General features: G+C 41.4%; 154 protein-coding genes and 2 pseudogenes (2 of these 156 cut by a window edge). 69 read left to right on the forward strand and 87 right to left on the reverse strand.

The features are described 5' to 3' along the window. Window positions 1-838: the 3' portion of a LytR/AlgR family response regulator transcription factor gene (locus L6471_RS02295; protein ID WP_094448503.1), read on the forward strand. It extends 41 nt beyond the left edge of the window; 838 of the gene's 879 nt are visible here — the last part of the coding sequence; its start codon lies beyond the left edge, outside the window; the stop codon is at window positions 836-838. A gap of 56 nt (window positions 839-894) precedes the next feature. Here the strand turns inward: L6471_RS02295 and L6471_RS02300 are convergent, their stop codons facing one another. The 4 genes and pseudogenes from L6471_RS02300 to L6471_RS02315 all read right to left on the reverse strand — a co-directional run bounded on the left by L6471_RS02300 (window position 895) and on the right by L6471_RS02315 (window position 8,713). Beyond that, the gene (locus L6471_RS02300) at window positions 895-2,970 is read right to left on the reverse strand and encodes a TonB-dependent receptor (RefSeq protein ID WP_237796711.1); all 2,076 of its coding nucleotides are present in this window, start codon (window positions 2,968-2,970) and stop codon (window positions 895-897) included. Window positions 2,971-3,052: 82 nt separating this feature from the next. Next, on the reverse strand, window positions 3,053-5,377 hold the full coding sequence (locus L6471_RS02305; protein ID WP_237796712.1) for a TonB-dependent receptor domain-containing protein: 2,325 nt from the start codon (window positions 5,375-5,377) through the stop codon (window positions 3,053-3,055). 938 nt (window positions 5,378-6,315) lie between these two features. After that, window positions 6,316-6,450, reverse strand: a pseudogene (locus L6471_RS14220) (cysteine peptidase family C39 domain-containing protein); the annotation flags it as partial. A gap of 4 nt (window positions 6,451-6,454) precedes the next feature. Continuing rightward, window positions 6,455-8,713, reverse strand: coding sequence for an outer membrane beta-barrel protein (locus L6471_RS02315; RefSeq protein WP_237796713.1), 2,259 nt, complete (start codon window positions 8,711-8,713; stop codon window positions 6,455-6,457). Between the two features lie 365 nt (window positions 8,714-9,078). On the opposite strand from L6471_RS02315, the gene L6471_RS02320 reads away from it, so the two are divergent. From L6471_RS02320 to L6471_RS02330, 3 genes are read left to right on the forward strand one after another with little or no spacing between them, the layout of a single operon-like run. Then, the gene (locus L6471_RS02320) at window positions 9,079-9,465 is read left to right on the forward strand and encodes a LytTR family DNA-binding domain-containing protein (RefSeq protein WP_039871020.1); all 387 of its coding nucleotides are present in this window, start codon (window positions 9,079-9,081) and stop codon (window positions 9,463-9,465) included. Then, window positions 9,462-9,995: an energy transducer TonB family protein gene (locus L6471_RS02325; protein WP_237796714.1), complete on the forward strand. Its 534-nt coding sequence runs from the start codon at window positions 9,462-9,464 to the stop codon at window positions 9,993-9,995. Before L6471_RS02320 ends, L6471_RS02325 begins: the two co-directional genes overlap by 4 nt. A gap of 9 nt (window positions 9,996-10,004) precedes the next feature. Further along, entirely contained in the window at window positions 10,005-11,057 is a 1,053-nt protein-coding gene (locus tag L6471_RS02330; RefSeq protein WP_237796715.1) for a tetratricopeptide repeat protein, read from the forward strand. Here L6471_RS02330 and L6471_RS02335 read toward each other — a convergent pair. Continuing rightward, window positions 11,054-11,287, reverse strand: a complete 234-nt coding sequence (locus L6471_RS02335; RefSeq protein WP_237796716.1) for a hypothetical protein — start codon at window positions 11,285-11,287, stop codon at window positions 11,054-11,056. The two genes, L6471_RS02330 and L6471_RS02335, sit on opposite strands and share 4 nt — an antisense overlap. Before the next feature lie 686 nt (window positions 11,288-11,973). On the opposite strand from L6471_RS02335, the gene L6471_RS02340 reads away from it, so the two are divergent. From L6471_RS02340 to L6471_RS02355, 4 genes are read left to right on the forward strand one after another with little or no spacing between them, the layout of a single operon-like run. Next, complete coding sequence (locus tag L6471_RS02340; protein WP_237796717.1) at window positions 11,974-12,441, forward strand: cupin domain-containing protein; 468 nt, start codon at window positions 11,974-11,976, stop codon at window positions 12,439-12,441. Window positions 12,442-12,446: 5 nt separating this feature from the next. Next, the gene (locus L6471_RS02345) at window positions 12,447-13,250 is read left to right on the forward strand and encodes a M15 family metallopeptidase (RefSeq protein ID WP_237796718.1); all 804 of its coding nucleotides are present in this window, start codon (window positions 12,447-12,449) and stop codon (window positions 13,248-13,250) included. 31 nt (window positions 13,251-13,281) lie between these two features. Next, window positions 13,282-15,021 carry a M15 family metallopeptidase gene (locus tag L6471_RS02350; protein ID WP_237796719.1) on the forward strand — a complete coding sequence of 580 codons (1,740 nt, stop codon included), beginning with the start codon at window positions 13,282-13,284 and terminating at the stop codon, window positions 15,019-15,021. A gap of 35 nt (window positions 15,022-15,056) precedes the next feature. Continuing rightward, a complete protein-coding gene (locus tag L6471_RS02355) occupies window positions 15,057-15,926 on the forward strand; it encodes a transporter substrate-binding domain-containing protein (protein ID WP_237796720.1) in 870 nt (289 codons plus the stop codon). A 6-nt stretch (window positions 15,927-15,932) separates the two neighbouring features. Here the strand turns inward: L6471_RS02355 and L6471_RS02360 are convergent, their stop codons facing one another. The 3 genes from L6471_RS02360 to L6471_RS02370 form a co-directional block, all read right to left on the reverse strand. Further along, window positions 15,933-16,379, reverse strand: a complete 447-nt coding sequence (locus tag L6471_RS02360) for a hypothetical protein (RefSeq protein ID WP_144263832.1) — start codon at window positions 16,377-16,379, stop codon at window positions 15,933-15,935. A 346-nt stretch (window positions 16,380-16,725) separates the two neighbouring features. Continuing rightward, window positions 16,726-17,715, reverse strand: a complete 990-nt coding sequence (locus L6471_RS02365; RefSeq protein ID WP_237796721.1) for a RepB family plasmid replication initiator protein — start codon at window positions 17,713-17,715, stop codon at window positions 16,726-16,728. Window positions 17,716-17,831: 116 nt separating this feature from the next. Then, complete coding sequence (locus L6471_RS02370) at window positions 17,832-18,545, reverse strand: hypothetical protein (protein WP_237796722.1); 714 nt, start codon at window positions 18,543-18,545, stop codon at window positions 17,832-17,834. Window positions 18,546-18,762: 217 nt separating this feature from the next. Here L6471_RS02370 and L6471_RS14105 point away from each other — a divergent pair, with 217 nt between their 5' ends. The 3 genes from L6471_RS14105 to L6471_RS02380 all read left to right on the forward strand — a co-directional run bounded on the left by L6471_RS14105 (window position 18,763) and on the right by L6471_RS02380 (window position 22,243). Continuing rightward, complete coding sequence (locus tag L6471_RS14105; RefSeq protein ID WP_262498714.1) at window positions 18,763-18,891, forward strand: hypothetical protein; 129 nt, start codon at window positions 18,763-18,765, stop codon at window positions 18,889-18,891. Window positions 18,892-19,298: 407 nt separating this feature from the next. Beyond that, complete coding sequence (locus tag L6471_RS02375) at window positions 19,299-21,398, forward strand: TonB-dependent receptor plug domain-containing protein (RefSeq protein WP_237796723.1); 2,100 nt, start codon at window positions 19,299-19,301, stop codon at window positions 21,396-21,398. Window positions 21,399-21,427: 29 nt separating this feature from the next. Beyond that, window positions 21,428-22,243 carry a DUF4249 family protein gene (locus tag L6471_RS02380; protein ID WP_074549696.1) on the forward strand — a complete coding sequence of 272 codons (816 nt, stop codon included), beginning with the start codon at window positions 21,428-21,430 and terminating at the stop codon, window positions 22,241-22,243. A 4-nt stretch (window positions 22,244-22,247) separates the two neighbouring features. On the opposite strand, the gene L6471_RS02385 is transcribed toward L6471_RS02380, so the two are convergent. Continuing rightward, window positions 22,248-24,722, reverse strand: coding sequence for a M6 family metalloprotease domain-containing protein (locus L6471_RS02385; protein ID WP_237796724.1), 2,475 nt, complete (start codon window positions 24,720-24,722; stop codon window positions 22,248-22,250). 649 nt (window positions 24,723-25,371) lie between these two features. Here L6471_RS02385 and L6471_RS02390 point away from each other — a divergent pair. The 3 genes from L6471_RS02390 (at window position 25,372) to L6471_RS02400 (ending at window position 30,472) form a co-directional block, all read left to right on the forward strand. After that, window positions 25,372-26,469 (forward strand): helix-turn-helix domain-containing protein, encoded by a 1,098-nt coding sequence (locus L6471_RS02390; RefSeq protein ID WP_094448486.1) that lies wholly within the window; start codon window positions 25,372-25,374, stop codon window positions 26,467-26,469. Window positions 26,470-27,221: 752 nt separating this feature from the next. After that, window positions 27,222-30,293, forward strand: a complete 3,072-nt coding sequence (locus tag L6471_RS02395) for an autotransporter outer membrane beta-barrel domain-containing protein (protein ID WP_237796725.1) — start codon at window positions 27,222-27,224, stop codon at window positions 30,291-30,293. A gap of 32 nt (window positions 30,294-30,325) precedes the next feature. Beyond that, window positions 30,326-30,472 carry a hypothetical protein gene (locus L6471_RS02400; protein ID WP_237796726.1) on the forward strand — a complete coding sequence of 49 codons (147 nt, stop codon included), beginning with the start codon at window positions 30,326-30,328 and terminating at the stop codon, window positions 30,470-30,472. 1,543 nt (window positions 30,473-32,015) lie between these two features. Here L6471_RS02400 and L6471_RS02405 read toward each other — a convergent pair. Beyond that, a complete protein-coding gene (locus L6471_RS02405; protein ID WP_237796727.1) occupies window positions 32,016-32,216 on the reverse strand; it encodes a hypothetical protein in 201 nt (66 codons plus the stop codon). A gap of 854 nt (window positions 32,217-33,070) precedes the next feature. Beyond that, the gene (locus L6471_RS02410; protein WP_006283280.1) at window positions 33,071-33,520 is read right to left on the reverse strand and encodes a GatB/YqeY domain-containing protein; all 450 of its coding nucleotides are present in this window, start codon (window positions 33,518-33,520) and stop codon (window positions 33,071-33,073) included. Between the two features lie 518 nt (window positions 33,521-34,038). Here L6471_RS02410 and L6471_RS02415 point away from each other — a divergent pair. From L6471_RS02415 to L6471_RS02465, 11 genes are all read left to right on the forward strand, one after another. Beyond that, on the forward strand, window positions 34,039-34,521 hold the full coding sequence (locus tag L6471_RS02415; RefSeq protein ID WP_094448482.1) for an RNA polymerase sigma factor: 483 nt from the start codon (window positions 34,039-34,041) through the stop codon (window positions 34,519-34,521). 13 nt (window positions 34,522-34,534) lie between these two features. Then, a complete protein-coding gene (locus L6471_RS02420) occupies window positions 34,535-35,248 on the forward strand; it encodes a DUF4974 domain-containing protein (protein WP_144263828.1) in 714 nt (237 codons plus the stop codon). 9 nt (window positions 35,249-35,257) lie between these two features. Beyond that, complete coding sequence (locus tag L6471_RS02425) at window positions 35,258-37,813, forward strand: TonB-dependent receptor domain-containing protein (RefSeq protein WP_237796728.1); 2,556 nt, start codon at window positions 35,258-35,260, stop codon at window positions 37,811-37,813. 445 nt (window positions 37,814-38,258) lie between these two features. After that, window positions 38,259-38,558 (forward strand): type II toxin-antitoxin system HigB family toxin, encoded by a 300-nt coding sequence (locus tag L6471_RS02430; RefSeq protein ID WP_237797177.1) that lies wholly within the window; start codon window positions 38,259-38,261, stop codon window positions 38,556-38,558. A gap of 18 nt (window positions 38,559-38,576) precedes the next feature. Next, window positions 38,577-38,939: a helix-turn-helix domain-containing protein gene (locus L6471_RS02435; RefSeq protein WP_237796729.1), complete on the forward strand. Its 363-nt coding sequence runs from the start codon at window positions 38,577-38,579 to the stop codon at window positions 38,937-38,939. Between the two features lie 612 nt (window positions 38,940-39,551). Then, a complete protein-coding gene (locus L6471_RS02440) occupies window positions 39,552-40,160 on the forward strand; it encodes a hypothetical protein (protein WP_237796730.1) in 609 nt (202 codons plus the stop codon). A 12-nt stretch (window positions 40,161-40,172) separates the two neighbouring features. Continuing rightward, the gene (locus L6471_RS02445) at window positions 40,173-40,457 is read left to right on the forward strand and encodes a winged helix-turn-helix domain-containing protein (RefSeq protein WP_006283278.1); all 285 of its coding nucleotides are present in this window, start codon (window positions 40,173-40,175) and stop codon (window positions 40,455-40,457) included. Next, window positions 40,454-40,882 carry a hypothetical protein gene (locus L6471_RS02450; RefSeq protein WP_237796731.1) on the forward strand — a complete coding sequence of 143 codons (429 nt, stop codon included), beginning with the start codon at window positions 40,454-40,456 and terminating at the stop codon, window positions 40,880-40,882. Before L6471_RS02445 ends, L6471_RS02450 begins: the two co-directional genes overlap by 4 nt. Before the next feature lie 477 nt (window positions 40,883-41,359). Beyond that, window positions 41,360-41,917, forward strand: a complete 558-nt coding sequence (locus tag L6471_RS02455) for a hypothetical protein (protein ID WP_074550516.1) — start codon at window positions 41,360-41,362, stop codon at window positions 41,915-41,917. Beyond that, window positions 41,914-42,222: a helix-turn-helix domain-containing protein gene (locus L6471_RS02460; RefSeq protein ID WP_237796732.1), complete on the forward strand. Its 309-nt coding sequence runs from the start codon at window positions 41,914-41,916 to the stop codon at window positions 42,220-42,222. The genes L6471_RS02455 and L6471_RS02460 overlap by 4 nt, the downstream gene beginning before the upstream one ends. Window positions 42,223-42,234: 12 nt before the next feature. Further along, window positions 42,235-42,480, forward strand: a complete 246-nt coding sequence (locus L6471_RS02465; protein ID WP_237796733.1) for a hypothetical protein — start codon at window positions 42,235-42,237, stop codon at window positions 42,478-42,480. A gap of 204 nt (window positions 42,481-42,684) precedes the next feature. On the opposite strand, the gene L6471_RS02470 is transcribed toward L6471_RS02465, so the two are convergent. Beyond that, entirely contained in the window at window positions 42,685-44,070 is a 1,386-nt protein-coding gene (locus L6471_RS02470) for a rhamnogalacturonidase (RefSeq protein ID WP_237796734.1), read from the reverse strand. A 1,183-nt stretch (window positions 44,071-45,253) separates the two neighbouring features. On the opposite strand from L6471_RS02470, the gene L6471_RS02475 reads away from it, so the two are divergent. Continuing rightward, on the forward strand, window positions 45,254-46,645 hold the full coding sequence (locus L6471_RS02475; protein ID WP_237796735.1) for a glycoside hydrolase family 28 protein: 1,392 nt from the start codon (window positions 45,254-45,256) through the stop codon (window positions 46,643-46,645). Between the two features lie 28 nt (window positions 46,646-46,673). Here the strand turns inward: L6471_RS02475 and L6471_RS02480 are convergent, their stop codons facing one another. The 6 genes from L6471_RS02480 to L6471_RS02505 form a co-directional block, all read right to left on the reverse strand. Beyond that, window positions 46,674-47,132, reverse strand: coding sequence for a DUF4890 domain-containing protein (locus tag L6471_RS02480; protein ID WP_237796736.1), 459 nt, complete (start codon window positions 47,130-47,132; stop codon window positions 46,674-46,676). A gap of 1,216 nt (window positions 47,133-48,348) precedes the next feature. Further along, window positions 48,349-49,881, reverse strand: coding sequence for a fimbrillin family protein (locus tag L6471_RS02485; protein ID WP_237796737.1), 1,533 nt, complete (start codon window positions 49,879-49,881; stop codon window positions 48,349-48,351). Between the two features lie 64 nt (window positions 49,882-49,945). Then, window positions 49,946-50,968, reverse strand: a complete 1,023-nt coding sequence (locus L6471_RS02490; protein ID WP_237796738.1) for a fimbrillin family protein — start codon at window positions 50,966-50,968, stop codon at window positions 49,946-49,948. 79 nt (window positions 50,969-51,047) lie between these two features. Continuing rightward, window positions 51,048-51,941, reverse strand: coding sequence for a fimbrillin family protein (locus L6471_RS02495; RefSeq protein WP_237796739.1), 894 nt, complete (start codon window positions 51,939-51,941; stop codon window positions 51,048-51,050). 24 nt (window positions 51,942-51,965) lie between these two features. Beyond that, window positions 51,966-52,946 (reverse strand): FimB/Mfa2 family fimbrial subunit, encoded by a 981-nt coding sequence (locus L6471_RS02500; RefSeq protein WP_237796740.1) that lies wholly within the window; start codon window positions 52,944-52,946, stop codon window positions 51,966-51,968. An 11-nt stretch (window positions 52,947-52,957) separates the two neighbouring features. After that, the gene (locus L6471_RS02505) at window positions 52,958-53,746 is read right to left on the reverse strand and encodes an OmpA family protein (RefSeq protein WP_237796741.1); all 789 of its coding nucleotides are present in this window, start codon (window positions 53,744-53,746) and stop codon (window positions 52,958-52,960) included. 880 nt (window positions 53,747-54,626) lie between these two features. Between L6471_RS02505 and L6471_RS02510 the strand changes: the two genes are divergently transcribed. Then, on the forward strand, window positions 54,627-55,049 hold the full coding sequence (locus tag L6471_RS02510; protein WP_094448468.1) for a hypothetical protein: 423 nt from the start codon (window positions 54,627-54,629) through the stop codon (window positions 55,047-55,049). Between the two features lie 129 nt (window positions 55,050-55,178). On the opposite strand, the gene L6471_RS02515 is transcribed toward L6471_RS02510, so the two are convergent. From L6471_RS02515 to L6471_RS02525, 3 genes are read right to left on the reverse strand one after another with little or no spacing between them, the layout of a single operon-like run. Beyond that, window positions 55,179-55,751, reverse strand: coding sequence for a PP2C family protein-serine/threonine phosphatase (locus tag L6471_RS02515; protein WP_094448467.1), 573 nt, complete (start codon window positions 55,749-55,751; stop codon window positions 55,179-55,181). Window positions 55,752-55,757: 6 nt separating this feature from the next. Continuing rightward, a complete protein-coding gene (locus L6471_RS02520) occupies window positions 55,758-56,588 on the reverse strand; it encodes a hypothetical protein (protein WP_094448466.1) in 831 nt (276 codons plus the stop codon). Further along, complete coding sequence (locus L6471_RS02525; protein ID WP_094448465.1) at window positions 56,563-57,537, reverse strand: type IV toxin-antitoxin system AbiEi family antitoxin; 975 nt, start codon at window positions 57,535-57,537, stop codon at window positions 56,563-56,565. Before L6471_RS02525 ends, L6471_RS02520 begins: the two co-directional genes overlap by 26 nt. A gap of 820 nt (window positions 57,538-58,357) precedes the next feature. On the opposite strand from L6471_RS02525, the gene L6471_RS02530 reads away from it, so the two are divergent. Both L6471_RS02530 and L6471_RS02535 read left to right on the forward strand, forming a co-directional pair. Then, window positions 58,358-61,483, forward strand: a complete 3,126-nt coding sequence (locus L6471_RS02530; RefSeq protein ID WP_237796742.1) for a SusC/RagA family TonB-linked outer membrane protein — start codon at window positions 58,358-58,360, stop codon at window positions 61,481-61,483. A gap of 49 nt (window positions 61,484-61,532) precedes the next feature. After that, complete coding sequence (locus tag L6471_RS02535) at window positions 61,533-63,617, forward strand: RagB/SusD family nutrient uptake outer membrane protein (RefSeq protein WP_237796743.1); 2,085 nt, start codon at window positions 61,533-61,535, stop codon at window positions 63,615-63,617. Between the two features lie 849 nt (window positions 63,618-64,466). Here L6471_RS02535 and L6471_RS02540 read toward each other — a convergent pair. Further along, window positions 64,467-65,111: a hypothetical protein gene (locus tag L6471_RS02540; protein ID WP_237796744.1), complete on the reverse strand. Its 645-nt coding sequence runs from the start codon at window positions 65,109-65,111 to the stop codon at window positions 64,467-64,469. Window positions 65,112-65,689: 578 nt separating this feature from the next. On the opposite strand from L6471_RS02540, the gene L6471_RS02545 reads away from it, so the two are divergent. From L6471_RS02545 to L6471_RS02565, 5 genes are all read left to right on the forward strand, one after another. Continuing rightward, a complete protein-coding gene (locus tag L6471_RS02545) occupies window positions 65,690-66,133 on the forward strand; it encodes a hypothetical protein (protein WP_237796745.1) in 444 nt (147 codons plus the stop codon). Between the two features lie 54 nt (window positions 66,134-66,187). Next, entirely contained in the window at window positions 66,188-66,475 is a 288-nt protein-coding gene (locus L6471_RS02550; RefSeq protein WP_237796746.1) for a hypothetical protein, read from the forward strand. A 576-nt stretch (window positions 66,476-67,051) separates the two neighbouring features. Further along, on the forward strand, window positions 67,052-67,531 hold the full coding sequence (locus L6471_RS02555) for a hypothetical protein (RefSeq protein ID WP_237796747.1): 480 nt from the start codon (window positions 67,052-67,054) through the stop codon (window positions 67,529-67,531). Between the two features lie 10 nt (window positions 67,532-67,541). Continuing rightward, complete coding sequence (locus L6471_RS02560; RefSeq protein WP_237796748.1) at window positions 67,542-67,745, forward strand: helix-turn-helix domain-containing protein; 204 nt, start codon at window positions 67,542-67,544, stop codon at window positions 67,743-67,745. Between the two features lie 39 nt (window positions 67,746-67,784). Next, window positions 67,785-68,618: a hypothetical protein gene (locus L6471_RS02565; RefSeq protein ID WP_237796749.1), complete on the forward strand. Its 834-nt coding sequence runs from the start codon at window positions 67,785-67,787 to the stop codon at window positions 68,616-68,618. A 10-nt stretch (window positions 68,619-68,628) separates the two neighbouring features. On the opposite strand, the gene L6471_RS02570 is transcribed toward L6471_RS02565, so the two are convergent. Both L6471_RS02570 and L6471_RS02575 read right to left on the reverse strand, forming a co-directional pair. Then, window positions 68,629-69,777: a dienelactone hydrolase family protein gene (locus L6471_RS02570; protein ID WP_006281850.1), complete on the reverse strand. Its 1,149-nt coding sequence runs from the start codon at window positions 69,775-69,777 to the stop codon at window positions 68,629-68,631. Then, entirely contained in the window at window positions 69,774-73,802 is a 4,029-nt protein-coding gene (locus tag L6471_RS02575) for a hybrid sensor histidine kinase/response regulator transcription factor (protein ID WP_237796750.1), read from the reverse strand. The genes L6471_RS02570 and L6471_RS02575 overlap by 4 nt, the downstream gene beginning before the upstream one ends. Before the next feature lie 204 nt (window positions 73,803-74,006). On the opposite strand from L6471_RS02575, the gene L6471_RS02580 reads away from it, so the two are divergent. From L6471_RS02580 to L6471_RS02605, 6 genes are all read left to right on the forward strand, one after another. Further along, complete coding sequence (locus tag L6471_RS02580) at window positions 74,007-75,470, forward strand: hypothetical protein (RefSeq protein WP_237796751.1); 1,464 nt, start codon at window positions 74,007-74,009, stop codon at window positions 75,468-75,470. Between the two features lie 34 nt (window positions 75,471-75,504). Further along, complete coding sequence (locus tag L6471_RS02585; RefSeq protein WP_237796752.1) at window positions 75,505-78,537, forward strand: SusC/RagA family TonB-linked outer membrane protein; 3,033 nt, start codon at window positions 75,505-75,507, stop codon at window positions 78,535-78,537. An 11-nt stretch (window positions 78,538-78,548) separates the two neighbouring features. After that, window positions 78,549-80,174, forward strand: coding sequence for a RagB/SusD family nutrient uptake outer membrane protein (locus L6471_RS02590; RefSeq protein WP_237796753.1), 1,626 nt, complete (start codon window positions 78,549-78,551; stop codon window positions 80,172-80,174). Window positions 80,175-80,266: 92 nt separating this feature from the next. Further along, window positions 80,267-82,015: a glycoside hydrolase gene (locus tag L6471_RS02595; protein ID WP_237796754.1), complete on the forward strand. Its 1,749-nt coding sequence runs from the start codon at window positions 80,267-80,269 to the stop codon at window positions 82,013-82,015. 14 nt (window positions 82,016-82,029) lie between these two features. Further along, window positions 82,030-83,580, forward strand: a complete 1,551-nt coding sequence (locus L6471_RS02600; RefSeq protein WP_404830147.1) for a glycoside hydrolase — start codon at window positions 82,030-82,032, stop codon at window positions 83,578-83,580. Window positions 83,581-83,682: 102 nt separating this feature from the next. Then, window positions 83,683-86,028, forward strand: a complete 2,346-nt coding sequence (locus tag L6471_RS02605) for a beta-galactosidase (protein ID WP_237796755.1) — start codon at window positions 83,683-83,685, stop codon at window positions 86,026-86,028. A gap of 1,773 nt (window positions 86,029-87,801) precedes the next feature. On the opposite strand, the gene L6471_RS02610 is transcribed toward L6471_RS02605, so the two are convergent. The 13 genes and pseudogenes from L6471_RS02610 to L6471_RS02670 all read right to left on the reverse strand — a co-directional run bounded on the left by L6471_RS02610 (window position 87,802) and on the right by L6471_RS02670 (window position 103,137). Continuing rightward, window positions 87,802-88,854, reverse strand: coding sequence for a virulence RhuM family protein (locus L6471_RS02610; RefSeq protein ID WP_237796756.1), 1,053 nt, complete (start codon window positions 88,852-88,854; stop codon window positions 87,802-87,804). A gap of 243 nt (window positions 88,855-89,097) precedes the next feature. Continuing rightward, window positions 89,098-89,808, reverse strand: coding sequence for a hypothetical protein (locus L6471_RS02615; protein ID WP_237796757.1), 711 nt, complete (start codon window positions 89,806-89,808; stop codon window positions 89,098-89,100). Next, window positions 89,801-91,732 carry a WG repeat-containing protein gene (locus tag L6471_RS02620; RefSeq protein ID WP_237796758.1) on the reverse strand — a complete coding sequence of 644 codons (1,932 nt, stop codon included), beginning with the start codon at window positions 91,730-91,732 and terminating at the stop codon, window positions 89,801-89,803. The genes L6471_RS02615 and L6471_RS02620 overlap by 8 nt, the downstream gene beginning before the upstream one ends. A gap of 16 nt (window positions 91,733-91,748) precedes the next feature. Continuing rightward, a complete protein-coding gene (locus tag L6471_RS02625) occupies window positions 91,749-91,898 on the reverse strand; it encodes a hypothetical protein (RefSeq protein ID WP_237796759.1) in 150 nt (49 codons plus the stop codon). A gap of 603 nt (window positions 91,899-92,501) precedes the next feature. Beyond that, window positions 92,502-95,651 carry a type I restriction endonuclease subunit R gene (locus L6471_RS02630; RefSeq protein WP_237796760.1) on the reverse strand — a complete coding sequence of 1,050 codons (3,150 nt, stop codon included), beginning with the start codon at window positions 95,649-95,651 and terminating at the stop codon, window positions 92,502-92,504. Window positions 95,652-95,828: 177 nt separating this feature from the next. Continuing rightward, window positions 95,829-96,344: an HNH endonuclease family protein gene (locus L6471_RS02635; RefSeq protein WP_237796761.1), complete on the reverse strand. Its 516-nt coding sequence runs from the start codon at window positions 96,342-96,344 to the stop codon at window positions 95,829-95,831. Between the two features lie 2 nt (window positions 96,345-96,346). Next, window positions 96,347-97,714, reverse strand: a complete 1,368-nt coding sequence (locus tag L6471_RS02640; protein WP_237796762.1) for an AAA family ATPase — start codon at window positions 97,712-97,714, stop codon at window positions 96,347-96,349. A gap of 31 nt (window positions 97,715-97,745) precedes the next feature. Continuing rightward, on the reverse strand, window positions 97,746-98,969 hold the full coding sequence (locus L6471_RS02645) for a restriction endonuclease subunit S (RefSeq protein WP_237796763.1): 1,224 nt from the start codon (window positions 98,967-98,969) through the stop codon (window positions 97,746-97,748). Then, on the reverse strand, window positions 98,966-99,328 hold the full coding sequence (locus L6471_RS14295; protein WP_237796764.1) for a DUF1016 N-terminal domain-containing protein: 363 nt from the start codon (window positions 99,326-99,328) through the stop codon (window positions 98,966-98,968). The genes L6471_RS02645 and L6471_RS14295 overlap by 4 nt, the downstream gene beginning before the upstream one ends. 3 nt (window positions 99,329-99,331) lie before the next feature. Beyond that, window positions 99,332-101,188, reverse strand: a complete 1,857-nt coding sequence (locus tag L6471_RS02655; protein WP_237796765.1) for a type I restriction-modification system subunit M — start codon at window positions 101,186-101,188, stop codon at window positions 99,332-99,334. Between the two features lie 18 nt (window positions 101,189-101,206). Next, the gene (locus L6471_RS02660) at window positions 101,207-101,410 is read right to left on the reverse strand and encodes a helix-turn-helix transcriptional regulator (RefSeq protein WP_074549051.1); all 204 of its coding nucleotides are present in this window, start codon (window positions 101,408-101,410) and stop codon (window positions 101,207-101,209) included. Window positions 101,411-101,730: 320 nt separating this feature from the next. Further along, a pseudogene (gene rhuM / locus L6471_RS02665) lies at window positions 101,731-102,090 on the reverse strand (RhuM family protein); the annotation flags it as partial. A 201-nt stretch (window positions 102,091-102,291) separates the two neighbouring features. Then, window positions 102,292-103,137, reverse strand: a complete 846-nt coding sequence (locus tag L6471_RS02670; protein ID WP_237796766.1) for a retropepsin-like aspartic protease — start codon at window positions 103,135-103,137, stop codon at window positions 102,292-102,294. Window positions 103,138-103,412: 275 nt separating this feature from the next. On the opposite strand from L6471_RS02670, the gene L6471_RS02675 reads away from it, so the two are divergent. Next, window positions 103,413-103,745: a hypothetical protein gene (locus tag L6471_RS02675; RefSeq protein WP_237796767.1), complete on the forward strand. Its 333-nt coding sequence runs from the start codon at window positions 103,413-103,415 to the stop codon at window positions 103,743-103,745. Window positions 103,746-103,819: 74 nt separating this feature from the next. Here the strand turns inward: L6471_RS02675 and L6471_RS02680 are convergent, their stop codons facing one another. From L6471_RS02680 to L6471_RS02690, 3 genes are read right to left on the reverse strand one after another with little or no spacing between them, the layout of a single operon-like run. Further along, a complete protein-coding gene (locus L6471_RS02680; RefSeq protein WP_317221429.1) occupies window positions 103,820-103,996 on the reverse strand; it encodes a DUF3791 domain-containing protein in 177 nt (58 codons plus the stop codon). After that, window positions 103,959-104,339: a DUF3990 domain-containing protein gene (locus tag L6471_RS02685; protein WP_237796768.1), complete on the reverse strand. Its 381-nt coding sequence runs from the start codon at window positions 104,337-104,339 to the stop codon at window positions 103,959-103,961. Before L6471_RS02685 ends, L6471_RS02680 begins: the two co-directional genes overlap by 38 nt. Continuing rightward, on the reverse strand, window positions 104,336-104,551 hold the full coding sequence (locus tag L6471_RS02690; protein ID WP_027454057.1) for a DUF3791 domain-containing protein: 216 nt from the start codon (window positions 104,549-104,551) through the stop codon (window positions 104,336-104,338). Before L6471_RS02690 ends, L6471_RS02685 begins: the two co-directional genes overlap by 4 nt. Window positions 104,552-104,951: 400 nt before the next feature. Here L6471_RS02690 and L6471_RS02695 point away from each other — a divergent pair, with 400 nt between their 5' ends. The 4 genes from L6471_RS02695 to L6471_RS02710 all read left to right on the forward strand — a co-directional run bounded on the left by L6471_RS02695 (window position 104,952) and on the right by L6471_RS02710 (window position 112,611). After that, window positions 104,952-105,368: a hypothetical protein gene (locus L6471_RS02695; protein WP_237796769.1), complete on the forward strand. Its 417-nt coding sequence runs from the start codon at window positions 104,952-104,954 to the stop codon at window positions 105,366-105,368. Beyond that, a complete protein-coding gene (locus tag L6471_RS02700) occupies window positions 105,365-107,245 on the forward strand; it encodes a carbohydrate-binding domain-containing protein (protein WP_237796770.1) in 1,881 nt (626 codons plus the stop codon). The genes L6471_RS02695 and L6471_RS02700 overlap by 4 nt, the downstream gene beginning before the upstream one ends. 1,054 nt (window positions 107,246-108,299) lie before the next feature. After that, window positions 108,300-109,523 carry a metallophosphoesterase family protein gene (locus tag L6471_RS02705; RefSeq protein WP_237796771.1) on the forward strand — a complete coding sequence of 408 codons (1,224 nt, stop codon included), beginning with the start codon at window positions 108,300-108,302 and terminating at the stop codon, window positions 109,521-109,523. Next, entirely contained in the window at window positions 109,513-112,611 is a 3,099-nt protein-coding gene (locus tag L6471_RS02710; RefSeq protein ID WP_237796772.1) for an AAA family ATPase, read from the forward strand. The genes L6471_RS02705 and L6471_RS02710 overlap by 11 nt, the downstream gene beginning before the upstream one ends. 427 nt (window positions 112,612-113,038) lie before the next feature. Here L6471_RS02710 and L6471_RS02715 read toward each other — a convergent pair whose 3' ends face one another. Next, a complete protein-coding gene (locus L6471_RS02715) occupies window positions 113,039-115,561 on the reverse strand; it encodes a DUF5686 and carboxypeptidase-like regulatory domain-containing protein (RefSeq protein WP_237796773.1) in 2,523 nt (840 codons plus the stop codon). A 349-nt stretch (window positions 115,562-115,910) separates the two neighbouring features. Here L6471_RS02715 and L6471_RS02720 point away from each other — a divergent pair, with 349 nt between their 5' ends. Continuing rightward, window positions 115,911-116,813, forward strand: a complete 903-nt coding sequence (locus L6471_RS02720) for a helix-turn-helix domain-containing protein (RefSeq protein WP_237796774.1) — start codon at window positions 115,911-115,913, stop codon at window positions 116,811-116,813. A gap of 85 nt (window positions 116,814-116,898) precedes the next feature. Here the strand turns inward: L6471_RS02720 and aspA are convergent, their stop codons facing one another. From aspA to L6471_RS02760, 8 genes are all read right to left on the reverse strand, one after another. Continuing rightward, entirely contained in the window at window positions 116,899-118,314 is a 1,416-nt protein-coding gene (gene aspA, locus L6471_RS02725; RefSeq protein WP_237796775.1) for an aspartate ammonia-lyase, read from the reverse strand. A 62-nt stretch (window positions 118,315-118,376) separates the two neighbouring features. Then, window positions 118,377-119,585 carry a porin gene (locus L6471_RS02730; protein ID WP_074614097.1) on the reverse strand — a complete coding sequence of 403 codons (1,209 nt, stop codon included), beginning with the start codon at window positions 119,583-119,585 and terminating at the stop codon, window positions 118,377-118,379. 54 nt (window positions 119,586-119,639) lie between these two features. Next, window positions 119,640-120,692 carry a type II asparaginase gene (locus tag L6471_RS02735; RefSeq protein ID WP_074549032.1) on the reverse strand — a complete coding sequence of 351 codons (1,053 nt, stop codon included), beginning with the start codon at window positions 120,690-120,692 and terminating at the stop codon, window positions 119,640-119,642. A gap of 55 nt (window positions 120,693-120,747) precedes the next feature. After that, window positions 120,748-122,094: an anaerobic C4-dicarboxylate transporter family protein gene (locus L6471_RS02740; RefSeq protein WP_237796776.1), complete on the reverse strand. Its 1,347-nt coding sequence runs from the start codon at window positions 122,092-122,094 to the stop codon at window positions 120,748-120,750. Between the two features lie 214 nt (window positions 122,095-122,308). Then, window positions 122,309-122,710 (reverse strand): helix-turn-helix domain-containing protein, encoded by a 402-nt coding sequence (locus tag L6471_RS02745; protein ID WP_051214727.1) that lies wholly within the window; start codon window positions 122,708-122,710, stop codon window positions 122,309-122,311. A gap of 279 nt (window positions 122,711-122,989) precedes the next feature. After that, window positions 122,990-123,253: a hypothetical protein gene (locus tag L6471_RS02750; protein ID WP_094448439.1), complete on the reverse strand. Its 264-nt coding sequence runs from the start codon at window positions 123,251-123,253 to the stop codon at window positions 122,990-122,992. Window positions 123,254-123,262: 9 nt separating this feature from the next. Beyond that, entirely contained in the window at window positions 123,263-124,063 is an 801-nt protein-coding gene (locus tag L6471_RS02755) for a KilA-N domain-containing protein (RefSeq protein ID WP_094448438.1), read from the reverse strand. Between the two features lie 588 nt (window positions 124,064-124,651). Then, window positions 124,652-124,867 (reverse strand): hypothetical protein, encoded by a 216-nt coding sequence (locus L6471_RS02760; protein ID WP_027454044.1) that lies wholly within the window; start codon window positions 124,865-124,867, stop codon window positions 124,652-124,654. Window positions 124,868-125,247: 380 nt separating this feature from the next. On the opposite strand from L6471_RS02760, the gene L6471_RS02765 reads away from it, so the two are divergent. Further along, window positions 125,248-125,880 carry a hypothetical protein gene (locus tag L6471_RS02765; protein ID WP_094448436.1) on the forward strand — a complete coding sequence of 211 codons (633 nt, stop codon included), beginning with the start codon at window positions 125,248-125,250 and terminating at the stop codon, window positions 125,878-125,880. A 317-nt stretch (window positions 125,881-126,197) separates the two neighbouring features. Here the strand turns inward: L6471_RS02765 and L6471_RS02770 are convergent, their stop codons facing one another. The 3 genes from L6471_RS02770 to L6471_RS02780 are packed head-to-tail and all read right to left on the reverse strand — an operon-like array spanning window position 126,198 to window position 128,518. Continuing rightward, entirely contained in the window at window positions 126,198-127,064 is an 867-nt protein-coding gene (locus tag L6471_RS02770; protein WP_027454042.1) for a radical SAM mobile pair protein B, read from the reverse strand. Continuing rightward, window positions 127,051-127,764: a radical SAM mobile pair protein A gene (locus L6471_RS02775; RefSeq protein ID WP_237796777.1), complete on the reverse strand. Its 714-nt coding sequence runs from the start codon at window positions 127,762-127,764 to the stop codon at window positions 127,051-127,053. The genes L6471_RS02770 and L6471_RS02775 overlap by 14 nt, the downstream gene beginning before the upstream one ends. Further along, window positions 127,751-128,518, reverse strand: coding sequence for an MBL fold metallo-hydrolase (locus tag L6471_RS02780; RefSeq protein WP_074549024.1), 768 nt, complete (start codon window positions 128,516-128,518; stop codon window positions 127,751-127,753). The genes L6471_RS02775 and L6471_RS02780 overlap by 14 nt, the downstream gene beginning before the upstream one ends. Window positions 128,519-128,660: 142 nt before the next feature. On the opposite strand from L6471_RS02780, the gene L6471_RS02785 reads away from it, so the two are divergent. After that, entirely contained in the window at window positions 128,661-129,554 is an 894-nt protein-coding gene (locus tag L6471_RS02785; protein WP_237796778.1) for a helix-turn-helix domain-containing protein, read from the forward strand. Window positions 129,555-129,677: 123 nt separating this feature from the next. On the opposite strand, the gene L6471_RS02790 is transcribed toward L6471_RS02785, so the two are convergent. From L6471_RS02790 to L6471_RS02805, 4 genes are all read right to left on the reverse strand, one after another. Continuing rightward, window positions 129,678-130,901 (reverse strand): DUF4861 family protein, encoded by a 1,224-nt coding sequence (locus L6471_RS02790; protein ID WP_237796779.1) that lies wholly within the window; start codon window positions 130,899-130,901, stop codon window positions 129,678-129,680. Window positions 130,902-131,052: 151 nt separating this feature from the next. After that, window positions 131,053-132,225, reverse strand: coding sequence for a TlpA family protein disulfide reductase (locus L6471_RS02795; RefSeq protein WP_237796780.1), 1,173 nt, complete (start codon window positions 132,223-132,225; stop codon window positions 131,053-131,055). 4 nt (window positions 132,226-132,229) lie between these two features. After that, window positions 132,230-133,636 (reverse strand): RagB/SusD family nutrient uptake outer membrane protein, encoded by a 1,407-nt coding sequence (locus tag L6471_RS02800; RefSeq protein WP_237796781.1) that lies wholly within the window; start codon window positions 133,634-133,636, stop codon window positions 132,230-132,232. Window positions 133,637-133,639: 3 nt separating this feature from the next. Next, window positions 133,640-136,951 (reverse strand): SusC/RagA family TonB-linked outer membrane protein, encoded by a 3,312-nt coding sequence (locus L6471_RS02805; protein ID WP_237796782.1) that lies wholly within the window; start codon window positions 136,949-136,951, stop codon window positions 133,640-133,642. 422 nt (window positions 136,952-137,373) lie between these two features. Here L6471_RS02805 and L6471_RS02810 point away from each other — a divergent pair, with 422 nt between their 5' ends. The 4 genes from L6471_RS02810 (at window position 137,374) to L6471_RS02825 (ending at window position 144,934) form a co-directional block, all read left to right on the forward strand. Then, a complete protein-coding gene (locus L6471_RS02810) occupies window positions 137,374-138,678 on the forward strand; it encodes an acetylxylan esterase (protein ID WP_237796783.1) in 1,305 nt (434 codons plus the stop codon). 162 nt (window positions 138,679-138,840) lie between these two features. Continuing rightward, window positions 138,841-140,055, forward strand: a complete 1,215-nt coding sequence (locus tag L6471_RS02815) for a heparan-alpha-glucosaminide N-acetyltransferase domain-containing protein (protein ID WP_237796784.1) — start codon at window positions 138,841-138,843, stop codon at window positions 140,053-140,055. A gap of 298 nt (window positions 140,056-140,353) precedes the next feature. Continuing rightward, on the forward strand, window positions 140,354-143,704 hold the full coding sequence (locus tag L6471_RS02820) for a pectinesterase family protein (protein ID WP_237796785.1): 3,351 nt from the start codon (window positions 140,354-140,356) through the stop codon (window positions 143,702-143,704). A 162-nt stretch (window positions 143,705-143,866) separates the two neighbouring features. Further along, window positions 143,867-144,934 carry a DUF4957 domain-containing protein gene (locus L6471_RS02825; protein WP_237796786.1) on the forward strand — a complete coding sequence of 356 codons (1,068 nt, stop codon included), beginning with the start codon at window positions 143,867-143,869 and terminating at the stop codon, window positions 144,932-144,934. Window positions 144,935-145,098: 164 nt separating this feature from the next. On the opposite strand, the gene L6471_RS02830 is transcribed toward L6471_RS02825, so the two are convergent. The 15 genes from L6471_RS02830 to L6471_RS02905 form a co-directional block, all read right to left on the reverse strand. Further along, window positions 145,099-147,261 (reverse strand): fimbrillin family protein, encoded by a 2,163-nt coding sequence (locus L6471_RS02830; protein WP_237796787.1) that lies wholly within the window; start codon window positions 147,259-147,261, stop codon window positions 145,099-145,101. A gap of 3 nt (window positions 147,262-147,264) precedes the next feature. Continuing rightward, the gene (locus L6471_RS02835; protein WP_237796788.1) at window positions 147,265-148,359 is read right to left on the reverse strand and encodes a fimbrillin family protein; all 1,095 of its coding nucleotides are present in this window, start codon (window positions 148,357-148,359) and stop codon (window positions 147,265-147,267) included. 4 nt (window positions 148,360-148,363) lie between these two features. Further along, window positions 148,364-150,946, reverse strand: coding sequence for a hypothetical protein (locus L6471_RS02840; RefSeq protein ID WP_237796789.1), 2,583 nt, complete (start codon window positions 150,944-150,946; stop codon window positions 148,364-148,366). Window positions 150,947-150,949: 3 nt separating this feature from the next. Beyond that, window positions 150,950-152,785, reverse strand: a complete 1,836-nt coding sequence (locus L6471_RS02845; RefSeq protein ID WP_237796790.1) for a hypothetical protein — start codon at window positions 152,783-152,785, stop codon at window positions 150,950-150,952. Between the two features lie 15 nt (window positions 152,786-152,800). Continuing rightward, window positions 152,801-155,662 (reverse strand): fimbrillin family protein, encoded by a 2,862-nt coding sequence (locus tag L6471_RS02850; RefSeq protein ID WP_237796791.1) that lies wholly within the window; start codon window positions 155,660-155,662, stop codon window positions 152,801-152,803. A 37-nt stretch (window positions 155,663-155,699) separates the two neighbouring features. Continuing rightward, window positions 155,700-156,902 (reverse strand): fimbrillin family protein, encoded by a 1,203-nt coding sequence (locus L6471_RS02855; protein ID WP_237796792.1) that lies wholly within the window; start codon window positions 156,900-156,902, stop codon window positions 155,700-155,702. Between the two features lie 38 nt (window positions 156,903-156,940). Continuing rightward, on the reverse strand, window positions 156,941-158,902 hold the full coding sequence (locus L6471_RS02860; RefSeq protein WP_094448416.1) for a fimbrillin family protein: 1,962 nt from the start codon (window positions 158,900-158,902) through the stop codon (window positions 156,941-156,943). Window positions 158,903-158,921: 19 nt separating this feature from the next. Then, window positions 158,922-160,964, reverse strand: a complete 2,043-nt coding sequence (locus tag L6471_RS02865) for a fimbrillin family protein (RefSeq protein ID WP_144263817.1) — start codon at window positions 160,962-160,964, stop codon at window positions 158,922-158,924. A 45-nt stretch (window positions 160,965-161,009) separates the two neighbouring features. Beyond that, window positions 161,010-163,052, reverse strand: a complete 2,043-nt coding sequence (locus L6471_RS02870; protein WP_094448414.1) for a fimbrillin family protein — start codon at window positions 163,050-163,052, stop codon at window positions 161,010-161,012. A gap of 55 nt (window positions 163,053-163,107) precedes the next feature. Beyond that, window positions 163,108-164,310: a fimbrillin family protein gene (locus tag L6471_RS02875; RefSeq protein WP_144263816.1), complete on the reverse strand. Its 1,203-nt coding sequence runs from the start codon at window positions 164,308-164,310 to the stop codon at window positions 163,108-163,110. A 36-nt stretch (window positions 164,311-164,346) separates the two neighbouring features. Continuing rightward, on the reverse strand, window positions 164,347-165,513 hold the full coding sequence (locus L6471_RS02880; RefSeq protein ID WP_074548989.1) for a hypothetical protein: 1,167 nt from the start codon (window positions 165,511-165,513) through the stop codon (window positions 164,347-164,349). Next, complete coding sequence (locus L6471_RS02885; RefSeq protein WP_179226458.1) at window positions 165,510-166,865, reverse strand: DUF3575 domain-containing protein; 1,356 nt, start codon at window positions 166,863-166,865, stop codon at window positions 165,510-165,512. The genes L6471_RS02880 and L6471_RS02885 overlap by 4 nt, the downstream gene beginning before the upstream one ends. Before the next feature lie 466 nt (window positions 166,866-167,331). Beyond that, a complete protein-coding gene (locus tag L6471_RS14165; protein ID WP_306427369.1) occupies window positions 167,332-169,575 on the reverse strand; it encodes a glycoside hydrolase family 88 protein in 2,244 nt (747 codons plus the stop codon). Window positions 169,576-169,724: 149 nt separating this feature from the next. Then, complete coding sequence (locus L6471_RS02900) at window positions 169,725-171,740, reverse strand: RagB/SusD family nutrient uptake outer membrane protein (RefSeq protein WP_094448411.1); 2,016 nt, start codon at window positions 171,738-171,740, stop codon at window positions 169,725-169,727. 14 nt (window positions 171,741-171,754) lie between these two features. Continuing rightward, complete coding sequence (locus tag L6471_RS02905; RefSeq protein WP_094448410.1) at window positions 171,755-175,030, reverse strand: SusC/RagA family TonB-linked outer membrane protein; 3,276 nt, start codon at window positions 175,028-175,030, stop codon at window positions 171,755-171,757. A gap of 174 nt (window positions 175,031-175,204) precedes the next feature. Between L6471_RS02905 and L6471_RS02910 the strand changes: the two genes are divergently transcribed. The 5 genes from L6471_RS02910 to L6471_RS14110 all read left to right on the forward strand — a co-directional run bounded on the left by L6471_RS02910 (window position 175,205) and on the right by L6471_RS14110 (window position 184,800). Beyond that, complete coding sequence (locus tag L6471_RS02910; protein ID WP_094448409.1) at window positions 175,205-179,272, forward strand: hybrid sensor histidine kinase/response regulator transcription factor; 4,068 nt, start codon at window positions 175,205-175,207, stop codon at window positions 179,270-179,272. 391 nt (window positions 179,273-179,663) lie between these two features. Beyond that, window positions 179,664-180,653: a helix-turn-helix domain-containing protein gene (locus L6471_RS02915; protein ID WP_027454012.1), complete on the forward strand. Its 990-nt coding sequence runs from the start codon at window positions 179,664-179,666 to the stop codon at window positions 180,651-180,653. Window positions 180,654-180,986: 333 nt separating this feature from the next. Next, complete coding sequence (locus L6471_RS02920) at window positions 180,987-183,206, forward strand: anaerobic ribonucleoside triphosphate reductase (protein ID WP_027454011.1); 2,220 nt, start codon at window positions 180,987-180,989, stop codon at window positions 183,204-183,206. Next, entirely contained in the window at window positions 183,206-183,700 is a 495-nt protein-coding gene (nrdG, locus tag L6471_RS02925; protein ID WP_006281169.1) for an anaerobic ribonucleoside-triphosphate reductase activating protein, read from the forward strand. The genes L6471_RS02920 and nrdG overlap by 1 nt, the downstream gene beginning before the upstream one ends. A 401-nt stretch (window positions 183,701-184,101) precedes the next feature. Continuing rightward, window positions 184,102-184,800: a hypothetical protein gene (locus tag L6471_RS14110; RefSeq protein ID WP_006281168.1), complete on the forward strand. Its 699-nt coding sequence runs from the start codon at window positions 184,102-184,104 to the stop codon at window positions 184,798-184,800. Between the two features lie 560 nt (window positions 184,801-185,360). On the opposite strand, the gene L6471_RS02935 is transcribed toward L6471_RS14110, so the two are convergent. The 7 genes from L6471_RS02935 to L6471_RS14170 form a co-directional block, all read right to left on the reverse strand. Further along, entirely contained in the window at window positions 185,361-186,269 is a 909-nt protein-coding gene (locus L6471_RS02935; protein WP_027454010.1) for a LysR family transcriptional regulator, read from the reverse strand. Window positions 186,270-186,310: 41 nt separating this feature from the next. Then, window positions 186,311-187,705 carry a threonine/serine exporter family protein gene (locus L6471_RS02940; RefSeq protein ID WP_027454009.1) on the reverse strand — a complete coding sequence of 465 codons (1,395 nt, stop codon included), beginning with the start codon at window positions 187,703-187,705 and terminating at the stop codon, window positions 186,311-186,313. A gap of 29 nt (window positions 187,706-187,734) precedes the next feature. Then, window positions 187,735-189,423, reverse strand: coding sequence for a putative transporter (locus L6471_RS02945; protein ID WP_237796793.1), 1,689 nt, complete (start codon window positions 189,421-189,423; stop codon window positions 187,735-187,737). Window positions 189,424-189,590: 167 nt separating this feature from the next. Further along, window positions 189,591-190,934: a glycoside hydrolase family 28 protein gene (locus L6471_RS02950; RefSeq protein WP_036858271.1), complete on the reverse strand. Its 1,344-nt coding sequence runs from the start codon at window positions 190,932-190,934 to the stop codon at window positions 189,591-189,593. A gap of 803 nt (window positions 190,935-191,737) precedes the next feature. Then, a complete protein-coding gene (locus L6471_RS02955; protein WP_237796794.1) occupies window positions 191,738-193,828 on the reverse strand; it encodes a protein-disulfide reductase DsbD family protein in 2,091 nt (696 codons plus the stop codon). 512 nt (window positions 193,829-194,340) lie between these two features. After that, window positions 194,341-195,294: an alpha/beta hydrolase gene (locus L6471_RS02960; RefSeq protein WP_237796795.1), complete on the reverse strand. Its 954-nt coding sequence runs from the start codon at window positions 195,292-195,294 to the stop codon at window positions 194,341-194,343. A gap of 55 nt (window positions 195,295-195,349) precedes the next feature. Then, window positions 195,350-197,566, reverse strand: coding sequence for a glycoside hydrolase family 31 protein (locus L6471_RS14170; RefSeq protein WP_237796796.1), 2,217 nt, complete (start codon window positions 197,564-197,566; stop codon window positions 195,350-195,352). Window positions 197,567-197,790: 224 nt separating this feature from the next. On the opposite strand from L6471_RS14170, the gene L6471_RS02970 reads away from it, so the two are divergent. The 3 genes from L6471_RS02970 to L6471_RS02980 are packed head-to-tail and all read left to right on the forward strand — an operon-like array spanning window position 197,791 to window position 203,220. Further along, on the forward strand, window positions 197,791-199,884 hold the full coding sequence (locus L6471_RS02970; protein ID WP_237796797.1) for a family 43 glycosylhydrolase: 2,094 nt from the start codon (window positions 197,791-197,793) through the stop codon (window positions 199,882-199,884). A 19-nt stretch (window positions 199,885-199,903) separates the two neighbouring features. Further along, on the forward strand, window positions 199,904-201,352 hold the full coding sequence (locus tag L6471_RS02975) for a family 43 glycosylhydrolase (RefSeq protein WP_074614126.1): 1,449 nt from the start codon (window positions 199,904-199,906) through the stop codon (window positions 201,350-201,352). Next, window positions 201,349-203,220 (forward strand): glycoside hydrolase family 97 protein, encoded by a 1,872-nt coding sequence (locus tag L6471_RS02980; RefSeq protein WP_237796798.1) that lies wholly within the window; start codon window positions 201,349-201,351, stop codon window positions 203,218-203,220. The genes L6471_RS02975 and L6471_RS02980 overlap by 4 nt, the downstream gene beginning before the upstream one ends. Window positions 203,221-203,250: 30 nt before the next feature. Here the strand turns inward: L6471_RS02980 and L6471_RS02985 are convergent, their stop codons facing one another. The 3 genes from L6471_RS02985 to L6471_RS02995 form a co-directional block, all read right to left on the reverse strand. Further along, on the reverse strand, window positions 203,251-204,249 hold the full coding sequence (locus tag L6471_RS02985; RefSeq protein WP_074548966.1) for a 2-hydroxyacid dehydrogenase: 999 nt from the start codon (window positions 204,247-204,249) through the stop codon (window positions 203,251-203,253). Between the two features lie 883 nt (window positions 204,250-205,132). Beyond that, a complete protein-coding gene (locus L6471_RS02990) occupies window positions 205,133-205,423 on the reverse strand; it encodes a hypothetical protein (protein WP_027454002.1) in 291 nt (96 codons plus the stop codon). A 163-nt stretch (window positions 205,424-205,586) separates the two neighbouring features. After that, on the reverse strand, window positions 205,587-206,594 hold the full coding sequence (locus tag L6471_RS02995) for a helix-turn-helix transcriptional regulator (protein WP_237796799.1): 1,008 nt from the start codon (window positions 206,592-206,594) through the stop codon (window positions 205,587-205,589). A 620-nt stretch (window positions 206,595-207,214) separates the two neighbouring features. On the opposite strand from L6471_RS02995, the gene L6471_RS03000 reads away from it, so the two are divergent. From L6471_RS03000 to L6471_RS03020, 5 genes are all read left to right on the forward strand, one after another. Next, window positions 207,215-207,907, forward strand: coding sequence for a phosphatase PAP2 family protein (locus tag L6471_RS03000; RefSeq protein WP_006281155.1), 693 nt, complete (start codon window positions 207,215-207,217; stop codon window positions 207,905-207,907). Window positions 207,908-207,931: 24 nt separating this feature from the next. Continuing rightward, window positions 207,932-208,246, forward strand: coding sequence for a hypothetical protein (locus L6471_RS03005; protein ID WP_050787885.1), 315 nt, complete (start codon window positions 207,932-207,934; stop codon window positions 208,244-208,246). A 117-nt stretch (window positions 208,247-208,363) separates the two neighbouring features. Next, a complete protein-coding gene (locus L6471_RS03010) occupies window positions 208,364-210,328 on the forward strand; it encodes a calcineurin-like phosphoesterase C-terminal domain-containing protein (protein WP_237796800.1) in 1,965 nt (654 codons plus the stop codon). A 97-nt stretch (window positions 210,329-210,425) separates the two neighbouring features. Continuing rightward, a complete protein-coding gene (locus tag L6471_RS03015) occupies window positions 210,426-210,824 on the forward strand; it encodes an FKBP-type peptidyl-prolyl cis-trans isomerase (protein ID WP_006281153.1) in 399 nt (132 codons plus the stop codon). 343 nt (window positions 210,825-211,167) lie between these two features. After that, window positions 211,168-212,397, forward strand: coding sequence for a tetratricopeptide repeat protein (locus L6471_RS03020; protein ID WP_237796801.1), 1,230 nt, complete (start codon window positions 211,168-211,170; stop codon window positions 212,395-212,397). A 650-nt stretch (window positions 212,398-213,047) separates the two neighbouring features. Here L6471_RS03020 and L6471_RS03025 read toward each other — a convergent pair. Beyond that, entirely contained in the window at window positions 213,048-214,319 is a 1,272-nt protein-coding gene (locus L6471_RS03025; protein ID WP_081657127.1) for a DUF4421 family protein, read from the reverse strand. Window positions 214,320-214,326: 7 nt separating this feature from the next. After that, the gene (locus L6471_RS03030; RefSeq protein WP_143007222.1) at window positions 214,327-214,818 is read right to left on the reverse strand and encodes a hypothetical protein; all 492 of its coding nucleotides are present in this window, start codon (window positions 214,816-214,818) and stop codon (window positions 214,327-214,329) included. A gap of 129 nt (window positions 214,819-214,947) precedes the next feature. Here L6471_RS03030 and L6471_RS03035 point away from each other — a divergent pair, with 129 nt between their 5' ends. Continuing rightward, window positions 214,948-216,189 (forward strand): DUF3575 domain-containing protein, encoded by a 1,242-nt coding sequence (locus tag L6471_RS03035; RefSeq protein WP_176969581.1) that lies wholly within the window; start codon window positions 214,948-214,950, stop codon window positions 216,187-216,189. Window positions 216,190-216,639: 450 nt separating this feature from the next. Here L6471_RS03035 and L6471_RS03040 read toward each other — a convergent pair whose 3' ends face one another. Continuing rightward, window positions 216,640-217,938: an L-cysteine desulfidase family protein gene (locus L6471_RS03040; protein ID WP_404830148.1), complete on the reverse strand. Its 1,299-nt coding sequence runs from the start codon at window positions 217,936-217,938 to the stop codon at window positions 216,640-216,642. A gap of 80 nt (window positions 217,939-218,018) precedes the next feature. Further along, window positions 218,019-220,427 (reverse strand): glycoside hydrolase family 95 protein, encoded by a 2,409-nt coding sequence (locus tag L6471_RS03045; RefSeq protein WP_237796802.1) that lies wholly within the window; start codon window positions 220,425-220,427, stop codon window positions 218,019-218,021. Between the two features lie 189 nt (window positions 220,428-220,616). On the opposite strand from L6471_RS03045, the gene L6471_RS03050 reads away from it, so the two are divergent. The 3 genes from L6471_RS03050 (at window position 220,617) to L6471_RS03060 (ending at window position 225,911) form a co-directional block, all read left to right on the forward strand. Continuing rightward, entirely contained in the window at window positions 220,617-224,789 is a 4,173-nt protein-coding gene (locus tag L6471_RS03050; RefSeq protein WP_237796803.1) for a hybrid sensor histidine kinase/response regulator transcription factor, read from the forward strand. Between the two features lie 45 nt (window positions 224,790-224,834). After that, complete coding sequence (locus L6471_RS03055; RefSeq protein ID WP_027453993.1) at window positions 224,835-225,035, forward strand: hypothetical protein; 201 nt, start codon at window positions 224,835-224,837, stop codon at window positions 225,033-225,035. 213 nt (window positions 225,036-225,248) lie between these two features. Beyond that, on the forward strand, window positions 225,249-225,911 hold the full coding sequence (locus L6471_RS03060) for a hypothetical protein (protein WP_094447873.1): 663 nt from the start codon (window positions 225,249-225,251) through the stop codon (window positions 225,909-225,911). Window positions 225,912-226,025: 114 nt separating this feature from the next. Here the strand turns inward: L6471_RS03060 and L6471_RS03065 are convergent, their stop codons facing one another. Beyond that, a complete protein-coding gene (locus L6471_RS03065; RefSeq protein ID WP_094447874.1) occupies window positions 226,026-228,377 on the reverse strand; it encodes a RagB/SusD family nutrient uptake outer membrane protein in 2,352 nt (783 codons plus the stop codon). Window positions 228,378-228,391: 14 nt separating this feature from the next. Continuing rightward, window positions 228,392-230,686, reverse strand: partial view of a SusC/RagA family TonB-linked outer membrane protein gene (locus tag L6471_RS03070; protein ID WP_237796804.1) — the 3' portion only. The gene runs 1,032 nt beyond the window's last position; only the last 2,295 of its 3,327 coding nucleotides appear in the window; its start codon lies beyond the right edge, outside the window — the gene reads right to left on this strand; it ends in the stop codon at window positions 228,392-228,394.

Consider the following 230,686-nt stretch of genomic DNA (forward strand, 5'->3'; position numbering starts at 1 on the left):
AAGCGTAGCCTTTTATGTCATTACCTTAGGCATATTTAAGCCCTTCGGACTCAGTGCGTGGCAGTGGGAAGCTTATCTCCACCTGCTGCTGATATGGGTTTTGGGAATCATGGTTTGTGCCGTTACAGAATGTATTCTGAAGTATATTATCCGTATGCCGAGATCGCTGGATCGCGGTATTGGGTATATCACTCGTCGCAACCTGTGGTTTCAGTTGATCAATACTCCGCTGGTTTCATTGATGATATGTCTCTATCGCCATTTTGTGCTGAGTGCTCGCGTAGACGGTAATAGTTTGTCGTGGAGTAATTACCTCGAAACACTGATCATTATGACTTTCTGCTCGTATACGATCGGGGTATATTGGCGCTTCAAGTATCGTAGTCGCTTCCTGGCTGCAGAACTGGAGGAAGCGAGAGAGATGAATGAGCAACTGAAGAAATTGCAGAGGACTGAGACGGAGTCTAAGGCGGAAACTCAGCAGACACCGATAACCCTGGAAGGCAATACCAACGAAAGTATTTCCCTTGACGTGGCTCACTTATTATATATAGAGTCTGTGGGTAATTATGTGAAGATATACCAGCTCCAAGATGACCAGGTACAGACTCGTATGCTTCGGGCTACCATGAAACAGATGGAGGAAACGCTGCAGACTTATGCGACGATTGTGCGCTGCCATCGTGCCTTTATCGTTAACCTTGGTCAGGTAGAGAAAATCTCGTCCACGGCTCAAGCCATGCAACTTGTGATGCAACACTGTCACGATACCATTCCCGTATCTCGTAGTAATATCAGCAAGCTCAAGAAACTGTTGGAACCTCATATCTCCATTTAGACTCTATGCGAATGGCAACACATGTATCCCTGACAGTATCCATGTATGAATAATCATTATCTCATTATAGTACTATCGGCATTCTTTGTTTCATACTTTAGGGAATGGCTCACTTTCTTTCCATAATCGATTGAACAGATAAACTTTAAAGAAACGTAGGAATTGTCCCTCTCACGGCGGAATTGCTCAGAAAGGTTGTAAATTTCTGCCGATAATGACCGTTTCAAAACGTTGTCCTGTATGAAAAGGTTCTTCGCCTCCAACACCACAGCAAGATTGTTGTGGCTCCATTCTGCAGACAGACCGTATTGCCACGGTTGGCGGATATGGTATTGATAATTGTTTAGTGAACGGGTCAATGATTTGCAAGAAGCTGAGAAGGAGAAGTCGCGAACATAGTAGTTGGCTTGCAAGCCCATCTGCCATCCTCTCTGCTGCTCTTCATCTGCCATAGTCACTCTCGCATATGTGAAGTTACCATCCATCTTGACGTTGAAAATTGCCGACGGTTTCCATGTAACGGACAACGATGTGGAAGTCTGATGACTTCGCGCATCGCTTGAGAATGTGTTTATTATGTTACCGCCTTCAACAGAGTAAGTGTTTACGATGGCATTGCTCATATACATGTAGTAGCATGATAGCATTGCTGAAATCTGCTTGTAATTGAGAGAGTAGGTAAAGCCGGGACCGAGCAAAGTGGAGTTGTCCATATCCGGATTACCACGACGTATCATGATGCGGTCAATCTGCTGACTCACATTGTTGACAGTGTTCAATGAAGGGAATGTATTACCCAAGGAGAAGAACAAACGGACACGCTGTAACTTGTCTGGCATCCATGACGATGAGAGTTGAAGACGTGGGGTGACGTGCTTTACCGCATCATCGCCATGCAGTCTGTAGACAAGATACGACAGACCGGGATTGAAGTCAAGCATCACTTTCTTCCACCTCTTGTTATAGTCCACAAAGAATATTGTCTCTGATGAATGCAGATGCTGCCAATAATCGGCAGAACCTCCGTAGCTGTCTTGAGAGACTCGCATATACTCATGAAGACTGAACGTAAGGTTATTACTCTTAGGCAGGGCGATGCTGTAGTTGGCATTGAACTTTCCATAGAAATAGTCCTCATCGACATCACTTACAAACCTGTCGCCCTCAAGGAAGTCACGGTTGTATTTGTTGTCGGCATAATAGCAATCGAGGACAGCATCAAAGTTGTGGCTCGATCCTATCTGCTTTTGAAAGTAAGCGTATAATGTAGGTTTTACAGTACTGCTTCGTGAGTATTGCGTCTTGTCAAAAGCCAAATTTCCATATTCTGAAGCATATTCCGTTTTGCCATTCATAATATTATCCCACTGTTTACTTGCCTCAATACTTGCCCGAAGCATCCACGTCCGTTTTGGTGTCATGTTACTAATGCTTGCTGTTATGTACTTTCCGATGTTTTCTTTGTCATTGCCACTGGATGAAGAACCCTTTGCAACAGCATCAGGCAGCAGGTAGTCTTCCTTTGAGACCATGTCTTCCTTTGGATTGGCGTTGCTATAGCCAGCCCATAGGTTTGCGTTAGAATTTCCAAAACTGTATTTGGAAGTGATGTTGTAGTCTCCACACTTGTAGCCCAAGCCTTGCAGCGCGTCCAACTGCGTGTAGCCTCCTGACTTGAACTGCTTGACAACATAATTTAGCACTGCCAAATCCTTAGCGTACTTTCCTGTCGGCATATCGTAATACTCTACACGTACTACATCTTTCGTCCTCAGACTTTGTATTTCTCTAAAGGTTGCCTCGCGGCCATTTATATAGAGAGTGGCAGCACCGGCAGGAGTTGACACTTTCCCGCTTTCTGTGTCCACGTCAACACCCGGTATCATCATGCTTCTTACAAGTTCATAACCTGAGTGCGAATGTTTACGCTGTTTCGACGTAGGAATGCAATTGTAATGGTCGGCTGCTTGTTGTATATATTGACCACTTACAGTTACACCTTTCAAGTGTTGTATGTTCAGTGTGTCGATTTGAGCTCTTATTGGCAAAATGGACATACATAGAAAGAAACAGGTTGCTTGGCAGGGAGATATGACCAGCAACATCAACAGAAATAGAATAATCTTTTTCATAATTGTCCGTGTTTATTGTTTCCGATTGCGAAGTTAGACTGTTTATTCTAAGCCTCAAAATATTACATGTCTATTTCTTTAATTACATTCTGTTCTTCTGGCTTAGACCTGCTCCTGTACCCTTATACTTGCTTCGAGTGACATTGAACTTATAACGGACTGTCAATGAGATTTTACTTGTTGAGAACTCATCGAAGATTGTTTCCTTCAGTTTGCCGTATTTACCTATGACGTGACTGTCGTTCGTGCCAAACACGTCGTTGACATAAAGCTGGAAAGTCAAGCAGTCTTTTAGGAAGCTTTTGTATATAGACAAGTCGGTGTCGAACATCGGTTTGTAGACATAATTGTTCCCCTCATGTCCCTTTGTGATGTAAGTCATCATAACGGAGAACATCGCCCATTTCGTATCGAAAGTGTTGTTGAATTTAAGTTCCGCTAAAGGCTTGTTAAGATAATATCCGTCCCTTGTTTCTAACTTGAACCATTGCTTCTCAACCATTGCTGACAGCACTGGATGCCAAATACCAAAGGTAGGCTGCAAGGTGAGCGACGAAGTCATTTTGTTATAAGATTCACCATTTATCATCCTCATCAATCCAATGGTAGCATTGTCCTTATACATCTCTACTATTTGATAAATTGGATCAGTTACATGTTCATAAGTCAAGTTGAAAATCAACCATTTGTAGGCGAGGTCGTAACTTATATTTCTTGAAATCTCTGAGACAAGAAACGGATTACCGGTCTCGTATGTATAATGATTGTCATATTGTACACCACTTCTTAATACCCAGTAGCTAGGACGGTCGATGTCGGCTGCATAGCTGAGCTGCATCTGTACATTGCCCAAAGGCATCGAAAGGCTGAGAGACGGAAACCAGTTGCTATAAGTCTTGCTTTGCTCCGCCATATACTTGCCATCGTCATAATATTTGAAATCTACATTCTCGTATCTCAAACCCACTTCCATGTTCAACTTGCCAAAGTCACGACTATAGGTGACGAACACAGACGACATGCCTTCTTTTATGCGGTCTCTTACATTGTCAGCAAGAGTGTTTGGAATGATGGCGTAGTTGGTGTTACGGTTTGTGAATGAATACTCGCCACCTACAGACAAGCCACCATCCAACAGCGGATAAGAGAGCACCAATTTGGATGATATCAGGCGGTTGTATTTTGAAGTGGTACTGTTTACAAGTTGGTTTTGTATTTCCGAGTTTACCTCCTGATAATGCTCATCTATATTGTTTTTACTGTTTCCTTTAGACCAAAACCAGTCGGTATTGAAGTCAATGCCCAATTTCCATACCTTGCCTACATAATATATATTGCTTGACAAGTTGCTGTTCTGCCCAAACTCTGATTCGACAGAAGTGCTGGTCTCCGTTAAATCTTCATCTCTCAGCAAAGAGTTTTCCGACTTTCCGTCTATTATCAGCTTTGGATTGCGTAAGAAACTAAAGCTTGCTCCCAACGAATTGTTGTCGTCAAACTGATAACTGACATTCAAGCGAGAACTAAAAGTTTCGGATTTGTTTTTCCATCGTGTTTTGTCCTGTTGGTTCCATGTCTTGTCGAGATATGTCATTTGCTGCAAGTCCTTCTCGTCTGGCGATGATTTTTTTGCGCCATAGGCGTAAGCACCAAGCTCCAATCCGTTCTTACGGTAATACATATTCAGTCTTTCATATCCACCAGTGTTCTTTTTCTCGTCGTACGATCCTTCTGTTGTAGCGTCAAATCCGAATCCATCTCCTTGTATCTTCTTTGTGGTGATACGTATAACAGCCTTAGTGCTTGCAGCATAACGAGCACCCGGGTTGGATATTACTTCAACCGACTTGATGTTGTCCGAACTCAAATGGTCGAGTTCGCTTTTGTCTCTCATCTGTCGTCCATTGATATAGATGATAGGCTCGCCACGTCCAAACACCTTGATGTTGCCATTCTGTGCAGACACGTTAGGTATGCGGTCGAGCAGATTCTCCATTGATCCTGCCTTTTCAAGGACAGAACCAACAATAGTAGTCATCATTCCCCCATTTTTCAAAACGGTCTTTGGCAAAGATGATTTTACTACTACTTCACCGAGCATTTTACTATCTTCTTCCATCTTAATAACTCCCACATTCTCACCTTTGCAGTCCTTGAATATTGTCTTATATCCTACGGAAGTTACCTTGATGATTCCTCCGCTGCAAGAGGATTCGATAGAAAAACATCCATTCTCGCCACTCATACCCCCATTGACAAATGTAGAATCTTGACGGTTTAGAAGCACTACATTTGCAAAGGCCAAAGGCTCTCCTTTGGAATCTACAATCTTTCCTGAAATGTTCTGTGCCATCATCTGCGACATTGTTGAGCTACACACGACTATTGTAAAGAAAAACTTTTTCATGATTTTATAATCAAACATACTTTTTTGTAAATGTAGGCAAGCATTTATACTAACAAATCTTTTCTTTGCACATCTCATTTATACCTTGTACATAATCGTGCCATTTTCTTTTATCTTGCCTCAAATGTGATATGCTTAAAAGAATCTTTTCTATATGTTCTCTTTGTGAGGTACATTTATCCTCATTAGGAGTTGTCAGATAGCATTTGTTTGTTTTATCATAAAAAAATTCCCTAGGACAACCCTCGCATAAATTGCGAGCCCAACAATTGGAGCACAATTCTCTTTTGTTGGCTAGCAAACTGAACAAAGGGAAAGATTTTTGGATGGTATCTGAATTGAATTTAACTCTACAGGAGCAAGTTCCCTCCATAGGAAGAACCTCATTAAAACTAAGTTTTCTTTTCCACAGTCTGTTTCCTTTCTTTAAAAATTCTATTAACATTTTAAATCTAGGAATCTACGTGTCTTAGAAGTTACGCCTTTTTATCCAGACGGGGCTGTTTTGACCTTGCGCAAAGGTTATTGGAACAATTGCATCAAAACGAAAGCAAATTGCAATTATTTGCTTACATTTTGTATTCCGAGTGCGAAAGTAATATATTTTTTGAAACAATGTGCTTTTTTTTACAATATTTAAACATTAAAATGTATTACAATAACTATTCAGCGATCTTGGATAAAAAAATTCTCGCAAAGTACGCTAAGACGCAAAGATATTAAAGAATATGAAGCCTATAAAAAAATAGATCCGTATGTTTTGATGTCCTGACGAATTGGCGATGAATGGCGTCGATATACGTAGGTCTTGTTGTTGATAGCCTGCTGCTCGAAGAGCTCATAGTCCAGCACCTTGCGGCGGCGCAGGAAAATAATGAAAGTTTGCAGCAAATTGATTTTAAACCGATTTTTTTTGCTGTTTCAGATATACTAAGTAAAGATGTTCCTTCATTTGTACAACTGCACATATTTGAAAGAAAGCTAAATGACACTTCCTTTCCAAAATTTTGGCAAATCATTTTTAGACAAGCTATACCACACTGCATAGAGTCATGTTGAAGAATAAACTTCATTCTACTAAAATCCTAATCTATCATTCACAATCGTCTTCCTTTCTTTTGCTTTATATCCATTGAATATATAACGTAGCCTAAGACTGAAAATGCGACTATCCCCATAACTACGGAAAGAAAAACTCTGTTGGGGTACATTCGATTGAACTCGACTTCTGAGCGTATTAAACATATCGTCGACCTTTATGGAAATCGACATTCCTTTGATAGGAGTTTTCCAGCTTACTTTTGATGTTATATTCCACATAGCCTTAACGTCATAAAGTCCTTGAATAACCGGTAGCTGCACCCATCCATCAATCTCTGCCATCAATTTGTTGCCTAATAAATTGATAGTATTAGAAATGCTCGCCCTTCCAGAGACCTTTGTTTTATCCAATGTAATTTCATCAATGCTTCCTTCTTGATGCATATAAAACCCCATTAAAGTAAACTTGCTTTCAAAGCCATGTATCAAATTTAGCGGAACTATTGCCATAACCCCAAACCTTTGACTCTTATGTATGTTGTAATATTTGTAGGCTGCTGCTATCTCATCTTTTTTCAGTTTCAACAGTTGAGTGAAGTAGTTCTGGTGACTTTCACCAAACAACCCAATGATATACTTACTCCTCATAATATAGTTTACGTTGAGCGCATATTTTCTTGATGGATTCAGTTGAGGATTACCTTCTATCCTACTGTAATTATCAATATACGAACTATAGCTTGCATTGGCCCAATAAGAAGGATAGTATTTAGTGGAAGACAGGCTGGCTTGGATAATATGTAGGGGAGTGAACCTATACATCAACATGAATGTGGGATATATGTCAAAATCTCTCCATAATTTTTCCTTATATCCATTGTTTCGCTTATATGTAGAATTGATAAACTCACCCTGTATGGATGTATTGATGAATCCCTTCTTACCAAGTGGAATTCGAATTCCCAGATAAGCTGTCGTTTCAAGTTCGTTTTGTTTCATCAACGATTCTGAACTCCCGTTTTCGCCTACGTAGTTGGTGGTATTTCTCAGTGTTCCGTCAATACCATATTCTATTGTATGATTGAACAACTCAGACTCACCATTGAGATATACATTTAACCCTCTATACGATTGGTTGTGGTCATTGTCTATATTTTGATTTTTGTCGAGCACAACAATTTGGTCTGCATTTTCTTGGAAGTGCTCATATTCTCCACCAAACTCTATGTCTTTATACGTCAAGGCTACTCTGACATTGTGAGTATCCGAACCATATCGGCTAAACGTATTACCATTAATACATTGCTGATCTATCAATGAATTAAAATTAATGTTATTTCGCGGTGACTTATGCAAGAAAGCATAATCAACATCCACACCCACATTATCATTTGGACTGATTGTCAGATTCATAACAGCCGTTTTATCTTTCGATATGGACGATGTTTGGGTTGTCTGCAAAATATGATGATTCACACCATCAAGAGTATGCACTGTTTCGAGAGTTTGATTGCGAAGCTTGGCAGCATTGCTTTCCGTATATCCAGCATTCATCGACCATTTCTTGGATGACAAACTAAAGTTGGTGCCCCCATCAAATTTCATGCTGTTACTATAATTGGCCGACACGAAACCTTCGCCGCGAAAATGCAAGTCTTCATGTTTCGGAGCAGACATAACAATGTTGACCGAAGCACCTCGCACACCAAACTTTGGAGGCGTGCTATAGTATACGTCAAGCGACTTCACCTCTGATACCGGTATGGTTTTCAAGTAGTTTACTAATTGCTCATCAGACAATATTTTTTTCTTTCCATTAATAAGAATTGAAGTTTCAGTCGCCCCCATAAGCATAAGACTTTCTCCACTTTTCATCATCATTGGAAGTGCCTCTATCATATCAAGGACCGTTTCGACCAGTCTGCGCTGCCTGATTTGATTGCCCGAAAATGAAATTCCACCATCACTTGTTGTTTTCACCATGGGACGGTTGCCTTTGACGACAACCTCTCCTAATGTATTGTCTTTTTCCTTTAATACGACACGAACATTAGACACACTGTCATTCACATATGAATCTGAATACGACATATGCTGAATGATAAGTTGATATGGAAATGAAACGGAATGGAAGAGAAATTTTCCATCCACATTAGTTACAGTAATCTGTACATTATGCTCAGCTGAATCACTTGACTGAATAATCACAGATGCAGACATAACAGGCTGTCCATTGGTGTCAACGACAAGGCCTGATAATTGTTTTTGGGCTTTGCTACCGACAGCAATGAACATATAAAGAAACGGTAGGATTAATTTTATTAATAACCTGCTACTAAGAATTTTTAATCTGCGTCGTTCCATAAGTCAGATTGGGTTTGTCTATGTTATGTTTATATTAAACCACTCGAGCTTTTCGAGCTTGGTGTAAAGTTATGAGATATTTTTTTTCCATCACTATAAAAGTCTGCTTGATGTGTGAAACCTATATTTGGCTTTATAAAAGTCTCATATTCGCTAAAATAAAAGAAAAATTAGAGAGAAATGAATCGCTAAATAACATTACGTAAAATAACCCCATCATTTCGCAAAAAACAGGAAATATAATAAACAATTTAACTAATAAATATTGTATCTTTGCAACAACCAAAATTATATCAATGAGACAACATAACATAATTATATCAAATACATCTCAGATGGCAAAAATTCCATTAGATTGTTTACTATGTGTAACATCTGATGGCAGCTACTCCATTTTCAATCTCATTGATGGAACAAAATATACTTTTTCGTTCAATCTGCATACTTTTGAGAAGATGTTAGAGTCCCAATTGGGATTGGAGGCGGAAAGATTTATAAGGGTTGGAAAAAGTTTAATTATTAATCGAGACTTTGTCTTCATGATAGATATTCAACGAAAAGAAATCACATTGGCTGACAGTGAACTAAGATGCAAAGTTACAGTCGGGGCATCTAAGGATGCTGTGAAGAGTCTAAAGGACATCATGGAGAGATACTTTAACTTTAAACGTAAAAAGATATGATTCATAAGGTAGACAACGAAGACCGTGTGTACATTATTGGACAACACACTAAGTATATACAACACACTAAGTATATTAAGAAAATGTTGTTTATTATTGCATTCTTAGTTGTTGGAATATTAGGCGTGATAGTAGGTGTATATTTATACAACAAACAGACTTCCCCCCCAAAAACTTCACAGGCTAAATCGTTAGAAGAAGTTGAGGTTATTTCAAAGGATGCCATTGCTCCTAAGTTTATGGGTAATCAAAATTTTCAAAAGTTTCTCGTATGGGTTGGCAAAAACCTGAAATATCCACACGGGCATGAGAATGAGAATGCCGAAGTAGTAGTAGCGTTCACTATTAGCAAAGAGGGATCCATCACCGATATACAGATATTGCAAGAGCCACAAGACAAGGCTTTCGGGCAACAGGTGGTTAGCCTCTTAAAACAATGCCCACGGTGGGCTCCGGGCCGATTGGCAAATGGCACAGCTACCGACATCAAATACACATTACCTGTAAGATTCAGTAAAACCAGAAAATGAACAATATTTATGAGATATTTTGCCGTCATCATCTTTTGTCTATCCACCATTGGAGTTCAAGGCCAAATTAAGAATCTTCACGTTGCCGATAGTCTTTTCTCGGCCTTCAACTACTCGGCAGCAGCATCGCTATACACCCGATTGCAATGGGGTTACGATTCTGTCGCCGTGTTCAGACGTTTGGCCCGGTGCTACAACAAACTGGGCGATTACCAATCAGAAAGTCGCACCTTATTGCGCATACCGGCAGATAGCTTGACACACAACGATATGCGACAGCTCTACTATGCTCACTCCTACACACAAGATTCAATGGCCATGGAAACATGGGGGCAACGAATTCTTCAGCAGTATCCTTATGATGCTGACATCATTACATCAGTTGCAGCAGACCTGATGCAGAAGAACAAAATAGATTCGGCTCGACAACTTACAATGCGTTATTTAGAGACTGATACTACCAACTTAAATGTATGGCGACAATACGCCTATTCGTGCTACTTGTTAGGCGATTACGCCGAGGCGCAACGTTCTTATCTCAAGCTCTACCGTAAAGGATGGAAGGGTTTGGAGGTAAGCTTCATACTTGGCGTTTGCTATGGCGAAATGAATGATGCCAACAATGCATACGACCATCTTGTAAGAGCCAACCAAATAAAGAATGGCAGAGACATACTTATACTCAAGTTGCTGGCCAAAAATTGTATGAAAATAGGAATGCCAAAGGAAAGTGCAGAATACATGGAGCAAGCCATCGAACTTTCCGTTCCCGATAGTCTAACATTGTTCGGCATGTATAATGATTTGGCTGAGGCCTACTTCTATCTTCATGACTATGAACATGCCATCTCTGCTTTTCAGAAAGCCTCGAAATGTCAGCCAACAAAAGCCATTACCTATTATAACATAGCCCAGATGTACAGCGGTCTGAAAGATCCAGTCGGTATGGCGAACTACTACAAACTCTTTCTGAAACACTCTTCATCTTTAAAAGATACAGAAGACAATCGTGAAATGATAGAAAAGGCCAAAGCTTTCGTGAAAAACAAAAATAAGCGTTAGCTTTTTTCGACTGCTTCAATCTCTGAAGGCTTTGTGCCGCCACAGGCATAAAGTACACCGACACCCACTATCCGGACGAAGCTGTGGCTAACATTGACGACAGCAAGGCCGAAAGGCATCTCAAAACCCTGCAAGCGGAAGTCAAGCGAAAACCAAAACCTTTGATGTCCTGACGAATTGGCGATGAATGGCGTCGATATGTAGATAATAGCCCGCAATACTAATGTCATTAATACATCTTGTTCAGCGAATGCATTTCAATTCCACGTTGGAGAAATTCCTTCCAAACACCCATGACAAGCCAAGCCTATCCATGATCTTGGCCAAAAAAATTCTCGCAAAGAGCGCAAAGACGCAAAGTCTGTAAGAATATAAAGTCTATCAAAAGACTGATTATTCTGTTTTCAGAAAATAAGAGATACTCTTAAACTCTTTGCATCCTAAAAAACTTGGCGTCTTTGCGTTCTTTGCGTGAGATTTATTACATCAACTACTCTGTAGCTTGCTTATTGCTGGAACAAATATCTTGGATAAAAAAATTCTCGCAAAGAGCGCAAAGACGCAAAGTCTGTAAGAGTATGAAGTCTATCAAAAGACTGATTATTCTGTCTTCAGAAAAAAGAGATACTCTTAAACTCTTTGCATCCTAAAAAACTTGGCGTCTTTGCGTTCTTTGCGTGAGATTTATTACATCAACTACTCTGTAGCTTGCTTATTGCTGGAACAAGAATCTTGGATCAAAAAAATAAGCCCTACTCTATCTTGCATTTATAGGATTTAAGAAGCATTTGAACATAAAAAAAGGACATCTTTCCCTTTTTTTTCACCAAAAATAACGTTTTTAACGAATTTTCTTGTATATTTGCAATACCAAGTTAAACATACTATTATTAATCATATAAAGCATCAAAAATCTATGAAAATAATGAAACCATGGTTGTTTGCAGCAACTATAATTTGCAGTTTGGCAATATTGACGAGTTGTGAAAAGGCTCGCGCACAAGATGACAATCCCGTACAACAGGTATCGAGCGAAGAACTGATACGTACCTCACAGAGTTGGGATGGCGTAGAACTGCCCGACTATTTCCAGGGACGCCCCGAACTCGTTGCCGTTAAATATGTATTCCCTGCTGGTAAAAAACTGGGATGGCATCATCACCCGGTGATGAACTATGGCATTCTAGTGCAAGGCGAACTGACCATTATCGGACAGGACGGCAAGGAGAAAGTCGTGCACGAGGGTGAAGCTGTCGTAGAGATGGTAAATACCATACACCACGGCGAAAACCGTGGAAATAAACCCGTTATCCTTTATATGTTCTATCTCTCACAGAAGGGACAACAACTCGCCGTACAACATCCGGAAATACCATTAGAATAAATATCATGATGACTAAGAAAACACTATGGATGCCAGCCGTCATCCTTCTCCTCTACGGTGCATGTATGCTTGCAATCTGCCAGAGCTGCAAAGATAAGGCGCAAGTAAAGGTTGCTTCGACAGAAGACAACAGTCAGTTTGTGACGCTCACAGATGTCGTGCCTGATGCGATTCTGGAGATACGTTACTTCGGCACGTACAACTTTGTGGGTAGCCGTATCGATGGCTACGAAGAACCGACAGCGCTGCTCACCCGACAGGCAGCGGACAGTCTGAAGGCGGTCAGCGATGACCTGATCAAACAGGGTTATCGCTTGAAAATATTTGATGCTTACCGTCCACAGAAAGGTGTCGATCACTTCGTGCGTTGGGCCGAAAATGTCAACGATACTCTGATGAAGAGTTACTTCTATCCTGACCTCGATAAGAGCGTACTCTTTCCGCGAGAATATATCTGCTTGAAGAGTGGACATACCCGTGGCAGTACCCTCGACCTGACCCTCTTTGATATGAAAACAGAGAAAGAAGTGGATATGGGTGGTACCTTCGACTGGTTTGGTCCGGAAAGTCATCCCGACTTCTGTGGCAATCCTGAAACAGGACAGTATACCGGTAATAACTCCAAGAGTCCGGCTCAACCGAAACGTAGCATTACCCCAGAACAGTTTCAGCATCGTATGATCCTTCGTCGGGCGATGATGCGCCACGGCTTCAAACCGTTTGATACGGAATGGTGGCATTTTACCCTGAAAAACGAACCGTTCCCGAATACGTATTTCACCTTCCCGGTGAAGCAAATCAAGAAATAATTCAAAGACGTTATAAACTTATAGAATTGTTATGATGAAACTGACAAGATCTTGGATGATCGCTTTCTTCCTTGTCTGCAGCGCAGGCATGCTGACATCGTGCAGCAAGGACGACGACAATAGCATGGTTAATCCACAGCCGAAGGAGTACTTCACGCTGTGGAACTCGTGTGAGGCGCTGACGGCCTTGCAGGACTATGTGAAGGATGTGACTGACCCTACCTCGAAGAACTTTATCCGTGAGGAAGACCGCATTGCCACGTTCGACATGGACGGCACGTTCATCGGCGAACTCTACCCGTCGTATTTCGAGTATAACCTGCTGGAGCACCGAGGCTTGGACGATACAGCCTACGAGGCACCGAAAGAGGTGATGGAAACGGCTCAGGAGATTCGCGACTTCGTGCGGACGGGTAAGAAACTACCTGATCAGTTTGACTTGAAACATGCCTATGCTGCCGCTAAGGCTTATAGTGGCATGACACTGGCTGAGTTTGATCAATACGTGAAGAACTACGCCCAACAGCCTGCCAACGGTTTCACGGGCATGACTTACGCACAGAGTTTCTATAAACCGATGCTTGAGGTTTTCAACTATCTCAAGGCTAATGGGTTCACGTATTACGTGGTCACGGGTACTGACCGCTTCATCAGTCGTGCCCTGGTCGAGGCTATCGGCATCGAACCCAACCGGGTCATCGGTATGGATGTGAAACTGCATTCTACCAGTCAGGGCACAGCGGAAGGGGTGAACTATACGATAGGCCGGGAGGAGGATCTGGTACGCACCGACGAACTCATCATCAAGAACCTGAAGACGAATAAGGTGTTGCAGATTTCCCAGGAGATCGGCAAGGTGCCTGTACTCTCGTTTGGCAACAGTGGGGGCGACGCTGCCATGCACAACTATGCATTGGGGAATACAAAGTATAAGACGGCGGCTTTCATGCTGATTGCCGATGATGACCAGCGCGACCATGCCGACCGGGACAAAGCGCTCAGATTGGCTGAACAGTGGCGTGCAGCCGGCTATCATGTCATCTCTATGCGGGATGACTTCAAGACCATCTATGGTGACGGTGTGGTGAAGACCGACTTCACGTTCCCTGTCGATACCCGTGCCCTCACGGAGTGGCAGGCTGGTCGCACCGTCAGTCAGGCTGATGTGGATGCTTTCGGCGGTATCGACAAGTGCTTTGCTGCAGAACCTATTCCCGACGGTGTGTGGGCTCGGATGCAGGGCAAAACCTACAAGGAGAATCCTTACATCGGCCGGGATGACCTGCGCCATATCCGCGCACTGCACTGGGACTACGATCAGCAGATGCACGTCGGCGAGATGGTGTGCAACAAGCAGATTGCCGATCGCCTCGTAACCATCCTGCGCCAGTTGTTTGAGGCGAAGTATCCTATCCAGCGGATGCTCCTACCCGACGTGTATAATGCGGACGACGAGACTCAGATGCGAGACAATAACTCATCGTGCTTCTGCTACCGTAACATCTCCGCCTCCAGTACGCTGTCGAAGCATGCCCGTGGACTGGCTGTGGATATCAACACGCTCTATAATCCTTACATCAAAACCCTTTCCAGCGGTTCGCTTCTCATCGAACCTGCTACGGGTGAACCGTACTGCGACCGTTCGTGGGACTTCCCGTACAAGATTACTCACGATGACCTCTGCTTCAAACTCTTCACTGAGGCGGGCTTCGAATGGGGCGGTGACTGGACCTCCGTCAAGGATTATCAACATTTTGAGTTCGTCGAGTAATACGACGACTGGTCTATTTATTCCTTAAGCAGCAGATGAAAAGATATAAACTTTGGGTTCTTTTCGTATGGCTGGTTCTGGGCAGTTTATCTGCCTTGGCCTCCTGTACGAATTCCGATAATTGGGTGCACGATCAGGAGGGTACTGACGTACCACGCACCGGGAAGATTGCTCAGATCGTGAAGCGTGGCAAGTTGCTGGTGGGAACAACGGGCGACTATCGCCCGTTGTCATACCGCGAGGCAGAGGGCAACTACTGGGGCTTTGGCATTGATATGGCTGAAAAAATAGCGCAGCGTATAGGCGTGGACATCACATTCGTGCCAACCTCATGGCCTACCCTTTCTGCCGACGTGATGACCGATCCGCAGACCTTCGACTTCGCTATCGGGGGCATCACCATTACGGATACTCGTAAGACTGCCATGCTGATGAGCGATGGTTATCTATGCAATGGCAAAACTATTCTGTGCCGTGCCGGCGATGCCCAGCGGTTTCAGTCGTTGGCTGATATCGACAAGCCCGAAGTGTGCGTGATGGTAAATCCAGGCGGACTCAACGAGAAATTTGCCCGGGAGAAGCTGTCGCACGCTACAATCGTCGTGTATCCGCAGAACGAGGAAATACCTTCGCAGGTGGCGGAGGGCCATGCCGATGTGATGATTACTGAAATCACGGAGGCTCCCTGGTATGTGCAGAACGACACACGACTTGCTGCCCCTTTGCTCAGTACTCCCTTTACGCACGGTGAAATCGGCGTGCTGATGCGTAAGGGACAGGACGATCTCCTGGCACTGGTGAATGCTGTCATTGCCCAGATGAAAGCGGATGGCAGTTTGCGAAAGCTCCATGAGAAGTACGGCCTCGTGTATGGATACGATCGCCCGGAGGAACACTCGAAATAACCCAACTTACACCACACGGAGAAAATACGTGAGTTTGCAGGGATGCACAAAATGACGGCTCAACCGATGATACAGAAACACCAGATTGTGCGATTTTTCGGGTTCTAAATACGGCAGGATGTCGTCTCGTAGACTCAACAGAAAATTGCGGTGAAAATATTTCGTATACAGACCGTCTTTATCGTTGATAAACTGCACCAGTATTTTGCCCTGACAGGATACGAGCTTGATATGCTGCCGGAAGTCTCGCCGATAATTGTCGCATATCAGTTGGTGTCTTCTGGGTTCAGCCATACTGAGCAGTTCTGCTAGCAATGGGTCATCGGTTATAGGCTTCGAGGCGCTGCCTGTGGCACACTCAGCAGGATAACGCTCTGCTGCAGCCGTCTCTCCCAGCATCGGTCTGAGCATCCCTTCGATTTCATGCATCTTGCGCAATGCTTCTTCTATCATTCTGCTATTTTTCATTTCCAAAGCCATTGTAATACACCAGCAGCAAATAAGCGAACCATAAGGCGGTTCATGTCTACTAAATTCAAAACAACATTTTTTGCTCTTATTGCAATATTTCTAAATAATATTTCTATCACTTGGTTATATATATATAATATTTTAAATATTTCTCAATCCCCGTTCAGCCCAGTGTTTATCGGGCTTGAGCGCATGTGTAACGGATCGACTTGGTAAGGGTAGCGGATCGGTTTGGTTAAGCAAAAACCTTCTAACGGATCGACTTGGTAAGTCCTAGCGTATCGACTTGGTAACATTTTTGAGGGCTAACGGATCGACTTGGTAAGATTTAAATATCATGGCCAAAAATGTTTCTGAAGGCTGAGCGAAGATACGCATAGGGATTAAAACTGACACCACGCAAACTGCAGTCTGCCTGTTTGCGCAATGCATTGTTGATGGCATGCATCACCTGTGACTCTTTCTCGAACGACATACTTTGGGTATATCTGGCAGCAGCTTTTTCGGTAAAATTTAACAGCGTGATCAGTCTGGTGCTGACTCGTTTTCGGCTGATGTTGTTTAATAAGGCATCGTGCTCTTCTTCGACTGGTGTTTTCCGAAAAATCAGGAAAAACTTCACCGATGATACCCTACGTCTTTTGGTTGCTTTATCCTTGATGGTTTTCAGTTTATACGAACAGCTGCAACGCGAAATATGATGCTTAAGCAGTTCATCAAGCTCAGTGACAGCTCGATCAACGGTCGACATTCGAGCATACTTCAAGTCATTCGTTGATTTACCCGGACAGAGGATATGCATCAGCTGCAGATAGGTGCAATGGCAGTAGCCTGCAGCCACCCAACAGGAAAGGAAGATATATAAATGCATGGCATGCAAACTTTTCATGTGGAGTAGTGCTGATGTATCGATACTGTGGAGACCATATTCACACCGGAGCAGATAAAACAGTATTGCTCTACTAAACTGAAAGGTAACGGTGTGATTATCAGCATGATCTACCACGTGCGCAAAACAGGGAAACTTGATGTAATCAACCTTCTTGGTGTTCGGATTGCTCAAGGGCATCGCTATTGGTACTTCGCTCAATTCGCGCGCACAGTTCTCTACTCTGCAGTAATGGGCGGCCACAAATTGTAGTTCATGATACGTCAAACTGACCGCATACGTGTCGCCTTCTTTCATCCGACTGATTGCTGCAAGATCGGACGAGTATAGGCCCGTCTTATGATAGTTCATCGAAGCCAGAAACAGATCGTGCAACTTATCCAGCGCCTTCACTGCCATAATGATACTGTACTTAGACCAATTCGCCATTGCAAAACCCATAACACCGGGTATTACATCCATACAGTTTTCTGTTTTTTCTACTTTCATATTTCTTTACGTTTAAAATTTATTTTTTTATTTTTGAGTGATCCAATTATTGACGTTCATCGCCGGGTTATGATCAACCGGACAGCCTGAGGCAGATAGCTTTTGCCAATCAGGGAATACGACACCCCAAAAGGTAACATGCCCTGCTGATGGTAACCGTTAATCGTCGCAGAGGCTTTTTCGAGCAGATCATGATTAAAGTCATGGAAATTATCATATTTGCCATACACCGCCATGTGATGAATTAATTCCTGTGGCGACATATTGATGACCATCTCATCGTCCTCCATAAGACAGTTGTCGGCAACAAAACAGTCGTCAGACTGAATCGTGCTCTCCCGATGCGACCAATACCGGCGCAACACGCACCAGAGTCCACACGAGGCATAATTGCCAAGTAGCTGGAACTCATGGCGTGGTACATAAAAATAACCTGGATGATGATTGATCATGCGCATAAGCATCTCTTTCGTGATACCCAGTTTTACCATCTTAAACCTATCCTGTCGGGGTACATTCAACTGCACGTTAAACATCACGTGTGGCCTGCTGTCACGATCCAGATAACCCGACGAGTCGGCAAAATAAACAGGCGTTATAGAGATATGCTGTAACTTATCACGCAACTGCTTCAGATGAGACCGATTGTATAAAACGTACTGTGGGAAAGAAAAAAACTCCATGGAGTTTTCATTCTGATCCGCCCAATCGATATCACCCGTCTTTTCGTTAATATATTTCGCCAGGAGTTGCTTAATAGACCGATACACCCGATCAATAATCTGAAACTCGGAATAATCGAAACGCGATACAAGATGATACGCATCCGGGGTTATTAAAATGAGGTCTTCTATAGAATACTCGCTCCGCCTTTTTGCCATGCAGACATTTATCTTTATCGAAATTAGATTATACGTTAAGGCGGACTAAAACTGTGCATAACTCCAAATCAGTTACAACCGACAGGACACACAGTATAGTCAACCCATGAATAAGACGTGCACCATTCATAGAAGGTGCACATCTCTTGTCGTTCACTATCAAGTGTCAGAACAGTTGCAACTGATTTCTACTCCACAAGATGTAGGTGAGTTATGCTTCGTATACTTCAACTAGCAGCTCATCTTGTTGTGACTACACAAAGTTAAGAATAACACAAAACATGTGCAAAATTATTTCCAGTTTTTTTTCATGCAAAATCGGGCTGACCAAGCTGACAAGGGTGCTTTTCGAAGGGATACTCACAATTCATAGCATTATTGCTTTCATGCTGTAAATCAGAGGAATACGAGCATAAAAAGAAGTTATGGTTGAAGGAAAATCGCTCGCTTTTCAGGGTAAAAAAACAAAATGAGGTACTACTTGCGAGTCAAGCGCATAAGCGGTCAAATCGGCTATTCATCAAGCAGAAAACACGTTTTGGCGATTTTTTTAGCAAAAAAGATAAGGATTTCTGATTTTATTTATACTTTTGTAGGTACAATGCTATTTTTTGTACAAACCCTAATAATAGAATGCCTGATATGGCCAAGTATATACGACCTACAATGCTGGGGGCGATAGCGCTTCTGCCAACTACTGTTTGGGCGCAACACACGAATACGTCGGAGGATTCTACAAAACTGAAAAGTCAAAGGTTACAGGAAGTGATTGTTACTTCTCATTCTGCACGACAACGTGTGGAAACTATACAGATCGGTTCTGAATTTCTTAACCTCCAGGAACTTTCGAAGACTCCTGCCCTCTTTGGTCAGAACGATATAATGCGTTCTATCCAACTTTTGCCGGGGGTCAAATCTGAAAATGAAGGATCCAGTAGTTTTCAGGTCCGGGGTGGTACGTCTGCTCAAAACAGTATCGTGTATGATGATGCGCCTGTTTACAATGTGGGTCATCTAGCCGGGCTCTTTTCTGCTTTTAATGATGACGCACTGGCTACTGCTACGCTCTATAAGGGACTGATTCCTGCTCAGTATGGTGGTGCCACAGCTGGCTATCTGGATATCAATAGTCGATCGGGCAACCCGTCGGCATGTCATGGACAGGCTTCCATCGGACTGCTTTCTGCTAAAGGTACCTTTGAAGCACCTCTTTCTGATCGGGGTAGTTTTCTCGTTACAGCCCGGAGATCCTATCTCGATCTCTTTCTCAAACAGATCAACGCCTTCAAGGATAATACACTCTATTTCTATGATGTAAATGCGAAGGCTACCTGGCGATGGAATACACATAACCAGCTATTCTGGTCGTTTTTCGCCAGTAACGATAAAATCGGACTTCAGGATAAGCTCAATCTGAAATGGTCGAATATCGCTACCACGTTGTCTTGGCTGCATCATTTTCAGAAGGAGGGCAATACCTCGAAGACGTCGCTTATCTATTCCAACTATTCCACCACCGACGGTGTGGAGGTATTGGGCTTGGATATTTCATTCTCCGGCTTTATCCGACAGTATGGTATCCGACAGAATTTCCGTTATGCCTTAGGCAGACATCAGTTGGATATGGGACTGCAGTCGATGGTTCTTGATGTCAAATCGGCTGAATGGCGTAATGTCAACAAGCACGAACGCGAAGAGCGTAAAGCGTGGGAAAACAGTTTTTGGATCAACGATACCTACCAGCTCCATCCGAAAGTTACGGCTTCTTTAGGCTTCCGACTGGGAACATTCTCTAACTTAGGTGGCCCACATTATTACGAAATCGATGAAGACGGTAATATCGTCTGGATGTATAAGACGCGCAAGAATCGCATCGTGAATACACAGGTTACATGCGAGCCACGTGCCAGTCTCGTATTTATGCCTACTCATCTGTGGAGTATCAAGGCGGGCTATACACGGAGTGCCCAGAATATTCATGCGCTACGTAATCAGAATACCTCTACCCCCTTCGACCGCTATACCATAAGCAGTAATCTGGTAAAACCACAGGTAGCCGATCAGGTGAGTCTGGGTATCTTTGCGATGACCCCGCAACAGACCTACGATTTCTCACTGGAGGGTTATTTTCGCCACGTGAATCATGTACTCGACTATCGTGACGGTATCTCATTCAGTTCGCAGATAGAAATAGAGCGGCTCGTTCTTGCTGGTGAAGGCAAAGGGTATGGTCTCGAGATGTGTGCCCGCAAGAATACCGGCAAACTTACCGGATGGCTTTCCTATACGCTGTCTTGGTCGAAGACTCGTATCGACGGTATCAATGGCGGGCGATGGTATGATGCCAACAATGACCGGAGGCACGATATTGATATCGTAGGGATATACAGGCTCAACCCGCACTGGACTCTCCATGCGGTGTGGGTGTATAATTCCGGACAAGCCTTCACGGCACCAAGTGGCAAATATGAGTTGATCGATAATTATATCTATTACTATGCAGAACGTAACAGCTATCGTGCTCCTGCCAACCATCGTATGGATGTGAGTGCCACATGGTCCCGACCGATACATCATGGTAAGTGGACGCGCGAGTGGATATTTAGCATCTATAATCTCTATAACCGCTATAATCCTTATCTTATTCGTTTTGAGGATAGTGCAGACGGGGCACGCACCAAGGCTACTCAGTATAGTCTGTTTGGCATTGTACCTTCTGTGGCCTTTACTATTAAGTTTTAACCGCTCCTATGTGAGCTCTTTTTTAAGTCATGATGATGATGAAAATCCAGACTTGTTGCATACTATTTTTCGCACTGCTGACCCTAACGGGTTGTGAGAAAACGCTTGATATCGATTACCACGATACCGACCCTATTGTGGTCATCGAGGGTGGTATCAATGATGAGAACACCCGGGTTCGCGTAACGACAACCCGCGATGTCACCGAACAGGCTAACCGCATCGTATCCGATGCTACGGTAGTACTCACCTCAGACATCTTCCCTCCGGATACCTTACGCTATAAGGGCAATGGGTATTACGAAGGCGATCAAATCGGTTTTTATGGCGAAAAATACGGGCTTGATGTCACTGTAGACGGTACAACCTATCAGTCGACATCAGTCATGCAACAACCGCCAACGATAACTAAGTATGAAATGGTATGGCAGAAAATACTCACCGAAAAAATGCTTTATATCGCTGTAACGCTACAGGATATACCTAATGAGCCCAACTATTATTTCATACACATCTATCGCAACGGAATAGGTTACCGATGGTCGGTAGTAAGAGACGACAAAAATCCTGGAGGTGAGCTCCGTCAACTGTTTAACTGCATGACGAAGCGACAAATGGAAGAGAATACAGATGATGACGTACTTCACGATGGTGACCAGCTTCATATCGAAGTCCGTTCAATCGATAAGAATGTGTACAATTATCTGTATTCTCTTCAGATTATGGATAATACAACTACAAATCCTATAGCCAACTTTACCAATGGGGCTTTAGGCTATTTCTCTGCCTATAGTAGTGTGACCTATGATACGACCGTGAAAATAGCCGATGCCACCGAGGAGTAACTCTTTATTTGACAATCTTCTTGCCATTGATAATGTAAATTCCCTTAGGAAGACTCTCCCATGAATTTGGCATTCTACGACCCATGAGGTCATAGATAGGCTGACGGCGGAAGTCTAGCGAGTCACTTTCAATAGTACGGATACCCGAGGCTGCAGCTGGTATGACAAAGGTAACCGGCTCGCTCCATAGGCTATACAGATTATCTGCACCAAAAGCACGTACACGGAATGAGTAGTTCCAGTGAGCATTCAGTCCACCGATAACCGTATTGGCATCTGTGATATCGTCTACGTACATGACAGGAGTCTTATTCTCATCACCACTAAAATAGCCCTTCGGATAAAGTTCTGGGAATTTGAGAATCTCATCGAGCGTGGTCTTGGTGTTATAAAGAATGATCTCACTCAATAAAGCTCGATTCTTACCACGTATCGTTACATAATAATCTGATTTTACATTCTCAAAATTAACGATATTTGTAACATGATTGGTGGTATCCGTCAAGTTCTGAAGCACTTTCACCTGTGTTCCATAGTCATCGGTCAACTCTATCGTTATTTCGTTCTCAGCCGTGTTATACTGATAAGCCATAATCGACAGGGTCACGTTACCATTTTCCGGTTTATCGATGAGCGGTGTCTCTAACTCACCTGCTTCAGACTCGGTTCCGATAGCCAAATAACCATTTTCTGCTTTGTAAACATGCTTACCATCCCATCCAAAATCTATCATATAATTTTGGAGTTCAGAAGCAAGGTCAGTATTCTTAGGGGCATCTTCGAAATAAGAGAAATCATCATACAGTTCGAATTCTGGTGGAAATTCGAAATTAGGATCGGTTCCCTGATACTGTACACGATATTTTTCAGCCCCTGATACTGGCGACCAGCTTAGAGCTACAGTAGAGTCTTTTGCTGTCGCTTCTGCCTTCAGGTCAGCAGGTACATCGATGACATCCTGTTTGAGGAAAACAAAACGGATCAAGCCATCTGTTTCCTTGATACAACTAATCGGCTTAGACATGAAGTATTTGCCTTGCGAATTAGGAGTGTAAAGGGTGGCAGCAGGAGTCGATTCGTCTGTAAGCTCTGTTGCATTGCCATTGACACCATCCCACAAGTCTGTAGACGCAGTAGATGCCGAAATCGTATTATCAGCTGGTATGAATGTGATATGCTGAAAACTTGTAGTGTTTACTCTATTTTTCTCCCATACATCTTTATCATAGGTGACGTGCATGATAAGCATACCATGACTTGGAGTAGCTTTCTCCCATCGATTGTCCTTTTGATGATTGGCAAGCAGGTAATATTCGTCGCGGTTGGCATCATTATATATGATATATGCTACTGGCTCGTTGGCTAATGCCGGCATAGATGACACGATTTGAGGAGATGTCAGTTCGATAGGAGTAAGCCAACCACCTATCATACGTTCATAAGCGGTGTAAGGAGCTGGTTCGAAACCTGCTGAACGGTCTCCTTCGGCCATGATTGACCAGGTACCCATACCATAAAAATGCTGTCCATTGGTATCATACATATCAGGATAACCCAGACAGTGTGAAAATTCATGGCAAGCAGTACCTATGCCTTCCAGTCTTTTATTTTCGTCGGTTACGAATCGCGGACTACCGTAAATCTCATTACTGCAAGCATACGTATTAACGATGACGCCGTCAAGGGTAAGTGTCTCACCACATGCACTCCACAAATCCCATTCGTGTGGCCATATCGTGTTAGGGTCTGAGCCTGAATAAGCCTCACCCATACCCGCATAGACTAAATAAACCTGGTCTACAGTTCCATCGCCATTCCAGTCATAGTCTTTGAAATTAACTTGATCATCGACCTGTAGACACGCTTCTTTGACCATGCGATAAACTGCAGTGTCATAGCCTAATGCATCATTTCCACCATAGTAAGCCATGTCGTGAGAAACGGTTACTGGGCCTACGACATCAAATGTGACATTGAATTGCCCATAACTCTGATCACGAAAATATTCATGTACAGAACCGATATTTTTATCGTACGGATTATTTTCATCATTGAATATCTGCTGGTAGGTCTGTAACGGCTGGTCTATTGAGAAGGCCAGATCGGCAAAGTTGACCAAGATAACTAATCCTTTATGATTCACAACAGGCACATTACCTTTAGCACGAACTTCACGGTTGGCATTGGCAAATTTCTTCAACCTCGCTAATCTGTTTTGATTTCGTTCAGATAGCCTTTGCAGTCTTGCCTTTTGTAATTCGGAAGCAGACAGAGGGCTACGTTCCCAGAATCCCTGTGCATTCAGTACCATCGGAGTACCATCAGCGGTAGCGTAATAATGGCCGTTTTCGTCACCTACGAGGTGCAGGGTGACCAAAGATCCATCAGCGAGTTTGCCGCTGAATGGTGTAGGGTCAGCATGATTAGCTGAAGCTATCTGGACCATGATACACATGATGAAGAGTAATAGTTTTCTCATAATAGCAAAGTTTTAATGTGAATATAATTGTTTCAACGTTTTTCAACTGCCGGTTTGATGACGACTATATTGTGCAAATATAAAGAATAATTTCTAAAAATGCAAGTTTTTTGTTAAATAAAAGAAATTCTCGTAAAGTATCTTGGACAAAAAAAAATTCTCGCAAAGAACGCAAAGACGCAAAGATATTAAGAATATAAAGCCTATCAAAAAGAGATACTCTTAAACTCTTTGCATCCCCCAAAAAACTTTGCGTCTTTGCGTTCTTTGCGAGATATTTGATACTCTTAAACTCTTTGCATCCACAAAAAACTTTGCGTCTTTGCGTTCTTTGCGTGAGATTTAATACTCTCAAACTCTTCGCACTCTAAAAAAAACTTGGCGTCTTAGCGCTCTTTGCGAGAGATTTAGTACATCAGCAACCCTGTAACTTGCTTATTCAACATAGAATTTTGTGGCAAAATGCCACAAAAATAACCTTGAATAACATTAAAATGACAAAAACAAGCAATATTTCCCAAAATTATTGTAATTTTGTAACCGATTTCATAGAATACTAATCTTTTTATTACTCAATTCTCCTGTCGGGCCCGCACTTTCTTTATACACATATGGATAGTAGTCACCCAACAAAGAAAAATAAAAGACCATGAATGAATACTACTTCTACGGATTAGCAGCACTGATGTACCTGACCACCTGCTGGACATTTTCAGCAGTACGATGGTTCCACACCTGTGGCGCTCCCAAAGAACGCCACCAATATATCTGGCCAGACCGCAAACTACAGTGTCTTGTCTACCTATGCCCCACCATCCTTCTACCATACATCATCAATCCGACTAGTCCGTCGGCATGGATGCTGGAAAAATCATACTTCCCAGCCTGTTACTATTTCTACTGTGGCATGCTGCTACTCTGTTTCTTCGGCTCGGTAAAACAATGGAACCAGTGGAAAACCGTAAGTTGGGCAGCAACGCTGATCGTTGTCGCCACCATGCTCGTACCCGCCCTCGATGCCTGGCTTCCCTCAGGAATTCTCAATGCCCAAGGGTTGCGCATCTGGAACTACGTGATACTCATTGAGAGCATCATCATGATGGTCTATTCCGGGCTTGCCATGTGGCAAGTGAAACACTGGATGGACGAGGCCCGCGACCAGAACTATTCCAACCCCGATGACTTCCCTGCAGACTATGCCCATCGTGTCTGGCTCGCCCCCATACTCTTCACGCCACTGCTTTGGCCCGCCTACATTTGGGACTCGCCATTGATGATGGCCATTGATAACGTGCTCCTGGCAGCATCCAACATCCTATTGCTGCTCAACGTCATGCCTGCTTGGCGACGCAAAGTTATTCTCTCATCTTCGGAAGCCGACATCACCGAATGCCACGAAGAACCGACTGATGATAACAAGAATGAACAGATAGAACAAACCGCTATGGAGATAGAGGCATACGTCAAAGACCAGCGTGCCTATCTTGACTGTCACCTGAAGATCGATGATGTCGTGGCTCACACGCATCTAGGCCGCACCTTTGTCTCACTTACCTTCCGGCGCCGTTTCAGTTCTTTTGCCAACTATGTGAACAGTCTCCGACTGGCTCACTACGAGCAATACCAGTCTCAACACCCTGAAGAAACCAAGGAATCTGCCGCCCTTGCATCGGGCTTTTCGTCATACACGGCTTACTATCGCGCTAAGAAAAAACTTGAAGACGAAGGATTAAGTCCAAATACATAAAAAGGCAACTATATACTTTTTGACCCCAATGGTCGAAACGTATAATTTTCTTGCTTTCTACACCCACTTGCCAATGGGCTTTATTTATCTTTAAACTTCGACAAGGTTCTGCTTGTCGAAGGCAATGTTCTTCATGTTAACCGCAGCATTAACATCCCTATCAAGTTTCTCACCGCTTTTGTTTATAAATATCAAACGCAAAAAAAGGTACCCATTTTTGACTACATTTCTCAATTATTGGGGGCTAATTCTATATAGTTGTCCAAAAAAATGATACAAATGATAAAGTTTTTGGACTAAATGAGCCTTTTACCAAAATCTTACATAGTTTCTAATACGTTTTGTACAATTTGTAATGTATCTTGCATTCAAATGTAATGAACTTACGCACCATTTGTAATGCGTATGTACAATTTGACATGCCAAAATTCGCTAAGCCTTTGTAACTTTGTAAACAAATTTGAGAGCGAAAGCTGTATATCGGTGATTGACGTACACTCCATAGTACTCAAATTGCACCGTCCTTGCAGCTGTAATCATTAGAAAAAATATATGATAAAACTTTTATCACTCACTCCCATGGAATACATCCTCATCGGACTTGTCGTTTTGGGCACGTTCCTCTTTTTCCGTGCCTGCTGGCACAACATCCAAAAAGGGCGCAGACAACATAAATCTCATAAAAAAAATTCTTTTGAAAAATAATGCATCATCAGAATATTATTCACTTTAACAATTTAAAAATAGTAACTATGACAGAGATTTCTATCCCTATCACGGCCGTTCAGAACGGCGACAAAATGAAGATAAGTAAATATCTTGCGTGCATAGTCCTAGTGTTATTGCTCACGATGACGCAGGCGGTGTGGGCACAGACAACATCAACTATCACCGTGGGCGGCACGGACTACACACTGTTTACGGGCTTCACCGCTACGGACGGAAACGGCAACAACTGGGCTAATCTTGTGGATGGCAATACCTCCACCGATTGGATGGCAGAGAAAACAAGAAATCCCGATCCCGACCCTGACCCCGATGCCCCTCCCGCTCCCACCGGCGACTTTGCGGGTGGCACGGAAGACCCAGCATTTGTGGAGTTCCACGCCGATGCGCCTATCATTCCGAAGGGCTACGTCCTGACCTGCGATGATGAGGACGCTGGATTTTGGAAACCCGTGCAGTGGGCGCTCAAAGCAAGGCTGAACGAGGGCGACGCTTGGACAACCATTCATTCCTCCAATACAACGCTTGGTGCCGGTAAGACTTTCGAGATACCTTGCAGCAACGACGGAAACAACAAGTATCAGTATTTCCGCTTTGAGGTTTACGAAGTCGGTGCAACAACCATAGTGGACTTGGACGAATTGCAGTTCTACGGTTTACTGCCGACTTACACGCATCTTACTGTCAAAGCCGCTACCTGCACAGCGACGGGCATCAAGGTGGATTGCTACCGACGCAACAGCGATGGCAAGTATTTCACCGATGAGACGGGAGCGACCGAACTTGCAGAGTCTGATGTCATTGCCCCGATGATTCCCCACTCAGGCGAACACCACGAGGCTACGGACGTGAACATCGAGTATTGGCAGTGTTCTATGTGCGGCAAGTATTTCAGCGACGAGGGCTACACCACGGAGATAACCGAGGAGCAGACCAAGATTTACCGCACTATCACGATTGACGGCAGCATCAGCAATCTTGTCACAAGCGATTTCAGTCAGGCTCTTGCCGGTGAAACCATCCCGCTTTACGTCAGCGACTTGATCGATGCCTCGACATTGAAAGTAAATAATGGTGCAGTTGAACTGACTGCTATGACCGACATCCAGTACACATTTACGATGCCGGCGGCTGATGTGACCGTGACGGCAGAAGTCGCACAAAGCAATGCTGACGGCGATAATCTGACTGGCTCGATAAGACATACCGTTACCATCCCCCATGGAGCAAGCATCACTCTAAACGACGCTACTATCAGCGGTAGCATAGTCTGCGAGGGTTCGGCAACAATTACCCTTGTCGGCACGAACAGCGTGAGCGGAGCTACTAACACAGCCGGTATTCGGATTGGCGGCTCAGGTACAACGCTTACTATCCGTGGCGACGGTTCACTGACGGCAAACGGCGGTGCTATGTCTGCAGGAATCGGTCTGAGCCGTGCGTGGGATCCTGATGATAACGTCATCGGTGGCGATATTGTCATCGAGGGCGGAAACATCATAGCCAACGGCGGCGGTCAGTGGGGCGCAGGCATCGGCACGGGCGTTATCTATGGTAACGGCAGCGCAAAGACCGCACGAATCGGCAATATCACCATCAAGGGTGGCACTGTAAAGGCAACGGGCGGCACATCAGCAGACGGCATCGGCACAGGCTATACTTATACTCAATGTACGAACGCCATCGGTACGGTGACGATTTACGACGGCATTGACAAGGTTGACGCATCGAGCATCAAGAACAGCGGAAGTATCGTCTATAAGCACGAAGAAAATGACGTGACTGCAAGCACCAGCGACTACTTCACAATCATTGAGAATGGCAACCGCCGCATCATTGTGCAGAAAGTCACTCCAACCATTGCCGATGTTCCCGACCAGACCTACACAGGCAGTGCCATTACTCCAGAGCCGACAGTCATCGCTGGCTCGCTCGACCTCATCCAAGGCACGGATTATGTATATTCCTACACAAATAATACGAATGTCGGCACGGCTAAGGTGAGAGCCACCTTCCAAGGCGACTATGAATCGCTGGGCTATGTGGAAAAGGAGTTCACCATAGCAAAGGCAACACCCGCTGTCACAGCTCCTACTGCTGTCGAAAACCTTATATATAACAGCTCGGCACAGGCGCTTGTGAATGCAGGCTATACAGACTTTGGAACCTTGCTTTACAGCCTTGACGGCCAGAACTATTCTGAAGACATCCCAACAGCGACTGATGCTGGAACTTATACGATATATTATAAGGTGGAGGGCAGCGACAACTGGGATGCGGTGAATGCTGCTACGGTCGAGGTGACCATTGTCAATTATGCTGCATCGTTAGCCGAAAATGCTGACAACACCACCGACATTAACAACATCATTACTAACTATGACAGTAAAGCCGACGTGACGCTCGCTGATCGCACGCTCTATAAGGACGGTAATTGGAACACGCTGTGCCTTCCATTCTCGTTGAGTGCAGCGCAGATTGCTGCCAATGCGGACTTTGCAGGTGCTACGCTGATGACTATGGACGAGACTGAGAAGAACGGCTTCAATGCAGAAGACGGGACGCTGTATCTGTGTTTCAAATCGGCAACGGCAATTGATGCAGGAGTGCCTTATTTGGTAAAATGGGAAAAGGCAACGGACTACGAGGGTAATGAGGCAAACTATGACATCATTAATCCTGTATTCGAAAACGTGACCCTCAGCAACTCAACGGCTCAGACTTTGGCGAGTGAGACCGCAGGGCTGGAGACGATACAGATGGTGGGTACATACTCGCCTGTCAGTGTGACAGCTAATGACAAGAGCATCCTGTTCTTGGGTGACGCAAACACGTTGTACTACTCCAGCACAGACCGTCAGATTCGCTCATGTCGTGCCTATTTCTCTGTGCCTTACATCAATGGACACGCAGCAGCTAAGGCGCGTTCGTTTGTATTGAACTTTGGCGGCAATGAAACGACAGGCATTCTTGAAGTTTCTGAAAATAATGATGTGAAGGATGATATATGGTATTCATTGGACGGTGTGCGCCTGAATGGAAAACCGACACAACGCGGAATGTATATCAATAAAGGTAAAAAAATACTTATCAAGTAAGCAATATGAAAAAAGAATATATAAAGCCTTCCATGAAGGCAATTAAGTTACAACACTCGACACAGCTTCTGGCTGGAAGTGGTAATCTGAGAGGTCTGCAATCAAGTGGCTGGGAAGATGTAGAAGATGAACTCGATCTTAGCGATCAAGGTGGTGGTAGCAGCATTTGGGACAGATAAGAACCTGATTGTAATTAAATGAAGAAGTAGCGATGTTCAACTATTGGACATCGCTACTTTTCATTGAATTATAATTATTCAAAACAACGATAAAAATTTCTCGCAAAGAACGCTAAGACGCAAAGTCTGTAAGAGTATGAAGTCTATAAAAAATAGATCCGTATGTATCCAGAAAAAAGAGATACTCTTAAACTCTTCGCGCTCTAAAAAAAACTTTGCGTCTTTGCGTTCTTTGCGTGAGATTTGATACTCTTAAACTCTTCGCGTTGCTTACTGATCAAACACTGTTTGATGACCTCTTTACTGATACTCTTATAAACTATACTTAATAAGAATTGTGCTATTTTATAAAGTTTGGTTTACAAAACTAGCTATTTTTCTTAAAACAGAATTAATAAACTCGGATTTTTTGCAATATTTTCACTCTTTTTTTCACAAACTAGTCTCTTGGATAAAAAATTCTCGCAAAGAGCGCAAAGACGCAAAGTCTGTAAGAATATGAAGCCTCTAAAAAAGAGATCCGTATGTATCCACAAAATAACAGAGATTCTTAAACTCTTCGCGCACTAAAAAAACTTTGCGGCTTTGCGTACTTTGCGTGAGATTTTACATCAACAACTCTGTAACTTACCTATTCGACGCAACTATGCCGGATAATATCTTGGATTAAAAAAAATCTCGCAAAGAGCGCTAAGACGCAAAGATATTAAGAATATAAAGTCTCTACAAAAAAGAGAGATTCTTTAACTCTTCGCACACTAAAAAAAACTTGGCGGCTTTGCGTTCTTTGCGTGAGATTTAACACATCAACTACTCTGTAACTTGCCTATTCGACGCAACTATGCCGGGAAAATATCTTGGACAAAAAAATCTCGCAAAGTACGCTAAGACGCAAAGATATTAAGAATATAAAGTCTCTACAAAAAAGAGAGATTCTTTAACTCTTCGCACACTAAAAAAAACTTGGCGGCTTTGCGTTCTTTGCGTGAGATTTGATATTCTTAAACTCTTCGCGCACTAAAAAAACTTTGCGTCTTTGCGCACTTTGCGAGAATTTTTGACATGAACGGCTCTGTAATTAGCGAATTTGTCGCAGCTGTGCTGGAAAGACTTAAATACGCGAATTTTACAGCAGTTTATATCTACTTGATTATCAGGAGGTTACACAGTATCATTTTTATCAATTGGAAAACGGGTGGCAAAACCCAAGCTCCTAGGGGTCGAAACCTTAGAGTTTACTCGATAAGACCTAAGACTTTACAAGATAAACCCTAAGCTTTTACACCCTAGGAGCTTGGGTTTTGCCGGAGGCGGGCGTAAACTGCTGTCGACAGATACCAAATGAGCTGACCAAAAGTTGAATATTTTGAGCTAGATGACGATTTTTCGCGACCCTGTTTTTTGTCAAATGATTTAACAAAATACCAGTATGGAAAATCTCATGCTAAAAATAATCTCGCAAAGAGCGCTAAGACGCAAAGTCATTAAGAATATAAAGCCTATAAAAAATAGATCCGTATGTATCTAGAAAATAATACCATTATCACAGCCAAAGTGGTTGCTGTCTCCAGTCTCTTGGAAAGCCCATCTGCTTTAGACTTACACTTGGATAAGCATCGATAAGTCTCAACAACTTCTCTTTGAATTGTCTAAGAGCGGCATTCTCGTTATTGACAATCATCCCACGCTGCTTCAGCAAAGCCAACTGTTCTGGTATGTCTATGGGCTGTTTGCTGTATCTCATAACTATTAAAATGACGAAGTCCCGCCGTGGTACGCATTGTTAAGAGGCGTGGCGGGAACTGTTGTTGCAAAGGTAAACATATATTTCCGATTATCCAAACTCTTATAGTTTAAAGTGCATTTCGAGCATCAAAAGCGACATTTCCCGACTTGTTTTGAAAATTAAATGATCACATAGGGAAAGTTGTTGCAAACATAGCGAGGGCGGCACCATCGGACTCATACTGGCAGCAGAAGGCAAAGTGGACTTCGTTGTAAGTCTGGCTGGAGGAGTGATATCTTTCGAGGAAACACTATTGGACCAATCGGATATTCCGAACGATTAGCATAATCCTTATTATTATTGCTGATTATACAAAAATGCGTAACGCAGATTTGTATAATTGGAATATTGACAGTTTATCAGAAAATATCATCTCAACTCTGCCAGTGCCGTGCAAAGAGCGCTAAGACGCAAAGTTATTAAGAATATGAAGCCTCTAAAAAATAGATATTCTTAAATTCTTTGCATCCTAAAAAACTTTGCGTCTTTGCGTTCTTTGCGTGAGATTTGATACTCTTAAACTCTTCGCGCACTAAACTTCACTTACTTTTTTTGCGTAAATACGCATTTTTTGTCAATACACACCTAACTAACTTGTGCAAATATTAGCAAAGGTTGGTTTAAACATACCCATATAAATACACCAGCGAGACAAACAATTATTGTTTATTACGCTGGTGTTTAGATGGTCTAAGCCTAATACGAGGCTCTAATACTCATCCTCGTTGAAGTTTAAAGGATGTACTGTTTCACAGCGAGTTACAGCACATTGTGCCAATATTGTGCCACTAATTTTGACATAGAATTAAAGTTTATGCCAAGAGTTTCTTCACAATCTCAGAGATGACTCGGCCATCAGCCTTTCCTGCCAACTGCTTGCTGGCTGTGCCCATTACCTTTCCCATCTCCTTCATACTTGTGGCTCCCACTTCAGCAATAATCTTCTTCACCTCTGCCTCTATCTCCTCTTGGGAAAGTTGTTTCGGCAGATAACTCTCCAATACCTCTACCTGTGCCAATTCAGCATCAGCCAAGTCCTGACGTCCTGCTTGTGTGTAGGTTGCTGCTGTCTCTTTGCCCTGCTTGGCCAGTTTTGAGATAATCTTCAATGCATCAGCATCAGCCAATGTGTCGTTAGCTCCAGGAGCCGTCTTTGCCTCAAGGAACACTTTCTTAATGTTGCGGAGCGTCTCCAGACGCACCTTGTCGCGAGCCTTCATCGCAGACTTAATGTCCTCGTTAATCTGATCAAATAATGCCATAATATCGTTATTATTATCAATCAATACGTGTTTATACTGCAAAAATAATCATTTTCCATCTGAACAACTCACACTTCTATAAAGTTTTAGTTTAATTTAGCGATTAAATTATTAATGTGCTTCGCGTATCTTATATATAATATCATAAAAGATCCTCGCCGAAAACTTTGCTCTTGACTGATTATCAGACACTTGCGCCAACCTTAACTAATTTTAGCCAAATAAACCGCACGGTCTGAGGCGGTCAAAGGCGATTCACAGGCGGGTTGGACAAACTTATTCTTTCGGGTACAAAGTTACAAAACTTTAGTGAATAATCGGTTCTTTGGCGGTTTTTCAACAGGAAGAGGGTTAGACAGCAGGAATTTCAGTACCTTTGCACCCAAATTTTACAATTAATCAAGAAAACATGAAGAAAAAATGAAAATAGTTGGCATTTCCGTAAAAAAATGATGGGTCTGAAGTGTCTTATATATAGACATGCCTCAAAAATGGGGCACGAATATGAATAGACTGATATGATTGATAAGAGAATACTCGAACAGCTTTTCCGCCAGAACTACAGCGAGATGATTCATCTGGCCAGTGTCTTGTTGGGCGATGACGAAGAGGCTGAGGACGTGGTGCAGGATGTCTTCTTGCGTGTGGCAGACAGCGACATTCCACCTAAGAATGACTATTATCTGCTGACTGCCGTGCGCAACGCCTGCCTGAACAGAATCAGACAGATGCATCTTCACGACAAAGTGAAGAGATTGATGCCCTTAGAAGACGATTCCGCCCTGCAACCCATTGACAAACGGATGGAACGGCTCGACGATATTGCCACTTACGTGGACGAGCAACTGGAGGAACCGCACCGCAGCATCTTCCACCTCCGCTTCGACGATGACCTGACCATCAGCGAGATTGCTCGTCGGCTGGGTCTGAATTCGAATACTACCTACAAGTATCTCATGCAGAGCATTCAGCAAATCAGACATCACTTCGGTAAACATTAAAATGACAACAACAATGGAAACGACGAAAGAGAGAGAGCAGAACCAAGCTCGCTTGAGTTCTGCCGAGCGAGAAGGAGCTCGACAAAGTCAAACGACCAACGAAAACATCCGCCAACTGTTGGAAATGCTCGACAATCCCGATGCATATACCGAGCAGCAGATTCAAAACATCATCAACCATGATGAAGATACTCGTGAAACCTATCGTCTCATGGTAGAGGCCAAGCGCAGTAGTCGCCATCGTCAGAACAAAAAGCCTGTCGATGTAGATGCTGCATGGCAGAGATTCAATCAAAAGTTTCAGCCTAAGCAGTCAATCAGCAATTGGATGAAGATAGCTGCATCTTTCATTGGTGTGCTACTTGTTTCTGGCATAGCCTTCGCCGCTATCCACATCGTCCGACAGTACCAGAAGCAGGAAACTCCACAAACTGAGATTGCGGAAAATGTGACACCCCCCGTCACAACACTCCCTGCCGATACGCTTACCAAAGATACCGTCACAGTGCAACCTGTCATCTACGACAATATTCCATTAGAGAAGATGCTGCCAGAGATAGCCGCTCACTACGATGTGAAAGTCGTATTTGCTAACGATGAAGCCCGTGGACTCCGTTTCCACTTTGTATGGAACCCACAGAAGGGCATTGATCAGATCATCAGTGACCTAAACCAGTTCGAGCGTCTGAATGTCACATTAAAGGATAACCAAATCACTGTAGAATAGTAAGCCGCCATGAACAGATATATTACTCTCATTCTTGCCCTGCTGCTGACAGTCAGCATGCAGGCTCAGAAACGCATCTCACGTAAATATAATAATGTGTCGCTCTCCGATGCTTTGAACCAACTCGCAGAGCAACAGACAGGCTACACCATCTACTTCCTCTACAACGAACTGGAGGACTTCCGTATCACTACAACTGTAAAGAACAAGCACCTGCCTGAAGCCATACAGCAGATGATAGGCTTTTATCCCATCCGCGTCACTACAAGCACCGATGACGATGGACGTAAGATTTTCGTGGAGTGCATACAGAAAACAGAAACCCGCTATAAGGGTTCCATTATCGACGAGACAGGTCAGCCCGTTGCATACGCCAATGTTTACCTGCTTCATCCATCTGATTCAACACTTATAAGTGGTGGCGTGAGCAATGAGGCTGGTCTCTTCGTTATCCCCTGTGAAACAAACCCAGTTCTCGCCCGAATATCCTTTGTAGGTTACAAGACGGTATATAAACTATGTCGCAACACTGAACTCGGAACAATACGCATTCAGCCTGAGACGCAAACTTTGAAAGGAGTTACTGTTAAAGGAGAAAGACCTCTTTTCCGAATGAACGATGATGCTTTTGTCACCCTTGTTGAAGGTAGTTTCCTTTCGAAAATAGGCACAGGCAACGATGTTCTTGCCCACGTTCCTGGTGTTATTCGCAATGGCAACAGCATTGAGGTCATAGGCCGTGGCACTCCGCTCATCTACATCAACGGACGGCAGATGCGCAACCAGAATGAACTCGACCAACTGAGCAGCGACCAAATCAAGGATGTGGAGGTGGTGATGATGCCTGGTGCCAAATACGACGCAACCGTCAAAGCCGTCATCCGTATCAAAACCATCCGACCCGTCGGCGAGGGTTTCAGTTTCAACAGCCGCACGGTGGCGGGCGTGAACCACTACGTCTATGGTCTGGAGGAACTGAACCTGAATTACCGCACGGGCGGACTTGACATCTTCGGTATGGCCGAATACGAGAACCGACGGGAGAAGTACCGCAACAGCACCGTCCAGGACACTTGGCTGGACAGCCACTATGAGCAGCAAAGTGCCATCGGCTACCACACGAAGTATAAGCCATTGGAGGGTAAGGTCGGCTTCAACTATATGTTAGGCGACAACAGTTCCTTGGGTGTCACGTACACGGTGTCGTCGCAAAACACCCATGAGTGCAACGAGGGCGAGACCACGCTGAGCGTGGAGAGCGCTTTGGTGGAAAGAACGGTCAGCGAGGGCAGTGAGGACGTTGACGGCACACGCCATCTGGTGAACGCCTATTACTCGGGGAACCTTGGCAAATGGAGTATGGATGCCAATGCTGATATGCTGTTGCAGCGTCTGAACACCCATGCTGTGACCAGTGAGCAGGCTTCCACCGACGGGCACCGTGACGTGACCACGGACAATGGTGTGCGTAACCGCCTCTATGCCGTCAAGGTCGTGGCAGCGCATCCATTGTGGAAGGGGGAAGTGGAACTGGGTACAGAGGGCAGCTATATTCGCCGAACTGATCTGTTCAACAACGTTGAGGGCATCATCTCCGCTGGTGACACGAAGATTGAAGAGAACAGCACGGCGGCTTTCGTCCAACTGACGCAGCGGCTGAACAAACTGACGCTCATGGCCGGATTGCGCTACGAATATCTCGACAGTCGTTACTACGAAAGCGGTGTGAAGATGGGCGACGAGAGCCGTACCTACAGCGACCTCTTCCCCTCGTTGATGCTGATGTATCCCTTGAAGAATGTGCGTGCCCGGCTCTCGTATTCGCGCAATATCAACCGCCCGGCGTTCGACCAGTTAAGCGGCAATGTTGTCTACATCAACCGCTACACCTACGAGAGCGGCAACCCCTATCTGAAGCCGTCGTACCGCGACAACCTCTCGCTGGCACTCAACTACAAGTGGCTGACGGGAATGATTGACTATGCCCGCGTTCACGACTATATCATCACCTCCTATTCATCCTATCAGGACGACCCGACCATTGCCCTGCTGCGTAAGGACAACGTCAGTGGCTTCGACAACCTCTCACTGATGGTATCGGCTGCACCAACTTTCGGCAAGTACCATCCCCAACTGATGGTGGCCACACAGATGCAGAACCTTGAAGTGCAATACCGCGGCGAGACCAAAAAGATGAACAGTCCGATGGCCATTGTCCGTTTCAACAACGCCGTCAACCTACCCTTCGACTCATGGCTCAATGCCGATTTCTCGTGGCGTTCAGCTGGCGATGCAGAGAACATGCGACTTGCCTCGTCGTGGCAGTTCGACATCAGTCTCTACAAAGCATTCTGGAACGACCGACTGAGCGTGAAACTGGCCTGCACAGACCTCTTCAGCAGCATCCGCCAGAACGTCACCATCTACAATGATGTTCGCCAGATGTATCTCCACAAACATCTCGACACCCGCAACCTCGAACTCACCGTGCGCTATAACTTCAACCCAGCCAAGAGCAAGTATCGCGGACAAGGTGCCGGTAACGATGTCAAGAGCCGCTTCTGATATGGAACTTATTCATCATTACATAGATTTGAATTAGATTCTTAAACTCTTTGCGCACTAAAAAAACTTTGCGGCTTTGCGTTCTTTGCGTGATATTTGATATTCTTAAACTCTTCACGCACGAAAATTCACTTACTTTTTTTGCGTAAATACGCATTTTTTGTCAATACACAGCTAACTAACTTGTGCAAATATTAGCAAAGGTTGGTTTCAACATACCCAAATAAAACACCAGCGAGACAAACAATTATTGTTTATCCCGCTGGTGTTTAGATGGTCTAAGCCTAATACGAGGCTCTAATATTCATCCTCATTGAAAAAGAATTTCTCGCAAAGAGCGCTAAGACGCAAAGATATTAAAGAGTATGAAACATATTCCGAAAGACAAAAATATTTCCACAAAAAGTTTTGCATTTTAAAACAATTATGTATATTTGCAGCAGATATGAGAATAGTTTCACATAGAAAACTGGTAGAATTCTACAGTTCGGAAGGACATGGAGATGCTCAATCTGCCCTCGAACGATGGTATGACATAGCTGAGCGGGCACAATGGAAAAACCTCTCGGATATAAAGGTTGAATTTCCTGCGACCGATTATGTAGGCAATCAACATTACGTGTTTAACATCAGAGGAAACAAATACCGGCTGATTGTTGTGGTAAAATTCACAATAGGACATATTTTCATACGCTTTGTGGGTACGCATAGCGAATACGATAAAATTGATGCATCAACAATATAGCTATAAGGAGGAAATATAATGAGCAAAATAACAAAAGAACAATACGAATTTGCGCTGGCAAGGATTGAAGAGCTACTGCCTATGGTTGACGACAACACGCCAGCCAACGACCGTAACGCCATAGAACTGACGATGATGTCTGATGTGGTAATTGACTACGAGAAAGAGCATTTTCCCATTGCAAAACCAACTATAGCCCAGTTGATACAGCTTTCGCTCGAAGAAAAGCAAATGAACCAAAAACAGCTGGCTGCAAAAATCGGTGTCAGCACTTCACGCATCAGCGACTACATTTCAGGGCGGGCAGAACCAACACTAAAGATAGCTCGCTTGCTATGCATCACCCTGAACATATCCCCCGCAGCCATGCTGGGCTGCTAAGCCCAAAAAAATCTCTCGCAAAGAGCGCTAAGACGCAAAGATATTAAAGAATATGAAGCCTCTAAAAAATAGATTCTTAAATTCTTTGCATCCTAAAAAAACTTTGCGTCTTTGCGTACTTTGCGTGATATTTGATACTCTTAAACTCTTCGCGCTCTAAAAAAACTTGGCGCCTTTGCGTACTTTGCGTGATATTTGATACTCTTAAACTCTTCGCGCTCTAAAAAAAACTTTGCGTCTTTGCGTTCTTTGCGTGATATTTAGTACATCTACAACTCTGTAACTTATTTATTCGACATAGCTATGCTGGAAAAAGTATCTTGGACAAACATATCTCGCAATTTCTTTCACTACATAAAGAATTCGAATATATCAAAATCACCCTATTACATCTACACTATCTCTTAATAAATATTAAATATCAGCTTCTAAAGCAAAATATTTACGATATAATCTAGTTTATATTATAAACTTCTCTATATTTGCACTGTGAACCGGACACGATTGGACTTTGATGTGCTTTCTGCAGGAGCACGGATAAGGCCAGAGAGTAGTAAACCAAAAGTAGAACATCATTAAAAAAATGAAAAAACAATGGAAGAAAAGTATAATATGACTGCCGAGCGCAGTCTGGAGATCATTAGGGAATCTATTGAGCGAAGCCAGCGTACTATCAACAAGAACTCAGCAATACCACTCATTTGGTGGGGAATTTGCGTTGTCTTATTCTCGTTAATTATCGCTTACCTGTGGAATAATCATGGTGGTCCAGTATGGAATATGCTGTGGGCTGTATTGTGGCTGATAGGATATGCAGGCAACTGGCTCATTGACAAGCGAAGAGAGCGCGTACCGACAACCTTTGTAGGGAAGACCATCGGACATGTATGGGCAACATTTGGTGTGTTTTGCTGTGGCGTAGGCATGATATTCGGTTTTATCGGTAGCGGAATGCTACCTATGGAACTAATTATGCCCAAGGTGTATATCTTCGGCTGCATCACCAGCGTTATCTCGCTCTGTTTTGGAATGGGCACAACCATCACGGGTCTCGTCATCCGAAACCGCGTCATTCAGGTGTGCGGTCTTGTAGCGGGCATCGGAGGATTTTTTGGTGCATTGCATTTTCCTGGCCATACGCAACTCTATGTGATGGCTGTCGTGGCCTTGATTGGTCTAATCGTGCCAGGTGTAACCATTCTCTTGCAAAACCAGAAATAAGGAGGTGCCAATATGTTCAAACCGTTAGACCCACTACTCCACTCCGAACTGCGACTGGCCGTCATGTCACTGCTTATCAGTGCCGAAGAAGCTGAGTTTCCCTACATCAAAGAACAGACGGGAGCTACAGCGGGCAATCTGAGTGTGCAGATAGACAAGCTCTCGGCAGCGGGATACATTGAGGTGGAGAAGACTTTCAAAGGCAAGAAGCCATGTACCCTCTGCCGCATCACTCCAGCTGGTCTGAAAGCTTTTGAGGAGTATGTTGAATCGTTAAAGAGTTATCTGAAATTATGAAAAAACTGTTTTTATTATTTATACTTTGTATCACCACTATCGCTACCAAAGCACAAAGTGGCGATGCAAAAGGTGAATGGTCAGGACAGCTGAATGTATTTGGCCAGAAACTAACACTCGTGTTCCATCTAAACGATGAAAACTGTACATTAGACTCACCAGACCAAGGCATCAAGGGCGTTCCTGCTAAATTGGAACGCACAGAGACAGATATCAAAGTTTCCGTTTCCTCAATCAATGCCAGCTACGAAGGTATAAATAAAGTTGACTCCATCACAGGAATATTTAAACAGCGTGGGATGTCATTTCCACTGACCCTAAAAACTGGAACGATGAAACGCAAGCGTCCACAAACGCCAGTAGCCCCCTTTCCCTACCAGACACAGGAGGTGAGTTTCAATAATGGCGATGTCATTGCAATATGATGGCGAAGCAACTTTTCGCCGATTGTTCATGTTCCGTAACCTCAAAATGTTGAGTGATGGCACACTATTTTTTCTTCCCTACTTTCGTCCTTCATGGGGTAAGTTCCATGATTGAAGAAAGGGAAAGAAGAAAGATGGGCTTGAAAACGTGTTCAAAGGGGTTGTTCATCGACCTTGCATGAATCGACTATAGCCTAAAGTGTTGATTATAAGTAGGTATTTTATATTTCGTAGGGCAAGTTGTTCCCAGTTTGAGCCAAGATAGCATCTTTTTTCTCGTTGTAAGAGATAAAAGTAACTTGGTCTTTCGTCAATTATGGGCTTCTACTAATGTAATTTTGCCTATTAGGGATAGCAAAATCCCATTGAAAAGTTAAATCTGTGTAAAAACAAGGCATTTAATTAAAATTTGCAACTTAAAAGTTGCGCAATTGAGAATAAAATCGTACTTTTACAGCAGTAAAGCGATAGCGATATATGGTATTTGAAAGAATCCTTGAAGGGAAAGACCACCTTTGGGCTGTACGTGACATGAGCAAGCCCAAGAATGAATTAGCGTTGTTGTTCGATTCGTGGAATGACTTCGGCTACCTTATGGACTTCTTCATGGATAATCTTGAAGATTTGAAGTCATATTTTCACATCGAACGTATCTCTGATGCCATCGATGATACGATGGATGATGCAGAGCAATTGGAGAGGCTTATTCTTAACATACCCTACACAGAGAATCTTGATGAGTTGTTCAAACCACTTGGCCAAACCGATATGACCATCAGGGAACTGACAAGGGAGAAAGCCCGTAACTGGGACAGAATGGGACATGCCAGTTGGCTGCGTGTCTATGCTATCCGTCTGGAGAAAAATGTCTTCGTTATAACAGGTGGTGCCATCAAATTGACAAGAACGATGCAGGAACGTCCCCACACTCAGGAACAGCTTGACAGGCTCAATGCCTGCCGACAGTTCCTTGTGGACAACGGCGTTTTTGATTCAGATAGTTTTATATCATTAACAGAGGAGGACGAATTATGAAGTCAAGAGCAGTACAATTTTTGGAGGCTCACCAGTCGGGCGAGCAATCCACGTTTGAGGCTGATGCTCAATGGAGGAGAGAGAACGAAGCGTGGCTTAAACGCTCTCGTAGTGTCGCTCTGGCCATCATTGACTATATGCAGGACAACGGTCTGTCACGTAACGACGTGGCTGTGCGTCTGGGGGTCAGCCCACAATATGTAAGCAAGATTTTATCGGGGAAGGTAAACTTCTCTTTCAAATCAGTTGCGGAAATAGAAGATAAGCTTGGCGTGGACTGTTTTCGTGCCGCTGCCATAGTATAAACAATTTGTAACGTGAACTTTGAACCTAACATAAACGAGAATGACATCCTGACACTTGGCGCAGAAGTGTTGGAGACATTATTGCGTGACCATACCACAGGAGCCAATATCTTCTGGGCAACGGCAGATTATGAGCATCTTGGAGAGAAATACAGCTATAAAATGCCCATTTTGCCTGAACTTGTAACAGGTGAAAATAACAAGGTTGTTATGCCCCGTGTACTGAAATCAAAAGAACAGCAGCGCATAATTAAATGATCAATACTCATCCTCGTTGAAAAAGAATTTCTCGCAAAGTACGCAAAGACGCAAAGATATTAAAGAGTTTGAAGCCTATAAAAAATTTGATTCTTAAACTCTTTGCATCCTAAAAAACTTGGCGTCTTTGCGTTCTTTGCGTGAGATTTGATATTCTTAAACGCTTCGCGCTCTAAAAAAAAGTGCCGAGCGCGGCGCTGGGGGCTATTTCTTCACGTCCTCCAGTATGATATCTGGTCGCTCATCAGGGCGCATCAGCTCAAACTCCACGTTGTGCATGTACAGTCCATCAACGTGGCGCGCAAAGAGGCCATATGCCGGTGTGGGACCTGCCCAGCGGGGCTCCGGGTAGTTAGTGCCCTGCTCGCGGTACGGCTTGTCCACCTTCTTGCCCCCGCCGCAATACTGTATGCGTATGTTGCTCAGTGAGACATTGCGTATTGGCTCACCTTCCATACCCGTGATTATAATGCCTGCTAGCGAATCGCAATCGTCAGCAATGACATTATTTATATATATGTCACGTGCGGATGAAGGTTGTGTCACCTCCTTCGGGCCGCGATTACGGCAACCCGTAGTGATGTAGATGGGGTAATGGTGCACATGGCTCAGCGAGATATTGTTGACCACGATGTTCTCCATCTTTCCCTGATCCACTTCCTCAAAGGCCAGGCCGCTGCTCCACATGCAGGTGCAGTTAGATATCGTGATGTTGCGATAGCCGCCGTTAGACTCCGTACCCAGCTTGATACGCCCGCATACCCAGTTCACCTTCTCCGGCACGTATGTGCCATCGAGGAACGTGCCGAGCTTATAACCCGTAACGATACAGTTAGTCACAAGGATATGCTCACACGCCACAGCCTTTTTCAAGGCGTATGAGCTCTTCAGCACTATAGCGTCATCGTTGGGCGTATTCACCTTCGTATTGCTCACGGTGAGATACTTGCAGCAGTCTATGTCTATGCCGTCTCGGTTAGTGTCAATGGTCACATTGTCTATCGTGCCGATCTCGCAGCCTGTGATGATGATGGCAAAGTGTCCGCCACGATAAATGGTTATGTCGCGTATGGTCACATTGCGGCACAACTTCAGCGCTATCGCCTTATCGCCGGTGCCTATGCTGCCGCCCTGCACGTTGCCGGCCTTCTCTGTGTCGCGCTTTGTCAGACCTTCACCGTCAATCATACCCCTGCCGGTAATGCTGACATTCTGCTGTCCCTCAGCCCATATCAGGGAGTTGTGAAAATAGGTATGGCCACCGTCTTGATACTCCGGAAACCCACCGAATGACTCGCTCTCATCGTAGGCCTTCATGCTGGCAGGCGCAGCCAGAATCTTAGCTCCAGCCATCAGGTGCAGGTCTATGTTACTCTTCAGTCGGATACTGCCGCACAGGTAAGTACCGGCAGGCACCACCACCTGTCCGCCACCCTCAGACGTAGCGGTCTCAATAGCTTTGTTGATAGCCACATGGTCCAGCGTCTTGCCATCGCCCTTGGCCCCAAAATCCTTCACGTCGTAAACCCTTGCCTGGCAAACCAATGCCACCAAAGCCAGCAATACGCTGCACAACATCCTTCGTGTCATAATATGTATTCTTTTAGATTAGTTATTCAAGTTTCGCCTGCAAATATTTCAATGGCATGGTAAAGGTAAAAATAAAATCTGGGAAAATCACTCCTTTTAAAAAAAACTTTGCGCCTTTGCGCTCTTTGCGTGATATTTAATACATCTACAACTCTGTAGCTTGCTTATTGCTGGAAAAAGTATCTTGGATAAAAGAAATTCTCGCAAAGAGCGCAAAGACGCAAAGATATTAAAAAGATATTAAAGAGTATAAGCCTATAAGAAAGAGATTCTTCTGTCTTCAGAAAACAAAAGATACTCTAAAACTCTTCGCGCACTAAAAAACTTTGCGCCTTTGCGTTCTTTGCGTGAGATTTAATACATCTACAGCTCTGTAGCTTGCTTATTGCTGGAAAAAGTATCTTGGATAAAAAAATTCTCGCAAAGTACGCAAAGACGCAAAGATATTAAAGAGTTTGAAGCCTATAAAAAATTAGATTCTTAAACTCTTCGCATCCCCCAAAAAACTTGGCGACTTTGCGTTCTTTGCGTGATATTTAGTACTCTTAAACTCTTCGCGCACTAAAAAAAACTTGGCTTCTTTGCGTTCTTTGCGTGAGATTTGATATTCTTAAACTCTTTGCATCCTAAAAAACTTTGCGTCTTTGCGTTCTTTGCGTGAGATTTGATACTCTTAAACTCTTTGCATCCCTAAAAAAACTTGGCGCCTTTGCGTTCTTTGCGTGAGATTTGATACTCTTAAACTCTTTGCATCCTAAAAAAAAACTTTGCGTCTTTGCGTTCTTTGCGTGAGATTTGATACTCTTTAACTCTTCGCACACTAAAAAAAACTTGGAGTCTTTGCGTTCTTTGCGTGAGATTTAGTACTCTAAAACTCTTTGCATCCCCAAAAAACTTTGCGTCTTTGCGTACTTTGCGAGAGATTTGATATTCTAAAACTCTTTGCGCTCTAAAAAAAACTTGGCGACTTTGCGTTCTTTGCGTGAGATTTTACATCAACTACTCTGTAACTTGCTTATTCGACATAGCTATGCGGGAAAAAGTATCTTGGCATCCCTGGCGAAAACAGAGTGTAATATAAATAATTAAATATATAAATACACAAAGCAAACAAAAACATTCATCATTCGACCAATATCCAATAGATTTGAGGACAAAAACGCAAGAGAATCGTCTATAAGTTATGAAAAGAAAGATTACGACAATACTCGTGTTAGCGTTAGCATTTACTACGCTGCAGTTATCAGCCAAAAGTCAGCTTAAAAATCCATTTAAGCAGATGAAGAAAGTGCTTCGCGCTATCCATGAACCAAAATTTCCGAATCGGGAATATCAGATGCTCGATTATTATAACGGTACAGATAGTCTGTATACCGCAGCAATTAACGAAGCGATTAATACCTGTTCTCAACAAGGGGGTGGTCATGTCATTATCCCTGACGGTACGTGGAAAACAGGCCCGATCAGACTGAAATCGAATGTGGATTTGCATTTGAGCGATAAGGCTCACCTCCTCTTTTCGACCGATCCCCGCATCTTCCCTACCGTACTGACCCGCGAAGAAGGTATCGACTGTTATAATATTTCACCGCTGATTTATGCGTATGGCGAAAAGAATATCGCTATCACGGGTAAAGGTATTATGGACGGACAGTCTGACGAAACCAACTGGCAAAAGAAGGAACGTCGTAATATTCAAAAAGACAGTAAAGGAAAAATCGGTGAGCGAAACCTGCTCTTAGAATATAAGGTGAACCGCACCCCGATAGAACAACGTCGGTTCGAGGGAATGATGGGTATGCGCCCTCAGTTTGTGAATACCTATAAGTGTGAAAATGTACTGATCGAAGGACTTACCTTTAATCGTTCTCCATTCTGGATACTCCATCCGCTTCTCTCCAAGAATGTAATCGTACGCGATGTCAAACTCGATAGTCACGGCCGAAATAATGATGGCTGCGATCCGGAATCGTGCGAAAATGTACTGATAGAGCGCTGCCGATTCAACACAGGCGACGATTGTATTGCGATTAAGAGTGGTAAGGATGAAGACGGTAGAGTATGGAATATACCCAGCAAGAATATCATTATTCGCAACTGCGAAATGAAGGATGGACATGCCGGTGTAGGTATCGGTAGCGAGATTACTGGCGGATGCGAAAATGTTTGGGTGGAAAACTGTAAAATGGACAGTCCGAATCTGACTCGTGTGATCCGTATCAAATCGAATCCAGAACGAGGCGGTGAAGTGAAAAATCTATATGTCAGAAATGTAGAAGTAGGTGTCTGCGACTTAGCTGTACTGGGTATCGAACAGAAATATTGGTATACTCCTACTGGTCCTTATATGCCTTATTTCCATGATTTCTATTTCGAAAATGTGAAAAGCAGTGGCAGTAAATATGCGCTTCATATCGACGGCCATGAGGGTACAGCCCAAGTGGAAAATATCTACATGAAAAATTGCAGGTTTGATAACGTATCAATGCCTGAACACAACATGATTATCGGTACCAGAAATATTTTATTAGATAACGTATATATTAATGGAGAAAAACAGCCATCGGAGCGATAACCGATGCGCTGTTTTTCCACAGGAATCATTAAGCATCGTTACGCTTATCGTGGTTTTTGCCACCACGTTTCTGATGCATTTCCTGGTAAGTCTTGTATTGACTTTCAGTAAGGATAGACTTGAGTTTCGTATCATACTCCTGACGTTTCTCTTTCATCTCCTTCATCTTAGCCTTCATCTCTTCCGTCATTTCAGGACGCTGTTGCTCAGAGTTGGATGTATTATCCATTTTAGGACGACCGCCTCTTCTACCGGGTCTACTGATTACATCCTTATACGCTTCATTCAGCGATAGAAGTTGTGCCTTCTGGTCATCCGAGAGTTTCAGCACTTCAGCCATTATCTCCGTATGCTGCTTTACAGTAAACGGTTTACGGCCTGACTTATTGTTATCTCCGTTGAAGTCGTTTTGTGCCATTGCCATCGTCATTGTAGCGAGAGCTACCATCGTTAACATCATCTTTTTCATCATCGTTTTTCCTTTCATTTTATAATTACACGTGAATATATTGTGCCGTTTCCTTGCGGCTTACAATCTATTAGACCGGAAAAAGATGAAAAAGTAAAATGGACAAAGCTGCTATTTCAGCGAAGAACCGTTTTTTTCTCAGTAAAATCCCATATTTTCTATACGAAAGGCAAGCCAATATCGGACATATAGACTTTGAAAACATTGTCCTTGGCATTGCCTTCCATCGGAAGCCCAGTGATGTCTGGATACACTTTTTCAAACGAATAATCACTATCTCAACGCACTTTTTCAAACGAATAATCACTATTTAACGCACTTTTTCAAACGAATAATCACTATCTTAACGCACTTTTTCAAACGAATAATCACTATCTCAACGCACTTTTTCAAACGAATAACCACTATTTCAACGCACTTTTTCAAACGAATAATCACTATCTTAACGCACTTTTTCAAACGAATAACTACTATCTCAACGCACTTTTTCAAACGAATAATCACTATCTCAACGCACTTTTTCAAACGAATAACTACTATCTCAACGCACTTTTTCAAACGAATGTGTCAAATCCTATGACCTTAACAGAAAAAGGTTGTCACTTTTTAGAGAGTTAAGTGAGGGATGGCTTCTTCGTGAAGACTGATGAGAAGTGGGTGAAGGTGAGGTATGACGAGATTCTGTGGGTGAGAGCCTTCGAGACGTGTTGTTGAGCGTAAGCGAAAAATGGCAGTGTCGTGTTCGTCAAGACGAAGCAACAATGATGACTTAAAGACAGAAAAAAGCCGCCCGGAAGTCCTTTTATGAGGACTCTCGGGCGGCTTTGCGCTTGCAAGTTTTTTGTCACATTGGTTCAAAGAACACTTGAGCCGAAAATCGCGATTAAGCGAGGGCAGTGAGAGCGCGCTCTCAAATTGCCGAGCGTGAGCGATTTATCCAATGCAGAGCCGAACTTGCTCGTGCTATGCTGAGGCGATGGTGTTTTTCGGGCGAAGCCCAAAGAACGCTGTTCTTGTCGCTATTCAGAAGGGATGGCGGCCGTCCGCGCCGTGGCTTTCAGGGTCACCCTCCTTGGGTTTGGTTCAGTCGGATTTGAAATCCGACTGCTGCGAGTATCAGGACTTACAGTCCGCAAAATCGCATTTCAAATGCTTATATTCACTGCGGTCGGATTCTTGCGTCCCTTCGGTAGCAAGCCAGCAGAGCTGGAGCGGCAAATCCGACCGAGCGGGATCACTGCTTCGTCAGCTGGTTGGTGATGTCAATGCCGTTCAGTGTGACAGAAATGAGACCATAGTCGTTAGGCTCTTCGTTGACATAGAGACCAGAAGTATAGGTATAGGTGTCGCTGGCGGCATTGAACGTCCACTCCATGCCTTCATACTCATAATCATAACGGCCTGCGCTGATGGTGATGTTATTGCCGCTCTTCACTACCCTGTAGACGGCTTCGTCGTCAAGACTCCAGTTGTTGCCGCCCTTGTCGGCTTCAAACGAACCATAGGATGCGTTATAGGTGCCCTGGACATAATCACCTGCGATATTACCGTCCCACTTGAAGTAGACCTGGATGACGGCTCCGTTGACGAAGGCAGCAGCCAGTGTGGAGACTTTGACTGCACAGGTGGCCGATACGCCGCTGCCGTCGTTGGCCGTGGCGGTGATGTTGGCCGTACCCTTGGCCACGCCAGTCACTTCGCCCGTCGAGGCATCAACGGTGGCGACGGAAGGGTTGTCGCTTGACCATGTCACGGTCTGGTCGGTAGCGTTGTCAGGCGTAACGCTGCTCACGCTGAGCGTTTCAGTATTACCCACGCCAAGCAGCGTCTCGGTCTTGTTGAGCGTGATGGCGGTTACGCTGGCGCTGACCTCCTGTGCCTGTCCTCCTGCGAGTATCTCGCCGGTGGCCCAGTCCTGTACGGTGACGCTTGCTACCTCAATCCTGTTCTTACCCACTACGAGGTTGAAGGTGTAGCTGTTGCCTGCCTCCAGTTCTGGGATGCCCTTCACGAGGAGGGTGTTGTATTCGCCGTCGGTCAGGCGGATGAAGCGGGCGCCGCTGTCACCATAGCCAGGCACTACGAGGGCGGTGTAGGTAGAGCCTTGACCACCGTTGCCCTGTGCGTATGGCTGGATTTCGGTGCTGCTGCCCGTGGAATTGCCGTCTTCAATGCCGCTGGCTTCGCTGTAGATGCTGACGTTGCTGACGGTCTTCTCGTCGTCATCGTACTGGCTGCCGAAGCCGCTGATGCGTACGATGACGCGGGCCATTTTGCGCTCCAGTTGCATCTGGATGTCGCTGCCGCCCTCAGGACGGGAGATGTTCTGCTGGCGCGTCATGTAGTCGGCGAGGGCTATCTTTGCCTCGCTGCTCTGGTCGGCGGGCATGGTGAAAGTGGTCATCGACGTGCCGGTGGTCACAGGATAGTAGGCCGAGAAGGTGAGCATGGGCTGTGTCCAGAGCAGGAACTTGTTGGACACTGCCTCAGTCCAAGTCTGGTTCTCGGTCGACGTGCACTGGAAGAGGACGGCCTCCTGATCGTTGGTGCTGACGCTGATTTGGTCGCCTTGGTTGAACTGGCGCTGCGTGTCGTCGGTAGCAGCGGCATTGCTACGGGTAGTACCCTGGAGCGAGCCTACAGAGAAGTTAACACTCACGGAATTATTCGGACGGGTGATGCTAACAGCCTCGTCGTCGCTCTGGCAGCTAGCGAGTACACCCATGAGGGCGAGGGCTGCCATGGAAAGATATTTTGTTGCTTTCATATTGATTGTTTCTTTATTCGTTATTACGTTATATCGTTATCACAACATTTTGACCTGTTAAAACTTACTCTGTGCCGAGGTTATTGCCAAGCTGGTCTTCCCATGGGCTGGCGCTGAAGGCGTGGGCATTGAGGGTCACGGTGTCATAGCCTACGGTGAGAGGCAGCGTGTAGTGCTTGCCCTGCTCCAGGGTGATGGCCTCGGTGTTGGTCCAAGAGAACGAGCGTGTACCGATCTTAAACGATACGGTCAGCTGGCCGGCAGCGATGGTCTGAGGCACGACGATGCTCTCGTAGGTGGCCGTGCTGTGCTGGTTCGTCTCGGTGGCTGCAGTGAAGGCGCTCTGGTTAGCGAGGATGTCGACAGCGGTCGAAGCGGTGACGATCACAGTACCGTAGTTCTCGTTGGCAGTCTCCATGGCCTTGAACTGATAGCCGGCGTTGGTGCCGCTGATGGTAAAATCGGTGATGTCGGTAGCGTGGTTCAGCTTCGGATCTACCTTATAGAACTCGTTGGCCAGGTCGAGCGTCACGTCGAGCTTCGCCAGTGCGTGGTAGAAGTTGATGACCAGTTTGCCGTTCTGCAGCAGTGTCTGCTCGGTAGCGGGGGTCATGATATATTTCTCTGGCATGGTCAGCAGGTCCTGCTGCTTCAGCTTGGCCTCGGTGCTCTGGTCGGCAGCCACGGTGAGGCTGGCACCGTTGATGAACTCATAGTCGCTGAATGTCTTGCCTTGCTTGTAGGCGGCGGTCACGGTGATCATCTGCTGGTCGTTCTGCCAGAGCATACGGTTCACGGGCATCCACTCATCGCTGGCAAACTGTACGGTATTGAAGTAGCTGTAGGTGGCCGAGTTGGGGTTGACAATCTTTACCTGGAACTGCTGTCCGTTCTGGTTCACGTCGCTGCTGGTGATGCTGGCGCGGGTTTCAGCATCTGCTGCATCATTCAAGTTGGTTGTGAAGCGGATTACACCATCCTCGGGGAACTGCGACTTCTGCTGTACGGTCTCGATAGCGTCGTCGCTGGAGCAAGCCGTCAGCGCCATGGCTGCTGCGGCTGCGAAGAAAATGTTTTTGATTTTCATAATGGTATTGCTTTAAATTAAAAATATTGAATTGTTGTAGATGGGAGCCCTCCTCGCCAGAGAGGCAAAAGTGGGGCTCTTACTGAAGTGCCTGTCCGCCGCTGATGGTGGTGCCTTCGGTCCAGTCGTTGATGCTCACCTCGCCCAGCTCAATCTTGTTGCGGCCCACGATGAGGTTCAGTGTGGTATACTTGCCGGCCTCGAGGGGGATGTCAGCGTCGTGGGTATAGGTGAAGGACTGACCATCGATGGTGAGCGTGACGGTGCGGAAGCCCGTCTGCGGAATCATGATGCCGCTGAAACTGCGGGCATAGCCCTCGGCAGCGTCCTTGGCGGCAAGGGCGACAGCTGCCTGATCACCGGCAGCGTAGGTCTTGGCCAGATAGTCAATGGTACAGGTCTTGGCAGCCGTGGCCTCGCAGGAAGCCACTTCAGGGGCTGCGTCCCACTGGTTGCGGAAGTTCAAGTTGACGTAGAGCTTCGACATGGCGTGGTCGAAGGTCAGCGAGACAGGGTTCTGCGTGGCCACGATTCCGCTCATCTGGCGTGCCACAAGCAGGTCGCTCTGCTCATACTTGGTGTTGTCCACCGTGTAAGGGTCGGCAGTGAAGTCGGTCACCGTGCGTGCAGGATAGATACCAAGGAAGTAGTGGGCGGTCACCATGTCGGCCCAAAGCATAGGCGTGGCAGGTGTCCACTTGCCGTCGGCACCGAGACTGTTTACTACACCATCTACCACACGGTCGGCAGGAACGACAGTGGCAGAGCCTGTCCAGGCGTAGATACTGACACCATCACCCGTGTCGAACACAGAGGCGTTGCCCGTCGTGGTGGCGCGGGACATGTTGCCGATATTCGCCTCGATGGTGATGTACTTTGCTTCCTGCTGAGCGGGAGCCGACTCGTCGTTGCTGCACGCTGCGGCCATCAGACCGAGAGCAGCGAATGGGATAAATCTTAAAGCTTTAATCATTTTGTTATATGCTTTTAGTTATCTTTAATTATTAGTTGGATTAAGTATTTCGCCAGTGAAGCTCCAGCCCTCCTGCCAGTCGCTGATGGTCATAGCCTCGAAACGCATGTAAGGAGCAAGGGAGGCATAATCGAAGTTCATGGTGTAGTACATGCCAAGTTCCATACGTGGGCAGTCGGCGGTAGATACTAGCACATTGCCATCGGCAGCGGTGGTGGTGATACGAAACTGTGTACGGCTCTCACCGGCTGCTGTAGGAAGCAGGCGCTTGCTGTCCAGACGGAGCGTGGTGGCATCATCGGCTGTAGGAGAAAGGGAGCCGAAGTCGGCAATGGTCTGCTCTGACATCGGCACACCATAGCGGCCGTTGGCATCTTTCTCGGTGAGCATGACACTTGCTGCGACCTTCTCCACGGCAATAGCCACCTTGGTACCTGAAGGCACACCCGTCACGTTGACGGTGAGCGTAGGCAGCAGGCGATGCAACGTAAAGTCTGCCACGGTTATCTGCCCGTCGAGGATGGTGACGTGGGTCACGGCATACCACGACTGGCGGGGAGACGAGGCATATTCCTGCAATGATACGCTGGTTGGAGTGAGGCTATTGGATGAAGAAGAACCGCTGCTGACCAACTGGTAGCCGGATGATTCGTCCATATCGGCCGTGACAAGAATATCATACTCCCCTACCGGCAACTGCTGCAGCCAGTCTGCACTTCCCTTTACGGAGGAGAAGGAGCGGGAACGGGTGACACCATTATTGCCCTTTATCTGGAAAGAAAGATTATCAATGGAACTGATGGCTGCTGAGTCGGACTCATTTTCCCAAAGAAGTTGGGGAGTGACATACCCCACAGACTCTTCGTCGTACTCATTGGGCTGGAACTCATGCTTGTCGTGATAACAGGCAGTGAGAAGACCTCCCCCTACCCCTCCCAAAAGGAGGGGAGTTAAAATGTTAGATATAAGAGCCGTCTTTATTCTCTTTCTAATAGATGTTTTCATAAGCTCATATGTTATTTTTCGTTCATCATCAATTCTACACGGCGGGCCTCCTTACCGGTTGGTGCCTTGCGGTCGATACCTTTGCCGATGACAGGATGCAGACGGTGGCCGTCTATGCCACGGCGCTTAAGCAACATCTTAACGGTGCCGGCACGAAGTTGGGTTAACCGAAGATTGTAACCCGCAGAACCCGTCTTAGAGGCATATCCGTTTATGCTCAGTGTTACATCCGGCTGTGCTTTCAGCATCTCTGCCACAGCATTGAGCTTATCGGCCTCTTTCTGTGTCAGACGGTGACTGTTGTGAGCAAAGTAGATTGTTGGTAAATCGACGGTGGCTTCAGCCTTCGGTGTGGCGTTTTCTACAGGCTGTTTCTCCACAACAAGTTGCTTCTCGATGACCGGTTGTTCTTCGACTACAGGCAGTTGTTCTTCGACCAGTTCTGGCTCTGTAGCGATGACTGGGGCCTCGAATACAGGTTTAGACTTGATCGGTTTGCCAAAGTGGTAGGCCAACTTCAGACCTGCCTCATAGATAAGGTTGCTCTTGTGCTTGTACTTAGGAATATTGTCGAATCGGTCGCCAGTGAGGCACGTAATACCGCCATAGAGTTGAAGACCGAAGTTCTCTGCAACACGGTAGCCCAGGGAACCCTGACCGCCAACACCGAAATGCCACTGACGCTTGAACTCGTTCTCATATCCTTCAGCAAGATGCTTGGTACGGGTCGTAACGGCTGACACCTGTGGAGAGAGGTTGAGCGACCACTTAGTCGTGGGCTTCGTGAAAAGCGACAACACATCGAAGTTAGGCTGCAAGCCGAAGCGTATCCACGAGGTCTTGGCCTCCAGGTCACGATAGTAGTTGCCCTGCTTGCCTAAGACAGGAGCAAAGCTGATATCACCGTCAGTAGACAACCAGAACGGATCGCAATCGAGCGAGGTCTGTTTCTGACGGCCCATCGTGGCAAGAGCTTCTAAGGAGAACAAGCGGCTGAACTGATAGCCGCCAAAGACACCGGCTTGAATACCAACATGCGTCTGCCCCTCGGTGATGCTACGGAACGTGGCCTGACCAAACGAGGTGCCACCACCAAGACCTACATACCAGCCACGCTGATAGTCACGAAGGCTATCCTGGGCTAAGGCCGGTAACGTGCCTATAGACATGAACGCTATAAACAGCAAATGAATTTTGGCCATCGATTTTACTCCGATAGTATTCAGATTTAACCGTTTTTTCATGATGCGAATGTGAATTTAAATAATAGTTTGTCTGTTGCGAATAATATCTCTGTTGCAAATATATATAAAAAATAATTAATAAAATTAATCTTTTTTCAAAAAAAAAAAAAAAGAAAAAAAGAAATGTTAATTGTCTTGTTTTCAGTGTATAAAACAAGACATATACGCTCGGATCGCCCTTTGATTCCCCGAAACCGCGATCGTTATAGCGAAGTGTGGCAAGGCCACGTTTGGCCAGAGCGTCGGTAATGACCACAAGTGAACGGAGAGTCGCAGATTAAAGAAAAACAGGAATTTAATAACAGATAACTATGTATTTACAGATTATATTTGGTAGTTTACTGAAAAAAATGTATTTTCGCTAACAATTGGAAAGTGGTACACTTTTCAATTACCATGTAAAATATAAATAGTTAAGATTTAAAGAATTATTGAAATGAAGAAACTTTTATTATTATCTCTGGTTGCTTTTTATATATGTGTATTATTATTAGTGAATAGTTGTGACAAAGACATTGAAAAAGTTCCTCTTAATATTCATGTTCAAGGGCTAGTATTACAGACAAGTGATGACGGTTTTACTTATTCGGGAAATGTGCCACCCGAAGGAACTAATTTTACCATTAAATCTTCGAAAACATTGTCTAAGATAACGGTTGATAGCGTTGTTTATTTGGATGAGAATGGTCTTCCGCAGCCTTCAGGATATTGGGGTGATATATCTATCTCACCATCTGGTGAATCATTCCTCTCGAATATTCATATTCGGGAGAATACATCTGGGCGAAATAGGACTATTACATTAAAGTATGGTAGAGCCAATGAGTATTGCTTAATTCATCTTTTACAGTATCAATAATGCCATGAGTAATTACTTTTAGATTCTGAATCTTTCCACATATTATTTGCCATATTTGAAAAATGAGAGTTTTACAATGTCTTATAGTTTGGATAAACATTTAGTGAAATTGATTAAAATCTCGAATATTCATTTGAATTGGATTTCGATGATAGTGGCATCATCATTCTGATCATTATTATAGTACCCATCAGTGCATAATGAACACGTTAGAATATCTTTTGTACTTAATGTAATAACAGAAATAGGATACCTAAGTCCTCTACCACGTATACTTCTAGTCAAATATGTTTGTCCATTCTTTCCAGTAAGGACATCATCTTTTGACATAAGAAGTTGCTTGCCAGTCTTTGTCTGGGCGTATAATCGAATGTCTCCGAGTCCTGAATAGAAGATCGTATTTTTTACAATTACCAAACAACCAACAGCACACCCCATTTTTGCACGAAGTTCTTCAGACTTTTTGGCTATGGCCTTGTCTGCCTGTGCAAATGCATCGTTACAAGAGACCTGGATATTTGAGAAAATCCAATTGTAATCGCAGATAATATCGGAAACTATTGCTGCAGCTGTAGCTCCATTAGATCTGCCTCCCATACCATCGGCAAGAACAATGACTGTTCCTGCCTTTTCTTCACGTATTCTGTAGCGATCCTCATTGCTTTTGTTTTGACCAGATCTAGTAGAGTGACTGATTTCCATAGGTGTTTATTTTACTAAACGTTTAACAAATAGTTCCCAAGCTCGATATACAGTATCATAATCTTTTTTGCTTGATTTCATAGATTTTTGTATAAGCAAACTTGCTTCTTGTTTAGTCAGTTCTGTTTCAATTTTATCTTTGTAGTATGCTTTTTCCTCATCTGACAATAGTAAAGAAGCATCCATAGCTAACATATAAGCACCAGAGATAAACATATCAGAGTCTTCAACGGCTTCGAATACTTCAGTATAAACTGGTTCAGTGCAATTTGGTAGGTAGAAATTATCCACAAGATACATCATGTCATCCATGTCGTTGTCTTTTTCAAGACCGCGATCAATCCATGCATCTAGCTTTGTAACAAACAAACCAGCGGTAGTTGGAATCTTGAATTCAATATCCGCATCATCTACCTTTACGTTCACACATTCTTTCAATACGGATTCGAAGCCTCTTACTGTCATCTCAGGACTCGCCTCTGGGGGCCAGAAAATCTTTGCGCCATCTTCACTCAACTTTCCAAAAGGCACTACATCAAGTTCAAAATACTTATAATAGAATCTTTGTTTTCTAATGCTGTCCTTCTCAAAACCAGAATTTATTAGAAGTTCCTGTACCTTCATGAAACTATCCCATGATTCAACAGCAATGCTTATATCCAAATCTCGTGTTGTTCTTGTGGAAAGATCAATACCCAATGCTATTGAAAGCATATCTCTTGCTGTAGCTCCAATGACAAAAAACTCTTGGTCCTTAAAGCACTGGCATAACTTATTAAGCGTTTCAAACTGTTGTGGTAGTTCAAATTGGTTACTTTGTATATGTAAGTCTTTCATCTCTAATTTTCCTTGCAGCCTCCAGACAGCGGCTATTGTTTTGATTAATAAGGTCTGCATAGAACAGAATTGCAGAACCTAACTCGCTAAGTTTTCCTTCCCAGAATTTCTGGTAGAAGATAATATCTCCTTCTTTGTTAGGAACCATGGCCTTAGTCTTTACTATTTCTCTGACAGGAAGCTCTGTGTATATACAGAATTCTGCTGGTGTCATATAGCCATTCATTAGGTATGCTCCAGGGTCACCTCCCCAAATCATGCCTTCTGGCAATGAAACCTTTTGCCATTCTTTATTTGATATAATCCATGAAGCACGCCCTATTTGCAAAGCTGATCTTTGTGATCTATTGAATAAAGACACCCAATCTTCTAACAGACGTTCTCTATCCTTAATAAATTTGTTCTTTCCACTAGAAAAAATATAGCCATTTGACTCTAAGACATCTATTACATGTTTAACAGTTCCATTAGATGAGCCCGATTTTGATGCGAGATTTCTAATAGACGGAATCTGTTCATCTTCCAAGGTCAAAATGCTAAATAGGACTTTGATGCCTGAGATTTTGAAATTCATGCCCTTTTCTTTTTCTGAAAGGATTTTCTTATTACCAGTTATGTGGATGAATAGTCTATCTGTTATCTCTATAAAACAATTGCCACTTGTATCAAGGACGTTTATATCCTGCTCAACAAGTCGTTCCATTGACGTTCTACTAATATATTCAGCAACGAGCAGATTGGTGCCATCTCTTTTGCACTGGTTAATAATGGAGGGTATATGTGAGCTCTTGACGTATTGTTTGATTTCACATCTGAATTGTATCCCAGAAATTTCAATAAGACCATCGCAATCCCAATTAAATTGGGGACATACCTCAACCCTTATGCGTTGACATTGATTTCTGAGATTCTCAACAGCACTCTCAAGTATTTGATGTTTTTTAATCATATAATCTGTCGTTCAGTTTTACTTTATCGTTCAGCCTGGCTGAACATTGCATTTTGGCTGAACGCGCTGCAAATATACTTCATTTTTTTTATACTTCAAAGGATTTTTGTTTTTTGTTTAAATACATCATGTTTTTCTTGGATTTTCATTAGAATTTGGGGGATTTTGATTCTAATTTTAAAACATAACATATATATAGGTTGGTGTAATGTTATTGGTTTTATCGGAATGATAATTGTTTCTGTTCCTGATGGTGAACACGAAATTTAATAATTTATGGATTTCTGTCATGCTTTGTCCTATAGAGTATTATTAGAGATTCTGTAGTTTTATCACTACAGCCGAAAATACTACGGATAAGTCAATCATACAGTGTTTATTTAAGAAAGTATCTTAATTTTTTCTTTTATATTGAGTGGGCGGTTCAGTTTGCAATTAGTGTTCAGTCTGGCTGAACATGGGAATTTCAATGAACACTTGGAATCGTTACGATTCTTATATTCAAAGTTAGCGAGCATTAATTCTAAATCTTTTACACCGAGTGGCGTTATGGCAAGAGAAAAAAATCAAATATTATAGACTGAATATCATAATTCAAAGTTGATATGCCTGATAAACTGATACTTTTGTATCGAAACACAAAAATGAGATATAATCCCATAAAAAACACTGAGATAAACAGAATTTTTATTTAACACAAACTTCTTATTTCTGAGATAAGATGTTGATGTCCGCGACGGATAGTACACTTCTCTTATAATTGGTTAATTAAAAGATTTGTTTTTCAAACCTAAATAAAAATAATAAAAGTACTAAAAACATGAAGCAATTGAATTGTGGTAATTGGGACCATTATGGTGCCAAACTAACTTTGCTAAGCCTGATAACGCTATGCCCTGGCTATGCTATGGCGCAAAAAACAATATCGGGTACCGTGACTGACACGAATGGAGAGCCTATTATTGGGGCAAGCGTACTCGTGAAAGGCACATCTCAAGGAGTGGTGACCGATCTTGACGGTCGATACATCCTCAAAGATGTAGCTGATAAGGCTACATTAAGTATATCGTACGTGGGATATAAACCGCAAAATATATCCACAAACGGTCGTGCGAGTATTAATATCACCCTGAAAGAAGATAACGAACTTCTGGATGAGGTGGTTGTGGTAGGTTATGGTGTACAGCGCAAAAGTGATGTGACGGGAGCGCTGGCTCATATCGACAGTAAGGATCTTACAGCGATGCCGGTGAGTAATGCCTTAGAGGGTATGCAGGGTAAAACGGCTGGTGTGGATATTACCAACTCACAACGACCAGGTACTGTGGGCTCGATCACGATTCGCGGACAGCGCAGTATCAGCGCAAGCAGTTCGCCTCTGTATGTCGTAGATGGTATGATTATCCAGAATAATGGTATCGACGGTATTAACCCTAACGATATCGAAAGTATCGAGGTGCTGAAGGATGCTTCGGCTACCGCTGTCTATGGTGCCCGTGGTGCTAACGGTGTAGTTATCGTGACGACAAAAAAAGGAAAAGAGGGTAAAGTTTCTGTGAATTATTCTGGTAAGCTCACCGTTTCGACACTGTCTGACGTGGCTGACTGGATGACGGCTGCTGAATGGTTGCAGTATGCACGCTATGCGTATTATAATGCAGGCAGCTATAATTCGAGCAGTGATTTTGCACCTGATTACGACCTGGACTACAAATTCTTTGGCAGTTCTGCCGGATGGTCAAATATCGAACAGGCCTGGAGTAATGGTACCTACGATGCTAGCAAGGTGGGGTCGTATGACTGGACGTCGCAAGCCAAACAGACGGGTATAACGCATGAGCATACCCTGAGTGTGTCGGGAGGTACGGATAAGATCAAAGCATACGGCTCTTTCGGCTACCTGAATCAGAAAGGTACAGAAATAGGTCAGTCTTATCAGAGATTTACATTTAATAATTCTGTCGATATCAAACCGCTGAAGTGGTTTGCTATGGGAGTTACGATGAATGCTTCGTACGGTGATCAGAATTATGGCTATAACTATGCCAAGAGTACGACGGGTGCGGGCAGCTACTATAGCGCCATGCGGTCTATGATACCATGGACAGTACCTTATGACAGTAATGGCAATCTGGTGACGACTCCATTCGCCTATAATGCAACACTCGAAAATCCTATCGAGGAGATCAATTACACGACCAATAAACGTAAAAACTTCCGTATCAATGGTAGTGCTTTCGCACAGCTCGACTTCGGCGAAATGTGGGAACCACTCCTGGGTCTTTCTTATCGTATCCAGTTTGGTCCCGAATTGCAATACTATCGTCTGGGTACATTCTACGATGAAGAAGGTATCAATGGTGCAGGAAACAACGTGGCGCAATATACGCCTTACCAGCGTGTAGCCTGGACGTTGGATAACTTGCTCTATTATAACAAGACCTTCGCTCAACATCACAAGATGGGTATTACGCTGTTGCAAAGTGCCTCTTCTTCGCATTATGAAACCGCTACGCTGAAGGCGAATGTGGCAACTTCAGAAGAGCTCTGGTATAATATGAGTTCAAATGCCGACCCACTGACCTACTCTACCGGTCTATCCGAAGATCAGTTGGCGTCTTATATGATAAGAGGTAACTACAGTTATAAAGACAAATATCTGGCTACGGCAAGTGTTCGCTGGGATGGCAGTTCCCGTCTTTCAGAAGGACATAAATGGGCCAGTTTCCCATCATTCTCTTTGGGATGGAGAGTAGACCAGGAATCCTTTATGAGCAAGGTAGACTGGGTAAGCAACCTGAAAGTACGCGTAGGTTGGGGTATATCGGGCAACTATGCGATTTCTGCCTATGGCACCAAAGGCGCTGTACAGACATTATATTATAACTGGGGATCAGACACCTCCTCACTCGGTTCTGTTCCATCGGATGCTTCAGCGAAGAGCCCGAACAAGATGGCAAACCAGGATTTGGGTTGGGAACGAACCTACCAATGGAACTTCGGTTTGGATTACGGTTTCCTGAATAATCGCATCAATGGTACGCTCGATGTGTATACCAGTAGAACGCGCGACCTGCTGATGGCTATGACGATACCGTCGCTTACAGGCTACACGTCTACTTACGCCAATGTGGGCGCTACCTCCGGCTGGGGTATCGACTTGTCGCTCAATGCGATACCAGTAAAGACACGCGACTTTACATGGAGCAGCACACTTACCTGGTCGCTCGACCGTAATAAGATTACGGCGCTGGCGAATGGTGTAACCGAAGATGTCAACAACAGATGGTTTGTCGGTGAAGAAATCGGTGTATATTATGACTATGTATACGATGGTATCTGGAAAACATCTGAGGCAGAAGAGGCGGCTAAGTATGACCGCAAACCGGGACAGATCAAGATAAAAGATATGAACAATGATGACAAGATCGATGCCAACGACCGACGGATAGTAGGCCGAATACGTCCACGCTGGTCGGCTGGCTGGAATAACACGTTCAACTATAAAAACTGGGAGCTGAGCTTCTTCATCTATAGCCGATGGAAATTCACGGTAAACAAGGGTGCGGAAACACTGGGCGGTATGTACATGATGCGTGATGTGGACTACTGGATAGCAGGTGAAAACGAGGATGCTGAATACTATGCACCAGGTAGTAACGGTATCGGTGCTGCTGATACCTACTCTTCATCCATGAACTACCAGGATGGTTCGTATATCAAGATGCGTAATATCTCTTTGGGTTACAACTTCAGTCAGCGTCAACTCAAGAAAATCGGATTGAACAGTCTGAAAGTGTATGTACAGGCACAAAATCCTTTTACGATTTACAAGAAGGTGAAATGGCTGGATACCGACCTGATCAACTATGATAACAATAGCACATCTTATGGTTCGTATACCACCATTCGCAGTTGGGTAGTAGGCCTCAACATCGGTTTCTAACCCACTACTCCACTTCATGTATCCTATTAACGTGAATAAAAAAAACATCATGAAAATACATTATCAATATATCGCTTCTATAGCGCTCACTTCCGCATTAGCTTTAACATCATGCGGAGACTCTTTTCTGGAGGAAAATCTAACGACATCTAAAAGCACACAGGTATATACCACACAGGATGGTATCGACGAACTGGTAACAGGTGCGTATAGTAAACTCAAATTTAAGTTTAACTACATCTGGGGCATAGAGTGCTACAATATGGGTGTCGATGAATTTACCAGTGGTGCTAACAATATGACGGGCTGGAATGCGTATTCTACCAGTCTTAACTCCAGTGAGACCGGTGCTAACCAACCGCTGTGGGATAATATGTACGGTCTGATAGAACCGGCTAATATCATTATCAACAATGTACCGCAATACTACAGTAGCTCGTCGGCTACCTATAACACCCGTCTTGGCGAAGGCTATTTCCTTCGTGCCTATGGCTATTTCGAACTCGTCAAGCAGTTTGGTGGTGTACCTCTCAAACTCAATCCTTCTACAGGTGTGGAAACCTACTTTACCCGAAACAGCGAAGAAGAGTGTTATGCGCAAATCATTTCTGATTTTGAAAAGGCTTATGAGCTGTTACCAGAGAAGGGCGAAGCTACAGGCCGAATTACGAAAAGCGCTGCAGCACACTTCCTGGCTAAAGCACATCTATTCCGTGCCTCAGAACTGTACAGCAGTTGGAATACGAATTACCAAGAAGCTGACCTTCAGGCTGTTATCAAATATGGCAAGGAAGTCATCGACGCTCATCCCCTTTGCAATGACTTCGTAGAACTCTGGGATTACAAGGCACCGAATGGTGATAACGAAAATGTAAGCGAGGTCGTATTGGCAGCACAGTTCTCTGACGATAACGACACTTGGGGAAGATATGGCAACCAGATGCACCTCTATTATCCAAGTGTATATCAAAACCTTGGCGGATGTCTTCGTGATATATCCGGCGACCGTGAGTTTTGCTATGTCAGCGCTACCGAGTATAGTATGCAAGTGTTCGATCGGGTAAACGACTCCCGATTCTGGAAGAGTTTCATCACCACCTATAACTGTAACAGTGCGTCGGGTGCACCAAGCTATGACTCTACAGCCGTGGCTGCTGGCGTAGCCCCTGCAGGAACAGCCGTCGGCGACAAGCGCTTTGGTTCGGGCGATATCGCTATCAAGTATATTGTCAACAATCCGGGTGATACTCGCTATACCGATTTTACCGGAAAGAAATCAGAAGATGCTGTGCTCAAGGATGGACAGCTCGTTCCACAGCACTGTTTTGTACGCTACTACAAAGGCGAGAACTTCAGTTGGAATATTTCGAGCAGCAATACCACGGGTAACTATTATAATCTGATGCCTGCCATTAACCGATCTGTAGCACTCAGCAAATTTCGTGATGGCTATCGTGTAGATTACAGTTCACAGTTTGGTACTCGAGATGCTATCATCGCCCGCTCAGCTGACGATGTGCTGATGGTGGCAGAAGCCTACGCCCGACAGAAAGACTATACGAATGCCATCACCTACCTCAATAAGGTGCGCGACCGTGCCGGCTATGCGTCTGGCGAAAACAGAAGTAAGCATGTAGACGGTGGACAGGCGTATAAAAACAATCCATACTGCTCTGGAGGAACAGCTGGTCGTAGCGGTACCACTGCTGCTATTTATTGTGAGACCAATACCTATTATGAGTCGAACAATATCGCAGAAACCACCGAATCGACCAAGAGCGAGATGCATTTGAATTCGATAGATGATATTCTGAATTCTCCTACCGACACCCCTATCTATCAAGCATTGGATCTATCGTCAGAATACGACAAAGTCATGTGTTTCATCCTGAATGAACGTACCCGTGAGCTGATAGGCGAAAGTCATCGATGGGAAGATTTGGCACGCACCAAGACCCTCGAAAGTCGATGGAAAGCATTCAACTGTGCTTCTACTCTTGGACAAGGTACTTTTGATGCCAGCAAACATTACTATCGCCCGATTCCACAGTCGTTCTTAGACGGAATCACAAATGAAGATGGTAGCAATCTGACAGACGCTCAAAAAGAAGCTATGCAAAATCCTGGATATTAGTAGAATGGATACCCGATCATCGAATACATACTGATCCATTGGGTTATCAGATTATTTGAAAAAAAGAAAAGCCTGGTGTATGATAATACATCAGGCTTTTCCGGATTTTGTTGACGCAGTGCATAAGATATGAAGAACTTTTCTAACAATATATATATCAAATAATAGCAACAAACATGATGTAAGAATAAAATCATGTTGAACAAACACTATTTATGTCACGAAGGCTGGTACGGTCGGTGAACAGAGCGTAGCTCAACTCATACTTTGGAACAAAATCCATCAGCTGAGAGAAGACTGTTTTTTCTGATAGGCATAACGAGTCTAAATTGGATAAGCACTGAGTTCATCGTTGTCTTTTTTTAATTCTACGATGCCATATGACATTTTCTGATGTATCACCTTTTAAAATAATAATATTCTTTTTATAAGCAACAATTGGTATTGTTTCATTTATGATTATATTTCCTCTTCTAATAATATATTCGAACAATGTATCGTTTGCTATTTTGAATTTAAGTCCCCATAGTTGTGGTACATGCGTATGATATGTCCAATCATCATCAAGAAATTTGACAGAAGAATCTCTTTTAGAATACTCAATAATTGATCCATTGTCATATCGTGACCAATATCCAACATTGTTATGGGTAATTACTTCAAAAAGGGACTGTCTGCAAGATATTAAAGACAACCCTGTAATGATTAAATATATTATTTGTTTTTTGGATTTCTGAGATCCTTTCCTAATATAACGCATTCTTGTAAAAGTAAAGTAGTTGATATTTTATTGTTAATAATTTTAAATGAAGCACATCCCTTAAATTTGAGATAATTTTCAACCATTAGCTATAGATAAAACATTCTTAAAGGATCATACCCTTTTTCTGTGATAATAAGTTTCTGGGATTTCGAAGATCGTTTGATATATAATGAATCTAAGAAATGATATGCAGAACTGTCTTTTGACAATTTAAAATCATTAAGCGTTATCTTATCAAGGATATAAGATTCAAAAGTTACTTTTTTTCGAGCAATTTTCAAGAAAAACGCAGAATCTTTTTCTAGATGATAAGAAAAAGAGATTGATTTAAAATTCTTTTTAAACTCTTCAACTGGCAAATAATTCTTTTTGACTTCTACCCAGAGATTTATTTTTAGGGGACTATTTTTTTTCAAATATCCAATAGCACCTAATTTTTCCAAGTTTAATTGTTTTCCACCAATCGACATAGAAATATATGATGGGGATTTCTCTATTTCAGGAAAGCACAATCTGTTGGGATAATATGGAGGTATATAGATACTGTCTCTGTTTGGATTTTCTAACATTCCTACAACGTAAACAAAATACTCATCATTCAATTCGCTTAAGTATATTTTATCTACTCTAAATTCACAGATATTCTTTGTACACTTTCTAGAGCAACTAGTAAATTGTACCAATATCAAAGTCAGAAGGCTTAGAAATAATATATTATTTGTATAGTTCATAACATTTCATGTTTTACACATGTTAATTTGTGAATCTTCAGGATTTATTTGCCTTTATGATAACATTGAATGATACCCATTGTGCTTTATAATTAGAAGGTGTATCCCATACCATTTTTTGATATAGTATATCCTTTATAGCTGAAGTGATTCATGGTTTAAACGAGTAGCACCTCTCCTTAAATTCACCACGATTACCAGAATTTATATTTCCATCTTTTTGTTTTCATGATAATTCATTTGGCCATAATAGAATTAAGTTATACGACTTAATCAGATATATAAAAATAAGTGATTAATTTTCTTACAAAATTATATATAAACTAGAAACATTGTTTATTTTTTTAACTTTTTTTGTACTCAATAGGTAACTTTCATATTCGAGACCACAAAGGTGGTACAGGTTCTGCGCTGCTGTCAATGGTCAAGTGAACCGCTATTGTTTAATTTTGACTAGGACCACTTTTTAGTGGACACTAGTGATATACAATACTCATTTATAAAAAAACATAATATATTTGCTTTTATGAACATAAAAAAATATATTTGCAAAATAACAATCTAATAACCAAAGCTGTATGAAAAAAAAAATTTTATTCAAGGTCGTCACTTTTATAATTGCTTCTTGTTTAATATCATGCGCTAATGATGATACTAATATTCAAGAAAACAATAAAAGCGTAAAAACGAAAGCGTACTCTTCACAGGTTGAAGAAGCAAAAGCATTGGCACTACCTGTCGATGAAATAAACAGTATTCCAAAAAGCATTAAGGATAAACGAGCTGCAGCTGTCATTCTTTCAAATTACGTATCAATCAAAGATAGCTTATACTCTATAGATATATCAAAAGAAGATGCGCAGAAATTAGGTATTGATGCAGATTTATATACAAGTATTTTGCAAGATTTGGAATTGTCAAATAAAATTATAAAAGAAGCTCGTCAAAAAGGAGAAAAGCTCGTTTTACCAGATATAAAAGAAGAAGCTAAAAAATACAGAATATCTAATCAAATACCATAAGTAATAACACGTTTTGGTAATAATGGAAAAAATCAATACGGTGCTATTGGTACTATGGGAAATGAAGAAGGTATGGATGCCTTTCACCCAGCTATAAATAAAATAGCGGTCAACTTTACCTGTCGCACTAATGCTGCTATAGCCCCTGTATATACATGTAAAACTTATATTTTCGGAGGGTGGAATGTAAAATACAAAGCAGGAACCCTCTTTACAAACACTAACATAATTGTACCATTAGTTGCCTCTGGTTCAAGTTATTCTGCAAACTTGTATTTTAAAACTTCAGATTCTAATGGCGGTTCTTGTCATTGGGTCGCAATTCCTAAGAGTTCAAGATAGAAGTGCAAAAATTGTAGTGTGGCTTAAGCCTTAAAATCATGAAAAATGCTGTCAGAGATTGTTATTATTGGAGTATAAATTGCACACGTAGCAAACAATGTTAGTTGAAACATAAATTTAAAATTGACATTATCAAAGTCAAGACCATATACTAGACATAATGATGTTATAGAAAAACAACATAGCAGATAAAATAATATTACTTTTTTTCATTTTTATAAGGCTTTAAATTTATCATTCTCATCTTTCTTTTTGACTCCTAAAGTGACAACTTTTTCTAGTCTAAGTCAAATACATACTGATCCATTGGGTTATCAGATTATTTGAAAAAAGAAAAGCCTGGTGTATGATAATACATCAGGCTTTTCCGTTTGAAGAATCCGTATTTTCATGATGAAAACGGCAGATTTCTGGCTAACTTGAGAACAACTTAAACATCCCCCGATATTCCTTAAATATATGTTAAATTTATCGTTTAATGATAAATAATATTTGTTTTTTAATAAGATTTATATACCTTTGCTTCCATAAAACCATTAAAAATAAGCATAAATGATAAGATTTAACCGTAAAAAAATGATAACGAGATCATGCTATGCCGTGTTAGTTGTACTAACGGGATGGTTTATTCTTGTTTTATTACAGTTTTTAAGATGGACAGGGGTTATTACTATGAATTTTGGAGCAGACTCACAAATTCATCAAGCTACCTGGTCGACAGAAGGAAAAGTTCTCATGATACAATACATAGAATTACTGGGATATCTTCTTTCATCACTATTAATGATAACCAGTTCATTCCGCCTGATGATACTTTGTCTACAAGGAATCAACTCCAAGAAAATATTTACCCGCAAGAATGCCAAACTATTATGGGTGATAACATTTGTCAGCTTCTTTTTTACGTTGTTCTACACCAATATTCCCATACTCTTTGGAAACAGAGAGATACAATTTGGAAGCAATCTGATTGTATCCCCCCTAACCTTCTTAATCATAACATTATTATATGAATCAGCTGTGAGTATATCAGAAGAAAATGAACTAACTATATAGTAAACACCGTATGATTATTGTTAATTTGGATGTGATGATGGCTAAACGTAAGATGTCATTAAATGAACTTTCAAAACTCGTGGGCATCACTACGGCCAATCTTTCTATACTGAAGACGGGAAAGGCCAAGGCAATACGTTTTTCTACACTTGACGCAATATGTCGTATTCTAGAATGTGAGCCAGGTGATATACTGGAATATAGAGACGATTAAGACTAAAATATTTCGAAGTGTAATCAAAATTTCTTATCTATGAAATATAGAATAACGATAGTATTGATCGCTCTACTGATGTTCTCTGCAAAATCTTGGGCACAATCCAAAGTGTATGACACTGGAAAGGAACGATTCAAGACGAAAAGTGTACCTGACCATAGCGAAAGACAAATATGGCCTAACGCCAACATGGGGGTGCAAATAGGTCATGGAGTGACCAACTACCCCAATGCAACACTTGAGACTCTCACTCCAAATCCCTACGCTGTTCAAGATTCTATGCAAAATATCTTCTATGACCTTCAACACACACACACTATAGAAGAAAAAAACAACGAAGTGTTCAACTTCGGCAACTTCAGTTTTATGGCTATACAGGAAAGGAACGATTTCTCTCATATGCTAACATCCCAACAACTCCACATATCAACGGCATACTATACCCATCATCTCGCTCTGACTGCAGGTATAAACATCAATCGATATTTTGCAATAGGTATCCAGACACAATATGGGGTACAAGGGTCGGTATCATACCTGTTCTCACCACATTTTAGCATGACAGTATTCGGCGAATACTATAATACCGTCCCGTGGTTTTATATGGCATCTTTCCCGTATATAGCGACAAATCGATATGGGGGCTACATCACGTATAGAAACAAAAACTATGGCACACATATCGGAGCGGAAAGATATTACGATCCTTTTGCCCGACAATGGATTTTTCAGCCGATTGTAACTCCTTTCGTCAAAGTTTCTCGTCGATTTATCGTAGAGTTACCACTTGGCGGCCTTCTCAGAGAAGGATCAACATATCTCCTCCAACAGCATAAAAGGAAAGGACCAACGATTATGCCAAAAATGTGAAACACGCGATTTACAAGTGTTTCTGAAAAAACTCAAGTATCGTCTGTTGTGCTTTCTTATCGCAACTGTGAGGAATATCCCATAGTTCAGTCTGCAGTTTATCTTCGGCATGCTGACTTTTCCATATCGCATGCAGCTTGTCGAATGCTTTCTTTACACCAGGAACAGGGAAGAGTTTATCCTTTTCTCCGTTAATCAAGAGCATGGCTTTCGGACAAGCAAGGCTGGCTATATCAGGATAATCTAACCAACGACGTAAACCAGGAAGACAGTTGGCAAAACCGCCATTCTCTGTACGCTTATACTTAAAACTCATCTGTTCGTCGGTCGTTACCATCCAACAGACAGAGGCACTCGCCTGAATACGATCGCTCAACGCAGCCAACATCCACGAACGATACCCCCCCATAGACCATCCGACACACCCTATACGCTTGCTATCTACCTCCGGCATTTGAGCCAGAAACTCTGTACCTGAGATATCATCATACGTCATCCAGGCAGAGAGATCGATACCATACATCATCATGTTGCCGGCTATCATATCATATTTATCACGACGGGCACCTTCCATCTGTCCACGTTCTCCCCACATCGGTGCATCGGCAGAATAGACTACATAGCCATGCTTGGCAAGATAGTCGCCTAAGAATTGACCACCATATCCCGCAGACCATTCTTCGGCATCACGCTTCACTTCATCCGTCTCACAAGCCAAGGGGCGAATCATCTTCTCCTTACCGATAAAGAGGTGTGCCCCATGATCGTGCAGGGCATTGACAGCAGGAAAAGGTCCCTTACCATCAGGTATTAAGACATAAGCCGGCACGGTATAATAACGAGATAAACGAATCTCTATCTTTCTCGCCTTATAGCCATCACGCTGTTCTTCATAAAGCACTTTCGTCTCATAGCCATGAGACGGTGCAGGAGGAGGCATCAACATACAGTCGAACACTTTTTGACGTGCTTTCTTTCGCCATTTATTAAAGTTCTTGATACCACTATTTTCCCATGATAAAGGATAATCTAAATCAGCGATTAACTGTTCGGCATAAACGGGAAGATTACGCTTGAACTCATATTTTTCTCGCTTCTGCGCATATACAGTAAGACAAACCGCACTCAAGAGACATACGGTCAACAGGCTTTTTCTCATGATTTTATCTTTTTTAAGTAGTCACTAGGATTTACGCCAAACTCATCTTTAAAGCATTTTCTAAAATAAGGTAAACTACTGAACCCCACTTCGTAAGCGATTTCACTAATCGTATATTTATTCTCGAGCAGGAGTTTTTCAGCATAATGCATCTTGTAATGCCGGATATACTCGTTAGTACCGATACCCGTAAGCGCTTTAATTTTACGATACATACTCGAAATGCTCATATTGAGTTTGTCGGTAAGATAATCCATATCGAGTGTACCCTTCATATTTTCATCGATTAAAGCATGAAAACGCTCAAAAAACTGCTGGTCATTCTTATTCATGGATTCCATGAATATCTTATGCTTTTCATCCATGGACGATGTCTTATCCACCGACTGCGAAGAAAATGATGCAATAATACGCTTGCGCTGGGCGATAAGATTATCGATACGAGTCTCAAGCAGCGAACGACTGAATGGCTTCGTGATATAACTGTCAGCTCCTGCCTCATACCCTTCTTCCTTCGCCTGATTACTATCCTTGGCCGTTAAAAGAATGACAGGGATATGACTGGTACGCATATCTGTCTTCAGCGCCTTGCAGAGTTCATTGCCATCCATAGCAGGCATCATGATATCGCTGATAACGATGGTTGGTATCAGATCGAGGGCCTTGGCCAACCCTTCCCGCCCATCGGCAGCCTGATACACCGTGAAACGATCAGAGAGAGAGTCGGCGATGTATTGGCGGATACTTGCATTATCCTCAATAACCAGAATGGTTTCATCGGTTTCGATCGCCTTGTCACGCTTCTTATCGGTGTCAGCAGAACTGTCCCTGTTCGTCTTATCCTCCAGCATAACAGCAGGTTCTACACCATGAATGGCAGAAGGATAAATATTGTTTTCGTCGAGTGTTACAGTAAAGGTACTCCCCTTCTCCACACTACTCTCCACACGAATAGTACCCTGATGCAGGGTAACGAGTTTTTTGACGAGCGACAGACCGATACCCGTACCAGAAGCCTGATGTTTACCATTTTCCTGATAGAATCGTTCAAAGATATGCGGCAGAGCACTTTCTGCTATACCATACCCCGTATCGGCTACGATGATATCGATAAGATGCTGATTACCCTCACGACGACGCGCGACACGCGATATAACAGAGCCACGCTCCGTATATTTTAAGGCGTTCGACATCAGATTGTCAACGATGATAGCCAACATATCTCTATCGAAATAGGCTTCGATATCAGACTCAGGAGCTTCAAACCGTATCTGGACTTCATGGTTCTGATTTAATTCTATATATTTCCGGATAATATTTTCTACCGCCTCGACGATATTACCTTTTGTTACCGAAAGTTCACGCGTATCAGTTTCTGTTTTTCTGAATTCCAGGATTTGGGTAATCAGCTTACGAAGTCGTTCGGCGCTATTGAGAATAATATGAAGGCGATGTTTTTCCTTGATAGGAATATCGATGCTCTTACTCATATCTAAAAGAGGACCGATAATTAAGGTCAGTGGTGTACGCAACTCGTGCGTAATATTGGTAAAGAAGCGCATACGCTCCTCATTGAGCAACTGTTCCTGTTCATGCTTATGCTGTTCGGCCGATAACAGATATTCCAGACGAATTTTCTTACGATAGGAATAGACGATATAGAGGACAGCTAAGACGAAAATAACCAAGTATATCATCTTAGCCCACCAGGAGAGCCAGAACGGAGGATTAACACATATATCTATCGAAGAGAGGTGACGAGACCACTCCTGATTATGTAATCTGCATTTTACCTCAAGGGTATAATTGCCGTAAGGTAAATTGCGGAAAGTAACCCGATTATCAGCTATCGTCGTCCAGTCATCCGATAAGCCTTTCAGGCGATAAGCATACTCCACTTCGCCTTGCAGGGCATAGTTGAGGCTGTTAAAGATTACGGTAAAAGTATTGTCAGTATACCTCAGATCTACCGCCTTCTTATTCATCAATAGAACGATACTATCAGCGACCCCATTACTGCCTGCAAGATGCATCGACGTAAGATATACCTGTGGGGCCTGTTCTTTCCGTAATACTCGCGTTGGATCAAAATAGGTTATACCCTGTGTACTACCAAAGAAGAGTAACCCTTTTGGAGATATGGCCACACTGGAGGGATTAAAGTTGCCCATCGTAATATGGTCGCGATAATCGTAACTTACCAACGACTTTCTACCTGCCAATTTGCAGCTGATACTCTTCACCGTACTCATCCAGATATTCCCCCGACTATCCTCAGCCAGTGCCCGCACATTATTATCGGCATAACCATTGTTATGGCTGTACACCACAAACTGCGGTTTTTCGGGATGACTAACTTCCACCAGTCCACTGCTGGTAGCAAGCCACATGTGTCCATTCTTAGCGAGATGCACGTCATTGACCGTATTAGAAGGTAATCCTTCTTGCAGTGTAAGGTTTTTAAGCTGCTTGAACTGCGGTGAACAAATCACGACACCGCCTCCGAAAGTTCCTATCCAATAGTTACCCTGACGATCTCTGTCGATACTTCGAATCAAACTTTCGGTGAGTTGTGCCCTGGCGATGACCTCATAGCTTGCTTTCTTAATCACAAAAAGACCATTGCTCGTACCCACTAACATCCTGTCGGACAGTTCGTACATACACCGGATATCCTGTGTTTCTGAAAAAATGCGTCGCAAACCACCTCCATGAGCACTTTGCACATAGAGATTATCATTAAAGCAACCCAACCATAAGTTACCCTGTCTATCCCGATGAATCACCTGAACAGACCGGCCTGGCAAGTCGATATCACAAGCTACACGATAGCCATTCTTATCAAATACGTTAACCCCATCGCCATCCGTTCCGACAACGAGACGCCCCTGACGGTCGAAAGCCATACCGATGACCGCTTTGATAGACAGATGTTGTTTCGGATTAACAGGGGAATAGAGGATCTGTGAAAATAAGGGTTTACGATGCGCGATAAAGTTAACACCGCCACCATATAAGCCCAACCATACATTGTGATAGTCATCTTCTAATATGCATCGTACACTCGATCCCGAAAGATCATGATCGGAATCGCCCTCACGAATAAACTGAAATTGTGGATATAGCATACCTGCCCCTAACATGGCCTGCAAATGAAGAATTACCACACCATTAAGTTCGGTAGCTATCCACAGCTTCCCATCACTCAACTGCTTGATATCGAAGATACAATGATTACCAACCACCCCTTTACCATAATGTACAAATCGGGCATGCACAGCATCAAATAAATCGAGTCCACCATCACTTCCAATCCAGATGTTACCCATCTTATCACGGAAAATACAATGTACATCATCGCCCGACAAGGAATAAGGATCATTCGCCTGATGCCGGAAAGTATGAGCAGTACGGTTATGGGTATCGATAATACTGAATCCACCTCGCACATGACCTGCATAAATCAGTCCATTCCCCACATCGAGAACACACCAGTTGCTGTTGGTATACAGACCCTTTACCGTTTTCTGATTATAATGAATAAACCGATCATGCTGCCGGTCATAATAATCGATACCATTCCAATAGGTCGTAATCCAGATACTGCTATCCAGACTGGGCGCCAAAGACGTGATATCATTGGTAGCTATACTATGAATATTCTTAGCATCGTGCAGATAATAGCGAAAAGAATTGCTCTCATAATCGTAAACATCTAATCCGTTACGCTGTGTACCTATCCACATCTTCTTTTCTTTCGGATCATCGAGCAAACAATTAAGATCGTTACCAGAGATAGATTGAGTGCCTCTTTTATATAATGAGATAAACTGAGAACCATTAAAGCGATTTAGCCCCTGCTCTGTAGCGACCCATATAAATCCCTGTTTATCTTTAGCCATACTCATCACAAAGTCGCTAGACAAACCATATTCTTGTCCAAGTTGTTTCACCTGAATGGTTTGGGCTTGAAGAAAACATAAGTCCAATATAAAAGAGGTCAGTATTAGTATGTATTTTTTCATGTATATTCACATAGATCTTAATTCAGTACAAAGATACAAAAAAATATACTAAATTCATTCAAAATAGGACTACAAATCGTTCGATGAACGAAATATATACCCTTTTTGAACGATTTATTATTGTCTTATTAAACATAAATAAGTAAATTTGTGATACTTTTTAAATTAGAAACCTAACAAGAAGAACAACTAAAACCTAAAATTATGGTAAGAATATCTAACTACCTTAAAGGATTAACATTCGTCAGTATGATGTCTGTTGCCACGATGACACTACAATCCTGTAGCGATTCTGACAACTTCACAGCAGTTGACAATGCTGATCCGACTCTCTTGCTGAGTCAATCGACCATCCTCACAGAACCGGGACGTGCTTTCACAATAGAAGGTATCGCCAAGGATGCCGATGGATTAAAGTCTATCCGACTCGTCAATGATGATCTTTATCTGGATAAGACCATTGATTTCCTAACCTATTATCCAGACTCTCTACTCCATGAATATCACCTCAACTATGGGTATAACGGCGATAAAACATGGACAGGAACCGAATCTTTTCCAATACAAATTACAGTAGAAGATGTAATGGGGCATACGTTCACTACAACAGCAACCGTCAGCACTGCAGGCGATTTCTCTGCTCCTACATTTACTACTGCTCCGTCTCCAAATCTTACAGTATTGCTTCAAAATCCGAAGCTAACGTTAAACACGACCGTAGCTGACAACAAGGAACTCGGCTACATTAAAATTTCTATTCCAGCTGTCCATGTCAACGACAGCATCGCGCTAACCGGAACAAGTTATACGCTGCAGAAGGCATACGAACTGCCTGCCACAGAAGCAGAGTATAACATGACCATTACTATTGGTGATAAAGGTGGAAACACAACAAGCACTCAAAGCGTGGTTAAAGTCAGTGAACTACCAGATTTCAGTAGAATGTACTTAGCTGATGTAGACGATGTCGCTGACTTGAGTTCCGACCTGTATGGCGTACCAATGTTAATTGAGCACACAGGGGCTTATCAGTACCGCGCACATTATTATAATAAGGCTGCTGGTACCAAGATTCGCTTTATCCCTCAGAAGACAGACTTCCAACCTATTTGCTTCAGTGTAGACCCTAATACAGGCTTGCTAACCAGTGATCCGAGTGCAGGCGACCCAATAGAGCTCCAAGAGACGGGCTACTATGAGTTTACCTTGAATACGGTTACGGGCGAATGGGATATGAAGAAGTGGACACCTACTACTGCTGCGATGACACTTGATGGTACTACTACCGTGAACTTTAAAGATGGCTCAGGCGACCAACCTGCTCAAATCTGCCTCGCCGGTGAAGGTTTTTTACCAGCTACAGCCAACTGGACTACGAATCAGAATAATGGTGCCTTTATCCTCTATCAGGATAAGACCAATCCATATCGACTCTATCGCGAAATGAATCTTACGGCAGGAACAACCGTTTCGTTTACCATTTCACAGACACACTGGTGGGGTTGGTGGCCACAGCCATTCTGGCGTTTTGATGGTAGCGATGAGAACGAGGCTAATGTGCTCAATGGTGGTGATAACATGAAATCTGTCACCGTAAAGACAGATGGCACATATCTCTTCGAGTTCGACTATGCCCTCTTACGTTCACGTATTACCTTGGTGAAATAATCGACAATAAACATTAACCAATATCATTAATCATATGAAACGATATATATTATTCCTATTTATATCTCTTCTTACCTTTAGCCTTCACGCTCAAAATATCGATGTGACAGGTACGGTTATCGGAGAGAGTGACCAGGAGCCTATTATTGGTGCTTATGTCAAAGTAAAGGGTTCCACAGCAGGAGCTGTTACCGACTTAAACGGTACGTATATGCTCAAAGGGGTCAGTGGTAAGGCTACGCTGGTTATTTCCTGTGTCGGCTATGCTACTCAAGAAATTCCGGTCAAGGATCGTCATACTCTTAATATTACTCTGAAAGACGAGGCTTCTGACTTGAATGAGGTGGTGGTCATCGGTTATGGTGCGGTCAAGAAGGGTGATCTGACGAGTAGTATTTCTGCCATCAAAGGTGATAAACTGGAGCATATGTCTACGGGTAATGTCATGAATGCATTGCAGGGACAGGTGAACGGTGTACAGATTAGTAACGCCGGTGGACCGGGTGCTTCTCCTCGCGTTATCATCCGTGGTATCAGTACCATTAATGGTTCTGACCCGCTCTATGTCGTCGATGGTATGCCTGTAGGTACCAATATCAACTTCCTGAATCAGAATGATATCGAGAGTATGCAGGTATTGAAGGATGCTTCTGCTTCTGCTATCTATGGTACGCGTGGTAGTAATGGTGTGATCCTGATTACAACCAAGAAAGGTGCAGCAGGCAAGACTAAGTTTAATGCTTCGGCTACATGGGGCTTCCAGACCCTCTCTAAACCAGATATCGCAGGTGCAGACGAATATCGTCAGGTATTTAATACCCGCTATACCAACGATGGTCATACCAGTATTTTCAATGAGACAAGTGATGACGGTCGCTCTTCTTTGGGCAATACAGACTGGTGGGACGAAACCATGCGTGATGTCGCTTTGCAGCAGAACTACAACTTTGGTTTCTCTGGCGGTAATGACAAGTATATCTATAGTGCAAGTATCGGATACTATCGTCAAGACTCACAGTATAAGACGGGCAACTGGCAGAAACTCTCTGCCCGATTCTCGATGGAATATAATTTCAATAAGATGGTTAAAGCGGGTATAGATTTTACACCTCGATATGAGAATTGGGATGATACTCCTTCTCTGCTTGGTGCTATCATGGCGATGGACCCTACTACTCCTGTTATGAATGATGAGGATAAATGGGTTTCTAATCCCTATAGCAACTATGCTCGCTCACATAATAACCAGGAATGGAACCCGGTAGCCTCTATGAATCGTCTCGATTCCGGTGCTGACGAATATGCACTCCTTGCTACTCCGTTTGTACAGATCTCTCCGATCAAGGGACTTACTTTCCGCACTCAGTTTGGTGTGAATGCTCGTTTCCGCATGACCAACAGTTTTGTACCGGAATTCTTCATCGACAACCTGGAACAGCAGAATCCATCTACCGTTTCCAGTTCACATGAAAACTGGATCGACTGGAACTGGACCAACACGCTCTCTTATATGAAGACTTTCAATAAGAAGCACAATCTTAATGTCATGGCCGGTTATACCGTAGAGCGTTTCCAGGATTATCAGTTATACGGCAGTCGCGACGATGTGCCATCTTCTATCGAAGAAATGCGCTATATCAACGCAGGTACTACCAATCAGCAGGTCAGCGGTGTCGCTTCCTACAATTCACTGGTATCCTATCTCGGTCGACTGATGTACAATTACGATGAGCGCTATTATCTTACCGCAAGTGTGCGCGTGGATGGTAGTAGCAAATTCCCAAGTGGCAGCAAATATGCCACATTCCCTTCTGTCAGTGGTGCCTGGCGTATCTCCGGCGAGAACTTCATGAAGAATCAGAAAGTATTCGATGACCTGAAACTTCGTCTCGGTTGGGGTAAGGTAGGTAACCAGAATATCTCGAATGATGCCTATATTTCTTCGGTAGGTACCACACGTTATGTATTTGGTACAGATGCAACCACCACAGTAGGTACTGCTGTCAACAGAATCGGTAATACCCAGGTTCGCTGGGAAACTGTAGAAGACTTTAATATCGGTGTGGATATGGCATTCCTGAAAAACCGCTTGAAGGTAACTGCCGACTGGTATACCAAGAAGAGCCATGATATGTTGATGCAGAAAGAAAATCTGCTCGTATTGGGTCTTCCTGCCTGGAACGGTCAGATGTGGGAAAACATCGGTAGCATGAAGGCTACGGGATGGGAACTCGGCTTCAACTGGCAAGACCAGATTAAAGACTTCACTTATGGTGCTTCTTTGAATCTGTCAAGTGTACGCAACAAAGCTGTGAATCTGAATGGTAACTATATCTATACCGGTAGTCACAATGGCGACTATATCATCCGTAACGAAGAAGGTCTCCCAATCAGCCAGTTTTATGGGTATGTCGTAGACGGTCTCTTCCAGAACCAAACCGAAGTGACTTCGTATACAAATGAATATGGTGAGGCCATGCAACCTAACGCACAGCCAGGTGACTTCAGATATAAAGACATCAACTTAGATGGTAAGATTGATGAGAACGATAAGACCTATATCGGCAATCCGTTCCCAGACCTTATGGTAGGTTTCAACCTGAACGCAGCCTATAAGGGCTTCGACTTCCAGGCTCAGTTCTATGGTACATTTGGCAATGACATCTACAATCTGAATAAAGAACGCTATTTCGGTGTGAACGGTTCGAATGTATTGGCAGGCACACTCAATGCAGCATGGCATGGAGAAGGTACCAGCTATGATATTCCAAGACTTAGTGTGGACGACCCGAATGGTAACTATACCAAGCCAAGCAGTTACTTTGTAGAGAGTGGAAGCTATTTCCGCTGTAAACTGCTCCAGATAGGCTATACCCTCCCAAAGAGTGTCATGGGCAATGTACAACTTCGTGTATCTCTCTCTGCTCAAAATCTCTTTACCATCACCGGTTATTCTGGCATGGACCCAGAAACCGCTTCAATGGGTAGTGCAACAGAGGCAGGTATCGACTGGACAGGTTATCCTAATCCTCGTACCATACTCTTAGGTTTGAATCTTAACTTCTAAATTGTACGGATATGAAAACGATAAAATCAAATATATTTCTGAACAGAAGATTATGGTTGGGTAGCGCCTGTCTCGCTGGCGCCCTAACCCTGACAGGTTGTTCTGAGAGTTTTCTGGAAGAACCTCTTCGTGGACAACAGACGATAGAAAACTACTATACTTCAGAGGAAGAGGTAGAACAACAAGTAACGGGTTGTTATCAGACCCTCGCCTTCGATGACTGGTGGCAGATCTACAAATTTTATGTCATGAACGATGTCGTTACCGACGATGAGTGGATGGGTAACACCACACAGGATCCAGGCGACTATAAGCCTCTGGCTTTTTATACGGGTAACACGGTAGAAGCCGGTAATGGTGTGCAGAATTTCTATCAGTATCGCTTTAAGGGTATTTTCCAGTGTAATGCCACCATTAACCGTTCTGCAGGAGTCATCTTCCAGGATGAAAATCTGAAAAACAGACTGATGGCTGAGGCTCGTTTCATCCGTGCTTTCGAATATTTCGAACTCGTGAGAAGTTTTGGTGGTATGCCTATTCTGACGACGATAACAATGCCGAGCGAAGCGGCTGGTATCGAGCGTGCTTCAGCAGAAGATACCTATGCGTTTATCGAACAGGAACTGTTGGCTGCTATACCTAATCTCCCACTCCGCTCTGAACAGAGCAGTGCTGAGATCGGTCGTATCACCAAGGGAGCAGCTCAAGGTATGTTGGCAAAAGTATATTTGTATCAGGAAAAATACAAAGAGGCTGAAGCTCAATTACAAGAAGTGATTAATAGTAAGGAATATAAACTGCTGGATAACTTTGGTGATGTATGGAGCATGGATCACAACAACTCTGAAGAGAGTCTTTTCGAATATCAGACCAATAGTGATATCAGCTATAATCTGGGCGAACGTATCTCTGTCGTTGTAGGTAGCCGTGATGACTCAGGATGGAGCTGGGGACTTCCTACCAGCAATCTGGAGAAGGCTTTTGAGGAAGAAGGCGACTCGGTACGTAGATTATGGACGATATTGCACCATAACCAGACCTTTATTCCGAATGATGATACCTATAACGAGGATAATCCATATATCATTACACCAAGTAAGCATAAGAGTGCACGTGCCAACATGAAACTCTATATACCGCTGGCTAAGCGTCCTGATCCATACGATGCACCTCATATCCCACTGAACTATCGTATTCTGCGATATGCTGATGTTCTGTTGATGTATGCAGAAGTAGAGAACGCTTTAGGGAAAGATGCCGAGGCTCAGGATGCACTTAACCAGGTGCGTAAACGTGTAGGACTTAAAAATGTTACTTCTACCGGTACAGCACTTCGCGATGCTATCCGTAAGGAACGTCGTCTGGAACTCGCTCTGGAGGGTAACCGTCTTTTCGATTTGCGTCGCTGGACAGATGACAATGGCAAGAAGGCCATCTGCAATGTCATGGGTAGCAATGGTAGTTTTGTGAAGTATAATCTGGAACAGAGTACTGACGAATACGAGATAAGTAATCAGAAAGAAAGCTCCGATAAGGGGGCTAATTTCAAAGAAGGTAGAGATGAGCTCTATCCTATCCCTAATTCTGAGATTATTATGTCGAATGGTTCGTTAAAGCAAAATCCCGGATATAATTAATCTTAATTGGTACAACTGTGGGGGGAGCCAATAGTGTGGTCTCCCTCCACCAACCCAAGATAAGCCGTGAAATCTGTTAAATCTACTAACATATGAAAAGAATACTACTTTCTCTTTTTTCCGCTTCGCTCTGTATGGGAATCAATGCACAGAGTAATACTAAGGTAACGATTAACCCTTCTAAAACTTATCAGACTATGCGCTCTTTTGGCGCCAGCGACTGTTGGACAGCTGAATATGTGGCACAATATTTCAGTGATACCCAACGACAAAATGCGGCAAGATGGCTCTTTTCGTCCGAAGTGGATGCTCAAGGAAATCCCCTGGGTATTGCCTTATCACAATGGCGTGTAAACTTGGGTGCTGGCAGCAGTACCCAGGGTGCCAATAGTAATATCGATGACGAAACAAGACGCGCTGATTGTTATCTGGAATCTGACGGCCAAACCTATAATTGGAATCATTGTTCGGGGCAACAGTGGTTTATGAATCAGGCCAAGACGTATGGCGTAAATGACTTCCTGCTCTTTTCGAATTCTCCACTGATCTATTACACCACAAACGGACTGGCGAATAATAAGAGTAATGCCGCTGGCTCTAATCTCGGTGCAGCCTATTATGATGACTTCTCGGAATACTTGGCGGAGTGTGTGAAGCACTTTACGGAAAAGGGGTATCCGATAACCTACATCGACCCCGTTAACGAACCGGCTTTCAACTGGACAGATGGTCAGGAAGGTACACCGTGGCAAAATGCAGAAGTAAGCAAGCTGGTGCGTGAACTGGATAAATCGCTGACCTCACGTAATCTGTCTACACAGATCTTAATACCAGAAGCCAGCTCGTGGGACCGGCTCTATCAGCAGTGCTCAGACTATAACGGCAGAGCGAGCAACCAGATAGAAGCATTCTGGAATCCCGCTCATACCGATACGTATATCGGCGACGTCGCTCATTTGGCAAAAATCGCTGCCGGACATAGCTATTGGACCTTCCGTACCAACGACGATCTGCAAAATATCCGAAGCCAAGTGGCTACTAAAGCAGCTGAATATGGTCTTGAAACAGCACAGACAGAATGGAGCATGCTCGATGCAGAGCCCTCTACCGAAGCAGGTTTCCCGGCCAGTTATGATGCAGCCACATATATGGACATCGCGCTGTATATGGGTAAACTCATCTATAGCGATATTGTCTATGCCAACAATACTTCCTGGAGTTACTGGACTGCTATGGCGCAGGAAAAATGGAACCAGAAAAACCGTTTTTATCTGCTTCGTCTGATTGATGCTGATGATACGGATGGTGGTGAGAGCTATGGCGATATCCGCAAGGGCGGTACGATAGAAGACAGTAAGAGTTTATGGGTATTGGGCAATTATAGTCGATTTATACGTCCGGGGTATCAGCGTATCAATCTGGAGGCCAGCAATCTGGGACTCAACGGTTTGATGGGCACCGCCTATCTCTCGCCCAACCAAGACCAGATTGTCTGTGTGTTTGTCAATATGGGCTATACCCGACGCAACTTCTCTTTTGATATCGACGGTTATAGCATAAGCCATATAGATACCTACACCACCTCAGAAAATCAGAATCTGGAACACGCCAGCTACGCTGCTGACGAGACATTCAACGTGGCCAAAGGTACGGTTACTACGGTCGTATTATCCATCAGTCCTACCGCAGGAATAGAGCACTTGACGATAGCTGATGCCGACACCAAGCACACTGCAGACGATGCCGTATATACGATTACCGGACAGAAGACAGGTACAAGTCTGCAATCGTTGCCAGCAGGCATATATATCAAACAAGGTAAAAAAATGATTATCCAGTAACTATCACATCAATTATGCGTTTATCACATCTATTCATCATGTCGCTGATGACGATGACATCACAAGCACAGCAGACACGCATCTACCACATTGATACCGATAACCCACAACAACAAATCCTGCACTTTGGTGCTTCAGATGCCTGGAGTATGCAGTTTACAGGACTATGGCCACAAGCACAACAAGAGGAGATAGCAGACTGGCTCTTCTCTTCTGAAAACGATGCACAAGGACAACCACGAGGAATAGGATTGTCGATATGGCGCTTCAATTTAGGTGCTGGTAGCAGTGAACAGGGCGATTCTTCACAGATACAACCGGGCACGCGTACAGAATGCTTTCTACAGCAAGATGGTACGTACGACTGGAACAAGCAGTTAGGTCAGCGCAGATTTCTGAAGTTGGCAAAACAGCGTGGAGTGAAGCATTTTCTCGCATTCATGAATTCGTGCCCTGTATATTTCACCAAGAACGGACTGGCCACGAATACGGGACGCGGGGGTACCATCAACCTGAAAGATGATAGCTACAATGCTGTGGCTCGTTTCGCGGCAACAGCGATGAAGGGTATCGAGGCACACGATTCGATTCACTTCGATTACCTCTGTCCGGTTAACGAACCGGATGGGCACTGGAACTGGACGGGACCCAAGCAAGAAGGGTCGCCGGCAACAAATCGCGAAGTAGCCCGACTGGCCAAAGCGATTTCCAAGGAATTCAAGAAGCAGAAAATAACGACTCAGATTATGACCAACGAAAGCAGTGACTTACGCTGTCTTTTAGGTACCCACGAAACCGACTGGCAACGGGGCTATGAGGTGAGTGCGTTCTGGAACCCGGACAGTACGGCGACTTATTTGGGCAAAAGCTACGGTATACCGCGCGTGGTCATGGCTCACAGCTACTGGACCAATACCCCTATAAGCTATATGCGCCAAATACGCGAGGAGCTTCGTGATACATTAAAAAAATATCAGGTAGACTATTGGCAGACCGAAACCTGTATCATGGGGAATGACGAGGAAATCGGTGGTGGCGGCTATTACGACTTTTCGATGCGTACAGGTCTCTATGTAGCCCGTATCATGCACCACGACTTGGTATACGGTCAGGCTAAAAGTTGGTCGTGGTGGCGCGCGATGGGAGGTGATTACAAAGACGGTCTTATCCGTGTATATAGTACCGATAACTGGAAAAGCGGTAAGGCTATACCAAGTAAACTGATGTGGTGCATGGGAAATTTCAGTCGATTTATTCGCCCTGGCGCTACACGATATCCGGTGACATTACTCGATGAGCATCGACAGGTCGTTCAGGATGGCGAAACGGATCCGCGTGCTGTCATGGTTTCTGCATATCGCAACATAGACGGTTCATGGGTGATGGTGGCCATCAATTATAGCGAATCTGCTCAATCCTTCACCATCGATGGTATTCAGGGAAAACAAGTGTGGAAAGCCTATCGCACGAGCGATGTAGAAGGTGAAAGTTTGAAACCGGTTGGCACCGTCAGCCACAACACCCGACTCGAACCGAAATCGATTACGACTTTTGTTGCCCAGTAAACCATCCGAAACGCTGTAACATCAAGAACGAAACAACAAAAATCATTCATCAACTAGAAATCATTAAGTAATAAGAGATAACGCTGTAATACAATTTAGCATATGAAAAAAACTTTCGCAAAGATCGCTTTTTTGTCGTTAGCCCTTACCTTAGGCGCACCAACGATAAGTTATGGTGCAGACAAAGGGTCTTTTGATATTGGTCATAAAACCTTCTTACTGAACGGTAAACCATTTACGGTTAAGGCAGCCGAACTGCATTATCCTCGTATTCCTCGTCCTTACTGGGAACATCGCATCAAGATGTGTAAAGCCTTAGGTATGAATGCGATATGTATCTATGTTTTCTGGAATATCCACGAACAGAAAGAAGGTGAGTTCAACTTTACCGGTAATAACGATGTTGCCGAATTCTGTCGCTTGGCACAGAAGAACGGTATGTATGTGATCGTACGCCCTGGTCCTTACGTTTGTGCAGAATGGGAAATGGGTGGCTTACCATGGTGGCTTCTCAAGAAGAAAGATATCAAACTGCGCGAACGTGATCCTTATTTTATGGAGCGCGTTAAAATATTCGAAGATAAAGTGGCCGAACAGTTGGCTCCACTGACGATTCAGCGAGGTGGACCAATCATTATGGTACAGGTAGAAAACGAATATGGTTCTTATGGCATCGACAAACAGTATGTCGGTGAAATTCGTGATATGCTTCGTCAGGGATGGGGCAACGATGTCAAAATGTTCCAGTGTGACTGGTCGAGCAATTTTACCCATAACGGTCTGGACGATCTCATCTGGACGATGAACTTTGGTACAGGTGCCAATATCGATAACCAATTTAAGAAACTGAAAAGCCTTCGTCCCGATGCACCACTGATGTGTTCGGAATTTTGGAGTGGATGGTTTGATAAATGGGGAGCCCGACACGAGACACGTCCTGCCCAGGATATGGTCAACAATATCGATGAAATGCTGAGCAAAGGAATCAGTTTTTCTCTATATATGACACATGGAGGAACCTCTTTCGGCCATTGGGCAGGCGCCAACAGTCCTGGTTTCCAGCCAGATGTGACCTCTTACGATTATGATGCCCCGATCAATGAATACGGACAGGCTACAGCAAAATATCAGTTACTGCGCAATACGCTCCAGAAGTATAGCGATAAACGACTACCCGCAGTACCCCAAGCCCCTGCTCCACTGATTCGTGTACCCCTATTCCAGCTCCAGGAGTTTGCTCCTCTCGAAGCAGCGTATCAAGGTCAAACGCCGATAACCCACTCAGACGATCTGACCTTTGAGGCTCACGATTTAGGATGGGGCTATGCTGTATATCGCAATACGCTGCCAGAACTGCCTGCCGGTACTACACTTCATCTGAACGACATACATGATTACGGACAGATATGGATTAACAACCAGTATATCGGCAAAGTAGACCGTGTACGTAATGAGAAAAGTATCGAACTCCCTGCTGTGAAGGCCGGTAGTACACTGACGATTCTGGTAGAAGCCATGGGCCGTATCAACTTTGGTAGAGCCATTAAAGATTTCAAGGGTATCACGAACGATGTAACCATTACGACCCAACAGGGGAAGCATGAGATACAGTATACGCTTAAGGGATGGCAAAGTTCTTATATCGACGACAGCTACGAGACGGCTGTACGCGCCTTATCAGCTGCTCGTAAGCATACTGAAAAAGATACCCCTATCATGGGCAAGCGTGGCTACTATCGGGGTTATTTTGACCTGAAGAAGGTGGGTGATACGTTCCTTGATTTCGAAACATGGGGCAAGGGACAGGTATATGTCAACGGGCATGCCATGGGACGTATCTGGTCTATTGGTCCTCAGCAAACGCTCTATGTCCCAGGCTGTTGGCTCAAGAAAGGTCGTAACGAGGTTGTAGTGCTCGATATCACGGGTCCGCAAAAACCTCATGTCTGGGGACAGGATAAGCCTGAACTTGATAAACTCAACTTGGAGAAGTCGAATAAGCATAATAACATAGGTGACCGTCCTGACCTCAACTCTCAAGCACCTGTCTTACAAACTGAAGTAAAAGCAGGAAACGGCTGGCAGACACTTGCATTGCCTGGCACAGTGAAAGGTCGCTACCTTGCTATCCAGATAGAAAGTAATCAAGATGCCAATGCGCCAAGTGCTATTGCTGAAATCTATGTACAAGATGCTGCGGGTAAACGTATTGATCGGAATAACTGGGTAGCGAAATATGCAGACAGTGAACGCGGCAATCATACGCTGGATAAGATGTTTGACTTACAGGAATCGACATATTGGCAAACCGAAACGAGTGCCAGTTTCCCTCACCTCCTGGTTATCGACATGGGGCAGGAACAGCAGGTATCGGCTTTGGAATATCTGCCAAGAGCAGAACAAGGGGCACCGGGGAGCATCAAGAAGTTTAAATTCTTTGTGTATTAAATCGTACATCCACGATATTCGCTTATGAAGTCGACATAGCAATGCTTTGAAAGTCAATCGGGTACATATCATTGATATGTATCCGATGTTTTTTTCTTACTCAAGCTGATTTAATATCTTTGCGTATTAGCGCTCTTGGCGAGATTTTTTTTCCCAAAGATACTTGCTCCTGCATAACTGTCACGAATAAGCAAGCTACAGAGCTGTTGATGTAAATTATCTCGCAAAGTACGCAAAGACGCAAAGCTGTTTTTAGAGTGCAAAGAGTTCAAGAATAACTCTTATTTTGTAGAGACATATGGATTGATCAGATAAACTTCATATTCTTACAGACTTTGCGTCTTTGCGCTCTTTGCGAGAATTCTTTTTCCCAAAGATACTTGCTCCTGCATAACTGTCACGAATAAGCAAGCTACAGAGCTGTTGATGTAAATTATCTCGCAAAGTACGCAAAGACGCAAAGTTTTTTTTAGTGCGCGAAGAGTTCAAGAATATCTCTTATTTTCTGGATACATATGGATTGATCAGATAAACTTCATATTCTTACAGACTTTGCGTCTTTGCGCTCTTTGCGAGAAATTCTTTTTCACAAAGATACTTGCTCCTGCATAACTGTCACGAATAAGCAAGCTACAGAGCTGTTGATGTAAATTATCACGCAAAGTACGCAAAGACGCAAAGTTTTTTTAGGATGCAAAGAGTTCAAAAATATCTCTTATTTTCTGGATACAGACGGAGCGATTTTTTAGAGGCTTCATACTCTTTAATATCTTGGCGTCTTTGCGCTCTTGGCGAGAATTTTTTAGCACGAGATTTTCCACACTAGTATTTTGTTAAATCATTTGACAAAAAACAGGGTCGCGAAAAATCGTCATCTAGCTCAAAATATTCAACTTTTGGTCAGCTCATTTGGTATCTGGCAACAGCAGTTTACGCCCACCACCGGCAAAACCCAAGCTCCTAGGGGTCGAAACCTTAGGGTTTATCTCGTAAAGTCTTAGGTCTTATCGAGTAAACCCTAAGGTTTTACCACCCAGGAGCTTGGGTTTTGCCACCCATTTTTCAATTGACAAAATCAGAATTTTATAACCTACTGATAATCAAGCAGATATAAACTACTGCAAAATTCGCGAATTTAAGTCATTCCCGCACTGCTGCGACAAATTCGCCAATTTCAGAGCCGATTATGTCAATAATTCTCGCAAAGATACTTGCTCCTGCATTACTGTCACGAATCAGCAAGCTACAGAGCTGTTGATGTAAATTATCTCGCCAAGTACGCAAAGGCGCAAAGCTTTTTAGTGCGCGAAGAGTTCAAGAATATCTCTTATTTTCTGGATACAGAAGAATCGATTTTTTAGAGGCTTCATACTCTTTTAATATCTTGGCAAGAATTCTTAGCTTTTCTTTATATAAAGGCAGTTTGGGGGATTGAAGGAAAATGGGGTTATGAATTGGAGACCGTTCTCAATTCCACATTCTGCGATGAAATGCACTCAATGAACACCCGATGATGTGTCACCAGCCGTTTTATGACCCATCATCGGGTGTTAAGGTAATCATTCTTTCTGAAAGAACAAAATCTATTCACTTCTTTTTGTTCTGAGCTTGCTCTTCGCTCACCAAGCATATTGCGGCATTTTTTGTGGCACCCGCCAGGAAAGTGCGTATTAGGCTACGTCCTATTACTGAAATGCTTTACGATTTTGTCTTTCCTGTATTGTTTGTTTCCTCATTTTTTTAGATTGTCTTGCTTTCAACTCAACCTTGTTTTTATTTGTTTTCATTGTCAGATTCACCTTTGGCTGGCAGACCGTTCTTTTTCTGTATAAGTTCCTTGATAGCACGGTCATAGTCACTTTCATATTGCAGCATTTCCATCCTACGATATTTCTCAAATTCTGCAATTGCTTTCTTCTTGGCTTCCTCATGTGAGATTGTCCCTTTACCAACGAGCAACTGTCTGCCTGACAATGTCATCAAGTCATCTAACTTCTTGATCCATTCCACCATCTTCATAGGAATCTGTTGCAAAGCCTGTACTTCTGCGAAGTCCAGATACTGTGAAACCAGCAGATTCAAGTATGTCAACTCTTGCTCTGTTAAATAGTTTTTTGCTATCTGCACATCCTCCTTAGTGATATAACCACCCTTGAAGTTGGTCATGCCTACCATCGGCTTTTCTGCATCCACACGCTCATAGATAACCTCTGCGGCAGTATGCTGATGAGCAGCATAGTGCAACTTGTTCTGCACTGTGGCAAAGAACATGCGGGTCAAATTGTCCTGTGGGTCATAGTCTATACTGGTAGCAAAAATGTCCGTCACTTGCTGATACAAGTTCCGCTCACTACTGCGAATATCACGGATGCGTTGCAACAGTTCACGAAAATACCTACTACCTTTACCTTTCAGCCTATCGTCGTCCAGCGTAAAGCCTTTTTGAATAAATTCACGCAGATGAATCGTGGCCCACTGACGGAAACGAGTGGCCACCTGTGACTTCACACGAAACCCTACAGCAATAATCATATCCAGATTGTAGTGGCTCATGTTTCTACGAACACTTCTATTTCCCTCCTGCCGAACTAACAAAAATTTTTTGTGAGTTCGTTCTGGGTCTTGCTCATTCTCGGCATATATTTGATTGATATGATAGCTAATATCCTGCTGCGAAGCATCAAACAGTTCCATCATCTGCTCCACATTGAGCCATACATCTTCACCCTCGAATCGCACATTAACTCGAGCTATTCCGTTATCATCTTGATAAATCAAGAATGCTTGATTCCCTTTTTCCAATTCGTTGTTTTCCTTTTTTGCCATATCTCCAATAACGTTTTATTGCAGGTTCTATTGTTTGTTGATACAGACATAATGCCTCCGAATATCTCTGGTAAAATGGATCGGCAGAACTGTCTTAGAAATCCTCCATGATTCACTGGAGGTAATCCTTGTCCAGTGTGCTCAATGACTTTATTCTTTCGTTTTTCCATATCTCGTTTCGTTTGCAAAGTTACTGATTTTCAAAAACAATCAAAAATACTACTCCCTTAATTTAATTTGTTATTAGAAACATCCAAGTAATTGTGTTTCTGATTCTCCTAAAGTTTGAGTATCAATAATATTATTCAATTCTTTCTTTAAGCATACATTCCTAATACTTTCCATGGAAACACCTTTATATACTCTCTCAAACTCTCCTTTTACATAACCATGAAACTCTCCATCATCGATATCACCATCAATATCAAAATTTTCACCAATATCTTTCATTAATAATGTTTGTTCATAGTCTGTTTTTGTTATTACTATACATCCGCTGGGAAAAAGCTTAAGAGTATTGGCTTTAATTCTCCACTCTCTAAGCCACGTATAATCTCGAACTTTAGGCTTGTACTCTACGCAACGCCAATAAAGACATTGGGGCAGTTTCCCAAAATCATCATTCGTCCCATAGATAACTGGTCTGCATCCTAAATCAAATAGAATGTCCTTTTTTATTCCTACTCCATATGGTGCATACATCGGTTCTTGGTAACAGTCAAAGATTTGGAACATATTATATAAAGCAGTCAATGGCGCTTCCGTAAAACAGATATAGCCATTCCTTTTTATATCTTTTAGTTCACCATCTGCAAGAATTCTCAACAAAGTCTCAAATGCATTACAACCTCTAGTGAAATGAAAAAGATAGTCTGAGATATCTTCCCGTGCAGCAAGTATGGCTTTTAATGTAGAGTTAACCATCTTATAATTTAAACTTTTTTCGTTATTCATAGCCTTGTACACGTTTTGTCAAAACATAGCTGTCATTATCTTTGTAGGGTTTATACTTTTCACAACTTACAGTTCCATTTATGAAAGGTCCTAATTTTTCTAAACCACCACCACTTATCACACACTCGCCCTGTTTGTTAATATAGAAATCTCCTCCAACACCTAATTCATGAACTAAAGCCAACCCTTCTGAAAAATCATTTGCCCAGGCAAATCGTGGTTTAATGATTAACTCCATTTTTTCATTGATATATCCGTATTTTCCTCCTATACATACAAATGCCATCCCTTCCGAGAATTTTCCTGCATTTCTTAATATTGGAGGGCAAAGAATTGCTCCTTCAGAATCCTTATAACCATACAATTTGCCCTCTTTAAAACATAATGGAGACTCTAATTCTTTGATTTTTTTACAATAATCAATATTGTTGCCATTAATTAAAATGACTTTGGCAACAGCCTTTTCCAGTTCAATTTTATTGGGAAAAACACATGGAATTATTTCGTTCAAATATATATCGATACAGCCAAACCATTGACCTTTTTGGACTATTGATACACCATTGTTAAAGTCGTAAGCCCAATCATATTTTGATGGAATCTCTATTTCATCTAAGCCATTCTTTACATATATACATCCTTTAGTATTAATATATCCAAAATCAACATCATATCGAACTTTTGCCCTTCCATTTTCGAATGCATGGATTTCATTATATTTGCATTCAACTATCTCGTCTCCATTAACGTCAATAAATCCATACCCCCGCGATATATCATAGACAGGTAGTAGACCATCGTGAAATGTATTCCCCATATGATCATATTTTTTCCCTCTCCTCGATTCTGAGTTACTAAGCCACCATCGACTATCCTTCATGTAAAAACGATAAAAGGTTCCATCTGTTTTAACGATGCCTATTGGAGATTCACCAGTATAATAACTTTTTAAAACTCTAATCCATCCATCTACAATTTTCTCCATAAAATAATTATAATCTTCATCACCTTTTTCTTTTGTTAATTCTGAGGTCGAAAAAAGAACATTATGACTATTTACATCTATTAATTCAAGACCATGATTCACTATGGCCACATTGCCATCGCAATCATCAATATAATTATACAGTGCGGGTATAAGTTCTTTACCATCATAATCTAACAATCCACATTTATGATTGTCAATTACAAGAAGATAATTACCTTTCATATCTGCTTCGCAAATATATGTATATTTAGGTTCACAGACAATATGGCCCTTTAGATTGCATATTCCATACAATTGATGTTTCCAATCACCTCCTTCAGGAACACGTTTGGAACATATAACAACATTGCCAACAAAACCACACAATTGATATGGTACCTCGTTCACTGTACCATCTTCTAAAATAATTCTATCAGATTCTATTCTTATCTGATTATGTTTTTCTAATATTATATTATCAAACTCTTCACTTTTTTCTGTAATCGGTATTGGTGGGAAAACACTCGTATCTCCTTTTACAGATTTAAAATCAAATTCGTAAGGGAATGCATTTTTCCTAATTTTAGAGTCATAATCCGCATCATAAGGATAAGTATTTCCATCAATGTCAATCAATACAAACTTTCCATTTTCTCGAGCTACCGCTAATTCACCTTGACACCAGAGATATGCATCTAATTCTTTAATATATTTAGAAGTATAAACACTTTCATAATTTAGTATTTTTATTGTACCTTTATCTGCATCAAAGACTGCATAAGAATTTACCATTAATCGTTCTTCACTTCTAAATGTTTCTCTCCACCTATAAACTACACGAAATTTGTTTAAGGTGAATATATAAATATCTTTTGAACAACTAAAATTTAAAGAAACCATTTTATATATTATATTTTTCAGTAAATTAATGCTTTTACAACCTATACCTCCAAGCATCTCTTTCCTTGCGAATCTATTGCCGACATTCACCAGGAGCAATGTCAGACTCACGTTTGTAGGTAAGATATATATTGTTGATGGAGCCGTAGCTGGCACGCTTGGATACACCAGCCATGCCGAGGTCGGTGTAGCGCAGTAGCATCTTCAGAAAGATTCTGCCCATTAGTGCCAAAGTCACTGCTAAAATCAGCATTTCGTGCAATGGCGTTCATCATAGTGAACATAAGTTCTATGCATATTACAACAACTATTCTCATGTAATAATACTCCATATTGATTTGTTTTGTTGCAAAAATACCAAAAAATAGGAAACTGCAGAATTTTAAATATAAAATTGTATAAAAAGGGTTCGATTTTGTATGCAAAAAAACAAAATAGTCTATTTTCCTATAAAACACTTATTAATAGCCATATTCATAATTTCAATTATATCGCATTAGGTTATAATACCTTCTCGTTAACAACGCATATGGTTTATAGATATTCGCACACGTGAAATATTAAGGATGCTTGTCGTCTCTTATTGCTTGCAATGCCGCAAATAGATTCCATAGAAGGATGTAGCCTAATACGCACTTTTCTGTGGAGTGCCACACAAAAATGATTGCCTGCTTTCTGATGACCTGCATAACTGTCACGAATCAGCAAGCTACAGAGCTGTTGATGTAAATTATCTCGCAAAGAGCGCAAAGACGCAAAGCTTTTTTTAGGATGCGAAGAGTTCAAGAATATCTCTTATTTTCTGGAAGGCGGAGCATTCTTAGTTTTATACCACACCACCATATCTTTGACTAACATAGTTGTAAATGGTATCTCGGTAGTAGTTTATACTTTCTTCGCTATAACTCTCTGGAAGTTCTTGCCACAAAACATCACGTATGGTAATGATAAGAGTAGCACGAGTCGTTGGCTTATCAAATGGATGATCCATACCAGCCAACTGTTCCTTTATTTTGGCAAGCAACTCTATGGCTACATCCTTCAGCTTCTTGACTTCTGTCTTTGACAGATTGTCTTTCAATAGGAGGTCGTAGAGCGAGAGCTCTTCATCACTCTTGAATCCTTCTCGTACATAACGCTTCTCTTCTTCGCTGAGAGATTGAGACAGATGCATCAACTCCTCGAAGGTCTTCTCTATCGTTGCGCGATTCTGCTCCTGGTTATACGCTTGAATAATCTCCTGATACTTTTCGTAAAAGTTAATTCTGGATGGATTCTCTGCTAATAGTCGAGCCAGACGTTCCTGAAGTAAGTCTTGAATGTCTCTTAGTACGAGATTCTTGTCTTCACGCTTGGCAAACTCTCTTCGCAATAAATCGAAGTCGATACCGCTGATGTCAAATCTACGTCCACCACCATCAGCAACCATCACAGCATTGGAATCTATTTCAAGATGCTCATTGACAATATCATTGATTGCTACACTCAGGTCTGTGATGTCCGCGTGCTTACGCTTTTTCTGCAATTCCTTGTAGATGGCTTCCAGAGCATCTTTCTTTTTGCGCATGTCTTCAGTTATATCTTCACGATCGAGATATTTCCAAAGTTTGAGCAAGGTAGTCGCAAATGTGCAGAACGACTTACGGGTTTCAATCTTATCACAAAGCTGGTTTGCTGCCTTCTTCAGAAGTGACAATTTCTCAAATGACATTGCATCAATGAGTTCCTGCAATTCAAAACCTTTATCATGCAGAAATGTTTCCGCTGTCGCTATGATTTCCCAAACATTCTTTATCAGTTCTTCCTTGTTGACTGTCGGGTCGTTGCCGCCGTCTCCGCCGTCAGGATTAGCTGTATAGTCAGCCAGAGCTTGACGGAGTGCTTTCACAATACCTATATAGTCAATTACAAGACCATTCGACTTTCCTTCCGCCACACGGTTAGCACGGGCAATGGTCTGCATCAAGGTGTGCGCCTTCATGGGTTTATCAATATAAAGGCATGACAGCGTTTTTACGTCAAAACCAGTCAGCCACATGGCGCAGACAAAGACCACGCGCAGTTTGCTGTTGGCATCCTTGAACTCCTTATCCAGCTCCCTTTTCTCCATTTTCTCACGATGTGGAGTGATATCAAGTTGCCATTTCTTGAATGTCTGTATCTCGTTCTGCTCCTGCGATACAACAACTGCCATTTCGGTTTCTTCCATCCATTGCAGTTTACGCTTCATCTCCTGAACTTCCTGTTGACAAGGATCTTGCTCAATACGCTTGCGCAGAACTTTTATCTCTTTTTGCCAATACTCCTGCACGTAGTTATACATACGGACGCAAGTCACCTTGTTGAAGCTTACCATCATAGCCTTACCGCTTGTCCACAAGTCGCTATAATGACGCACGAAGTCCTGTGCCACTACTCGCAGTCGTTTCTCGGCGGTCAACAGATGTACCTCCTGTGCAAACTCACGCTCCAGCTTGGCTTGCTGTGAAGGGTCCAAGTCCTCTTCATCTAATCTAGCGGCAATCTCTGCATTGATTTCCGGATTCTTCAACTCTTGAAGTTTCTCACCGCGATTCTCATAGTAGAGAGGAACCGTTGCCTTATCCTCTACGGCACGTTTGAAGTCATACACAGATACGTACTGCCCGAAGGTACGAGTTGTGATATTATCGTCTCGCAACAAAGGCGTACCGGTGAAACCAATACGATTTGCTGTTGGCAACATGTGCATGAGGTTGTCGGCAAAAACACCATTCTGTGTACGGTGTGCTTCGTCACTCATCACGATGATGTCATGATCAGGATAGATTGGTTCGGCATCTGCCTTGTTGAACTTCTGTATCAGCGAAAAGATGAACGAAGGATTGCCGGTCAGTTTCTGCCGAAGATCATCACCGCTATGTGCAATGAACTGCTTGGCTTTCAATCCTCCCAACAGTCCGCAATTCTCGAAGGTGTCACTTATCTGTTTGTTCAACTCATCGCGATCGGTCAGCACCACAATCGTTGGTGAACCTTCAAACTTACGTCTGATCTTCTGAGCCAGGAATACCATCGAATAGCTCTTACCAGAGCCCTGGGTGTGCCAAAACACCCCCAGCTTACCCTTCATTTCCTCTCGATGGCGATACATCTCCACTGCTTGGTTTACACCCAGGTACTGATGGTTGCGTGCCAGAATCTTGACGGTTGAACCTCCACTGTGGTCGAAGAGAATGAAATTTTCAAGCAAATCCAGCAGATTCTCCTTTTTACAGATACCACGCAGCATTGTTGGCAGTTCGATATTGCCATGATCCAACTCTGTCAATCGCTTCCACTCATGGAAGAACTCCCATTTTGCGCCCACTGTACCCACACGGCTTTCCATGCCATTGCTCAGCATAATCATGGCATTGTGGTGGAATAAATGCGGTATGGTATCAAGGTAGTCTCGATAGTTGTCGGTATAAGCATTCTGTATGTCCTGGTCATGATTCTTCAGTTCGATGAAGATAAGCGGAAGACCATTCACGAAGCACACCACATCTGCTCTGCGCTTGTGGATAGGTCCCTTTATCCAAAGTTCTCTGACTGCAATAAACTCGTTGTTATCCACATTGGCAAAGTCCATAACCTTGGCACGTACCAGCTCCGTCTCGCCATTCGGTTTAAGGCGAGTAACAGGCACACCATCACGCACGTAACCATACTTTTCCTCGTTGATCTGCATCAGCGTCTGCGAGCTCATGTAGCTGGTCATGCGCTCGATGGCTTCTGTCAACTGCTTGTCGGTCATCCATGGATTCAGACGTTTCAAGGCCAAGCGAAGATGCCGTGTCAGTACGACCTCGCTCTGTGTCTTGCGTCCCAGCGTACCTTGTTCACCAAGTACCTCATTGTCAAAAGCATACACAGACTTCCAGCCAAGCTCTTTTTCCAAGAGTTCGGCTGTTGATTTCTGTATCAGTTGGTCTTCGCTATAGTCCTTTGCCATAATTATCCAAAATAATGATTTATGCCATTTGTTTCAGTTTCTTTTGAAGAAAGAACAATACCACGCCGCAATACGGAATCAATCTTGACTTTCCATCTTTTATATGCCTTGAACTGTATTTCTCAATATACTTTGAAAGAACAGCCTTGTTCCAAGGCTTTCCTCCATTATGCGCAATCAGTTCTTTTTTACAGCTTCCCAAGTGTTCTTCCTATTCTCTTTAAGAATAGGGGTGTTGAGATTCAGAATATCGTTGATTTCCTTATTATATTGTTCGTTTGAAGAAACAATTTCCCCATCCATTTTATAAGACAGCGTTGCTATGAAATTTGCATCAAGTGGAGTAAACGAAATATCCTTACTACCCTTCAGTCGGTCACAATGTTCCTCGTTTCCAATATGACCAGGGCAACAAATCACCATATTAGAATAATCCAATTTCTTATCGTCATGATTTTCACGACTCTGTATATGTTCAACTCGATGATCTTCATCTGTAAGGACATAGTTTATACCATCTTTCTTATATAGTCTGTCCTTGTGAGGAATACGTCGCATACAATAGGCACAAATGTAGCCTTGCTCTTCTAAAAGGGCATCAACAAGTTCCGGGATTGAGTTATAATCAACCCCAGGAGTGCATCTATATTCCTGCCACTTTTTGGGTTCTGATTTCTTTTGAATAAGTATCATAATCAGTCTTCGTAAAAAGATAGAGTAGCCTCAATTTTAGACAGTTCAGGATTTGCATCACTTCCTGGTCGCTCCTGCATTTTTTCTAATGCAGATCTGGCATCAGAGTATTTTTCAGCATCAATCAATGATTCAATATTTTTTATTTCATTGTCAACAGCTAAATCGCGAGGGGGCTGGTCCATATAGACCTGCATGATGGTAGACGCATCCAAACCGTAAGTATTAAGTTCTTTGTGACTATATATGCCATCCTTGTATTCCAACTTATACACCACGTTCTCAGGAGTGTTTTCTACAGATGACATTACCAATGGCGCATGAGTACTGACAATAAACTGAATCTTTGGGAACGTGTTGTGCAAAGCCTTTAGGATGCATACTTGGAGTGCAGGGTGCAGATGCTCGTCAATCTCGTCAATGATAGCAGTACCGTGAGTCTGTTTATATGCCTCGTCACCATACATTACTTTGTTCAGTAATGCACAGCGAAAGGCAAGGTCAATGACAATGCTGACGAGGCGGCGATAACCATCAGACAGAAGGTCTGAGCGAACCTCTCTGCCATCACAGAAAATGAAGTAAACTTCATTGTCGTTATCTCTAACCTCCATATCCTCTATAATACGGCATCCATCAGGACCCAATGCGCTAGCAACAGCCTTCCTTACACATTCTATTTCCTGTTCGCCCTTTTTAGCTTCTTTCAGCACCAGCAGACGTTTAAGCCAGCAATCCAGCAATCCCTTACAGTCGAAGTTTTCAAAGTATCCAAAAGAAGGTTTCTGTGGATATTTTTTAAAAGACCTTTTCTCCTTATCAAATTTTCGAATTGTATGAATATCCTCTGTAGTGAAGTAAGCAAATAGTGGTAAGGCATTTCGCTGTACAGCTGTACCGTCAATAATGGAATGAGAATTCTTTTGAAGAAGTGATGCATAATTTCTCAATGGGAGTAGTCCAGAGACAAGATTACGCGCATTCTTCTTAGATCTCTTCTCTATATATAATGTAGGATATCCAAGTTCTCCTAAAAGAGGCTCATTGTCATAGAGGTGTTTTACAGAACCATCTGCCAATGTAATCTCAGGGCAATCTATTTCATCTAATTCGAATGCTATATTAATAGGCAATTCATCAGTTGCCACATCGTCATTCTTGATTTCTCTGAAATCGTCGTCCTCGGCACTTTTCCATTTTGTGTTCTCGTCACTGTATCCGCAAAAGAAAGCATTCATGACAAGGTTGCAAGCTCGTAGCAAAGAAGTCTTACCTACGGAATTATCACCGATAAGCAGATTTATGCCACGACGGAAATCTATCGATTTACTCTCGTAGCAGCGAAAATTGTTAATAGTAACTCTACGCATATCCTTATCTTTTTTTTGTTATTATTCGTTTTTATATTTCTATCTCACCACTCATCAGCTTGGGAAGCAAGCGGTCGCGGGCCTCGGTGAGGAGGCGGATTTGAGATTGATTCTTTAGAATCTTATTTGTCATTTCTTCCACAAAAGGACAGAATCTTTCAATCAGGTCTTTACGTGGAACTACCATCATTGTTCCCATCATTGCATCCGGCTTCAAATGCAATACGTTTACACCGTTTGCTAGTGGTGAAATCTGCTTGCTTATACCTCCATAACGCATTGCACAATACAAATATATAATTGGAACACTATACGGAATTATTTTTATTAAGTCCATTGAGAATGTCGCAGGCTCATTAAAGTCAGGAATCAATGCCACATGTCCTACTAATCGTCTTTCTTGTGTCATGTCCGTAACGCCCATGACCAAATCCCCCTTTTGGAGTGTTTGTTCTGGCTTATACTTACCAATGAACCTTTTTTCTGCATCTCGTTTATAACCACCAAACGCTTGGATGTTTTTTAAGTTGACCATTATACAACCTTCATCTGATATTTCATTTGATGAGTATGACTTACCACGAACGTAAGAAAACAATTCACCCAGAGTTTTCTTCTCCCACCCCTCAGGCACACCATCGACAATCTTGGTGTTTTCGTGGCCGGGGAAGTGGAGGTCAACGAACCATTCCTTATAGAGTCTCTGTGCCGCTTCTTCCAATAGCTTTATCTGCTTCTGATAGTTCTCTATCAAAGAGTCGTAGCGAGAAAGGATAGTAGCGATGCGGTGCTGAGTTTCAAAAGAGTCCACAAAGGAAATATCAAAATCTCTCATGGTCGAGAGTAAGAGATTCTTTTGAGCAGAACCATTTGAGCTATTTATGAAGTCATGAACCTTACTCTTTAACAGATAATATAGATAGTTAGGAACAACTTGTAAAGTATCTGCTCTTACGATAGCAACACTCTTTTGGAAGGTTGTTTTTCTCGTTTCAGGAATATCCTTTACGAGTGCCATTCTGCCAATTGTACCACTATTGGTTATTAGAATATCATAGGCTGCAAGGTTGGTTCTTCTATCTGCATCGCGAAAATCATCTTCTGTTATTTGACGAGCATTCTCATAATGAATGGTTTCATCATACACATCCTTACAACTGATAAAGTAATACCCAGAGCCATCATGGTTCTTACAGTCACCATGTTTGCCATCGGTTATAGTCAAGGTGATGTCTTTGAGTTTTGTGGTTCTCATACCTCATCCTCCTTTCTTTCATTTCCCCATTTAGCTTTTGCAACTTCAAGGGACTTTTGTATCTGTTGTACGAGGACATCGCGCGGAGGCAATTCTGTCATATACTGAGCGACCTTTATTCCCGATTTGTCGAGTTGGAGAAGTTCAATCTGTTCCTCAGGCTTTGACGACAATGCTGTACGTTCGTATAGCATTCCATCAATTTCTTTGCGAAGCTGACGAACGCTCCATCTATTGGCTGATGCCAGCGTGAAATAATAATCACGTTGCAGTTCGTCTTTCAATGGCAGTAGCTCCACGAAATGTGACCATGATAATTGTCGTTCGGTTGACCCTATTGGTTTTATCTCGTTTGCCATGATTTACTTCGTGTTAAGAGTTTCCCATTCCTTCATGATCTCACTCATCAGCACGTTGGCTTCTTTGTTGAGTGAGGCGAGTTCTGTATGGATTTCATTCATACGCTCATGGAAGTCAACGCCATCGTCTTCGACTTCAGCAACCCCCACGTATGCACCGGGGGTAAGGCTATAGTTCTTCTCACTGATTTCGTCGATGGTTGCAATCTTGCAGAGACCCAGCACATCCTGATATTCGCCTTCAAGACCGAACTTTGAAGTGAGCCAAATGGCTTCGTTTACCATATCCTTGGCTTCAAGAGTAACAGCAAGTTCCGCCTCATTGGAGGCAATGATAGCTTTCAGTTCATCCTTCTCCTTTTTCTTTTTTGTCTTTTTGAGGGCATCATGTTGGTCTTTGATATATTTTTTGTACATCGCCTCCTCGGAGTTGAGCACACCAAGGGCTTTCTCGAAAGTCATGTCACGATCTTGCCAAGCTACGCTATCATGTCTTTCGGCATGTTCGCTAAGTGCATTCCAATACTCATTGATAAGCGACTTATACTTGTCCTGCTCTCCACGATAGAGGTGTACAATAGCTTGCAGGTTTTTCAACTGCCACTCTGACCACTCATTAAGAGTACGGTCAACAACCGTATAATAGTTGCGGGCATCGATGAAAAGTACACGATTCTTATTCTCTAAACGCTTTGCCTTGTCAAAGAACCACAGCGAGCAAGGGAGCGAGAGGGTATAGAAAAAGTTGTTGCCCACACTTACCATAACATCCACATCGCCTGTTAAAACAAGTTTTTCACGGATGTCACGATCCTTGTTGGCACTATCTGTTGCCGATGATGCCATCACGAATCCTGCACGACCATGGTCGTTGAGGTAGGCATAGAAATATGAAATCCAGAGATAGTTGGCATTACCAATCTCTTTTGTCTTAGCATTAACACCAGGCAAGCCGAATGGCAGACGACCAGCAGCAGATGCTGATTCCGACTTTACTTTATCAACATTGAATGGAGGATTCGCCATCACGTAGTCACACTTTCCTGCAAGGTTGTGTGCATCATGATAGAAAGAGTTGGCCTCATCACCAGAGACAATCCTGCCATTCAAACCGTGTACTGCCATGTTCATCAGACAGAGTTGGGCATTGTATTCCACCTTTTCCTGACCGTAGAAGGTCATCTGTGTATTGGCATTCATACCGCCAGCATTCACAAAGTCGCCAGTTTGAACGAACATACCTCCCGAACCACAAGCAGGATCAAGCATTACGCCCTGTTCTGGCTCCAGTACATTTACGAGCATCTTTACCAAAGACTTAGGAGTGAAGAACACACCATCGTCTGATGCTACAGCCTTGGCAAACTTACTGAGGAAGTACTCATAAATACGACCTATAACATCGCCACCGATTTCGTCGAGTGTCTTGTTATTAAAGATACGAAGGAGTTCACGCAACAGTTCATCGCTGAACATAGTGTATGATTTAGGCAGAATACCTGTCAACTGTTCGCTTTGTTCTTCGACCAGAGTCATAGCGCGATTGACAGCTTCGCCCAAAGGCTGGTCATCCGACAGATTTACCAGATAGTCAAACTGAGCCTCACGAGGAAGGTAGAGCGCACTTTTAGCAGCAAAGTCACTTGGTTCAACAGGCATTACGCGACCACCACGGCTTGGACGATTCTTCAGCAATTCTGCTTCAACCATCTTGAAGCGACTATAGGCGTATCTTAGAAACAGTAATGCCAATACCGGCATACAGTATTGGCTCGATGTCAGTTTACTCCCTGCACGAAGCAAGTCTGCCGACTCCCAAAGGTCAGCTTCCAGTTTGCGAATATTTATCTTTTCAGTCATTTGCTTCAATTATAAAGGTTATTCATTGCTTACAAGGTCGCTCATTTTAACCTGTAGGATTTCTGCAATCTTTTTGATTGTCTCTAATGAAGGCTGTGCTTTGTTGGTACACCACTTACTAATAGTTGCAGGGTCTTTTCCCATTTGCTCTGCTAACCATTTTGCTGTTTTGTGCTGTTCAACAAGCACCACTTTCAATCTGTTGAGGTCTTTTTTTGCCATTATACAAAATTTAATGCAGCTAAAATACTAATTTTTCATGTAAAACGTGCAAGAATAAGCAAAAATATGACAAAATGCAGCCATTTTCTTTGCCTTTTAGTTCAATTGAGACTAAAAATCACAAAATTGACACCAATGTTACTATTTTGTTACCCAATTTACAGACTTTGCGTCTTTGCGTACTTTGCGAGAAATTCTTTTTCCCAAAGATACTTGCTCCTGCATTACTGTCACAAATAAACAAGCTACAGAGCTGTTGATGTAAATTATCTCGCAAAGAGCGCAAAGACGCAAAGTTTTTTTTAGTGCGCGAAGAGTTCAAAAATGTCCGTCACTTGCTGATACAAGTTCCGCTCACTACTGCGAATATCACGGATGCGTTGCAACAGTTCACGAAAATACCTACTACCTTTACCTTTCAGCCTATCGTCGTCCAGCGTAAAGCCTTTTTGAATAAATTCACGCAGATGAATCGTGGCCCACTGACGGAAACGAGTGGCCACCTGTGACTTCACACGAAACCCTACAGCAATAATCATATCCAGATTGTAGTGGCTCATGTTTCTACGGACACTTCTATTTCCCTCCTGCCGAACTAACAAAAATTTTTTGTGAGTTCGTTCTGGGTCTTGCTCATTCTCGGCATATATTTGATTGATATGATAGCTAATATCCTTTTGTCCAAGATACTTTTTCCAGCATAGCTATGTCGAATAAATAAGTTACAGAGCTGTTGATGTAAATTATCTCGCAAAGAGCGCAAAGGCGCAAAGTTTTTTTAGTGCGCGAAGAGTTCAAAAATAACTCTTATTTTCTGGATACAGACGGAGCGAGCAGCCAAAATTGGCTGCTTTAATTTTGAAGATATTTTTAAACAATGCTTACTTGCATATATATATACATTTTTTTTTGTAATCTAAAGCAAAATCTTTCTCTTTAAACAAAAAAGAATTCATTCGAGGATATTTAGTATTTTTAAATCTAAAGGCAAGTGATGTTTTATATTTATCAATTTCAACGTCAATATTCTCGCATAGACCAGTTTTTTCTTTTGCTAATTGATTGGCAATATCTCCGCATGTTACTTCTATTTCTTTGTTTGGTATAATTCCAAAATTATCAGGAATGATATTACGCTGATATCCTGTATCAAATAGAATACGTGCTTTCTTTCCTGCAATTTTGCCATTTAAATAAATAGAATTTAGAAAAGCATCCTTATAGTCATCGTGATTTTTCCATTTAATAATGCTTTGTATATTCTTTTTCTGACGATCAAATTTAGCCATATATTTTTCTTTCAAGTTAAACTCCCAAATTTCTCGTTTTAAGAAATCTCCTCCTAATATGAAATTGGGGGTATATTGTTGAAATTTACTTTTCAAATCAATAACAAAGCATCGAATAGTTGAATAAGAAAAGCCACCTAATGATATGCTGTCTAAATTAAGATCAACAGCTTTTATACGCTTTCCAAATGTATTCCCTATTGTTGCATTGCTTTCTGGCAATATTATATTGCAGGAATCAACTGCATATGTAGAATCTATCATGCAAACTGATGCACCTGTATCAATTAATGTTTGAACTTGATGTGATGTCCCGTTGTGTGATATTATTACATCTGTGAACATCATGTTGTTTTTTAAGGTAAGTTCACTTTGAGCATGAATACCAAGTGAAAAAGGTACAATTAAACTGCAAAATAATAAAAAGCGATTAATCATATTTTTAGATTTTTGATTCAAAATATATGTTGTAAGTATTACAACATACAAATCGAGTTTGTAGCACATCCTGATAATAAGCAAGTTGCATATAATACGGTAGAAAAGTCCTGTCGAGGATGTTTTGAGAATGCAAAATCGTGCAGATTTAACGATTTTAACTTGAATTAATAATAGCAGGATTCACATTAATAACGCAACTCCTTCCTGAAGACTGTGATATCCTGAGGCGGACTATCATCCGTTCCATCGCAATAGAGGGCATCATCGGACACATGGCTACTCATCCCATCCATTCCGTTGAAGCTGGTATCATTCTTATTGCAGACGGTTGTGACATGACAAAAGGACGTGCCAGCATTCCTTTGGAAATACCATCAAAACCGACTGAAGGCGATATCCACAAGTATTCTGCAAACTCTATCGAAAAGGTTAAAATAGGGCGGGGGAATGAACGTCCTTTGAAGATTGAGATACACATGAGGGCAGATGTTGGCTTCTTCCAAGTCGAGGAAGTCCTAATTCCCAAGATTCCGTCAAGTCTAGCCAAGAGCCTGCTGGAGTTGTATGCAGGAGTTGAGGACGAGGAAATGAAACGGTATATGTAATGTCAAGTTTAAATACTGATCCTATTCTCTAACCCAATAATATTCAAAAGACAGTTCTTTTCAAGCTCTTTTGTTTACTGGCTGCAAACCTGCTCCTTGTATTCCAACATCAACTCGTCAGCCAAATACTCATCACTGCGGCAATGCATGTCGGCCACACCCTCACTGATGAGTTTATACGTGTCAGAATCATAGAAGAAAGCCAAGGCGTCCTCAAGCGACAAGCCTGATTCCTTTGCAAAGATAGCCACTATCCTTGCATATTTCATCTGAAGTATCGTCTTGTTGGCTTCCATAGTTAAATCCTTTCAGCTTTAATGAAATGAAGATGACGGTCAAGCAAATGGCCACATAGTCGAGCCATTCTTCATCGTAACTTGGAAAGGATTTGATGGTAAAGTCAAGTGTTTCCTCATCCAGTTCATACTCATTAATGAATGCCTCCTTGCCTCTACGAGTGAATCGCTCGGCATAGCGGACGGCCTGTTCACGAATGGCTGTCAGATAGAACCCCTTTCCGAAGTCCAACTTGTCGCGTGAATGCAGCACGTCGGGCTTTTCAATTATCGAGGTCGATGCGTGATAGAGTCTCATGCCAGCGCTCCCCTTTCTTTTAACACTTCAGTCAATTCCTCTACAAGATAGTCCTTGCTGAACGTGTGCAACACGTCATAGCAGGGCACAATATAGTCGTTCAGTACTCCAGACGACCGCAGCGCACCATACACCTGCGACGCACTCTTATTAAGCGCATCCGACAGGCTGCCAACACAGAAGGTGATAAAGTCCAAATGCTCCGTTCTCATACTTCATATACTTTTGGGTTCAAAGTTACAAAACTTTTTCTATATAGCATCCTTTTAGTTTGAATTTCTGTGTATTATCTCCCAAAAAGACCGCCACAATGGACGGCCTGTAAGATATAATAATATGGAGAAACAAAGGGCGGGAAAGGCTACGGGTAGAAACATATGGATTGATCAGATAAACTTCATATTCTTACAGACTTTGCGTCTTTGCGCTCTTTGCGAGAAATTCTTTTTCACAAAATTGGTAACATCCAAATAATCAGAGCGTTTATTGAAGAAAACTTAGCTTTTGCTGAAAATAATTGTAACCTCAAAGGGCTTATTGTAATTTTGTTGTGTCATGAGATAACTTACCTATCATGAGGGAAATGTACAATCTAACATAACAAATACGCTTATGAAAAAATTTAGTAAGGTCGTCAGTGCATGTATTCTGATGTTAACCTTTTTCCAAAACACTAAGGCTGAAACAACGTTTCCGTTTCTAACCTTTTTAACCCAAAATGGTAATTCTACCACCATGTCAGTCACATCTTTATCCATGACAGTGTCGGGTTCTACGCTCTCTGTCACGAATGCAGAAGAAACAAAATCGTTTCAACTTGCTGACTTAGTCAAGATGTATTTTTCCAATTCATCTACGGGTATCAGCGACATTAGCTCGGATACGGAGTCACAGAAAGTAGATGTGTATACCATGAATGGTATTCATATCGGTCAATTTGCATCGCAGACAGAGGCGATGAAAGCTCTCCCCAAAGGAATTTATGTTATCAAGTCGAACAAGAAATCTATTCAAGTTGCTGTACAATGAAAAGAATAATATGCGTTATATCCCTGCTTTTGCTGGTATTAAATCTTTCAGCCCAGACTCTTCATGTAGTCGTCGGCAATACCACCTATATGTTTCCGGCAACTCAGGCTGGTGAAATGAATTATACCGATGGTAGTACACTTACGATTATCGACAAGTCATTTACGCTGGCTGATGTCAGTCGTATTTATGTAGACGACAGTGAAGTGACAGATAATACGGTTCAGGTGTCTTATTCTGGTTCTTCGGCTTCGGTCAAGGTGTCAGGAAATATTGCCAAATATATTGTTCCTACGATAAGCGGCGCCCATGTCAAACTGGTTCAGAGTGAGGAGGTTGACGATAATGTGGGTGAAATCACCTATAATCTTACCGGTACATCTACCGACGGCGAGTTTTATATGGAGGGCAGTTACAAGGCTACTATCGAACTCGATGGTATTACGCTTACCAATGTTACCCCTGTATATTCCGGTGCAGCTGTTCATATTCAGAATGGTAAGCGTATCAACGTGAAGGTGATTACGGGTACCGAAAATACACTTGTCGATGCAGCCAGCGGTTCACAGAAGGGTGCTCTTTATATTAAGGGGCATGCGGAGTTTAAACAGAAGGGTACGCTTAATGTAACGGGTAATCTGAAACATGCCATTAAGACGGGCGAATACTTCTCTTTGAAAAATGCAACGATAAATGTTCTTGGTGCTGCTGGCGGCGATGGTATCAACTGTGCGCAGTATTTCCTTATGGAGAGTGGTTCTCTTCATATCAGTAATCCGAATGATGATGGCATTCAGGTAGATCTTGATGGGGATACTTCTACTGGTGAGACGACAGATCATGAAGATGAGGATAGCGGCAATGCTTATATCAATGGCGGAACGATTACAGTGAATTCTTCTGCCTGTGGTTCATGGGACAGTGACGATAACGAAGCCAAAGGTACATCTTGTCTGAATGCCGATGGCGATATTACGATAACCAGCGGCACTGTTACGATGAAAGCAACGGGTTCCGGCGGTCGCGGTATCAAGTGTGATGGTGTCTTCACGACCACTGGCGGTACTGTAGATGTCACTACCACCGGTGCGCTCTATTATAATAATGGTACTACTGAAAACAAGGCTTATACGGGTAATACGGATAATATCAATTCTGATTATTACTGTGCTGCCAAGGGTATCAAGACCGGTGACAGTGATACCTCTACCGGTGGAATCGTTATCAGTGGTGGCACCATCAATGTTACCACGTCCGGCTATAATGCTGAGGGTATCGAGAGCAAGAATACCATAGAGGTGAATGGTGGTTATGTTACAGTCAATTCTTATGATGATGGTATCAATTCATCGCAAGATATGACGTTTTATGGGGGATATGTCTATGCACGCTCTACCAATAACGACGGTATAGACGCTAATGGTAATCTGTATATTAAGGGCGGACTAATCTTTGCCAACGGTAGTTCTTCTCCAGAACTGGCTGTCGATGCCAACTCTGAGTCGCAAAAGAAAATATATCTTACTGGTGGTACCCTTGTTGCTATCGGCGGACTTGAGTCGGGTGCCAGTTTGAGTCAGAGTTGCTACTCTACTTCTTCATGGAGCAAGAACACTTGGTATGCCATGACTTATGGTTCTACGACTTTCGCCTTTAAGACTCCTTCTAGTGGTGGTACTACGATGGTTGTATCGGCCTCCTCTACCCCAACCCTCAAGTCGGGTGTAACCGTATCTGGCGGTACTGAAATATTTGGCGGTGTAGGAGTACTCGATGCATCGGTTTCTGGCGGTTCTACCGTATCCCTTTCCAACTATAGCAGTAACGGTCAGGGTGGTTTTGGCGGTAATACCGGTGGAGGCCCAAAAGGATGGTAATAAATATTCTGAGTACTTATGGCATTACGCCATCAAGTAACTCAGAATTTTTTTTCTCTCTCGTTGAAAGTCAAATATAAATAAAAGAAGTGTTTGTGTTAGTTCTATTTACTAAAGCATGCCTAATTGCTTTTTTACAAATGCAAAGTTAAACAAATTGCCAAGATATTGCAACATAAACAAGCAAAATGATACAAGAAATATTACATAACTTACAATATGTAATTATTGCCGTTTGTATTTTATAAAAATGTAAGCAAAATACGGGAAAAATAAGCTATTTATGAAAAAAGACCCCAGCAAAAGCAGGAGTCTATGATGTCATTTCAAGGTAATCATTGATCATTAATCGGCTGCTGAACCTGATAGTCCTCACGGAGTATGAGGTTCATTCACTTAAATTATATACTAAAATATTAACGTGTAATCCTTCTATTCATTACTCAGTTTGCAAAGTTACTATATTTCTACGATTTGTACAAGAATTGCACCATATTACTGTTTATAAGCATCATATTTTTGGGAAAATCAAAAAAGCTACCATATGTATGTCTGCCCAACCTCTGACCATCGGGGCTTTCGGTATGGGTATAGACGTTACAAACGATAATACTTTTACCTTGAAAACCACTTTGGTTGGTAAAGTATGATTTCAAGGTCCGATTTAACATTATTAAATATAAATATGTCAAAGAATTCTACTTTTGCGTGATTTTTCTGCTAAAAAGTTTGTGTTATCAATGATTATTCGTATCTTTACAGCGTCAGTCCTCGCCAAGCCTCTTAACAATGCTCAAATCGTGCGAGGCGTTTTTTGTTTATACACATTTGAACATGGCGAATCTTATTCCCTTTACAAAACGGTTTGAATCTTCTGAAAATCTCATTAATTTGCTTGAATCTCGAGGTTTACAAATTTGTGATAGAAACAAAGCCATACAATACCTTGACAACATTGGTTATTACAGATTGTCTGCTTATATGTATCCTTTGTTGAAGATGCCCAAAACAGCACTAAAAACAGACGTTAAAGGAAGATACGACTATTATCCATATGAGAATACTACATACGGCCGATATTCATTTGGGCCAAATTATCTATCAGAATTATGAACGAAGAGATGAGCACGATCATTACTTCAAACAGCTGAAAAAGTGGTGTCTGCAATATCAGCCAGATGCTTTGGTGGTCAGTGGCGACCTATTTGATATTCAACAGCCTTCTGCTGCAACCAAAGCTTGCTTTAATCAGTATTTCGCCGAAATACACCGTTCCTGTCCGTCTATGAAAATTATCATGACGGCTGGTAATCATGATTCTGCTTCGCGCATTCAGGCTGACCACGTAATCTGGGATATGGCTCAGACGGTATTAATCGGAACTTCTCCTGCCTACGATGCGCAAGAGGGGTGGGAACAGAAATATATCATAAAACTGCCTGCTGGATATGTGGTGGCGTTGCCATATATGGCTGGTGACAGACAGGAGCAATGGCAACACTTGCTTCATTGCGTTGAAACTGACAATATAGCGCATCTACCGGTGGTGATGATGGCTCATACTGCGGTAGCTGGACTGGATCTGAAAGGGCATGATTTTGAAATCGGTACGCTTAAAACGCTGTCAATAGACCAGTTGGGCGAAGGCTATGATTATCTGGCCTTGGGCCATATCCATAAGCCACAAACGATCGGGCATCAGGAGGATGCTATGACGGAAGAGGTTACCTACCCTGCCCCGGTGGTTCGCTATAGCGGCAGCGCACTTCATGTAAGTTGTGATGAATCTTACCCGCATACGGTGAGTCTGGTAGATATCGATAAGCACGGTGGCCTGGTACATATCAAGCAATTACGAATAGACCAGCTTCGCCACTTCTATATATTACCCGAAGACCAAGACTGCTACACCGATGCAGAAGCCGCTATAGCCGACATCAAGCAATGGGCTGAGACCCACCGGTCGGGATATATTCGATTGAAAATGGATTATCAGGTGGCTTTACCTTCCAATTTTAACCAAATGGTATATGATGTGATTGATGCCTATCACGATGAGATACGATATAATCCGAAACTGATATGGATGGGCAAACCTACAGCGCAAGAGGGTGATTCGAACCGGCCTAAGATAGAAATCGCTGAACTGCAACAGATGAAAGATCCGATGCATTTTATCGCACAAACCATCGATAACTATCCCGGCCTTGACCTGGAAGAACTGCGTGAAGCTTTCGAAGAAGTAAAATTGGAAATGAAACGAAAAGATGAAAATTAAACAACTCCATTTACGAAATATTGCATCTATCGAACGTGCGGATATTGATTTTGAACACGATCTGGTAGACCCTATCACAGGCGAGCAAGCTCGTACATTTCTGATTGCCGGAAATACCGGTGCCGGAAAATCGGCTATTCTCGATGGTATCGCGATGGCGCTTTATAAAAATACACCAAGATTGGCGGGGGTAGAGAATCCAAGCAAGAATAACTATACGAATACGGATGGCGAAAATATCAGCGTGAATAGTATTGAGCAGTATACGCGTCTGGGTATCTCGCCTAAAGATGAATGTTACAGTGAGGTGGTCTTTGAGAGTAATGATGGACTGGAATGCCGCGCTCGCCTTACACTCGGCATTTATTTGGGTAGAACGGATGCCGATGGACAACGGCATCTGAAACATAATACGCCTAAATGGGAGGCGAAAATGGGTTCTGAGGATTGGGTGAATGTCGATAAAAAGACAGGTGAACCGATTCTGACGGCTATCGGTCTAAACTTTAAACAGTTTGGTCAGATGGCGATGCTGGCACAAGGACAGTTTGCTGCTTTCCTCACGGGTAATAAGAATCAGCGTGAGTTGATCCTCGAACAGTTGACGAATACTGCACAGTTCTATGAATATGGTGAAGCCATCAAGAATCTTTATGCCCAGGCTAAAGTGAACCAAAAAACGGTAGAGGTGCAACTGAAAGCCGAGAAAGAACATACCATGGCGGAGGATGAGGTGAAACAGTTGAACGATCAACTGACGCTACTTACTGAACAGCAGAAAGCGGAGGCGGAAAAGCGTCAACAGTTAGAAGGACAGATTACTGTACTGAAAAATTATCTGGCGGCAAAGGATGAAAAAGAGCAGCTGAATAAGCAGTTGACGGAATACCGACTCCATTTCAAAATACTTTCTGCTGATATCCTGTATCGCCAACAACAGTTGCAAATAGCGGATTCATATATACAAGAACTTCAAACCTGGTTGAAAAACCATGAAGAGCGTGAAGGGGTATATTCGCAGGTAGACCTGATCTCGGAACGACTAAAACAATGGCGCAAAAAGAAAGACGATGGCAGACGACTGGCAGAAGGTCTGGAGGCTGAAAATAAAAAGACGACACTTCTTGAACACACCAAAAATGTGGCTGATTCGGATTTAAAAACGTCAAAACAGAAAGTGGAAGCGCTACTAGAGCTTATCGATCAGCTGAAAGGGAAACTCTCTGCTCTTCATCCTGAAGAGATCGTACAGCAGATGGATGCGCTTCATCAACGCAAAGAAGCACTCCAGCAGTTACAGACCTTACTTCATAGATTACAGGAAGACCGTGCCGAAGCACAGCAGCTGAAACTTCGTATGCATGAGGCACAGCTACAGATAGATAAGCAAAAAGAGAAGTTGAAGCAAGCGTACACGGATTATACACTTGCGGATGAGAATAACAAAAAAGCTCAGACGCTGCTGCAAACCATGAAAATGAGTATGGACGATAAAATCATGGAACTGCGAAAAAGATTGCACGATGAACATGCGGATACGTGTCCGCTGTGCGGTCAACCGCTGACAGACCATCTCATGGATACTGATTTTAGCGAAATACTCAGTCCACTGCAACAGCATCAGGCAGCAGCTCAACAGGCTTTGTCGCATGCGCACGATCTCTATCTTCGGGAAAAGGGGGTATACGACCGGCAAAATGGCGAATTGCAAACATGGCAGACTGCAGCCGATAAGGCTGACCAGGCGAATAAAACGACGGAAGAAAAAATAAAAGTTCTCGCACGGTCTTGTGCACTTGAAGGAAAATCGCTGGCTGACGAAATTCCATCTGTGATAACGGCAATGGATCAAAAGATGGAAGAGCTGAAGCAACAACAAAAACAGGTAGAATCGTTAAGAAAGCAGATTGATCAAATCCTGGAGGACAAAAAACCGCTCGATGTTGGCTATCAGAAAGCGATTGCTCAACAGGGGGAATGTGTCACTGCTCTTACACGACATCTGGAGATGCTGAAAAATATGAAACAGCAGATCGAAACGATAACACACGATGTAGAAGTGCTCGATACGCAACTGCATACGCATCTGGATCGTTGGTATGCTGACTGGCAGACACAGATAGACGAAACGACGCTTCGCCTGAAAGCTGATGCCAAGGAGTATGGCGACAAAAAAGGGAATTTGGAGCGCGCTCGCGCGAAATCTTACCAACTGCAGCTTTGCATGGAGCAAATACAGAAAACGCAACAAGACGTAACGATACTGTATGCTGACTGGAATACGGATGCCCTGGAACCGAAATCGTATGGTACTGAGGATATGATCAATGTGTGGACAAAATTCTATGCTCTGGTGAAATCGCATGCAGAAAGAGTACGCACCGTAAATGATATCCTGAAGAATGAATATCAAGGGCTGGATATGTCTACTCTTGTAAAACAGCGTGATGATCTGTCTGCGTCTATTCAGAAACGGGCAGAGCAGATGGGAGGTATTCAGACGGCGCTGCAGAAGAATCAGGAAAATCGGGAAAGACTTGCTCTGATTACGCAAGAAATGCAACAGGCAGAAAAACGACTGAAAAAATGGGATATCATCAATAAATATTTCGGGGGAACAAAATTCCGTACATTGGTACAGTCATATATCCTTCGCCCATTGCTCAATAATGCGAATGTATATCTGCGCCAAATTACTGACCGATATGAATTAACCTGCAGCGAGGAAAACGAGCAACTGAGTATTTTGGTTCTCGACCGGTATAACAAGAATCAGGTAAGAAGTGCTACCGTCTTGTCGGGAGGTGAACGGTTTATGATTTCTTTATCACTCTCCCTAGCTCTATCTAGTCTGAATCGACCAGATATGAATGTGAATATTCTATTTATCGATGAAGGTTTTGGAACGCTCGACGAAAAGAGTCTGGACAGTGTTATGGAAACGCTCGAAAAACTACAGGATATAGCAGGACAAAACCATCGCCGTGTCGGTATTATCTCACACCGTGAAGAGCTTTACGACCGTATACCAGTGAAAATAGAAGTTCGCAAGAAAGGTGAAGGGCGTAGCTTTATTTCGACGACGTAATCGAAAAGAAAAGGCTACGGCTTATCGAAAAGGGATTAAAAACCAAGAAAAAGAAAACGGTCAACTGCTATGAACAAGAAAAAGACAGAGCTCTTACGAGCTACTGTCTTTTCTACCTGACAATCTTTTTAACACTTAAATCAACTAACTACTTCTTGAAATTTAGAGTCTGATGCGAATAGCTTTAAGCCATTTTATATGTCTGTATGCAAAAATATATGTCTATTTTAAAAAACAAATATTGCTATCTTTCAATCACAAATATATATAAAATAACGCCTCATGTCAAGTCGTTTTTCCTTCAAAATGCGTCAAAAAGGAGAAAAGCATGCGCCAAAAATTAACTTGACACATGCTTTTCTGTCATCTACGCTCGATGACCCATCAAATCATAAATAGAATTTATCTCGTTGAGAGAACTTTTATTTTAGAAAGACATCATAAAGGAGAAACGAACACCGTTCTTGTCTACCCCACTATAATCGCGATACGTGATACGACGTACATAGTTAACACCAAAGAACTTGAAGATGTTATGAACACCAACCATCATTTCCCAATATGGTGTATTACCCATGATGCGGCTACCCGAAGGGAATTGCCACAATCGGCTATCTGTAGGATTCTTAAATGGATTATTTTTATCGGTAAGATGCCCGATCATACCCTTTACACTGATATACTCACGCCACTTCAACTTTTTAATCAGCGGAATACGGTTGAAGAGTTTACCATTCAGATTCCATGCTGCATTCCACATCACATAACGGTCGTTCAAGAACTCCATATCGCGAAGCAAATTAAAGTTGGAATTCACATTCTCCTGGAACAGCGTCATACTGGTAGGTGGAGTGATCAGCAATGGGAATGGAACTTTATTCCACTGTGCTCCAGCTCGGAGATAAAGCTGCAAATAGCCATAACTACCCAACCATACACGTTTATAAGCCTTGAATGTGGTAAGATTAGAGGCATACTGGCCACCCATAAAGCCCTTCAGACCCATATCATGAGTAAGCTCCAACTCAGCCACATCGTGGTTTACAGGAACACGGCGCTGCTTGGTATTGACATAAGTTTTACCAGGAGCCAAACTAAACCCTACCATCAGATCGGTGGTACGAAGACGGAACAATTCCGGACTTCCATCAACCGGCATAAAGTGCATTAAGCCCTCCGGACGATTACTCTCAAACTTGAAACCAGCGAGAGCATTAAAGCCCCAGTCTGTTTCGTATTCAAAGTAAACCTTCTGACGATTATACAGATACATATTTTCTGTTTGATGCGTCTTAAACGTCATGAAGATATTATCCCTATTATTAGTAAGATAACGATCGGCGAAACTGGCAATATCACGACTGGTATCAAAGACGATATTACGACGAGGGAACTCGAAGTGTGAGTATTGCTTATCATTCAACGCATACGTTATCGTAGTACCATAATAGGTATTATGACTATGGTTACCATAAGCAACATAACCATCCCAGAAAAGATGTGGCAGCAAGTTGGCTGTGGTACGGGCTGACAGGCGGAAACGATAACCATCTACATAGTTCTTACTGAGCATAGAGGTTACTGGTCCGATATCAAACAGGCTCGGCTTACCTATTTTAGAAGTCTGGATATAATTCTCCATGGCCAGCTGCAAAGCAGTAATCACCACGCCAAACCCCTTACGCTTGGTCATGTTAGCCACAAACTTATCCATATTCTGCTCTGAGAACGACAATGGTATTGGACGATATTCATCCCAGAACTTCTCATTTCTGATACGTGCATCAGGCGATTCTACCTTATCAGCCTTACCCCTCCACAAGTGTTTGTCGATAGGAGAAAAATCATAATCACCTAATCGGGTGTATCGAGATACAAGCCATTTCGGATGAGAAGAAACAATCGCTAATTCAGCCCACATATCATCACGTGACAATGCCCACTGACCATCAGAAAGCTGATCAAACTCCTGCTCGATACGCATACCACGTACAAAGTTAACCGTACTCTTCTTAGGAATATTGAGCACAGCCTGCTTCAACTGCAGTGTACTATCCTTAATAATATAAAGTTCGCCCGTAAAACCAAAATCCTGCTGGTTATTCGGGAAGAAACGAAGATGATAGCAACTATCGTTAGCCACTTTTACGGTATCGACGATATAATAGCGATAGAAAGATATCGCTGTTCTACCCAACGGACTCGGGAAAGGATATTGTACCAAACGAATGTAATCCTGATAAATATCGACATCCTGAAATACTTCCTTCAATACATTATTCAAGATATCACCCGTCTGCATCACTTTATTAAGACCCTTACTCGACAAACCAAGAACGATATCACGATTACGAGCATCCGACTTATCATACAAATGCTGTGTTACCGTTTCGTCGACAGTAAGAGGCAAAACATACTTATTATTATAAGGTGAAAGCTCTATCTGCTGCTTATACCAAGACTTATCAAGTTTAGAACTATCTATGTCATTCTGAGCAAAAGTGAGCTTCTGATACTTCATAAACTGATACTGATCATGGTTCTCAAGATTAGCCTTTTTCTTATTCTCTATAACACGGCGCATTAACTCTACAGCCGGATTATTTTTTCGACTGTAACGCTTACGTTTACTACGAACTACAACTTCTGACACCTGTACACCCTGAGCATTGAGCTTGATATTAATTTCCTCCTGAGCCAAATTAACAGTATGCGTCTGAGACTTATAACCAATAGAACTGAAAGTAAGCACCCATCCCTTATGGGCTTCAATCGTAAATTTACCTTCAGCATCACAAACTACACTAACATGATGACCTTTATATGAAACAGAAGCGTAAGGTATAGGGTAACCGTCCTCACCATCCAAAATTTGTCCTGTGATTTGCGCCTGCATCTGCAGTATTGTCAACAAAAACAAAACTACTAAACCAACCTTCTTACTTAGCATAATTATTACTACAAAATCGTTTGATTCTTCCTAATTTTAAATCAATATAATATACACCTCTTTTATCTGCTGCAAAAATAGCAAATATTTTCCTATTATCAATTATATTTTTTACAGAAAATGTACTTGCATAAGTTGGAAATTGTTAAATTTGACGTTTGCGATATAATCGCAATAATATCCTTTTCGGTTGCAAAAGTAATATATTAAATGCAATTAAGCATGTCCTAATTGTGTGAATATATGGTCAATTTTATACATTGATACCTTTTCAACCTAAAGATTTCGCAAAAGAGCAATAGAATATCGCAAAAAAACTTGTATTTTTGCACCCAAAAGGAATTAGAAGATGGTAAAAAGAGAATATACATTTAAGGATAAAGCGGATTTTATGGAAAAAATAGCCGATATTGACGGTGTAGAATTTTTCGAGGATGACTTCGTATTAATCAATAATGTGAAATTTCTAGAAGAATCGGGCACAAAACGTATCGACGGAAATGTGATCTGCTTTATTGTCGAAGGAAAAATGCAGGCAGAAGTGAATGGGGAAACTTTATTTATTCACGATAATCAGGTACTTATTCTTCCTACTGGTATTACCCTGGGGAATATTATGGTTTCGCCCGACATTCGATATTTCTCTATGGGCATATCTAACCATATGCTTAAATTCTTCCTGGGGTCTTATATGAATGTATGGAACCAGTTTACGTATGTACAGAAAATACGTATCGTGAATGCTGAGAAATATGATGAAAACAGCAGTAAATGCTTTGACAACATATTCAAGCACTGTCTGAATAAAACGGATGATGAAATAGAGAATGGCTATCGTCGCGAAATATTCAAAAGTATGATGCGTGCTTGTCTGTTGTCGCTCTGTAATGCGATTCGCAAACAGGCGAATGTGCTGGTGGATAAGCCTCACCATCATGCGTCTTATTTTAACTTATTCCTTGAACTTCTTGAACATGCTGATATCAAGCACCAGACGGTGGAGCATTATGCCAGTGAACTCTGTATCTCTACGAAATATCTGGCGCAAATCTGTAAGAAGAACAGTGGTAAAACTCCTAACCAGTGGATTACCGAGTATACACTGGCTGATATTACGCATTACCTACAAAATACAGAAATGAGCATGAAACAAATTAGTAATGCGGTAGGTTTCCCTAATACGAGTTTCTTTGGTAAATATGTAAAAAAGCATTTAGGGTGTACACCTATCGAGTTTCGCAATAAAAAGTAATTTTTTCTCGTTCATCATAAAGAAAAGGATAGAGCCGCTGCCCTATCCTTTTTTTTAATCCAAAGGTATCACCATTATAAACAATTTATTTAAATTTCTTGTGTACCTGAAGCATCGCTTTAGGATCAAGAATTTCATCTAACTGCTCTTTCGAGAGCAACTTTTTTTCGAGAACAATATCAACCAGACTCTTACCGGTGGCAAGGGCTTCCTTCGCAATCTTGGTACTGTTCTTATAACCGATGTATGGGTTGAGGGCAGTAACAATACCGATACTATGGCGAACCATCTCAAGATTATGTTCGGCATTGATAGTAATACCGTCTACACACTTTTCACGCAAAGTATCCATGGCATGAGACAACCAAGTAATGCTCTCAAACAAGCACTCTGTAATAACCGGTTCCATGACATTCAACTGTAACTGACCTGCTTCTGCAGCAAAACTAATCGTGGTATCGTTACCGATAACTTTAAAACATACCTGATTAGTTACCTCAGGAATAACAGGATTCACCTTACCTGGCATAATAGAACTACCTGGAGCCATCGGCGGAAGATTGATTTCAGCCAGACCACAACGAGGACCAGACGCCATGAGTCGAAGGTCGTTACAAATTTTAGACAATTTGACGGCCAAGCGCTTCAATGCGGCAGAATAGCTTACATAAGCACCGGTATCAGGAGTTGCCTCAATCATATCAGAAGCCTTTTCAAACTTCTCATGCGTAATCTCACTCAAATGAGCTGTACAAAGATCAGCATATCCAGGAGCAGCATTCAGACCTGTTCCTATCGCTGTACCACCCATATTGATCTCGTGCAACAAGACTTCATTACGTGCAATATTGAGCACCTCTTCTTCCAGATTATTAGCAAAAGCTGCAAATTCCTGTCCTGACGTCATAGGCACAGCATCCTGAAGCTGTGTTCTACCCATCTTGATAGCATCTTTAAATTCCTCAGCCTTATTACGGAAAGACGTAATGAGGCGCTCCAGTGATACCACCAACTTCTTATTCATGCGAATGACGGCATAGCGGATAGCGGTAGGATAAGCATCATTGGTACTCTGACCACAATTGACATGATCATTAGGCATACAATACTGATACTCACCCTTCTCATGACCCAAAATCTCGATGGCACGGTTGGCAATAACTTCGTTAGCATTCATATTCACAGAAGTACCGGCGCCACCCTGCATCAAGTCGATAGGGAAATTCTTCCATAATGCACCACCGATGATTTCGTCGCAGGCCTGACAGATAGCCTCTGATATTTTAGGATCAAGAACACCGACTTCAGCATTAGCCATCGCTGCAGCCTTCTTTACGAAAGCAAAAGATACGATGAAATCTGGGAAGTCGTACATCTTCATACACGAGATGCGATAGTTGTTAATACCCCGCTGAGTTTGTACGCCATAATAAGCATCTATAGGAACATTAAGTTCACCTAATAAATCAGACTCTACACGATACTTTTTTTCTTTTGTCATTTCTTTATTCAATTGATTATTGTATTAATAATGTTGAAAGTTTCTAATTCTATTCGTACAATTTAAAATACTTTTATTCTATACATGAAACCGAGTTCTATTCGATTGGTATTGTAGTTATCCAGTTCTGCAAGAGCCTTCGCCTGTTCGGTATACTTGCAGCTTCTTCCGATATAGGCCAGGAATACACGGAAATCTTGACTCTTCACAGGATAGTATTCTACACTTCCCGCATATAACCATGATTTACGATATTTATCGAAATTACCACCCTTTACTGTGGTTGTCTCATAACATCCCTTGAGCATCAGATTCCATTGTGGAGCAAACTGCCAGTTTAACTTGGTAATAAAACTGTTGTAGTGTACTTTACCGAGATGAACACCTGGCGCTGTCACCAATTCCGAAGTAGCGATGCCCAAACGATCCAGATCATCAAACTCGCCCATATAGTCGAAATACCACTGTATCTTGTCAAGATTTAACTTCTGACCAAGCGTGAGCATACGACTGTAATGACCTTCTGCCTGCGTCTGCAAGCCCCATGCCCAACGGGTCTGGAACTTATCTCCAAAGAAACTACCATTCCAGTTGACAATATAAGTAAGTGGAGTCTTAGCCTGTTTCAAATCGCGTAACCCCCTAGTACTTAAAGTCTTAGCACCTTCGCCATAGATATCTTCCAAACGGTCATTGTCGGTACGAGATATTTCCACCGCAATTTCCTGTGTTGGTACAGGTTTGAAAGAAACGACAGCACCTACCTGGAAATTGTCCATATAGTCTACCATATCAGAATACTGATAGATGTACATCGGGTTTTCATCAAATTCGAAGCCACCCCAGATCTGACACATCTTACCAGCCTGAACACCTATCTTATCATTAAACTGATAGCCAACCATCAAGATGTCGGTCGCTTTAGCAAAGTTATCATCTTTAGCAGCATTGCTCTTATTGAGACGATGACGAAAACGATAAGAGAGTTTGTCGGTAATATTACCTTTAATTTCTAATCGAGCCTGTTTATTCTTAAAAGTTGCTCCCCATTTGTCGCCCGTATCACCCGAGAAATCATTGATCTGTGCACTGGCAGCATAGTTAAAGTAGACATTGAAGGCATCCGTTTTTTTCTCGATTTTAGCTACTCGTTCAGCCAAACTTTCATAGTCTCCATCAGGGCCACCATTACGAGTATTATTACCTTGTGCATGAGCCGTCATCGCTAAACTTAGTAAAGCGGCAACCATAAAATATTTTCTCGTTTTCATAATTTTCAAATTTGAATGTGATGATGAACCAATACTATACGAATAAAAAATCCATTAATACTCATCAAAGTAAGTCTGAATCTTCTTCCAATCTCTGGTTTTGGTCAAAGCCAACATCAGAAGTACACGTGCCTTCTGCGGGTTAGCCCCCAATGAAGCGACAAACTCATATTTATCATCGTCAACCTCAGCATTCTTATTGGTAGGACCTGTAGCTACACGACTTGAACGAACGACATTGATACCGGCCTTGCGAGCCTTAAGCGCTACCTCGAATACATCTTTATAGAAGTTTCCATCGCCTACACCAGCTAAAACGATACCATCAAACTTCGCATCTACAAAAGCCTGCATCGGCAGTGGTGAAGCATTAGCATAACCATAAACGATACCTACCTGTGGCAGTTTGGTAAGATGAGTAACATCAAACTCAGAACGAGTACCGCACTTGGTAAGCGGAGCGCCCTGCAAATATACAGCTTTTCCATTATATACATAACCAATTTCACCATTAATTCCGCCCTTGAATGTTGCGCAATCGGTCGTATGCATCTTGATTACATCTTTAGCAGCGAAAAGTTCATTGTTCATACATACCATAACCCCATGCCCATTAGAGGCTGGTGTACAAAGGGCAGCAACACCATTATAAAGGTTAGCCGGACCGTCTGCACTGATGGCATTAGAAGGTCGCATACTACCCACCAGGATAACAGGTTTATCAGAGTGAACGGTCAAGCTCAAGAAATAAGCGGTTTCTTCCATCGTATCAGTACCGTGAGTGACGAGCACACCATCATATCCCTCTTGATTGAGCAGCTGGTTAATGCGATTCGCTAATTTCAGCCAAACCTGGTCGTTCATGTCCTGACTACCAATATTACTAAGTTGCTCACCATCGATATCTGCTAATTCTTTCACTTCAGGTACAGCATTCAGCAATGTCTGTATACCCACCTGACCTGCGCTATAAGCTGAAGAAGCAGCAGATGTAGCAACACCAGCTATTGTACCGCCAGTAGCAATAATATGAATTTTTGGTTTGGCAAAAGCAATGACCACCAAAAAACTAAATACCATAAGTAATGATAGACGTAAATGTTTCATAATCTTGCACTTTTAAGTTTTTATACTATAGATAACACTGTCTTGTAATAGGCCATTAGAGCAAATGGATGATCACGAAGGCAACACTGATAGAAACGACCGTAGTGATGAACCCAGCCACCTGGAAAGAGTGGTTAACCACATATCGTCCCACACGAGTACTGCCCGTTCTGTCGAAGCCAATAGCTGCTACCTCAGTCGGATAATTAGGCAGGAAAAAATATCCGTTACACGCTGTAAACATAGCAAGTAAATATAAAGGACTGATACCCAGCATAATGCCTAAAGGATAGATGGTACGAACAGTTGCAGCCTGAGAGAAAAGCATAATACTCATGACAAACAGTACGACTGCAAATAAGAAAGGAACACTCTGGATAAGACCCGAAAAATGGTTGACGAAGAAATCCTGATTATTCTTAAAGAAGGTATCTCCCATCCAGGCTACACCGAATATACTGACCATAGCATTCATACCTGCAGCAAACACATTGCCAGAAACAGTTTTCTGAATGCTGCCTTTTCCTACAAGCAAGATAAGAGCAGCATCGCTCATCATAATCATTTCTATCATATTATTCGTAGAAACCGCAGTCAACTGTCCATTTGCATCAACATAATGAGGACGAAATTCTGGGAAGAATCCGAAGAAGACGACTGCTATTACACCCAAGAAAAAGGCCCAAACAGCATACTTCGCCTGTGGGTTCGGATGCGTTTCTGCCTGATGTAGATTTTGTTCATCTGCAACAGGATCTATTTCGCCCGACTTCACTTTAGTCAAATATACAGGATCTTGAGCAAGTTCTTTACCGATATGGTTCTGAACGAAGGCAGCTGCTACAATGGCGATAAAAGATGCCGGCACACATACCAGGATCACATCACCGAGCTCGATACCCTTACCACCTAATATATCTGCACTGATAATGGCAGCGGTAGCAGCACTCACCGGACTACCTGTAATACCCAGCGACGCCGCTATGACACTAACACTCAGAGGTCGCTCAGGACGGATTTTCTTAGCTTGAGCGATTTCAGAGATAATAGGCAATAGCGAATAACAGGTATGGGCTGTACCGGCTACCAAACAGAAGAGCCAACAACAAAGTGGTCCATAGAAAGTAATATGATCCGGATGATGACGTAAGAACTTAGCAGCCTGACCTACCAGATAATCTAATCCACCTGTAGACTGTAAGGCAGCAGAAGCCACTATTACTGATACGATAATAAGCATGACGTCTATAGGCAAAGCTCCTGGAGCCAGTCCAAAACCGAAAACTAAGATGAGCGTTCCTACCATTCCGTAGATACCCATGCCGATGCCCCCGACTTTGGCCCCAATAAAAATACAGACGAGCACTAAAACTAATTGTATCAATACTAATGTTGTAACCATTTATTATGTCTTTAGATTGTTTGATTGCGAAAATTCGAAGTTTCTTCGATATATTGATGTGTTTTTACAAATATATATTTTATTTACATACCAAACAACCAAAATACACAGAAATATGCATATATTAACCTCTGTTAACATTTAAATTAGCAAATAGTAAGATGGAACACTAAAAAAGGTATATCAGACGTATCTGATATACCTTTTTGTCATTTTACTCCCAACATTTCAAGTGATATTGACGAGGAGTCAAACCCATAAATTTGGTGAACCAGTTGTAAAAAGACTGTCGGTTCGCAAATCCGACCAATTGATAGATATCTCCCACTTTACTATCTTGATATTTCTCGTCTTCCATGAGACTTGTAGCGGCCTCAACACGACAATGATTGAGAAAAGATCTGAAGCTACAGTTAAAGCGCTCTGCGAAAACCGCTGAGACATATCTGGTGCATGTACCCAAATCGTAAGCTAATTTGTCAATAGAGTAATCTGGTTCTTTATACTTCTCTTGAGCTAATAGTTCATACTTTACTTGGGAACATAACTCATCCAACTTGGCGGGGCACACTTGGAAACTGCGACCCCGTTGCTCTTGTACATTACCTTCTTGCATCTTTTTCTCTTAAATAGCTAACCTATTCGACTTTTCAGTCTGCAAAGATACAAAAAAAAACTTGTAAAAGTGAAGCGATTTTGGAAGATTAACGCATTTCGACCTAAAATAAAGGCAATCAAGGGAAAAACAAGGAACTTCAAATTGAAGGAGAAAGCAAATTAGGGAGGAATGCTGAAGGAGTTAGGTTGCCAAATCGTAACCCCAAAATTGGGTTCTGATGCAGGTTAATTGACAATGCAAATCAGAGCAGAATGCGCGTCTCTCACCGCTTGTTCATTACCCGTTTCTTATTCCACAAAGTGTTGCAAGCCTTAATACTGCTTGTTGAAGATAAATCGTGTCGTTAATGTCTGCCAGTCTTTTTGCTATATATTCTTTTTTTGAAGGACGAATGTGATTTGGCTTCCCTATATCGGGTAATGCATTGTCATATACGTCACGCGCTCCAAAGCTATTAAAGAAATCAACCCACTTTGTTCCCGTCATAATATCTTTGACGAGTTCTGAAATTTGCTTTATTGCAAATGGTGTTAGTTTCATCTTTTGTAATTACTTAAGTAGTTTTTTACTGCCATTTTCCTCTAAAATTCGAATCTGCTGAATGGCAATCTTATTTAGCTTTACGAGTCGTTCACCCTGTGGAATACCCTCATTGATGAGTACGGCATTGATACTCTCCATATTTGACAAGCATATCAATTCATTGATAGTGGCATAGTCGCGGATATTTCCTTTCAATTCGGGATTAGCCTCGCGCCATTGCTTAGCAGTCATTCCAAACATAGCTACATTTAGTACATCAGCCTCTTCGGCATAGATGATACTGGCCTGCGCTGGAGTAATTTCTTTAGGAATCAAATGGCTTTTGATGGCATCTGTATGAATATGGTAGTTAATCTTGGATAGTTCTCTTTTTGCTGTCCAGCCCAACATCTTTTGTTCTTCTGCTTTCAGACGCTGGTATTCTTTGACCAGTAGCAGTTGAAATTTCGGGCTTATCCACATGCCAAAGTGGTAGGCAATATCGCGATGGGCATAAGTACCACCATATCGTCCTGCCTTAGAGAAGATGCCAATGGCTCCAGTCTTTTCTATCCATGTCTTGACTGACAGAACAAAGTTATTGCTACCCGCCATATTTCTAATTGTACCGAATTCGGTACAATTAAAATTGGGATTATAGAGCATTTCCCATTCACCAAGGTACTCAATCGTACTTTTCAGACTGAGCCAACGGAAAATGATGTGCTCTTGCAATTGACTACGAGCCATATCGGTCAGCGAAATGTAGTCATCGTCATTGTGCGATACGACGGTTATCTCAGTATTTTGGACATTAATCTTTGCCATAAGTGATCTATCTGTTATGAATTATGTGTGTAAAGGTAGTAAAATAAATCGAAACATAAGAATAATCCGCATAAAAATCAGTAAAAGGACGTAGCCTAATACGCACCTTTATGCCATGTGCCACAAAAGATGCCGCAATCAATTCAATGGTGTTGAGCAAGCTCAGATAAAAAAGATGTGAATAGATTTGGCTCGTTCGACAGAAATGATTACCTTTGAGACGATGTCTCAAAGGTAATCACGTTCGAAAATACTCAAATAAATTTGGTATTTTGCTCACTTATTCGTAACTTTGCACCCGATGATGAGTCATAAAACGGCTGGAGGCTCAGCGTCGGGTGTTCATTGAAAGCAATTCATAGCAGAATGTGGAATTGAGTACGGTTACCAAATCGTAACCCTGTTTTCTTCCAATTCCCCAGACTGCCTTTATACAAAGAAAAGCTGAGAAATCTTGCAAAGATACAAAAAAATGCGAATATTAATCTACGGGTACCAAAAAAGTTAATCACTCTAATTCATATCTTGGTATGAGCAACATAATCTGAGAAACATAGTAAGCTATCAGCTAATCTCGTTTCAGATGGTTTACCTTATAACAATTCCCTTCTGATGTGTTTTCTCTTGTTTTCTCTTATACATATCATCTATGAACTGCTTTCTCAGTAGCCACTGCTTTAGGAAAATTTTAGATTTCGTTTTTACCATAACTATTTTTCCCGTGCGAGGTGCTACTAAGTCATAGATTGGTCCATCTTTCAATATATTTATAGAAACAACATCAGCTGTATCTATTTTAGCCATATCTTCATCACCAATTTCAACACCATCAACAAATATAATAGGGTACGCAAGTGTTACAGAATCGATATCGCTGTCCCATGTTATGACAAGAAATCTTGTTTTAAATAATTAGTTTCTTTAACATATTTCTCCATCCTTGCATTATAGGATAGCAATGAGGTATGCACTTTTAACTATGCTGAGTAGTTACAGTACGAAAATAAATATATGAATCAGTCATTATATATTAATAGAGTATAATTTATGTTATACAGGTGAAAATATCTAATCGAAAAGTACAACATATTGCTTTACGTAGTACCTTTGAACCAGATAACTATCGTAAAATTCATTTACTGTTTTTGTAAACTAAATAATAATCATGAATAAATAAAATACGGATGAAATTTAATGTATTGTATGAGGGCGCATTTCATTTCAATGGTAGCAAAGGCTCCAAAAAATTTATTATACTTTCATTATTGTTATCTTCTTGTGGTTTACCTTATTGTCATAAAGTACAACTGACGGAGGATGATTTGTCGTGGATAAATCATTATCATGAGAATGATACAATCTTATATAAGTCAAATCATAACAATAGGGATACGTTAATTGTTAAGCGTGTTGGTATAAATAATCCAAGGAATACTTTTATTCTTGATACCGAAGGTCAAAACTGGATAGAAGGTGATAATGAGTATTATGGATTTGCTTATGTTGATATGATGTTAAAACATTCTCCTGATACTTTCCACATAGGATTTGAAATAGAACGAAATGATAGAAATGGCAAACTCATTAATGGTTGCATTTTCTGTGAGTGGAGTTGGTTATATAAAAAAACGGATCTAGTATGTGTTAAAATTGGTCGGAAGTACTATAAAAATTGTATTCGAAGAGATATTACTCAAATGGAGCGCAATTATGGAGAACAGTCCAGTATTGGTTTAAAAGAAGTAATATGGAATAAAAAACTTGGATTGCTTCAATATTCTTTAGAAAACGGAGAAAAATTTATGATCCAAAAATAAATATTTTCTCGTCCATACAAAAACACGGAAAGTGTTTTTGTATGGACAGCCTACAATGAAACAACGAACATCTATGCTGAGGTGAATTTGGAAATGAAAGCCAAAGCCTTGCTGAATTCATAACACCTCAATGACTACAACCGCTACGACGCTAAGATGATAGATGCCCGGCATAAGGAAGAGATGCGCGACACGCAATTCCCCAAGGATTTGGAGCGGGCATACGAGTTAGAGAAACGGCTTGTTAATGCTGCAAAATAAAACCGCATACGGCAGTATTGTACGTATGCGGCAATATAATTGAAATCGAAGTCATGCTATCGCGTCAGCCTGATTTCCTCGTGGTAGAAATAGTTGACCACGACGGGATGGCCATACTCTGAGCGACCATAGGGCAGGTCGTTGATGACGTAGGGCATCTGGTGCTCCTTCGTGTAGGCTTCCACCTGCAGGGCGAGCGTCTGCCAGTAGTCACGGCGCTTGCGCTTGTAGATGTCGTCGTAGAGCGGTAGCAGGTCGGGATGCTCTTCGCGGATGTACTGCATGATGGTGGGCTTGAACTGTCCGCGAAGGTTCAGGTTCTCCAGCCATACAAGGTCAGAATAATCCTTAACACGCTCGATGATGGCAAAGACATCGGTAATGCCTGGGAAGATGGGTGACACGAAGCAGACGGTGCGGATGCCCGACTCATAGACCTGCTTCATTGCAGCCAGTCGTCGCTCGATGCTGGGCGCATCGTCCATCGCTTCCTTGAACTGCTCGTCGAGGGTGTTTACAGACCACGATACCGTGACGCGTTTGAACGTTTTCAGCAGGTCGAGGTCACGCAACACGAGGTCGCTCTTCGTGGTGACGATAATCTCGCAGTCGGCACCCTGTAGCTGTTCCAGCAGTGCACGGGTACGCTTGTATTCAGCCTCCTGCTCGTTGTAGCCGTCTGTCACCGAACCGATGACGATGCGCTCGCCGTCGTACTTGTGCGGATTGGTTATGGCAGGCCAGTACTTCACGTCGAGGAAAGTCCCCCACGGCTCGGTATGACCTGTGAAGCGCTTCATAAAAGAGGCGTAACAGTACTTGCAGGCATGGGTACAGCCCACGTACGGATTGACGGAATAACCGCCCACAGGCAACGATGACTTTGTCATCACCGACTGCACTTGTTTGTCATTTATAATCATAACCCTGTTGTTTTAATACATCCTTAAATTCCTGTGGCAACTCCTGTACCATATTTGCCTCCCCCATAATGGGAACGAGGTCTTCCTTCATGAAAACGGGAATGTTCAGCCGGTGTGCCTGTTCTGTCAAATTCTCCACCCAACTGACTTCCGACACGGCCTTGCCCTTGCGCTTACCCGTTTCCGTTCCTATCACAATCCAGCTAATGCCGTGCAAGTCAACCTCTCCAATATCGTTGAACATCGGCTCGAAGGTGACATGCAGGTGAGTTGAACCTACATTCTCCCGCAACTGGTCGATACGCTGCTTTTCCTTCGAAGAGGTCACCGTGACTCCAAACCATCCGTTGTCGGGTGTAACTGACATGTGCAGCAGGTCGGGCCGTTTACTGAGAAACAGATATTGGTGCTGCACGTTCTGGCGCATCTTGTCGAACACCAGTTCACGCCATTCGTCTTTCCACCCCGCGAGGTCACTCATGCCTGTCAACAGCCAGTTGTGGGGCTTCGGATTGCCCATCAGCCGCAGCTTGCCAGGATAGAATTCCGGCACAGAGAAATCGTCTGTAATGTGGTAGCGACGACAATTGTTGCGGGCATAGCAATAACTACAGCCGATATTACAGCCAATCACAAGATTCATGTTCTGAATCAGGTCTTTGATACAAACACTCATCGTCTCTCGTTTACTTGCTGACATTTACGCTCTCACCGTCCTCGGGAATGTGGACGCGCCCAGCCACTCCATGCTCCCTGGCAGCCTGAAGGAGTGCGGCACGGGTGACGTGATTGTGGTTCACGCCCTCCAGGTGGGTGGCCACGAAGGTGGCCTTCGGTGCGTAGTCCATCGTCTTCAGCACATCGGGAATGTGCATGATGACATGCCCTCCCACATGAAACTTGTTGCCGCCAGCATTGACTATCACCACATCGGGCTGCCAGCGGTCAAGGTTGCGACGCACACCACTATACCAGATGGTGTCGCCAGCCAGATAGGTCGTAGGCTCCGCAGGGTGCTGGAACACATAGCCGCAGGTGTGGCCGGCCATCGGCAGCATCCACCAGTGGCCGTGATGGCTCTCAGCCTTCGACAGACGAACATCGCCCAGCTGCATCTCGCCCTCAATCACTTTCACCTGCTTGAACCCATGCGACACGACCACCTCACGGTCCAGCTCGTCCTGCACGACGATGAGCATTTCCTTCGGCAGCTGCTCATAAGCGGCATCGTCTATGTGGTCAGTGTGCAGATGGGTCAGCAACACGCAGTCCACATCCCTTAATAGTTCGTCCACCGTCATCGGCAGGTCGTGAATCGGGTTGCGCAATTCCTGATGGTGCGAGAACGGGAACGGAGGCATACAGCCCTTTTCGCCCAGCATGGGGTCTATCAGCATCACCTTACCGGCATACTCAATCTTAATCGTAGCGTTTCTAATCTGTTGAATCTTCATGTTCTTTTCTGTTTTTTTGATTTCTGGGTGCAAAGGTATGGCGAAATGTTAAAGATGTCTATACCAGAACAACATGTTGTTATGCCATTTTGATAAATCACGCTTTTTTCGTACCTTCACAGCCGAAATCATATAAAGAGGTATGGCAAAAACAACATACAGGCTCGTAGAGGTGCCTTTCAGCAAGACTGAATGTGGTGTAGATTTCTTTATCAACACCGCCCATGGCAGTGAGCGGAGGGGCGTGCTGACGGAATACCCCGTGTTCAAGACCGATTTTTTCGAGATGTTCTTCTTCCGTAAGGCCAATGGCTATCTGTTGCTGGGCTACCAGAAGATAGAACTGCGCGATGGCATGGTGCTCATCCTGAAGCCCCACCAGCAGCAGGAATGGCACATTGACGAAGATGCCCTCAACTACGATTTCCTTATCTTCCGCAACGACTTCATGCGTACGTTTATTGCCGACAAGTTCTTTGTCTATCGCCTGCAGTACTGCCAGCAGACCGACACGCCACCATACTTCATGGCAACAGCCGACGAACTGACGGAATACGAACGGCTGCTGAAGAAAATCCGCAGCGAACTGCGCCAGCCTGTAGCCGACAGCTACCATATCATCGTCAGCGTGCTCTACTATCTACTGGCCGTCTTGAACCGACGCTATACCGAGACATATAGTCTGCCCTTTGAACTGCCGAAGAACCACTACGCTTTCCTGTTTGTGGAACTGATGGAGCAGCACATCCGCGACCTGCAGCGTGTGCAGGAATATGCCAACCTGATGCACGTCAGCCGGGTGACGCTTAACCAGAGCGTCATGGCGCAATATGGTGTTCCAGCCACCGTCCTGCTGAAGCAACGCCTGCTGGCCGAAATCAAGAACGGACTGTTGTTCAGCCACAAGACGGTCAGCGAGATTGCCTACGACTTCCACTTCTCAGAGCCTTCACATCTGATGCGGTTCTTCAAGAAAGCCACAGGCAAGACGTGTACACAATTCCAGCAAGAATACGAGAATGGAACGTTTGAATAACTCTTTTAGGTAAATTTCAATTTATGAAAGCTATGAATCTCCAGTTGCTGCGTAAGATCAGTTACTTATAATAGTAGATTACATCAATAATCACAAATAAACTATAAAACAATCAAGGCTTGGTTAGAGAGTATGGGTAACCGCTAAAGGCTCTCGAATATTCTGCATCGCATACTTAGCATGTAATTTCCAGTCTTCCAGACTGATTATTCCACTACCACTCCAACCGGCTCCGAAATAATAAGTATAAGGTTGGTTATTCTGCTGATGATGTATACCAATAAGATGTCCTATGGCACCATCATGCTTCTGACTGAAAGTCTGCAGTTGGGTCTTTTCTACTCCTTCAGGAAAAAGTATGCCGACATATACTTGTGAATTATTCACCTTCATAGCATCTGTGGGGTCAGCATAAAGGAGCATATCTTTACTCTTTTCGTACGATGTTACGTCTTCTTCGTGTATCGGGAAACCGGTTGCCAAGTGATAATCACCCTTCATGCCTTCATACCATACCGTGAGCTTATTGAAATCTGAACCTCTGTCGAGACTAACCAGACGATGCTCCTCAACATTCTTATGGACACCAATGGTTGACTTATTATAAATAAGGTGCACCGTAAAGCGTAGCGGACCCTCATCGAGTATTTCATAATCACGATAGCAATAAGGCATAACCAAACTATCACCCAGGAGGATACTTGGTGCACCTAAACCTAATGTCGCACCTACACGATAGGCATCTAACCCATAGCCGTGGTCTACATGGAACGATTGCGACGTAAAAATGGAATCGCCTTCAGCTTTTCTGCCTTGCTTACGAAGAGCCTGTGCTTTCTTCCATCCATCGTTATGCTGAAAGTATCGTTGTGCAACTACAAGTTCTGGCGTATTCTTAACCCAAACATCTGTACCGAATGATCGCTCACCACTCCGTTGCAGAGCGGGACCATACATCCGATAGGCACACTTATCGTTCTCCCAAGCCATGTCGTCTGCTCTTTGTGGATATTGAGCACCGGCAGTCCATGCACGATACGTATTCGGGGTTCCTCTTTCCACCGTAAACTGGGCCTTACCATGGGGGCGAACCATCGCATATACAAGCAGTTTACCGTCATGGGTAACCTGACTTTCCACCTGCTGTCCTAACACATTCCGAACGAAGACCTGCTGATTCCGCCCTACCTTCAGCGGTTGCACATCAACCAGCAGTTCTGCAGGTATCTCCACCACCTCCTGGCGTTGACGGTTAGTTGGATTAGAAATCGTAATTTTTACTTTTTGAGCAGCTCTTGCATGAAAAGTAAACAAAAGGAAAAAGAGGATCAACCCATATTTTTTCATGTTATCTTAGATTTTTTTTGAAATACTGCACAAAAGTACAAATATTCTCCGAAGTTGACAAATGAATAAAAACAAAAAAACCGTCACTAGCATTAGCGACGGTTCCTAAAAATCGAATAAAAAAAGTATTTACTTTACAGACTATCTGTGATTATTTCAACAATTCAGCGAGCTTATTACGAAGAGACTCACCACGAAGATTCTCTCCAACAATCTTGCCCGTAGCCACATCAACAAGAAACATTGCCGGAATCGTCTTCACCTTATAGGCATTGGCGATACCACTCTTGTCGATACCATTTGGCCAAGGCAGCTGTTCTTCCTTCAGAGCCTTTTTCCAGGCAGCATCACTTCTATCAAGCGATACAGAGATAATCTGCAAACCCTTGGCAGCATAATCAGCATATACCTGTTTCAGATTAGGAATCTCCGCTCTACAAGGACGACACCAGCTGGCCCAAAAATCGATAAGCATATATTTCTTACCTTTAATCAACTTACGTGAAGGAGTCTTCTTGCCATTCTGATCGAGCACGTCGAATTCTGAGTAAGCCTGTCCCATGAAACCCTTTGGATAAACCTGTTCCTTCAAACACTTACCATAAAACGAATTCTTGGCAGCATCAGATAACTCATCATAACCCGCACGATTTTCTGGGGTAAAATAGGTATAGGTATCCAACTGCATGAGTGGACTCCAAAACGTCTCCCTGTTAGCCGCAAACCGTTTAGGATACTCCTCATGAAGCAGTTTAAAGAATTCACTATCAAACTTGATCATCTGTTGGTATTCAGCAGACTGCTGGAGAGCCTTGACCGTAGCAGTATCCTTTGCTTCATACGCCTTATTGATTTGATCGTTAACCGACTTGAAAGCATCATGATAAGCCTTATTATACAGATTAAGATAAGACTTAAAGGCACCTATCTTTATCATATATTCAGCATGCGTAGGCGAATCGAATACCTGCTGTTTTTCCTCGTTACCATTGATATACTCCACACCTTGACTGACAATACGCTTAGCCGTAACATAAGCAGACACGTTCTCCCCTTTCGTTGTCATCAGATGGAGTAATCTGCCATCATTACCCTTTACACGAAAATCAATCATGCGGGGTTCAGTAACCGGCAAATTGAAAACAGCCTGTCCATTTTTAAGAACAGCCTCAGCGATAGGCTTTTCATCTTGAAAGGTACAACCGATTTCTGCGGTAATAGCTGTACCATCAGCCACATCATTTACATGAAGCGTTACAGAGCTCTGGGCATGAATGCCCAGAACTGCAGCTACAAACAAACTGCTTAAAACTATTTTTTTCATCTTATTACTTTTCTACATTTTGTGTGAAACTACCATTACCACTATTTTCTAAAGCACCCTGTGGGAAAGGCATAGTCCACATATAACTATCAGGAGCAATACTATAAGTTTTTCCACCCTCCTCACGAGTTAGAGTTTCAGCTGTTGCCGCATCGAGGTTGAGACGGCGGCGATCCATAAATGGTACAATCGTCTGAATAAGAGCATCACTCTTGGTACGGATAATCGCTTTCACAGCTTCAGTCTCTGATGAGGCGGTAATATCGTGATATTCCGAAGCAAGGATACGTTTAGCACGTACATCGTTTAAGATTTTCAAACCACCAGCGATGTCGCCAGTACGAACCAGACACTCGGCTTTGATGAGCCAAACCTCAGTAGTAGTAATGCCACCTTTATTATAATAACCGCTCAAGATACGGTCATAATACGTTTCACTACCGACAGTACGAAGTTTAAAACGAGAAGCAAACTGAACGTCACCCTTCTCCACCTGCTGTCCACGCCACTCACTCACCTGGAATTCATAGCCACTATAACTGTTAGAACCATTACAGAAATAGTAATTTTCTACCCAGTCATGCCCCATAGGTGATAAATTAGCCTGATAAACCCCGGGCTGCTCAATAATAGACTGATGCTCACTATAAAACTGTGTCCAGTCGAACAAATCATCATGACGACTTAACGCTTCGTCAGCAGCCTGCAGAGCCTGAGCATAGTTACCCATCGTAAGATAAGTACGAGCTAAGAGAGCATACCCTGCAGCCTTATTGGCATAGAGAACGTTGAGCGAAGTTTCAGGTAAATCAACAACCGCTTCGGTCAAATCATTTACAATAAAATCGTATACCCCCTGCACACTGAGCTGTGTGTAAGGTGCACTGACATTAGCACTGGTGATAACCGGTACCCCCCCATCTGTAGCAGCTGTAGCTGCCTGATAAGGCTTACTATAATAATTTACCAAAGTGAGATATCTACTAGCACGAAGGAATTTAGCCTGCGCCTTAGCGATAGCCTTTTCTGAATCTGTCGCCGTCGTCGCATCGACATTCTCCAAGATGAGGTTAGCTGTAGAAACAGCAGCATACCCATTGTAGTAAGTTGTCTCGTCACTATTATTCTCCTTGATACGATCAATAGACGTATCCCAGAAATAATTCGCCTTCCATAGAGGATAATAACTTTGGTATGATATCGTAACATAGCGATCGTTCAGAAGAACAGAAGCCTGTGTAATATCCTCACGATGATTGGTATATTCATCAGCCAAGAGCGTCGTGAAGTCGCTCAGCGATGTTGGTATCTTCTGGCCCTTTGGCACATTGTTTAGATAATCAGAACAACTCACCAGTGTACCTGACAAGGTCAGACCGAAAAGGGCTATTTTAATTATATCTTTTATCATTGCTTATAAGTCTAAATAGAGTCCGAATACATAGTTTGGTGCCTGATTACCGGCGAGCATATAATGTGCAGTCTTACTCTTGGCGATGGTAGCCACATTCTCCACATCCAACTGCAAACGTACATTTGACAAATGAGCCAGATGTACCCACTGGCGTGGCAAAGTATAGCTCAGTGAGATATTACTCAATTCCCAATGACTCATATCGTATACATTAGCATCGCTGTAATAGTAGATAGAACGACTGTCATAATTGAACAGAGGACTTTCGCCATATACCACACGTGGCACATCTGTATTGGTATTCTGTGGAGTCCAGGCATTCATAATGCTACTATTAACAGGTGCGATAGACGCAATATAGCTACCCGTTGCCGAATTATAGTTATTACTAAACATCGGCAGATCTGTATTACGAGCTTTGTAACCACCCATATAAGTAGCCAGTACACTCAATGAGAAGCCCTTATAATGTGCACCCAGTTTGATACTTGCCAAAGAAGTTGGAGTGTTGCTTCCCAAATAGTGGATAGATTCAAGATCACCAGGACTATAGGTTACAGCTTTGCCTTCAGCATCATATATCTGTGGCAAACCCTCTTCACTCAGACCGGCAAAGTGATAGCCATAAAGTCCATTATAAGAGTTACCGATTACCGGATAAGCCTCAGGATAGTCTAACTGTAAATAATATACAGGAGCCGTTACATTGACATAGGTTACCTTATTTTGATTATAGCTATAAGTCAGGCTACCATCCAAACGGAAGTCTTTGGTACGCACGATATCGCCCCCGAGTGTCATTTCGAAACCCCTGTTGCGCATTTCTCCGTTGTTAATTTTATAGGTAGAATAGCCCCAACCCTCAGTAGGTACACCCATTGTGTTGGCCAGCAAGTCACTACCCTTCTTGTTGTAGTATTCGATGCTACCATAGAGACGTCCTTTCAGCAAATCGAAGTCGATACCAATATCAGTAGTAGTAGTCTTCTCCCAGCGTAAGTCAGGATTAGGACGACTGTTGATACTGCCATACTGACCACCCACATTATTATTGTTATAATAACCCGCTGTCATATATGGAGCAGCATCCTTAGCGATATTACCAGCGATACCATGAGAGAATCGTAGTTTCAATCGATCTACCCAACTGACATGAAACCAATCTTCCTTATCGATATTCCAGGCAAGACCCATACTCCAAATAGGCTTATTCTGATACTCAGAGTTAGTACCCCAAAGATTAGAACGATCCCATCTCACACTGGCAGACGCTACATATTTGTCGTCGTAAGTATAAGCAGCATTCGCATAAAACGAGATATATCGATTATCGAGGTTACGCATATAAGCGAAATTTCCTTCCTGCAGACCATAGCCCCCCATCAGACCGGCGATGCTGCTGAGTGCAGTCTGGTCTATCAGAGAGTAACTTAACATATCATCATCATAGTTGTAAAGAGTGCTGTTATCATAGTCTATGATAGAGCGACGAACCTCATGACCGGCCAAGGCGACAACATTATGCTTACCACCAAAGGTCTTATCGAAATTCAACTGATGACGGAAGATATACGATTGTCTGTTCTGATTAGCACGATAATAGATATTGCCATAAGGAATATTATAGGTAACAACACCGTTACCATTGTCTGTAGCATACTGATTAACCAGATTACGCACATAATAACTTTCCTTGTCATACAACAGTTTTTCGCGATTCATCGAATACTCATACTGGAACATCACATTATACTTGAGCCAGCTTGTCAAATCTACATCCAGTTTACCATACACACGGTCAGTGAAAGTCTTCGTACGGTCCAGATTACGACCTATCTCGTCGAGTGGTGTGATATCCATTGAGTAGAGACCATACTTATTAAGAATAGCCAGACGGCTGCTCGTTAAGCGATCTTCCTGTGTATATACCGTGTTCGTACCATCCTCATTCTTCAGACCATCATAAGGTTCATAGGTATAGCTGGCAGATAAAGGATCGAATGTCTGGCGCTGAGTACTCTCGATAAAAGCATAATTACCTACGGTGAAATGCAACCATGGAGTAATCGTCAGACGGTCTTTGATATCAAGAGTCCAACTATTGTCTTTATCATACTTGTTATGCTGCTTATTTGTACGATAAGCCAGCGAAGCACGGAAGTTATTACTATCAGTAGCCTTACCCACACTCAGATGATACTGTTGATAGAAAGCATCTCGCTTGGCATATTTTTCGACATCCTTATAATAGCGATAGCCAAGACCAGATAACCGAGCAAGCGCCGAATTCATTTCACTCTCAGAGATCTGACCAGCATAATATTTCAGAATATTACGAATACCCTGACTCTGATATACATTATTCGTGAGCAGATTTTGAGCATAAGCCGATGCTCCGTCACCCTTTAAGTTGGGATTATCAGAAGCCCATAACTTCTCCAGATTAACGATATCACTCGAATTCGTAAGTCGATCATAGTCATAACTATAAGGATTCCAGACCAGATTCATGGAGAAGTTCACATCCACCTTTTTGTTCTTTCTCGCATTCTTGGTCGTAATGACGATAACGCCATTAGCAGCACGTGCACCATAAATACTGGCAGCAGAAGCATCCTTAAGAACTGTTACACTCTCGATATCATCGATATTAAGAGAAGGAATGCTCTCTGTGATACTTCCCGTACTCGAATAATTCGTATTCTCGATAGGGAAACCATCGACTACATACAAAGGTGTAGCCACACCATTCATCGTAGAGATACCACGAATCTGATTATTCTGGGTATTATAACCAGCTATTTCACCTTGGAGTAGAGATGACAAATCACTAAACCGCTTATCTTGCAAGTCTGTGCTAGTTACTTTAGCAAAAGCACCCGTAGTACGCTCTTTACTCAAGGTCTGGTAACCAGTTACCACCACCTCGTTAAGCATACTCTTGTCTTCTGTCAAAACAAAATGATTATCATTTTCATGTGAGCGAAGCGGAATAATAGCCGTCTTCATGCCCACGTAACTCACTTGCACCTCTTTACATTCTTTCGGAACATAAAATTCATAGTGACCATCCGCATCGGCAATGGTACCATACGGACTACCAGGTACATTAACTGCAGCACCTATCAAGGGCTCACCATTCTCATCGGTTACCGTTCCTGTAACATGTTTCAGATCTTCTTTTTGCTGTGCAACTGTCGGAAGAGAAGCATGATGTTCTGCAGCATATCCTGCAATGCTTGATACAGATGGCAACACTAATAGACAGGTCGTCAATAACGTCCCTGGCCTGTTCAACCAAAAGTCTCTCATAAAGTAATTTTGTTCTCTTAAACTTTAAAAATATTACTAAATACCTTAGTTATTGTGTCTCTAATAATTGGCTACAAAAATACAATATTTTAACTATACTATATAAGCATTACAGTTATTTGAACCTGATTCATCCTAAAAATACCACGATATTGGTATATAATTAGTGGTTTCATCATACTATTCTCGTCAAGTCGCCCGGAAGTATGCCGCATAATGACTTCTATGCGGCTCTATTTTCACTTAAAAGAATTCAGTTATTTAGATCACTAGTGTCCACTAAAAAGTGGTCCTAGTCAAAAAAAAGTACAAATTCACACCATTATGCTTACTATCTTGATTTTTTTATTTACTTTTGCATCAACTATTTGAAAACAGCAAAAACCTACATGTAACATATTTTTTTTAAAACAAATCTAGTTATGAAACGATATTCAGTATTATTGATGTTCTGCCTATCTCTCCTTTTCACCATGAAAAGTGTACATGTTCAGGCAGAAAATTATCCGTATCGTAGTGATGTACTGTGGACCACTATTCCCAACCATGCCGACTGGCTTTATAAGGCCGGAGAAAAGGCTACCATTGAGGTAACCTTCCTTAAATATGGTATTCCTCGCGATTGTGAAGTGGAATTTCAGCTTGCACAAGATATGCTCAAACCATTTAAAAATGGAAAGGTACATCTTAAAAACGGTCGAGCCAAAATTGAGGTAGGAACAATGAACAAACCGGGATTCCTCGACTGCGTATTAAAGGCCAACGTGGATGGTACAGTTTATACCCACCATGTCAAAGTAGGCTTTTCGCCTGAAAAATTAACCCCAACTACCAAGAACCCTTCTGATTTTGATATTTTCTGGCAAAAGACACTTCAAGATGCCCGAAAACAACAACCATTAGAATATACCATGAAGAAGGTGGAGCGTTATTCTGACCAAGAAATCGACTGTTATCTGGTGAAACTCAAAGTGGACCGTACTCATAGTGTATATGCCTATCTTACCAAACCGACTAAGAAAGGTTCATACCCTGTTGTACTCTGTCCACCGGGAGCAGGAGTGAAAACCATCAAGGAGCCTATGCGTCATAGCTACTATGCCCGTAATGGCATGATTCGTATGGAAATGGAGATTCATGGTATCAATCCAGAACTGTCTGAAGAAGACTTCAAGGACGTGCGTTCGGCTTTCAGCGAGTATCTTGATATGGGGCTTGATAATCGTGAGAATTATTACATGCGTCATGTATATACAGCCTGCGTAAGGGCGATAGACTTCCTTACCTCGCTCGATGAATGGGATGGCAAGAATACAATCGTACAAGGAGGTAGTCAGGGAGGAGCACTAAGTCTGATTACAGCTGCACTCGATAAGCGTGTTACGCTGTCGGTGGTTAATCATCCGGCTTTGAGCGAAATGGCAGGTTACGCAAATGGAGGAACTGGTGGCTATCCTCATTTCGTGAAGAAAAATGGTATGCTGACTCCAGAGAAGATCAAGACGATGGCGTATTATGATGTTGTCAACTTTGCACGCCGCATCACCTGTCCGGTCTACATGACGTGGGGATTTAACGACAACACCTGTCCACCTACGACGAACTACATGGTATGGAATCTGCTTCAAGGACCTAAAGACTCACTCATTACTCCGATTAATGAGCATTGGACAAGTGACGCTACAGAATATGGACAGATGGTCTATATCAAAAATCATCTGAAATAAGTATCGCCAGAATACATCCTAAAGAAAGTATTAGCCCATACAGACTAATACTTTTTTTTTTGCCTTACTCGATAATTTTAATCATAAAATATCGATAATGCCAAAATATTTTATACATTTGCATGAAGAACATCATACGCATCTATTTATTATATCATTTACATGAAAACATTTTTTGCTCAACAAGAAGTTAATACTGGCCGACAGATAGAACTCGATCTACTTAAATCGTTCACTATCATCTGTTGTCTCATCGGTGCACATATTTGCGATGAGTTTATCTTCGATTTTGATAATAGCCTTGTTTGGACACAATCTTATGTGTTCGGACGTGTTTTAGGTGCACCTATTTTTATGTTTAGTATGGGGTTTACCATGATGTACACCACACATCATACAGCTGGAGATATGTTTTGGCGTGCCATCAAACTGTTAACGTTTGGCCAAACGCTTAATATTTTCAGATATGCCATACCCTATTATTGGGGGGCTCAACTTGACCCTGCTTACTATAATCCTCAACAGGTACTTAATTTTTCGAGCGACATCTTACAGTTAGCCGGACTGGCTTTCATCGTAATGGCGATAACCCGTGCACTGAAGTTATCCACAGCTTTAACCCTCCTTATTGCCATCGGTATGTCATTGCTGGGTACTTTCCTTACAGGAGTAGAGACGAATAACTATATGGTTAATCAGGCTTTAGGGTTGCTGTGGCCTACACACACCGAAAGTTATTACCCGCTATTCAACTGGTTTATCTTTATAGCAGGTGGCCAATGGATGGGATCAATATATCGGCATATCAACAATAAGAAAGCATTTTTCAGCATTGCCATCCCTATAGGAATACTTACGATAAGTGCCTATTTTTATCTGCAGCTTTACACGTCGCAGACCTATTTGGGTGCACTAGGAGATAATCTGAGCAGATACTGCTGGCTTCATTTAGGTGAAGCACTTTTCATCATGAGCTTTATACCGATGCTGATAGGTATCAGTTATTTGATAACTACCTATATACAGCATCATCTTTCAGAAGAGGTCATCACGCATTTACAATTTCCATCATGCCATATTAATAAGTACTATAGTGTATCATGGGGTGTTATCACTATTGGAAGCACCATGTTTAATCTGCATAATACGAGCGATTATATGGTGACATGGATGATCTGCACCCTTATCACTTCTATGATTGTTATGGTATACGTACGCCACTTTGAAGAATGGGTAGACGATTTTGTGAGCAGATACGACTGGATATTCATCATAACGGTATTTGCGATAACACTCTATATGGCTTATTATGCATATGCCACTTGTGAGGTAATGCCAAACTTCCTCAATAATTATCTGGACAATATCAAACTATAAATTCGATAAATATTATAATTTCTCGCCAAGAACACTAAGATGCCAAGAAAACCTTAAATACTTGGTAACAAAACGTTCTTGACGAGAAATTATTCATTTTACTCCCATTAACGTAAACGTTTACGACATCTTTTAACATAACATTTTTTGCTTTTTCCAAAAATGTTAAGTACTTTTGGCACATAAAAAATATGTAAAATAACATATAAAGCAAACAAGACCTAAACAAGGCAAATAAAAAAACCTCAGTAAGTAAATAAACCAAATCAATAATAATTTAACCTACAATTAACTTTTTATGAAACATTTTACGCGAATCAACACCTTGGTGTTATTTTTGCTGTGCCTGTTTGTTAACACGGTACACGCCTCAACTATCACGGCGCTCTGGGATTTTCAGAACATGAATCCATCCTCGCTCTCCGGGATTAAAATCGAGGGCACAGAGACCCACGTGGCTTCTTCTAATTCATCGATTAACATGTTTGTTATCGCCAAAAGCGGTAAGTTTGCAGTCCGCACGAGTGATGTACAGATGAATGCCAACACGTATCTGCGCATACCTGTACAGAGCACCAAAGATGTCATCACTATCGTAAGTTACCCAGGTTATCACAACTATACTATTAATGGTACAGCAGCTACTGCTAACACAACTACCCATACTGCGACTGCCAGCGAAGTAACACAGGGATATGTGCAGGTACAAGCTACTTCTACCACCTATTTGTATAGTATCAAACTGGTACAGACGGTATCTAATACCACCACAGCAACATGGGATTTCCAAAATGTAAACCCTTCGGCACTAAGTGGACTAACCATCGAAGGAACAAGCGGACATATACCATCTACTTTGAGCGATGTGAATATCTACTGCATAGGTGCCTACGGAAAGTTTGCCCAGCGCACAAGCGATGCTCAGGTTAATGCCAAGACAACCCTTCGTATTCCAGTTACCAGCACCAGCGATGTCGTTACCGTTACAAGCTACCCAGGCTATCACAACTATGCACTTGGCGGAACAGCAGTAAGCAGCGATAAAGTTACTCACACTGCTACCGCTACAGAAGTATCTCAAGGCTATGTCGTACTCTATACTTCAGCTACCAGCTATCTATATAGCATTCAGGTAGCCATGCAGAACTATACCGGTTCGGGTACAGCAACATCATCCACTTCATCAAACAGCTCTAACAACAGTTCAAGCACAGGATCAACTGACAACACGACAACAGCCAGTGGCAACTTCACCGCAGTAAGTCAAGAATATTATGTAGTAACAGCAGGTAGCGCAAGCAGTTTCCTGTCAGCACTGAGCAAGGCTAACAGCAGCACCTCATCATCACGTAAGTATATCTTCCTGCCTAATGGCACCTACGATCTCGGTACCACCTGCCTTACCGCTATCACCGGTAGCAACATCTCTATTATCGGCCAGAGTATGGAAGGTACCATTATCAAGAATACACCCGCAGTAGCCAATGAGGGTATCAGCACCACTGCCACCATTCTCAATAAAGGTAACAACAACTATTTCCAAGATCTTACCCTCAAGAATGCACTCGATTACTATAATGCCGGCAGTGCCGGTAGAGCTGTAGCCTTACAAGATAAAGGTACAGGTACCATCTGTAAGAATGTATGTCTCGATTCTTATCAAGATACCTATTATTCTAACAACACCAACGGACAGTATTATTTCGAAGGCAGTACCATTTACGGTACAGTAGACTTTATCTGCGGTAGCGGTGATGCCTTCTTCAATAATTGTACCCTTGGCGTTCGCAAACGTACCTCTAATGGTTCCGGTAGTTGTGTTATCGCAGCTCCTTACACTTCTACCTCATGGGGATACGTATTCAATAATTGTACCATCAGCAATGCTGCTGCCAGCTATAGTCTGGGGCGTGCCTGGGGAGGCAGTCCTAAACTCGCCTATATCAACACAGTATTGACAGACCCTACCAATATTCTCTCTACCCGATTCACAACAGCAGGTATGAATGTGGTAGCTAATAAGTTTGTAGAATACAACTCCAAGAATACCAGCGGTACCACCGTTTCTCCTTCTTCTAATATCGTCAGCTTTACCTATGGGTCTACCACCAACAAGATGGAAACGATACTCTCTGATAGCAAAGCAGCAGGCTATGCCCTAAGCAAGGTATTTACCAATTGGACTCCTAATGAGGATGCAGCACAACTTACGGTGAGCAAAGTATCACAGAGTGGCAGCAAAATCAGCTGGAGTGCCGTCAGCGGTGCCAGTTCGTATGCCATCTTCAAGGATGACAAATATGTAGCTATCGTAGGCAGCGGCACGACCTCGTATACGATTTCAGCTACCGGTACTTATTCCGTACGCGCTTCTAATCCGATGGGAGGATTCGGTACAGCAGCCAGTGTCAAGGTTACCAGCATCAGCAGTAGTTCTACGAGCGGTTCATCTACCACTACCTCAGGTATGAGCAGCTATGATCAGAATGCACCTATAGGATGGGCCACTTATGGCGGCAGCGTGACCGGTTCAAGCGATAAGAATACCGTAACCGTTACAACAGCAGACGAATTGGTTTCGGCTTTAGCAGGCACATCTGCAACAACAATCTATGTGAAAGGCACCCTTACCTTTACCGGCCAGCTTACTGTAAATGGTGCCAAGAACAAAACCGTATATGGTCTTCCAGGCAGTGCATTGAGTAACCCTACTCATACTTCTACTGTGAGCAAAACCGGTATTCTCTTCCTCAAAAACTGTTCTAACATCATACTTCGCAACCTTACATTCAAGGGGGCAGGTGCCTATGATGTCGATGGAAATGACAACCTTACCCTACAAAACTGTCAGTATATCTGGGTAGACCACTGTGATTTTCAGGATGGTGTAGACGGCAACTTCGATGCCAATAATGGAAGTAATAATATCGCTGTTACCTGGTGCCGTTTCCGTTATCTTATCACACCATGGGCCGGAGGTTCAGGCGGTTCAGACAAGCACTGCTTCTCTAATCTTTGGGGAGGTAGCGATAAGAATGCATCTAAAGACGAAGGTAAACTCAATACCACATTCGCTAACTGTTGGTGGGATGAAGGTTGTATCGAGCGCATGCCTCGCGTACGATTTGGCAAGATTCACATCGTCAACTGTCTTTACTCCAGCAGTGTAGCATCTTACTGTATCGGTGCAGCCTACAAGAGCAATATCTACGTGGAGAATACAGCCTTTACCAGCAGTAAGGCTCAGAAGAATCCATGGGCTAACAAAGCTACCTCTAGTGGTTATACCGACTATAACATTACGTTAACAGGATGTAGCGGTGCTACCAATACCCAGAGCCGTTCGGGCAGCAATAGCTACTTTAATCCTTCCAGCTATTATAGTTATAGTGCTTACGATGTCAGCAAGGTTGAATCACAGGTAAGTACCTATGCAGGTGCCACCCTGTCTATTTCAGTCAATGCCAAGAGCAATCTGCTGAACGCAACCATCACAGCAATCAACTCTGTAGAAGGCGATGCAAAAGCTACCGCTGTAGAATATTACAATGCCAACGGCATCAAGAGTAATAATCTTCAGCCTGGTCTTAACATTATTCGCACAACCTATAGCGATGGTACCATCACTATCAAGAAGGTTATGCAATAAAATGTTGTTTCGAAATATTTCGATTAAAAAATAAACTTTTTTAATCGAAATATTTGGAGAATGAAAAATAAAGATTATATTTGCAATATCTAATATCAATTGCTTATGAAGCTGTCTGATCTTCTGAGCTATACATTATTAAACTAACACATTTATAATATTATGGAAAAACGATTTTCAATAGCCAAAACATTAGTAGCTGCATTGTTGATTTCTGGATCAGCAAGTTTTGTTTCTTGTAGTAAGTCAGATAACCCAGTATCTCCTGGAACAGAAGAAACAACAGGTTCATATATTACTACAATTGATGATCTGGTAAAGGCTATTCAAGATGCTGGTGCTGAAGCTACCGTTATTAAGTTGGCTCCAGGTATCAACCTGACTCTTAATGAGACGATCGATCTTTCAGGCAAACAGATTACGATTTTGACACCAGCCAACAGTACTGCTGCTCATCTTGTATTAGGCGAGAATGGAGGTTTCATTGTCAACAACAATTTCAAGTTGAGTAATGTGACAATTGATGCAACAGCTTCCACTACCCCACTGATCAGTTTGAATACTGTAAACGAGCAAGTTACTACTATAGAAGCTATCGACTTCGAGAATGTATCCGTAACAGGACTCAAGAAAGCGCTCTTCTATTCAAGCGCTAAGGATTATCTCATTACCAACTTTAATATCGTCAACAGTCTCGTTGAGCAGGCAGGTGATGCTACTACCATTGATTTTACCAAGGGTAGTTGTGCTAAGACTTTGACTATTGAGAACTCTACGATTTGGGGTAATGTACCTACGACTAAGAGTATGTATTCTTCTCAAAGTGGTCAAAAGCTTACTGAAATAGAAGAAAACGGTACCCAAACGTTCAATATCAAGAATTCTACATTCTATAATCTCGCTAAATCGAAAAACTTCTTCTCTCATCGCCAATCTAACCAAAAATGGTTAGTATACAATGTAGAAAACAGCGTATTTGTCGACTGCGGTAAGAATGGCCAAGTTATTAAAGGTTTGAATGGTGGTGCTCAGGGTACTAACCCTACATGGAATATTTCTGGAAACTTATTCAACTTTGATGGTGTCAATACAGGAGAGAATGAAACAACAGGTGATCCAAATGAGCCGGTTAAGAACAGCGTAGAAGGCACAGCTACAATTACAAGCACAGCAGAAGGCTTAACCGTATCTATGCCATCTCAAGTAGGAGACCCAAGATGGCTTAAATAACAGATATAGCAAATATTTATATAAATAAATACAAATATAAATCCCATTTACTTCGATGTAAATGGGATTTATTGGTATGGATCAATAAGGGTAACTACGGTTACCTATTGAGATGCAAAAATCGAGATCATGCTCTATAAGAGCTATGATGAGCGCAGTTTCTATTAATAGGTATCTATCAAACTCGGATAATTAGCCGGACGGAATTCGAAATCCAAATCCGTGTAGCCTTTCTCACTCAGAGCAGTATTAAGCGTTGTAACAAAACCACTGCTTACCATCGTATTTCTCGGATAACCCGTTACCCCTTCTATTGAAGCCCCTGTGGTAAAGAGTGTACTATTGTAATAACAACCATAAATAAACTTGTCTGATGCTAAAGAGCTGACGGCAACAATACCACCAAGCACAGAGCCTCCCGTGACAGTACCCGTATGGTAACAACCTGTCAGACTACCCGTATTGCTTCCTACCAAACCACCCACATGAGTCGCAACTCCCTGAGTATTACCTACATGATAGCAAGCTACGATATCACCAGAATTCGTACCAACGGCTGCACCTTGAGCTGAACCCGTACCGGTAAGTGTGGCATCTCCAAGTATTCGACAACCAGCTATCATACCGGCATTCGTATTCGCCAAAACACCATCACCCGCTACGCTGATACTATGCAACTGCACTCGCGATACATTACCCGAAGCACCAATGGCGGTGAAGAGAGGATTACCATACAAACGATGAATATAACGATTAGCTCCCCAGAACGTACCCTGGAAAGTATGTTCTTCCGTTCCGATACCAGGCCATACGACAGCTGACTTACTGCTCTTACTACTTTCAACCTTCGTTGAATCAGAAGACGCTTGCATAATGATATCCGCATTAAGAACAATATATTTACCCTCAAAGGTAACACCATCCGTGTTGACCATCTTGGCCAAAGTAAGCAACTGATCGGGCGTATTAATGAGATATGGATGAGTTACCGAACCATCATTGCCAGCCTCATCAGCATACGAATTTCCACTAGAATGAAGCCAAGTAGCATCGAGCGAAGCATTTGCTTTAACATCCGCAGGCGTATAGACTTTGGTGAAATCTGCCGATGAAAGATAATTGGTAACCTTCACCAGTTCACCCTGGTCTGGGGTAGCAACAAACTGCCAATCCTGGAACGTTACGGTCGTTGTTAACTTCTCGTTCTTATGATTCATATTGATATCAATCGTAGTACATTTACCAGGATTGAAATACACCTGACTCGAATTGCTACCATACACCGAAGTCGTATAGGTATGGCTCTCTACTTCACCCGTCTTCGCATTTGGATAACTTACCGTGAAAGAGATCTGCACCGGTTGAACCGTCACGACACCCTCTTTAGCATAATAATTATAATACTCTTTAGTCTGAGGCACAACAAGACCATAGAAAGATTCACTTTTGGTACCCGTTTTAGCATCATCAGTACTAGAAGCCTGCCATAACTTAATCATACGCTTCGTATCTGAAGAATAGTCAGCCTCAGCAATCGTACTAATATCATCCTGAGAGGTAGAAGAAATAACACTATCACCAACCTGATTCCAGCGATAGAAAACAGGTTGATTCTTGATGATGACATCAGAAATGGTTACCTCATTATAATCAACAGAAGAAGAACCTGAAGAATAATCATCGACGTTGACATTGACACGAACACTACTCAAGGCATGTTTCATTTCGAGCGCAGCAGCAGTTTGGTTTTCTTCAGGTGATAAAGCTGCATTATGAAGCAACAAGAGATCCTGTGCCTGAACAGCAGTATTGCCGGCTGAATAATCTACCGTATCCGGCAAGACCAAATTTCCATTGATGTAGGAACCACCCAGAGCACCATAATAACACTTGGTTTCCGTATCACTTAAAATACCCGTTGCCCAGAAATAATCGGATGAAGGCAAGCTATAACCTGCTATCGTATGCATACTGACAGCATCCGTCCAATATAGTTTTTCTTTGGTTGCCATGCTCCAGGCTGTCCCTGAATAGACATATTCCTTATCAGTATAAGAGAATTGATCAATAGCATTACTGGTACGCTTAAAAGTGGTAAGCATGAGCTGATCATCGGCAACAAAACTATTGCGACCCAGTTCTACACCAATAACAGGCGTGGTGGCCGTGGCACGAGTAGAAGAAAGACTACTGCCCATGATACTCACTGTGATACCTTTCAACTCCTGAGGGTCACTATCACCAGTACCCAACAAATCACCGTCAGTGCTACAAGCCTGTAACATGACAGTTGTCAATAAAGCAATATATGATAATCTGATTTTCATCTTTTACTCGGTTATAGTCATCTCAATCTTATATAACTTACCCTGCTCAAAAACACAAGAAGCAGCCGAAGTTTTGCCCTCACCTCCCAGAGCAGCAACCGTATTCAACGTGAGCTTATAGCGCTTGCTGCCAGCACGAAGCCAAAGTACAGGCGAAGTAGCTAAGGTACATGGCGGCACAAGAATGCGATATGTATTAGTAGCGACCTGATAAGCGGTATATACCGCCTGCTGACTGATACTTGCATCTGTAAAAGCGACAACAGAAGCCTGAGAATCACCATTCACAGCAATACCTAATACTTTACCATTATCCTGCTGCGAACAAGTAGACTTCTGCTTATAATTATAGCTGGTAGCATTATCCTTACTACGATCTGCATAGTAATCGCCCACCACAATCTCTTGCTGATCGATATCAGGCATTCCCTCTAATGTCACAACCGGGGTAGTATTATCCAATACATGATTTGCATCAGCTACAGTGACCTGCACACAACTCAGTACATGCTGAAAATCGAGGTGAACACGATATGATCCCGTCTGCATAATCGTCTGCGCCCAAAGCAAATCAGACTTCTGATAATTAGCCAGCAGACTTTGATCGGCATAGAACACATAACTATACTGATTGATAAGACTGCCCGATGGAGCAAGAAACTCCACATTCTCAGACCAAGTAGAAGCAGTATAGACATAAGGAGTCTGCTGTGCCTCATACTGGTCAAAAATACTCCAAGGAGTAGATACGGTATACTTCCCTTCGACATCAACATCATCGATGGTCGTAAGATTAATCCATGAACTATCACTATCATCCCACTTCATAAGCCAGAATCCGTCACTACTATGCCCCCAGGTCGTCTCCCCGATCTCAGTAGTAGAAACAAACGGGCAAATAACCTTCAGTTTCATACGTTCACCCGCAAAGAAAGTTGTACTATCTACCGTGGCACGAGTTGTTTCCTCACCATCGAAAGCAGAAACAGAAGTGGTGAGAGTTAAGCCCTTTTCAGACGATACAGTCTGCAAATCCTCATTCTGCGAACAGGATACCAAGACAAGAGCTGACATAAGAATATATGCTAATTTCTTCATTGACTTAATTATTTTGGAGCAAGACATTATAAGAAGAAGCAGAATAAGTGGCACTGTTTGGCGCACCTGATGATAACTGCGGATAACGGTTGTCGTAAATAAGACTGGCACCGGCATTATACTGCATATTACAAGGATAAGACTGTCCGATAACCGATGTATTATACTTATAAATAGCATAGTTCATCGCCTTCCATGGTGCCAAGCCGTACATTTCCTCTTTTTGTCGACTTGTGAGCGAATTATAATTAACATCACCACTAAGCAGATTATCAACCTTAGCCTTCAGCACATGAGAATGTGCACCACGGATATACTGTTGTGGCAAATAAGTTACAGAAGATGTACCTACAGCATTCACACCAGTAGAGCGCTGCGTATCATAATAATTACACATGAACCGCCCCCAAGTCAATGATGACAACGGAGCAAAGAAAGCAGTACTGCCCGAAGCATAACCGCCCAGAAGAGCACCCGTACCAGAAGTAAGTCCACTACCCGTCTCCATACAACCATACATATACAGATTACTAGCTGTACCCACCAAAGCACCAGAAGCAGTTCCCTCATGAACACACCCTACGACATACCCCAAACCTGTCACTGTATGTGCAATCGCATGAGTAGTAGGAGCATTCACAGATACACCTGCAATATACACCGCATGTTCCTTATCGGCTGTAGCAGTGTTGAGAAGTGAAGTAGTATGGTTGCTCTCTATCTTCAGATTAGAGATAGCAGCCCCCTTCACATAACCAAAGAGACAACCACCATTGACATAAACATTTTTGAGCGTATGCCCGGCACCATCAAAGACACCTTCGAAAGGATGATCCGCACTATTACCGATAGCAGGTATCTCCACATCCTGCAAATCGATATCGGCAGTAAGCGTAATCTTAAAATGAGGTTTGGTATTCAAATTCTTCTCATAGAACGAATACGGACCTGTGAGATAAGAGCGGTAAAACTTAGCCGCAGTAGTACTGCTGGCAGGTTGATAATGCCAATAGAACACATATCCTGGAGCATCGTTCTCGGTAACGGTTACAGCATTACCCTCTTCATCGGTTTCATCATCTTTCGTCCAAGTAGCATTCGGTTCCAAAATTTCTTCAGGTTCACCATTCAGGGTAAGTCCACTGGTATAGGTAGCAGCCGTACCATTAACGAGATGAATAAACTCGAGGAATTCTTCAGCACTACCTATTTTAAATTCAGGCAAATAACTGCTTGTCACACCATTCTTAAGATTCGTATAAGCATAAAAAAGAGCCCGTTTCCACCAATCATACTTCGCTGTCGCAATACTACCATCAGCAGAAGCCGTTTCAGCGGCAACCGCATCCTGCTCGGTCCATGAAAGACTTTCATTAACCGACATGGTAAACTTGCCATACTTATAACCAACCGTAAAAAGATAACTATACCCTGGCATCAAATCGATACCATCAGCAAAAACCTTGGTACCATTGTTTTCCACTTCACCGATAGTAAGAATATGATAAGAACCCTCCGTATTCGTCGTAGCCGCCTGGTCACCATTATTCACATCTTTCAGTCTGACACGGAAACGAGTATAAGCCGGAAGGTGGATATAACTACCCTGATCGGTACCGTTATCCATAAGATACGGAATAGAGATCATATAGCGTCGACCATCAACAGCCATAAATTGTGGATGCTCCACCAAATTAACTATCTCATCAGCAGACAACAAGCCAAAAGGCACAAGACCGTCTTCTGCAGCAGAAGATATAACAGAAGAAGACTCGATGGTAGAGAAATCAGAAGTATTGGTATAATGATTTTGCGTAAGACTATAGAGCGTACCATTAGTCATATTGACACCTGCCGGCATACACATCGTGTGATAAGCATCTTCGACAGCTTTCGCCTTTTCTACAGCCGTAAGCCCCCCTTCCTCGGTATCATCAACATAATCAGAAGCCTTCGTACAGAGTTCGATACCAGCAAGTTCGTTACCCGACTTTGGTGCAAAACCGATACGACAAGCCAAATGGAGTAATTTCATCGGGATCGTCTCAGTAGGTCCAGATACCGTAATCCAATCCGACAAGGTATAGTCAGGATAAAAAGAAGCCTTATTAGTCTTCGAGTTATTCAGGACATTAGCCAGATTACTACGTCCCCAAGCACGGAAGCGAACCGTTGAGCCATTTTCCCATACCAATGAGTCGGCAGCCGTTTGAACAAAAGACCTCTTGTCAGCATACGTACCCGTAGCCCCCGTCAACACTTTCCAACTCGTACCCAGATTAACCGTACTGGCATATTCACCCTGAAGCGAATAAACACGAGAAATCTCGGTATCAGAACTAAACTGAGTAGTACTACCACTGACAGCCTCCTGACGGAAAATAGTGAGATGATCACCCTCATTAAACGAACCATCATGATAATATGTGGCACGCGTAACAAAGGCATCAGAGATAGAGGCATCGAAATTAACAGCCTTGCCCAAAAGACTATTCTGCTCACTTCCTCCCAAATCGCTCTCGCTACAACTCACCATCAGGAATGTAGCCAATAGCAAAAATATCGTTGATCTTTTCATCTTCATCATACTTTAATAAGTAGGCAACGTTGTAGGGGTATGATTAATCACATCACCCGATGCGTCGCTACAGTTATTCACATTACCCGTTACGATAGCATTACTTTTATACAGACGACCACCGCTAATGGCAGTGTTGAGAACTTCGGCACGCCACCCTTTGGTTGGCACCCAAATATAGGTAGTACCGCCATTATATGTTTCTTTGTGAACATTAGCCACCCACTCCTGAGTTTCATCGCTCTCTTGCACAGTAGTATATTCACCATTAATACCATCAAAGATATAAGTTCTACCTGTATTCTCAGAATCTGTCAACGTAATCGTATGTCCCTGAGCATCCAAATGCCCCGTAAAAACGAAATCAGCAGGGAGTTCACTAACATCGATGGTGATATCACTATTTAAGATAAAGTAATCACCGTGATGTTCTCTCTCTTTTGTCGCTTTCAAGAAATAACTTACCCAGTCAGTATCACTCAGATACTGCTTATCGTAAGTTTGAGCATCGGCAACCGTGGTAACACTGTTAGACGTATTCGTATAAGCACGCTGCCAACTGCTACCCGCCTGCGAAAGCGTAAATTCGGCAGTATTATCAAGACCATAATAAGCCTGTGAACCCACAGTCTCTTCCCATTTAAGCTGACCAGTCGCCTGATAATCAACAGCCTCTTTACCGATACGCAAGTAGATTACAGTTTCCTTATTCATATCAAGATCAATGTTCACCGTCTTAGTATATTTCAAGCCATTCTCCAACTCAAGTTCAAACTCTACACTATTCGTTAAAGCAGCAACAGAAGCCGTATCCTCGCGCTCATCATACATCACACTATCCTTAGCCGTGTAAGTAGGGCGAACCAGAATATCGTAAACAGGAACCTTACCCCCTAAATCAAAGACCTCATATTGAGACTCTTGTTTATCCACAGAAGCCTTCGCTTTATTCCAAGCCTCGGCATCACTCGGGAAAATATACGTTTTGTTCTCGCTATCATAATAATAGACAAAACGCTCATCATCGAGATTCGTCTGGCCAGCATGATCATAGCTCGCAAACTCACCCACATAATGTGGAATGACACTCTTTACTGAAGTCCATCGAGGAAAATATACGTTTACCCCATGAGACAGATTCGTAGAAAGCGAGTCAAGATAATTGAGCACCTTAACCCCCTTAAAACGGATACCCGTATTCGTAGGATCATCAGCATCAGTCGTTTCGCCCGATGAAGAGACCTTATAATTCTTCAGTGTCGTATTCATCGAAGGATCGATAAGAATATAAGCGATAACACGCGCCATGCGATGTGAATAAGGTATCGTAATCTTACCCACTGTAGCACTCACTTGAAAAGAAGGTGAAATGGCTAAAGCTTCGCTCAGAGCTGTATAGTTATCACCACTCTGATCAGCCGCATCAAAGGTAGTACCCTCTCCAGTTGCACCGATAATAGCTGTAGGCCAAGCAGTACTCTGAAAATAGTGCTTACCATTATAGAGCCATTTCGCAGGCGTTTCAGTTTTCCAATCAGTGATGGTATAATCATCTCCCGTCAATTGGAGATTAGCAAACTGAAATGCAGTAGGAGTAAGTTCCTGACTATAGCGAATAGGAAGTCCGCGTTCAAGATATGCCTTCAAATAATCCACATCGACCGCTGCCGTAGCACGCGTAGTAGCCGTAACCTCATCAGCATCGGTAGTCAATTGGACAGAACCTACCTGAATATCAGACGCATCAAAGGCAGTATCTGACGTTCCTGCATCATCAGCAAGATGGTCTGAGCACCCCATCAAGAGGAGTGCAACAAATACCAAAAGATAACTATATTTCTTATTCATATCCATAAAATCGAATTATTCAAAAGAAGGTGTAACAGCATTCTTCGTTCCAACAAGGGATGCGCCTCCAGTACCTACAGGATAAGACAAAGCAGGCCACCAGTTACCCCTACAATCAGCACTGATATAAGTATTACTACTATAAACACCTGTACCTAAGATAGAACCCTTATACGCATTAGTGGTAGTTGGAGTACTGAAATTGCTGGCACAATCTTGAATAAGAATTGTCCCTGTAGCAGAAGAACCCTTTGCACTTGGTCCACCAAGAATACCACCATAATAAGCCACACCGGTAGAAGCGCCTGTGGTAGAAGTAGATGTATAATCGGCAGAAGTATTGACGAAAAGCGTATTATCAGCACGAGAATAACTACAACTCATAATAGAAGCATCATAAGCAGACGCAACGATGCCTCCTGCAAAATGGTCAGCATCTTTGTCTACAGTAGACGCCAACCATACCTGTACAGGCACATTACTCTTGCAGTTTTGTATCGTAGCTCCATCGTAAGCCCACACCACAACTCCAGATGGGTTAGCCGACTGAACATAGTAATCTGAGGTAACGTTAACATTACTCAGCACAGCATTGCTACCAGCTACTGCAAAAGCCACCGGAGCATAACCATCAAGACCATCCTGAATACCAGAAGTGGTATGAGGAGTTGCAATCAAGTTAGCAGACAACTTCACCTGAAGATTGCTTATCGCATTGCTGATAGTATTAAAGATCATACCATCGGTCGTAATCGTCTTATGATTACCTTCAAGCAGATAGTTGGCACTATAATCATTATACTTGGTATGTATTGAATCCGCAGTAGACTCATAACCATTCGTGCTATTATAATGATTCCAGTCCTTCAATTCGAAACTGTCAGCCAATCGATATTTATTATTCGCAGCATTATAAAATGAAGTAAACGATTCTCTCAACTCAGCCTGACGATCAATAACTGCAGTATAACGATCAGACTCAGCCACAGCATTATCGACATTCACGCTACTCAAATTATTATCTGCTATAGTAGGCCATGCGTTTCCCGTAAATTCTGTATTCTCAGTAGCAGCATGCTGCACGATATTCTTAAAGTTATCAGCATTCTGCAGTAAGGTAATACCATAATCATTGGTACAATTTGTAACTTTACCATCGGCAGAACCAACGATACCACCACCCTTGACACCCTTAGCTCCATCAATACGGGCATTTACCGTACAATTATCAATGATGGCACGGGTAGTAATACCATCTACAGTAGCACTGAGAGATGTACCAGCAATACCACCGACATAAGCCTCAGAAGCTTCACCATAAACCGGAAGATCGGATGTACAATTAGAAATCGTACCCTGATCATTCTTTTCTACAAGACCAGCAACTGTAGCTTGAGCAATCTTTGAGGTCTTATCCGCTACAACATCCAACTTATCAATAGTACCCGAATTAATACTTGCCACTGCAGAAGGTAAAGAATAACCAGCCTTCACAGAAACAGAAATAGTACCATTCACCAATTTACCCGTAGAAGCAATCGTATCGAGCATCTGATGCTTTGTCAAAATCGTTGCACCAGCAAGATTCAACGTACCGTTGAGTCGATATTTTGTCCCATCCCAATCTTCATCCTCATCTAAATCAATAGATTCAGCAGCAACGACACCAACTCCACCAGCAGTATTATACTCAGTAGTAGAAGTAAGGAATTCTATCAGAGTAGCCTTATCCACAATTTGAATTGTATTACCATTACCTCCAAACTCATCGGTATTCGCCTCGACAGCCGGTTCAGACTCCCAATCCTGCACATTGGCAGTGAATGCCACTTTACGCTGATCGCGCGAGAGTGTAGCGGTAATGATAAGATGCTTGCCAGCAGTAAGATTATAGGCACTACTATTTTCTGTATTAGCCTCATTGGCTGCCATAAAAGTAAACTTCTGGTTGGCTATGACAATACGAATGATAACCTTAGAAGAATGAGTCGCATAATCGTAAGGATTAACTACGGCAGTAAATGCTGTCGTCTTATCACCAGCATGTTCAAGCCCTTCTGGCCAAGTATATTCATAAGTATAAGGAGAAATTTCGACATCAGCTTCATCCTTACCTTCTGTATACGAGTAAATGGTAGCAGACAAAGCAGAAGGATACTGATTATACTGTAAATCTTCTACAGGAAAATCGTCTGCTGCCTTCAGAATAACGGTAATCTTGGCACGCTGATGCTTCATATATAAAGGTATACGCTTAGTAGCATCACTATTATCCGTAATATTATTATAGCTCTTGATGCCTGCTTTCCAATCTTTGGCAGTATGGTAATTAGCAGCATCTACCTGATCCATCTGGCTAGGATCTGAATAATACAAAGGCAAATAACCAAACCCCAAGAGTTTATCTTGCTGCAAATACCCTTCTGTATACTGCGACTGATCGGCTTCTATCACATCACTTCCCGCTTCAGCCTTAAAACCATAACGATTCTGTGTATCTGGCCAATATAAAGATGAACCACTCAAGATACCATTGGCATTATTCGTAGATGTATAGGTACCCGTAGCCACAATCGATGTATCTACTTCACCCTCAGAAACACCGGTGAGTTTCTGAAGCATAGACACCGACAGTTTATAACCACTCTCAATAATCTTATAGTTGGAATTCATCTCAGCCGTTAATTCGTCCTGAGAAGTAGCACGGGTTACCGGAGTCTGCACATAGGTAGTAAACTGTACAGCATCGCCTGCCAGAATATCATCTGTACCTTCGGCAGTGATATCTTCACCACAACCTGTCAGCAGGAACATCGCCAGAAGGCTGATAAGCCATGAACCAATAAGTTTCGTATGTTGCATCATTTGTATGCTCATGATAATGTATACTTACTATAATAATTTATACTGTGCGTTAATCCTCTGTATCGTCTGAAATAGTAGCTTCAGACGAATACGTTTTATCTAAAGTCCAGTCGGTAATGGTTGGTTTGAGCGATACCAGCGAACTACGAATGAGGTAGATATTATAGGTATACTTCTTACCACTTGCCAACGTGTTTTTACCCGTATCCAGGGTATAAGTAGTAACGTGCTCAATGGCATCATCATCTGTACTTTCCTTCCAAGTAATACGTATCTTACGAAGGGAGCCAAAAGCTATCGCCTGATAAGACTTGACAGCTCCCGATGCAGGAGTACTCATCGAAAACATCTCGAATGTGGTTACTGGCGTATCATCTTCATTCGGGATTATCGTATTGCTCACAGTGGCATTCACAGTACCATCTTCATTGATTCGATTATACACATATCCCTCAGTAGAAACATCTATCAGTTCTACTTTCGTAATCAGTTCAGATGTAAGACTAACAGACTGGTCGGCAGAACGGTCATTAAAAACATTAACCTGTACTTGAGCAAACTGATGCTTAAAGGTCAACGCAACTGTATTGCTGATATAATTAGCAGGCACCTGAGCGGTAAGGGCAACAATAGGATCAGGCTGTTCGGCCATACTCGTCTTATCCCCTCTCGTCAAATCGTAAACATTTATCGAACTATCATTCGCTAATGTGTTACCATTGACCATCAGGGTCTTATCATCCTTATTATCGCCATCAGGATACATCTTCAGGGCACCCTGAGCACCCGAATTATAGGTATTAGTCGTGAGCTGATTATAGTCAGCAAGAGCCAGAAAGACATGACTCAAACGGTTTTGCCAATAAAACTTTCCAGCACTCGTATCGTCACCATCCTCGTTGGTAGTAACATTCTCTGTCGTATAATCCTTATTCCAATAAACAGGCGTACCACTGGCATTTATCTTTAGCCAAGCTGTAGAACTTGCAGCCATATCATAGGCACTATCATTGGTATCCCCATTCTTAGAGTGATAATACATGCTACATACAAAACGACCATCGTTATCCATAGCAATCGTAGAGGTAGCACGACTTACAGCCTCATTAACAGTGAAAGATACCGTCTGCCCTACCACTTCATCTGTGGATGTCTCTGGAGTAGAGCCCCCGTCGAAATCAGAAGCAGAGCATGCTGTCAACAGCAATGATAACCCTATATATAAAGACCGACATCTCATCATTTTATCCATAATTCTATCTTCATTTACAAGTGTAGAGCGGGAACTGATTAATCCCACTCCAAGATCGCCTTACCACTACCTGTAACTTCCTCCCAATTTTTAACCAAACCGGCTACAGTAACAGCTTCCTTCTCAAGCGTAATAGTATACACATACGCTTTGCCTCTAACCCATTTATCAAGATCAGTAGAACCAGCTAAGGTGATCGCATCACTATTCAGATTGATTTTATAGACTGTACCATCGCCCAGTGTTATCGTCAAAACCATAGCTGAAGTAGACTGTGGAACAACGATATAATCGGTCAAGGCTGCTGCCGTGTTATAGCTTTCTTCAGTCTTGACAGCATCTGCAGCAATACCCTCGGTAGTTGTAATGGCAGCCTTTGTGCCACTTGGTGTAATACTACCATCATGGATATCAACTGTACCTGAAGGATATACATTACTGATAGAGATCGTAGCACCCTCCAAGTTAACATGCTTCGTATTCGCATCGGCAGCACCAGATGCAGCCACAGGCGTTTTAAGGACAACACTGATTTTACTCATGATATGGCTGAACAACAAAGGTACATTACCCGTACGAGGACTCAAAGAAGCACCTTCATCGTAACCATCCGCAGCCTTTGTGGTAGCCCACATACGATCTTCACCCTGAGAAACCGTAGTTGGTTCTGAAATATTTCCAGAGAGAGCACCCTCTACACTTCTATTCGCTTGCGCGCGGAAGAAGAACTTATCTGTTCCGTTAGGCCAATAAAGAGGGGTTGCTAAAGACAAGCCAGTACCATCGTAAGAAACCAAAGAAGACTTTTCTCCATAGGTATAATCAGTTGCATCCTGTACCATCCACAAATCAAAAGTATCGCCAGAAGTTAAGCCTTCTGTGGCGTTCTGAGTGGTTACATCAGCTGAAAAATCAATAACACCATCACCAGTAGCCGTAACCGTTTGCCAATCTGCTAAAGAAGCTTCAGCAGTAATACCCTGTTTGGCGAGTGTTACCGTAAGGTGATAATTATAACCAGGCTGAGTGGCATAAGTTGTAGCACTTTCAGTTGTAACAGTAGCAAGACCGCTCCCCCAATTTGATTCACCTGTAGACAACATAGCCTGCGTAACATTCAGATGATAGTTATTGCCATCGGCATCAGTAATGGTAATAAAGGACTCATCTTTAGCCAAATCAGTACCAGGAACAGTCATCGCTACGAAAGTACTACGACCTGTAGTCATAGAACTTTTATACATCGTGATGTCTGCTTCTGTACTACCAGAAACCGTTGCAGAAGGAGCTGTAAAGGAACCAACCGTATTCATCTGATGCAATGTAACGGTAGTATTTGCAAAAGTAGTATTCGATGTAAAACCATCACCTGCAACCAATTCGATAGTAAATTCACTCATCGCATGAGTATAAGGAACAGACAATGTGCCGGTTCCACTTTCGGCAGAAGAAGCACCACGGTTATAAGCCACCTTAGGCTGAGTAGACGACCAAAGCAAATCAGCATGCTGAACAATCTCAGCAGAATTCTGAGTAGTAGGAGCAGTCCAACCCAACACGCCTGTACTATCTACAAGCGCCGTACTCGGTGTACCACCATTATAACCATATCCATAGTAACTACGTAAGCCATGACCAGACTTACGAAGATTCGTATCATCATCGCCGCCACCAAGGCTGAAATCATCCCAATAGAGATCTTCTGTAGAAGTAACGCTAGTCTTATCACTGCCAACAGTCAAAGTTACCATTCGTGGTGAACGGTCATCGATACTAACCAATTGATCATCAGCATCAACATGCTGAACAAAAGTATACAAGGTTTCACCTGTGTCAAAAGAATTAGCTGTGGCACGTGTAACCTGAGCAGAACTCAAAGAGGCATCGAAACTCAAAGCCAGACGATCTGAAGCGTTTTCGTTTGTTAAGTCGTCTGATGAACAACTTGCCAGAAGCATCAATGCAGATAACGAAACTATGGAATATTTTAATGTCTTCATTTATAATCTTGTATTGTTTTTAGAACCAAACGGGAGCACTTGCTGACTTGGTTGTCCAATCAGCGAGACTTACAGAAGCCTTAACGTCAGTCTTCCTCAAATCGAAGGTATATGTATAATGTGTTCCGGGAATCCACTCAGAAATCGTGGATGTAGTACCCGTCTCTACGATAGTGCTCAAATCAGAAATGACATACTTATTAAGATCACCTGTCGTAATAATCAACCCTATATGAGAAAGAGTCTGCGGAACGACATCCCAAGTAAAAGGTTTTGTAGCCACAGTTCCTTCAGAAGGAGCAGTCATGGTAACATCTGTCACAGTACCTGTAGCATTAATCTTACCTGACCCCATTAACACCTGTCCTTTAGGATTCATACCAGTAATAACCACCGTAGAACCTTCAAGAGTTACAGCATCAGTACCTGTCGTGGTCTTCAACTGAATATCCAACCGAGACAACATGTGAAGTTGGGTAAGATGAATCGTATTCAAAGTAGGACCAATGGCAGATATCAAACAATCCGTAAAACCACTAGTAGACGAATAGCTAATAGTATTACCCTTCATAGGAGCGCCCCAAATAGGATCGCTTGCATCTCTTTTACCATTAGAAATCGACACATAATCCCCACCATCATTATTGGTTGCAGTCATTGCTGAAACCGCAGTAGGAGTCACATTCGTCGTTCTGAAATGATAATAACTCTTATTACTATCAAAATACCAGTTTGTAATACCGTTTGTTTCTACCGTAGCAGCCGAACCATAATTACCATTCCAGTTCATGCCGACATAATCATCAGAAATCTCAGAAGCCTCATCCAGGAGACGATACAAATTAACATTACTCTGAGCTGAACTACCATCAACATTGAGGAATTCGACAGAAATACGAGCATTAGATGGATTCTGCGTTTCACCAACAACAGAATTCCAGTCTGCCAAAGAAGCAGTAACCTTAATTCCCGTTTTATTCAACTCAATATTGAAAATATAATGATAACCTTGAGCCATTGCATAAGAACTCTCCGAAAGCGACAACACATCTTGAAGAGCCGCATACAAATTAGCTTCGCTCACATAATATAAGTTATCGGATACATTAATCGTAAGCGCAGTATTGGTATTCGACTGACGCAAAGTATAACCCGGCATGACGATAGCATTCGTCGGAATAACATCATAAGTAGCATTATCTACATCATAAGAATTCAATAAAGTACCTACTGTAGCAGAAACTTCACCTTTCGTAGTCTCATCTAACGCCCATTCGCCTGATGACACATCAAAATTACCTTTTAATGTAGGCTGATTAGCAGAAGAGCCAATCATCACAGAAGTCTTGGCTGAGGCGAAGTCACCCTCAAAACCATTACCCTTAAGAAGATTAACCGTAATCTTAGTAAGCGCATGATTAAACAGAAGACTACCTTTGTCAAAAGACCCCGTATGACCATTATTATCAGAAGAAGAAGGAGTAAACTTCAAACGAGCGTCCGTTGTACCATTCGTAATATTGTTACTATAAACAAGATCATACTGATCAAAAGAAGTTGTAGCTACATTCTGAGCAGTAGAAACGGTATAATCAAAGGACAGACCAGAATTCGTATCTGTAGAATCTGTCCACTGATTAGGAGCTAATAAAAGAGAGCTTGCCGTATTGGTCGTTTCACTATTATTTGCTATAGCAACAGCATATACAGAAATATTCGCTTCTCGTCCATGGGTATCATCCCAAAAACGAGTATCAGACACCGTATTATATGATACACTACTTGTTGATGTCTCACTATTCGTTGTATCTTTGCTTGCCAACAAAGTTGTAGCAGTCCATTGAGTAGTTTTGTTATTCGCTTCGCTTTTCATCTTCGCAAAAATGGCAGTATTACCATCTGCGAAACCAGCACGAGTAACGACAGAAGATTCCAAATTCGTTGTCGTAAAGGTCACTTCCTCTTTACCCGAATTACCGTTGAGAATATCCGACAAGTCACTGCTACACGCAGTCAGCGTGAGCAGTGAAATGAGAGATATGTATGTTGTATTTAATTTCATTAATTAATTGTTGAAATTAATTTTTGAATTTAAGATGATTTCGTATTAGTCCTCGAGAGAGATATTCTGTGTTGCACCGGTTACCGTAGTCCAATCTACCAAAGAAGCGGTAACACCATTAACACCAGTCTTGAGGATATTAAATACATACGTGTAGTGATGACCTGGATACCAGTAAGAAATAGACTCACCCTTTGTATTATTCTGACTAGTAGTTGCATCAGAAGCTTTCACATCGCTAAGCTTCTCGTAGTAGTAAATAGACTTACCTGAAGCAGTCTCAATACGGATACCGATATAATCTGCATCAGAAGTACCACGAACCAATGTCTGAGGTACAACACTCATATTATAAATATAAGATGTTGTGTTAGTTGCTGGAGTCATCTCCAAGTCAGCCTGCAGATTAGATGATGTAATCTTACCTGTAGCCATGAGAACTTCACCATCTTTATTAATGCGAGTAATATATACCTTGCTACCAGTTAAGTCTACTTTCTGGTTATCATCTTTATCATCTTTTGGTTCAGAAGTGAGCTTTACGGTTACCTTGCTCATCATGTGGAACTGAGTCATATTAATAGTACTAGAAGTAGCACCAATCTGACCATAGATTAAGTCATTGTAACCATTTTCTGTATCGTACTTAGGAGTTTTACCAGCAGTAATCGCATCAGCCTTCAATGGTGCACCCCACTGATAGTCTGTTGAACCTGCTGTCATCGCAAAACTCTTCTTTTCAGAATTCAAACTCTTTACATTAGAGGTAGAACGGAAATTATAATAAGTTTGGTTATCCTGATAGTACCAAGTAGCATTACCTCTAGGAGCATAAGTTCCATCTGAATTACCCTCATTATCTACAACAGAACGATAAAGTTCGAAATTACTAATATGACTATTCTCTGTATCATAAACAGAAACCTTGATATTATCGTTAGTCAAATCTAAATTTTCTGCTGTAATTGGAGTCCAATCCTGAATGCTAGCAGTAACGTTTACACCAGTCTTGTTTACAGTAATATTGAATGTATAATTCAATCCCTTCTCTAATGTGATATTCGTATCAGTAAGTTTAGTTACTGAAGCCTTTACATCTGCAACGTTCAAAGCATCAAACATCATATCAGATGAAATGGTATACTGGTTACCATCAATAGTAAAGCTGAGTTCCTTATTCACATCACCATCAGTATAAATCTTGCCTGGTAATACCTGAGCCATCAGTTTATAATCTGTATACTCGTTAGCAGCAGAACCTGTAATAGCACTAGCCTCGTACATAGAAGTTACAGTAGCAGTAGAAGCAGTTGTCCACTCACCTGAAGCCAAATCAAGTGTACCCCCTACAGGCATAGCGTTAAGAGAAACATTAGTACCAGTAGCAAACTGGAATGTATTTTCACCAGAGAAACCTGCACCTCTCTTCAAATTAATCGTAATACGAGATAAAGCGTGAGTAAAATTCAAGTTACCAGAATCAAACTTACCAGCACCATCCTCGTCATTAGAATCAGTAAGCGTGAATTTCATCTTGTTGTCACCACTGATATTATTACTGAAGATAAGATCCTCATCAGCAAGAGTTGTATTAGTCTGAGCTGTAGAAACAGTCCAATCTACATTGTGTGATAACTCTTCAGAAGACCAAGTAGAAGTACTTGCAGTAAGTTTAGTTTCTGCAGCCATAGAATTAGTCGTTTTACCAGGAACAGCTATCGCATAAACAGAAAGTTCAGCATCACGACCATACGCATCATCCCAATAACGCTGATAAGCACTTAAAAAAGATAATGTAGATAATGATGTGTCATCATAAGTGTTATCAGCAGAAGCTGTAGCCATAGTACGAGTTACACGGACATCATTATCACCGGTACTACCCTTTTTCTGACTTTTGATCTGCATCACAACATTCGTTTCACTGGCTTTACTCAATCCTGCACGAGTAACCTGTGCAGAACTACCACCAAACTCAATAGCGGTTTTTTCACTGTCTGGAATCAAAGCTTCCAAACTATCGGTACTACAACTAGTAGCAAACATGGCGGTCGCAGCCGCAAACATGAGGTAATTAAGCTTCTTCATTTTATTTTACGTATACTTATTCTTTTAGATTATATCGCAATATTTATTAATTATGTTACTTTTCAAGATCAGTGTTAATTGTCGCATAAATGTAATCCCAATCTTCTATCGTTGCAGTACATTCGATATCCGCCTTAACCAGGTCTTTTACCTTAATCAGGTAGGTGTAGAGCGTATTAGGATTCCATGTAAATGAGGTCATCGTTTCATCGCCTTCGGTTACCGTCAATGGTATGTCTGTAAATTCTTTCGAGCCCACCTTAAAACTAATTGTGAGCATTACGCCACTCTGAGGTATCTGTAGCAGCCCCTCTGGGCATCGCATCATATAGGCTTTGGTATCTTTATTCGCTTGAAGGATATTGTTGTCATTCGCATTACTTGAATCTGTGGTAAGCAGTACAACACCATTTTGACGTGTCAATTGTGTAAAACTGCCAGAAAGCATATCGCCCGTACTGAGGTTGGCTTGATAGCCCATCGCCGATGTAGCAAAATTATCCGAAACAACCTTGATGACAATATCCGTAACCGGTAGCGCTTCTTCTGTAGATACGATCGACTCGGTATAAATGCCAAACCGCACCTTTGAGGTAAAATGATGAAAAGGTAAAGCCACCGAACGATTGAGCGTAGTGCTACCCGTATTAATCTGCTTGGTTCCGTTGTCGATCATCACATCGTAATCTTTACCACTAGCCTGTCGCTCTACTTGAGCTGGAAGATAATCTTCGCGACCTTCAGAAATATTTCCATTAGTACTTGTCTGATACGTGAACTGAGCAGACAACGGCAAAGTTAACTGAGTGTCGGATAAAACAAAACCGGTAACATCTGTTGGATAAGGTGTAAGTGCATAAAAACGGTATGGCATCTTGTTCGTATCCCAATAAGTCTGTCGCTGCTCTTTACTGAAGCCATCAGCAGTAGTACCCACATACGACCAAGAATAAGAACCTGTCCAATTGTCCGTAAGGTATTTCACTTCGTACATATCCATGAGCGTTTGTTGGCTACTGGTAGCAAACCCCTTCCAAAGACTCACCATAAACCCCTGTGTCAGAGGGGAATTACTTGTAGCTTCGGTGGCATTGCTCTTTAACGACTGGATAGCGACCTGACTGAAGCCTACAGGGTCTAAATTACCTGTATACTCCTCATCAGCATCACTACCCGAGGTACAGCTTGACAAGCCCAAAGCACCAGCAAGTACCATCGTTGCCATTACGCCTAGTTTAGACTTTTTAAAATTATACATTACTATGATTCGGATATATTCTTAACGATTATTTTCTTATATTTCGACATGCCAGATAACTTCTTCGTAATCTTCAATAGTTGGTATGAAAAGACCACTCATCTTATTAGCATCATTATAAATCGGTTCAAGACTCTCACAGTCGACATGAAGAGTGATAATACCTCCATAAGCATTAGCCTGCATCTGATCGGTTACATCATAACGATACGTTTTCACAGAGCCATCAGCTAAGGTCATATCAAAATAAATATAATTATGGAAATTAGGCTGTCCACCCTGATAAGTAGTACCACGCTCCGCATCATAACGATCCATATCACAAAGACCAAAAGTATTCAGACGGCCACCAATAATATCACAGTTTTCACCATCGACATCGATATTTTGCTTCATACGGGTGTTCATATAAACCATACTAGGCTCCTCACCAGTATGACCAGTGTTTACATTGACACTTCCAGCAAGAGAAGAGATAGCCGCATTACCATCTACAGCCTGTACGATACCATGATTATTATGAAGCACTATCTGAAAGAGATAAACATAAACTAAAGGCTTCAGTTTGGCTTCGATATGCTTTATGTACACATTATTTATAGAATCGTACTCATAATCGCGTAAATCGGTAGAGATGTAAATATCCTGTGGAAAGGCACCATAAAACATCTCAGGCTGATCATGAAGACCTATAACCTTAGTGGTATCAATAGAGTCAATATCCAAACCATACATACCATGATTACCCTTAGTATAGGCTTGAACAGCCTGAACATCCTGTTCATTAATTTGAAGATTTGGAGCTACATCATTATCTTTATCAACATCCGACCAAAAGAGCATATCATAATAGCCGAATTCAAAATATTTTCTAAAGGTACTCTTGGTCGTAGTAAAAGCATCAGTACTTATAACATTACCATCAGCATACTGACCATTATAAAGACGACGAACTTCCAGGACTGTAGGCATCGGATAACCTAGAGAATCAAAAAGCTCAGTATCTTCTTTATCCCATCCATAATGCCATTTTACCTGAATATCAGTTTCTACATCCCAGGCGACATCAATATCAGTATATACCTCAGGCATAACAATTTGCAGTTCTTCACCCGGCAAATACAAAGGCGGTTCGATACAAGATGTAAGCGAGGTAAGCGCCGTTAAAATGATTATTACTATATAAGAAATTTTCCTTTTCATCTGATTTGCTTCTTCTTTCGGTAAATGATATCATAAGTAAGGTGGATACCTGCATTGGTAGGACCTAACCAAAGTCGACTATGCTGACGCTCCTTAAAATCGCTGGCTTTACCATAATAGTCATAATAGTAAAGACCATCTTTGGTACCCGTAATCGGATTACCATATATATAAGGATCATACTCAGTATAAAAACCACCGAATTCGGCATTAAACTCAAGACGAAGGGACCCCTTACGATTCAACTTGCACGTGTATCCGATACCGATACCGGCACCACCACCTTCACCTTCCCAACCTTTAGTCTGGCTTAAACCAATACCATAGAAAGTACCATTAGCATAAGCACTGAGAAAAGGACCTATAAATTCTCCACCACCAACAAAATAGCGACGAAGTTCTAAGCGAAGATCACGAATCTGAAAAAACTGATAATCCTCCCAATGACGATGATTAGTATAAGTAAATCCCGCATTATAGGTATAATGCCCCGTAAGAGGATAGTATTCCAACTGAACATTCATACCAAAAGCCTTTCCGAAATTAGGCATATAGAAGAAATCATGAAGCAAATTGGTACGAAGGGCTATAAGATGTCGACGTGCATATTTAGGCGAACGATCAGAACGTGGCACTTGCAAATCAGGCAAATCAGCCAGCATCATATGAGGATATAACTGTCCGAGATTACCAATATGAAGATTATAGCGAGTGGTATACCATAACATAACACGAGCCTGACGAAGTATTGGGAAATACTGATCAAGAAGACGTTTCCACAGTTTACCCTTATAAGCCTGCATCAATCTCATCTTCATCTTAGGTTCACTATGACCACATGCATTCCACATAGCCTCCACTTCCGGATATCCGGGATCATTAGCTTCTTTCATTAAAGTAATCAGGTAAGCATAATCTTCATTGATACCAGAAGAAAGAACTTCGTTAGCCTTTTTTAGACTGCCATCACGGTCGAGGAACTCCACTAAACGAGCAGCACGAGCCTTACCTAAATACTTATTATTGTCATAAGGTCCTTCTGGAGAAGCAGCACCACGAATATAAACCTTACTTAAACGCAAATTGTTATCATGCGCCCAAGACAGCAAACTATCGTTATAAAGGGAAATAAAAGGCTGATTTTTTATCAAGTATGTCTTATTGACACGAAAACGAATACCTCGAGATGCCTGATCAAATAATGAATCAGAAATCACAGGAGCCACTGCACCTGAATCTGAAACCAACACGAAAGGAAACTCTGCTGGTTGTCTAAAATTTGATTTGTTTTGTCCAGTAATGGGAGTTACTACTAGAGATAGGAAACCCAAAGTAGCAAGAAACTTCAACATAGTCATTCGCTTAATTTTGTATACTATCAACTTAAATACATACTTTCATACATGCCTATAAATAGATCATTTCTTGAAAACGCTGCAAAATTATAACTATTTTTTAAAGTGCCAAACATTTTTTTGTTAAAACGCCTATAAATGAACTGTTTACGAAAAAACAGATTGAAATGAGTCGTAATTAAGAGTCAAACCTTAAAACACCTTGAAATTTAAAATAGCAAGGGTTTAAAGGGATTTAAAGGGCACAAACTTTCAATTTGAAGAAAGTAAAGACAGAAAAAATGCGCTTAACAAGCATGGAAATAGGTCAAAAAAGAATAATTGTAAAGTATAAAATAGCAAAGTGTCAAATTGATAGCAAATAGTGAGAATAATAGAAGGATACGATAGAAAAAAATAAATAGAGGGTGTTTTTAAGCAAATAAACATCTATTTACTTAAAAACACCTACCTATTTTTAGAACTATTTACTTAAATAGTAATAATACTCAGTAGCAGCAAGAAGGAATGCCCCTACTCCAAAATTAGCTTGACTATCAGCATTAATAACCTGACCAGGTATAGCCCTGTCACCAATAGGTTGAACATAACCTAATTTGCCATTACCTTGAATAGCAGTTTTCGTGAGATAATGCCATGAACGATTGATTACAGGCATATATTCCTTAGCCGACAAAATCTGGTGATTGATTCCCCATAACAAGCCATAAGTAAAAAAGGCAGTACCACTAGTCTCAGGGCCAGGTGCCTGTTCTGCATCCATCATACTACGAGTCCAATAGCCTTCTTTTTGCTGTAAAGCGGCAACCGACTTGGCTAATTTCTTATACTTCTCCAAGAAGAATCGATAATGACGATAATCGGAAGGCATATCTTGTAATACCTTAGCTAAACCGGCCAACACCCAACCATCACCTCTTGCCCAGAAATCTTTCTTGCCACTATTTGTCTTATGTTTAGGGTAAACATAACGGCCATCGCGGAAATAAAGTCCTGTCTCCTCATCAAGCATAATACTATCGCTATAACAGATGTTCTCATAAAGTTTATCAAGATATTTCTCATCGCCAGTCATCTTATACATTTTCGTCATCACCGGCATAACCATATAAAGCGCATCAGCCCACCACCAATAATCGTGAACTTTACTGTCAGCTTCATATCCCATAACTTCAATGGCACGAGCCACACGTGGGTCTTCCATCATCTTACGACTATAACCACCCTGTTCAATAGCCACAAGATCAAGATACGTCTGAAAACAAATCTGCCAATCGCCAAAAAGAACATAATCCTGTCCTTCTCCATATTTGAGATATTTCCACTTAGCCGGATTTGACTCTCGAGCACCCATCCACTTATTATACTCACCCCAAGTAGAAGAATAATTCAACCAGGAACGGTTACCAGTAAGCTGATAAGCAGCTATATTACCTGTGTGGTAAGCGGCATGATCCCAGAAGCTACGAACTTCTGGCTTATTATTAGCCTGCCAATAGTCATTAACAAGCTGAATATAACTTAACACCTCTTGCTTCCTAACCGTAAGAGCATCATTCTTAACAGCCCTTTTGAGAACAGGTTTAGATGGAGTCCAGGCATCCTGCCAATGAATCACCGGAGTACCAGCTGAATCAAAATCGATAGGCAACCAAATATAACGAGCATCATTAGGATGCTGAGGGCGCCATATATCGGCCATAAAGATATACTCTGTACCTTTTTGGGTAAGAACCGGAAGCACAAATGTACTCTGCCCACCGAAAGTAATATCTGACTTTGGTCCACGGCATGGATTATCAACCTGATGCCAAGGTCCTGTAATAGACTTAGCCCAAAACATACGAGCTTTATTAGGAGCCCAGCCCGTACATCCACTCGTAATCATCCAATACGTATCGCCATGCTTGAAGACAGCCGGTGCTTCATTCTGTCCCCCTTCAGCCATCGTCCAGTAGCGGCCAGTCTCTGCCGTATAATCCTTATTAAGTTCGGCGATATGGAGGGTAAGATTTTCTTCTGAAGAAAAGACATGGTAAGCCTTACCGTCATCATCGACAAAAATAGTCTGATCACGTGACATCTGTCCATTATCGAAATCACGCTCAATATAGAGACCATGTTTTACAAGATTCTGCCAAGCAGGTGTCCACCATCCCATCTTCAGACCTTTACGATAATCGGATACAGACATACGATGCGCTAAATTTTGCGGATAAAGTCCGGCACATGAACGTTCGGAACGCAGGAAGCGATAAGGACCAGCAGGATTATCGCTGACAGCCACACCATAACGTGCTGCAGCATAACCACGCCCTTTCAGTTCGAGATGAAACCACATCACAAACTTACCAGTAGCTTCGTTATATACCACTTTAGGGCGTTCCAAGATACATCCCTTTTCAATATCACTACCTGGCTGATCACTAACCGACAGAGCTACCCCCTGATAGTTCCAATGCACCAGATCTTTACTCGTATAACAGGTCACCCCAACTAAAGCACTACTTGTGTTTTCAGCTTTATGCTCACCAAACCAATAATAGGTTCCATTATACTGCATAACGCCGCCACCATGCGCATTAATATGAATTCCCCGATTGTCTTGCCAAATAGCTCCAGGATGAATCTGACCGTCTGTTTTAGCCTGAACAGACATCATCATACAAGAAAGCAAGGCAAATACCATGTAAATTTTCCTCATCATAGTCTAGGTTCTTATCTCTTATAATAAACATATATACTATTGAAGCATTTAGAATCGACACGATAAGCCTCCGCAATATGCCCGGAGGCCCCAACACAGGGACCAAGACACATGACGGAGGACATATCTATATGTTATGAACTAAAGATCTACTGCTCGTCTGCCACAGCATCTTCCCAATTAGTCCACATTGGGATAGCATCGCTGTAACCATCATAGCCATAATTCTGTCGAAGTTGACCTTGGTTATTCGCTGTAATAGCAGAATTAGGAATAGGCCAGAACAGATTATGCTTGTTAATCTTATATTCAAAAGTTTGGTTACCTTGCTGACCTTTACCATAATCGTGATTAAACACATTATAAGTAGTACAACGACGATACCAATAGCTACCACCCGAGAGATCAGTACCTTCCTGCTTATCCCAAGTATTAAGATCGTAAGTGTTACCCCATTCATCAGCAATACCACTCTTAGCCAAACACCATGATACACGAACCATTTCAGCCTGACGGAACTCTTCGAGATAAAGTTCACGAGCACGTTCAGCCATGATATCACCAATATTTACAGTAGTATACATCTTTTTAGCATTAGCACGCTTACGGATAGCATTAACATCTTCTGCTGCCCCTGCAGGATTCTTCTGATAGAGACGAGCCTCAGCACGGAGCAGATAGGTTTCTGCCAGACGGAAAAGATACATATCACCATTGGCACCCTTACCAGAAGCACCCTGGAACTGATTAGCTCCCATATTATTCTCGTTAGGAGTATCTAAGATATACAACTGATATAAAGGTGTAGGATACCAGCTACGAATAGTATCAGAACAGAGCAAATCACCCTTATGTACAAGCACTTTACCATTGCCATCAGCATAGTCTTTATCGGCATAAAGCTGATAATGCTGACCATAGCACTCAGACTTCGGATTGTTATATTTGAAATCTTCCATCTCCATCCAGTTACCAACCTTACGATTATGACGAAGATCTTGCCAATCTGTCTCGCCATCATAGCTCCAAATGGTCTTATTATAATAAAAAGAGGTACGATTAACGGCAATACCACGACCAGCAGCACGCACCCAGTCGAGTGTATCATTATAATTGCTATTGTTGCGGGCGATGTTATTACCAGGAGTAGCCATACCATGAGGATCACGGATAACACTATTACTCCAGTGTGCAAAACAAGCACGCATCACATTATAGGTAGTGAAGTCTTCATCATTAGAATTGACAATCATCATGATGGTTTCCTTGTTGGCTGGGTCAGCAATATTAGGGGTACGATGTAAATCCCATACAACATTGCGTTCCACCTTCCAGGTATTCTCGTTACCAGAAGGTTGCCAGGTACCAAAGCTCTCAGTCATCAGTTTTAAACCATGATTATTAATCAGATCGGTAGCAGTCTGCTCGGCTTTAGCATATTCACCTGTAACAAGATAGCACTTGATAAGCAACTGCATACAAGCTTCTTGATTCACCTGACCTACATAGCTCATCTTACTCTGAGAAGGAACATGCGCAACAGCAAATTCCAAATCGTGTACTAACATCTGAAAAACAGCTTCCTTACTGGTAGAACGATAGTTACGCTTAGGCGAAGCGATCAACTTGGTTACCAAAGGGATATCACCAAACTGAAGACAGAGATTATAATAAGCATACGCACGATGGAAATAAGCACGTCCCTTATAAGCGTCACGCAGTTCATTAGAAAGCCCATCTACCTGATCTACATAGCTCAAAATAGAGTTGGCATACTTCACCATACTATATCCCTGATCCCAAAAACGCTGCATATAATTAGCATCACCACCAGAAGCCATACCAGAGGTTGGCGTAAGTTTGGCATCAAAGTTATCTTGGAAACCGCCACCCATATCGGTCTTGGCATACATACCAACATCAGACATGAGATAGTTAGTAAAGATACCTACATTATTCCAGTTACCATCGATACGATATGTTTTCAACTGTTTGTCGCATTGAGCCAACGCTGACTGAAGTCCGGCTTCTGTAGTGTAGGTAGTACTTGGTTCATAAAATGACAATGGGTCCTGTTTTAGGAAGTCACTCGTACAGCCCACCATGGTTCCTGCAAAGGCTAACACAGCACTTGTGCGGAATATATTTTTTGAATTGATTTTCATGTTTTTGCTCCTTTTTATAATGTTACATTAAGACCGAACTGGAACTGACGATTAGAAAATCCGCCTGTTTCAGGATCACCATACTTCCAACTGCTGATAGTAAAGACATTGTTGATACCAGCACTTACGTGTACACGCTGTATACCCCATTTCATGGTCAATGCCTTAGGCAGTGTGTAGCCAAAAGTGATATTGTCAAGACGTACAAATGACCGGTTATATAGCTTCTGGATTCCAGTTACGCCAGAAGGGCCAACGGCATTCAATCGAGCATAATCATTGGTTGGATTGTCAGGAGTCCAGTATTCCTTATCGTATACATTACAAGTATTTGTAAACATAGAACCGGAGTTATCATTATTCAGCCATTCACCAGACAAACTCTTATGCCCCATATAAGAATACATAGAGAAAGAGAAGGTAAAGTCTTTGAAGAAGGTGAAATCATTGCGCATATTCCAGTATACAGGAGGTTGGGTGGTACCTAGATATTCACGGTCGTTATCATTATAAACCGGTGTACGGGTGCCATCAGCATTGATTTTATCGTCTTCAGTATAGCTATTAACAACCTTTGGGTCTCCAGGCTTCTGATTTACCTTGGCTGCCTCTTCCGCTTCATTAACTTGCCAGATACCATCAGTTTTCCAATACCAAATTTCTCCAATAGGCTTACCGATAAACCAACCATTGCTGGTATCATCTATTTCCTTACCCTCTTCGTCATACTCGTAATACAGATGCTTAATCTTGTTTTTATTGTAAGAGAAGCCTACCGAGGTATTCCATTTAAAATTCTCAGTATCGATATTACGAGAATTGAGGGTGAGTTCAATACCACTATTGGTAACCTCACCCAAGTTAGTAGTAATACTGCTAAAACCGGTGAAGTTAGGCAGACGCTGACCCATAATCATATCATGAGTACGTTTCGTGTACCAATCGATACTACCCGTAAGTCGCTGATCGAGCACAGAAAAGTCGAGTCCAATATTCCATGAAGAAGTCTTTTCCCACTCCAAGTTAGGATTACCCAGACGACTAATACTCAAAGCATTAATAACTTCTTGCGAAGTAGATCCATATTTATAATAAGCATAAAGACCACCATTAGCCAAGTCTGAAAGTGCCAGATAAGTATTAGAGAGAGAACGGTTACCATTAGTACCATAAGATACTCTCAGCTTACCATAATCTAACCATGGCATACTCTTCTTGACAAAATCTTCTTCAGAGAAGACCCAGCTACCACCCATCGACCAGAATGTAGCCCATGGATTGTTCTGACCGAAAGCCGAATAACCGTCTCGACGGACAGTACCCGTAAACATATACCGATCTTTATAACCATAGAACAATCGCCCTAAATAAGCTGCTGCAGTAGAATGGGTATCATTCGTAGAAAAACTACTTTGTGCCTTGTTGGCACCAGAGATATAATGATAGCCCAAGACATCAGTAGGAGTAATATTACGAGCTGAAATATTATCGCTCCAGTACTTATTTTCCTCAGCCTCTTGTACCAAAGTCACCGTAACATGATGATCTTTATTGAATACTCTATCCCATGTCAAAGTATTATTGAGGCTGTAATCGTATGTCTTAGATGAATTACGGTTTACTCCTCGTGTTGCAGGGTCACTGTTTGGCAGCTCTGCAGACATGTGATAGCGGTCATAGAACCACTGCAGGCGTGGAGCAATATTAAATTGGTATGTGAACCCGAACGGCAGAGTTACCTTTGCATTGAAAATGGTATTTAATGTCGTATAACCCTTATTAAGCTTGATAAACTGTTGATCAAAATGATAATTGTAACCTCCATTGGTAGGATTACCACTACGAGGATACTGATTCTCTGTACCATCCTCATTATAACGCTGAGCATAAGGAGACTCTCTCAACTGGTTATTATCCCAATAATTAGTACCCAGCGGAACTGGTGAAGAAGTATCCGTACGATCCTGGAAATTAACATTTGCACCAATCTGCAACCAATTCGTAATATCTGCAGAGATCTTCATATTGGCACGATAAGCACTATAGTTATCACCTTGAATAGCACCCTGATTCTTCAGATATCCGAAACTGAGATAATAATTTACCCGATCGGAAGCGCCAGAAACACTAGCATCATAGTCTTGATTAAAACCTGTACGGAAAGTTGCATCCTCCCAATTATAACTCTTACCAGCAAGATAATTTTGCATAACAAGAGCGGCATCAGCGTCAAGACCCATTCTGCGAGCATAAAGCGACTGGATAGATTCACCACTCTGCAGCGTCTTAGCACCCATAGTAGCCCATTGTTCCTCTGTCAGACCATACTGACTGATATTATTTACATTATCATAATAACCAGCAGGTACACCACTATCCTTACCATAATACCCCCAGTTGCCATTTTCGTCATAACCATACGTCTGAGCTTTAAACCAGTCCTCACGATATCTCATATAATCGCTAGCACTAAATACCTTACGGTAATGAGCCTTGGTATTTGCAGCAAGATTCATGCTGACATTAATAACCGGTTTACCTACTTTACCCTTCTTTGTCGTAATAATCAATACACCACTAGCAGCTTTAGCACCATAAATAGCTGCTGAAGAAGCATCTTTTAAAACATCAATCTGAGCGATGTCATCAGGATTAATTTCAGAAAGTTCACCATTAAACTGCATACCATCGAGAATAATCAATGGTGAGTTGTGAGAGCCATCTGTATAAAGAGAATTCTGACCACGTAACTGGATAGAAGCCCCTGCACCCTTAGCAGAAGAATCGAAACCTATCTGAAGACCTGGAGTGCCACGAAGAATATCCTGTACACTTCCCGGATTTTGATCGGCTATCTTATTAGGATCAATCTGAACAACAGAACCGGTGAGATCCTTTTTACGCATCGTACCATAACCGACAACGACCACCTCATTCAGATTTTTACTATCTTCTTGCATTTTAATAACCGCATGATTAGCAGCTTTAACCTGCATCGTCTTATAACCAATGTAAGAAACTTCGAGCGTACTACCTGAATGAGCATTAATGGTAAAGTTACCATCTAAATCAGTCACTGTACCAGTAGTGGTTCCTTTAACTTTAATAGTCGCACCGATAACAGGATCTCCATTTTGGTCTAACACTTGGCCGGATATTTTTTCGGCCTGATTCGTCAACTGAACCGTTTCAGCTGCCTTAGTCGTAAGTGGCAGTGAAGGAAGTCCTGCAATCATCGCCATCAGAAAGACAAACTTTCTTGTGTGGAAATATTGGTTACTACTTCTCATAACAATAGATATTTAGATTATTGTATAAATTAGGTTTGTATCGCAAAAATGGTCTTATTTTCTTAAAAAACAGGGAACAATTCGTGAATTATAGGGAACAATTCGTGAATATTTTGATAATTTCTTAAAAATTTAATCTAAATTTGCACTCAAAACTTCATTTTTACTCAATACATGAAAAAATACATATCCATCATTCTGCTACTCTTTATTACCATGATTGTTATGGCAGAATCTTTTCCTTATCGTCTAATGCCCATACTGAGAACAATGCCCTCAGAAGAACTTCACTGCCTCTTTATGGATCAACAAGGTATGATGTGGATGGGTACTAATGTTGGTCTGAAATCGTATGATGGTTATACCGTAAAATCATATGTCAGTAATGCCTTTACACCCAAAATTCTACCTAATAATAATATACTGTGTATAGAAGAAGACCATAATGATCATCTGTGGATAGGTACTCGTGGTGGTCTAGTGAGAATGGATAAAAAAACAGGAAAATTTAAAACCTATTTCTTACCGAAAGAAAATCAGCGTGTGATTTATACCTTATATATAGACCGCAAGGGACGCTTGTGGATAGGTACAGATAATGGTGTAACTTATTACGATGCCCAAAATGACAGTTTTCATAATTACACAACACAAAATTCCTGGGTCATTACGCCATCAGGTAAAAAGATACGCCAATTTATAGGTAGCGTGAAGACATTTACAGAAGACAACGATGGTGTACTCTATTTGGGAACCTGGAGCAATGGCCTGTATCGCATGAAACCAAATTCAAATATTTTCTATGCCTATCCACCTATCAATAACAAAAATTCGGTCTATTCCTTAGTCTTCGACCACAAAAAGCGATTATGGGTGGGCAGTTGGGGAGAAGGTATGCAAAGACTAAATCACCCTGAACGAATACAACAACCTGATATCATAAGCTATCCCTATAAGACTCATGATTTTGATACTTATTATCATATACTAGAGGATACAAAACAAAATATGATATGGGCTTGTAGCCGAGAGGGCATCGCACTGCTTGATATGAATAAACCTCAGGAAAAATGGCAAAAATATACTTCGCTCGGTCATACCCGACTGGATTTCTGCTACTGCCTGCTCACCGATCAAAACCATAATATATGGGTGGGCACCATGAATTATGGCATCATACCGGTAAACACGAATCCCACTCCATTCAGTCGTGCACAAATCGATCTCAATCGCGCTCCTTTTTTAATCAATGCTATCAACTGTATCTACACAGCCGACGGTAACACCATGTGGCTAGGACTAAATCCTTACGGTTTGGCATTATATAATCGGCAAACCAATACCACTCTATATAATCAAGATATAACAGGTTTAGAAAATGTACCTCAAAACGTGTTAAGTACTAAAATATCATCTATTATCAAACGAGATAATGGCGAAATTTGGTTGGCCAACGGCAGTTTTGGTGTAATTATCAGATATGACAACAAACCTGCTCGAGTGTTGAGTGCTCCCACTACCCCATATATTGCTGACAACTTTGTGAATACACTATACCAAAGTCGCGATCACACGATGTGGATAGGCCAGCGCTCTGCATTAAGCATCGTTTATCCAAACGGCAAAGGTACCATTCTGAAAATTCAGGAAAAAGGAAAAGATTTCAGTTTCGTAGATGTAAGAAACATCATAGAAGACCATCATGGCGACATGTGGGTATCTACAGACAATGAAGGTATTATACGCATCAGAAAAAACAAACAGAAAGGTAATCAACTGCAATTTCATCAATACTGCCAACAAAATGGGAATTTCGCCATTAACGACGCAACGGCCTGTTTTGAAGATAGTTACCACAGGTTATGGGCCATATCAGCAAGTAGTGGACTCTTTCTCTATCAGGCAGAACAAGATCGGTTTATATCACTCAATCGTAAATATCACATCGATGGAGAATGTATATATGCCATTAACGAAGACAACAAACATCATATTTGGCTAACGACCAACTACGGTCTGGTTAAACTGGATTTCAGCCATAACGCCTCTCCTATCGTAACGACGTATACAGAAGCAGATGGTATAGGCGAGACTTTTTTTCCTGCCGGCAGCACCTACAAATATCAAAATGAACTATTTTGGGGGCAGCATAACACGATACTCTCACTTACTCCAGAAAAAATAGATCGAACCCCAGAGCAACAAGCTCATCTTATCCTATCAGATATATTGATAGATGACGCATCGCTCGAAGAGTTAGACTCGACTAAACGAGAAGAAATAACAACTCTAACAGCACAATACTGTCGAGAAATAACTATCCCTTCAACAATCAGAAAAATAAGTTTCAACTTCTCTTTGCTCAACTATACCGACGTAGAGCACAATAAATATGCCTACAAACTGGAAGGATATGATGAACACTGGCAATATCTGACCAACAACAAACACCGAGCAATATTCCAAAACCTACCTTCAGGTAACTACAAACTACATGTAAGAGCTATGGATAATACGGGTATATGGCATGATATGGGCTATGAACTGAAAGTGAACGTATTACCGGCATGGTATGCTTCGACAGGTGCAAAAGCTATATATCTGCTCCTTCTATTAGGAATCATATATATCATACAAAAAATGTATCAAAGACGTATTCAGGATCGTAATAAAGCTAACATGAATGCCTTTCTTACCAACATTACCCACGAACTGCTAACCCCTCTAACTGTAATCTCTGCGGCAATAGACCAAATGAAAGACAAAGTGCCACAACTAGATGACGACTATGCTATTATTCAGAATAATGTAAAACGATTAAGTAGACTATTCAGACAGATACTAGAAATGAGAAAAAGTCAAGCTGGTAAATTAAGGCTTCAGGTAAGTAAAGGGGATATTGCAGCCTTCGTTCGTCAAGAATGCGAAAACATTGGTCCGATGGGAGTAGACAGAAATAATATATTAAAAACACAAATACCCAATAGCTACACACTCGCCTGGTTTGACCCTGACAAACTAGATAAAATTATATATAATCTGCTTTCAAATGCCTTCAAATACAATCGACCTGGAGGAGAAGTAAAAGTAAGACTCAAGTTACAAGCTGCTAACATTATACTGGAAGTAGAAGATCAAGGTATAGGAATAGCAAAAAACAAACAAAAAAATCTATATAGCAGATTTCTCGATGGTGATTATCGCAAAGTAAAAACTGAGGGAACAGGTCTCGGATTAGCCATCACGAACCAACTGGTAAGACTGCATCATGGCACGATTACCTATGAAAGTAAGCAAAACGTAGGTACCATATTTCGAGTAACACTCCCCATCCGTAAAAGTGATTATACTGCAGATGAAATCGATCAAACCGGTATCGTCGCTAAAAAAGAAGGATGCATCAACCATAACGGAGACGAAAAAAAACAAACTGAAAAAATGGCAATCGTCATACCACCCAAACCTAAAAGAAAGACAAATTATACTATCCTGATAGTCGAGGATAATCTGGAATTATTGCAACTCATGCAAAAAATACTCGGCAACCTATATCACATCATAACAGCCAAAAATGGCAGTCAGGCATGGAATATCATACAAAAAGAGAGTCTTGACTTGGTCATTTCAGACATCATGATGCCTATCATGGACGGTCTGGAACTAACAAGACTAATCAAAACAAATCATGATTATCAGCTCATACCGGTTGTCTTATTGACAGCAAAAACCACCACAGAAGATAAAAATAAGGGATTGGAAGCTGGCGCTGATGATTTCATGAACAAACCATTCAGCATGGAGGAACTGAAAATGAGAATAGCTAATCTGCTGGATAATCGTAAAAATATACAACGACTCATTCAAGAAACAGAGGACTTCAAACTCAACCTACATACCAATAAGCATATTAGTAATCCCGACCAAATCTTCATCAACCATGTTAATCGACTTATTCATGACCATATCGAAGATGCAGAATATGGTAGAGAGCAATTAGCAGAGGATCTTAACATCAGTTCCAGTACCCTATACAATCGAATTAAAGCCCTCACCGGAAAAAGCATTGTGGAATATATCACACATATACGTATGCTGAAAGCGTCAGAAATTCTAACTCAACAACCACGAATTCATGTTGTTGACTTGGCGCTCATGGTAGGATTCAATACACCAAAATATTTCTCTAAATGCTTCAAAAAGGAATTTGGAGTATCTCCTAAAGAATATTCGAAAGTGGAATGAATGGTGGATATCAAGCTTTCATGGTATTTAAAGGATTTAATTTTGCTCTAAAAATACAAATTATTACTAATAAATACTTTTTGAGAAACAAAAAACATTCATATTTACTATTTTTGCAACAGTAAAAAATAAAGCATTGTCATAAGCGAATGATAAATTATATAAGATGAAACTTCAACTAAAGCGAAAGAAAAAGACCTTGATTGTTAGAATTTTAATATTTATCAATATGATTAAGAATTAGAAGATGCACCAGAATAATATCTGATGCATCTTTTTTATTATACTATTTAGACAAAATAAAATATGATTCTATCAATTTACCTGTTACATAGACTATGTTTCATCAAAAATATGTATATTTGCGGCACTTGTAATCAAGCGAATAATAATGGAAAAGAAAATAATTGCTTTAGCCTTTATGGCAATAAACTTCATAGTTATGACAAGCTGTATAAATGAACCAGTAGACATATCTGATGACACCTATATATATAGGTTGATTGAAAATACAGCTTATGCCAAAGCCTCACAAGTCAAAAAAAACATTATAGATTATTATACAGAATCTAATCAACCGGAAAAAGCGCTGAAGATGATTGCAGCAATCTTACCTGAATATAGCAAAAAAGATACCATCAGCATCAACTATACTCATTTATTAAGAAACAAAGCATACTCTTTGGCCAACACCGGAAGATATAAAGAAGCTATACAACTATATGAACATATATTACTGATCAACGACAGTCTTATAGATAAAAATGCTCAAACACAAGCATTACTGATACGGGAACAAAATAACGAAAGACAATTTACGATAGATAAACAAAAATCAATATTACACTCACAACAAACTACAATAATCATTATCAGTATTCTGCTGATACTTCTCTTTATTTTGTCTCGAATAACTATATGCTATCATAAAATTTTGAAGGACAAAAATAGAAAACTTTTTAAGAAAATAAAAATAGAAGAAAGGGTTGAAAAACTAGAAGAAAAAGAAGTTTTATGCCAATCTAAAGCTATTTTATCACCTTCTGAAAACATATATCGCAAATTATGTGAACTCATGGAAGAAGACAAAATCTTCTCTGAAACAGAGCTCAATCGTACAAAATTAGCCAAACTTATCGGCACCAATCACTGCTATATCGATGATGCTATAAAACAGTGTAGCGGAAAGAGTACAAAAGAATTTATTGATAATTATCGACTACGTTATGCTGCCCAACTATTATCTGAAGATAAATATAATATTTCAATGATTGCAGAACTCTGTGGATACAGAAGCAGAGGTACTTTTACACGTCTTTTCAAAGAGCGATATGGTATGTCACCAACAGAATATAGAACAATTTCACAAGAAGAAAAATAAGGCTTTCTGTGAAACATTGAAATCACTATTTATTTAATCCAAACGAGTTAAGTGCTTAAAGTCAAACACTTATCTTACATAGCTGTTGCGCTTTACAAACTATGCCCAAAATTTTAATGCTGCGTGAAACATCAAAAAAAACATTTTTGGAAAACACATTTTGTAAAAATAAACAAAAAGTTTTCCACTTTATTTTGTAGATGCCTGATAATCAGACACTTGACATATTTTAACACTAAAAAAGTTATCCAAAAGGTACACCCTATTGAAATATTAGTTACTTTTGCAAATAGATTTTCAAATGCTATTTACAACTTAAATTTCTAATTAATAATGATACAGACAGTAGTAAAAAGAGATGGTCGCATCGTGGGATTTAACGATGTCAAAATCAAGTCAGCTATCCGCAAAGCTATGCTTGTTACTGATAAGGGTGAAGACGATGTTTTAATCCAAAAGATTACAGACCATATTGCTACAAAGGGTAAATCTCAGATGTCTGTCGAAGCTATCCAAGACGCGGTTGAAGTTGAACTGATGAAAAGTGCGCGCAAGGACGTAGCTCAGAAGTACATCGCCTATCGCAACCAGAGATCAATTGCCAGAAAAGCAAAAACACGTGATGTTTTCATGGAAATCGTAAATATCCAGAAAAACGATGTTACCAGAGAAAACGCTAATATGAATGCCGACACCCCTGCCGGCATGATGATGAAATTCGCGTCTGAAAGCACTAAACCCTTCGTAGACGACTTTTTATTGTCTGAAGATGTTCGTGATGCCGTAAAGAAAAACTATTTGCACATTCACGACAAAGATTACTATCCTACGAAGTCACTCACATGCGTACAGCATCCACTTGATAATATTCTCAAAAATGGCTTTGTTGCGGGTCATGGTAGTTCTCGTCCAGCTAAGCGCATTGAGACTGCTGCTGTTTTAGCATGTATCTCACTTGAAACCTGTCAGAACGAAATGCACGGAGGTCAGGCTATACCTGCTTTTGACTTCTATCTTGCACCTTATGTACGTTCTAGTTATCAGGAAGAAATCGTAAATCTAGAAAAACTAACAGGCCAAGACTTAAAGCACCTCCTGGATGCTCCTATCGATGACTATCTCATTCAAGATCTCGATGGTCTTGAGGGTGATGATCGCTTGAAACAGCATGCCATTAATAAAACGGTGAATCGCGTTCATCAGTCTATGGAAGCATTTATACATAATATGAATACCATTCACTCTCGTGGTGGTAATCAGGTTGTATTCTCTTCTATTAATTATGGTACGGATACTTCGGCTGAAGGTCGTTGCATCATGCGCGAATTGCTTCAGTCTACCTATGAAGGAGTTGGTAATGGCGAGACCGCAATCTTCCCTATTCAAATTTGGAAAAAGAAGAGAGGTGTAAACTTCTTACCCGAAGATCGTAACTACGACTTATATAAATTCGCATGCAAAGTAACTGCACGTAGATTTTTCCCAAATTTCCTAAATCTCGACGCAACATACAATCAGAATGAAAAATGGAATGCTAACGATCCAGAGCGCTATAAGTGGGAAGTTGCTACCATGGGATGTCGTACACGCGTATTTGAAAATCGTTTCGGCGAAAAGACTTCTGTTGGTCGCGGTAACTTAAGTTTCTCTACCATTAATATCGTTCGCCTCGCTATCGAGTGTATGAGCATAAAAAATGAGCAGGAACGTATCGATTGCTTCTTTGCAAAACTCGATCATTTGCTCGATGTAACTGCGAAACAGCTTGATGAGCGTTTCCAATTCCAAAAGACAGCTTACGCAAAACAGTTCCCTCTTTTGATGACTAAATTATGGAACGGATGTGAGAATCTAGGCCCTAATGATACTATAGAGAGTGTCATTAATCAAGGAACCCTGGGTATCGGCTTCATCGGATTAGCTGAATGTCTGAAAGCACTTATCGGTGTTCATCATGGCGAAAGCGAAAAAGCACAAGAGTTGGGCTTGAAGATTGTTACTTATATGCGCGACAGAGCTAACGACTACTCTGAGAAATATCAACATAATTATAGTATCCTCGCTACACCAGCAGAAGGTTTGAGCGGAAGATTTACCAAGTATGATCGTAAGCAGTATGGTATAATAGAAGGTGTTACCGATCGTGAATATTATACGAACTCAAATCACGTACCAGTATACTACAAGTGCTCTGCACGTCATAAAGCTGAAGTAGAAGCGCCTTACCATAACTTAACTCGTGGCGGACACATCTTCTATGTAGAGATAGATGGTGATGCAACACACAACCCACAAGTTATTATGAGTGTGGTAGACATGATGGACAAACTGAACATGGGCTATGGTAGTGTAAATCATAATCGTAACAGATGTATGGATTGTGGCTACGAGAATGCAGACGCTAACATGGAGGTTTGCCCAAAGTGTGGAAGCAAACATATCGATAAACTTCAGCGTATCACAGGCTATCTGGTAGGTACAACCGACCGTTGGAATGGAGCCAAATTAGCCGAATTAAATGATCGCGTAACTCATATTGGTAAACAAGATTAATGATTTCGGTACTTGACATCATAGAAGATACGATGGTAGATGGACCAGGTTTTCGAACCACCATCTACTGTGCGGGATGTCCTAATGCCTGTTCGGGATGTCACAATCCACAGTCATGGGATATCACTGCCGGACATGAAATGTCTACAGAGGACATCATGAAAATTATTAAGGCTGACCCTTATGCTAATGTTACTTTCTCTGGAGGTGACCCTATGTTCCAGCCTGAGGGTTTTGCCGAATTGGCTGAAGCGATACGAAAAGAAACCAACAAAACCATTTGGTGCTTCAGTGGATTCACCTATGAGCACTTAATAAAAGACAAGAGGCAACGGAAACTACTTGAATTAGTCGATGTACTTGTCGACGGTCCTTTCGTCAAGGCATTGAGAGACGAAGACCTTGTATTTAGAGGATCAAGCAACCAGCGTATCATAAATGTCAAGAAATCACTTCAAGAAGGAAAGATTGTTTTGCAAGAATTAGACATCTAACTCCAAAAAAATTATTCATAATCAATATACATTTATATTACAATCATGACGATAGGGTTCAGTTTATTAACCACTGAACCCTATTTTTATTAATAAATTTACAAGCAACCCCTTACAATCTAACAAAATTAATATTTTTTAGCTCAAAGTTAAGATAAATATTTGCAAACTCTAGTTTTTTTTTATATTTTTGTATCCACAAATATCGGCAAAGACTATCATGCATTATGTAACATCTCTGAATACTCTTTGTATAATTTAAAATAGAGAAGTGAAATGCGAAATAAAGACAATAAATTGCTAAGATATAAAAAGAATATAAACAAGATAACAATAAAACAACTAGAACGATTTTAAAAATCAAAACAACTAAAATCTGAAAGTAAGGAAGGATCTCAAAAATGGCATATAGAAAATACGCATATCTCGTAATTCCCCGTGATTCAGAAAATGCTGACTTAATTTGTACTCGTTATTTAAAAGATGGTAGAGCACGAATAATCGTACTCAATCCTAATCGTGCACCATGGGCAGAAGAAGGAGAACAAAAGTCACTCATCTATTACATTACAATAGAAAAAGAAGCAATAACCGAAAATAGCTGGGAAGAGGATTTAAAACTCTTTCAGATGGGTAAACAGAAATATCATGTAGATCCAGGAGAACGTTTTTCTCCTGCTAAAGGTTGGCTCTTCGAAATAAAAAATGATGATGACGAAAATAGCGAAGCTGAAGATGAAAAACAGAATGAACAGCAAAGCAGAAGACCTTCTCGTCCATCATATAATAATAACCGTCGCCCATCTTATGGCAATACCAACCGTGGTGGATATAATTCTCGAGGTGGCGGCTATGGTGCCAATCGTGGTGGCAGCTATAACGCTAATCGCAATGGTGGATATAATACCAATCGTGGTGGATATAATTCTCGAGGTGGTGGTTATGGTGCCAACCGTGGTGGCGGCTACAACACCAACCGTGGTGGATACAATTCTAATAACCACATTGGCGGTTATAATAGCTATAACAATGGTGGCTATAATAATAACACTGCAAATTATAATAGCGATAACAATATCGAAGATAACTTTGATAAATAAGAAACAAGATATAAATCATATCATTAAAAGGATGTATACACTTCATGGCGTATACATCCTTTTTTTATTATCTCTCTAAAATAACATTTTAAAAAGGGTGACCTTGCAAAGAAGGACACCCCATTTTTAAAGTTAATCGAGATTTATAATAATCAACATGCTGAACATTATATCATGGCAAAGATAAGTATTATATCTGAAACCCCTTGTATATAAAACCGAAAATCTTTATTGAATCAGTAGCATATCGAATTTACCGATAACCACAATCTATATAACCCATAGAAAGTCATTGCACATATACTATAAATCATGTACCTTTGTACATATAAATAGATCATAACATCCTATGATAAAAGATGTTACAGAAAGGATACGACGGGATGTCGTGTCCTTTTTTAGAGGAATATAATATTAGTATAAACTCATATCAATGGTATGTACATGTATTCTATGAAAGTCGTATGTCAGCCTCTCGTAATCAATAGCTGACTATGCACTTTACACATTTAGGAAAAAAGAAAACAAGCAAGCTGTGATAGCCTGCTTGTTTTCTTTTTTTATAAAATATCCTTCAATGCAAAATTCATAAGAATAGAAGTGGACTGACATAACATCCTAATAAACTCCTGAGCAGAATTCTTTATATAAGCATCTTTAAGCACATGAATACATCCCTCCATGCGATTATCAGGAACATCAATAGGAATAGAAACACACCCATCTTCATGTAATACCGTAGATTCTGACAACACTGCCACATAATTACTTCGATGCAATAGTTTGAAAATAATATCTACATTATTAACCTCAACCTTCACTCGAAGATGCAAGTCTTTCCGATCTACCAGCTTATCAAATGCATTACGAGCCTGCAGTCCTCTAGCAGGAAGTACAAGATCGTATCGTTCCAAATCTTCCAATCGTGCACTCTGCTGCTGAGAAAGTGGATGTCCATCTTTAACAACTGCAGCCACTCGATTACTAAAAATAACTCTACTATCTATTTCAGAATCAAATTTTAGCGGACTGAAAGCAAGAACAAAATCAAGTTGTCTGCTCTTCAGCATCAACATCAACTCCTCCATCGAACGATATATAATATTCAGTTTAACTCCTGGATAAGCCTTCAAGAAGTCAATCATCGTATCCATCATAATCGTACGAAATGAATAAGTTACACCGATATTGAGTTCACCCGTAAGCATTTTCTTAAGATCATTAATATGATCCATACACGACTCGGTAGCAGACACTGCCTTAAGTGCATAAGGAATAAGTTCTTTTCCTGCTTCCGTAAGGAATACCCCTCGCCCACTACGCTCGAAAAGCGGAAGTTCAATCTCAGCTTCCAAATGACTAATTTGCTGTGAAAGAGTACTCTGAGTGATAAATAGGCGCCGACTCGCTTCTGAGAAGTTAAGCGTTTCGGCTACCTTTAAAAAATATTTGAGTTGTCTTATTTCCATATTATCCTAAATATAACGCTGCAAAGATACAATTTTATTGCCTACCCCACATGATTTTGATTTTCTTTTCTACGTTCTAGCAATAAATCGTAATATCTTATCTTTCGTTTACTCTCTAGTAAATGATGCTTAAAGATATTTGGTAGGGATGTACCTATCGCTATCACCAGAATGGCCATACTTGCCATCATGAGGTTATGCATACCGTTAGTAACTTCACCAACTACACCCTTCATCTCTATAAAAGCAAACAATGCACGATACATAAGCACTCCTGGTACCATAGGTATAACACTAGGAATGGAAATACACTGATGAGGAATATGTACACGATGTGATATGAACACAATAATTAAACTTACAAGTACACTACCAGCCAAAGAACCCATAATTAAGCCCTGATCAAGACCAAAATTACCATTACTTGGACCAAGATTTACAAAATTACGTGTACAAACCGCGATAATTCCACCCATGGCTACGATTGGCAACATCTTATAAGGCGTATTGAAAATCGTGGAGAAACCCATAGCGGAAATTGCTGCTGCAATAGCAAACTCTACGTAAGTATGATGAGGGGTCATCGACAAATTAGTAACAAAGTTATTAATACCAAATATCTGAATGGCAAAACCGATACCAAAAGCCATAGCGATAACGATAAGTAAGGTATTAAGCGCTCTTACAAAACCCGTCTGAATATGTCCACAGAGCATATCACTGACAAAATTTATCAAAGGTACTCCAGGTACGATAAACAATGTACATGCCATCAAAGGATGCCAAGGGGTATCAGAATGCATAAATGCCGGAACGACACGCTGCAAAGTTGGCGATAACGAAATGTAAGAGGATAGCCAAGCCAGAATCGTGGCAACAAAAGCAGATATACCTATACAGATATAGGCATTCATGTGCTTAGCACCTAAGAACATACGAAGACGAAAGCCCAATATAGCTGCTATTGATGCATAAAAAAATGCAGGCCAGTCACAACCAAACTGTACACAGAATCCTCCACAGGCAAAACCTGCTGCTACAGCTATCTGCCACGGTGTATAATAACGTGGACCATGTTCTATCTCATCTAGTTTTTTCTCGTACTCATCCAAAGAATAATTATTACGTATAGCCTCCCAAGTTAAATGACTTACAGCTGTAATGACAGTCATATCGATTTTATGGGTATCACAACGACGGAACTTTGTAAAAGAATGTGTCTCATCTGAATAGTTGACCATCAATATGCTATAATCGATGTTCATGTGAAGATGATTATCATCTAAATCCAAATATTTCATCGTACGATTTAAATTACGCATAATACGAGCTGTATCTGCTGAAGAATCCATGAGCAGACTACCTGTGCGCAATAATAAATCTAACTTACGATGCAGCAAACATGCATCAGGCGTTGTAATAAGAGTTGATTTCATAAGGTCTATAATGAATCTATTTTATAATGTTATCCAAAAACAAAGATTAATATCTGAATAGTGACAATGCGTAAGAACATTGCAAATGGATATACCGTACTATATCCCACTGAAGGCGTATCGCTAGGTGTCATCTCATTGGCATAAGCTAAAGCAGGAGGATTAGTATTGGCACCTGCGAGTACGCCCATCAGTGTGAAATAATTAATATGAAAAACATAACGGCCTATGATGCCGCCAAGTAAAATAGGTATCATTGTAATAGCCAAACCATATAGTATCCAGATAAGTCCACTCTCTGATACTACAGTCTGTACAAAATCATGACCTGTTCCTAAGCCCACTCCTGCAAGGAAAATACAAAGTCCAAAACGACGTAACATTAAGTTTGCACTAATGGTGTTATAGGTGACAAGATTATATTTAGGACCAAAATAGCCCATCAAAATTGCAATAATCAGTGGACCACCTGTCAATCCAAGACGTAAGCGCTCTGGTATGCCAGGAATGAAGAATGGAACATTTGCCAAGAAACAACCGAGGACTATTCCAAGGAAAATAGGAATCAGATTAGGATCATTGAGTCGCTTCAAAGAGTTACCCATCATGTTTTCTACATGACTAATGGATAGTTCGTCGCCCACTACGGTGACACGATCGCCCATCTGAAGTTTGAGATGTGAGGTTGCAACCAAGTCTACCCCTGAACGATTAACACGGGTAATATTGGCACCAAACTGTGAGCGTATTTTCAACTGACCTATTGTTTTACCATTTATAGAAGAACGCGTAATCAAGATACGACGTGAAATCAATTCACTATTCTGTTCATTCCAATCGATATCTGATATTTTACCCATCAATGCACAGATAGGATCTTGGTCGGCTGGACGAGCTACTATTAATAAGGTATCACCAACATGCAGTTCGGTATGACCATTAACCACTTCATGCTTGATATTCTGGTTTTGTCGCATAATACGAGAAATCATAAAATCTCGTTTCAGCAAATCGTGTACATGTTTTACAGTAGCACCATCAACAGCAGGATTACATATTTCTATTGAAAATGTATTCAGGGTAATATCTTCAAGATGGCCCATGCCTCGTTCTGCGTCTTTCTCTTCTTCTTCACGACGAATGCGTAGCACAAAACGAAGGATAATAAATGAGATAATAACTCCAAGTACACCCATAGGATAAGTTACAGCATAGCCACTAGCAATCGTCGGTGCATCGATATGACGCAAATCGCTATAGGCCTGTTGAGCAGCTCCTAAACCTGGTGTATTAGTTACTGCACCTGAAAGAATACCAGCAATAGTTGTAATTGGCGAACCAGAGATATAGAAAATAGCGATGGCCGTAACTAAACTTATCGCTATCACAATAGCAACAAGACCATTTAGTGCTTTACCACCTCGTCTGAATGAGGAGAAAAAACCAGGACCTACTTCCAAACCGATTGAATAAACAAAAAGTATTAAACCGAATTCTTTAAGAAAATGGAGCAAATGTTCGTCAAGATTAAGACTAAAATGCCCGAAAACCAGACCTGTAAACAAAATCCAGGCTAGTCCTAAAGAAACGCCTTTTACCTTTAACTTACCTAAACACAAACCCAACGTAATGACCAGTGACAGTATCATCACTGAGTGGGCTACACCACCACCCCATAATTCAGGGAAGCCCTTGAAAAGATTCTCTACAATTTCCATAACTCATTTAAGTTTACGATTGCAAAGTTATGGAAATTAGCGATAGCTACCTACAGAACATTATGAATTGTAGCGATACCGGCTATAGGCAAAACCGATATCGCTATATTATAGAATGACTATTCTGCTCGACAGAGCTTAAATTTGTATTGATAGTTACTGCTGTGTTACTTGATTTTTACAGCAGAACTATTGGATACAACAATATGCTTGGCATCACTAGCCTGATAACCTTCTATCTTGATATTTTTAGCATAGTTAATACTACTCGTTTCTGCAATCTTTGAAACACGCATATTTTGAATGCTAATATTTTCGAGTGGCATTTCTGGCAGACCATAGAGATAGAATGATTTACCTGCGCCTTCTACTAACAGATTTTTCATTTCGATATTTCTAAAGACAGGTGTACCTTCATTTACATCAGTACGTTCTGCAGGTTTACCATTTGAAGAATAATATAGGTTCATAGTTATCGCCTCGTTTACAATATTCTTCATATTGATACGGTCGATATATATATTTTCTACGACACCACCACGACCACGGGCACTCTTGAATCGCAAACCTACATCTGTACCAATAAAAGTACAGTCTGATATATAGATATTCTTTACGCCACCAGACATTTCACTTCCGATAACAAAGCCACCATGACCATGAAGTACAGTATTATTCTTGATATATACATTCTCACATGGTACACCACGGCGACGACCAGCCTCGTTTTTGCCCGACTTGATACAGATAGCATCGTCACCTGCATCAAAAAGGCTATTGATAATCACTACATTTTTGCAAGACTCAACATCCAGGGCATCACCATTCTGAGCATACCAAGGATTATTTACCTTAATATTATCAATCGTCACATTTTCGCATAACAAAGGATGCACACACCACGCTGGTGAATTCTTAAAGGTTACTCCTTCGAGTTTCACATTTTTACAAGATGTGAAATTAAGCAGTACCGGACGAATATTAGCAGCATTGCTATCTGGCTCCCAAACATCACCTTTCTTATTGACAGAACCTGGACGAGAGGTAAAATTCTTCCACTGCGCGCTTGTCAGTTTACTACGCTTTACTGGACGCCAACGTTCACCGGAACCATCAAAAACACCATGACCCGTAATAGCAATATTCTGAAGATGCGTACCTGAAATAGGAGCAATACAACGCTTTGACGGACTACCCTCAAAATCGGTATCTACTAATCGATAATCTGAAATATTGGTAGTGAAAGAAACAAATGCGTTATAATCCAAATAAAGGTTCACATTACTCTGCATTTCTATAGCACCTGTCATCCAATAACCTGCTGGAATAATTACTTTACCACCTCCATGCTGACTTACAGCTTTTATTGCTTGGTTAATCGCCATGGTATTAACATGATCAGGCCCGCATTGTGCGCCAAAGTCAATAATACTAACCTCATAGTTAGCAAAAGTAGGTTGCTCTACATGAGGAATTTCAAAAGCGCTTAAATATTGAACATTGCCTATCATCAACAGACTAATGATTCCTATTATTAATTTGTTCATTTATTAAAGTAAAACGATTTGTTTTGGTAAATTACTTTCTTTCAATCTATTTTGAATGCAAAGTTACGATAAACGCGTACTTAAAAGGGGCTAAATTTGTTCATTAGACTATGATTTTTTATCAAAATTGTGCTTATTGCTAACAAAATTGCTTGTTTAGATAATACAATGACTAAGAAAACAAAGGAATTTTTAGATTACATGAAGTATAAATATACTGTCTCACTGATACTTCTAAGGAAACAATTAATTCCTTGAAATGGATAAATTCTAATCTAAAATAAAAAAGCCTAAATGTAAACCGAAAGAAGTATAGAGTATATATATAAAAAAAATAGCGAAGAGAAACTCCCCGCCTTTGGCATGAGGTCCAGCCTCACGGCCGAATCCTCTTAAACATCATTATTAAACCTAAAATAATCTTTATTACCTAAAACATAATACCTAAGATCTTATGTCCACTGACAATCTTTATATAACCTTTATAACCTAATACTAAACCTAAACAATCTTTAACCTAAAACTATTTTTCTTATGACACTGCAAAAGTACAACTTTTTTGTGTTTTACAACATAAAAAAATAGAAAAATCATCGATTTTAGGCCTTTTCTTGTTTTAAATCAAGAAAATTGTGTACGTACACAACATTTTTTCAAATAAGTGATGACAAAAATAAAACATTAAAAAAGCCACCCGTACTTCAACAGCACAAGTGACTTTGTGGAATATATATAAATATAGTGGTTATACGAATATATAGAAAAACTTATTTCTTCTGATAAGTAGCTAAGCCCTTATCAAGAAAATCGAGATAAGCTGGTACATCTTCTTTGTAGCCATAAGCTGAGTTCAATGGATTACCTGCATTATCGACAGCGACATAGAATGGTTGAGCATTAGCACCAAACTTGTGGCTCTGCAAATAACTCCACTTATCACCAATGGTACGAAGAGTACGCTCTACACCGTTTTCATTCACCTTAATCGGCTCTGCTAATGGAGTCTTATCGTCAACAAAGAGACTGATCAAGACATAATCCTTCTCTAACTTTTCTGCAACTTGAGGATCTGTCCATACAGCTGCCTCCATCTTACGACAGTTAACACAACCAAAACCCGTAAAGTCTATCAGCACAGGCTTGCCTTGTGCCTTAGCGGCAGCCATACCCTCTTCATAATTGGTATAATGAGCCTCAACAGTCTTGGTATTCAGATTAAAATCTTGCGTATTCATTGGAGGTGCGAAAGCACTTACCGCCTTACATGGAGCTCCCCAAAGTCCTGGTACCAAATAGATAGAGAAGGCAAATGCACATAAACCCAACATGATACTTGGCACTGGCATTGGACGATTTAATTCACCGCCGATTTCGTCCACTCTAAACTTGAGCACACCGATAAGATACAATCCCATGAAAAGGAATATCGCTATCCAAAGACTCAAGAACACTTCACGATCAAGCAAATGCCAACCGTAAGCTAGATCGGCTACACTAAAGAACTTCAAGGCAAAAGCTAATTCAATAAATCCTAACACGATCTTAATCTGTTCCATCCAGGCACCACTCTTTGGACTCTTTTTCATCAGTGATGGGAATAGAGCAAAGAGGGTAAATGGTACAGCAAGCGCCAAGGCAAAACCAAACATACCCAAGGCTGGACCTAACCAATTACCAGAAGTAACGGTCTCTACAAGCAGTAAACCTACGATAGGTGCTGTACATGAGAAACTGACTAATACAAGAGTGAAAGCCATCAAGAAGATAGACAGCACACCTGTGGCTGCAGTGGCCTTACTGTCTACCCTATTCGCCCAACTATCAGGAAGTTTTATTTCAAACCATCCGAAGAAGCTCAATGCAAAAATAACCAGCAAAGCAAACAAGAATATATTGAAGATGGCATTTGTTGCTAAAGAATTAAGTGTACTTGGGCCGAAGATTGCGGTTACTAAAATACCCAATGCCAAATAAATAACAACAATAGAAACACCATATGTAATCGCATCCCGTATACCCTTCTGACGATCGTCCTTTGCACGCTTCAAGAAGAAACTTACTGTCATTGGGATAATAGGCCAAATACATGGCATCACCAATGCAAGAAGACCACCTAAAAATCCCATGAAGAATATATATATTAAGGAGTGATTAGCTATATCACTTGTACCACCAAAAGCTTGCAACTGCTTTATTACGGGTTGCCACAGAATATCCTTTTCTGCTTTTGACATTTTAGCGACAGCTGTTTCTGCAGCACTATCAGCCTTAACTTGTGCTAACGAGTCGGCCTTCATTTTGGATAAAGCAGCTTGGTCTGCTACATCCATTTGTCCACCTGCAGCAGGTATCTCTGCTGATAAAGCCTGAGCTTCTTGAGCCTTGGCATCACCATCTACAGCAGGACTCTTACCACTTTTGTTGATATCCACAGAAGTTGGAGGCAAGCAGTTTTGATCATTGCATGCTCCATACTCCAAATAAGCATCTATGGAATAATTCGGTTTGGTAAACTTAACTTTTTGCACAAAAGTAACACTCCCCTCAAAATAGCGAAGTGTCATACCAAACAACTTATCATAATTACTAATTTCGTGGCCTCTTGCCATAAGCTTGCCAACAAGTTGAACACCATCCAACTTATTCACATTAAAAGTGGCCGAGATAGGGCCATCATTACCTAAATTAGTAGAATATACATGCCATCCAGGATTAATCTTACCCGTAAAGATAATTTCAGCTTGAGCCGAATTACCTATTTTCAACTGAGTAGTAAATTTAACAGGATTCAGCATCTGAGCTTGAACAGAAAGCACTAACACCAGTGCAACAAGCAACATCCAAATTTTTTTCTTCATTTTAATTTTAAACTTCTCATTAAATACGATATCAAATTATAAATCTGATACTTTTTCTCTTCTAATTACCAAATGCAAATTTAGGCAAAAATTATGAAAAACACAAAAGAATATACGAAATATTTTTACTCAATATAAACCGATAAAATCTGGTGATACTACATGAGGCGATAAGCGTATCGTTACGAAGAAGTAACATCACTATTAGCCTTCAACAAGAAGACAGAAAATTGTCAAAAAAGGATATATTTTTTTCAATTATAGCACAGAAATCAGTCTTGACCGATTTTTGGTTGCTTATTATTGCTAAAAAACATATATTAGCACTATAAATATTTGAGAGTTAATGGCATTAGAAGGTAATCTGCCTTGGAAGTGATTTTAGGACAGGGGACATGAAAATCAAAAATTTGTGTATTCTAGATCATTAAGAATTGCATTTTTTAGCGGATTGGAAAGGCACTTACCAATAAAGGTAGTGCCTTTCTTGCATGATTACAGACTACGTATAATCAATGGACAAATCGAGAGACAAAGCCCTCAACTTTTCTTGCATACTCTTCAGGATGATCAGACTGACTCCGAGCATGCTTAGAACCTGGTGCGACCCACAATTCTTTTATACCAGACTTGGCCTTATATAAAGGGTAAACCATGCGAGTAGGCACAAAAGAATCATTACTACCATGAATAAAAAGCATTGGTTTAGTACTCTTCTTAACTTGTTCTATAGGCGAAGCCTCTGTAAAATTCCATCCATAACGTATATCACAAAGTATCGAAGTTGTATATAACAGAGGAAAATCAGGAAGAGAGAACTGCTCATGCAATTGTTCACTAAATTCATCCCACACACTAGTATACCCACAGTCTTCTACAAAACATTTTACATACGAAGGTGTTTGATCTCCACTGATGCACATCGTTGTAGCCGCTCCCATAGAAACACCATGAAGAACCATTTGGGTTGTTCCCGTACTATCCGCAAAGAGAGTATTGGCAATAGGTATCCACTCTTCTACATCAAGTCGGTCTTTCCACCCCATCTGCTGCGCTTCTCCTTCACTGCGACCATTACCATGAAAATCAGGCAAGAAGACATTATATCCCATCTGATAATAGATGCGAGCGATAGGTAACATGCGCACATAACTATCTGTATAGCCATGGATAAGAAATGCTACACGATGAGAACCCGACGATGAAGGAATCCACGTAGCTGCATGGCGATCACCATCCTGGGCCATGATTATGGTATCATGAAAAGCATGTGCTTGCTGCAACGAATCAACCCAGGGTTTCATATCAGGATGATCTTGGTAAAGTCGAGCATACATCTTGGTGATGTTACGTCCCTTATTGTTCTCAGGAGTAAGGGAGTAACTCAACATATAGAAACTGCCAGCTATCGTAAGGACAACCAACAGTAGGAATATAGTCAATATCGACAGAAATATCTTTTTCATGTCTGCAAAGATACAAAAAAGCCGGCAAATGCCAGCTTTTTTCACTTTTTCATCTTTATTGACGTTCAAATATAGGTATTGCGGTTAAGTCTACCCGAGTTGTAACATATTGTCCTCCAGCATACCACTTACCTGTACGATGGTCGCGCCATCCCTTTTTATTTTTCGGCAGATAAGTGGTCCATGTCGTAACCTTAGGTTCTGTTATCGGACTTACAAGATATTTATCACCAAACATATATTCATATTTTTGTCGAAGAGCCTCTTGATCATTGGCAAAATCGAAAACAAGTGGACGCATAATCGTATACCCTTCAGAAGATATACGCTTAGCACAGTGCTCGATGTATGGGCGAAGTTGTTCACGCTCATGTATACAAGCAGCTATGATCTGTTGAGCCTTTTCACCATAATTCCATGGTTCTGTATTACTCATATACCCATGAACACGCATAAGAGGAAGATAAACACTCGTCTGAATCCATCGCAACATACGTTCGATATAGTTTGGATCAGTATACTGATTTCCCGGTCTGAAGAATCCACCGGCATCATAAGTCCACCAAGGTATACCTGCAGCCTGCAATCCCAACCCTGCGGTTATCTGTCGGCGGAAAGTCTCCCAATCGTTGCCGACATCGCCACTCCAGAGGGCACTTCCATATCGCTGAATACCAGGGAAACCGCATCGAGTAAGTATCATCGGTGTTTTTCCTGCCTTCATTAATCCTTCATATACCGTCTTGTTGACAAGAAGCGGATAGACATTGCGCACTTGCTCACCCGACCATTGCTCTTGGTTGACCATACGACCCGCCAAATCATCATTTTCGGGTTCGGTAGCATCCTGCCACCAGGCATCTATTCCTAGCGGAACCAAGCGCTCATTAAAATTTTTCCAATAGGCTTCTGCAGCTTTAGGGTTAAAGAAATCTATCCAGTCTGTATTTTTGATATAATAGTTGTCAGCTGCCATTTGCTTGCCGACTTCAGAATTTCGGTCAATTTTAGACCAAACAGATACCATCAGTTTTACACCCAAACGATGCAAACTATCGGTTAACGCTTTCGGATTAGGGTAATATTGTTCATCAAACTTCATCGAATTCCAACCATATTTGCCCCAATACTGCCAGTCTTGCACAATCATACGAAGTGGCATTTGTTCCTGTAGAAATCGGTTAGCCGTCTGTAATATTTCGTCTGACGAGTGGAAGCGTTCACGACAATGTATATATCCCAAAGCCCATGATGGCATAACAGGGCATTCACCTGTAAGTCTGCGATAAGAAGCGATAATTTCATCCGGAGTGCCAACAAATACGGTATAATCTACAGCATCGGCCACAGGTGAAGAAAAGGTGGTGCTATTCTTCACCATATCATAATAAAGCACAGGGCGATCGTCTTTCGTCAACTCTGCCTGTAAATGGTGCACACCCGCTTCGAGATGCACGATACTCGAAGCGGTTGGGGGTAGCCAGATATTTTGCATATCAATTACAGTTTTTCCATCGATTAACAGATGATGTCTGCGAGCCATTTTCTGTCCTACATCAAGCAGTAGAGAATAATCACCAGCCTTTGTTATGGTCAGATCGGCTTCAAAGATATGTCTTTCACGCACTTCCTTTTTTCCTCCTTCTGTAGAAGTTACCTCTACAACGTCCTGTACACCTTTACCCCCGCGCTTTACTAAATCAATATGGTATGAACATGGATTATATTCTGTCATACCATAATTATTCCAGAGGATACCATAGCCCTTACTTGAGATCAACATCGGAATAGATATCTGAGTATTCACCTGAGTAAGTCGTCTCGACAACCCTCGTACATTACTATATCCATCCTGAAATTGTCCCAGTCCAAAAAGATACTCATCAGAATCTGTAGCAAAGGTGAGCGAAGCTCTTCCATTTTCCAAGCGGCGATTGATATCACGGAAAACGACTTCTCCTTTTTGGTTCATAAATTGTATCTCATTTTTAGCCTGATCGAAAGATACCTTTATCTTCTCTTTTCCTTTGTCACGATTTTTACGCGAATTTCCCTGAACTTGATAGGTTTTATCGGCTCTTCCTTCATAAAGCCAATCGGGTAAAGTGGGTAATTTTTTACTATCTGAAGAGTTAACCTTCGGATAATAACGTACACGAATCGCATTACGGTCTACTTGGGTCAGTTCTTGCTGCCATCCCGGCAAACGTTCCTGACCCATAGACGTGAGTACCATGAATAGTGATAAAATAGTTAAATTAAAACGTTGCATTTTACAAAATATAGGTTTTTCAATATTTTTCCTGCAAAGATACCGAGATTTCAAAGAAAAACTTTGCGAAATATACCATATATTTTGTGTATTATTTCACATGCTAGAAATTTCATAACCTGAATGATATTCTCGTCCTTACTCCATGGTATTTATGAAAAGAAATGGTATATTTGCAAGTATAAAAACTTATATCTTTAATTCGAACGTACAAACCTATAATAATGAAAAACCGTAATAACTGGCACAAAGCAGGCATTATCGTATCCGCACTCTGCTTATTGCCCCAACTTAGCCGAGCACAAAATCCGATCATCAGTGAACAGTTTACTGCTGACCCGACAGCTCGTGTATTTAATAATAAGGTGTATCTTTATCCTTCGCATGATATTGTAGCCCCACAAGGTCAACGACAAGACTGGTTTTGTATGGCAGACTATCATGTATATTCTACTGATAATCTTACAGACTGGACAGATCATGGGGTAATCTTATCACAGCAGGATGTGCCTTGGGGTAAGAAAGATGGCTATTCGATGTGGGCACCCGACTGTGTGTATAAGAATGGCAAATATTATCTTTATTTTCCCGATGCACCCCAAGAAGGCAAAGGCTTTGCAGTCGGTGTGGCGACAGCAAACCATCCAGAAGGTCCGTTTACCTGTCTGCCTCAACCTATAGCTGGCGTTATGGGCATAGATCCCTGTGTACTTCTCGATGACGATGGCAAAGCATATATTTACTGGGCCGAAATGGGTATACGTGGCGCCCAATTACAAGATAACATGACAGAAATTGTCGGATATCATCCTGAAGCCAACATGCCTTCCGGAAATACTCCTTCTCCACAAGACATGGAACAAATGATGGCTCCGTTTGAGATGAAAGGTTTACCAGAAGGTTTCAAAGAAGGTCCATTTGCCTTTAAGCATAAAGGTAAATATTACCTCACCTTTCCATGGGTAAGAAAGGAAAAAGGCACCGAAACACTTGCTTATGCGATGAGCGATAACCCTCTAGGTCCATGGGATTTTAAAGGTATCATCATGAGCGAACACGCTAACGGATGCTGGACTAATCATCATAGCATCGTTAATTATCAGGGACAATGGTATTTGTTTTACCACCACAACGACTTATCCCCTCATTTCGACAAAAACCGCTCGGTATGTATCGATAAACTAACTTTTAATGCTGACGGAACCATACAAGAGGTAAAACCGACGTTCAGAGGTGTGGGTATCAGTAATGCTAATCAACCCATACAGATAGACCGGTATAGTTCTCTGAAAGGAAATGCAAAAATAGATTATATCTTTGAGCGTATGCCACAAATGGGATGGATGGTAGATCTGAAAAAGGGGGCTTCGGTAAGTTATGAGCACGTAAACTTTGCCCTCGCCAAACAAAATATTGTGATACGTGCTATGGGTAAAGGAAATGCTTCTATTCTCGTCAACGGTAAGAAGATTGCCACTTTTGATGTCGATGCACCACGATGGACAGAAGAATATCTGAAAACTGATCATTTCATCAAAGAAATAGAAAATCTCTCAAATACTACTGCACCTAATAAATGCATCGGTAATATCGAAATCGTCTGCAATACGGGTAATGTTCAAATCGACTGGCTCCGATTCCTAGCTCTTGATGAAGAAGTACCGCAAGCACCTAAGCTGGAGGACTATTTTATGAAAACAGATGGTAAGAGTTCGTCATCACAGACTCTACTTCGAGATCCATTTTCGACACCCGATGAGGATGGATTTATTCACCGATGGTTATTACTTGAACCAATCAATAAACCGAATCGCAGTAATTTAATCTTCTCGTATGCTTTCATGCAACAAGAGTTTGCCCGCAAGGACTATCAAACGCTCTTTAAGAATATGCCTAAAGATGGACAAACTGTCCATTGGAAAGAGACCAATCAAAAACTGAAATGGCATGCACTAGACAGCAAACAATTTAATACCAAACTATTCCGATTTGCCTCTGGTCTGAATAAGTCTATGTATGGTGTTCTCTTCTGGGCAACTACCATTGTGGAATGTCAAGAGGATATCCCAAATGTGCGATTGGCTGCCGGTTCTAACGGAGCTTCACAATGGTGGGTTAACAATGCTCCAGTACTTACCCTGGAAAGTGACCGACGCATGGTAAAGGATGATGGCATGTCTCAACGCCTTACATTACATAAAGGTAAGAATATCGTTCGTGTGGCTGTCATCAATGGTCCCGGAATGAGCGATATGTGTATGCGATTTGTGCACGAATCGGGCAAACCGGTTACCAATATTACTATCAAAACCAAATAATAACCTAAAATATAACATCATGAACTGGCGTAAAATATCCTATATATATATGTTGGCACTGACACAACAAGTGTCTGCTCAAATCGGTGAACCCTATATTCACGACCCCTCGACAATCGTGGCCTGTGATGGAAAATACTACACCTTTGGCACGGGTGAAGGTGGACTCATCTCTGAAGATGGCTGGACATGGCACGATGGAGCTGTCAGACCCGGAAGAGGTGCCGCTCCCGATGTGATGAAAATCGGAGACCGATACTTAGTTATATATGGTGCCACGGGTGGCGGACTGATGGGTGGACATAATGGGCGTATTCTGACCATGTGGAATAAGACGCTCGATCCTCTATCACCTGATTTCAAATACACAGCACCCGTAGAGGTAGCTAATTCTGATGGTCTCGAAGACTGTGATGCCATAGACCCAAGTTTGTTTATTGATCCCAAGACCGGAAAACTATGGGTAACTTATGGTACCTATTGGGGCAATATCCGACAAATAGAATTAGACCCTAAAACGGGTAGACGCGTTGAGGGTAATATTGAAAAAGATATCGCTATCGACTGTGAGGCTACAGATATGATAGAGCATGATGGCTGGTATTATCTTCTGGGTACGCACGGTACCTGTTGCGATGGGGTCAATTCTACTTATAATATAATATGTGGTCGCTCTAAAAGTCCAAATGGCCCCTTTGTGGATAACGTCGGCAGAGATATGCTAGCCGGTGGAGGAAAAATGGTTGTTGCTGGCGGCGACAGAGTAGTGGGTACAGGACATTTCGGACGAGTATGCATCGATGAAGGGGTTGAGATTATTTCACTCCACTACGAGGCAGACTTCGATCAGGGTGGAAGAAGTGTACTGGGTATCAGACCATTACTCTGGAAAAATGGATGGCCTAAAGCTGGCGACCGCTTTAAGGCTGGCATCTACGAAATAGAATCTGAACGCCGAGGATATGCACTAGAGCTTGCTACTGATTTCGTCAGAATACCTCAGGAGATACATTTCTGGGGGCAGAAGGATACGACTGAAGCCAAACCGATAGATAGCCAGCGTCTCGAAGAGGTGGAAAAGACATGGCCTAAAGGAGAAATCGGGATTCGCTGTAATGATTATATGTTCAGACCTAATCAACGCTGGGAAATTAAACCGGCAGAGGGAAAAGGTGGCTATCTCGGTGGACCATATTATACTATAGGAATTGCTGGAACATCTCGTATGCTCACAGCTACTGCTCATGGCGAACTCATCGCTAGCACAGTTTATACTGGAGCTGATGAACAGTTGTGGCGTATAGAGCAGCTCACTGATGGCACTTTCAGAATTATGCCGAAAGCCATACCTGGAATCGAAGGCGAAAATAAAAAATATTGCTTGTATTCTGCAGGCGATAGTACACCAACTTTGGCAGAATATAATTTTAAATCAGATAACTCAAAATGGAATTTAAGACAACAATGATTAAATATTTAGGTATCGCTTTAATGTCCGTTCTTTCGTTCGGTATAAATGCAAAGACAAACCATACAAATCATGTCACGCAGGTTTCTCAAATCACGAATCAGGCGATATCACCAGATGGTAAAATCAAGGTCTCGGTAGAAGGTCATTCTCTGAAAGTAAGCTACTGCAAACGACACATGATGGATATCCAAATAGGTATGGATAAAGCTGAATTTACCCCGTCATTTGTTGCAACAAAACCAATTGTAGAGGATTATAAGATGCTTACCGGCAAAAAGAGTCATTGCACCAATCAGGGTACGGAATATCAGTTGGGCAATCTGCAACTACGACTCTTTAACGATGGTCTTGCATTCAGATATGTCATCAATGGCTTGCAAAATGAGAAAGTACCAAAAGAATATACCAGTTATCGTATACCTGAAGGGATGAAACGCTGGATGATGGAGTGGACTGACGCTTATGAAAGTCTATACCCTGAAATGACTTCGCATAAAATGAAACCGAAACGTTTGTTTCAGGGTATCGAACTCACTACCGATGGTGATGTAAAACGATGGGGCTATCCAGCTTTGCTCGAACCACAAAAAGATTGCTATGTTCTTATATCTGAGGCAAATATCGAACGTAACCAGAGTGCTTCTTGCCTATACAACGAGGGAGAACAGTTTAAAGTTACTCCTGCTGAAAACGATGTAAAAATACATGGGAACTGGCATACTCCATGGCGAGTGCTGATGATAGGTAAAAAAGAAAAAATCGTTGAATCTACCTTAATTACAGATTTATCTGAACCTTCTAAAATAAAGGATACGAGTTGGATTAAACCTGGTGTCGTATCATGGATATACTGGGCATATAACCATGGCAGTAATGATTATGCCATTATCCAAAAGTACGTAGACATGGCAAAAGCACTACAACTACCCTATGTACTCATCGATGCAGAATGGGATCAGATGAAAAATGGAAAAACCATAGAAGATGCTATACGCTATGCCCACGAAAAAGGCGTTAAACCGATGATTTGGTACAATTCTAGTGTCGGTTGGACTTATGGTGCTCCTACTCCACTATTTCGACTCAACAAACCTGAAGATAGAGAAAAGGAATTTGCATGGTGCGAAAAGCTGGGTATTGCAGGTGTCAAAATTGATTTCTTTTCGGGTGACAACCAAATGAATATGGAATACTGCATCGACTTGCTTGAATGTGCGGCTAGACATCATCTCCTGGTTAACTTTCATGGAGCAACGATTCCGCGCGGGTGGCAACGCACCTACCCTAACTTGATGAGTACAGAGGCGGTATATGGAGCGGAATGGTATAATAACGTACCTACCTTTACTCACGAAGCTGCCTGCCACAACGCTACCCTTCCATTTACCCGAAATGTCATTGGATCTATGGATTACACTCCGTGTGCCTTCAGCAATTCACAGCATCCTCACATTACTACTAATGCACATGAGTTGGCACTCACAGTACTCTTTGAGAGTGGTTTACAGCATTTGGCAGATAAACCAGAAAGTTACCTGACTCAACCACAAGAAGTACAAAGTTTCTTATCCCAACTTCCTTCAACCTGGGATGAAACGAAATTGATAAAGGGTGATATTGGGAAAAATGTTATCATCGCACGAAGAAAAGGCAAAACTTGGTTTGTCGCAGGTATAAATGGAACCGACCAAAACTGTATCGTAAAATGTTGTCTCAATCAAAAGATAAAGCTCTCATCTATCCAAGAAGTAACCGTATTCGAAGATAACAGCAAAGAGTGGAAAATCAGTAAATATAAGAAGATACCACGCACTTTCCATGAATGGCCCTATGGTGGATTCGTGATGGTAATTCAGCAGGGATAATTGTATTTTACAATTATCCCTGCTAAAAAACTATTCCTGTTTGACTTCATTAACCAATTCTTTACCTTCAAAACAGTCTTTTATGTTTTGAAGTGTTGTATTGGCGATATTCTTAAGAGCCTCTTCTGTAAAAAAAGCTTGATGAGAGGTAATGATTACATTGGGCATCATAAGTAGCAAAGCCAATGAATCATCGTTAATCATACGGTCGGAATGATCTTCATAGAAGAATTTGGCTTCCTCCTCATAAACATCAAGTCCTGCACTACCTACTTTCCGACTACGCAAGCCTTCTACTAAATCTTCTGTACGAATTAACTTACCTCTACCGGTATTGATAATCATAACACCAGGTTTCATCATTTCAATAGCATCACGATCTATCATGTGCTTCGTTTCTAATGTTAAAGGACAATGCAGAGAAATAATGTCACTATTTTCATACAATTCTGGCAATTCAACCATCTTTACCCCATTTTCCTCTGCAAACTTTACATCAGGATATTTATCATAAGCCAAAACATTCATGCCGAAACCACGTAAGATTTTAATCAACTCTTTGGCAATGCGCCCCATACCAATAATTCCAGCTGTTTTACCAAACATATCAAAACCCAAAAGTCCTGATAATCTGAAATTACCCTCTCGTGTACGTTGAGTAGAACGATAGATCTTACGATTAAGGGCTAGCATAAGGGTAACCGCATATTCAGCCACAGCATGTGGTGAATACGCTGGAACACGGACAACACGTATTTTATCTCTTGCAGCCTTTAAATCTACATTATTAAAACCTGCACAACGCAAAGCAATAAGCTTAACACCATTTTCTACGAGTTTATCGATAACATCAGAGGTCAACTCATCGTTGACAAACACACAAACAGCATCTTTGCCTTTAGCAAGTTCTACTGTATCAAGCGTCAATCGCTCTTTATAATAATGGATATCAAAACCAAATGACTCGTTCCATGTATTAAATGAAACCATATCATAACTATGAGCGTCGAAAAATGCAATTTTCTTCATGTACAATATAATAATAGTTAGTTGACTATTCAAAGATAGAAAATAATTAATCAACTTCCAAACTTTTAATACAAAAAAAGAGCTCTCGGACTTCACAGTCAAAGAACTCGGTTTCAACATTATGTACGAGAAAAAAATTAGTTCTGTTTAATTTTAACCTACTAAAATAGGTCAAATAGGAATTTCTTTACTATAATACTGCAAAATTACCAAGAAGATTCGAATTAACCAAATATTTTTCCAAAAAAATGAAGAAAAAATAGTAAAATGATAATAATAGTAGCAAAAACAAATTAAATCGTCATCAAAATAATGAGAATAATTAAGAATTGACACTTAGACTATAAGATGCCCCAAACTCATTTAAAGCAAAAGAACACAAAACCTTCTCTATCGAAAATACTAATAATACCTAATAAAAACACCCCCTTGATTTACCTTGATGAAGACAAGACAAATTAACAATTTACCATGAAGCACCATTAAAAACATAGAAATAAATAATAAATTAGTCAAAATCGAACTAAATAATAGTCAAATCAGCCATTTTTAAGTATAAATCAAAAAAAGCCTAAAAAAGATTTGGATTTAAAAAAATTATATTTTACCTTTGCATCATCAAACGAAATTTAGTTGAAGTTTTTATATATATTTTATTTATTCGTTTTAACTGTTATTTAGAAGTGATTTCCAGATACAGTTCGCTTTAAATCAATAAAAGTTTTAAACTCTTATGAAGCTTTATTTCCACTATGAAACATCTCTAACAAGAGATATTAATCAAAAGGCGTTACAGCAAATTGCTGAACGCCTTTTTTTATTCAAAATCCTTAAATTTGAAATATTGCTACTTTTGATTTGGTCTTAGTCGATTGAATAGTTTTTAAGCAGCAACAAGTTTTACCTTATTACCATCTTCCTCTACCACAGACATACTACGAGCCAAACCTAAAATATACAAGGCTTCCTTACTGCCACAGCTATAAGAACGGGCAACCAACCGGATAAAATCTTTTTTCCGAAGTATCGTTTTTCCTTGTTCGGCAAAAATTTTCTCCACAGTAGGCTTAATCGATTCCTCTTTTATTTTGAAATGATGACTATGCCAGTAATTAAAATAGGCCAGTGCAACGAACACGACCACAACTAAAAAAATGATAACGGTTGTATTCATAGTAAACAGTTTGGAATAGATTTAATACTTTAAGGTTTTTAATGGCTCAAATATAATCTTTTTTTCAATAAGTTGTTTCAAAAGAAGTAAAAAAAGAGATAAGTTACGTGAAATAGAAGGTATAAACCCAATAAAATGCACCAATTTGGCGCATTTTATTAATTTAGAATACATTTTTTGTTTTTATTCTACTTTCCAAAGCATCTTTTAAAACTTCATTAGCACTGAGTCCCAGTTTCTTTCGAATATGTGAACGCACAGAGTTGATATTCGTCTCAGACTTCCCCATCGTAATACAAATTTCTTTCAACTTTTTATCTAAAAGTATAAGTCGAGATACCTCTATTTCCGTTGGAGTAAAATCTGTAAAAGTCTCTACCAAAGAAGATTTCTCAGCTTTCAATTCTGCCATTTTCTTTTTCACTGCATTAACAATATTACGCTGAGAACGATCATCAAGAATAGCAAACAGACGATCTATGTCTTTATCTGAAGCATGGTCATTCTGGCAAAGATTCAAATAAGCTTCTATCTGATCTCTTTTCAGACGTAGCAAACTATTTAACCTTTTTTCGCTGATGTGATAATTTTGATTTTGCTGCTGCAATGAATAAAAACTCTGTCGCGTAAAAGAACCAGCAAAACAAATAAAAAACTGAACAAAGAAAAATACAACAAAAAAAGCAAATAACTTTTCATCATTGAGGTATGCCATACTTATTATATAGGTAGTCAAACTTACACCTGTAATAATAGTTGGCATAATTTTGCTATAGGCCATGACAAACAGCATGGTATAAACCATAGAAATAGTATGATTTAACGGTATGAGATAGAACCTATCACCACCCACATAAAAAGTGAGCAATAAAATCTTCAAAGTCTGAACTCCTTGTCCAATAATTCCAAAAATCGTAAAAACAGGAACTAATTCTATCTTTCTCTTTACATATAGTATTACTAAGGTAGCTGAAGAAAATATAGAAATAGCACTTAACAAACGCATGATGGTACTTGGGGTACCAACAAGTCCGAAAATATGACATGGGAAACCAATAAACACGACAAACATTGTCATCATAAAAACGATAAGCCGATGTCGTTCCTCCATATTATTGGTACGAGAATCTATAAATTCGGTAATAAATTCCTTGAGTTTAAATTCTTTCATAAGTTTAACACAACACAATATATATATCCTTCCAAAGAGGTTATTTTCTTGATTGATTTGAGTCCTTCTATGGGTAGATTTTTATAAAAAACTCTTCATTTGACCCCTTTCAAGGTGCAAAATTACATATTTTTTTGTAATTAAGATAAATTCGATAATATTTTTTTTTGGAAATAACAAAAAAAATACTACTTTTGCATCACAATTGACAGAAATACGTTCTTTGTATATAGAATTGACAGAAATACGTTCTTTGTATATAGAATTGACAGAAATACGTTCTTTGTATATAGAATAAGAACGGAGAGACTAATGAGACGTGTGATAAGCGACAAACAAGAATTATAAAGATATATACTTCAACTAGTAAAAAATAAAAATTTTTCTTTATGTAAATTTCCAATCTTGTCGTGAGACAAGAGAGGAATATTTTTACTTTACAATAATACCTAGAAAAATACGCTTATGAAAAATCCCTGACTTTGCAAGAAGGCGGGGATTTTTTGCATTTTCCCCTAATTAATCTATTCGAAGCCTGTATTATCTTTTAGATCATTCACATTATTCATTTATTTATAGTAACTTTGCAGTATCATTTTTAAAAACCAATTTATAGCTTCATGTATTATACACTTATTGCTATTATACATTCTGCAATGTTATCCTATTTAGATCGTGTGGACAAAAGCCTCATGCTTTTTCTCAACTTTGATGGCTCACCCTGCATGGACTTGTTCTGGTATCAATATAGTAGAATGCCAGCTTGGATTCTCTTAATGATAGTTTTAGTCATGAGCATGATCTATTATCACCCAGGAAAAACGAAAGATAAAGTTTTAATGATCGTCTTTATAGCACTGCTTATTACCGCTTGCGATCAGATTTCATCTGGACTCATCAAACCATGGGTGGCTCGATTACGCCCCTCTCATTGTCCTGAGATAGAGCACTTTCTCCATTATGTCAATGACTATAAAGGAGGACAATATGGATTTGTATCAAGTCATGCTGCTAATATGGTAGCTATCGTTACTTTCCTTTGTTGTACATTTAGGGATAAACGAACTCGTATTTCTGTCATACTGTTTGCGGTTTTGATGTGTTATTCACGCATATACCTTGGTGTACACTATCCTGGAGATATTCTCTGTGGAGCTGTTATCGGTTTCATCCTCGCATATTATGGCTACAAACTTCTGAAAAATAAATTAGGACTTTATACTACTGATATTTGTCCAAAGGCCATCAACTATACCCTCTATTTGACATGGGCTGGTTTACTATGGTGGGCATTAATGCATACTAATATATAACCGATATACTTAAATAGGTATCATATGGCACCAAAATTTATTATTTGTAGCAACGGGAACTTTCGAATCGGTTTTGTCGACCAACACAAAGACTTACTCCAACCAGGTGATCAATGTATCGGTGGTGGATATTGGGAAATCGATCCTGTAGGTATGCGACTGATACTAACTGGCCATTCCTATGATTTTGGTGAACCTAAATGGAATTATCTGCAATACGATGGCACAGACTTGCGAGTTCCAAAAGATTATCAAGGTTTACGCATGATATACATTCCTGATGAACGAGGTGAGGCTGATTTTATCGTCAACCAAGAACTCCACATTATATATATATAATAAGCGACAATATATATCATAAATTATACGACGTAAAACTTGTGCTTCTTTCATTTATTTGAAGAACAAAAGCTGAAACTTGATACAAGATTACAAGAAAAGCAGTAACTTTGCAATATGATGGAAAATAAGAAAAAAGCAATATATACATTTATCGGTATCATCCTTGCTATAGCACTTACTAGCCTAGGTATGAAATATCTGGGTAGTAAGCATCTGGATGGAACACGCCTCATAACTGACTCTATTCCTACACCACTTCAGCAACACATTGCAAAAGATACTCTAAGACACGACTCCGTAAAACCTCATGTAGACTCTACCTATTATATAAAAGGTAGTGTGAAAGATACTGCAGGCATGGCAATGCCTGGAGTGGTAGTCAGCGATGGTTACTCTTGCGTTAAGACTAATCAAAAAGGAGAATATGCATTTAAACGGCATAAAAACGCAAAATTTATCTACTATACTGTACCTGCAGACTGTGAGGTCCCGACTCATTCCGCAACTGATAACACGGCTTATTTCTATCAGCGTACAAGTACCCAAAAACGGGTATACAACTTTGTATTAAAACGCCTTCCCGGAGGTAAGGAAACGAATTATCGCATGATTGTTATCGGTGATCCACAGGTAACAAATGCTTATAGTCCCTATTATACCGACGCTAGTGATAATCCGATACAAAAGAGCGATGTACAGCGCTTCACCGAAGAAACCATGGTGGATATCAAAAATACGATTAGCAAATTGCCTGAAGGTACACCTGTATACGGCATCAGTATGGGAGATGATGTGCAGTATTATGGCGGGTATAATAGTAAATTGGAACGTCAAATCAGAGAAGCGCTCGGCAGTTCGCGCATGAAAGTGTTCTCTGTGATTGGAAATCATGACCAAGATGGAAAAGAGCTATATAAAAACAAATGGGAAGAAAGTTGGGGACCAACTGACTACTCGTTCGACCGTGGTGACGTTCATTATGTCTGTTTTAATAATGTACACTTTGTAAAAGGCAGTTATTATCAGCCGGGCGAACTATCTCTGTCACAGATGAATTGGCTGAGACAAGACCTCAAGTTGGTTCCTAAGAACAAAAAGGTAATCTTGAATTATCACATACCGTTTACATTCGGTAATCGTCCGAAGGACAAACGTACACCGCTGAATATCCCAACAGAAAAGGGTCATTATTATTCATCAAAACTCATAGAGATTCTTCATCTACTCGCACCTTTCAGAGGAGGATACGAATTATTCTGCGGACATACACACTTTGCTGTAAATCACGAGATCAACTATCATGGTCTTAATATATTGGAACATTGTCATGCTGCAGCTTGTGGTAATATATGGCAGTCGAATGTGAACATTCTGGGAGAGCCTAACGGTTACTATGTATATAATTTCTCAAGTACCGACATCTTAAATTGTTATTATAAGAGTACATTCATGGATGCCAATATTCAGATGACACTATTCAGGAGTGACACCGACTTTAATGGTGAGAAATATCAGAATGATTGGACTATGCCACAAGATAGTAGCGTACTCATCGCTAATGTTTTTAATGCAGATTCTAAATGGCGTATTGTGGCTATTGAAGATGGACAAGAATATCCGATGACACGACTCAGCGGATTGGGACAAGATGCTTTTGCCGCTGGTTATCATCACAAATATGCACAAAGCGTAAGTTACTGGTTTGTCAGTAAGAATAATGGGTTCTTGATTATGAACCATCTGTATTATTATGTGCCCAAAAATAAGAATACAGAGATTATCGTGAAAGCCTACGATCGCTATGGTAACATCTATACCTGTAGCAGCAAGCAAGTTATCACGGAGCCTTATAAGAACTATGCACACTATTATAATGCATCAGATATTCTGAAAACTAAAATAGAAACTGCTCTTTATGAGAAAAAGGCCAACGAAAAAGCTACTGACAATAAAACGTCTAATAGTAAGGATAGCCTGATGAAAAACAATGGTAGTAAAGATTCTTCTAAAATAAGAAATGCAAACAAGGACACGACAAGAGTAAGAAAATCTAGCAAAGACTCTTCTAGAGTAAAATGAAACGATAAAACAAATAGTCTGATATGATTCAAGCTATATGATATCGCTCACTACACGACAATCGTAAAGAGAATATATTAATAAAACAATAAAGACTATGGTTAAAAGAGAATACGCCGCAGCCAACAAAAAATGGCTTGAAGAAAAAGCTAAAGAAGAGGGGGTCATGGCACTACCTCAAGGTATATATTATAAGGTGTTAAAGAGCGGTGATGCAAATGGACCAAAACCTAGTAAACGAAGTATCGTAACAGCTCATTATACAGGCTGGACTATCAACGGTAAAAAGTTTGATAGCAGTCGCGGTGGTGCTCCTTTCGCCATCAGACTGAATGAACTAATCGACGGATGGATTATCGCGATGCAGGAAATGCATGTAGGAGACCAGTGGGAACTGTATATCCCAGCAGAAAAAGGATATGGAAAATATTCTCAACCAGGTATTCCTGGAGGTAGTACCCTTATTTTTGAAGTAGAATTACTCGGCATCGGATAAGGTTACCCTGTAAACTGCGTCACCTAAAAAAATAAAACTTTAAACATTCGCACACTTGAAAGTTGATATCGTAAACTGAAGAGTGTACGAATTCGGTTTTTCATGGCTTGTATTATTGTACATATAAAAGGGCAAATAGCTCAATTAAAACAAAAAAATACAAGCCAAATCAAATTATTCCAAAGAAATTACTTTGTTCGAATATTGATTTTCATTATCTTTGCAATAATAGTAATAAAAATAGATAATAGTATATCATCGCATTGTTATAAGAGTAAGTTAAACCATAATTAAGTCAAATATGATGAAGCAAACTTTACGTATTATATACATAATGATAATCATGTTGTGTACCCTAACTACGATTAAGGCACAAAATAAGACATATATACCAGGAGACAAAGAGTTTGCTAACAAGAGCATCCATGATTTAATTGAAATATGCAATAAGTACAATAGGGAATATGATGATTTACATTTGAAAGCTGTCGCACGAAGACTTATAATAGCTTCTAAAGACCAGAAAAATGAAACTGGAGAAGGCTATGCAAACTTCTTTTTGGGAATTGCAGATTTGTTTAGCGGTAATCGCGAAAAGGGGCTACGTTATTTATGGAAAGCCAAACACTGCGCTGATGTCGTGAAAAACGACACCTTGGCTTCACACATATTTAATGCTATAGGCATATACGAAAATAAAGCTGGTAGTAACTATTTAGCTCGTTGGTATTATCGTGAAGGACTTAGCAGAGCACGTCGTGCCCACTGCTATGAACAATTCGGCATCATTCTGGCCAATCTTTCCGAATTGTCCATACAGCTTCGAGACACAAGTGGAATAAGGTTTGCAGAAGAATGCTATCAAATGGGGGTAAAGCGAAACATCAAGTTCATGATGTATAACGGTGCTACTCATAAAGCTGTAAGCGAATTTTTCCAAAAGAAATATAAATCAGCAGAAGAATGGATAGATAAGGCCCTAGCAATCAATATTAAGGAAAATACAACAACACCTATTACATTAGCATACAAGGCTGAACTACTGGCAAAAAGGAAACAGTTTAAAGAAGCGATTAAATATGCGGATAAGGCCTTGGCAAGTGCCAAACGCGTAAGTGTATCAAGAATACCATTGGCTTTTCGTTCCATAGCAGAAACATATTTCTACCAGGGAGAATATACGAAAGCTTTAACAGCGCTCGATAGCGCATACGCTTATGCTAAAAATAATGCTATTTACATCACTAAAAAAGATATTAATCTAGAATATGCGAAGGTTTATGCTGGCATGAAAAATTATCAAAAAGCTTACGAATATGAGAAATTAGCTCATGAAGAGTTCATGAACACCGAATATCAAAAACGTACTCATATTCTCGAGGAATGTCGCATTATGTTGATTATGCTTCAGAAAGATCAACAGAAAATGGCTCAAAGAGCGATAAAAGAGCAGCATAAACATATTGTCATCGCAGAAATTGCTGTTGCTGTGATGTTTGTTTTCTTATGTATTATTAGCTTTATTACCTTCAAACTATACAAGAAAAACAAGAAATTAGAAAAAGCTGCTTAAAGCAAGAATAGAATCAATCAACGGTTTTTATGTAAAACTTCAGAGGCACAGTCTTACATCGAAAACTGTGCCTCCTTTCATTTCAATTAAACTCATGATTAGAGAGCTCTAAGATCACTCCCAAAACTCCCCAAAGAGTAAATATTACTCTTATAAGTTTAAAAAGACCTCTTAGGGTCAACATAGAGAACTATAAGATCACTCCCACAGCCTCCCAAAAAACGGATATATATATTAAACTGTATTATTCTATTTTTTTGCGAATGCAAAGATAGGGAAAAAAAAGGTAATTACCATCCATTATCGCAAAAATTGATAGTATTTTTTATCCTTTAATAGCATAATTCCTAAAAATACCTTTAAAAAAGTGCATATTACATACTATTTTCTTCATAAACTTGCAAAGTATATTATTCTATATCGCTACCATTTTATGCACAAATATACAAGTTTAGCTCACATTTTACGTATATTTAAGGTGATTCAAGGTACTGTTTTTGCATATTTTCTCCCTATTCATTGATCAATGTACAATTTATGAAAGCATATAATAATTATTCATATTCTTTTACGACACATAAAAACTCTTATTATGCTAAAAAGAAATAAGACAATATAGAGAGAATCATGCAAAATCTATCATCTACACTCTATAGAACAATCTTTTTCTTCTTATAAGCCTTATTTTTTAAGAAATAAAAACCTACAAAGAAACGCACCCGAGCATGCATATTGATGGAACAGTATCTACGATCATGATAGAAATTACTGAAAGCCTGAGATTCCATTCCCGCATACCAATCACCAGTATTATATATGGCAGCAAGTCTGAACATGGCATCAGGAATAAAATAATGACCGGTATAACGATAGTAATAGTTCTCTGACAAATGACGCTTATAACTCAATTCCATCATCGCCAAACCTCCTACTAACCAACGCGGAGCAGGTACCCAATTATAGGCATAACCTCCCATCAAATAATAACTCTTATAAGAAATATCGGGCAACAAATAGGTGAGCATTTCGGGTGAAGTCATGGAGATATTAGTATAACCCTCTATCAAGTCGGCAACTTCCTGTTCTTTACCTGGAATTATATTCTGAGCTGAGAATTTTAAGTACTCACTCACATTGAAAGAGGTGGAACTTGAATTATAACCAAATCCACCCATCCATGTTCCTGCACTACGCTTTTGAACGGTCGACATCGAATAAGCTGCAGGACTGGAGAAATGTTTCCAATTAAAAATATAGTAAAAGTCAAAACCCTCTAGTTTGTTAGATATAAAATTGATATACTGTCCTTCTGCATTAATAAACAAATCTGGTCGATTCAGTTTTACATCATAAAGTTTAAACTGGTTGCCCGTTTCCATACGGAATAAATCAATCACAAATCGTGAGGTTTGCAACTGTAATTCGGTATTGCTACGAGTATCACCATGCTGGTTCTTATATCGCCCTATTTGAAACATAAGGGAATAAGACAGAAGACTGATTCCGACATTAAACCCTGCCATAATAGTAGGTCGTGTGCCGATAACGGCACGATTAATTAACTCAAAATCATTAGCTTTATGAAAATGAGGAGTCATCAAGTCATACGTAAGCTGCGACTGCAACTGTGCCCAACAGAAATAGTGACAAGGCTCTACCCACGCTGTATCACTAGTAAACCAATTAATCAAACCATCAACGACACGACCTAAAGCAGGTAAAAAGCCTTTTTTCTTAACAGGTAATTGAACAGAATCCTTCTGAATATCCTGCGGTAACAACACACTCGAAAAAGATGTTGGGGTAACGATGTTACAAGAGTCAACCTGTATGCCTTCATTGGTACCTTCAGCGGCAAAACCACTAAGGCTAACCAATAAAAACATGAATACTATAATACTGACAGAAAAAAATCTTTTCATAACTATCCTACTTCGAATAATTAATCACTATCGTATCACCGTATACTATCATACTACTCACATTCATGGAAGTATATCTAATCAATTTTGGCACAATCGTCATCGTATAGATGCCATGCCCCACACTATCCTGTTTAAAAAGCTCATCAAAATGTTGAATATCAGCTTGAAAGCCTAGGGAGCGCTCCTTAAAAAGTTTCAATATCGTAGTATCACAACGAGATAAAGAATCCATATAATTCTCATAAGGCAAATCATAAGGATAAGATTTCTTAAAAGAATCAACACATGCGCTAATACGATTAGCCATGCTGCTTACTGTCATCCGATTAGAATCTTCCAAAATAAAATGATCAACACAATAAAAGTCAAATTCTGTAGTCATAAGATATGAAGCTCTAGGATTACGAATCATCTCTTCCTCTTCACTCGAACAAGAAGAAATAACCAAAGCGTACATGATGAGAACTAAAGCAAAGAATAGCGATCTTTTAAACATTATTTTCTTTTTAGTGTAGCAAAGATAGAAAAAAGTAGACCAAAATCGGCATAAAAAAATAAAAAAATAAACAAACACTTGTTTTTTCAAAGAAAAGCAGTTAAATTTGAACTTCAAATGAAAATAGCTATGAATCGGTTTATATCAGCATCGACTAAAATTATCATTCTTATAAACCTTTTATTTCTCTTTTCTAGTACAATTCACGCAGATGAGAGAAAAGATTCCATACCTTTGTCGCTCAAGACAAATGCTGTGGAATGGAGTGTTTTCGCTCCAAATGTAGCTGCAGAATATGGCCTTAACAAACACATTTCTGCAGATATTGATTTGGGTATCAATGCGTGGAATAGACCTAATAATAAGAAATATCGATTCATGCATATCACTGGCGAATTACGCTATTGGACTCATGAAGTTTTTCAAAAAGGTTTTTGGGGTATTCATGCTTCTGCTGGCTCTTTTAATATAAATAAGGTAAAGACTCTCTTTTTTCCGTTTAAAAAAGATTATCGATATCAAGGTACATTCTATAATATTGGTGTGGGCTATGGCAGAAGGTGGAATATTGACGGACATTGGGATATAGAAGCTGAAATTGGACTAGGGTATTATTACGCACTGTACGACCGCTATAATTGCGAAACTTGCGGTGCCAAACTAGATGAAAACAAAAAGGGCTTTTTCGGACCAACGAAGGTTGCAGTAAACTTAGTATATACTCTTGGTAAAAAAGAAGAAAAAATTAAGGTGCTTCCTGCGGTCTATACACCAAGACCTCACAAAAAACTTACTCCTGCTGAGAAATATAAGAATATTGAGGCTATTGCCGAAAAATATCCTTTCGTCAGAGAAGTGGGTAGCGAGGCCCGTCGCGACCGTCGTCTCACGGTTCGGTTCCCTGTGAATAATGCGGTTATCAAAGGAGAATACATGGGCAATGCAAGTTCGCTTCGCGATATTCTGCAGGCTGTTCAAGATATCAGTGTAGACCAATACGCAGATTTAAACAGTATCAGCATTACCGGTTTTGCTTCTCCTGAAGGAAACGAAGAATATAACCGACAATTATCTAAAGAGCGTGCTCAAGCTCTTAAGGAATACATTCTTAACTTCACCAGTGTAGATGCCGATATCATTACCATTTCTGCAGAAGGAGAAGACTGGATGGGATTGCGAGATGCTGTAGCTAAGAGTAAAATGGCAGAGAAAAATCAGATTCTTAATATTATAGACAATACGCCTGAAGATCTTCGTAAAGAAAAGTTAATAAAGTTGAATGGCGGACAAACTTGGTACAAATTACTTCATACGATTTTCCCTTGGCTACGTGACGCTTGTTATATTAATGTATGGTATAAGAAAAAGTAACTCACCATATTGGCTTTATCTTGAGAATACTATATACATCAAAATCTTGAAAACAGTTGATTTGACTGTTTTCAAGATTTCACTCCCATATCATTATTACTCAAAAAAAAAATAGGCTAAAAAGCTAATTATACCCTTATTTCTGCACATTTAAACCTATACATGATAATTTTTCATGTTTTCTTGGCAAAAAGTTATATCCATGAAAACACTTATTATTTAACTTTGCATATATAAAAATTGAGAACGTAGCGGAGATCCAAATCCTTTCAAGTAAATCAAGAAATGGATAAACAAGATATTTAATAATAGATGTTTGATGCGAATATAATTTATGTTGTGGATAAAGAAACCCAAATGTGTAATTAATGCGAATAGAAAAGAGGTGTACTTTATAGTACACCTCTTTTATTTTTCATATAATTACATTTCTAATTTTCGATTACGAATTTAGCAATTGTTTTTATGAGTCATAATTTCAAGTACCATATCATCAGTGGCATTCATTGCATCTTTACCTATACTTGTCAAGTTACGAATACTTCGGTCTACATCCTCGTCAATAATACCTTCAGCAGAAGTAACCCATTTACCTTCTATACTCAGCATAGCTGAAAGGATCGCCGTACTTACACCACTACAGATTTTCAACGAACAACTTGGCTTAGCGCCATCACAGATCATACCAGTAAGATTGGCTATCATATTCTGAACAGTATGGCAGATACGCGAATAATCACCGCCCATTAAGTAGGTAATACCACAACTACTACCGATACTCGCTACCACACATCCACAGAGGGCTGAGAGTTTTCCTAAACTCTGCTTAATATAGATAGCCGTGAGATGACTCAACATCAATCCACGAATTGTTTCTTCCTCGGTATTTTCATTTTCCTGCGCAAAGACAGCCACAGGATTAGTCGCACAAATACCTTGATTACCGCTTCCTGAATTACTCATAACAGGAATCATGGCTCCACCCATACGAGCATCACACGCAGAAGCCGTCTTGGATATGATGTTCGAGAAGATTGTATTGCCAAAAATACCATGACTTAAAGGTCTATCCATGGTTTTTCCTAAACAATGTCCATAGTTTCCTTTAATACTTTCTTTAGCTGCACGAAGATTATATTCCTGAGTTTTCAGAATAAATCGCATTTCATCGACAGGAGCAGTCATAGCAAAATCATACACCAATCGCATATTGAGTGCGATTTCTTCCTCCTCACCTTCACTATGCAGAGCGTTGAGCTGGTCTAAACGTATTTCGCTGTCAACACTTTCATAGACAAAATGGGTATGACCGCCAGCGATAATGGCTGTGGAAGTATGTCCATCTGCTTCGCATACGATTTCAATGTAGAGTTTTTCTGTGATATCCTTCTTGAGTTGTATATCAATAGTCTGCTCTTGCAGATAACATTTACCTGCTTCTAAGGTTTCGGGGGTAAGATCTTTAATCACCTCTAACTGATAAGAAGATTTACCAATCATAGCACCCAAGGCGATAGCGATAGGAAGTCCGATCATACCCGTACCGGGTATACCGACACCCATAGCATTCTTTAATATATTTGCACTCAGACGTGCAGTTATCTTCTCCGGCCGTCGATTACCTAAATTTTCAGCTGCCTTCGCTGTACACAAAGCCACGGCCATAGGTTCTGTACACCCCACAGCAGGCACAACTTCTCTATTCACGAGAGCAATAATCTGTTCTCGCACTTTCTTTTCCAACACCATTTTATAATTCTCTTCTATTAATGGTGCAAAAGTACGATTTTTTTCTCACATGACTTCTTTTTTTAGCATTCTATTCAGAATTATCCTCGTATAATTTGTCCATTTACATGCACAATGGCCTTAACAGGCTTACCTGTCTTCGAAGTCAACTGATAGTCTACCACCTTTCCGTTTCTCCACTTCATGTTCACGATGATACCCCCACGGGCACAAAGTCCACTTACTTCGCCGTCTTTCCACTCCTCTGGTAAAGCAGGCAAAAGATAGACATGATACTGAGGTTTACGTTTACTATAATCGACCTCACTCTGCAGTAACATTTCACAAACACCTGCTGTACCACCGAAATTTCCATCGATTTGGAAAGGCGGATGGGCATCAAAGAGATTCGGATAGGTTCCACCTCGATGCATACGGTCTTTACCCTGATACTGATCTGGGGTTACATATTGCAATAAACGCTGAAAAGTGCGATAGGCCATATCCGCCCGATGCAGGCGAGCCCAAAGGTTTATACGCCACCCTGTACTCCAGCCGGTGGTCTCTTCACCCTTCTGCAGCAGCGTTTTCTCTGCAGCAGCAGCCAACTGTGGCTGCTGATCTATCGTGATATGGTGCCCAGGATAGAGTCCGATAAGATGTGACTGATGTCGATGATGAATATCGTAATCCTTCCAGTCGTAATACCATTCATTGAGATCACCATCCTTGCCTACCGTATAAGGATGTAATCGGGCTAAAGCCTCACTGACAGTAGGGTAACCTTTTTGGTCTTCTTTTTTCTCTTTCAGTCCGAGCACTTGTCGTGCATGAAGGGTATTCAGCAATAATTCGCGGATAATGGCCAAATCTGCTGTACCACCATAACAAGTTGTACCATGATATCCTTTATCGGTCACATATTCGTTCTCAGGACTGGTACTTGGGGCGGTAATCAACTCACCCGATTTTTGGGGATTATCCACAAGCCAACGTAAAACAAACTGACTAGCGCCATTCAGAATAGGATAAGCAGTACGACGCAGAAAATCAAGATCTTGTGTATAGAGATAATGTTCCCAAAGTGTAGATGACAACCATGCTCCTCCCATATTCCAGTTACTCCACTCCGGACTTTCCCTGCCCTCGCCTACCGGTGCGGTTTTGGCCCATATATCACTATTATGTGAAGAGCACCAACCTCGGTCTATCCCATAAAAATGGTGCGCCGTGAAATGTCCATTTTGAGCTAAAGATGCCATAAAATCTTGAATGGGTTCTTCCATCTCACTCAGATTGGCAACTTCTGCTGGCCAATAATTTTCTTCCAGATTGATATTTACGGTATAATTACCACGCCATGGAGCTTCCAGATAGTGATTCCAAAGCCCTTGTAGATTGGCGGGAACACCTGATGTACGAGAACAACTGATCAGTAGATAGCGCCCATATTGGAAATAGAGGGTTTCTAAATAGCGATCAAGATACGCTTGATGGTTCTTACCATAGTTTTTTAGGAGTGACCAAGTATCCACGGTTTGTGGAGCATGATCGACAGAACCGAGACGAAGTTTGACTCGATTATAAAACTTCTGATAATCAGCTACATGACGACTACGCAATTCGTCATAGCTATAATTTTGCAAATGCCATAAATCATCAGTTACCTGAGCGAGGTAAGGTGCACCTTCTCGCACCGGATGTTTATCAGCACCAGCAAAACTGGTTTCGTTCACTATATATATAATAAGGGTATCAGCATGTTCCACTCTCAATTTTCCATGAATTACCTGAACTGTCCCACCTTGAGCACGAGCCTGAAGCATGGTGCAAAAATGAGTAGATTCGCTGCTAACTCCTTGAGCATGTCCCAACATCGTAAGTTGACCTTGAGCGGTATTAGCCTGCAAACTTCTGGTAAGCGAAGCCTTCACTTGTACTGGCAACAGCGAACCGATAGAAATATCCATCGAAACACTTCCCTTTTTGTCGCCACTAATACGAATGGCCAGCATATTGTCGGGATTATCAGCAAAATATTCACGCTGATACAGTACTCCACCTTGTCGATAACTGATTTTAACCAGTGAACTATCCAGATCGAGTTGACGCTGATAATCAGAATAACGCTCGTCTGTTAAACTAGTAAGTTGAAGTGTACCTAAAGGCTGATAAAACGCTGAATTTTTTCCTTGCAGATGCAATTGTAGAGAATCGGCCTTACGATAGTTTTCTGCAAAGAGTGCTTTTCGTATTTCTGGTAGCCATAAAGAAGCTCCCTTTCCCTCATCTAGGTCTACAGGCTTACCAGTCCACAAAGTGATATCGTTTAGATAAATCGTATCGTGTTTCGGATTACCATAGACCAATCCGCCAAGCTTACCATTACCAATCGGTAAAGATTCCTCGAAATAGTGAGCAGGCTCATGATAGAGAAGTTGCATTTGTGCCCATGAAGGAGCCCAAAACTTCATAAGCAGGAAACCAGACAACAGTATGGATTTTAACATATATGAAGGTTTTTAGATACGCAAATATACTAAAAATTGACACACAAAGCCCCCAAAAAACTGCTTTTTATATGATTTTTGTCCCAAAAGATAGTTTTTATGACCAATAAAGAAGCACACAAATCAAAAAAAATGTATCTTTGCATCCATACATGTGTAAGAAAACAAGTACATACGAGAGTATTCATAATGAAACATTGGCTTTTATTTGCTTTTTATTATTTACTAAGTTTAAGTATATATGCTGCGCAAAGCAGGACTGACTTTGATGTAAAAAAGCTGGGACTCCGAGAAGGACTTTCCAGCAACTATATTCTTGACATAAAACAGGATAAATGGGGATTCATGTGGTTTGCCACAGAACAAGGGCTTAATCGTTTCGACGGTTCCCGCTTTATCAGTTATTATAAATCACCAGGTCAGCTGACGGATAATAATATTAGAAGTCTACTCGACGATCCCAAACGACCGATACTTTGGATTGGTACACGAGACCGTGGCCTGAATGCATTTAATTATGCCACGAATACCTTTAAAAATTATCGTCATAACAATCAAGACAGATATAGTCTGATAGCCAACGAGATAACCTATCTTACACGTGCTTACGATGGCAATATGTGGATTACTACCTATTGTAATGGTTTGGATCACTTTAACTATAAAACAGGGAAGTTTACTCACTATAATAGTAAGAATGTGAAAGGGTTACCCGACGATGATCTTTGGTGTGCCCTTGATTTGCGCGATGGACTGATATTAGTAGGCCACAGGCATCATGGTCTTACCTTAATTAATACCCATACACGAAAAGCTAAAAACTACCGTGCTAATTCTATCCAACCATCATCGCTTATGAGCGATGAAGTGAATAGTCTTTATCAAGACCCTGTCGGTAATATTTGGGTAGGCACGAGTAAGGGGCTCTGCCTGTATGATTACGCTACAGACAAGATTACTCCTATCCATCACCCACAGATAGATGGCCACCGCATTTTCACCATCGGCATATCTGAGAATTACCGCATCATGGTGAGTGTCGAACAAAATGGTATCATTCTACTCCATTCACCTCAAGAACTTTCACAAAAAGAGGTTTTCCATTTTAATCAGATTACGGCTGGCGACACCCAACATAGTCTGGTGAGTAATTTTGTACGCACATTCTACGAAGATTCCCATCACAATCTATGGATAGGCCATTACGGTTCAGGGGTAAACTTTATCACAAATTCTCTACCACCTATCCGCAAAATTATATACGGTGCTAACTCTGATGAGTTTTTATCTGCACGTTCTGTATTAAGTCTTGTGGTGGATAACCAAAATCATCTTTTTGTCGGTACAGGTGGCTACGGTGTGGCTGAATTTTCACCAGATTTACATCGCATAGCCGAATATTCGATGAATAACAGTGTTATACGGGCTGCTTATAAGGATAAAAGCGGCAATCTATGGTTTGGTTCCTATCTCAATGGTGCTTATGTACGCAAAGGTTCTCAGATGACTCATATTCTTAATAAAGAAGACGTCAGATGCTTTCAGGAAGATCCTTTAGGAAGAATAAGAATAGGTACAGCCACCGGTGTCATTATAGTCGACAAGAATACGCTAAAAGTAATTCGCTCTATAAAGAGAGAGGGGTTTATGGTTACCTCTATTGTTTTCGACAAAAAGGGTAATGCGTGGGAAAACGTATTGGGAGACGGTATCTATGTATATAGTCCTAACGAAAAACTCATCAAGAGATTTAGCTCACGTACCGGTTTCCCTACGAATACCGCTGCACATCTGATGCAAGATCGAGATGGATATATCTGGGCTGCCACGGATGAAGGATTAGTACGATTCGACAACCAGTTTGTTAAGGGCAAATATAAACTATATACGACAAAAGATGGATTGAAGAGTAATTTCATTCGAGCTGTCATACAAAATCGTGATGGAGATATCTGGGTAAGTACGGCGAAGGGATTGAGCTGCCTTAGAAAGGGAAAATTTATTAACTTTGGTTATTACGATAATGTCTTAGTTGGCGATTTCGTGGCTGGCGGTGTAGCTCAAGGCCTTAATAATAACATTTATTTCGGTACTACTGAAGCTGGCATCAACTATTTTAATCCAAAGGATATCTTCTCGCGTCGCAAAGAACTTAAAGCGTATATCACTGGCCTTCATCTCTACCATAATAATGGTAATGAAATAGAAGATAGTGTCGTCAATCTGATTGGCAAAAAGGAATTAAGAGTGGAATCAGACCAGAATACACTGGATATAGACTTGAATATTCAAGAATATGAATATAGACACTGTGTGGAATATTGTTACAAACTGGAAGGTGTCAATAAGGATTGGTACTATACATCTAAAAACAGAGCCATTCTCCATGAGGTACCTTATGGTACACATAACCTGTTAGTAAAGTGTCACTTACGTAATCAGCCTTGGCCTAAAAAGTATACAGCGTTCAAACTGATTATAGTTGCCCCATGGTATTTCACTTGGTGGATGAAGATGCTCTATATCTTTGTATTTATCGGTATCATTTTTGTGATAGTCCGTACAATTATTCGTCATATCCAATTAAAATATTTGTTAGAATCAGAGAAGATGAATCTGGCTAACGAACAGGCTTTGAGCGAAGAGCGTATACGCTTCTATACGAATATCACGCACGAACTTCGTACTCCTCTTACTCTCATTTTGAGTCCATTAGAAGACATTTCTAAGCGCACCGATTTACCTGATTCGGTCAACCATCAGTTGTCTCTTATTCATCAGAATGCACAGCATCTCAACAATTTAATTACCTCTATCCTTGAATTCAGAAAATCTGTGAGCAAAACTCGAGAATTGTTGATATCACATGATAATATTGTTGATTATATCCACGAGTGCATTATAAAATATCAAGAACTCAATCGTAAGAAGGAGGTAGAGATTCGATTCTTTGCCCAAGAACCTCATATCGAAATGTATTTTGACAAGGATGCTATTGGCATGATTGTCGATAATCTGGTAACTAATTCTATTAAATATACCGAAAGAGGGTCGATAGATATCAGCGTAGAACGACGAAGACTATTAAATAAGCATTTGGTAGATATCACTATAAGTGATACTGGACATGGTATCTCTCAAAAGGCTCAAGAGCATATTTACGAACGCTTCTACCAAGAGAGAGGTAAGCACCAGGCCTCTGGCACAGGTATCGGTCTGGCTTTGGTTAAGCAGTTGGTCGAACTCCATCAGGGTACTATTCAGTTGAAGAGTAGTCTTGAGCAGGGTACCAGTTTCGTTGTATCGCTCGATGAGGAGAATGTATATCCTAAAGCTAAACGAAGTAACCAGCATACTCCTATCGCTGCAAACACGAAAGAACTGTCTACAGAAAATAACCAAGCTGCAGACGAAAAGCCGATTATGCTCGTCGTGGAAGACAACCACGATATTCTCGAATATGTGACAGCATCATTTGCACAACATTTCACGGTCAAACAGGCACAAAATGGCCAAGAGGGTTTGGCTATCGCACTCGAAACCATTCCAGACATCATTATCTCAGATATCATGATGCCGAAAATGGATGGTAACATGATGTGCCGTACTCTGAAAGAGGATATGCGTACTTGTCATATACCTATTATATTATTGACAGCTAAGGATTCTAATGATGCTAAAGTGGAAGGTTATGAGGCTGGTGCCGATAGTTATATTACCAAACCGTTTACGCATGCTATACTAGAGAGCCGTGTTAACAATCTGCTGCAACAACGTAAACGTTTGGCCAGTGTCATTCTCGAATCACAGACAGAGACGGTCTTAAAATATGGGAACAGAAGGACTACTCCACCTAAAACTTTTAAATCTGAAACCGTGGGACAGGCCTTTATGCTGTTATCTGCACTCACAGCTGCCAAAAAAGATGGAAAAACTTCTGTAAATTCGGATTCTATAGATTTTTTGAAAACAGATGAAAATCCACAATACACAGCTATAACTACGGCAAATGAAACCGTTAGACTGAATACTACGGACAAGAAATTCCTGGATAAGGTAAACCAATACATCCAGGATAATATTAGGAACGACCTCGATGTCAATATGATAGCCGATCATGTAGCCATGAGTGGAAGTTCACTCTATCGTAAGATGAAAGCCCTTACCGGACTCTCTACCAACGAATACATCCGAAAATACAGGATGCATTATGCTGAACAACTGATGATGGAGAATAAATATAGTCTTAACGATATTTCATTTATGGTGGGTATCAACAGTATCGCCTATTTCAGAAAGAGTTTTAAAGCTGAATTTGGTGATCTGCCTACAGATTATATGAAGAAAAAAGGATTGCTATAAATCAACAAAACGAAATCATTATTTAAACATAAAATCATAAAAACAATGAGTATATTAATTAAAGACACGACAAAAGAAGAACGCCTCAAAATCGTTTTAGAAGCCCTCGGCATGGATGCCGGTGGATGTGAAGACTATGACGAAAGCGTGGTCGACGATATCTATCTTGACTATATCGAAGGTAAGAAAGAGATTGCACAGATTAATCGTGAATGTAGTGAAAAACTAGCTGGTACTGTACATTAAGTATCAGCTAGCTTTCAGCTTTCAATATACGGGAAAAGAGCGAAAACGTTAATGATTATCAATAAAACAAAAGATATAGGTTGAAATACGAATACATATCACTATTAATATGTATATTTGTCTTGAACAACCTTTAAAGTATATTTCTATCACATAGATTATTCGCATTTCATAATTTTATAATATCATTCAAAACCAAACATTAGCATCAAAATGAAAAAAATAGTAGTACTTATAGTTATAGCAATTGTTGTTACTATATATTATTGTTGTAACAACAATATCGAAGCATCGGCTAAAGGCCGATTACAATATTTACATGAAAACCCAGATGACCCTGCGTGGCATGAATTTCATATCAATCCCTCTACCAAGGATATCCTCAAAGACATCAAGTTGGGATTTATTGATCAAAATATTTGTACGCTAAATTACAATGTTACTGTCTTCACTCCTGAAGGCAAAACCATAATTATACCTTGTGAATATCTCTATACAGAGATGTATCCTAATCATAAGGTTTTTGACCAGCATACAGACGACAAACTGATGATAAGCGAATGCATTACGACTCTCATTCCTGAGGATAAAATCAGAATGGATGAGGAGATGATACAGAATGAAAGCATATTAAAGAAAAAGGGTATCAGCATGCGTTATCTGATGACACACTCTGTAAAAGATGTTGCCAAGACTTATCGCAAGCAGATTTTGGCATACGGTCATATCCGAGCTAATGATCCTAACTTGGAGCATTGTCTCTTATACCATGCAGCTATTCTTAAAGTAAAATTCCATGGTCGCATGATTCGCTATACGCAGCATAATGCTAATATCAGTACCAGAATTAAGAATATGTTAGGAGAATATCTATAAATAGCTTAACGCTTATCGGAGCTATCTATACGATTCCCGTAGATTATTACCTATAAAAATCGGGCACTTGCCTTACGCACGTGCCCGATTTCGCTGTTAACTATTCCTTGTTTATTAATATCCATAATTCTGATAGAGTTGTTTGGCTTCATCGCTCAATGCATGGCCAGCCTCATCTGTCAGTGTATTGAGGAAATTCACATGGAATGGCTTAATCGTCATATAATTCTGGAAATTTCCTTTTGGCTTACCCGTCTGTCCGGTAGACGTCGTGGTATTGTCTGAACTATCCCAGCTTCCTACAGCATAGGTCGTATTATTTTCATTAGCACCCATCTGATTATGCCACTGTATGCGCTCAGCCTGGAGTCCCGAATGATGAAGTCCTTCATAATATATTTCTTCTTCATTAAACTCACGGGCATACTCATTATAGATAAACTCTATAAAACGCTTCGCGTCTGTATCTGCGGTAGGAGGATAATTCTCTTGTAATGATTTTGCAGAAATTCCATCCCAATAGCTGGCATCAACCTTAATCTGTGCATAAGCGTCATTGCTTACGGTATAAGGATACACCTGCTCGTCTGCATTCAACAACTCATGTCCAGGATACAATCTGGCCAACACCTCGTTACGAGTTTCACCCGCTTTGAAAGCTGCACGATAGCGCAACTGGTTGATATCAGCAATAGCGCTGCTATAATCACCCTTTCGACCGTATGCTTCCGCACGAAGCAGATAAGTTTCAGCAAGGCGGAATACAGGCACGTCACGAGTTCCAAAGTGAGCATTCACACCACTACGGTTTGGATCATTATATTTTGTCGTACCTGGCTCACCGGTCAAAACTTGATTCTCAAGACCATAATGGTTGGTCGAAGCTCCAGAACCGAGATCGTTGACAAAAGAATATTGAGTACCTTTAGGTACAATCTGTGGACGATAATAATACTTGCCATCCTTTTTCATCCAACGAGCAAAGAGTACAAATGGTTGTGCATCAGCCTCTTCTACATCAATAGCCGTTTCTTTTGTATTTTCCAGATAGGCAAAGGCCAAATCGCCTGTTCCCATTTTATGTTCACCTGCCACAGCCTTTCTACCACCCCAAGACGCACGCTTATAGGTAGGTTGAATATGCGTATTGAAGTATTCCGCCTGAGCTTCAGTCCAAGTATATGTACCATTGCTAGCATCGTTATAGGCATAATATTTCTCGTCAGCAGCAGCACTGCTAGAAGTTCCACCATTCAAAGCTGTAGTGTATTCCAGATGGAATGAATTCTGATATCTACTATCATTGATTTTATCTGTATAGACATCAAATCCCCAGTCATTGTTATGATAGTATCCTGCCTTAGGTTGGGTCTCATTTTCCCAGGTATAATTTGGTATACCCCATTTTGCATCCACATATTTACCCGCAAAGAGCGCCACTACTCGATTACCGTAGCGATAGTTATCGGTTCCGTTACCATAAACTGCGGATAAAATAAGTTCTTTACTTCCTTCATTACTCCAGTCACCGATGCCACACTTGAAAATATTACCATAGTTACTCTCCAGTTGATATTGTCCACTCCCTATCACGGCATTCGCATAGTAAATAACCGAATCAAGATCGGTACTGACATTACCCTTATATAACTGTCCCAAATACGATTTCGCATGAGTGTTATCGATAGTTCCATCAGCATTTCTACCATATTCGCTCGTACCATACGCAGCACCCTGTGCACGATAAAGGTATAGTTTGGCCAGGAAGTGAGCAGCTGCATACTTGGTTATTCGGCCAAACTCTGAGTCACTATAGCTGGCTGGCAGATGCTCGTAAGCATAACGCAAGTCACCTATCAGAAGGCGATACAGTTCTTCTGCAGGCTGGCGCTTATAGTCGAAATTGTCTGGCATAGTCGTTACACTCGTTGTAGGAATATAGATATCACCAAAAAGTGTGTTCAGACTGAACAATACATAAGCTCTATTAAAGAGGGCTTCTGACAGTCTTCGTGCGGCATAATTTGCATCCGTGGCATAGTCGCCCACAGCATTACCCGAACGGATAGCGGTTATGGCTCGGTTACAAGCTGCCACTACAGGATAGGCATTGATGATATAGCCCGACTGCTGTTTGCTCTGCGTACCCAGGAAGGTATTACCCTGGGTAGCGATGGTACCAGAAGAAGACCAGGCTGACGAAGAAAAATTATTCACTGCTGTAGACCCACTGCAGATACCAACATCTGTACCGGTTTCAAACATGTATCCACCTTCCTGATAAGGATGACGCAGACGAACAGCATTATAAGTACTTACTATGAGCTGATCTAAACCCTGCTGAGTTTCAAAATAATCCTGAGTGATGGTACTTACCATCTCTTCTTTCAGGAAACTATCTGAGCAGCTGGTCAATGTAGCCCCCAGCGCTGTAAAATATATGATATTTTTTACGATTTTATTCATGTACTAATCTCCCATTAAAAACCTAATTTTACTCCTAATACAAAACTCTTGGTGATGGCTGTATTGTTCGTCTGTCCACCGATATGATTACTACTTGTCCATCCGGTTACATCATCAGGGTTGATACCAGCCTTAACCAGTTCTCCACCAAAGATAAACGGATTGAGCACCTGCGCATAAACTTCAGCACTGCCGAGTCCGAGCGAACGTAACTGTCTGCGCTTAAAGGTATACGACAAACCGATATTCTTCACCAGTACCATGTCGCTACGTGAATAGTTGCGTACATAGTCGTAATCAGTGGTACGTGTAGCTGTTGTAGGTTGAGCAAAGGCTGCATCAGTGTTCGTTTCACTCCAAGTATCGTTTTCTACTCTACGACCTATGGTCTGTGTCAAACCATAATACCATCCACCAAATCGACCATAGATATAGGTACTCAGGGTCCAATTCTTATATTTAAAAGTATTTGTCAAACCAGCTTCCCACTTTGGCGATTTATTGTATACCACTTTATCATCTTCATCAAAGGTACCAAAACCATTATTCTCATAATAATAAGTAGTACCATTATAAGTGAAAGATTTAGCTCCTGCAGTGTTCTCATCAACAAGAATTAGCGGCTGATCCTTAATCTTATACTGTCCTGCCAAGAAGGTTAAACCGTTAGCAGAATAAGCTGCTCTGAGCAAAGCATCCTCTTCTGTATTTTGCCAGATTCGGTCGTATTTATAGTCATAATACACGTTTAACGCTTCTCCGATAAACCAGTTATTGGCTGCCATATCTTCTTTACCATTTACAAGACTTACGATTTCCTCATGATTAGTAGAGAAACTCAAATCTGTCTGCCAGGTGAAGTTGCGTGTCTGGATATTCGTGCTTGATAATGCAAGTTCCAAACCTCTATTTTGTGTTTCACCGACATTCGAACGTATCTGTGCATATCCCGTAATCACCGGTATGCTTCGGTTCATAATGACATCGCTTGTACGAGAGGTATAGAAATCTATCGAACCATTGAGGCGTCCTCTGAATACACTGAAGTCTACACCCAGATTAAATGAAGAAGTACGCTCCCATTTCAAGTCATAATTTGGCATCACGTCTGGTTTGGCACCTGTAGTATTCGATACATTACCACCAATACCAAATGGGATACTGGCGAATTCAGAAGTTACAGAACCAGAAGTAGAATAAGCACTCACAGACGAGTTACCCGTAACACCATATCCAGCACGAAGTTTCAACTGATCGAGCCATTTTACATCCCTAAGGAAACTCTCCTCACTAGCCTTCCATGCGAAAGCTGCCGATGGGAAGAAATCCCACTTATTACCTTCTGCCAGCACACTTGCACCATCCTTTCTGCCCGTCAAAGTAAGCAGATAGCGATTCTTAAAAGCATAGTTCAGACGGGCCATATAAGAAGCACGGGTCCAGTTGGTGTAACCACTACCATAGGTCGTCTGCTGATCGTCACTATCGCCTACATCATACCATTTTGCAGTTGGATAAACGGTACCATAAGCACGCACATTGAGCGACTCTGTACGATAACGTTCTGCACTCTGCAACAGGGTGAGTCCGATGTGGTGGTCTGGAGTAATGTCTTTTTCATAGAAAATCAGATTTTCAAGTGTCCATGACAGAGATTCACTATGCTGATTATAAGCTACACCCGCTGCGGTATGTACTATTTCATAAGGATTACTCCAATTTTCACCATAGTAACTTCCATAGCGTGAACTACGGAACTGGGCACCAAAGTTGGTACGCCACTTCAGACCCTGTAAAGGAGCATAGATATGACCGAAATCAAGCTCAGCATAAGAACTAAGGTTGGTCGCATAATAGCGATATTCGTTTTCCGACTCATCGATATCCGAGAGGATGTTATGTCCTGCACTACCGCTAGTACTTCCGATAAGATAACTTCCGTCTTCATTATAAGCAGGTACCCATGGAAGTGTATTCAGAGCCAATCCATATGAATCTTTAGCTACGGCATTCGATGAGTTTTGCACGATACCATAATTTTTCAGCGAATAAGCAGCATTCAGATTCAAACCGACATTGAGCCACTGGGTAGCTTGTATACTACCATTCACATTGGCCGTTACACGGGTATAGTCTTGGTCTTTCATCGGCACTTGCTGGTCAAGATAGCCTAACGAGATATACAGTTTACTCTTGTCACTACCAGCCGACAAAGATACTTGATGATTCTGTGAGAAAGCTGTACGAGTAGCCAAATCAGCCCAGTCGGTATTCAACAGTTTCGATGAATCGTATACAGGTACCTGGTC

The organism is Segatella bryantii, assembly GCF_022024215.1.
Lineage (GTDB): Bacteria > Bacteroidota > Bacteroidia > Bacteroidales > Bacteroidaceae > Prevotella > Prevotella bryantii.

Coding starts and splice junctions, on each gene's coding strand:
- L6471_RS02420 (WP_144263828.1), top strand. CDS start 34,535: ATGGAAACGACGAAAGAGAGAGAGCAGAACCAAGCTCGCTTGAGTTCT.
- L6471_RS02695 (WP_237796769.1), top strand. CDS start 104,952: ATGAAAAAATTTAGTAAGGTCGTCAGTGCATGTATTCTGATGTTAACC.
- L6471_RS02990 (WP_027454002.1), bottom strand. CDS start 205,423: ATGAATACAACCGTTATCATTTTTTTAGTTGTGGTCGTGTTCGTTGCA.
- L6471_RS02705 (WP_237796771.1), top strand. CDS start 108,300: ATGAGAATACTACATACGGCCGATATTCATTTGGGCCAAATTATCTAT.
- L6471_RS02615 (WP_237796757.1), bottom strand. CDS start 89,808: ATGAATAACGAAAAAAGTTTAAATTATAAGATGGTTAACTCTACATTA.
- L6471_RS03065 (WP_094447874.1), bottom strand. CDS start 228,377: ATGAATAAAATCGTAAAAAATATCATATATTTTACAGCGCTGGGGGCT.
- L6471_RS02870 (WP_094448414.1), bottom strand. CDS start 163,052: ATGAAGAAGCTTAATTACCTCATGTTTGCGGCTGCGACCGCCATGTTT.
- L6471_RS02480 (WP_237796736.1), bottom strand. CDS start 47,132: ATGAAAGGAAAAACGATGATGAAAAAGATGATGTTAACGATGGTAGCT.
- L6471_RS02685 (WP_237796768.1), bottom strand. CDS start 104,339: ATGAGACTCTATCACGCATCGACCTCGATAATTGAAAAGCCCGACGTG.
- L6471_RS02690 (WP_027454057.1), bottom strand. CDS start 104,551: ATGAGAACGGAGCATTTGGACTTTATCACCTTCTGTGTTGGCAGCCTG.
- L6471_RS02395 (WP_237796725.1), top strand. CDS start 27,222: ATGACAGAGATTTCTATCCCTATCACGGCCGTTCAGAACGGCGACAAA.
- L6471_RS14165 (WP_306427369.1), bottom strand. CDS start 169,575: ATGATGAGGAAAATTTACATGGTATTTGCCTTGCTTTCTTGTATGATG.
- L6471_RS02800 (WP_237796781.1), bottom strand. CDS start 133,636: ATGATAAAAGATATAATTAAAATAGCCCTTTTCGGTCTGACCTTGTCA.
- L6471_RS02660 (WP_074549051.1), bottom strand. CDS start 101,410: ATGGCAAAAAAAGACCTCAACAGATTGAAAGTGGTGCTTGTTGAACAG.
- L6471_RS02790 (WP_237796779.1), bottom strand. CDS start 130,901: ATGAAAAAATATGGGTTGATCCTCTTTTTCCTTTTGTTTACTTTTCAT.
- L6471_RS02320 (WP_039871020.1), top strand. CDS start 9,079: ATGAGACAACATAACATAATTATATCAAATACATCTCAGATGGCAAAA.
- L6471_RS02835 (WP_237796788.1), bottom strand. CDS start 148,359: ATGAAGAAATTAGCATATATTCTTATGTCAGCTCTTGTCTTGGTATCC.
- L6471_RS02595 (WP_237796754.1), top strand. CDS start 80,267: ATGAAAAGAATACTACTTTCTCTTTTTTCCGCTTCGCTCTGTATGGGA.
- L6471_RS02525 (WP_094448465.1), bottom strand. CDS start 57,537: ATGATTAAAAAACATCAAATACTTGAGAGTGCTGTTGAGAATCTCAGA.
- L6471_RS02305 (WP_237796712.1), bottom strand. CDS start 5,377: ATGAAAAAGTTTTTCTTTACAATAGTCGTGTGTAGCTCAACAATGTCG.
- L6471_RS02940 (WP_027454009.1), bottom strand. CDS start 187,705: ATGAAATCAACTCTTATTACAACGCCTGATGCATGTTTGCTGCATCGT.
- L6471_RS02745 (WP_051214727.1), bottom strand. CDS start 122,710: ATGCAAGAAGGTAATGTACAAGAGCAACGGGGTCGCAGTTTCCAAGTG.
- L6471_RS02635 (WP_237796761.1), bottom strand. CDS start 96,344: ATGATACTTATTCAAAAGAAATCAGAACCCAAAAAGTGGCAGGAATAT.
- L6471_RS02675 (WP_237796767.1), top strand. CDS start 103,413: ATGGCTACTCATCCCATCCATTCCGTTGAAGCTGGTATCATTCTTATT.
- L6471_RS02520 (WP_094448466.1), bottom strand. CDS start 56,588: ATGAAAGACTTACATATACAAAGTAACCAATTTGAACTACCACAACAG.
- L6471_RS02640 (WP_237796762.1), bottom strand. CDS start 97,714: ATGCGTAGAGTTACTATTAACAATTTTCGCTGCTACGAGAGTAAATCG.
- L6471_RS02325 (WP_237796714.1), top strand. CDS start 9,462: ATGATTCATAAGGTAGACAACGAAGACCGTGTGTACATTATTGGACAA.
- L6471_RS03020 (WP_237796801.1), top strand. CDS start 211,168: ATGTTGTGTACCCTAACTACGATTAAGGCACAAAATAAGACATATATA.
- L6471_RS02605 (WP_237796755.1), top strand. CDS start 83,683: ATGAAAAAAACTTTCGCAAAGATCGCTTTTTTGTCGTTAGCCCTTACC.
- L6471_RS02405 (WP_237796727.1), bottom strand. CDS start 32,216: ATGAGATACAGCAAACAGCCCATAGACATACCAGAACAGTTGGCTTTG.
- L6471_RS02900 (WP_094448411.1), bottom strand. CDS start 171,740: ATGAAAATCAATTCAAAAAATATATTCCGCACAAGTGCTGTGTTAGCC.
- L6471_RS03000 (WP_006281155.1), top strand. CDS start 207,215: ATGTATTATACACTTATTGCTATTATACATTCTGCAATGTTATCCTAT.
- L6471_RS03045 (WP_237796802.1), bottom strand. CDS start 220,427: ATGTTAAAATCCATACTGTTGTCTGGTTTCCTGCTTATGAAGTTTTGG.
- L6471_RS02735 (WP_074549032.1), bottom strand. CDS start 120,692: ATGAAACATTTACGTCTATCATTACTTATGGTATTTAGTTTTTTGGTG.
- L6471_RS14295 (WP_237796764.1), bottom strand. CDS start 99,328: ATGGCAAACGAGATAAAACCAATAGGGTCAACCGAACGACAATTATCA.
- L6471_RS02515 (WP_094448467.1), bottom strand. CDS start 55,751: ATGGAAATCAGTCACTCTACTAGATCTGGTCAAAACAAAAGCAATGAG.
- L6471_RS02860 (WP_094448416.1), bottom strand. CDS start 158,902: ATGAAGACATTAAAATATTCCATAGTTTCGTTATCTGCATTGATGCTT.
- L6471_RS02315 (WP_237796713.1), bottom strand. CDS start 8,713: ATGTTCATTGCTGTCGGTAGCAAAGCCCAAAAACAATTATCAGGCCTT.
- L6471_RS02755 (WP_094448438.1), bottom strand. CDS start 124,063: ATGGCAAAGATTAATGTCCAAAATACTGAGATAACCGTCGTATCGCAC.
- L6471_RS02335 (WP_237796716.1), bottom strand. CDS start 11,287: ATGACATTAGTATTGCGGGCTATTATCTACATATCGACGCCATTCATC.
- L6471_RS02470 (WP_237796734.1), bottom strand. CDS start 44,070: ATGACACGAAGGATGTTGTGCAGCGTATTGCTGGCTTTGGTGGCATTG.
- L6471_RS02950 (WP_036858271.1), bottom strand. CDS start 190,934: ATGATAGGCAATGTTCAATATTTAAGCGCTTTTGAAATTCCTCATGTA.
- L6471_RS03015 (WP_006281153.1), top strand. CDS start 210,426: ATGGTTAAAAGAGAATACGCCGCAGCCAACAAAAAATGGCTTGAAGAA.
- L6471_RS02545 (WP_237796745.1), top strand. CDS start 65,690: ATGAAAAAAAAAATTTTATTCAAGGTCGTCACTTTTATAATTGCTTCT.
- L6471_RS02350 (WP_237796719.1), top strand. CDS start 13,282: ATGATGAAACTGACAAGATCTTGGATGATCGCTTTCTTCCTTGTCTGC.
- L6471_RS02365 (WP_237796721.1), bottom strand. CDS start 17,715: ATGGCGAATTGGTCTAAGTACAGTATCATTATGGCAGTGAAGGCGCTG.
- L6471_RS02510 (WP_094448468.1), top strand. CDS start 54,627: ATGAAGAAACTTTTATTATTATCTCTGGTTGCTTTTTATATATGTGTA.
- L6471_RS02780 (WP_074549024.1), bottom strand. CDS start 128,518: ATGAAGATTCAACAGATTAGAAACGCTACGATTAAGATTGAGTATGCC.
- L6471_RS03050 (WP_237796803.1), top strand. CDS start 220,617: ATGAAACATTGGCTTTTATTTGCTTTTTATTATTTACTAAGTTTAAGT.
- L6471_RS02880 (WP_074548989.1), bottom strand. CDS start 165,513: ATGAAAAGGAAAATTTCTTATATAGTAATAATCATTTTAACGGCGCTT.
- L6471_RS14110 (WP_006281168.1), top strand. CDS start 184,102: ATGGCATATAGAAAATACGCATATCTCGTAATTCCCCGTGATTCAGAA.
- L6471_RS02560 (WP_237796748.1), top strand. CDS start 67,542: ATGATTATTGTTAATTTGGATGTGATGATGGCTAAACGTAAGATGTCA.
- L6471_RS02610 (WP_237796756.1), bottom strand. CDS start 88,854: ATGGCAAAAAAGGAAAACAACGAATTGGAAAAAGGGAATCAAGCATTC.
- L6471_RS02810 (WP_237796783.1), top strand. CDS start 137,374: ATGAAACGATATTCAGTATTATTGATGTTCTGCCTATCTCTCCTTTTC.
- L6471_RS02555 (WP_237796747.1), top strand. CDS start 67,052: ATGATAACGAGATCATGCTATGCCGTGTTAGTTGTACTAACGGGATGG.
- L6471_RS02805 (WP_237796782.1), bottom strand. CDS start 136,951: ATGAGAGACTTTTGGTTGAACAGGCCAGGGACGTTATTGACGACCTGT.
- L6471_RS02750 (WP_094448439.1), bottom strand. CDS start 123,253: ATGAAACTAACACCATTTGCAATAAAGCAAATTTCAGAACTCGTCAAA.
- L6471_RS02960 (WP_237796795.1), bottom strand. CDS start 195,294: ATGAAAAAGATATTTCTGTCGATATTGACTATATTCCTACTGTTGGTT.
- L6471_RS02460 (WP_237796732.1), top strand. CDS start 41,914: ATGAAGTCAAGAGCAGTACAATTTTTGGAGGCTCACCAGTCGGGCGAG.
- L6471_RS02935 (WP_027454010.1), bottom strand. CDS start 186,269: ATGGAAATAAGACAACTCAAATATTTTTTAAAGGTAGCCGAAACGCTT.
- L6471_RS02820 (WP_237796785.1), top strand. CDS start 140,354: ATGAAACATTTTACGCGAATCAACACCTTGGTGTTATTTTTGCTGTGC.
- L6471_RS02430 (WP_237797177.1), top strand. CDS start 38,259: ATGAGAATAGTTTCACATAGAAAACTGGTAGAATTCTACAGTTCGGAA.
- L6471_RS02450 (WP_237796731.1), top strand. CDS start 40,454: ATGAAAAAACTGTTTTTATTATTTATACTTTGTATCACCACTATCGCT.
- L6471_RS02570 (WP_006281850.1), bottom strand. CDS start 69,777: ATGAGAAAAAGCCTGTTGACCGTATGTCTCTTGAGTGCGGTTTGTCTT.
- L6471_RS02825 (WP_237796786.1), top strand. CDS start 143,867: ATGGAAAAACGATTTTCAATAGCCAAAACATTAGTAGCTGCATTGTTG.
- L6471_RS02955 (WP_237796794.1), bottom strand. CDS start 193,828: ATGAAGAAAAAAATTTGGATGTTGCTTGTTGCACTGGTGTTAGTGCTT.
- L6471_RS02495 (WP_237796739.1), bottom strand. CDS start 51,941: ATGATTAAAGCTTTAAGATTTATCCCATTCGCTGCTCTCGGTCTGATG.
- L6471_RS02375 (WP_237796723.1), top strand. CDS start 19,299: ATGGCCAAGTATATACGACCTACAATGCTGGGGGCGATAGCGCTTCTG.
- L6471_RS02415 (WP_094448482.1), top strand. CDS start 34,039: ATGATTGATAAGAGAATACTCGAACAGCTTTTCCGCCAGAACTACAGC.
- L6471_RS02740 (WP_237796776.1), bottom strand. CDS start 122,094: ATGGTTACAACATTAGTATTGATACAATTAGTTTTAGTGCTCGTCTGT.
- L6471_RS02815 (WP_237796784.1), top strand. CDS start 138,841: ATGAAAACATTTTTTGCTCAACAAGAAGTTAATACTGGCCGACAGATA.
- L6471_RS02360 (WP_144263832.1), bottom strand. CDS start 16,379: ATGATAGAAGAAGCATTGCGCAAGATGCATGAAATCGAAGGGATGCTC.
- L6471_RS02720 (WP_237796774.1), top strand. CDS start 115,911: ATGGTAAAAAGAGAATATACATTTAAGGATAAAGCGGATTTTATGGAA.
- L6471_RS02425 (WP_237796728.1), top strand. CDS start 35,258: ATGAACAGATATATTACTCTCATTCTTGCCCTGCTGCTGACAGTCAGC.
- L6471_RS02765 (WP_094448436.1), top strand. CDS start 125,248: ATGAAATTTAATGTATTGTATGAGGGCGCATTTCATTTCAATGGTAGC.
- L6471_RS14170 (WP_237796796.1), bottom strand. CDS start 197,566: ATGCAACGTTTTAATTTAACTATTTTATCACTATTCATGGTACTCACG.
- L6471_RS02995 (WP_237796799.1), bottom strand. CDS start 206,594: ATGAAAGAATTTAAACTCAAGGAATTTATTACCGAATTTATAGATTCT.
- L6471_RS02390 (WP_094448486.1), top strand. CDS start 25,372: ATGAATGAATACTACTTCTACGGATTAGCAGCACTGATGTACCTGACC.
- L6471_RS02795 (WP_237796780.1), bottom strand. CDS start 132,225: ATGAAAAAAATAGTTTTAAGCAGTTTGTTTGTAGCTGCAGTTCTGGGC.
- L6471_RS02875 (WP_144263816.1), bottom strand. CDS start 164,310: ATGTATAATTTTAAAAAGTCTAAACTAGGCGTAATGGCAACGATGGTA.
- L6471_RS02855 (WP_237796792.1), bottom strand. CDS start 156,902: ATGGATAAAATGATGAGATGTCGGTCTTTATATATAGGGTTATCATTG.
- L6471_RS03005 (WP_050787885.1), top strand. CDS start 207,932: ATGGCACCAAAATTTATTATTTGTAGCAACGGGAACTTTCGAATCGGT.
- L6471_RS02435 (WP_237796729.1), top strand. CDS start 38,577: ATGAGCAAAATAACAAAAGAACAATACGAATTTGCGCTGGCAAGGATT.
- L6471_RS02345 (WP_237796718.1), top strand. CDS start 12,447: ATGATGACTAAGAAAACACTATGGATGCCAGCCGTCATCCTTCTCCTC.
- L6471_RS02330 (WP_237796715.1), top strand. CDS start 10,005: ATGAGATATTTTGCCGTCATCATCTTTTGTCTATCCACCATTGGAGTT.
- nrdG (WP_006281169.1), top strand. CDS start 183,206: ATGATTTCGGTACTTGACATCATAGAAGATACGATGGTAGATGGACCA.
- L6471_RS02915 (WP_027454012.1), top strand. CDS start 179,664: ATGGAAAAGAAAATAATTGCTTTAGCCTTTATGGCAATAAACTTCATA.
- L6471_RS03060 (WP_094447873.1), top strand. CDS start 225,249: ATGAAAAAAATAGTAGTACTTATAGTTATAGCAATTGTTGTTACTATA.
- L6471_RS02980 (WP_237796798.1), top strand. CDS start 201,349: ATGATTAAATATTTAGGTATCGCTTTAATGTCCGTTCTTTCGTTCGGT.
- L6471_RS02645 (WP_237796763.1), bottom strand. CDS start 98,969: ATGAGAACCACAAAACTCAAAGACATCACCTTGACTATAACCGATGGC.
- L6471_RS02920 (WP_027454011.1), top strand. CDS start 180,987: ATGATACAGACAGTAGTAAAAAGAGATGGTCGCATCGTGGGATTTAAC.
- L6471_RS02970 (WP_237796797.1), top strand. CDS start 197,791: ATGAAAAACCGTAATAACTGGCACAAAGCAGGCATTATCGTATCCGCA.
- L6471_RS02300 (WP_237796711.1), bottom strand. CDS start 2,970: ATGAAAAAGATTATTCTATTTCTGTTGATGTTGCTGGTCATATCTCCC.
- L6471_RS02535 (WP_237796743.1), top strand. CDS start 61,533: ATGAAAATACATTATCAATATATCGCTTCTATAGCGCTCACTTCCGCA.
- L6471_RS02440 (WP_237796730.1), top strand. CDS start 39,552: ATGACTGCCGAGCGCAGTCTGGAGATCATTAGGGAATCTATTGAGCGA.
- L6471_RS02710 (WP_237796772.1), top strand. CDS start 109,513: ATGAAAATTAAACAACTCCATTTACGAAATATTGCATCTATCGAACGT.
- L6471_RS02590 (WP_237796753.1), top strand. CDS start 78,549: ATGAAAACGATAAAATCAAATATATTTCTGAACAGAAGATTATGGTTG.
- L6471_RS02910 (WP_094448409.1), top strand. CDS start 175,205: ATGAAAAAATACATATCCATCATTCTGCTACTCTTTATTACCATGATT.
- L6471_RS02620 (WP_237796758.1), bottom strand. CDS start 91,732: ATGCTTGGAGGTATAGGTTGTAAAAGCATTAATTTACTGAAAAATATA.
- L6471_RS02865 (WP_144263817.1), bottom strand. CDS start 160,964: ATGAAATTAAATACAACATACATATCTCTCATTTCACTGCTCACGCTG.
- L6471_RS02485 (WP_237796737.1), bottom strand. CDS start 49,881: ATGAAAGCAACAAAATATCTTTCCATGGCAGCCCTCGCCCTCATGGGT.
- L6471_RS02445 (WP_006283278.1), top strand. CDS start 40,173: ATGTTCAAACCGTTAGACCCACTACTCCACTCCGAACTGCGACTGGCC.
- L6471_RS02785 (WP_237796778.1), top strand. CDS start 128,661: ATGGCAAAAACAACATACAGGCTCGTAGAGGTGCCTTTCAGCAAGACT.
- L6471_RS02490 (WP_237796738.1), bottom strand. CDS start 50,968: ATGAAAATCAAAAACATTTTCTTCGCAGCCGCAGCAGCCATGGCGCTG.
- L6471_RS02400 (WP_237796726.1), top strand. CDS start 30,326: ATGAAGGCAATTAAGTTACAACACTCGACACAGCTTCTGGCTGGAAGT.
- L6471_RS02770 (WP_027454042.1), bottom strand. CDS start 127,064: ATGATTATAAATGACAAACAAGTGCAGTCGGTGATGACAAAGTCATCG.
- L6471_RS14105 (WP_262498714.1), top strand. CDS start 18,763: ATGAATAAGACGTGCACCATTCATAGAAGGTGCACATCTCTTGTCGTT.
- L6471_RS03030 (WP_143007222.1), bottom strand. CDS start 214,818: ATGTTTAAAAGATCGCTATTCTTTGCTTTAGTTCTCATCATGTACGCT.
- L6471_RS02410 (WP_006283280.1), bottom strand. CDS start 33,520: ATGGCATTATTTGATCAGATTAACGAGGACATTAAGTCTGCGATGAAG.
- L6471_RS02600 (WP_404830147.1), top strand. CDS start 82,030: ATGCGTTTATCACATCTATTCATCATGTCGCTGATGACGATGACATCA.
- L6471_RS02830 (WP_237796787.1), bottom strand. CDS start 147,261: ATGAAAATCAGATTATCATATATTGCTTTATTGACAACTGTCATGTTA.
- L6471_RS02775 (WP_237796777.1), bottom strand. CDS start 127,764: ATGTCAGCAAGTAAACGAGAGACGATGAGTGTTTGTATCAAAGACCTG.
- L6471_RS02715 (WP_237796773.1), bottom strand. CDS start 115,561: ATGCTAAGTAAGAAGGTTGGTTTAGTAGTTTTGTTTTTGTTGACAATA.
- L6471_RS02840 (WP_237796789.1), bottom strand. CDS start 150,946: ATGATGAAGATGAAAAGATCAACGATATTTTTGCTATTGGCTACATTC.
- L6471_RS02455 (WP_074550516.1), top strand. CDS start 41,360: ATGGTATTTGAAAGAATCCTTGAAGGGAAAGACCACCTTTGGGCTGTA.
- L6471_RS03055 (WP_027453993.1), top strand. CDS start 224,835: ATGAGTATATTAATTAAAGACACGACAAAAGAAGAACGCCTCAAAATC.
- L6471_RS02845 (WP_237796790.1), bottom strand. CDS start 152,785: ATGAATAAGAAATATAGTTATCTTTTGGTATTTGTTGCACTCCTCTTG.
- L6471_RS03035 (WP_176969581.1), top strand. CDS start 214,948: ATGAATCGGTTTATATCAGCATCGACTAAAATTATCATTCTTATAAAC.
- L6471_RS02630 (WP_237796760.1), bottom strand. CDS start 95,651: ATGGCAAAGGACTATAGCGAAGACCAACTGATACAGAAATCAACAGCC.
- L6471_RS02760 (WP_027454044.1), bottom strand. CDS start 124,867: ATGGCTAAAATAGATACAGCTGATGTTGTTTCTATAAATATATTGAAA.
- L6471_RS02340 (WP_237796717.1), top strand. CDS start 11,974: ATGAAAATAATGAAACCATGGTTGTTTGCAGCAACTATAATTTGCAGT.
- L6471_RS02585 (WP_237796752.1), top strand. CDS start 75,505: ATGAAACGATATATATTATTCCTATTTATATCTCTTCTTACCTTTAGC.
- L6471_RS02625 (WP_237796759.1), bottom strand. CDS start 91,898: ATGGGCAGAATCTTTCTGAAGATGCTACTGCGCTACACCGACCTCGGC.
- L6471_RS02580 (WP_237796751.1), top strand. CDS start 74,007: ATGGTAAGAATATCTAACTACCTTAAAGGATTAACATTCGTCAGTATG.
- L6471_RS02700 (WP_237796770.1), top strand. CDS start 105,365: ATGAAAAGAATAATATGCGTTATATCCCTGCTTTTGCTGGTATTAAAT.
- L6471_RS03025 (WP_081657127.1), bottom strand. CDS start 214,319: ATGAAAAGATTTTTTTCTGTCAGTATTATAGTATTCATGTTTTTATTG.
- L6471_RS02655 (WP_237796765.1), bottom strand. CDS start 101,188: ATGACTGAAAAGATAAATATTCGCAAACTGGAAGCTGACCTTTGGGAG.
- L6471_RS02540 (WP_237796744.1), bottom strand. CDS start 65,111: ATGAACTATACAAATAATATATTATTTCTAAGCCTTCTGACTTTGATA.
- L6471_RS02565 (WP_237796749.1), top strand. CDS start 67,785: ATGAAATATAGAATAACGATAGTATTGATCGCTCTACTGATGTTCTCT.
- L6471_RS02500 (WP_237796740.1), bottom strand. CDS start 52,946: ATGAAAACATCTATTAGAAAGAGAATAAAGACGGCTCTTATATCTAAC.
- L6471_RS02850 (WP_237796791.1), bottom strand. CDS start 155,662: ATGAGCATACAAATGATGCAACATACGAAACTTATTGGTTCATGGCTT.
- L6471_RS03010 (WP_237796800.1), top strand. CDS start 208,364: ATGATGGAAAATAAGAAAAAAGCAATATATACATTTATCGGTATCATC.
- aspA (WP_237796775.1), bottom strand. CDS start 118,314: ATGACAAAAGAAAAAAAGTATCGTGTAGAGTCTGATTTATTAGGTGAA.
- L6471_RS02975 (WP_074614126.1), top strand. CDS start 199,904: ATGAACTGGCGTAAAATATCCTATATATATATGTTGGCACTGACACAA.
- L6471_RS02380 (WP_074549696.1), top strand. CDS start 21,428: ATGATGATGATGAAAATCCAGACTTGTTGCATACTATTTTTCGCACTG.
- L6471_RS03040 (WP_404830148.1), bottom strand. CDS start 217,938: ATGGTGTTGGAAAAGAAAGTGCGAGAACAGATTATTGCTCTCGTGAAT.
- L6471_RS02550 (WP_237796746.1), top strand. CDS start 66,188: ATGGGAAATGAAGAAGGTATGGATGCCTTTCACCCAGCTATAAATAAA.
- L6471_RS02385 (WP_237796724.1), bottom strand. CDS start 24,722: ATGAGAAAACTATTACTCTTCATCATGTGTATCATGGTCCAGATAGCT.
- L6471_RS02530 (WP_237796742.1), top strand. CDS start 58,358: ATGAAGCAATTGAATTGTGGTAATTGGGACCATTATGGTGCCAAACTA.
- L6471_RS02670 (WP_237796766.1), bottom strand. CDS start 103,137: ATGATTAATCGCTTTTTATTATTTTGCAGTTTAATTGTACCTTTTTCA.
- L6471_RS02945 (WP_237796793.1), bottom strand. CDS start 189,423: ATGGAAATTGTAGAGAATCTTTTCAAGGGCTTCCCTGAATTATGGGGT.
- L6471_RS02985 (WP_074548966.1), bottom strand. CDS start 204,249: ATGAAGAAAATTGCATTTTTCGACGCTCATAGTTATGATATGGTTTCA.
- L6471_RS02575 (WP_237796750.1), bottom strand. CDS start 73,802: ATGAAAAAATACATACTAATACTGACCTCTTTTATATTGGACTTATGT.
- L6471_RS02355 (WP_237796720.1), top strand. CDS start 15,057: ATGAAAAGATATAAACTTTGGGTTCTTTTCGTATGGCTGGTTCTGGGC.
- L6471_RS02475 (WP_237796735.1), top strand. CDS start 45,254: ATGAAAAGAAAGATTACGACAATACTCGTGTTAGCGTTAGCATTTACT.
- L6471_RS02730 (WP_074614097.1), bottom strand. CDS start 119,585: ATGAAAACGAGAAAATATTTTATGGTTGCCGCTTTACTAAGTTTAGCG.
- L6471_RS02885 (WP_179226458.1), bottom strand. CDS start 166,865: ATGTTGAAGTTTCTTGCTACTTTGGGTTTCCTATCTCTAGTAGTAACT.
- L6471_RS02905 (WP_094448410.1), bottom strand. CDS start 175,030: ATGAGAAGTAGTAACCAATATTTCCACACAAGAAAGTTTGTCTTTCTG.